Below are 226225 nucleotides of genomic sequence, written 5' to 3' on the forward strand. Positions count from 1 at the left end.
GCTCAGAAAATAATCGATACGTTCCTCCGTATAAATCTTCAGATACAATAAGTTCGTCTCCAGAGTGGAATAGAGAAAGGACGAGGAGAACAGCCGCCATCCCTGAACTACAGGCATAACCTTGTTCGCCATATTCTAAGTCTGCGATCGCCTGTTCTAAAAGACCGCGAGTTGGATTGCCAGTTCGTGAATAGTCAAAGCCAGTAGATTTACCAATTCCTTCGTGACGATAAGCGGTTGAGAAATAAACCGGTGGATTAACCGTTCCTGTTGTAGTTTCACTGCGATTTCCGATTTGTGCTAGTTTCGTTTCGATTGTTGACATGTGAAAATTCCTCCTTTTTAAATTGAAACATTAAGTGAATATAAAATAAAAAAAGCCTTCTAAGAAGAAGGCTTTCGGTTTGAATAGAGTCTTCTTCTCATCTGTCAAATCTTTCACAATTTGCTGGAATTAGCACCTTATTAACAAACTGTTAATGGTTGCTGAGGCGTCATAGGGCCAGTCCCTCTACCTCTCTAGATAAGAATGTTCGTATGAAATTTTTATTATGTTTTTAACTTTACAACAAAAGATAATTGAATTGCAAGTTTATTTTAAATAATTTTTATTTTTCCGCAAGTATCATTGACTTTTACTTTTGTGCATGCTAAATTTATTAAAAAATTAACAAACATTGTTAAAAGGGGAACGCATTTCCTTTTAGCTACATAAATAAAATAATAAAGACAACTCTTATTGAGAGCGGTGGAGGGAAAGGCCCTGTGAAACCCGGCAACCTTCAAACGAAATGTTTGAAACGGTGCTAATACCTGCAAAACGAATGTTTTGCATAATAAGAGGAGGAACGATTATGTCCCCCTCTTCAAAGTGAAGAGGGGGTTTTTATATTGATAGAAATGAGGGAGATTCGTGAAATTACTAGATTTATTATCAAAAGGAATTGTAATAGGTGATGGTGCGGTTGGGACGTTATTGCATTCACATGGTTTGCAAAGTAGCTTTGAAGAATTGAATGTATCTGATCCAGACTTAATTATATCGATTCATAAACAATATGTAGCTGCTGGAGCAGATGTAATTCAAACGAATACGTATGGGGCAAATGAGACGAAATTACGTATGTATGGTTTAGAAAATCAAGTTACAGAAATTAATAGAGCGGCAGTAAAACTGGCGAAAGCATCTGTTACAGACAGAAATGCAATTTTAGGAACAATTGGTGGTATGAAACACATCGGAGCCGTTACAACGACTGATATGGAAAGGGAGTTTATGCTACTTGAACAGGCAGGGGCTTTACTAGAAGAACAGGTTGATGGATTACTATTAGAAACTTTTTACGATGAATTTGAATTACTTCATGCCGTTAAAGTATTGCGTAAGCAAACGAATATTCCAATTGTTGCTCAATTAGCGTTACATGAAGCAGGTACGACTCAAAATGGAAATGATGTCAATGAAATATTAAAGCAACTTATAGATTGCGGTGCAAATGTTGTTGGATTGAATTGTCAACTAGGGCCGCTTCATATGACGGAAGCTTTCAAAATGATATCGATTCCGCAAAATGGCTATTTATCAGCATACCCAAATGCAGGTCTCCCGAATTATGTGGAGGGACGTTATGTATATGAGGGAAGCCCAGCTTATTTTGAAGCGATGACACCGAGATTTATTGAGCAAGGTATTCGATTATTGGGTGGTTGTTGTGGTACGACTCCAGAACATATTCAAAGTATGAAGCGCGCTGTTGCGAATATTACCCCTGTAATAGAAAAAGACACGATTCAAAGGCCGAAAGTCGTTCATACGCATGAGAAACGTTCGAAGGCTCACGTCACTCTAGCAGAGAAAGCGAAAAAACAAACGACAGTTGTAGTGGAATTAGATCCACCGAAAACGTTAGATACACAGCGTTTTTTTGAAGGAGCAAGAGCGTTAAAAAGAGCGGGAGCAGATGCTATTACTCTAGCAGATAATTCATTAGCATCGCCTCGCATCTCGAATATGGCAATGGGTGCGTTATTAACCAAGCATGATATCCCAGTATTGACACATTTAACGTGTAGAGATCATAACGTCATTGGACTACAATCTCATTTGTTAGGTTTATCGGCGTTAGGGATGGAAGAAGTGTTAGCTTTAACTGGTGATCCAGCGCGCGTTGGTGATTTTCCCGGTGCAACTTCTGTATATGATTTATCCTCTATTGAGCTCATTAAAATGATTAAAGAAATGAACGATGGACGTTCAATTTTAGGGAAATCAATTGGACCGGCGACAAGGTTTTCTGTAGGCGGCGCATTTAATCCTCACGTGAGGCACTTAAAAGCAGCGGTTAAGCGAATGGAACGAAAAATAGATGCTGGAGCGGAGTATTTTTTAACTCAGCCAATTTACGATATCGCGCTAATTGAAGAAGTGTATGAAGCGACAAAGCATTTGGAACAACCTATTTTTATTGGAATTATGCCGTTAGTAAGTAAGCGGAATGCAGATTTTCTTCATTTTGAGGTGCCGGGTATTACTCTTCCTGAAGAAATAAGAGAGAGAATGGATGGACACGAAACGAAAGAGGCAGCAATTGAGGAAGGGATTCGCATTTCGCAAGAATTAATCGACATAGCGATGAAATATTTTAATGGTATTTATCTTATTACACCATTTTTAAAGTATGAAATTACAGAACATCTTGTTAAATATGTAAGAGAAAAGCAAGAAGTGAAAGAAGGTATTAATTGATGAAGTGTATAGAAGAAAAATTACAGAATAGCATTTTAATATTAGATGGGGCAATGGGGACAATGATTCAGCAAGAGGATTTAACTGCTGAAGATTTCGGAGGAGAAGAGTACGAGGGCTGTAATGAATATTTAGTAGAAACAAGACCAGACGTTATTTTAAAAATTCATAAAGCTTATATTGAAGCTGGAGCGGATATTATTGAAACAAATACATTTGGGGCAACGAATATTGTACTAAGTGATTATGAGCTGTCTCATTTAGATGAAGAACTAAATGAAAAGGCAGCACTTTTGGCGAAGCAAGCTGTTAAAGAAAGCGGGAAGGAAGTATATGTTGCGGGAGCAATGGGACCAACAACGAAAGCAATTAGTGTTACAGGTGGTGTGACTTTTGAAGAATTGATTGAGGCTTATACAAGGCAGGCACGAGGATTGTTAAAAGGAGAAGTTGATGTATTACTCGTTGAGACGAGTCAAGATATGCGTAACGTGAAAGCAGCTTATATTGGAATTCAAGCTGCTTTTGAAGAAATGAAAAAAACGGTTCCTATTATGATTTCAGGAACGATTGAGCCAATGGGAACGACTCTGGCTGGGCAAACAATTGAAGCTTTTTATTTATCAGTAGAACATATGAAACCATTATCTGTTGGATTAAACTGTGCGACTGGTCCGGAGTTTATGAGGAACCATATTCGTTCACTATCTGATTTATCGGAGTGTTACATTTCTTGTTATCCAAATGCAGGTCTTCCTGATGAAGATGGACATTACCATGAATCTCCATCTTCTCTTGCTGAAAAGGTGAAGCGATTTGCTGAAGAAGGATGGGTTAATATTATCGGTGGTTGTTGTGGCACGACACCAGAACATATAAAAGCAATGAAATCCGCGCTAGCATCTCTTAAGCCTCGTGACCATCATGAGAGAGAAGGACATGGAATTAGTGGATTGGAGGCACTTCAATACGATGAGTCTATGAGACCGTTATTTGTAGGTGAAAGAACGAATGTTATTGGATCACGTAAATTTAAACGATTAGTAGCAGAAGGGAAATTTGAAGAGGCTGCTGAAGTGGCAAGGGCGCAAGTGAAGAAAAATGCTCATATTATTGATATTTGTATGGCAGATCCTGATCGTGATGAAATAGAAGATATGGAGAAATTTTTGACAGAAGTTACGAAAGTGTTAAAAGTACCGATTATGATTGATTCAACGGATGAAAATGTTATGGCAAGAGCACTTACTTATATTCAAGGAAAAGCTGTTATCAACTCTATTAATTTAGAAGATGGAGAAGAGCGTTTTGAAAAGGTAACACCGCTTCTTCGTAAGTATGGTGCTGCAATTGTAGTTGGTACAATCGATGAAGATGGTATGGCAGTAAGTGCTGAAAGAAAATTAGAAATTGCAAAAAGAAGTTACGAATTATTAACGACGAAATATGGAATACGTCCGTCAGATATTATTTTTGATGCACTTGTGTTTCCAGTAGGGACAGGTGATGAAGAATATATTGGTTCAGCGGCAGCGACTATAGAAGGAATTCGTCTTATTAAAGAAGCGTTACCAGAGTGTTTAACGATTTTAGGTGTAAGTAACATATCATTTGGTTTACCACCAGCTGGACGTGAAGTATTGAATTCCGTCTTTTTATATCATGCTACGAAGGCTGGATTAGATTACGCGATTGTTAATACGGAAAAATTAGAACGCTATGCGTCGATTCCAGAGGAAGAAAAACACCTTGCAGATGCATTACTGTTTGAAACGACTAAAGAGACGTTAGAAGAATTTACAAACTTTTACCGAGTCGCTAAAAAGAAAGATGTCGTTGTGCAAGAAACGTTAACGCTTAATGAAAGACTAGCAAATTATATTGTAGAAGGTACGAAACAAGGATTACACGAGGATTTAAGTCTTGCACTTGAAGAAGGAAGAAAACCTCTTGATATTATTAACGGTCCGCTTATGACAGGGATGGACGAGGTAGGACGACTATTTAATAATAATGAACTTATTGTTGCTGAAGTATTGCAAAGTGCCGAAAGTATGAAAGCTGCTGTAAGTTATTTAGAGCCATATATGGAATCTAGTGATAGTGCGAAAAAAGGGAAAGTATTATTAGCAACTGTAAAAGGTGACGTGCATGATATTGGGAAAAATCTCGTTGAAATTATTTTAGCGAATAACGGATATGAGATTATTAATTTAGGAATTAATGTACGTTCAGATCGAATTGTTCAAGAAGTACAAGAAAAGAATCCGGACATTATAGGACTTTCAGGTTTATTAGTAAAATCAGCGCAACAAATGGTAACGACTGCTGAAGATTTAAAAGCTGCAAATATTGATGTTCCCATTGTTGTAGGTGGTGCAGCATTAACGAGAAAGTTTACAGATAATCGGATTTCACCATCATATAAAGGGCTCGTTTGTTATGCGAGTGATGCGATGACGGGGCTCGATATTATTAATAAGCTTCAAAAAGAAGAAGAGCGTGAGAAGATGAAACAGGATAAGAAAGAACGGCATCTTCATATCGTAAAAAAAGAGGAGAAGAAAGTAGAAATTCCAGCAGTAATTGAGCCATTACCAAAGGCTGAGGTTATCGTGCCTGATTCAACAAAACGAATTGTATTACGCGATATTCCCGCCCTTCATCTCGCTCCATTTTTAAATAGACAAATGCTACTTGGGCATCACCTTGGATTAAAAGGAAATGTGAAGAAGCTTTTGAAAGAGGGAGATAAGAGAGCGCATGAATTAAATGATTTAATAGATGAATTATTGCAAGAAGGACAATCTTGGTTAAAGCCAAAAGCAGTGTATCAATTTTTCCCAGCGCAAAGCGATGGACAAAACATTGTAATATATGATCCAGAAGATCATACGCGTGTTATAGAGCGTTTCACGTTCCCTAGACAAGGAAAGGCCCCCTATCGTACTTTAGGCGATTATTTGCGCCCAATTGGAGATGAGATGGACTATGTTGCTTTCTTATCTGTTACGGTTGGGGAAGGAGTTCGGGACATTGCTGAAGAGTGGAAGGCGAAAGGTGATTACTTACGTAGTCATGCCATTCAATCGTTAGCGCTTGAATTAGCAGAAGGACTTGCTGAAAAAACACATATGCTCATTCGTGACCGCTGGGGCATTCCAGACTCACCTGAACTGACGATGGAAGAACGTTTCCGTACGAAATATAGAGGAATACGCGTGTCATTTGGTTATCCGGCGTGTCCAGAACTTGCAGATCAAGAAAAGCTATTTCGCTTAATTCATCCAGAGGAAATAGGTATTTCATTAACAGAAGGATTCATGATGGAGCCAGAAGCGTCCGTAACGGCTATGGTATTTTCTCACCCTGAGGCAAGATATTTTAGTGTATTATAGTCTAGAAGGGGGAGACGTATGAAGAAAATAGTCTTTACAGGTGGCGGTTCGGCAGGACATGTAACACCTAATTTAGCCATTATCCCACATTTACAGGAAGACAACTGGGATATCTCTTATATTGGTTCTCATCAAGGTATTGAGAAAACGATTATAGAAAAGGAAGGCATTCCCTACTATAGTATTTCGAGTGGAAAGCTACGTCGTTATTTTGATTTGAAAAATATAAAAGATCCTTTTCTTGTAATGAAGGGTGTTATGGATGCGTATGTAAGGATTCGAAAACTAAAACCAGATGTGATTTTTTCAAAAGGCGGTTTCGTATCTGTACCAGTCGTAATTGGAGGATGGCTAAATAGAGTACCAGTTTTATTACATGAATCTGATATGACGCCAGGACTAGCAAATAAAATTGCGCTTCGTTTTGCTTCGAAAATATTTGTTACATTTGAAGAAGCAGCGAAGCATTTACCGAAAGGAAAAGTAATATATACGGGATCTCCTGTACGTGAAGAAGTGCTGAAGGGAAATCCTGAAACAGGTTTAGCATTTTTAGGTTTTTCACGTAAAAAGCCAGTTATTACGATTATGGGAGGCAGCTTGGGCGCGAAGAAAATTAATGATACGGCTCGAGAAGCATTACCAGAACTTCTTAAAAAGTATCAAATTGTTCACCTTTGCGGAAAAGGTAACCTTGATGAAAGTTTACAAAATAAAGAAGGATATAGACAATTTGAATATGTACATGGAGAACTGCCGGATATATTAGCGGTAACAGATTTTGTTATTTCACGCGCGGGCTCCAACGCAATTTTTGAATTTTTAACATTACAAAAGCCAATGGTTTTAATTCCATTATCGAAATTTGCAAGCCGTGGAGATCAAATATTAAATGCAGAGTCCTTTGAAAGGCAAGGGTATGCCTCCGTATTATATGAAGAAGATGTAACTGTAAAATCTCTGATAAAGTATGTCGAAGAATTGAATCAAAATAATGAGAAGTATAAAACAGCACTAAAAAAATATAATGGAAAAGAAGCAATTCAAACAATCATTCAAAATATTTCAGAGGCATGATGAAACAATCATGCCTCTTTTAGTAGGGTGAAAGATTCCAAGAATTGATATTTTTATGTTACAATAAAGTGAAACTTTAATCAGTTGGGTGCATCCTCCATCTAACTTCTTTGCTTTTACTGAAATTTGAGGAGGGAGTCTTACTGCCCTCAAATAGCGGGATAACAACTGGGTTAATAGAGAAATTCCAATTAATGAGGCGTGAAAATACGAATGGATTAGGAGTGACTGTGTTGGAGCTAAGTCTCTATGAAAATACTGCACTTATTATATGCTTTGTGTTGTACGTTGGTAGTGTTATTGTTTATATTTCAAGGAAATTTTCGCAAGAAAGAGAGCTTGAAAAGTCAGAGATAACAGCTGAACTAGAAATGTTAGCTGATGAAAGTTATAAAAAACAAAAAATAAAAGAAGACCATGAAGCATCCCATCATTTAAACGCAAATAAGTTTTAAAGATGGGGATTTTTTTTGAAGTTGTTCTTTATTATAGCTATAACAAATAACGCTAAAAAGGAGTTTCCCCATACATAATGAAGGAGTGTATATAAATGAATTTTTATATCGCCTCAGGTTTCCAAAATAAACATCTTGTATGTTCCGTAGCAAATGAACTGAAACATGCAGGATGGCACCATACATATGATTGGAGCAAAAACGAAAGAGCAGTGAATCAAGAACAATTAAGAGAAATTGGTCAGGCAGAAAAAAATGCTGTAAAAGAAGCGGATGTGTTTTTACTTATATTAGATGGCGGAAACGGGAGCCATACAGAGTTTGGAATGGCGATTGCACTAGAGAAAACGATATATGTATATCATGCAGGAAACCCGCTCCAAACAACGTTCTATCACTTGCCAGAAATAAATATTTTTGAAGGAGATGTAGCTGAGTTTGCATCTTATGTTATGAATCATGTGAAATAATAGTAACTACCTAAAAGGTTATAAAAGTGATCTTTTGGGTACAGTGATGATAAGAAACGTATATAAAGGAGTACATAATATGAAATTAGAAAATGGATGGGAAACGAGCTTTTTAGAAGTCGTACAAAATAGTGAATTTAAGAAAGAGGCACTTCTTAGTCAATTGCTTTGTCAGGATAGTGAAGAAGTAGAAGAGCTTGTGGATGATTACGGCTACGAAGAACTTGTTGAACGTGAACATGATGATGAGTTAGCTGAAATCTTAGGAGAAGAACTTTTTAGTGAGATGGAACGCCAAGTATTCTTATCTTCAAACCCAGAAGAAAAACTTATTGCATTCGTCAATGGATTAGGTTTTCATGTGTTAGATTGGATCGTTCTTCTTGAAACAGAATTTGGCATTGATAGTGCAAACTTTACATCAGATGCTGTAAAGGTGTTAGAAAAGCGTTTCAGACAGTTTCCGTACATAGAGGACAATACAATTTTTGATATGACATTTGGAGAATCGATGGATGTATTAGAATCTGTTACAGGATTACAACTAAAGGAAAAGATGAACATATAATGAAAAAAGAACGTGATTGGATCACGTTCTTTTTTTACATAATAATAATTTTATCATCTAGTTTTGTCTGCCCGGTAAGAAGTGCGTTTAAATATTCCACTTTTCTTATACAAGCTTGTATATGTCTTTCAACCTCTTGTAACTCTGCTTGGTGATGTGTTTCAATTGGATGAATTTGTACGTTGAATTTTTCAAATTGACTACTATATGTTATTTCTGCATAGCCGCTCATAATATCGGTTTCGTTATGAAATAAAAATTGCCTCGTTTTGTCACAGAATGATACATCCTGAAAGCCATATACTTTTAATGCTTCAATTACTTTTTTAATCATTTTTGTATTCATTTTTTTAACCCTCTTTACGAAGTTCTACTTTTATATTATAACATAAAAAACTACATAGAAAGCGCTTCCAAGTGTATTTTATTATAAACTTTACGTTTCAATCACAAAAATGAAACAAAGAAAAAATAATTGTAAAGAAGGAAGGACTCTTTTATTGTTTCGTCATATATATAGAGAAATAGTGCAATGAAAGGAAATTTTCCGAGGTGGAGATCGTATTTCCAATTTGAGCGCAGTAAAAGAGGTGAAAATCTTGAACTTTGATATTGTAGGACAAAAAGCATATATAAAAGATGGACCGCATCGGAACCGAATTGGAATTGTAAAGAAAAACGAGACAAAATTAGCATCGCAGTTTGCTATTGTAATTGGAGAACAAATCATTGATGTAGAGCTAAAGGATATCGTGTTAGTTGGGGTGGACGTAGGACAATTTCATAAATGGTGCGAACAAAATGGTTATTTGTGAAAAGGACGGGCTGTGAGATAATGAAATATATTTGAGAGAAGAGAATATGTTATTATATTCTCTTTTTCTATGTGTAAGGAGGCGGAGATGAAGTATACAGAACGAGATTTTACACTGGAATTGAAAGAGAAAATTCAATGCATGGAGAAGGAAATAGAACGGATATCACTTAAACTTTATAAAGAGTATTCGCATTTATACATAGAAAAAAACATGGAATTAGATATGGGATTTGCAAGAGAAAAAGAGAATCCCTTTGAGGTGGGTTATTATTCATCAGTTGCTATAGCTATATTAGATGAAGAAAAAGAGATGATTGGATTTTACAATATACCAATTTGGAAATGCGAAAGAATCTTTTTAGGAATGCCAATTCAATCAAACATTTTGGGTAGTAAGAAAGTAGGGGAACTCGCTGATGAATCTTGTTATGAGATTGAGGAAGAGTTAAAAGAGCAATTAAAAGAATACTTGGAGTGATAATTCTCAAGATAAGATCTATAAAGAGGGAACGGAATAAAAAAGACGCTAACAATTGTATGTTAGCGTCTTTCTTTCATTATGAAGCAATTTCACCAGTTTTTGTATCGTCTTGATTGTACGTATCTTGATCTAATTCACCAAGCCATTTACTTGAAATAAGACCTGCTGTCATAGAACCACTTACGTTAAGAGCTGTACGACCCATATCGATTAATGGCTCAACTGAGATAACTAGAGCAACAATACCGATTGGTAAGTTCATTGTAGATAGTACGATTAAAGCTGCGAATGTTGCACCGCCACCAACTCCGGCAACACCGAATGAGCTAATAGCAACAACAGCGATTAAAGTTAAAATAAATTGTGGTTGTAATGGATCAATTCCTACAGTTGGAGCGACCATCATTGCAAGCATTGCTGGATAAATACCTGCGCAACCGTTTTGTCCGATAGATACCCCAAATGAAGCTGCGAAGTTTGCAATTCCTTCGGAGATACCAAGCTTTTCTTTTTGAGCTTCAATATTTAATGGCATCGCACCAGCACTAGAGCGAGATGTGAATGCAAAAGTTAGTACAGGGAACACTTTTTTCAAATATTGAATTGGATTTAAACCAGACAATGCAATTAATAATAAGTGAATGATAAACATTACGATAAGTGCTACATAAGAGGCTAACACGAAGTTACCAAGCTTTAAAATAGCATTTATATCGCTACCAGCAACTGTTTTTGCCATAAGAGCTAATACGCCGTATGGAGTAAGGCGTAAAATTAATGTTACCATACGCATTACGATTGCATATACAGCATCAAGCATTTTCTTAAATAGCTCTGCTTGTTCTGGATATTTTCGTTTTACACCTATAAAGGCAATGCCGATAAAGGCTGCAAATATTACGACAGAAATTGTTGATGTTGGACGAGCGCCTGTTAAATCAAGAAACGGATTTGTAGGCAATAGCTCTAATAATTTATCTGGAATTGTTGTCTTTTCAATAGAAGTAAATCTTTCTTCAACTAGTTTCAGACGAGCAGATTCTGCATCACCTTGTTGCAAGCCTGTTGCAGATACATCAAATCCTGCACTTGCAGCGATACCGACAGCTGCAGCGATTCCTGTAGTAAGAATTAAAATTCCGATAATAAGACCACTAATTTTACCAAGGTTTTTCGTTAACTGTAATTTTGTAAATGCTGAAATAATAGATACTAAAATAAGTGGCATAACGATCATTTGAAGTAATTTCACATAACCGTTACCAATTAAGCCAAACCAAGTATTTGATTCAATAATTACTTTAGAAGTTGGCTCATAAATGAATTGTAATATAAGACCGAATAAAATTCCGACTCCTAAAGCGGTAAATACACGTTTATTAAAAGATACATGCTTACGTTGCATATAATATAATACGCCAACTAAGATGAGCATGACTGCAACGTTAATTCCGACAAGCAGTGTATTCATGTTGATTCCCCCTAATTCCAATCTGTTATATAGAATATAAGGTAATAAAACCTATAAGTCAACTAGGAAATTCCGGGATTAAAAAAAAGATGGCAAAATGCCATCTTTTAATGTCCAGCCCCAGGGACAAGTAAAAATGTCGTGTAGTATGTAAATCCTATGAAGAAAACAGTTAAATATGCCCCGAATACGTATATATACATACGCTCTGTTAATTTTAAATAGCTTAAAAGTACGAAGAAACCTGTTTGTCCTAAAAATAGTAGTGCAGCCTGTTGCATATCTCCTACGTAAAACATAACCGAGAAAATTCCAGTCCAAAAGCCGAGAACGCGAAACATGCGATCCATGCTATTTCCCTCCTTTTCTAGAAAAAGTAAAACCTCTTTTCATTATAGTTTATTTTTCTTACTATTGTAAATATTCATTCATATAAAAAGAAGCCAATTATTATTGGCTTCTTTTTATATGAGAAATTAAATTGTTAGTTTATAATTACAAGATTTACATCCATCTAATAGACTATCATTTCGAGTTAATTCCATGTTAGGGAATAGGATTTCAAAAATTCCTTTCATCATATCTCCGTGCATGTTACAAATTTCAGTTGGATGATGAACAGCCACTTCTTTAAATGGACAATTGTGTACATCATAGAAAATTTTTGTTCCATCTGCACTTAATTCAAATGCAGGTGATAAGCCGGCTGTTGAGAAAGCTTCTTTTGCAATTTGAACTTTTTGTTCTACTGTTAAAGCACCTTCACTCACATTTAAACGTTGCATATGTTGTTGCATTAATTCGGCCCCGAATTGTTTTCCTGTTTCGTATAGCGCTTTCTCACCAGCAGCGCCAAGGCTAAGTAAAGAATTAAATGCTATTCTTGCTAACAATTGATAATCACGGAATGGAAATTGCAATTGAATAACATCTTCAGATAAGACATATAATCTGCTTGGTCTTCCGCCTTTTCCAGTTTTCTTTGTTTCCGATTTAAGCATATGAACATCTTCTAATTTAGATAAATGTAAACGTGCTACGTTTGGATGAATATCGAATTCATCTGCAATTTCTTGTACAGTTACGTAACTATGTTTTTGCGAAATATATTTATAAATGTAATAACGAGTTGGGTCAGCTAAAACACCTGTAATTTTTAAAGCTTGTTCCATGAGGATCTCCACCTTTATCACTTTATCCAAGATAATAACATTATAATACAGATAAACATGAGTATAGGTAATTTCAGACAATAATTCGGAAATTGTTCATAATTTCACAAACATATTTTTCCTTTTTCCTCTATTGAAAATACAAAAATCCAAATTTTTATTGTGCATGTTTTCATGCTATATACATAGTGAGGAGGGAAAAGTGATGAATGGGATTGAAATTTTTGCGAATACAATTTTAAAAGAAGCGTGTAGGGTACAAGCGTCAGATTTACATATTGTGCCCCGGCAGAAGGATGTAGCGGTGCAACTACGTATAGGAAAAGATTTAATGACGAGACAATGTATTGAAAAGGAGTTTGGAGAAAAACTTGTCTCACATTTTAAATTTTTAGCATCTATGGATATAGGAGAGAAACGGAAGCCACAGAATGGTTCGTTGTATTTGCAAATTGATGGACAAGAAGTGTATTTACGCCTTTCAACACTTCCAACAGTATATCAAGAAAGTCTCGTTATTCGCCTTCATTTACAAGCATCTGTTCAGCCCTTATCACATCTTTCGTTATTTCCAAGTACGGCAGCAAAACTACTCTCGTTTTTACGCTATTCACAGGGGCTACTCGTGTTTACTGGACCGACTGGTTCTGGGAAGACAACGACAATGTATGCATTATTAGAGGTAATTAGAAAAAAGAAAACACGTCGTATCATTACACTTGAAGATCCGGTTGAAAAAAGAAGTGACGATGTATTACAAATTCAAATAAATGAAAAAGCGGGTCTTACATATGAAACAGGATTAAAGGCTATTTTACGTCATGATCCAGATATTATTTTAGTCGGTGAAATCCGTGATGAAGAAACAGCAAAAATAGCTATAAGAGCAAGTTTGACAGGACATTTAGTAATGACAACGCTGCATACGAATGATGCGAAAGGAGCAATCATTCGTTTCATGGATTATGGTATAACGAGGCAAGAGATTGAACAGTCTTTATTGGCTGTAGCTGCACAGCGACTTGTCGAATTGAAATGTCCGTTTTGCAGAGGGAAGTGCTCAACTTTATGTAAATCAATGAGGCAAGTAAGGCAAGCAAGCATTTATGAGCTGCTATATGGGTATGAGTTAAAACAAGCGCTTAAAGAAGCGAATGGAGAATGTGTTACTTACAAACATGAGACTTTAGAATCGTCAATACGAAAAGGATATGCTTTAGGGTTTTTAGAAGATGATGTTTATGTTTAAGAAAACTTGGAGTTTAAGTAATCAAGTAGTATTGTTGAAACGTTTAGGAGAATTATTAGAAAAAGGCTACTCTCTTTTACAAGCATTAGAATTTTTACAGTTTCAATTACCTGTAGAAAAGAAAGTACAATTGCAACGCATGGTTGAGGGATTAAAAGATGGGAAAAGTCTACACGATTCTTTTCATCAGTTAAGGTTTCATCAGGACATGTTAAGTTATTTATTTTATGCCGAGCAACATGGTGATATTTCTTTCGCTTTGCAACAAGGAAGTGCACTTCTTTATAAGAAAGATAAGTATAGGAGAGACATGATGAAAATAATGCAGTATCCTATGTTTTTGGTGTTTTTTCTACTAATCATGCTTTTTATTTTCAACCTCATCTTATTACCTCAGGTTGAAATGGTTTATAGTTCGTTCGGTTCTAATACACCACTACTTACAGAACAAATTTTAAGTGCAATAAAAATGCTACCTTACATTATTTTAACCGCTATTGTAACTGTTATTATTGGATGTAGTTTATATATGTTGTATTTTAGGAAACTTCCACATATTAGACAGGTAAAAATCATGCATCGTATTCCCTTCATCAAAACATTTCTTATTTTAAAGCATTCACATTATTTTGCTACTCAGTTGAGTGGTTTATTAAATGGTGGACTATCAGTATGCGAAGCTTTAACAATAATGATGGAGCAAAGATATCATCCGTTCTTTCAATATGAAGCGAGCCGAATTGAAAGACAATTAATTGGAGGAGAACAGTTACAATCTATCATTGCTAAAAGTGGGTATTACGAGAAAGAACTTTCTTATGTTATTACGCATGGACAAGCAAACGGTAATTTAGCGATTGAATTAGGTGACTATAGCGATCTTATTATGGAAAAGATGGAACGGAAAATTAAACATATGGTAGTTATCATTCAGCCTATTTTATTTACATGTATTGGAGGAATCGTTGTCCTTATGTATTTAGCGATGATTATGCCGATGTTTCAAATGATGAATTCTATTTAGGAGGCATTTGTATGCAGAATGAGGAAGGATTTACTCTGTTAGAGATGCTATTAGTAATGGTTGTCATAACTATATTATTACTATTAATTATTCCGAATGTAGTTACACAGCGCTCATCGATCCAAGGAAAAGGGTGTGCAGCTTACGTGAAATCTATAGAAGCGCAAATACAAGTATATCAATTACAACATAATAAAATTCCATCGTTAAAAGAACTGATAGATGAAAAGTATATTACAATTGATAAGTGTCCGAATGGCGAATCTATTCATATTTCAGATGATGGCACAGTATCAATTAGGACATTGTGAAACAACAGGGGTTTACTTTTTTAGAGATGTTACTCGTTTTATTTGCTATTTCTGTATTGAGTATAGTTACGTATTTTAGTGTTCATTCCTTATACGAGCGACAAAAAGTTGAACAATTTTTGAGACAGTTTTCAAATGATGTTTTGTATATGCAGCAATTAGCGATAAACCGTCAAAAGCACTATACATTACGTTGGTATAAAGATAGAAATTTGTATGCTATAAAAGAGTTAGGTACAAAGTATTATATCGTCAAGCGGGAGTATGAAGAAGATATACAAATTGATTTGCATACGTTTCCAAACCCGATGACATATAATCCAAGTGGAAATATTAATAGAGGTGGTACGATTATAATTTCGTATCGAAATTATAAATATGAAATTGTATTTCAGCTTGGAAGAGGGAGATTTACGTATCGTGAAATGTCAAAAAGGGTCCATAATGGCTGAAATGATTGTGTCGTTAAGTGTTTTAATGATGGCTGTATCGTTACTACTACCGCAAACAGTATTAGTTATGCAAGAAAGAAAAAATATACAAATTCGTTATAAGGCATCTGGGTTATTAAAAAAAGAAGCAGCTATATATATGTATGGAAATGAAGAAAAGCGAATAATAGAAAAGAATATGAATGGAATTGTGTATTACACATATTGGGGAGGCAATGAAGTTTGTACCATGTGGAGAGATGTGAAAGAAAGAATGGTGGAACAATGCTTTTATGTAGGAGAAAAAGTAAATTAGAATTTGGTTTTTCATTAATAGAAATGATTGTATGTCTGTTTCTATTATCAATATTTTTTTTGCTCTTTCCCCGCCTACATTTCATTGAAATGGAAAATAAACAGTCAAAAGGATTAAATGATTGGGAGTGGGATGTGTTTTTAGGTCAAACGCAATTGGAGTTTCGTGAAGTATCATCTGGAGAACAGCTAGCATTTGAAAATGGAGAAAGTATTTTAAGATTCCGATCGCGTAATGGGAGTGAAGTATCATATGAAAAAGAGAATAGTCGTCTTATAAGAAAGGTAAATAGGCGTGGGAGAGAAGTTGTTTTACAAAATATTGGAACGGTTTCTTACAAACTAACACCTCATGTACTCATTATAAATGTGAAAGATACTAGTGGGAAAATATATGAAGGGGTAGTTATGCGATATAGTGAAATGGAAATGAATGTATGAGAGGGCAAAATGGGTTTACAATGCCTGGAACGATCATCTTTCTTATTTTATTAACTTCTTTTTTTATATACGAAACCAATATGCTGCTTACAGATAAAAATTTTTATATGGAAATAGAACAAAAGTTTTTACTGGATGAACTACTTAACCGATCTATTACAGATATAAAAAAAGACTTACAGCAAAAAGAAAAAGAAGGTGCATTTTTCTTTCAGTATGAAAAGGGAGAAGCGAGTGGGAATTATGTTTTTGAAAATGATTCAATTTTCGTTGCGTTGCAGTGCAAACTCAAACAGGAAGCTTTCTATACGGTGAGCTTTCGGTATAGAAAAAAGGATGGAAAAATAGTCGATTGGATAGAAGGATAATATGTGAAATATATGGAGATAAACCAGGGGTTTCTATTATAAATTGAATTGACTTTTTAGAAGAAATGGATAAATATAATGATTAAAAGTTTAAATTTTCTCAAAAAAGAGAAAGGTAGAAAGAATATGATATATTCATGCTATCCAATCATTATTTTTAGGGAGAATAGGGAAATGACAAATAACAATCAAATAGGTGAAAATAAGGAACAAACTATTTTTGATCATAAAGGAAATACGATTATGACAGAAGATAGAGAAATACACATTATTTCAAAATTCGAAGAACCTCTTATTGTCGTATTAGCAAATGTACTAAGTGATGAAGAGTGTGATGAATTGATTGAAATGTCTAAAAATAAAATGAAGCGTTCTAAAGTTGGTTCATCACGTGATGTAAATGATATTCGAACAAGTAGCGGTGCATTTTTGGAAGACAATGAACTTACTTCAAAGATTGAAAAACGAATTTCATCTATCATGAATGTTCCTGCGTCGCATGGAGAAGGGTTGCACATTTTAAATTATGAAGTGGATCAACAATATAAAGCACACTATGATTATTTTGCGGAACATAGTAGATCAGCTGTTAACAATCGTATTAGTACGCTTGTAATGTATTTAAATGATGTAGAAGAAGGCGGGGAAACGTACTTCCCGAAATTAAATCTTTCTGTACATCCTAGAAAGGGAATGGCAGTATACTTTGAGTATTTTTATCAAGATCAATCACTAAATGAGCTTACGTTACATGGAGGGGCACCTGTAACGAAAGGCGAGAAATGGATTGCAACGCAGTGGGTGAGAAGAGGTACTTATAAGTAAAAGCGAGTGTTACGTTTTGTTCTTCATAGTATAAGAACAAAACGTTTTTTTATTAAACAAAGTAGCATCTTTCGTTATAATAACAATTAATAAATGACGATTGAGAGGACAGAAAATGAAATCTATATACATAACCGGCTATATGGGAGCAGGGAAAACAACAATTGGAAAAGCATTAAGTCAAGAACTTCAAATGGATGTTGTAGATACTGATCAAAAAATCGAAGAGAAGCAAAAGAAGGCAATTCGTGATATTTTTGCCGAAGAAGGCGAAATGACTTTTCGGGAATATGAAAGCGAAATGTTACGTTCGCTACCAGTCCATAATGTCATTATTACAACTGGTGGGGGAATTATTGAACGAGCGGAAAATCGCAAGTGGATGAAAGAGAACGGAACTGTCGTGTATTTATATTGTGATCCAAATGTAATTGCAGAAAGGCTTCGTGAAGATACGACACGTCCACTATTTCAAAAGAAAGATATAGATGCATTCGTAAAGAAATTTGAATCACGCCGAACTTATTATGAAGAGGCTCATATTCATATCGATACGACAAATAAGTCTGTAAAGCAAATTATGAATGAATTAAAGGAAAAGATTAATGTATAAAAAAGTGGACATACTAATCAAGTAGAGGTGATGATAATATGTCTACTAATGATTATGTTCGCTTTGTGACGCAGCAGTTTGTGTCGTATATGGATGCTCCAAAAGAAGATCGAAAACAAAAGAAAGAACAACGCCGTGCTGAAAAAGAGCCATTTATGAATAAGTGGTTTGGTGTTATGCCGCTGAGTGCTGCTTTGTTTTATCGAAATGTAAAAAGTAAAAGAAAAAAATCAAGTTAAATTTTAGTCATATGTCTAGCAAAACAAAGATCCCCTAGTGTCGTAATACACTAGGGGATCTTTGTTTACTGCACGGATTCTTGTTCTTCCGTAACGGCATGTATTTTATTGTTCACCCATACGAACCCTATTCCGATACAAATAGAAATGCCCCAGCCGACAGCGGTCATAATCGCTCTCATTTCACCGTAGCCATCTACACCAAAAACAGAGATGAAATAAATTTTTAAAAAGCTTTTTAATATAAATTGTAGCCCGAAAAATAACGTTAAATATTGCAGTGCTGGATATATACGACTATCACGATAAAGCTCACGACTTTTATCGCGGTCATGGCCTTGCAGCGCTGCAATATCTGCTGCGAAATATAACATAAGTGGTTTTTTTATAAAAATTGTACATATGACGATAATACCGAGTACGATGTGATAATACGCATCGTTCCATAACATTCGTTCAGCTGACCCAGATAATAGATCTACCGTTGTATTAGAAATGAGTGTAATTAAAATAAAGAATCCTGTCACGTTAAACTGTTTTTCTTTTTTAAAGGTATACAGTGTATAAATAATCCCCGGAACAGAGGAAAGTAACATCGCGTAATAAGGATCGATATAAGGTTTTGCAAATTTCCAAATGAGGAATGGGATTACGAGATAAAAGACAAGATCTAATATAGCTTTTTTATTTTGATTCATACAAAGCCTCCTTAAGTCATACATATATTTTATAATATAATTTCTGAAAATTGTATAAGGTTTAATGGGAAAAGAAAAAATATATCAATTTTTGAGGGATTAGTAGATTGAAAAAAATTGCCCCTAGCGTAGTAAGTTTTTTTAGTATATAATAAAGGAAACGCTTTCATTTTTAGTTTGTTCACAAAATGGACGGAAAATCACATATTTACTATCGATATGTTGCTTTATAATGAAACTAATTAAATATACATGCATACAATATTGTGAAATAAATAACATAAATAATCTATATAAATGTAAACGTTATCAAAAGAGAGAGGTGGAGACAATGAGTAAATTTTTCTTCAATCATAATCCAGCAACAGTAGAGGATGGAAGGCTTGTTAAATATGCTGAAATTATTTATGGAGAAGGTGGCCGTTCTGTATTAGAAAATTTAATGGTGAAGGCATCTATCAGATTGCGTGATCGTTATCCGAATAAATCTGACGAGCAGATCTCGAACCTAGTAAATAAAGGCATCCATGATATGTTTCAAAAATATGTGAGCGAGTAAGAGTAGCCAATGGCTGCTCTTATTTTTTTGTATAAGGATTGAAACTCTAGCTGAAAATAAACATGTATTTTGAAAAACGCAAAAAGGAGTGGGAAAGATGAGCAATGGAATTGGACGTTCGAAAGAAAATCTTCCAACTGATGCAAATCATGTGAGCGCAAAGGATCGTGCACAGCAGAAACGTATGGCACAGAAAAAACAGCAAGAGCGTAGTGGCGATAGCGAGTAGGGTAGAAAATAGCTCAAAAGAGGCTCCTTCTAAAGCAGAAGGAGCTTCTTCAAGATAGAAAATGATTCGCGGTAACATAAAAAAGGCCACCGTTAATAATTTGCACTGTAATACGTGGTTCATACTGTTCTTGCAGAGCTTGTTTTTCAATTTCATAGCTCTCAGGAAGTTCGTCACTTTCTTCATAAAAACGGTTTAAAAGGTCTAGATCATGATTCCAACGCACTCTTGCTTCTTTTGCCCACGTATGGTCATCTTCTGCAATTATATTTTTTAAAGCGTCTTCTATGCGTTGTAAACCACTTTGAGGTTTAATGATGGGCGAGAGCGTAAAACAAAAATCAGGTATTTTTGGTGTAAGTTTAATGTTTGTTAATGTTTCATGAAAGTTTGCCATCATTGTTCCAGAAATGAGATGAATGCCAATCGAGTGAAGGATGTCTTTTTTTCGATCACATTGATAGGAAACTTTTATATTAATACCGAGCCAAGGGTGGAGCGGTGTATGTGTTGCCCCATTATGTCTTACATCCTCATATAAACGTATGTAAGAGCCTAATTCTTTTGTCGTTTGGAAAATTTGATGTAGACGTGGTGAACCGTAGTGAATAAGCTCACCATCATTTTCTTCATTTTCTTCATTTTCTGGATTTGTAATAAGAGTAAGGCGCATCGGATTCGGTACGCCTCCTGTTTTCTCAAGATAGTGCCAATAAAAAGGGCGATTCATTAATAATTTATCCATCTCAATTGTTAACTGTACATCTAATAAATGAGGAGAACGTTCTAAAATTTCACAGTTATTCGCCTCAAAGAAATTGTATAAGTAATTATGAATTTCATGTTGCTGCATAGCCTTGCACCTCAGCTTCATTTCGTTTCGCAAAGTCGATAATAGATGTTAAGTTTTCCATCTTAATTCTAATTTCACCTTCGCTTTTTGATTGCGCGAAAATTTCTTGAATGTGCGCGTCGATGTTTTTCATATTAATTCTCGTTAAAATTTCATCGAGTTCACCGATAACACGCTCGAATAAGTTGATTTTTTCATATAACAGTTTCAAAATATGTTCTTCAACAGTATGCTTTGTAGCTAAGTTATAAATATGAACATCATTCTTTTGACCGAGACGGTGAATACGTCCGATTCTTTGCTCAAGACGCATTGGATTCCATGGCAAATCATAATTGATCATATGGCTACAAAACTGTAAGTTAATGCCTTCTCCGCCAGCTTCCGTTGCAATTAACACTTGGGCACGATTTTGGAAAAGTTCCTTCATCCAATCTTTCTTCCCGCGTTTAAATCCGCCGCGGAATGGGACAGAAGAAATACCGTGTTGTTGTAAAAACCATTGTAAGTACATCTGTGATGCTCGGTATTCCGTGAAAATGACGACTTTATCGTCAATTTCTTTTATAAGCTCTAGAGCTTTAGTTGCTTTCGAGTTGAAAGGAATATGATTAATTTTGTCCATTAGCACATCGATATGTGGATCTTTTATATAATGTTCATTTTCTTTCTGTCTTTTTTCTACATGCTTTTTCAATGAATAGTAAACAGCCTCACGACTACTACACGCTTCCCGTTTTAAAGTTAACGATGAGAAAGCAGATGTGAAGGCGTCTTGTCCTCGCCAATTTTCGATATCATTATATAGAGCTTGTTCTTGTTCATTAAACTCAACAAAAATTGTACGTACATGTCTCTTCGGCCAATCGATACCGGTATTATGTCGTCTATTTCGCACCATTACTTTGTTAATGAGAGCTTTTAAGTCTTCATCTGATTCGGCTGAGCGATTTTTGGAAGCGTAATATTCTTCAAAGTTGGATTGATTGCCTAAATGTCCTGGCTTTAATAAAGAAACAAGGTTAAAAATTTCATCAATCTTATTTTGAACAGGAGTAGCGGTTAGTAATAAACAAAACTTCTTTTTTAATCGTTGTGCAAATTCATAGTTTTTTGTTTTATTATTTTTCAGTTTATGTGCTTCATCAATAATAATAAGGTCATATTCTAAGTTCAACACGATATCGCGATGTGGTGAACGTTTCGCAGTATCAATTGATGATACGATTACGTCAGCTTGTTCCCACGAGTAGCTTTTCTTTTGTGCTACAGCGGGAATGAAAAACTTTGTATTCAGCTCGTATGCCCATTGTGATACGAGAGAGGCTGGGACAAGTATAAGTACCTTTTTCACAAGCCCGCGGACCATGTATTCTTTCAAAATAAGTCCAGCTTCGATTGTTTTTCCAAGACCTACTTCATCTGCTAGAATCGCTTTACCATTCATTTGTTCAATCACATTTTGAGCGACTTCTAATTGATGCGGAAGCGGCGTGAAATGGGATAAATGTTTCGGTGCTTGTAGTCCATCAAAAGTAGGAACAAGTAACGATTTTTCTGTTTCATAAGCTAAGTGATATAAATCCCAGTTTGTCCAAGGACCATCTTCATCAATTCTATTTAAAAAATTGTTTTGCCACGTCCGATCTACGGAAATATCGACATTCATTACGACTCTCCCACCTTTTATAAACTAAAGTAATTATTTTTTAATGTATGATGATTTGCCTCAAAAGAAGGCATAATTATCGTTATTAAAGGCTATATGATAGACAATAATAAAGTATTAAATCTCAAAAGCTGTATTTATTGTGTTTTAACATAAAAAATTCTAAATTATTTTTTATGCTAGAATATTGATGAAATATAGCGAATGATGTTAGGATAATGGTGTGAAATGTGTGGAATCTTTCGTATTTTATCCAAGAAAGTGATTTTTTATTTACGCTTTCATAAAAAAATATAATGAGATTCCGTATATCCTATCTTTTCAGAATGAAAATGTTTAGAAAAAGGAAGCAACTTTTATTGATTTGTCAAAGCATAAGGGGGAGAGAGCATGATTACATTACAACGTACACCGTTATTTGATGTATACGCGAAGTATGGTGGGAAAACAATCGACTTCGGTGGTTGGGAATTACCAGTTCAATTTTCAAGCATTAAAGAAGAACACGAAGCTGTACGTACAGCTGCAGGTTTGTTCGACGTGTCTCATATGGGAGAAGTTGAAGTAAAAGGTGTAGATAGTTTAGCATTTTTACAACGTGTTGTTACAAATGACGTATCTACCTTAAAGGTAGGGGGCGCACAATATACAGCTATGTGCTACGAAAATGGTGGTACAGTAGATGATTTATTAATCTACAAACGTGGTGAAGAAGACTATTTATTAGTAATCAATGCATCAAATATAGAGAAAGATTACGAATGGTTAGCAAGTCATGTAATTGGCGATGCGACAGTAGTCAATGTTTCTAGTGAAGTTGCACAGCTTGCAATTCAAGGACCAAAAGCAGAAGGCATTTTACAAAAAGTTGTGTCAGAAGATTTGAAAGAAATTAAGTTCTTTAAATTTAAAAACAATATTCTTGTAGATGGAATTCCAGCACTTGTATCTCGTACAGGTTACACAGGTGAAGATGGATTCGAAATTTACTGTAAGAGTGAAGATGCTGCAAAACTTTGGGAGAAACTTCTTGAAGTTGGAGCAGAAGAGGGCTTAAAAGCATGTGGTTTAGGTGCTCGTGATACACTTCGATTCGAAGCAACATTACCACTTTATGGACAAGAATTATCAAAAGATATTACACCGATTGAGGCTGGAATTGGCTTTGCGGTAAAAACAAATAAAGAAGCAGACTTCTTTGGAAAAGCAACGTTAAAAGAGCAAAAAGAAAACGGTGCGCCTCGTAAATTAGTCGGCATCGAAGTAATCGAACGTGGAATTCCTCGTACGCATTACCCTGTATTTATTGGTGAAGAAAAAATTGGGGAAGTAACGAGTGGTACACAATCTCCAACGTTAAAGAAAAGCATTGGTTTAGCACTAATTGATGTAAAATACGCAGCAGTTGATACAGAAGTAGAAATTGAAATTCGTAATAAACGCGTCAAAGCAGTAGTTGTTCCAACACCATTTTACAAACGTTCAAAGTAACGGGGAGAGGGGTAGATTTCATGTTGCATCGTTATCTTCCAATGACAGAAGAAGACAAAAAAGAAATGTTACAAACGATCGGCGTTCAAACGATCGATGAATTATTCTCTGATATTCCAGAGAGTGTTCGTTTTAAAGGGGATTTAAAAATTAAAGAAGCAAAATCAGAGCCAGAGCTTTTAAAAGAGCTATCTCAAATGGCTAGTAAAAATGCTAACTTAAAAGAATACGCTTCTTTCTTAGGAGCAGGCGTATACGATCATTATGCTCCAGTAATTGTAGATCATGTTATTTCTCGCTCAGAATTTTATACAGCTTACACACCATACCAACCGGAAATTTCACAAGGGGAATTACAAGCAATCTTTGAATTCCAAACAATGATTTGTGAATTAACAGGAATGGATGTAGCAAACTCTTCTATGTATGACGGGGGTACAGCTTTAGCTGAAGCGGCAATGTTAGCAGCTGGCCATACTCGCAAAAAGAAAATTCTTGTATCTAGCGCGGTTCATCCAGAATCAAGAGCAGTACTTGAAACGTATGCAAAAGGTCAAAATCTTGAAGTTGTTGAAATTAATCATAAAGATGGTGTAACAGATTTAGACGTATTACAAAGTGAAGTAGATGATACAGTTGCTTGTGTAATCGTTCAATATCCAAACTTCTTTGGACAAGTTGAAAAATTAGCTGATATTGAAAAAATCGTTCATCAACAAAAATCATTATTTATCGTTTCTTCAAATCCATTATCATTAGGCGCATTAACACCACCAGGGAAATTTGGTGCTGATATTGTAATCGGTGATGCACAACCATTTGGTATCCCAACGCAGTTTGGTGGACCGCATTGTGGTTACTTTGCAACAACGAAAGCATTTATGCGTAAAATTCCAGGACGTCTTGTTGGACAAACTGTAGATTCAGATGGTAAACGTGGATTTGTATTAACGTTACAAGCACGTGAACAGCATATTCGCCGTGATAAAGCGACATCTAACATTTGTTCAAACCAAGCGTTAAATGCATTAGCAGCTTCTGTTGCAATGACGGCACTTGGCAAACAAGGTGTGAAAGAAATGGCACGTCAAAACATTTCTAAAGCACAATATGCAAAACGTCAATTTGAAGCGAAAGGCTTCACAGTAACATTTGCTGGACCATTCTTCAATGAGTTTGTTGTAGATTGCAAACGTCCAGTGAAAGAAGTAAACGATGCATTATTACAAAAGAATATTATCGGCGGTTACGATCTAGGCCGTGATTATAAAGAGCATGAAAACCATATGCTTGTAGCGGTAACTGAGCTTCGTACGAAAGAGGAAATTGACACACTTGTAAACGAAATGGGGGCTATCCAATGAAGAACCAAGACCAAGCACTTATCTTTGAAGTGACTAAAGAAGGACGCGTAGGATATAGCTTACCCAAATTAGATGTAGAAGAAGTGAAACTAGAAGATGTGTTTGAGAGCGATTATATTCGAGTAGAAGATGCAGAGCTACCAGAAGTATCTGAACTTGATATTATGCGCCACTATACAGCACTTTCAAACCGTAACCACGGTGTTGATTCTGGATTCTATCCACTTGGATCTTGTACGATGAAATATAATCCGAAAATTAATGAGAGTGTAGCTCGTTTCGCAGGATTTGCAAATATTCATCCACTGCAAGATGAAAAGACAGTACAAGGTGCAATGGAATTAATGTACGACTTACAAGAGCATTTAATCGAAATTACAGGTATGGATACTGTTACTTTACAACCAGCAGCTGGTGCACACGGAGAATGGACAGGTTTAATGTTAATTCGTGCATACCATGAAGCAAATGGTGACTTTAACCGTACGAAAGTAATTGTGCCTGACTCTGCTCACGGAACGAATCCAGCATCTGCAACTGTAGCTGGTTTTGAAACAATTACAGTAAAATCAAATGAAAATGGCCTTGTTGATTTAGAAGACTTAAAACGTGTTGTCAATGAAGAAACAGCAGCACTTATGTTAACAAATCCTAATACATTAGGTCTATTCGAAGAAAATATTTTAGAAATGGCAGAAATCGTCCATAATGCAGGCGGTAAGTTATACTATGATGGTGCAAACTTAAATGCGGTATTAAGCCAAGCACGCCCAGGAGATATGGGGTTTGACGTTGTGCATTTAAACCTTCATAAAACATTTACAGGTCCTCACGGCGGTGGTGGCCCAGGTTCTGGTCCAGTAGGTGTGAAAGCTGATTTAATTCCGTACTTACCAAAACCGATTTTAGAAAAAACGGAAAATGGTTATCACTTCAACTACGACCGTCCAGAAGCAATTGGTCGTGTGAAGCCATTCTATGGTAACTTCGGAATTAACGTTCGTGCATACACGTATATTCGCTCTATGGGTCCAGATGGCTTGCGTGCAGTAACTGAGTATGCTGTATTAAATGCGAACTATATGATGAGAAGATTAGCGCCATTCTACGATCTTCCATTCGATAGACATTGTAAGCATGAATTTGTATTATCAGGTCGTCGTCAAAAGAAACTTGGCGTACGTACATTAGATATTGCAAAACGTCTGCTTGATTTCGGTTACCATCCACCAACAATTTACTTCCCATTAAATGTGGAAGAATGTATTATGATTGAGCCGACAGAAACAGAATCAAAAGAAACATTAGATGGTTTCATTGATAAGATGATTCAAATCGCTAAAGAAGTAGAAGAAAATCCAGAAGTTGTACAAGAAGCACCGCATACGACAGTCATTAAACGTTTAGACGAAACGATGGCTGCACGTAAACCAGTTTTACGTTATGCAAAGCCAGCTCCTGTACAAGTTTGATTAGAATAACAAAAAAAGAACTCGCTGCGGCGGGTTCTTTTTTTGTATGGAGAATTTGTGCAGAAATAGTGAAGAAAATGTTAAAAAATTATATTTTTTGTTTCCTAATGGTGTAAAGGTGTAGTTTTATAGGTAGTTTTGTTGAAAAAGTCGGTTTGATAAAAGTATTTATTTTTGTTAGAATTTTATTGAAATTAAGAAGATGTGATGAGGCAAAAATTACTCATTTTTATGTATATGTGAAAAAACGAGCAAGACGGGGGTGAAAGTGTGGGATATCGATGTTATAGAATGGTATACCATTTAGAAAATGGAGAAACAATTAAAGATGTAAAAGAATTTTGCTATCGAGACCAAGGGAAAGTGTTAGAAAGAGTAGCAAATCGTGTAATGGATAATAGAGAAGTGACGGCAATTGATAAACAAGGAACAATCATTTCAATAGCATGTGAGGACATTGTAAAGGTGGAACTTGATTACATAACAGAAAGTTAACCTTGAGTCATATCGAATTATTCGATAAAATAAACTGTTGAATGGTGAAGTGAGAAGAGAGGAGTTTATCATGGGTAGTACAAGACACTTTTATATGTTTATCTTAGCGTTTGTTCTTGTTGTGGCATTAACGATTTACTTAATCGTTGACAGCAGCTGGTACAACACAGTTCATCCGGCATTCCTTCTGTTTATGTATATAGGAATTGCAGTAGTAAGTTTCGGAATGAGAGACGAGATGTTAGATCGCTTTGAAAAGTGATACATATACGAAAGACCAACAGGAAAATGTTGGTCTTTTTTTCTTGGGGAAATTTCAAAAGGAACGTTCTTCAATAACGACAATACGAGAGCAGTAGTTTATAAAAAGAAACGCTATTTGGCACATCTTTTGGAGTATGTAATATAAAGCTGAAAATGATAACGAGAATGAGAAAGAAGAAAAATAAAAATAGGATCTGCTTATGTATAGAATTTTGCATATTATTCACTCCTTTTTTAGGTAGTATGTCCAAAAGAAAGGAGTGTATGAAGAATTTTAGGAGGGGAGAATGATGAACAAAAGAAAATGGTTATATAGAATAGGGGTACTTTTCGTTTCAATTGGTCTCATATTAGGGAATGTTTATTCCGATATACCATCACCATTTCCTAATTTGCATAAAGGGATTGGTATAAGTATTGTCATCGTTGGTCTTCTTTGTCTTATCATATCAAACTTCTACAGAAAGTCTGAATGAATATAAAAAAGGACAGTTACTCTTTTTCAGAAGTACTGTCCTTTTTAAATAATGTATTCCACAGTTTGGCGATACCCCATATAATGACGATTGCAATGGAGGCGATAATGGACCAAACAATCGATATAATTTCAAGTGTCATGTTAGGAAAGAATGTGAGAATGGATAATACTTTATGAAACAATGATTCTATTATATGAAAACTTATTTGTAATAGAATGACAATCCCGAGTGTAATCCATGCTAACAGTTGATTCCCTTTTTCTTTCCACATGACATTCACCTCACGTTAGCTTAATAGTTTTAAGCCAACAGCGCCGCATAAAATGCAGCTTAAGAAAGCAAGACGACGCCAATCCGCTGATTCTCGGAAAATGAGAATGCCTAGAAGTGCACTTCCAGCAGTTCCGATTCCAGTCCAAATCGCGTAAGCAGTTCCCATCGGTAACGTGTTCATCGCAAGAGATAAGAAGAAGAAGCTTACGCCGAAGTTAGCGATTAAAATAACTTTTGGTGCCCAGCCTTTCTTTTCAGTGGCTACTTTCATAAAGAGTACACCAATAATTTCACAAATACCAGCTAGAATTAAAAATACCCAAGCCATTTTATGCAGCCTCCTTCGTTTCTTTTTCTTCTGTTACTCGTTTTAGACCAATTACTCCGAAGAAGATTAAACCGATTAATAAAACTTTTACAATAGAGAAAGGTTCTCCGAAGATGAAAATCTCTGTAAGAACGATTCCGCCAGCTCCGATTCCTGTGAAGACTGCATATACAGTGCCGACAGGTAAATCTTTATAAGCTCTAAATAATAAGACGAAACTAATTGTAATTAATAGAGCAACACCAGCCCACTCAAGTGGTGCCTCCGCTTTTTTTAGTCCAATCACCCAAAAGATTTCAATAATACCAGCGATGATTACATAAATCCATGCCATATGTCATTTCTCCTTCCTACCAGTCGTTAGGTAAAGTGCTTAAAAACGACGCATTGCAAAGGAGCAATCCGTCAGTTTGAAAGTCCGCGCCAAAATACTTTCCAAGAAGCGTCTAAACGTGTCTCAAAACGATTTAAACCTGCGTATAATAGTTCAACCATAAGACCATCGAGTAAGCATAGAAAAGCCTCTAAGGCGTCTTTTACTTCAATGTTATGCAGCTCATCTTGTTCGCTTGCTCTTTTAAATACAGGGAATAAAAGTTTTCCGACGTTTTCAATGTGTACATTTGCTTTATCAATAATTTGTTCGCGAAATGCATCAGGCGGAAAATAAGAAGTTCGTAACCAAAACATTGATTCTTCACTTTCACCAAATCGTTTTGCATAGCCTTTTAATAATTTTAAAAGCAATTCTTCAGTGGACGAATTGGAAAAGCTTTCGATATCGCCTGTGAAGCTCTGCAAATCTTTTTGAAGAGCAGATTCTAAGCATATGAAATATAGCTCTTCTTTTCCTTTAAAGTGTGCGTAAATCGATGGTTTTTTAATCCCAACTTCTTGAGCAATATTTGCCAATGAAGTTCCTTCATAGCCGTAGCGTGCAAAATGAGAAAGTGCTACAGCTTTAATGCGGTTTGCTGTCATTTTCATCCCCTACCTACCGTTCGTTAGGTTAATTATATGAGATGAAAAATATAATGTCAATAGGTGAAGAGCTGAAAAAGAGCGTTATAGGTAACGCTCTTTTTAGACAGTCTCTCGCTTAATTAAATGGAATGAAAGCTCTTTTGCACTGCCGACAATTTGCTCGCTTTGAATCTGCTTATGGAATAAAGAAAAAGCATGTGAGCCCATTGCGAGACCGGGATGTTCAATTGTGGAAATTTCTAATGCCTTTGAAATTTCATGATTATCAAATCCAAGGATAGCAAGGTCTTCAGGTACTCGGATGCCATGTTTTCGAGCCTCTGTTAATAAACCAGCTGCAACTTGATCGTTCGCTGTGAAAATAGCAGTTGGACGATTTTTCATATTTAAAATACGATGGAGTATTTGTGCTCCGTCCTGCATTGTATAGCATTGGTGGAAAATCCATTCAGGATGCAACGTCTTCCCTTCGTTACAAAGTGTATCGGCGAACGCCTTTTCACGCTCCATGGAATTTACACTTGTTTTTCTCGCTAAACAAATTCCGATCTTTTCATGGCCTTTACTTAGTAAATAGGTAGTACCGAGACGAAAGCCTTCATAATGATCTACGTAGATGGATGAAATGAGGGGATGGTTCATTTTTTCACATGAAATAATAGGGGCAAATTTTGCGAAAGGTTCGATTTGTTCCCAAGAGCTCGTTCGGGAGCAAATAATCATCCCATCAAATTGTTTCATTTTCATCATTTCAAGAACACGAATTTCTTCAAGGCTATCGTAATTTGTTTGGCATAAATTAATGTGATACCCAGCTAATAATGCTTCGTTACCAATTCCTTCAATAATGGTACTGAAGTAGGGGAGGTTAATGAAAGGGAGCATAACGCCAATTGTATATGTTTTCCCTCTTATTAAATGGACAGCATTTATATTTTTTGCGTAGTTTAATTCTTCAACAGCATCTAGAACACGCTTACGCTTTTCTTCTTTTACGTAAGGGTGATTATTCAGGACACGAGAAACAGTTGATATCGATACACCAGCAGTTTTAGCAATTTGTTTTATATTGGCCATATGTATCACCTCTTTCTCTTATTATAAAGGGAAAATAATAAGAAAGAAAAAATCTTGACCTGAAAAGCTTTTCACAAACTATGGTATTAATAAGACTTCTTTTTATTCGCGTAACCTTTTCACTTGGGCGTAAGAATGATAGGGGTCTTTTTTGTTTGCAAAAAGTGTTGTCAAAATGTGTGAGAATAACGTGGAAAGTTTTCAAAGGTGTAGTTTGGTGACAAAGCGAATATGAAGAGCATATAAAGTGAAACTTTAATCAGTGGGCGCCATCCCCCACTGATTATTAGCCGGCACTAATCGGGCCGTTAGTGCGGGATCAACGCTTCGTTCGTTAAGAGAGCGGTATGAAAGGGCGGAAACAAATTGAAAAAAAGAATCATTTGTTTCGTGTTTTCTAGTTTTGTACTTAGTTCGTGTTCGTTTCAGCAAACGATGCAAGAAGAAAAACACTTTGTGGGAACAACAGGAGGAGCTATGGATCGTGTTACGGATCCTATTCCGCTAAAGGAAATTCCAAAATATTTTCCGGTGAAGTTTAAAGTTCCAACGTTTTTACCGTACGACATTATAAGTGATGTAAAGGGTGAAGTAAGAACGCTTGGGAAAAAGAAGGCTGTCTTAACGATTAAATATAAACAGCAGGAGCAAGGTAGAAATGAGTATATTGAGTTAAATGTCGCGAACTTTCCTTATAGTTTTCCGGATTTCGTGGAAGAGAAGCGATTTCAAGAACAAATGAAACTAAATAATGGAACGTCTGCTTATTTTAAAAATAAAGATGATTATGAACGTGGTGACGAATTTGCTACGCTTCTATGGAAAGAGAAAGGAATTGAATATCAGCTATTGTATCGGAATGTAGAAGAGAGCGATAAAGACACGATTAAGCAAAATTTATTATACATTGCGAATAAGATGAAATGAAAAAACTAGCTGATTTATTCAGCTAGTTTTTTGTATGTTATTATTTCTTTTTAATTTTGCCTGTCCAAGATTTAAATCCACCTTGTAATTGGTAGAAATCTTTGTAGCCTTGTTTTTTTAAGTATTGCGCTGCACGACCTGTACGGAATCCGCTTTGGCAATATAAGTAAACAGGTTGATCTTGACGAAGTTCTTTATGGCGAAGGCGAATTTGTGATAACGGAATGTTACGTGCACCTAAAATGTGCCCTGCGTTATATTCATCTGTTTCACGAATATCGATAAGCTGTGCTTTACGGTAGCCAGCGCGAAATTCTTCTTCTGTAAGAGTTTTAATTAATTTTTTCTGATAGAAGTACATCCATACAGTGTAGCCGATGAATGCTACGATTACGGCTAATAAAATAATCCAAGTTGTTGACACGATTCTATCGCTCCCTTTTTTCTTATCCTACTTTCAATATTATAATGCCCATATGTATTTATGCAACAGATTCATTTGCATATAAGAAGAAATTTCGTATTCTTTCACAAATTTTGTCGAATTTGGTAGACTAGAGAATGTGAAAAATACTTGGTTATATGAGGTGCAGGATGGGAAAAGAAAAATGGTGTTATATTAACTCTGGTCAATGTTCACCGGCATTTAATATGGCGTTAGATGAATGTTTATTAAATTGGCAAAGTGAAAAGAAAATGCCACCAACAATTCGTTTTTATGAATGGGAAGTACCAACATTAACAGTTGGATATTTTCAACGTGTTGAAAAAGATATTAATATGGATGTAGTTAACGAAAAGAAATATGGATTCGTTCGTCGTCAAACAGGCGGCAGGGGTGTACTACATGACAAAGAGTTAACGTATAGTGTTATTGTGTCTGAAGATCATCCGAATATGCCGAAAACAGTTACAGAAGCGTATCGTGTTATTTCGCAAGGCTTATTAGATGGTTTTAAGGCATTAGGGCTAGAAGCATATTATGCAGTTCCAAAAACAGAAGCAGATCGTGAAAATTTAAAAAATCCACGTTCAGGCGTATGTTTTGATGCACCATCTTGGTATGAAATTGTAGTGGAAGGAAGAAAAATTGCTGGTAGTGCTCAAACACGTCAAAAAGGTGTTATTTTACAGCATGGATCGATTCCATTAGAAATTGATTTAGATGAACTATATGATCTATTTTTATTCCCAAATGAACGTGTGAAGGAACGTATGAAAAGTATGTTTTCTTCTAAAGCGGTAGCAATTAATGAATTAACAGACCGTACATTTACGATAGAACAGTTAATTAAAGCGTTTGAAATTGGGTTTGAAAAAGGATTGGATGCAGAACTTGTTCCATATGAATTAACAGAAGAACAGTTACATGAAGTTCAAACGTTAGCGAAAGAGAAGTATGAAAGTAATGGGTGGAATTATAAAAAATAAGAGATGGCAATTGCCACCTCTTATTTTTTTATAGTAAATTAAGTACTTTTTCTACTTTGATTCCTTTATCTTGTAAAGAACGAAGGCGACTTACAACGTCCATAATTTCTTTGTCAAATGTAACGCTAATACCTTGGCTTTGTAGTTCTTCTTTTAAGCTTTCAATAGAATCATCTATGTCGATGCCAAGCTCGTAATCTTGACAAACTTCAATTGTCTTTTTCACGAGTTTAACATAATTTTCTTGTAGTTTTGAATTTGTTTCAGTCAAAGCAGGCTGCTTCGGTTTTGCAGGAGCAACCGGTGCTGTTTCTTGCTTTGTAACTGGAGTAGGGACTACTTTTTTCACAGGTGCTGGAGTAGTTAGTTCTACAGCCGCTTCTACACTTACTGGCTTCGGTGTCGGTACCGGAGTAGGCTTAGGTGCCATAGCAGGTGTTTCCACACGCGTAACAGGCTTAGGAGCGGGTGGAATTGCTTTTGGAGCTTCTACAACTACTTCTTTTTTCGGCGCTGCTTCTACCTGTGTTTCTTCTTGCTCGGCAGCGTCTTTATTTTCTTTACTCCACATAACGCGTTCAATTTCTAGAGAAACATTGTTTTTGTTCATCGCTGTTAATGTAACTTTACCAACTTCAGCGTTTCCAGTGAAATCAACAATTTTATAAATAACACTCTTGTTCCAATCCACGTTTCCGCTCAAAAATAATTCTTCGTTACATTTCGGCGTTAAGCCCTCGATTTTAATTTCTGCGTTTACACCGTTTTCACTATATACCATAATTAGCGAAGCATTTACATCTTCGTCTGCTAACATTAGTTCACGTACCATTTTGCCGGTGCGTACTTGCGTTTTCTTCTTAACTGACATCTAATTTCTCCTCTCAAAAATTCAGTAATAATAAAAAAATCGTATAACGAAAAATAATTGCTCACGAAGATTTATGATACCGATAATAAAAGCATCACGTCAACAATTAACTTTAATTATTTTGCATTTTTCTTATTTTCTTTATGAAATTTTTCAATTTGTAAAATTAGACAGAAGAAAAACAGCCTTTTGAAGGGCTGTTAAAAATTTGATTTTTTGTATAGTAATTTATATAAAATAAAAAATAAGATAGCAATTAAGGCACTTTGCCAAAAGTTTAGATGGTAAATGAGATAAGGTTGCTTTTGGAAATAAATATTTAAGAATACAGCGGAACAAAATGGAGTAGCAAATGCGAATCCAAATAGAATTCTTCTTTTCCAATTCATTTTCTGATCAAAGGAGTAACGCTTTAATAAATATAAAATAAATAGTATACCTAGTATAATTATTGAAACAGACAAAGTAGTTCCAAGGATGCTAAAAGGCGGACTTGATAATGTATTGTTTTTTTCAAAGAGAAACATAAAAAATGAAATAATTGCATTTATGCCAAACTGTATAGCAAGAAGTAAGCTAATAGAAAATCCAATTAAAGAAGTTTTTTCTAACTTTGTTTGAGTTGGTAAAGCTGATATAAGTTCATCGCAATAAGATTGTAAATTATCTCCAAAGATGTCATAAGCGTTTTTATTTTCTGCTTGTGCTTCGATGAGGTGATCTAATATTTCTAGTAACAGTTCCTCCATTTGTTGCTCGGGTACGTTTGATATTCGAAGATATACTAACATATCACCATAAGCAGCCTCGTTTTCGGAAGTTAGAAGCTCACGTTTTTTATTATTCAATTCAATCATGTCTTGTGCATTCATCCCTATCACTCCCCCTGTAATAAGTTATTTACCGTAGTAGAAACCATTCCCCAGCTTTGTTTAAATTCTTCAAGTTGTTCTAACCCTTTATCGGTTACGTGATAATATTTTCGCTTTGGACCGAGTGAGGAAGCTTTTAATGTTCCTTCAATCAATTTTTCTTTTTGCATACGTAACAATAACGGATATATGCTTCCTTCGCTTACGAATGTAAAGCCGTGCTTATTTAATTTTGTACTCAGTTCATATCCGTACACTTCTTCTTGTGAAATAATGTATAGGATGCAACCTTCGAGCACACCTTTTAACATTTGGCTGTGCATGATTTCACCACCTTTTATTTAGGTAACTTGCGTTGCAAGGTAGCTGTTATCCAAATTATAACATTCAGTAACTTGCAAAGCAAGTTACTGAAGTGGAAAACTTTAATGCGTGTTAATTTTTCAATGCTTCTCATACTAACGAGAGGAGGGAAGCATATGAAACCATTTATGCCAAAACTCGTTTACTTTGAACCAAAGGCACTTGAATATCCACTTGGAAAAGAGCTTTATGAGAAGTTTACGAAGATGGGATTAGAAATTCGTGAAACGACATCACATAATCAAATTAGAAATTTGCCAGGAGAAAATGATTTGCAAAAGTATCGTAATGCAAAGGCTACACTTGTCGTTGGAGTGAGGAAGACGCTAAAGTTTGATACGTCAAAACCGTCAGCTGAATATGCAATTCCGCTCGCAACAGGGTGTATGGGACATTGTCATTATTGCTATTTGCAAACGACACTTGGGAGTAAGCCTTACGTTCGTGTGTATGTCAATCTTGATGAAATATTTGAGAAGGCAAAGCAATATATGGATGAAAGGGCACCTGAAATAACAAGATTTGAAGCAGCGTGTACATCAGACATTGTTGGAATTGATCATTTAACACATGCATTAAAGCGGGCGATTGAATTCATTGGAGAAAGTGAATATGGGCGCTTACGTTTCGTCACGAAATATTCGCACGTTGATCATTTATTAGATGCAAAGCATAATGGGAAAACTCGTTTTCGATTTAGTATAAATTCACGATATGTAATTAAAAATTTTGAACCAGGGACATCGCCGTTTGAGGAGCGAATAGAGGCTGCACGTAAAGTAGCAGGTGCGGGTTATCCACTTGGATTTATAGTTGCGCCGCTTTATATGCATGAAGGGTGGGAAGAAGGATACCGTGAACTATTTGAGCGACTGTACAATGCACTAAAAGATTTATCGATACCAAATTTAACATTTGAATTAATTCAACATCGCTTTACAAAACCGGCAAAAAAGGTCATTCAAGAGCGTTATCCGAAGACGAAACTTGAAATGGATGAAGAGAAGCGTAAATATAAATGGGGACGATACGGCATCGGAAAATACGTATATAAAAAAGATGAAGCAGCAGTATTGGAAGAAACGATAAGAGGTTATATAAATGAGTTTTTTCCTAATGCAGAAATACAATACTTTACTTAAGGGGAGTCTGTATGCAAATACAGATTCTTTTTTGTTTTATATATTTAGGCTCGTTTCCACCTTGTCACGTTATTCTTTCTGGTGTATCATTTTATTGATTGCTTCGTACGGAATAAGCAAAATGAACTTGGATGGAGGAAACCGATGCCTACCCCTAGTATGGAAGATTATATTGAACAAATTTATTTGTTGATTGATGAAAAGGGTTATGCCCGCGTATCTGATATTGCTGAAGCGCTTAGTGTACATCCATCCTCTGTAACAAAAATGGTGCAAAAATTAGACAAAGATGAATATCTAATTTATGAAAAATATAGAGGGCTTGTATTAACAACAAAAGGTAAAAAAATCGGAGAACGTCTCGTATATCGTCATGACTTGCTAGAGCAATTTATGCGTATTATCGGTGTGGATGAAGGTAAAATTTACAATGATGTAGAAGGAATTGAGCATCATTTAAGTTGGGAAGCGATTGATCGCATTGGTGATTTAGTGGAATACTTTGAACAAGATGCAGTCCGAGTGGAAACACTTCGCGGTGTTCAAAGAGCAAATGAAGAGAAAAGTAATTAAGGGGAACGTATGGCGTTTCCTTTTTTATTTCAATTCGAAAAGGATGGGAGAATTATGAAAGCAATTATTTTTGATTTTGATGGATTAATTGTGGACACAGAAACGATATGGTTTCACTCTTTCAGAGATGCTGTTCGTGAATACGGCGAAGAACTACCTTTAGAGGAATTTGCGAAATGCATTGGAACAACAGATGAGGTACTTTATGCATATTTAAATGATCAATTAAAAGAGAAGTTTAACAAAAGTGCATTAAAAGAAAAAGTGGCAACTTTACATAAAGAGAAAATGAAAATACCAAAAGCTCGTGACGGGGTAAAAGAATATTTAGAAGAAGCGAAAGAAATGGGATTAAAAATCGCACTAGCTTCTAGTTCGTCTAGAGAATGGGTTATTCATTTTTTAGAAGAGCTACAGATTCGAGATTATTTTGAAGTTATTAAAACGAGAGAAGATGTTGAGAAGGTAAAACCAGATCCAGCTCTTTATCGAATTGCAATAGAAGAATTAGGAATTAAGCCGTCTGAAGCTGTTGTGTTTGAAGATTCATTAAATGGATTGAGAGCAGCAATTGCAGCGGGATTAACGTGCGTTGTGGTACCTAATGATGTGACACGGAATTTACCATTTGAAAATCATCATCTTCGAATTGAAAGTATGAGAGAGAAAAGTTTAAAAGAAGTGCTTCAAAGTATAAAAAAAGACCGTATTTCCTAAAAGGAAGCACGGTCTTTCTTTTTGCTTTTTTTGCCTTCAATGACAGTTAAATGAGACTGTTTTCTTTTTCGTTTCAAAGTGGAAGAATTCCCTTTTTTACTTTTGTCATTAGAAGTATTTGACTTAAAGAAAGAATTGCCTAGGGGTGCTACATTTTGTTTCCCATGTTTGCGGTTCGATTGTTTTGCCGCACGCTTATATGAGCTTTGCGAATTTGCAGAACCACTGGAATTTGTAAACATCTTGTATAGCAAGTAAAAGATACCGACAACAAGTAACATGTACCCGATATTTCTTAATACACCCATGGGATTTGTAATAACAGATGAAACAAGGCCGAATATTGCCAATCCGATAATAAGCACAAATATAGCGAAAGTAAACGAACGACCGTTCATAAGGGACACCTCCTAAAAACGTATATTAAAATTAGTATATTAACGATGAGGAAAGGAGTTGAACACCATTTTTAAATAATTATTGTTTGTTCTCTAAACGTAATAATTCTTCAAACGATGCAATTGCTACTTCCACTTGATCATCTGTTGGTTCTTTCGTTGTTAATAGTTGTAGCCATAATCCAGGATATCCAAGTACGCGTAATACGGGAATATCTCGTAATCGATTTGTAAATTGCAATACTTCAAAAGAAATACCAAGTACAACTGGAATTAATAAAATTCTGTTTATAACTCGTGCCCAAAGAGGATCTGTAGGGACTAGGAAATAAACGAACATTCCAATAATGACTGTAAATATAATAAAGCTACTGCCGCATCTATAATGGAGACGAGTTTGCTTTTGAACGTTTTCTACAGTCAGAGGAAGGTCATTCTCATAAGCATTGATTACCTTATGCTCTGCACCGTGATACTGAAATACCCGCTTAATAAGTGGGGTTAAAGAAATAAAGTATATATAGCTCAATAATAGCATGAGCTTAATGACACTTTCGACAATGATTTGCCCAGTATGAGATGGGAAAATCGGTCTTGTTAATTCAGCTAATAGTGCAGGAACTGCTGTGAAAATGACTTTACCGAATATGAAAGATAAAACGCCAACAGCTGCAACTCCTAATACCATCGTTAATTTTGATTGTTCTTCTTTTTTATTAGCAATTTGTTCATCATCTTCTGGGTGGACGTCAAATCGTTCAGAAGCGAAGTTTAAATGCTTTGCTCCATTCGCACTTGCATCCACAATAGCGGCAATCCCTCGTAAAAATGGAATTTTTTTTAGGATAGATAATACTTTATTACGAACGCGTGGTAATCGATAAAATTCAATCGATTTATCTTTACGACGAACCGCTGTAACAGTATATTCTCTACCGCCAAACATAACTCCTTCTATGACCGCTTGCCCGCCATATATTTGTTTTGACTCTTCTGCCATGTTAACACCAACCTGTATTTGTTTCTCTCTTATGTAGAAAAAGAGGCAATTGTCATACTGGGTTCTGTCGTTTTGAAATAAGACAATCACCGAGTTTCCTTTATTTTATCGGCAAATACAAGTAGATGACAAGGGAAAATATTATGAGAGTCGGACATTTCTTATTCTTTTTATAGACAAATTTCGCAGGATTTAAACATGCTTCAAAATAGTTTCGGGCATACTATTGAGCGGAGGTGTCGATGTGAGTCAAGAACAATTAGGAACAAGGAATTTTGTGCAGATCGGTTTGTTTGGTGGAATCTTTTGGGGCGGGATATGGTATTTCCTTCATATATTTTCATTCACGGAGGCGGGACCGAATTATTTCCTTTTACCATTTGCGTTTGGAAGTTGGAAAGAGGGGGTATGGGGCAATGTGTCCGGAATAGTGTGTATGGGACTTCTTTCAATTTTGATTGCCTTTTTATATAAAGCATTTTTTGCAAAGTTTGAAGGGATTATTGCGGGAATTATTTATGGGCTATTTTGGTGGGCATTACTGTTTTTGGGGATGGGTTTAATGGCTCCTGTTATTAAAAGTGCGCTCCATTTGCCAAAAGAGACAATTGTAACGACAATATGTATTTTTATATTATATGGTGTGTTTATAGCATATTCTGTTTCTTATGCAGTAAATAGCAATAAAGTAGAACAAGAAGGGCAAGAGAAGACGAACTATTCAAATAAGTAACTCCTATGTTAAAATATTGTATAGATATTAATATTAAGGAGTTTTAAGAATATGAAAAAGTTACTCCTCGTAAACGGTCCTAACCTAAATCGCCTCGGTGTTCGTGAGGTAAATGTATATGGAAAGGGCACGCTAGCGACACTTGAAGCAGATATGAAGCAAGAAGCAGAAACAATGGGAGTGGAGTTAGAATGTTTCCAATCGAATCATGAAGGTGCCATTATCGACATTATTCATGAAGCGGAAGATATATATGAAGGGATCATTTTAAATCCGGGAGCATTTACGCATTATAGCTATGCGATTCGTGATGCCATTGCGAGCATTTCGATTCCTGTTATTGAAGTACATATTTCTAACATTCATCAGCGTGAATCATTCCGTCATGAATCTGTGACGGCAGCTGTTTGTGCAGGTCAAATTGTAGGATTTGGTTTTTATGGCTATAAGTTAGCGTTATTTGCATTAATGGAGAAATTGAGGGGGGCATAGAGTAATGGAGAAAATTGAAGGATTACGAAGTGCATTTGATGAGGCTGGCATTGACGGTATTTTGTTAACAAATGAACATAGTCGTAGATATATGGCTAACTTCACAGGAACAGCAGGCGTTGTTCTTATTTCAAAAGATCGTGCTCAATTTATTACAGATTTCCGTTACGTCGAGCAGGCAAGTAAACAAGCGGTTGGATATGAGGTTGTACAGCACGCAGGATTGATCATTGATGAAGTGGCAAAGCAAGTGAAAGAGCTTGGAATTCAAAAACTTGGTTTTGAGCAAGATACTCTTACATATAGTTCTTATTCAGTGCATAAGGAAGCGATTGATGCTGAATTTATCCCGACTTCTGGACTTGTAGAAAAGTTACGCTTGATAAAGACTGATTCAGAGATTAAGATATTAAAGGAAGCTGCACAGATTGCAGATGCTGCCTTTGAGCATATTCTATCATTCATTCGCCCGGGAGTATCTGAAATTGAAGTGTCAAATGAACTTGAATTTTTCATGAGAAAACAAGGAGCAACATCTTCTTCGTTTGATATTATCGTTGCTTCAGGTCTTCGTTCGGCATTACCGCACGGCGTGGCATCTGAAAAAGTGATAGAAACAGGAGATTTCGTTACATTAGACTTCGGCGCTTATTACAAAGGATATTGCTCTGATATTACTCGTACGATTGCAGTCGGTGAACCATCTGATAAATTAAAAGAAATTTATAATATCGTTTTAGAAGCACAACTACGTGGTGTGAACGGTATTAAAGCTGGTTTAACAGGTCGCGAGGCTGATGCGCTAACGCGTGACTACATAACGGAAAAAGGATATGGTGAATACTTTGGACACACTACTGGTCATGGAATAGGTCTTGAACTCCATGAAGCACCAGGTTTAGCGTTCCGTTCTGATACAGTACTTGAACCAGGTATGGCTGTAACAGTAGAGCCAGGTATTTATATTCCAGGTATTGGGGGCGTACGTATTGAAGATGATATCATTGTGACAAGTGAAGGTAATGAAGTAATTACGAAATCACCAAAAGAACTTATTATTTTGTAATACACAGGAGGATTTTTTTACATGATTTCAGTAAACGATTTTCGTACAGGTTTAACAATTTCAGTGGACAATGCCCTTTGGCAAGTACTTGATTTCCAACACGTAAAGCCAGGTAAAGGTGCTGCATTCGTTCGTTCTAAACTACGTAACATTCGCACAGGTTCTGTTCAAGAGAAAACATTCCGTGCAGGTGAGAAAGTAGAAAAAGCACACATCGAAAACCGTCGTATGCAATACTTATACGCAAGCGGTGAGGCTCACGTATTTATGGATAACGGAACTTATGAGCAAATCGAACTTGGTGAAAAACAAATCGAGCGCGAGCTTAAATTCCTAAAAGAAAACATGGAAGTAGCAATTATGACTTACCAAGGCGAAGTACTTGGTGTTGAACTTCCAAACACAGTTGAATTACAAGTTACAGAAACAGAGCCTGGTATTAAAGGTGATACTGCTTCTAACGTAACAAAACCAGCTACATTAGAAACTGGTCTTGTTGTACAAGTACCAATCTTCATTAACGAAGGCGAAATGCTTATCATCAACACTGGTGAAGGTAAATACGTTTCTCGTGCATAGTAAAAAAGCACTCGTGATAATTCACGAGTGCTTTTTTTATAGGAAATAGGGTAGATAGTAAATAACTGTTATTATAAAACTGACTAAAACAAGTGAAAGAGTACCCATAATAGATGGAGTCAAAACAATTTGAAATGGCTTTATTTCGCCAGTCTCAACGCCAGTTAATGTTTTACTTATTGCGTGATCTGTAATGTTATTTCTATGGTTACTCATAATAATTAACCACATAATTGCAAATATTGCTAAACTACCAAGGAAAAAGGTCTCTATAAATGACCAACCGGCCAATAATGAAAAAAGATAAATAAGAGCTAATTCTACTACAACGGTTAAACTAACTTTCAATACCTTCATATTTTGCCTCCTCATTCTGTAATTTCAACCAGTTTAAAAAATTTTCACGTGACACGACATGCAGAGAGCAAGGTGACTTTACTTCTTTCTCTAGTGCAGCGTGTTCGTCTGGAAACTTGTTTTCCACATGCAATGAAATATAAGGTAGTTTTTCTTGTGCTTTTAAAGAGCGGATATTATTCGTTTTAGCACCAGCAAATACGTAGGAAAGTTGTAAGTCTAAAAAGGCGATTTTAAAGATTTCTTTTTTAGCAGCCTCGTTATAGCCTTTTCCCCAGTACGGATAGCCGAGCCAACTACCAATGTGAGATTGCTTTTTCTCATTATTAATATGTTTAAGTGTGGTGAGGCCAATTATTTCATTTTCTTCATTCACAATCATTCTCGATAAGGATTTCTTTTGACGCTCTTCTTCTATTGCGAAAAGAAGAAATGTTTTCGTGTCTTCGATGTTTTCTACCGTTATCCCCAATGCATTTTTTATATGTGGATCACTTGATAGCTCGAAAATCACATTTGTATAGCATAAATCTAGTGGTAATAAAGTGACGTGCTGCATGGTTTAAACCCCTTTTAAACTAAATATACCATAATATACCATGAAATAATATGAATATTCAGATTGTAATTCAGACTTTAGAGAAAAATTATGTTTTTACTTCTGAAATAGACAACCTCTGCATATGGTTGTACAAATATATTCTTTTTTAGAATACGAAGTTAGTAACTGTTACGGGAGAAGGTGGAAGAATGAAACAGTGGCTAGCGGCAATGGAAACATCCGTGCTTGTTATGGGGGCACTTCGATTATTTTCAGGTAGTGCGGAGATATTTGCTGCTTTGCTTATGCTTTATGTGAATGATGCGAAGAAAGCGTTGTTTATAAATGGTATGTTGGCGTTTGTTGGACCTACCGTATTAATTTTAACAATGACAATTGGGATAGCGAGTGTAGCAAGTGAAATTTCTTTCTTGAAGCTCTTTTTTCTAGCGCTTGGAATTTGCTGTATTTTTATCGCATTACTGAAATAGTAAGTCGAGTATAGTGGGGAGAAGCCGATGAAAGAGGTATTAGAAGTTTTACCAAAAACGATGAAGTACTTAATTGAAGAATGTGAGCAATACGATGCTTTAGAGGAAATTCGTGTTCGAATTGGAAGACCGCTAGAGTGTATTGCACACGGAAAGGTGTTTTTTTATGACTATATCACTACTGCAGAGGATGCTATTTACTTATTGAATAAGTTAAGTCAATTCTCAATTTATACGATGGAAGAGGAATTAAAACGTGGGTATGTGACGCTTCGCGGGGGGCATAGAATCGGGTTAGCGGGAAAAGTCATTACAGAAAAAAGCGCAGTGAAAATGATTCGTGATGTCTCTTCCTTTAATATTCGTATTGCTCGTCAAAAAATAGGGATTGCTGAACCGCTTTTGCCATATTTGTATGAAAAAAGATGGTTAAACACGATGGTAATTGGCCCTCCGCAAACGGGAAAAACGACGCTTTTAAGAGATGTAGCACGTTGCATGAGTCAAGGGGTAAGTGCTTCGGAAATTCCTTCCTGTAAAGTGGGGATCGTTGATGAACGGTCAGAAATTGCCGGCTGTGTGAAAGGGATCCCGCAATATGATTTTGGTACCCGAGTCGATGTGTTAGACGCATGTCCAAAGGCAGAAGGAATGATGATGATGATTCGTTCTATGAGTCCTGATATTTTGATCGTAGATGAAATTGGTCGTAAAGAAGATAGTGAAGCAATTATGGAGGCAGTGCATGCAGGTGTTCAGCTTTTTATAAGCGCACACGGATTTTCCTATGAGGATGTTGTGAGACGTCCATCGCTCAAGGCAGTGCTAGAGCTTCGTATATTTGATAGGTTTGTGGAGTTGTCAAAAGCGAGGGGTCCAGGAACGGTTATGCAGGTGAAAGATAAATATGGAAAACCAGTGTTATCAAATAGAAAGGCTGAGGGCGTATGGTGAAAATATTTGGTGCAGTGTTAATCGTTGCGGTCAGCACCTTTTTCGGGTTTTCATACGCTAAAAGATACAGTGAAAGGCCGAGGCAACTTAGATTATTAAAATCAGCACTTCAATCATTAGAGGCAGAAATTATGTATGGACACACACCTTTATCTGAGGCTGCCGAGCGATTAGTTAAACAAATGCCGAAGCCATTAAATTGGATCTTTCAAAGTTTCGCTAAAAAACTAGAAAGTGGAGAACAAACAGTAAGGGAAGCTTGGATAGATAGTTTGAAAGAGAATTGGAAGTTGACGGCGTTTCAACAAACCGAGTATGAAATACTGCAGCAATTTGGTGAAACGCTCGGGCAACATGATCGTGAATCACAACAAAAACATATTCGCTTATGTATTACACATTTGGAGAGAGAAGAAGAGGAAGCAAAAGCTTTACAACTGCAATACGAGAAAATGATCAAGAGCTTAGGGGTACTAGCAGGGCTACTTATTGTAATTTTACTGCTATAGGGGGGAGAAAGGCGATGTCCATTGATGTTGGATTAATATTTCAAATCGCCGGAATCGGCATTGTTTTAGCTTTCATTCATACTGTACTAAAAGAATTGAAGCGTGAGGATATTGCAAATTGGGTTATCCTTGTCGGTTTTGTCGTCATTTTATTTCATGTCGCATTTTTAATTAATACGCTATTCGACAAGATTAAAAGTGTCTTTCTCTTCCAGTAAAGGAGGCGGTTCGAATCGAAATTATACAAATTGTCGGATTAGGCCTCGTTGCTACGTTTTTAGCTGCTGTTTTGAACCAGCATAAATCTAGCATTACATCTTTATTTATTGTGTTCGTAGGTAGCGTGATGTTTCTTATTTTAATTGATCAAATTCATGCTATTTTACAAATGATTGAGAGAGTAGCGAGTGAAGCGAAAGTTAGTAACGTCTATGTGGAAACGTTACTAAAGATTATTGGAATTGCTTATATTGCTGAGTTTGGAGCCCAAATTACAAAAGATGCTGGTCAAGGTGCCATCGCTTCGAAAATTGAACTTGCTGGGAAAATCCTCATTCTCGTTATGGCAATTCCTATTTTGACGGTTGTAATTGAAACTATTCTCGGATTTTTACCGACGGGATAAGGGGGAGTGAATGTTGAGGAGGTTTGGAGCTAAGCTGCTATTTGCTTGCTTCCTTTTCTTTTCTTTACCGGTTGTTGTACAAGCTTCTCCTGTAGAAACAAACGTCGTTGATCAACAATTGGATAAGCTCGGAATTGAAGATGTGAAGCAATTTTGGGACGGGCTTGTTACAAAATATGGAGGCTATTTGCCAGAGAGTCAAAAAGGGAGCTTTATGGAGTTTGTAAAGGGAGAAAAAGAATTCTCTCTAAAAGAGTGGATGATAGGGTTATTAAAATATTTATTTCATGAGCTTGCAGCTAATGGAAAACTGCTTGGCACACTTATTATGCTCACAATCTTTAGTGCATTGTTGCAATCACTGCAATCCGCTTTTTCAAAAAGTAGCGTAAGTAAAATTGCTGATGCTGTTGTATATATGGTACTTATTATTTTTGCTTTAAATAGTTTTTATGTCGTTATGACATATGCAAGAGAAACGATACAAACAATGGTAGATTTTATATTAGCATTATTGCCAATTTTGCTGGCGCTTATAGCAACTGGCGGGGGGGTTGTATCTGTATCGTTTTTTCATCCGGTTATCATTTTCTTAATGAATACGAGTGGGCTTCTTATGAATTATATCGTTCTACCACTTTTATTACTGGCAACGATATTAAGTATTGTAAGTACAATGAGTGATCAATATAAAGTGACGAAATTGTCCAAGCTTCTGCAAAATGTTAGCGTTGGGATTATCGGTATTTTTTTAACGATTTTTTTAGGAGTATTATCTGTACAAGGAACAGCAACAGCTGTTGCTGATGGAATAGCTGTGAAAACTGCTAAATTTGTAACAGGAAACTTCATTCCAGTAGTTGGAAGGATGTTTACAGAAGCGGCAGATACTGTTATTAGCGCATCAGGATTATTGAAAAACACAGTCGGAATTATTGGGCTCGTCATTTTATGCTTAATTGTTGCCTTTCCAGCGATTCAAATTTTCTGTATCGCATTTATTTATAAATTCGCAGCAGCAGTATTGCAACCGGTTGGCAGCGGAGCAATTATTCAATGCTTAGACATTATTGGACGAAGCATCATTTACGTATTTGCTTGCTTAGCTATCGTATCATTTATGTTCTTTTTAAGTATTACAATTATTATTGCTGCGGGGAATATTACACTTATGATGCGGTAGGAGGTGAAGAGTATGCAATTTGTTACAGAGTGGATTAGAAATATTATCGTTTTTTTGCTCTTAGCGACAATGCTTCATCTTATTCTTCCAAATTCGAATTTGCAAAAATACGTTAAATTTGTTGTAAGTCTTTTGTTAGTTGTATTAATTTTAACGCCTCTTTTTAAATTATTGCAGACAGATGTAAATGAAGTAATTGCAAATTTTAATGAAGAAAAGTACGTAGCAGAAGGATCTGTAAAAAATTCAATAGATTCGAAGAAAAAAGAAATACAAGCTCTAACACGTGCATATAGTTTAGAAGAGATGGCTACCAAAATGAAAAAAGAAGTAGGAAAAGAGTTTGAGAAAAAGTATGGTATGACTGTCTCTGAAATACAAATAGTCGCAGCAGAAAATACAGAAGAAGTAAAGTCGGCGAAAGATATTCAATCTGTTGTTGTGACGTTGAAAGAAAAAGAACGCAGTAAAAATGATGCAATCGAAACAGTAAAGCCAATTGAAATTAATACGAAAGAGCCTCCAAAAAAAGTGGAAGAAACGAATGTGGAAATGAAAGATTTCTTTTCAAGCAGGTGGCAACTAGAGGGTAAACAAATCCAAGTTCAAATGGAAGGGAGGACAGGTAGAGTAAATGGACAATAAAGATAAAAATTCGAAGTTCTCATTTTTTCGAAACTTATTGAATGGGGATCAAAAAGAAAGCAACGAGAAGGGTAAAAAGGTAACACCTAAGTTTTTACTTGTCCTACTCATACTTGGAATTTTGCTTATGTTTTCTAGTAGTCTATTTTCAAGTAAAAAAGAAGAAGTACCTGTATTTAAAGAACAAAAAACTCAAAACCAAGAAAAAGACTTACCAACTTTCGGACAAAAAAATAATGATAGTATGTCAAATGTAGAAAAATATGAAAAAGCGTATGAACAAGAATTAAAAGCTGCTTTAGAAGAAATAGCAGGAGTAAAAGACGTAACGATTAAAGTGAATTTAGATTCATCTGAAGAAAAAATTTTAGAAAAAAATACAGTGAAACGCTCACAAACAACAGGTGAAACAGATAAAACAGGCGGTAAGAGAGAAGTAGAGGACGAGTCTCTTGATGAAAAGACTGTCATTATACGTGAAGGGGATAAAGAAACTCCTGTTGTTTTACGAACAGAGAAGCCGAAAGTACGTGGTGTTCTTGTCGTAGCAAAGGGAGTGGATAATATACAAGTTAAAGCAATGGTAAAAGAAGCTGTGATAAGGCTGCTAGATGTACCAGCCCATCGCGTTTCAGTTTCACCGAAAAATTGATAGGGAGGAAATAAAGTGTTAAAAAAACAAACAGTTTGGCTATTAACGATGTTAAGTTTAGTTGTTGTACTATCTGTGTATTACGTGACAACTCCTGACAAAATGAATACAGCATCGCCGGCAACAGGTGAAAAGATTGGACAAGAAAAACAAGGTACTGATAAAGCAGTAACAAACGAAGCACCTAAAGAAACCCCGAAAAAAGAAAATACAAGCAAGGAAACAACAAATAAAGAAACAGACAAAAAAGAAAATACTAAAAAAGAAACAAGTAAAAAAGAGGGTAATGTATCAGTTCAATCAAGTGATGAGAATTTCACAGCCTTACGTATGCAAATGGAAGATCAACGTAGTGAAGCGAAAGCAAAATTACAAGAAGTGATGAATTCTTCGAAATCTTCAGCAACAGAAAAGAGTAAAGCGAAAGATAACTTTGATGCAATCACTACAATGGAAACGAAGCAAGAATTACTTGAGACAGTAATTAAATCTCAAGGAGGATATCCAGATGCTCTTGTAAGAGCTGATGGTACAGATATTAGAGTAACGGTTAAAGCGGCAAAACATTCACAGAAAGAAGCAAATAAAATTATTCAACTTGTAAGAAGTGAAGGCGGATCAAAAGATGTAGGTGTGAAATTTGATCCACCAGCGAAATAAGTGAAACTTTAATCCGTAGGGGGTTTCCCTGCGGATTATTACCTTTTACTAAGCAAAGGGTATGCAAATAGTGGAATAGAGTATGTAAGTACGTGTGAATAGAAAAAAGCTATCATTTTCGATAGCTTTTTTCTATTTTGTCTTTGTAGTTATTTTTACTATGTTCAACTCGGAATGGAGAAACACGTTGTGAGTAAAAGATTAATGGTTCATGGTACTGATGATTACTTTTTCCGGATTTGACGTGGATGCAAAGAACACATGCCCAAACGATTACGGCAGGTAAAAAGAGGATGAGCCATATCATATTTCCACACCTCAGCACAATATATTTTCTACACTTTGAACATACTATTCTTATATGAAGGAATGATGAACGGCGTGTAAACAAAAATTAATATTTGGTAAAAATATGTTATTGACTATAGATGTGGTGAAGAGTGGAGAGGGAATGGCGTGTTTGCTATGTAACGTTTTGCAAAAGTAGTGAATGTTTTTTTTTGAAGTGGTCTTGCCAATTTCGTGTGAAACTTGGTATTATTACTAGGTAATAATTTTTTATTGGAATAATATTTTTTACAGGAGTTTCGATTTATTATAAAGAAATATAAATTGGAATGTTTAAAAAATTTATCGTAAGATGGAAATAGTAAATATTTCTATTAGTTAATGAAATATATTTTCTAATAGAATACATCGTATTTTTACAGTCAATCTAGTTTTGTGACGAGAATCTGTAAAAACGGGACAAACAAGAGTATGGGAGTGGATTTTACATGTTTAAAATTCAAGAAGTTCGTGAATTAATTAAATTAATTGATAGCTCTAATATTGATGAATTTGAATACAAAAAAGACGGTACAACAATCAAAATGAAAAAGCGTGGTAATGAAGTTGTTGCTGTGCAAGCACCTGCAGCAAAACAAGCTATGCAACCAGTAGCGCCTGTTGAAGTTGAAACGACAGTAGCAGCAGCGCAAGCAGAAGCACCGAAGCAAGAAGAGAAGAAAACTGTTCAAGATGAAAACCTACATAAGATTACCTCACCAATGGTAGGTACATTCTATTCTTCATCTTCACCTGATACACCTCCATATGTAAGTATTGGGGATAGAGTATCGAAAGATTCTATCGTATGTATTGTCGAGGCTATGAAGTTATTTAACGAAATTGATGCTGATGTAGAGGGCGAAATTGTTGAAATTCTTGTTAATAACGGACAGCTTGTTGAGTATGGACAACCGCTATTTCTTGTAAAAGCGTAATAAGGGAGTCTTTGTGATGATAAAAAAAGTATTAATAGCCAATCGTGGGGAAATTGCTGTACGAATTATTCGTGCTTGTAAAGAAATGGACATTGAAACAGTTGCAATTTATTCAGAAGCAGATAAAGAGTCACTTCACGTACAGATTGCAGATGAGGCGTATTGTGTAGGACCAACGATTTCGAAAGAAAGCTATTTAAATTTGACGAATATTATTAGCGTTGCGAAGTTAACAGGCTGCGATGCTATTCATCCGGGATACGGATTTTTAGCAGAGAATGCAGATTTCGCAGAGTTATGCCGTGAATGTAACTTGATTTTTATCGGTCCAAGTCCAGAAGCTATTTCAAAGATGGGCACAAAAGACGTTGCTCGTGATACAATGAAAGAAGCAGGGGTTCCGATTGTACCAGGTTCACAAGGGATTATTAAAAATACCGAAGAAGCGATCGAGCTTGCTAATCAAATTGGATATCCAGTCATTATTAAAGCGACTGCAGGTGGCGGCGGAAAAGGTATTCGTGTTGCACGCCATGAAGAAGAGCTTATAAAAGGAATTCAAATTACACAGCAAGAAGCTAGTACCGCTTTTGGGAACCCTGGTGTATACTTAGAAAAGTACGTTGAAGATTTCCGCCATGTTGAGATTCAAATAATGGCAGATACACACGGAAATGCCATTCATTTAGGAGAGCGTGATTGTACAATTCAGCGCCGTTTGCAAAAACTATTAGAAGAAAGTCCATCACCTGCACTTGATGAAGATATTCGCAAGCAGATGGGTGAAGCGGCAGTTAAAGCGGCGGTAGCGGTTGATTATACAGGTGCTGGTACGGTTGAGTTTATTTATGAATATAAAACGAAAACCTTTTATTTCATGGAGATGAATACGAGAATTCAGGTTGAGCATCCAGTTACTGAAATGGTAACGGGAATGGACTTAATTAAAGAACAAATTCTTGTTGCTTCAGGAGAAAAGTTATCGTTACAGCAAGAAGAAGTACAATTTAATGGTTGGGCAATTGAATGTCGAATTAATGCGGAAAACCCTGCCAAAAAATTCATGCCATCTCCAGGTAAAGTAGAAATGTACTTACCACCAGGAGGATTTGGTATTCGCGTCGATTCAGCTGTATATCCGGGATATTCAATCCCACCTTTCTATGATTCGATGGTTGCTAAATTAATTGTTCACGGAAAAACACGTGAAGAGGCAATTGCAAAAATGAAGCGCGCACTTAGTGAATTTGTCATTGAAGGCGTACATACAACAATCCCGTTCCATTTGCAATTGCTAGATCATCCTGATTTTGTAAAAGGTGAGTTTAATACGAAATTTTTGGAAGAGCATGAACTTGTGACGCAGTGATACATTAAAGGAGGTTTTTTTCATGGCTGAACATATGTTAGATATGGGTCAAGATACAACTCTTGGTAAAGTAGAAATTGCACCAGAAGTAATTGAAGTAATTGCAGGTATTGCAGCTGCTGAAGTAGAAGGTGTAGCGGCAATGCGCGGTAATTTTGCTACAGATGTTGTTGAGAAGTTAGGTAAGAAAAATCATGGTAAAGGTGTAAAGGTTGAATTAGCAAACGAAGATATTATCGTTGACCTTTATGTTGTAATGTATTTTGGTGTAGCAATTCCAGTTGTTGCTCAAAAGATTCAAGACAATATTCGCCAAGCGCTCTTTACAATGACAGGACTTGAGCCAAAAGAAGTGAATGTTCACATCGTTGGCGTAACATTCGAAACACAAAAAACAGAAATCGAACCAGTGTAAGAATGAAAAGGTGCCTAGTAACATAGGCATCTTTTTTATCGTTTCATTTCTTCACAAATTACAATCCTCTAATTATTATACTATTTCAAAAAATAAGAAATAAAAAAGAAAATGTGTCGTTTTTCCAAAAAACGTACATTGTGATAAGATATGGAACTTGAAGTTAATCTTTTTATTATTTTTCAGCCTTGTAACCCGTGTGTGAAACGATAAATTGTGTTATTATCATTGTATTATAAGGTTGGAAAATCAATGAAAACTGTAAGAGTAAGTGAATTGACGGCTTATAAATTATAATAATATAACAAAGTATAAGGAAAGACTTGAAGCATAAAGGAGAGTTACAATGAAACGTAGGACGGCTAGAGAAAGAGCAATGCAAGCATTATACCAAATGGATATTACAGGTGAATTAGAACCGAAAGTAGCAGTGGAAAACACGCTAGATGAAGGCGAAGAAACAAATGAGTTTCTAGAGTCACTTGTAGTGGGTTTTGTAGAAAATAAAGAAGCAATCGATGAAGCGATTCGTCAAAACTTAAAAAAGTGGAAGCTTGAGCGTATTAGTATTGTTGATCGCAGTATTTTACGTGTAGCTGTGTATGAAATGAAATACATGGAAGAAATTCCACACAACGTAACAATTAACGAAGCAATTGAAATTGCTAAAACATTTGGGGATGAGGAATCTCGTCGTTTTATTAACGGCGTTTTATCTAATATAAAAGATACACTGTAAATTCTTTAAGGGGGAATCTTAAAATGGTAGCAGTAATCATCAAAGGAAATGAAGTTGCGGAGAAAAAACGAGCACAATTAACAGAAGAAGTTGTGAAGTTGAAAGAGCAAGGGATTGTACCAGGATTAGCAGTTATTTTAGTTGGAGAAGATCCAGCATCTCGTTCTTATGTAAAAGGAAAAGAAAAAGGCTGTGAACAAGTAGGGATTTACTCAGAGCTAATTGAACTTCCTGAAACAATTACTGAGGAACGCTTGCTTGCTGAAATCGATCGCTTAAATGGCGATGACCGTATTAATGGCATATTAGTGCAATTACCTTTACCGAAACATATTGAAGAAAAAGCTATCATTGAAAGAATTTCACCAGAAAAGGATGTAGATGGATTTCACCCAATTAGCGTGGGACGTATGATGACGGGACAAGATACATTCCTTCCATGTACACCGCACGGTATTGTAGAATTAGTAAAAGAAACGAATCTTGATATTTCTGGAAAACATGTAGTAGTAATTGGAAGAAGTAATATTGTCGGTAAACCAGTGGGACAATTGTTCTTAAATGAAAATGCAACTGTCACATATTGTCATTCTAAGACGCAAAATATGAAAGAGTTATCGAAGTTAGCGGATATTTTAATCGTAGCTGTTGGACGACCTAAAATGATAACAGCGGATTATATTAAAGAAGGAGCGGTTGTAATTGACGTTGGTGTAAACCGTTTAGAAACAGGGAAACTTTGTGGTGATGTTGATTTTGACAACGTGTTAAATGTTGCGGGTTACATTACACCTGTGCCAAAGGGTGTTGGTCCAATGACAATCACAATGCTTCTTCATAATACTGTTGAATCTGCCAAACGTGCAGGTGTCGTTTGTAAATAATTTGAGTCGGCTATGAGGAGAGAGAAATGGAGAAGCAATATTTAACCGTTACAGCGTTAACACGCTATATAAAAACAAAAATAGAATATGATCCGCATTTGCAGTCTGTTTGGTTAAAAGGTGAAATTTCCAACTTTAAAAATCATAGCCGTGGCCACATGTATTTTACATTGAAAGATGAAAATGCAAGAATCGCAGCGGTTATGTTTGCGGGTCATAATCGTAATATTAAATTCAAACCTGAAAATGGGATGAAGGTACTCGTGAAAGGGAAAATCTCTGTTTACGAGGCGAGTGGTTCTTATCAAATTTATATTCAAGACATGCAGCCTGACGGAGTCGGAAATTTACATTTAGCGTACGAACAGTTAAAAGTTCGTTTAGAAGAAGAAGGACTTTTTTCTCAAGTTTATAAAAAAGCAATTCCTCCTTACGCTAAAACAATAGGTGTGATTACGTCGCCAACAGGAGCAGCGATTCGTGATATTATAACAACGATTAAACGTCGTTATCCAATTGGGAATGTTATTGTATTTCCGGTACTTGTACAAGGGGAGTCAGCGGCTCCCTCGATTGTACAAGCGATTCGTACAGCGAATGAAATGGGAGAGATAGATGTACTAATCGTTGGCCGTGGTGGAGGTTCTATTGAGGAATTATGGGCTTTCAATGAGGAAATGGTTGCAAGAGCAATCTTTAAGAGTGAAATTCCTATTATTTCGGCAGTAGGCCATGAAACGGATTTTACAATCGCAGATTTTGTTGCAGATTTACGCGCGCCAACACCGACTGCAGCAGCTGAGCTGGCAGCACCTAACATTATAGAGTTACAAGAAAAGGTATTGCAAAGAACTCTGAGATTGCAAAGAGCGATGAGAGAGTTAGTACATAAAAAAGAAGAAAAACTACAAGTGTTGCAAAAATCGTATGCGTTCCGTTATCCAAGACAAGTATATGAGCAAAAGGAAGAGCAATTAGATAGAGCGCTAGAACAGCTTGTTTTAGCGAAAGAGCGCTATATTGATAAAAAGGTGAATCAGTTAAAGCAACTTTCATTTTATTTAGAGAAGCACCACCCATCTCAAAAAATTATGCAAACAAAGGTAGCTGTTGAAACGTTGCAAAAGCAATTACAACGTGAAATGCAAACGTTACTTCAAACGAAAGAATTTGCCTTTGTAAGAGCTGCTCAAAAACTTGAAGCGTTAAGTCCGCTTAAAGTAATGATGAGAGGGTACGGGCTTGTATATGATGAAGAGAAGCAAGTGTTAAAAAGTGTGAAAGATGTAAGCCTTGGAGATGCTGTTTCAGTTCAATTACAAGATGGAATACTAGATTGTAGCGTATCAGGCATAGAGGAGCGTGAATTGAATAATGGAAAATAAATTAAGCTTTGAAGAGGCAATTTCGCAACTTGAGCATCTTGTTTCTAAGCTAGAACAAGGTGACGTACCGTTAGAAGAAGCGATTTCTTATTTTAAAGAGGGCATGGAATTATCTAAGCTTTGTGATGAGAAGTTGAAGAATGTACAAGAACAAATGGCAGTTATTCTTGGGGAAGATGGAGAGCTTGAACCGTTTACTGCTGTAGGAGATGAAGCATAGTGACGATTGCTTTTGATACTTTTTTGAAAGAAAGTAAAACTTTCGTAGAAGAGAAACTTGTAAGCTATGCAAATGAATTACAATGTCCAAATGTACTTCGTGAAGCGATGGCATATTCTTTGGAAGCGGGTGGAAAACGTCTCCGCCCGTTACTTTTGTTTGCAACATTACAAGCGTTTGGGAAAGAAAGAAATCTTGGAGTAGGTGCAGCTTGTGCTCTTGAAATGATTCATACATATTCTTTAGTTCATGATGATTTACCTTGTATGGATGATGATGATTTAAGAAGAGGAAAACCCACAAATCACAAAGTATTTGGTGAAGCGATGGCAGTTTTAGCAGGAGATGGCTTATTGACGTATGCTTTTCAAGTAATTATGGCATATGAGCAAAAAGAAATTTCTGCCGAAAAAAAAGTAAGACTTGTACTTGAACTTGCAAAAGCAGCAGGACCAGAAGGAATGGTTGGCGGACAAGTGGCAGATATGGAAGCTGAAGGGAAACGCCTTACGATTGATGAATTGGAGTACATCCATAAACATAAGACGGGAAAACTGCTTGAATTTGCTGTGCTTGCGGGTGCGATACTTTCTGATGCGACAGAAGAGCAAGAAGAAAAGTTGCTTACGTTTGCCAAATATATCGGTCTAGCTTTCCAAATTCGAGATGATATTTTAGATGTCGAAGGAACCGAAGAAGAGATTGGGAAACCGATTGGTAGTGATCTTTCTAACGAAAAGAGTACATATACGACGTTGTTTACTGTAGATAGAGCAAAGGATATTTTAGAAGAAACAATTGCAGAAGCAAAAGGTGCGATTAGCTCCTTGCAATTACAAGATGAATATTTACTATCTATTTGCGATTTAATTGCAAAACGTAATAACTAATATAACAGCGTTTTCATTTGTTGAGTCATTTATCATTTTATGATATAACTGTAGGAAAAGGTTTTTCTTTTCTTGTTATTGGCAAAAATATATGTAGATTACATTGCCGTTATCACTTCGTGTTAGCGGCTATTTTTTTCATCGCCTAAAGAAATATGGTTTATAATAGGATTAGGGCGCAATAGACTGGTTAATAGCGGGACAAGACGAAAAATAGAAAAGAGAATTTCTTGTTTTGTGTAAATGTTTTTTATAATATTTGACATGTTGACAGATTATGAAATGAAAGTGAGTGATCCATGTGGATCTAACGCAAATTCAAAACCCTAGTTTTTTGAAAGATATGTCTATCAGTGAACTAGAGGGATTGAGTGAGGATATTCGTAAGTTTTTAATTGAAGAGCTCTCTCAAACAGGTGGACATATTGCGCCTAATTTAGGTGTAGTAGAACTCACAATTGCTCTGCATAAATTATTTGATAGCCCGCAAGATAAATTTTTATGGGATGTAGGACATCAATCCTATGTACATAAAATTTTAACTGGACGCGCGAAAGAGTTTGGTACATTAAGGCAATATCAAGGCCTATGTGGTTTTCCGAAACGTTGTGAGAGTGAGCACGACGTATGGGAAACTGGTCATAGCTCGACATCGTTATCGGCTGCAATGGGAATGGCTCTGGCACGTGATTTAAAGAAAACGAAAGAATATGTTATACCAATTATTGGAGATGGTGCTTTAACAGGCGGAATGGCTTTAGAGGCATTGAACCATATTGGACATGAAAAGACAGATATGATTGTTATTTTGAATGATAATGAAATGTCAATTGCACCAAACGTTGGTGCGCTCCATAATGTACTTGGTCGTTTACGTACCGCAGGAAAATATCACTGGGTAAAAGATGAATTAGAGTATATATTAAAGAAAATCCCAGCAGTTGGCGGGAAAGTGGCTGCGACAGCAGAGAAAATAAAAGATAGTCTTAAATATTTACTAGTATCTGGTGTCTTTTTCGAAGAGTTAGGCTTTACATATTTAGGTCCAGTCGATGGGCATGATTATGAAAAGCTATTCGAAACGTTGCAATATGCAAAGAAAACAAAAGGCCCAGTGCTTGTTCACGTTATTACGAAAAAAGGAAAAGGTTATAAACCGGCCGAGAGTGACGTTATTGGAACTTGGCATGGAACAGGACCTTATAAAATTGAATCAGGTGACTTTGTTAAGCCGAAAGAAGTTGCACCAGCATGGAGTGCTGTTGTTAGTGAAACAGTACTTAAGCTAGCGAGAGCGGATGAGCGTATCGTAGCAATTACACCTGCAATGCCTGTTGGATCAAAACTTGAGAAATTCCAAAAAGAATTCCCAAATCGTATGATTGATGTAGGTATTGCAGAACAGCATGCTACAACGATGGCAGCAGGTATGGCAACGCAAGGAATGAAGCCATTCTTAGCAATTTATTCGACATTTCTACAAAGAGCATATGACCAAGTTGTTCATGATATATGCCGCCAAAATTTAAATGTTTTCATTGGAATAGATCGCTCAGGATTAGTAGGAGCAGATGGTGAAACGCATCAAGGCGTATTTGATATCTCATTCTTACGTCACTTGCCAAATATGGTGCTTATGATGCCGAAAGATGAAAATGAAGGGCAACATTTAGTTTATACGGCGATGCAATATGAAGATGGACCAATCGCATTGCGTTATGCGCGCGGTAATGGACTTGGCGTTCATATGGATGAAGAATTAAAGGCGATTCCGATCGGTACGTGGGAGACGTTAAAAGAGGGTACACAAGCAGCTATTTTAACGTTTGGTACGACAATACCAATGGCGATGGAAGCCGCTGAGCGTCTTGAAAAAGCTGGAGTTTCAGTGAAAGTAGTGAATGCTCGCTTTATTAAACCAATGGATGAAGCATATTTACATGATCTTCTAGGAAAGAATATACCGATTTTAACGATTGAAGAAGCTTGTTTAATTGGTGGTTTTGGAACAGGAGTAGTTGAATTTGCATCTGAAAATGGTTACCATAGTGCATTAGTTGAACGAATGGGTATTCCAGACCGCTTCATAGAGCACGGAAGTGTAACAAAATTATTAGAAGAAATTGGTTTAACGACAGATGCTGTCGTAGACCGTATTCATACAATGATTCCATCAAAACAAAAAAGGGCGTAACAAATGAGCGTAAAAAAAGAAAGAGTAGATGTACTATTAGTAGAGCGAGGACTTATAGAAACGCGTGAGAAAGCAAAGCGCGCCATTATGGCGGGACTCGTATATGCAAATGAAATGAGACTTGATAAGCCAGGAGAGAAAATCTCGCAAGATACTGAGATTACGGTGAAGGGACAAGTTATGCCGTATGTAAGTCGTGGTGGTTATAAACTTGAAAAGGCATTAGAGACATTTCATCTTGATTTACAAGATAAAGTTATGATAGATATTGGTTCATCAACTGGTGGCTTTACAGATTGTGCGCTTCAAAATGGAGCGAAATTATCTTATGCATTAGATGTAGGATACAATCAACTAGCGTGGAAATTACGTCAAGATGAGCGTGTTGTTGTAATGGAACGAACAAATTTCCGTTACGTGACACCAGCAGACTTAGAACGTGGTTTACCTCAATTTGCAAGTATTGATGTTTCATTTATATCATTAAAGCTTATACTGCCAGTTTTAAAAACAATGCTTATGCCTAACGGAGATGTAGCGGCGTTAATTAAACCACAGTTTGAAGCTGGAAGAGAGCAAGTTGGGAAAAAAGGTATCGTTCGTGATAGAAAAGTACATGAAGCTGTTGTAGAAATGATTGTCGAGTTTGCTTTAAAAGAAGGCTATGATGTGGAAGGTTTAACATTTTCACCAATTACGGGTGGAGACGGTAATATTGAATTTTTAATTCATCTGAAATGGCATGGTGAACGTGAGAATGGCGAAAATCATTCTCCGATTTCTATAGAGCAAGTTGTTACAGAAGCGCATGACGTTCTAAAACAAAAAGGGAAAGGGGAATAACATATGTTGTTCCTCTTTTTGCTGTAATTGTATAATGATTGTAAAAACAATTGTGTACAAGAAACGAATTATAAGTTAACATAAATAAGTGAAGTATACCAATGTTTAAACTATGGTAAGAGATAGTGTGAGGTGCAAATGTATGAATAAAGGTCAGCGCCATATTAAAATCAGGGAAATTATTGCAAACAAAGAAATTGAAACACAAGATGAATTAGTTGATATTTTACGTAATGAGGGATTTAATGTAACGCAAGCAACAGTATCGCGCGATATTAAAGAACTGCACTTAGTGAAGGTGCCATTACATGATGGGCGCTATAAATATAGCTTGCCAGCAGATCAACGATTTAACCCGTTACAAAAATTAAAACGAAATCTAGTGGATTCATTTGTAAAATTAGACACGGCAGGACATATGCTTGTGCTAAAAACATTGCCTGGTAACGCTCATTCACTTGGAGCACTTATTGATCATTTAGAGTGGGATGAGATCATCGGAACCATCTGTGGTGATGATACTTGCTTAATTATTTGCCGTACACCTGACGATACAGGTGTTGTCTCTGATCGTTTCTTAAATATGTTGTAACAAAAAATCTTGTTTGCTTTCCATCGTAAAGTGGAAAGTGAACAAGATATTTTTATTGGTTAAAAATATGAATTTTCAATTGTAATATAATATTTTGTTTGCATAAAGTTAGAAAATAGATGGATTGACCCGTAAAACAAATGTTTGGTACAATGAAGCGGGTTAGAAGAGTATATACATACAAATATATAACATGATTATTTGAATGAAGAACTGAGAAAATCCTTTAGTAAGGGATTATTTTATAACGAGGTGAATGGGGCATTGTTATCGGAATTATCGATTAGAAACTTTGCTATTATTGAAGCATTAAATATTTCTTTTCAAAAAGGTTTAACGGTTTTAAGCGGTGAAACAGGGGCCGGAAAATCGATTATTATTGATGCGATTAGTTTACTTGTAGGTGGCCGTGGATCAGCAGAATTTGTTCGATATGGAACAGAAAAGGCTGAGATTGAAGGGCTATTTTATGTTGAAGATGAGAAGCATCCATGTATTGAAAAGGCAGAAGAGTTAGATATAGAAATAGAAGATGGCATGATTATTTTAAAGCGTGATATTGCTGCGAACGGAAAGAGTGTATGTCGTGTAAATGGGAAGCTTGTTACACTTAGCATATTAAAAGAAATTGGGAAATCACTTGTTGATATTCATGGACAGCACGAAACACAAGATTTAATGAATGAAGAACGACATCTGTTTATGCTTGATCACTTTGATGGGGATCGAATCGTTAAACAATTAGACATATATCAAAATGTATACGCTGACTATGAAAAATTAAAAAAACAATTGAAATCGTTAAGTGAAAATGAACAACAAATGGCACATCGCTTAGATTTAATTCAATTTCAGCATGAAGAAATTCGCAAGGCAGATTTAAAGATGGATGAAGAAAATGAATTAACTGAGGAACGATTGCAAATTTCTAATTTTGAAAAGATTTATAAAGCGTTAGGTGATGCATATCGTTCGTTAAGTGCCGACGGACAAGGGTTAGATAATGTAAGAAGTGCAATGGGACAAATGGAAAGTATTACACATTTAGATGAAATGTATCAAGAGAATTATGATTCAATTGCAAATAGCTATTACTTATTAGAAGAGGTTGCCTATCAACTGAGAGAAAAGCTCGATATGATGGAATATGATCCAAATCGTTTAGATGAAATCGAAACACGTTTGAATGAAATTCGTATGCTAAAGAGAAAATATGGAAATACTGTAGAAGAGATTTTAGCGTATGCAGATAAAATTGAACAGGAAATTTTTACAATTGAAAATAAAGACGTTCATATTGAAACGACGAAGAAACAGTTGAAGGAATTAGAGAGTGTTATTCTGAAAGAAGCAACGTTGTTAAGTAATATGCGTCATGAGCTTGCAGAACATCTTACAAATGCAATTCATCAGGAATTAAAAGAATTATATATGGAAAAAACGAAATTTGAAGTGCGAATTATGAAGAGAGCAGGAAATGCAGAAGAACCCCTTGTGGAAGGTGCACCGGTAAGACTTACGGTGGATGGTTACGATCATGTGGAATTTTATATTTCAACGAACCCAGGAGAGCCGCTAAAACCACTTTCAAAGGTTGCTTCTGGCGGAGAGTTATCTCGTATTATTTTAGCTTTAAAAAGCATTTTTTCTAAGCATCAAGGGGTTGCATCTGTTATTTTTGATGAAGTGGATACGGGTGTAAGTGGCCGAGTCGCACAGGCTATTGCGGAAAAAATTTATCGAGTATCAGTAAACTCGCAAGTACTTTGTATTACGCACTTACCTCAAGTAGCTTCAATGGCGGATTCACATTTATTTATTCGAAAACAAGTAGCGAATGATCGGACAATTACATCAGTTACTGTTTTAACTATGGAGGATAAAGTAACAGAAATAGCTCGAATGATTTCTGGTGTAGAAATCACAGATTTAACGACAGAGCATGCGAAAGAATTACTTACGCAAGCGCATCATTTTAAACAGACAGCAGAGGCTATCCAGTAATGGATAGCTTTTTTTCTCAAATGACGATTTCTTAATTCTTCCGGTTATAAATAATGCACTGCAAGGAGAGATTAAAAAGTGAAGCCAAGAGGCTGAATGTGGGGTAGGAGCGAGGAGAGTGAACAAGTTGAAATTAGAAAAATTTCGAAAAATAATAGGTCTTTGTCTCCTTGTTTCTTTAGTTTTTATTGGATGTTTTAAACCGCTTCGAACGTTTATTTCATCACCGAAACAACTTGTTGTTTTTGAAGGACAACAATCAGAAATATCATCATTACCAGTTTTCAAAGCTTCATCCACAAATCGTCATGTATTTACAGTGAGTTCGAATGAACAAAAACAAGGACTTATGGTAAATTCTCATCAAAATGGTGAAGCTGATATGGTATTTCAGCTTGCTGGTTTTCCAGTGAAAAAAGTAAATGTGAAAGTGTTAAAAGATTTTAAAGTAATTCCAGGTGGACAATCAATTGGTGTGAAATTAAATACAAAAGGTGTACTTGTTGTAGGCCATCATTTAATTCAAACTGAAAAGGGTAAAATATCTCCTGGTGAAACAGCAGGTGTACAAATTGGAGATATGATTACTGAAATTAATGGTAAAACAATTGAAAGAATGAGTGATGTAGCACCGTTTATTCATAATAGTGGAGAAACAGGTGAACCGCTTAATCTTGTATTGTTAAGAGATGGAAAATATATTCGTACGAAGCTAACTCCACAAAAAGACAACGGTGAATCGTCTTATCGAATTGGCTTGTATATCCGTGATTCGGCAGCTGGAATTGGAACGATGACATTTGTTCATCCAGATTCTATGAAATACGGGGCACTTGGTCATGTTATTTCTGATAATGATACGAAAAAGCCGATTCAAGTCGAAGATGGACAAATTATGCGCTCGACAGTCACATCAATTGAAAGAGGTAGTCATGGGAATCCAGGGGAGAAATTAGCAAGATTCTCACCAGATCGTGAAGTGATTGGCAATATTACAATTAATAGTCCATATGGTATTTTTGGCAAATTAAATACGAATATGAAAAACGGTATAATGGATAAAGCGATGCCTATCGCATTATCTCATCAAGTAAAAGAAGGACCGGCAAAAATATTAACAGTTATTGATCAAGATAAAGTAGAAGCGTTTGATATTGAAGTTGTTAGTACAGTGCAACAAAAATTCCCAGCCACAAAGGGTATGGTAATAAAAGTAACAGATAAACGTCTATTAGCGAAAACGGGCGGTATCGTACAAGGGATGAGCGGAAGTCCAATTGTACAAAATGGAAAAGTAATTGGTGCTGTTACGCATGTATTTGTAAATGATCCAACATCAGGATATGGTGTTCATATTGAATGGATGTTACATCAAGCTGGAATTAATATTTATGATCAAGAGAAAAAAGCGAGCTAATATATATATTAGCTCGCTTTTTCTGTTGAAAAATTCGTTGAAATTTTGTAAAAGCTCCGCAAGAGGTGTTTTTTGTTGTAAAATAAAAGAAAAGGGTTGAACGTTTCGTTGTATTTCTATGATGGAATGTGTTGCGAAAGGGAATAAATGAACGATAAACATATTTTTTTGTGATTTTATCGGAAAGTAAGAAACTTTAAAAGGGAATTTTCACACAATTGTCGAACAATTCATGTAGCCTAGAAGGATACACATGTCGGAGAATCGATTCGGTAAGGGAGGAAAAGCTGTGGAGAAAATTAAAGTATGTCTTGTGGATGATAATAAAGAACTAGTATCAATGTTAGAGAGCTATGTAGCTGCTCAAGATGATATGGAAGTAATCGGTACTGCTTATAATGGTCAAGAGTGTTTAAACTTATTAGCAGATAAGCAACCTGATGTACTCGTTTTAGACATTATTATGCCACACTTAGATGGTTTAGCTGTATTGGAAAAAATGCGACATATTGAAAGGTTAAAACAGCCTAGCGTAATTATGTTGACAGCATTCGGGCAAGAAGATGTGACGAAAAAAGCAGTTGACTTAGGTGCCTCATATTTCATATTAAAACCATTTGATATGGAGAATTTAACGAGTCATATTCGTCAAGTGAGTGGTAAAGCAAACGCTATGATTAAACGTCCACTACCATCATTCCGATCAGCAACAACAGTAGATGGAAAACCGAAAAACTTAGATGCGAGTATTACGAGTATCATTCATGAAATTGGTGTACCCGCTCATATTAAAGGATATATGTATTTACGAGAAGCAATCTCCATGGTATACAACGATATCGAATTATTAGGATCGATTACGAAAGTATTGTATCCAGATATCGCAAAGAAATATAATACAACAGCAAGCCGTGTGGAGCGCGCAATTCGTCACGCGATTGAAGTAGCGTGGAGCCGTGGGAATATTGATTCTATTTCGTCCTTATTCGGTTATACAGTATCCATGTCAAAAGCAAAACCTACGAATTCTGAGTTTATCGCAATGGTTGCGGATAAGTTGAGACTTGAACATAAGGCTTCGTAAACGCTGTAGTATCAAGGTGTTAAGCGTATTTCATAATAAAATTTAATAACCAAAGAATTACGTATGTAGGCAATAAAGTACATAGGTAATTGGCGGTTAATTTAAAAACCTTCTATTTATTGGATTGAAATTTTGATTCCAATAGTTAGGAGGTTTTTTTGTTGTATGAATAACTTTCAGATGAATGTTGAAAACTTTTTACTTCATTGTGATGCAAAGCATCTAAGTAGAAAAACAATTCGGTCGTATGACCAAACGTTGAAGTTATTTGCTTCATATTTAGAAAAAGAACTAAAGATTACGGATGTTGATAAGGTAAAACCTCTTCATATTCGGACATATATTAAATATTTACGGGAACGTGGTAAATACACATTTACATCTAATACGGCTAGTGAACAAATTAATTATCCAACACGTAGAACAGATTATGGAAAGACCATTAGTGAAACAACAATTGCTAATTACCTTCGTAATATTAAGGTGTTTTTCAACTTTTTAGAAGCTGAAGAGGATATCGTTAAGAATCCGGTATCTAAAATTGAATCGATTAAGCCGCAACGGAAACAAAAGATATTGTTATCGGTAGATGAAATAAAGAAAGTATTATACTCAATCGATATAAGTACATTCCATGGGCTTAGAAGTTACGTCATGATTAAACTTATTTTAGATACAGGTATACGTGCAGGAGAATGTTGTAGTATGCAAGCCGAAGACCTAGATATAAAAAATAAAAGTATCCTAATTACGAATCCAAAAAATAAGAAACAACGCTATGTGTATTTTTCTAATATCATGGCTAGCGATCTAAAGCGTTGGTTGAAGTATAAGGATAGATTTAGTGATGCAGAGTATTTGTTTCCTACGATAAGAGGGACAATGTTGAACGTTAATAATTTCGAGGCGAGTATTAGAAGCATTGGTAAAAAGGTAGGTATACATTTTACACCTCACCAATTAAGAAATAACTTTGCAAAGTATTACGTTCTTAATGGTGGTGATTGGTTTAGCTTGTCTAGGGTATTAGGTCACTCATCGGTAGAAGTAACGCAAAGGGCGTATTTAGACTTTACTGATGATGAAATTAAAAATAAATACCAACGTCATTCGCCATTAGCAAGTATGAAATTTTAAGCCAAAGAAAAAAGTCACCTACTGCAATAGGTGACTCAAAGTTAAAAGTTATGTTTTAAAACTAAATAACGGATAATCCTTCATTTAGCCCTTGTATTATACCATTTTTTAAAATCGGTGTACAAGAGGTTTAGTTTCTTATTGTCTTTTTAAGGAACTACGGAGGTAATTTCCGAACGTGGGAATGACCTAACACCACGCTAAACACTTGAACAGGTGAGAACCAGCCAACGTCAGAAAATGGGGTTCGTAGGCACGTTAGAAGCTTTCCTCGTTTGCTTGTGTCTAGTCTATGTGGAGAACGCACATAATCAGTTTGGTGGTTGCTTGGTGTACTACGGTACAGGTAGCAACGAATAAGAAAGGTAACATTAGGTTACGAGTAATTAAGGATATGTCAGCAGTACAATTCCTTTCCTAAGTCTTTCGGCATGATGGACAAGCATGACATGTTAAAAGTTCGTTGTAGGTGAAAATCTAGTGTTCAAATGAGGTGTTACTATACGGATTCCTTAACCCGATAGACCATGAGAAGTGACAATGAACGTCTGCTTTATATCGCATTAACTTTTTATTTTTGCAATGTAAGGTAGTCATTCTGTGCCCTAGCCGTTGTCCTGTACCCTCATCCCATGATGAAGGACAGACCGCTGATGTCAATACGTTTAATTATGTTTTTGAAACAAATTAAAAAATATCTAAAAACTAACTATGATACAATAAGGAGAGGATAATTAAGGAAATATTGGAGGAGAAGATGAGTAATTATAGTCTTAGTATTTTAGATAATTGCAAAAGTGGATTAATGGAAACTATTGAGAGTTATTCTAATAAAGGAGAATTTGACTATAACTGGCGTTTAAGTAATGGTGAATATCAAAAAGCAAGAAAAATCCTTATGAGAATCTATGATGAGATGCAAGAGGAGATACATGAAGCCATAAAAAAATGTAGAGACGTCAAAGAATTTATTCACCACCTTCATGGTATAGCTTATATGGGAAATTATGATTATGTGGATATTCAACTTGAGATTAGCGAAATGTTTAATCCCGTAATGGATTACATAGAGAATAAAAATATAGAAGTTAAACTTATTTATATTAAGTGCGATGTACCAAAAGAATTAACATATGAACATATATTAGAGGATTTAAAGCAATGTGATAAAAGAATAGCCGACGGAGACTACTCAGGTGCTATAACAAGGGCACGGAGATTAATTGAAGGCGTCTTTAAAGAAATTATATTTAATGTTACTGGTGAAGAAGTAGATGGTAATGAAAAATTACCGGCATTATTAAAGAAAGTGCAAAAATGCTTAAATTTAGATTCCGGTGATGAAAATTTAGCTAACCCATTAAAACAGGTGATAAGTGGATTAGTTAATGTGGTTAATGGATTAAATATGATTCGAAATAAAGTAGGGGATGCCCATTCAAATAATTCAAACTTGAGTCTACATCACGCGTTATTAGTTGTTAATGCTACTAAGACTTTGGTTACTTTCTTATTTCATACATATGAGTATCAGAGAGAACGAAATACATTAGTAGTTAAAAAATAAGATGATGGAGATAGAAATATGAAAAGAAAATGGAATAAAGAAGGTCTTTTAAGTGGAATTGGTGGAGGGATATTAGGAAGTATATTGATGGCTACCGTCATAATTTTATTTTCAAAGTTTGATGAAAAAGTAATTACTAATGTTGTAACTCTTATTGCTGGGCTAGGAGGAGGGATAATTTCGGGATTACTTACAATGTTAGGAGTAAGATATACAATTAATGAACAAAGAAGGATAGATGATGAAAAAAAAGGAAAAGAACACAAAGAATCTATCATAGAGAAAATTTTATATTTACGTAAATTAAATGAAAGTGTTACAGAGTGTCATCATGCTGTGGTTGATGTGGCAATATCAAAAAAATACTTGGAATCGTCAAAAAAAATAGAAGAGTTTAAGGAACGATTACAAAACTTTGATGAAATAAGACAAGAATTAGAATCTAAGTTAATAGCAGAATCATTACAGATTAACAATGAAGTTTATAAGACTACTATTCAGTGTATAGAAATGATGAGGTCGTATAGTATTAGTGCACGGGCAGTTTTCTTATTAGATGATAGTTCGTCGGGTATCTCAGAGGAAAAAGAAGAGATTGTAAAATTGATAAGTGAGTCTTATAGGATATTAATTAAAAAAGTATATGAATTGGATACAACCGTTTCAGAGGAATTACGTGAATTTGAAGGGGCAATGCTTAACTAGGGTAGTATTGATTATAAGATGTATGTGTATAGCATTAATTTTTTATCAGTATTAATAAAAGAGGTCGTGTAAACAATATTGTTTATCATTGGTAAATGGGATACGGCAGTATAGTTACAATTATACAAGATAAATAATTTTTAATTTGTTATCAATTAATGTGACAAACTAACGAAAAATATTGTATCTATTAATGTATAAGACAGGAAAGAAGTTAATACTACGCAACAATATATTATGAAACCTTGCGTAATATTAACTAGTAGTATTTAGTATCTTCCCGAACGAATAAACCAATAAGCCTTGTATAAAGAAAGCCCATGGGACGTAAGCACTAATAACGATGATAACCAAGACGTTAGCAGCGATCATGACATTGATTCACGGTTATTCTTGTACAAGCTTCATTGCAAGGGTATGCGGGTTATATAGCGAATCATCCGAAAGGAAACGGAAGAAACGGTGTTGGGTGTGAGAAACGCACCGTACGGCGAAATATAAAGCCGATAAGCTATATACGGGCGGTATAGTAGTTTTATAAGCTATAACCGTTTGACGTCAATGTAACCAATCTCAATTCGAGACCTCGGCATCTAAACTAGTACGAATGAGTGGGCGTTTTAACCTCGTAAATTTTCAACAGGGGTTACTATGTCAAAACGTCATTCAGATTTCCTAACAAACTTGCCAGCATAAAATCTTTTAAACGATTTAAAAGAATTTCGACCACTAACCTAACCATGGCTAGAGGAAAATATAAGTAACTACCACTAGCTACAATAGGGTAATATAGAGTGTAAACGATGTGTAGATTAAAAACTAAAGTAAGAAGGTGGAGAAGTGAACAGAAAGACAGAAGGAGTAAGTATCAAGCCATTAAGACAAGATAGTGAATTCATTGTTCTAACGTTGTTTCTTATCTTGGTGACATCGACAACAAGTTTTAAAAACCCCGGATTATCGGATTATGTTGGAATTGCATCAACAATCGTACTGATCGTAGCCATCGGACTTAAACTAATAGCAAATTGGTATAACAAAAAGGACTAGAAGACGATTAGTAATAAACCATACATAAAAGCGAAGATAATCAGCTAGAAATCGCAATCTCGGTGATTTGCAACGTTCTAATGTTTGATGTAAGTTTTATTTGACATACGTTCTACTTGATGGAGTCCCTTATGGGGGATTCTTTTTTTATGAAGCACTTACGTTTTCTCCTTTATTATCAATTTCATATTTCTCTCGAAGCCAGCGATCTATTTCGCTAGCTTTTCTTTTTTGAAAATAAATATCCCAATTTGTCTAATTCGTCTTGTACCGAAGGGCTTTAGAAGGATATAAGGGTAGGGAAAGCTTAACGACTTCCCGACCAATGCCAATCATTTCAGTTATAACTATCGGGTTATATTCCTACCTAAAACGGGGCGTCGATTATTCGGCGTCCTATTTCTATTTCAAACAATCAAAATTCTACATATAAAACGGAGGTCATTTCATGGAAAACAATAAAGCATTAGACATCATGTTACACGGGAAAACAATTCGATTCTTCCGTTCCTTAAAAGGTGTATCTTGTCGAGAACTAGCGGAGATAAGCGGCGTTAAACAATCATTACTTCATAAGTTCGAAACGGGGCGTCGCAACATAACTCAATTATCGAACTATCGTATCACACGGGCATTACAAAGTATGGAACTGGATTTAGACGAAATACTTGTAATCAACTTGTATGTAATCCAAAAACACGGGGGTATCACATCAAATGAGTAAGAAGCTAACACCAACACAAAGGGATTTTGTAGCAGAAGCTTTTTATAGAAAACGAACTGGAGAAAGTTACATCAGTATTGCGGAGTCATTCGGTATCGACCGTAGGACCTTGTTCGGATACAGAAATTGCGAAGAAGGTCAGCAAATTGAAAAGGAATTGCGTCAGAATCTCATATCACAATCCTTTGAGAGTATTATGGAAACCGTGATTGATAAAGCCCGTCTAGGGTCGTTCCAACATGCGAAATTGTTTATGCAGGTTACTGGAAAGTTGAAAAATGAGGAAGTGAACGTAAAGCAAGAAATGAACGTTACGAAAGAAACGACGCCAGAATTGCTAGCACAAATTGACGAGTTACTCAAACAATAGGGGGATATAAATTTATGGGACTACTATTTAAAAATAGTGTAGAAAAAGCGGATAATATCATTGCGAAGTACGAAGCGAAACGCAAGGAACTACAAGGGAAGATTGTTCAATTAAATGACGATGCACGTTTCTTGCAAAGTGAAATAGAAAATGATTTCCAAAAGGCAATCATGGAAGATGGTAAGCCGAACGAGAAGTTAAAAACTAGCTTAAACAAAGTTTGTGAAGAACGTAAACAGGTTCAAAAGGTACTAGGTAATATGGACAATCTTTTGGGGAAAGCACTCGAAGGAATCCGTGAGGAAGTCGAAACAGACCGTGAGAAGGTTTTCAAGAAAGCAATGCAAGAACAGGAAGACATGGCGACGAAGTTAAAGGATGCGAAGCTAGCTTATTTGAAGTTACTTGTTGAATATAGCGACGCAGCGGGTAACGTTGACCGTGAATTAACTAAGTTTGGTCAGATTGAACAGCGATTAGAATTAGAACCTATTCCGCATTATAAACGTCGTACGTTTGAATTTAATGTGAACCGTAACTATGACAATACTTTTCATCCAATTATAACAACCGAAGATTCCAAAGGGGCGTTTGGTGGGCGTTTAGGCTACTACGCGATCCAATACGAAGGGCAAACGAAATAGGAGGAAATAATTATGGAAAACCAAGAACTAACACCATTACAATTGATAATGGTTGGGTATGAAGAATTGAAGAAGGAAGCAACAAAAGAAGAAGACGCGGCGGCTTCGCTTGCGAAGGAACAAGCGAAGGTTGCTGAAGGCGTTGCAATGAAACAGACGGGAAAGACGTTCTATGAAATGTTTAACGAAGGTAATCCGTTTAATAAAACCGTGCCGGCACACTTGCTTGTTAAAGCGGGCTACGATATAAATAAGCAACCCGAAGATGCAGGAACAACAGAATAATAATTGTAAAGGGCTAGTGACGTTGTAGTGGACGTTTCTAGTCCTTCTTTTTCGTTTATATGAATAACTAAAACGCGTAGTGGAAGATAGGGTGTCGTAGTGAAGGGGATAATGAAGTTTAAATAAACGGTATCAACGTCCACAAATCGTCCCAAATACGTACTAAAATTAGTTTCATCTTTGTGAATGAATCACGAGGGAACCCACGTCATTGTTGAGGTTATACGTTATATTAATAGCTTCGAAAAAATGGTGATGGGAATAGATACAAGTGAATTATGGTGTCAGGTATACAACAGAAAATGGACACAAAAAAAGGAATTCTGTTTACAGAATCCCTCTCTCCTTTGCGATTGCGTATAGTGATGATCGTGTTACATTATATTCTTCGCATATCTGTTTAACCGTGTACCCGTTTGATTTACGATTCGCTAACATTTCCAAAGCAGTATTTAAAGCTTTATTGTTATCGTGGTACTTCTTCGGCTTCGTCTTATACTTGCCGTTTGCCTTTGCAATTGCAATGCCCTCACGTTGTCTTTCTAGCATTATCTCACGTTCGAATTCAGCAACAGATAGTAAAACATTCATAATTAGCTTGGATGTAGGAGAACCGTCGAATAAGCCCATATTAAGAATGTGTAATTTGATTCCTTTTGCGGTTAGTTCTTCAATTAATGAAATGCCGCCCTTAATCGTTCTAGCGATTCTATCAATCTTTGTAATGACTAAAGTGTCCCCCGCTTTTAACGTAGAAAGCATTTCTTGCAATCCTTCACGGTGCATATCCTTTCCTGACTTCTTATCTCGGTATATTTCCGTAGCACCTGCTTCTTCCAGTGCTTTTAATTGTGCGTCTAAATTCTGTTCAACCGTACTAACCCTTGCGTATCCAATAATCATATGAAATGTCCCCCGGTGTCCTTTTTTCTATCCTAATTGTATATCTAGAAAACAGACATGTCAAATGGATGTTGTAAACCGCATGGAATCAACAAAGGACATAGTGTCCGAAATCCCCTGCCATAATGGACGTTTGGTAAATTTAAAGGGGCGGTGCATTATGGATTCGCAAGGATTAAAAAGGACTTCGCACATAGACGGGGGCTATCTAAATCAAAAGGCGGTACACTTCAAGCGGGGCTATGTATTTAAACGCCCCCGTACATCGTTTGTAATCCTGCCATTCCAAAGGGGATGGTTATTGTTATGCACGAATACTACCCGCACGGCAGGACGGTTACATCTGTATTCCATTACTATCTATTGCTATCAATCGTAGCGTAAGTAATACGTCATAGCGTTGGGCAGATTGCGTCTCGTAATACTATCCCGTATCTTATCCCACATTAGAACTATTACTATCTAATACTATTAACCTGTTCCATAACTCCATCGTTTATGAAACATTATTTGTCACTGCTACTGAATCCCTTTAAATCAACATTGATTTTGTTTCATAACTTCGTATCAAAACCTTTTCTTGTTTTCATATCATTTTTCTACTTGAATTGATTCATTTTGATTATTAATATTCAATTCTTCTTTCATTACTTCTTTATCTACAAACCTTCCTGAAGAAGCCGTTCCATACAAAATATATATGTAAATTTAATCGAATAAAGGTAAAGACCTCCCGCCATGCGGGAGGGGGTACTTAGTTTGCCATGTAGGGCGTTTCAATAATACACACTATATTTTTCAGTTGAAGACGAGAATCCCAGCAATCAGTAAACGTTAAATAAATTTTATAATAAAAAATTAATTGAGTTTGGGAATTTTCATGTTAGTAATAGTTCTTCGTATTTTTAGGAGTTGCCTTCATAGTATGCAAAGAAAAGTTAGAGAAATTGAGGAAGAATGAATAATCTTCCTTTCTATTAATCAAAAAATAAGTGTCACGAAACTTATGACTACGGAAGAACAGAAAGTATAAGAACAAGAAATACTTTCGGAGGAATTTTATTATGACAAAATTAATTACAAGTCAAGAAACATTTATTATTGACGCTAACGTTCGTGAATCTCACATGAACCGTGTAGAGGTACTGGAAAAGGTGAAAGGCTTGCTACTATTACCTAACTTAGAAATGGCAACTACGAAACAAGTTGCGGATTTTTACGAAGTAAACCAAAATACGCTACGCCAACTAATCAAAGAACATCGTGACGAACTAGAACAGGACGGGCTACATTATAAGAAATATGCTGAAATTAAGGCGTTAGGTAATCTCACGCCTAAACTGAATGAACTAAATGCATTAGGTATTAGCCGTGCGGGGGGAAACGTATTCCCACGCCGTGCAATCTTACGCGTTGGTATGTTACTTCGCGATTCAGAAATTGCAAAAGAAGTTCGAACTCAATTGTTACACATCGAAGAGAAAGCAACAAGTGAAGCTAAAGTCGCGGATATTGATGAAGAGATACAATTACAAATGGCGATAGGACAAGCATTTATGTCGGGCGATATCAACGCACTAGCACATGCTTCTGAAAAATTAATAGATTTTAAAAGTCGTCATATTACTAAAATTGAAAACAAGTTACAAGAACAAAAAACGGTAATTAAAACGTTAGCAAAAGAAGAAATGCGGTATAAAACTCCTGAAAAGATTCTTCGCAAGCTTGTTAATCGTTATTCTGTAGTTATTCACGGTACTATTGGGACAAATAAAGGTTGGCAAGACCTTTGCAGTCATCTTGTAAATAAGTTGGAGAAAGGAATTAATCTGAAGTCTCGAAGAACTAACGCGAGAAGAGGTAACCCTAGGGCGTCGTATATAAGTGTCATCCGTCCTGAAGAATTTGAAATCATTATTCCTGCAATGGTGGGAATATGTATGAGTAGTGGAGTGGATGTTTCCGATATCCTGAAAGATGCTTAAAGACAAAAAAACCGCGATCTGAAATCGCGGTTTTTTAGTTAATTAGAGTTTCTTTCTATATTAATTGTGATGCTAGTCCTACGGGGCTTTGGTGTTTGTTCAGGCGTCACTTCTGTTTCGGCTAATTTTTTACATTCCATATAAAGTTTAGAAGAAGAATCGTACACGTAGAATAATTTTTCATTCGAGTCCAGTTCTTTATAGAAGACTAATCTATTTTCGTCCATTTGATAATCATATTTTAAATTAGCTACTGACTTAAATGTTTCTTCAGAAATAGGCTGAATATCATATTCGTATTTTGTATTTCTAGCGGTAGTGATTTTATGGAGTATAAAGAAATATAGTAGGCTAAATACAAAAGCCAAAAGTGGTATATCCAAAAAGAAAGCTAAATACTGTTTGTTTATAATATATTCACATGAAATTGAGAAGATTAATAATATGCTAGTTAATATATGAAAAATGAATACTTTTAAATGCCAGTTTGTTTTAATTATACTTTTAAATGGTTTTATAGGTATTAAGGTAATAATGAAATATATAAATAATAAGAACCATATAATAGCATTCAAAATGAATAAGATAGAGTGCCGATATTCGTGTAAAGCCGGATAGAGGAGAAAGCTATAAATAATATATACAAGAGTTCCTATAAGTATGCCTATTGTATAAGACCAAAACTTCAGTTTTAATTGATTAGATTTATCTTTAAAGCGTCCGTCAAGTGCGTTCGTTGTTGCTACATTAATAAATTGATTAATGATGTATATGAAAGCAGCTGTAGTGGCACCTAAAAGTGCTACAATGACGGGGGAAAACTTACTTATGGTTTCAATAGATAATTCGTTAAACATTTCATTTGTTCAGTCCTTTTTTATAATATTTATATAAAATATTATAACAATTTTAATGATTAACAAAAAGAAATTTTTGGTATTTATCAATATTTTTGATTCTAATTTTTAAATTTTAAATGTTATTACATAAACAATGCATGCAAAAAAACTAGGTTATTACGCCTTGTCTTTTTTGTGTTTCAGTGCCGTCATTCCATATGAAAAATAATTTTTATCGATATAGTGTCACGTTTTGTGCGTATAGAGAGGAATAGAAAGAGAGAGAGGTAGTTTCTTTCCTGTCTTAGACATTTATAAATACAACATTTTTTGTAGTTTTGTCACAACAAACTTAAAAATATTTTTGAAAATTATGGGGGCAGCAACATGAGATTATACAAAAAAGAAAAGAAAACGCATATTCAAATACATCAGGAAGATAAGTTGGAACGAATAAAGCGAATTTATGATGATAAAAAAGTAAAGCAGGTGCTTGCGGTAGAAAAGGCGTGGGATAAGTATGCAATGCTTCGATTGGAAAAAGGAGAAGATGCTTTCTATATCATATTTAATGATTATTTAATAAGGTTTTTGATGCGATCTACTCTTAATAAATTTGAAAATGCATGGAAAAACAAACGGATTTTTCGAGATGATTTCGAAAGCGTATTTTGGGAGAAGTTATGGCATGTTTGCCAAGAACATTCATGGAATGATGAGTATTATTTGTATGAAAAAATCAGAAAGTCATTAGAATGTACAGGTTGCAACCTAGTAAAATCGAAATTAACGACGGATAAGAGAAAGGCTAATCATCAAAATGTTGACCTTATGGCGGATTTAGAAAAGATTGATTCGTCGTTTCGTATTGAGGGCGATGTAGAAATTAAACTCCTGATTAAACAGTATTGTAGTGATATTGAAGTGGATTTAATAACAACATATTTAGAAAGTCCACATTTATCATATCGAGATTTAGGGTGTTTATATGGTGTGAATCATCCTGAGAAAGTGAGACGAACCATTGAGTCTGCAAAGCGGAGGTTAAGAGAAGGGATTGACTGGCGAAATTAGGTATTTGTTTAATGAAGATAAATCGATGATTTTTTGATTGCATGTTATATTAAGATTAGGAGAAATTTTACAGAGAGGGAGTATAGATAATCGTGTCAGTGAGTAAACACCAATTTTTTGAAATGTATGGAACAGGACGAGAAGATGACCGGTGGGATTTTAAAGAAGATTTACATGTGAAATCAAAAGAGAATTTTTATTCGTTTGTAAAAGATGTACTAGCCTTTTCTAATAGTGGTGGTGGATATTTACTTTTAGGGGTAAAGGATAGAACACTTGAATTGGTAGGTATAGAAGAAGAAATAGATGAGGCGAATCTAGGAGAAAAAATTGAATCGACGCTAGGATATTCGATAAGATTTAGTCTATTCTACTTTGAGTATGAACAAAAAGACAAAGCACTAACTCTTGGAATTATGTATATACATGAAAGTGATAAAATAAATGTATCACCGAAAACTTTGAATGGACCGAAAAAGGCAATTGTTCAAGAGAATACAATTTATGTAAGAAGAAATACGAGAAGTGTAAATGCCAATAGAGAAGATTTCGAAAAGATTGGGCATCGAATAAACAATGCTGGCGAGTATGAGTTTAAAGAATCGGATTTAATGATATTAGAACGTAATAAGGAACGTTCGGATTCACTAGCAATAAAACTTGAAAAATATATTAAAGGAGAGTTTGTTTTTACATCAAACGAATTTGGTTATAAGTTGAATGAACTTTATAGACATCAAGTTAAGTATAATAAGTTAGAATTTGCAAGACTTTTAGGATTTGAAAATCATCGTATAGATGATTATTTTGAGGGGAAGCTATTTCCTACTTTAGAACATATTTTAAGGGCGACAACAATATTTAATTTACCATCAGATTACTTCTTTACACCTACATTACATATGGAATATCCAATATGGCAAGAACCGCTTGTTAGCTATTGTATTATTGAAAAAATGAAGTATAAGGATGATTTGTTTCATTGTGAAAAAAATAAGTTCTTTAGTGATGTCTTATGGCAATTAGCAGGGGGGATGAGGACATTTAGTGAATGGCTACATTCGGAAAGAATTCCTATACAGAGTATTACTAATAACAAACCGAAATATAAATATATAGATGATCGTTATCTGTATTCTTGCGTAAATTATATGAATGATATAGAGTTATATAACTTTAAAGTGCATTTAGAAAATCAATATTATAAAGTACTTGAGTACTGTCCTAATAGTGATAGGATGAATGGTGATTTAACCGTTGAGGAACAAATATTGAATACTTTAATTCAAGTGAATACACAGCTTGTTTGTCGAATTATTACTGAAAGTATTAAAGAAATACATATAAATAACGGTGAAATTGAGGTTAAATTACATTTTTTTGAAGATATCATAAATGGAAAAGTTGTAGGGCGTAATTATTTACCAAATACTTTTACTTTGGAGTTTATATAAATAGTAAAGTGTAGGTGTAATCATATAGATTTTTAAGTGTAATGCTTTTAAAAATAATATCTTCCTTATTATATAAGTTCTAGATATTATATATGGGAGATGAAAGATTTGAGTAACAGAAAGAAATCAAAGAATAAACGAACGATTTGGGCCTTTATGCCAAGAAATCAACTAGGTCAAGTAATGATATCTGTTATGGCACTGTTAGTTTCTATTAGTGCGGTAGTAATAACAAGTACTACAAATAAACTTATGGAACAACAGATGGAAATTACAAAAGTTGAAAAAAGACCTCTTATTAATTTTAAAGGGAATTACGAAACCGATGAAAATGGCTTTGCAATTAGAGAGAGTTTAGCTATTCATAATGAAGGTGGGCTAATGGAAGAGTTTGATTCAAAGATGCTTACTTTCTTTGATATTGGTGTATGGGATTATAGTAAAGATGACGTAGAAAAGCATATCGTAGTTCCGATAAAAAATTATTACTTTGGATTTACAACAGGGGCTTTGCAAAAGGAAATAGTTACGTATGATAATAAATTCTTCAAAGAGGGAAACAACAAGAAGATAATCGAGGTAACAAGAGAATTTTCGAAACTGAAGGAACCCCTTGAACAAAAACAAGCAAAAAAAAGCAATTACCACTTCGAGATAGGTGGAGGTGAATTTAAAACGTATTGCAAAGTGGAATATAAGGATATTTATGGTGAAAAGCAAGAATTATATTATGATGTTAGTACTTCCGGTGCTAAAAAGATAAGTACAAAACAGGGTAAGAGTATTTTTGAGAAAATTGAATCTAGTACAGGGTTTGATATTGAAGAAGTCAGTGCAAGTAAACTATTAGATTATGTGGAAAAGGAAATGAAGGATTAACTACACAAAAAATAACATTTGTTAGGAAGGCTGATTCTTGGTTTAGTATTGAAGGTATTTTGGATAGATGATACAATTAAATTTAGATAAGCAATAAATTCTACACTTCTAACCAATAAATAGAAGTTTTTAATAATTGTTATGAAATATACAATGCCTTGATATAGTGATGGTTATACAGTATCCATGTCAAAAGCAAAACCTACGAATTCTGAGTTTATCGCAATGGTTGCGGATAAGCTGAGACTTGAACATAAAGCTAGCTGAGAGTAGAAGTAGAAAAGGGTTTTTGTTTTAGTAAAACCGATGCATGCTGGAACTCTATACTCGACAGTAATTTTAAAACTAATAAACTTTTTAATGAAAGACCAATGAATGTTATAATTCGTTGGTTTTTTTATTTTGTTTAGAAAAAGAGATTATTTGATATTATGGAAAATAAAACCTATTTTTAGTAATATTACATGTAAGTGAGTTTTTTTATAAGACAATTAAATAGATATAGATAGGGGGAAGGGGAATGAAAAATAAAATTTCAACTTGGCTAGGAATAGTAGCAGCTATGGGAGTTCTTGCTATTGCAGTTACATTTGGGATGTTAGAACTTGCCGATAATCCAGTAGATAAAGAAGTGAGCGCTCAAATAGATAAAAAAGAAGACCAAACAATAGTAGGTAGAGAGGTAGATGGGGTCTTTGTTGATGTGTATGTTACTGAAAATTCTACTGAAAGAGAAGTCATTACAGCGATGCATCGCATGACTCATCAAAAAGTGGTGGCAGAACGAAAATCGGGCTCTATCCCAATGATTCAAAATAATGCTAAAAAATTAAAAGAAATCATAAATAAGAGTAGCTTTTCGAAGAAAAATGAGCTATTAGCAATTGCTAATAGATGGGCACAAAAAGATTTTAGTAAAATTGTAGAAGATCACAATTATTTCTCGGATGTTCAAGAAGATAACGTTTGTAAAGCAACTAGAGCGGTGGATGCGGTAGAAGAGCAACATTATATTTTAACTACATTCGGGGAGGAAAAAGCGAAAGAACTATACGAATCAGGGGATGCTCCGCACGTTCAATAAAAAATAATATAAAGGGCTTCTAGTTTTTTATGATCGTGTTTAAGGACGCAATGGGGGGCTTATAAATAAATAGTCTGCTTTCTTTATGATTTGTAACAAAAATAATAAAGGAACGGCTAAATCGCATCGTAGCACATCTGTTAAAGGATTTTAGCAGGGAAGTCATCCGTGATATAATAGAAAATAATAAAAAGCCCTGCAAAACAGGACTGTATTATTCTTCGTCTTTATTTTGTTTTTCTAATTCAACTAGCTTTTGAATTAAAATGTGTTGCGGCATATGCATGAGTTGTTCAAGTGGAACACCTAGTGCTTTTGATAAGCGGACTGCAGTATCTGGAGAAATTTGCAATGGTCTCATAGAAGTACCTCCTTTTTCGTATAGTATAGCATAAGATTGGGGGAGTGAGGATGACTCTTATATTTGCGCATCGTGGTGCGGCTGGAACGTACCCAGAAAATACAATGCTTTCATTTGAAGCGGCTGAGTCTTTTAGAGCGGATGGAATTGAACTTGATGTTCAATTAACGAAAGATGGAAAAGTTGTCGTCATTCATGATGAAACGGTGGACCGGACTACAAATGGAAAAGGTGCGGTTCGGAATTATGTATATGAGGACTTATGTAAGTTAGATGCAAGTTATAAATTTGGTGATAAAGTAGGTTTTTGTAAAATACCACTTTTAGAAGAGGTATTAGAGTGGCTTGAACAAACGAGTTTGCTACTTAATATTGAACTTAAAAATAATAAAATTCCATATAGAGGTTTAGAGGAAGAAGTTATAACGCTTGTACGGAAATTTAGTTTAGAGGATCGCGTTGTATTTTCTTCGTTTAATCACTACAGTATGAAACGGTGCCATATGATGGCTCCTGATATTCAAACTGCAATTTTATATCGCGAAGGTTTGCATAGTCCGTGGGCATACGCGAAAAAAATGGGGGCTACAGCAGTACATCCGAATTATCGTTACCTTCAAGATGCTATTGCTGAACTAACGATGGAAAGTGGTGTAGAGGTTCGCCCTTATACAATTAATGAAGAAACGCTTATGCGTAAATATTTTGATATGAATATATCGGCGATTATTACTGATTACCCTGAAACGGCAAGAACGTTATTGCCGATAAAAAAATGAGACCGCGTGTAACGGTCTCATTTTTTTATTTATAAATAGTGGGGCATTCCTATCTTCTGAAGCGAGCTTGTACTTTATTTCGTTTACGATCTCGGTGTACGACGAAGCCACCAAAAATATAAAACCCGAGCCCGAAGCAGAGAGCGCCGATTAAAAATTGTAACCACAGTATAGAGATTGGTGGAAATAGAATCCCGAATACAGTATCTCTCATTAACTTTATACCAAACACAGCTAATGAAATAGGGATGAGTGCTAATGATAGAGCAAGGTAACGCTGCATATAAACGCTCCTTTTCAGATTATTTTGTTTATTTTAATGATGTTATATGAAAAGGGGGTTTGTCAAGAGGGGGTTGAACGAGTAAGATAAGGGTGTGAAAAAATTTGCAGAGTTACTTCGAGAGGAAGTGTAATATATGAAACAAAAAGTATTAATTGTTGGTGCAGGTGAAGGCGGGAGCGCACTGCTGAATCTGTTATATAGTTCGAATATATTTCAAATTATAGGGATTATTGATATAAATCCGTTGGCAAAAGGATTACAAATTGCTAAGGAATATGGAATTGCAATTGGAGAAAGTGTAACTCCATTTCTTTCTATGCATATCGATGTAATATTTGATATGACAGGTGAAGATGATGTACATAAAGTTTTATTGGAAAAAAAGAAAAAAGACACTCTTCTTATACCAGGTGATATTGCAAAAATTGTTACAGGATTAGCGCATGAGAAGGAAGGGTTAATTGGGCGGTTAGAGGAACAAACGCAACAAGGAGAATTAATTTTAAATTCTACGCATGACGGCATGATCGTAATTGATCAAGAGGGACAAGTTCGTCTTTTTAATAAAAGTGCAGAGCGTATTATCGGATATAAAAAAGAAGAGGCGATAGGAAAATATATTTTAGAAGTTATTCCGACTAGTAAATTACTTCGCATTATACGTACGAAACAAATAGAAGTAAATTATGAACTAACATTAGAGAATGGAAAGAAAATTATTACAACGCGTATACCGATATTAAAAGAGGGCGGAGAGGTACAAGGGGCATTTGCAATTTTTAAAGATATAACAGAAGTTGTAGATTTAGCGGAAGAAGTTACAGACTTAAAAGAAATTCAAACACTATTAGAGGCGATTATTAACTCATCTGAAGAAGCGATTTCGGTTGTGGATGAAAAAGGAAGAGGTTTAGTCATTAACCCGGCATATACGAAATTAACGGGTTTAACAGAAGAAGATATTATTGGGAAGCCTGCTACAACTGATATTGTAGAAGGCGAAAGTATGCATATGAAAGTACTTCGAACGCGTCGTGCGGTGCGCGGAATACATATGAAGATTGGGCAAAAAAAGCGCGATGTAATTGTAAACGTAGCGCCAGTTATTGTGGATGGAATATTGAAAGGAAGCGTCGGCGTTATCCGTGACGTGTCGGAAATTCAAAAGTTAACAAATGAATTGAATAGAGCGAGGCAAATCATTCGCACATTAGAAGCGAAATATTCTTTTGATGATATTGTCGGAAATTCAGATGAAACAACTGCAGCTATCGAACAGGCGAAGCTAGGAGCGAATACACCGGCAACGGTACTGTTACGCGGTGAATCTGGGACTGGTAAAGAATTGTTTGCCCATGCAATCCATAATGGAAGTAATCGAAAATACAATAAGTTCGTCCGTGTAAACTGTGCGGCCATTTCGGAGACGTTGTTAGAAAGTGAATTATTTGGTTATGAGGAAGGGGCGTTTTCTGGAGCGAAAAGAGGCGGGAAACGTGGGTTCTTTGAGGAAGCGAATAACGGTAGTATTTTTTTAGATGAAATAGGGGAGTTATCTGCAAATACACAAGCGAAACTCCTTCGTGTATTGCAGGAAAAAGAAATTGTAAAAGTTGGTGGAACGAAAGCGATACCTATTAATGTTCGAGTAATTGCAGCGACACATGTGAATTTAGAAAAGGCTATTCTAGAAGGGAAGTTTAGGGAGGATTTATATTATCGATTAAATAAAATTCCAATTCAAATTCCATCTCTTCGTCAACGTAAAGGAGATATACCGAAAATTGCGGACAGGTTGATTCAAAAAATTAATCAAGATTATGGTCGTAATGTAGAAGGGCTCACTGATTCAGCTATTTTATATTTACAATCATACGAATGGCCAGGGAATGTGAGAGAACTTGAAAATATTTTAGGACGAGCGATTATTTTTATGAATTATAACGAGATATATATTGATGTACAACATTTACCACCATTACATAACGAAGAGCAGGTGGAGTCAAAGCAATCTCATTTATTACCTGAATTAGAAGAAAAGCCACTTGAACATTTAGTGACAGAGTTTGAAGGGAATATTATTCATGAATATTTGGAGAGATTTGATGGGAATAAAACACAAACTGCAAAAGCGTTAGGAATTTCCGTACGAAATTTATATTATAAGCTAGAAAAGTATGACCATGCAAAAAATAGCATGCAATAAATTGCGTACTGTGCAATTTATTGCATGGTATACAAAAAGCGACAAAATAAGACAGAATCTTTTGTTATTTTCCAAAGTATTGATTTTACTGCATTTTGAATGCGTTTTCATTATTGGTAAGACCACTTTTAAAAGTTGGCACGGTATTTGCTTTATAAATAGACGAGGGACGACGGAAAGGGTTGATTACAAAATATGAAGTTAGAATACTTAATTGATCAAGCAGCGGGACAGCCTAAAAAAACTGTAGCTGTAGCAGTAGCTGAAGATCATGAAGTAATTGAAGCTGTAGCGAAAGCAATTAAATTACAGCTAGCTCAATTTCGTCTATATGGAAATCAAGAAAAAATAATGGGGATGCTACAAGAACATGGTTTACAAACTTCAGAACATGTTGAAGTGATTGCAGCAATGTCTAATGCAGAGGCTGCAGAACTTTCTGTTAAAGCTGTGAGAAATGGTGAGGCAGACGTGCTTATGAAGGGGAACATCCCAACAGCGAATATTTTGAAGGCTGTGTTAAACAAAGAGTGGGGCCTACGTAAAGGTAGCGTACTTTCACATGTAGCAGCATTTGAAGTTCCAAATTATGATCGTCTTATTTTCGTTACAGATGCAGCGATGAACATCGCACCTGATGTAACACAAAAAGCTGCTATTATACAAAATACTGTAGAAGTTGCCCAGGCAATAGGAATCGACTTGCCAAAAGTGGCACCAATTGCAGCAGTAGAAGTTGTGAATCCAGCGATGCAGGCGACAATTGATGCAGCGATGTTAACACAAATGAATCGCCGCGGACAAATTAAAGATTGTATCGTTGATGGACCACTTGCTTTAGATAATGCAGTATCACAAATTGCAGCAGAGCATAAAGGCATAGTAAGTGATGTAGCAGGTAAGGCAGATATTTTACTCGTCCCAACGATTGAAGCTGGAAATGTGCTATATAAATCACTCGTATACTTTGCGGATGCAAAAGTAGGAGCAATGATTGCTGGCGCAAAAGCACCGATTGTTTTAACATCTCGTGCTGATTCAGCAGAAACAAAAGTATATTCATTAGCATTGGCAGTTGCGACTGCTTCAAAATAAACCAAAAAGGGTAAAACATTAGGGGGAAACGACAATGACATTAGAAATCTTCGAATACTTAGAAAAATATGATTATGAGCAAGTGGTATTTTGTCAAGATAAAGAATCTGGTTTAAAAGCAATTATTGCAATTCATGATACAACACTTGGACCGGCTCTTGGTGGAACAAGAATGTGGACATATGATTCTGAAGAAGCGGCGATTGAAGATGCATTGCGTCTTGCAAAAGGGATGACATACAAAAACGCAGCAGCTGGTTTAAACTTAGGTGGTGCGAAAACAGTAATTATCGGTGATCCTCGTAAAGATAAGAGTGAAGCAATGTTCCGTGCACTAGGACGTTATATCCAAGGACTAAACGGACGATACATTACAGCTGAAGATGTTGGTACAACAGTAGATGATATGGATATTATCCACGAAGAAACTGACTTTGTAACAGGTATCTCACCATCATTCGGTTCTTCTGGTAACCCATCTCCAGTAACTGCATACGGTGTTTATCGTGGTATGAAAGCAGCTGCAAAAGAAGCTTTCGGTACTGACAATTTAGAAGGAAAAGTAATTGCTGTTCAAGGCGTTGGTAACGTAGCATATCATCTATGCAAACATTTACACGCTGAAGGAGCAAAATTAATCGTTACAGATATTAATAAAGAAGCTGTACAACGTGCTGTAGAAGAATTCGGTGCATCAGCAGTTGAACCAAATGAAATTTACGGTGTTGAATGCGATATTTACGCACCATGTGCATTAGGCGCAACAGTTAATGATGAAACTATTCCACAACTTAAAGCAAAAGTAATCGCAGGTTCTGCAAATAACCAATTAAAAGAAGATCGTCACGGTGACATCATTCATGAAATGGGTATTGTATACGCACCAGATTATGTAATTAATGCAGGTGGCGTAATTAACGTAGCAGACGAATTATATGGATACAATAGAGAACGTGCACTAAAACGTGTTGAGTCTATTTATGACACGATTGCAAAAGTAATCGAAATTTCAAAACGCGATGGCATAGCAACTTATGTAGCGGCAGATCGTCTAGCTGAAGAGCGCATTGCAAGCTTGAAAAATTCTCGTAGCACTTACTTACGCAACGGTCACGATATTATTAGCCGTCGCTAATCATTCATATATAACTTTTACAAAAGGTGTGGTTACCTCTTATGAGGTTTCCGCTTCCTTTTGAATTTATTAGTGGAGGTAGCAACATTGTCTGTAAATCGAATTCTTGTTATTAACCCAGGTAGTACATCCACAAAAATTGGTGTTTTTGATAATGAAAGACCCGTTCTAGAAGAAACGATTCGTCATGACGTAGAACAGATTGGAAAATATAAGCGAATTATCGACCAATATGAGTTTCGAAAAGAAACGATTTTAGAAGTTCTACATTCTCATGGTATTAACATTTCAAAATTAAACGCTGTTTGTGGACGTGGTGGATTACTTCGTCCAATCGAAGGCGGTACTTATACAGTAAACGATGCGATGTTAGAAGATTTGAAAAATGGCTTTAGCGGTCATCACGCTTCAAACCTTGGAGGCATTTTGGCATATGAAATTGCTTCTGGATTAAATATCCCTGCATTCATTGTGGATCCTGTCGTTGTAGATGAGATGGAGCCGGTTGCTCGTATAAGTGGCATTGCTGGTATGGAACGCAAAAGTATCTTCCATGCATTAAATCAAAAAGCAGTTGCTCGTAAAGTAGCTGAACAGTTAAATCACAAATACGAGGATTTAAATTTATTAGTTACACATATGGGCGGTGGCATTACAGTTGGTGCTCATAAAAAAGGAAGAGTAGTCGATGTGAATAACGGTTTAAACGGAGAAGGACCATTTAGTCCAGAGCGCGCTGGTACAGTACCAGTAGGGCAACTAGTAGAAATGTGTTTCTCTGGTGAGTATTACCGTGATGAAATGATTAAAAAACTTGTCGGACAAGGTGGACTTGTAAGTTTAATCGGTACAAATGATGCGATTAAAGTAGAGAAAATGGTTGAAAAAGGTGATCCTGAAGCAACTCTTATTTATAAGGCAATGGCATATCAAGTTGCAAAAGAGATTGGCGGAGCTAGCGCTGTACTTCACGGGAAAATCGATGCAATCGTATTAACTGGTGGACTGGCATACAGTAAAATTCTTGTCGATGAAATAAAAGAGCGAGTGGACTGGATTGCAGATGTTATCGTACATCCAGGCGAAGATGAGTTAGAAGCGTTAGCAGAAGGAGCACTTCGTGTGTTACGTGAAGAAGAAGCTCCAAAAGAATACGTTGTACGTGAAAAAGAAACGGTAGCTAGGGGTTGAGATAATGGCAAAAGAATATGATTTAGTCATCGTTGGCGGCGGTACTGGTGGATATGTTGCTGCAATTCGTGCATCACAATTAGGATTAAAAACAGCACTAGTCGAAAAAGAAAATCTTGGTGGTACTTGTTTACACAAAGGATGTATTCCTAGTAAAGCTCTTTTACGTAGTGCGGAAGTATATGCAACTGCTAAAAAAAGCGAAGAGTTCGGAGTTATTGCAAGCAATGTAGAACTAAACTTTGCGAAAGTACAAGAGCGTAAAGAGAAGATTGTAACGCAGCTTCATAAAGGCGTTCAACATTTAATGAAACAAGGTAAAATTGATGTGTTTGAAGGTATTGGTCGTATTCTTGGCCCGTCTATTTTCTCTCCTATGCCAGGGACAATTTCAGTTGAACTTGCAAGTGGAGAAGAGAATGAAATGTTAATTCCAAAAAATGTACTTGTTGCAACAGGTTCTCGTCCAAATTCATTACCAGGTTTAGAATTAGATGGAGAATACGTAATGTCTTCGGATCATGCCCTAAAAATGGAAACGCTTCCTAGTTCGATTATTATCGTTGGTGGCGGTGTAATCGGTATTGAGTGGGCATCTATGCTTGCTGACTTCGGTGTAGAAGTTACAGTATTAGAGTATGCAAAAACGATATTACCACTAGAAGATCAAGACGTTTCAAAAGAAATGCAACGTCTATTCAAGAAAAAAGGTATTAAAGTGGTAACTGGTGCAAAAGTATTACCAGAAACATTGGTAAAAGATAATGGAGTAACAATCCAAGCTGAACATAACGGTGAGAATAAAGAATTTAAAGCTGAAAAAATGCTTGTATCTGTTGGAAGACAAGCGAATACGCAAAATATTGGCTTAGAGAACACAGATATCGTTGTGGAAAAAGGATACATTCAAACAAATGAGTTTTATCAAACGAAAGAATCGCATATTTACGCAATTGGAGATGTAATCGGTGGTTTGCAACTTGCTCACGTTGCTTCTCATGAAGGAATTGCTGCAGTAGAACATATTGCAGGGAAAGAAGTTACACCAATTGATTACTCTATGGTATCAAAATGCGTATATAGCAGTCCAGAAGTTGCTTCTGTTGGCTTAACAGAACAAGAAGCGAAAGAAAAAGGCTATAAGTTAAAAGTAGGTAAGTTCTCATTCCGCGCAATCGGAAAAGCACTTGTATACGGAGAATCAGATGGTTTCGTAAAACTTGTAGTTGATGAAGAGACAAATGACATTCTTGGTGTTCATATGATTGGACCACATGTAACAGATATGATTTCTGAAGCTGGTCTTGCAAGAGTACTTGATGCAACACCTTGGGAAGTAGCACATACAATTCATCCGCATCCATCATTATCTGAGGCGATTGGTGAAGCAGCACTTGCTGTAGATGGAAGAGCGTTACACGCATAAAAATGTGGATTTAGGAGGTTATGAAAAATGGCAGAAGTAAAAGAAAAGCGCCATGAAGAGCTTGGCTTAAGTGATGAGCAAGTATTAGAAATGTTCCGTACGATGTTACTTGCACGTAAAATCGACGAACGTATGTGGTTATTAAACCGCGCTGGTAAAATTCCATTCGTAATTTCTTGTCAAGGACAAGAGGCTGCACAAGTTGGAGCGGCGTTCGCTCTTGATAGAGAGAAAGATTATGCATTACCATACTATCGTGATATGGGTGTTGTACTAGCATTTGGTATGACAGCTAAAGAGCTTATGTTGTCTGCTTTCGCGAAAGCTGGAGATCCAAACTCTGGTGGTCGTCAAATGCCTGGTCACTTCGGTCAAAAGAAAAATCGTATTGTTACAGGTTCATCTCCAGTAACAACGCAAGTACCACATGCAGTTGGTATTGCACTAGCTGGAAAAATGGAGAAGAAAGATTTAGTAACGTTCGTTACATTTGGAGAAGGTTCTTCAAACCAAGGTGACTTCCATGAAGGGGCAAACTTTGCTGGTGTACACAAACTACCTGTTATTTTTATGTGTGAAAATAACAAATATGCAATCTCTATTCCGGTTGAAAAACAATTAGCATGTAAAAACGTATCAGATCGTGCAATTGGTTATGGTATGCCTGGATATACAATAGACGGAAACGATCCGCTTGCAGTATATAAAGCTGTAAAAGAAGCAGCAGATCGCGGTCGTCGTGGTGAAGGCCCAACTTTAATTGAAACAGTATCATATCGTTTAACAGCACATTCTAGTGACGATGATGATCGTGTTTATCGTGATAAAGAAGAAGTAGAAGAAGCAAAGAAAAAAGATTCAATTATAACATTCGCGGCTTATTTAAAAGAAGCTGGTGTGTTAACTGAGGAATCGGAAAAACAAATGTTAGACGAAATTATGCATATCGTAAATGAAGCAACAGAATATGCAGAAAATGCTCCGTATGCAGCACCTGAAGATGCATTGAAGCACGTATACGCAGAATAGGGGGGAACGTTTCATGGCTGTAATGTCTTATATTGATGCTATTACATTAGCAATGCGCGAAGAAATGGAACGCGATGAGAAAGTATTCGTTTTAGGAGAAGATGTTGGTAAAAAAGGTGGCGTGTTTAAAGCGACACACGGTTTGTATGATCAATTTGGTGAAGATCGTGCGCTTGATGCACCGCTTGCAGAATCTGCAATTGCTGGGGTAGCAATTGGTGCAGCAATGTATGGTATGCGTCCAATCGCTGAAATGCAGTTTGCTGATTTCATCATGCCAGCAGTAAACCAAATTGTTTCTGAGGCAGCAAAAATTCGTTATCGTTCTAATAATGATTGGACTTGTCCAGTTACAATCCGTGCACCATTTGGCGGGGGGGTTCACGGTGCATTGTATCATTCACAATCTGTAGAAGCGATGTTTGCAAACCAACCAGGTTTAAAAATCGTTATCCCTTCTACACCATATGATGCAAAAGGCTTATTAAAAGCAGCCATTCGTGATGAAGATCCAGTATTATTCTTCGAACATAAACGTGCATATCGTTTAATTAAAGGTGAAGTGCCGGAGGATGACTACGTATTACCAATCGGAAAAGCAGATGTAAAACGTGAAGGTGATGATATTACAGTTATCACGTACGGATTATGTGTTCATTTTGCTCTTCAAGCAGCTGAAAAGTTAGCACAAGATGGCATCTCTGCACACATTCTTGATTTACGTACTGTATATCCATTAGATAAAGAAGCAATCATTGAAGCAGCTTCTAAAACAGGTAAAGTTCTTCTTGTAACAGAAGACAATAAAGAAGGAAGCATTATGAGTGAAGTGGCAGCAATTATTGCTGAAAACTGTCTATTTGATTTAGATGCGCCAATCGCACGTCTTGCAGGTCCAGACGTTCCAGCAATGCCATATGCACCAACAATGGAAAAATTCTTTATGGTAAATCCAGATAAAGTTGAAAAAGCAATGCGTGAACTTGCGGAATTTTAATCGGGGGGACTATACATGGCTGTAGAAAATATTACAATGCCTCAGCTCGGGGAGAGCGTTACAGAGGGCACAATTAGTAAATGGCTCGTTAATGTTGGCGATCACGTAAACAAGTATGATCCGCTTGCAGAAGTAATGACTGATAAAGTAAATGCTGAAGTACCATCTTCTTTCACTGGTATTGTGAAAGAGTTAATCGCTGGTGAAGGTGATACGTTAGCTGTAGGTGAAGTAGTTTGTGTGATTCAAGTAGAAGGCGCAGACGAAGTAGCAGCAACAGCTGTTGAGGAAAAAACGAAAGAAGAACCAAAGGCAGCAGCAATTACGCCTGAAAAAGCACCGAAAGTAAAACAACCAACTGATGGAAAACCACGTTTTTCACCAGCTGTGTTAAAACTTGCGGGTGAGCATAACGTTGATTTAGATTTAGTAGAGGGTACGGGAGCAAACGGCCGTATCACTCGTAAAGATATTTTAAAGCTAGTGGAATCTGGAAATATTCCACAAGCAGGTGCGAAGAAAGATGAAGCTGTAGCGGTAGTAGTAGAAGCTCGCCCAGAAGCACCAAAAGCAGCACCAGTAGCGCAAAAAGTAGAAGCTGCGAAACCAGTTTCTGTACCTACAATGCCTGGAGATATCGAAATTCCAGTAACAGGTGTGCGTAAAGCAATCGCAGCAAACATGTTACGCAGTAAACACGAAGCACCACACGCTTGGATGATGATTGAAGTAGATGTGACAAACCTTGTGTCATACCGTAACTCAATTAAAGGTGACTTTAAGAAGCGTGAAGGCTTTAACTTAACGTTCTTTGCTTTCTTCGTAAAAGCAGTGGCACAAGCGTTAAAAGAGTATCCTCAAATTAATTCAATGTGGGCTGGCGATAAAATTGTTCAGAAGAAAGATATTAACCTTTCTATCGCTGTTGCAACAGAGGAAGAATTATTTGTACCAGTAATTAAGCAAGCGGACGAGAAAACAATTAAAGGTATCGCTCGTGAAATTACAGAACTTGCAGGAAAAGTACGCACGAAATCGCTAAAAGCAGACGAAATGCAAGGTGGAACATTTACAATTAATAACACAGGATCATTCGGTTCTGTTCAATCTATGGGTATTATTAATTACCCACAAGCGGCTATTTTACAAGTTGAATCAATTGTAAAACGCCCAGTAATTATGGATAATGGTATGTTCGGTGCTCGTGACATGGTTAACTTATGTTTATCACTTGATCACCGCGTACTTGATGGTTTAATCTGTGGTAAGTTCTTAGGACGTGTTAAAGAAATTTTAGAAAACATGTCAGAAAACAATACATCTGTATATTAATAAAAAGCTCGCTTATGCGAGCTTTTTATCGTCTTATTTCTTCATCTACATCCTACTATATGTATAAATACCTTTCCCAGTAATCTTACAATAAACGATTATGTATTAGGAATTTACGAAAATACATTGCTGATATATGGTATATGGATATAAAATAAGAAAAGAATAATTTTTTTGGCAAATCTTACTGATGAAACTGTAGTATAATATATTGTATTGTATGAAAAAGAGAGTTATTCTATATAAGTGTTTTATAGATAATGTGTAATCAGTCGTCAAAACATGAAGAATGTTGACTCCTGGTTTTTTATTTTGCTGTAACAATGTTTCAGGAGGATGTCATGAAAAGAAGTACCGAGTTTCTAAAAAGTTTAGATGTAAAATTAATTTTAATTTTGTGTGCACTATGTGTGACGAGTATAGCTGCTATATATAGCAGTCAGCAAACGGGACAGTATGGAGCTGCAAACTTTGCTATGAAGCAGGGGATTAACTACATAATTGGGGTTGTATTGTTACTTCTTATTGCTAGCATTGACTTAGATCAGTTGCAAAAATTGTCTTGGCCGCTTTATATTGCTGGGTTTGCTTCACTTATTCTTTTGAAAGTATTACCACCATCAGGTTTTACACCTGAAAAATTAGGTGCAAAAAGATGGTTTGTTTTCCCAGTATTTGGACAAATTCAGCCGTCTGAGTTTTTCAAAATTGCATTGCTTCTTGTAGTAGCGAGTATAGCAGTGAAACATAATGCACAGTATATGGCAAGGACATTCCAAACAGATTTAAAGCTAGTAGGTAAAATTATGCTAGTGTCACTTCCGCCTATGGCGGTTGTATATAGTCAACCGGATACAGGTATGGTGTTCTTATATGCTGCTGCAATTGCATGTATTTTATTTATGTCAGGTATACAAAAGAAATTGATAGCATTATGTACAGTTATTCCGTTGACCATATTATCTGCTTTAATATTTATTTTCTTTAAGTATCAAGATTTTTTCTATAATAATTTAGTTACTTTACTAAAACCTCACCAACAGTCGCGTATTGTAGGTTGGTTAAATCCATTTGAAAATGCAGATCAAGGTTACCAAACGCAACAATCGATTTTAGCTGTAGGTAGTGGAGGAATGGAAGGTAAAGGGTTTGGGGGAGGAAGCGTCTATATCCCAGAGAAGCATACTGACTTTATTTTCGCTACAATTGCCGAAGAAGGTGGGTTTATCGTAGCAGCGTTAGTTGTCTTCTTGTTCCTATTACTACTATATCGAACAATTATTATTGGTTATTCCGCTGATAATTTATTTGGTACATTATTATGCGCTGGATCGATTGGTATATTAACAGTTCAAATATTCCAAAACATCGGTATGATCGTTGGATTAATGCCTGTAAAAGGTATTGCATTACCTTTCTTATCGTATGGGGGAAGTTCCTTATTCTCGAATATGATTATGATGGGGCTCATACTATCGGTACGGAAAACTTATAAAAAATATATGTTTTCAGTTAAGTAAAAAAAGCTGGTTCGTTTTTAAACGAATCAGCTTTTTTACATATATGCTCATAAACGTTGCAAACTAAAACAGGATAGCAGTTTGAGACGGGTAAGGAGTGCAAATTGATGCATATGCATATTTTTGAAGGAGCACGGCATCTTTCTAATAGTGAATGGGTTATTCGGGCTATTATAGCATACATATTTTTAATATTAGTTGCGAAAGCGATGGGGCAAAGGTCTATCGCACAACTTCGTTTTTTAGATGTTGTATTAGTGTTATTGCTTGGTGGGAATATTTCTAACGCATTGTCTGATGAAAAAGTAGGGTTACTGGGCTCGATGATTACAACGTTCATACTTGTTGTACTTCATATTATAAGCTCAGTTTTAATGCTGAAATGGGATAGATGGAGACGCTTTTTAGAGCCAGCACCTATCATTCTTATACACAATGGTTCCATTGATTTTAGCAATTTGAAAAAGGCGAGAATTACGGCGGAATATTTATTTTCGGAACTTCGCATGCGAAATGTGAGCGATATTCAAACGGTTAAATTAGCATTATGGGAAGCGAGTGGCGTTGTTTCTATATTTCAGTATCCAGAATATGAAGCAGCTTCACGGCGGGATCTAAAAGTGGCGGGGAGAAGGTCTCCAGTTTCTTTCATTTTAGTGAAAAATGGAAGGATTCAACAGGACGTTCTCGCTTTAATAGGAAAAACAGAAGAGTGGGCAAAAGAGTTTTTAGAGAAGAGTGCGGAAATTGAATCCATTATGTTAGCTACAGTAGATGAATCACATAAAATAAATATTTTGTTAAAAAAATGAAAAATATACGCATTTTGTCGTTTTGTACATATGATACAATAGTGTGGACAACGAAAAAGGAGGCGATACGGTGGGATATGTAGAAGAATTACGAAAAATAGTTGGTCATCGCCCTTTAATTTTAGTTGGTGCTGTTGTACTCGTTATAAATGAAAATGGTTATGTTTTATTGCAGCAGCGGACAGAGCCGTACGGAAAATGGGGGCTACCTGGCGGACTAATGGAGCTTAGTGAATCACCAGAAGAAACAGCTTATCGTGAAGTATATGAAGAGACAGGAATAAAAGTGAAGAACTTGCGACTAATCAATGTATTTTCTGGAGCGAACTACTTTACAAAATTAGCAAACGGTGATGAATTTCAATCTGTAACAACCGCCTATTATACGGATGAATACGAAGGGGATTTTGTTATGAATAAAGAAGAAGCAGTTCAGCTTAAATTCTTTTCAGTAACAGAACTACCTGACTATATTGTGGGATCGCATAAAAAAATGATTGCTGAATATATGAATATTATGGAAAAAAAGATATAATAAAAGTGAAAGAAATACAAAAACACAGCTCTGGTTGGTAGTCCAGACGCATGATTTCATGTCAGTAACCTTCCCCTCCGGGATGTCCCGTATTTCTAATTTTTTAAAGGAGGGGCTGTCAATGGAGTTGACAGTATATCATGATGGCCAATTTTTTGTTGGAATTATTACATGCAAAGAACAAGGGAAATTGTATGGAGCGAGGTATATTTTTGGAGCGGAACCGTCAGATGAAGAAGTGCTTATGTTTGTGAATGGTTCACTTTTAGAGCATTTTCAGCATTTTGCAAAATGTGGTGTAGAAGTTAAAGAAAAACAGCGTCCTAAAAATATAAAGCGTATCATACGACAAACAGCAAAAGAAACAAATGTTAAACGTTTTACTAAGGCGCAAGAGGCGATTAGTTTATCTTATGAATTGCATAAACAAGAAAAGAAAGTGCAGTCTAAGGAGAAGCGAGAAGCTGAAAAAGAAAGAAGACGTTTAATTAAAGTACAAAAAGCAAAGCAAAAACATCGTGGTCATTAAAGAAAAGGTGTTAGAGCAAGTGCTCTAACACCTTTTCTATACTTAAATACAAGTAAACTTACTTGTATTTCATAAACATTAACTGGTAAGATACAAATAGGTAGTTTTAGAGGAGGGAAAAGAGTGATTAATTTTAACTTTTTTATGAATGATGTTGTCCGCCAAGCGCGTGAAGAGATTGTCTCTGCTGGATATACAGAATTGACGACGCCGGAAGCGGTAGAAGAAGCGTTTAAAAGAAATGGAACAACACTTGTAATGGTAAACTCTGTATGTGGTTGTGCAGGTGGTATCGCTCGTCCTGCTGCTGCGCATTCCGTACATTATGATAAACGTCCTAACCACCTTGTAACGGTGTTTGCAGGTCAAGATAAAGAAGCGACAGCAAGAGCGCGTGAATATTTCGAAGGGTACCCACCTTCTTCTCCATCATTTGCTTTATTAAAAGATGGAAAAATTGTAACGATGGTAGAGCGTCATGAAATTGAAGGTCATGAACCGATGCAAGTTATTGCAAAACTACAATCGTATTTCGAAGAGAATTGTGAAGAACTATAAAAAATAATAAAAAAGGCGGCACGTCCACAATCAAGTGGATGTGCCGCCTTTTTTATTTATTATTTTAATTTCTGAGATATGCATAGTTATGTTATTTTATGCATTATTTTATACACGACAAAAAGCGTTTATATTGTTATTTTATTTATTTTTATTTTATATATTGCATAAAAATAAAAGTGCTGATACAATACAAACATCGAATAAATATTCTATTAAACTTTTAAATATACATTATTAGGGGGAAGAAAGATGAAGAAGTTATTATCAATATCGTTTGCACTTATTTTAATTGTAAGTATATTCAGCGCTTGTAGTAATGGGGAATCGAAAGAAACAAAAGGAAATAAGAAAGTACTCGTAATGGGGACTTCAGCAGATTATAAACCATATGAATACGTGGAAGCTTCAAAAAGTGATGAAATTATTGGTTTTGATGTTGATGTTGCTAAATATATCGGAAAAGAACTTGGGTATGAAGTGAAAGTGAAAGATATGGACTTTGGTGGTTTATTAGCATCTCTTAGTTCAGGAAAAGTTGATTTCGTAATGGCAGGTATGACGCCAACTGCAGAGCGTAAAAATAATGTTGATTTTACAGATATTTATTTTGTTGCGAAAAATATGGTCGTTTCTAAAAAGGATTCTAATATTAAATCTGTAGAGGATTTAAAAGGGAAAAAAGTAGGAGTACAAACAGGATCTATTCAAGAAGAGAAAGCAGCAGAATTTAAAAAACAAGTAGATTTCCAAGTTGAGGGACGTGACCGTATACCAGAAATCGTACAAGAAATTAAAGCTGGTCGTTTTGACGCTGCAATTATAGAAGACACAGTTGCTAAAAATTATTTAGAGAAAATGAAAGATTTAAAAGGAATTGAAATTAAAGAAGCGCCAGAAGAAGTTGGCGCAGCAATTGCCCTTCCGAAAAATAGTGATAAAACAGCTGAATTTAATAAAGTAATTAAAAAAATGCAAGAAAATGGAGAAATGGATAAATTAGTGAAGAAATGGTTTGGCAGCGAAAAATAAGCTGCCTTTCACTTTTCTTTGAGGGGAATGAAAAGGATGAACTTAGATTTTTCGGCGATTACGCCTTCGATACCATATATACTAAAAGGTTTAGAAGTTACTTTGAAAATTGTAGCAGTATCAGCTTTAGCAGGATTTATTTTAGGAACATTATTAGCACTTTGTAAAATTGCTAGAATACGAGCGTTAAATATAGCAGCAGATTTTTATACATCAATTTTTCGTGGTACACCACTTGTATTGCAATTAATGATTATTTATTTCGGCGTCCCGCAAATAATTGGGTATGAAATACCAGCATTCTTAGCAGCTGTACTTGCATTTAGCTTGAATTCAGGTGCATACATGTCAGAAGTGATTCGTGCTGGTATTCAAGCAGTTGATAAAGGACAAACAGAAGCAGCGATGGCTTTAGGGATACCGTACGGAAAAATGATGAGAAATATTATTTTCCCTCAAGCATTAAAAAATATATTACCAGCTCTTGTGAACGAATTTGCGACACTTACGAAAGAATCGGCTGTAGTAACAGTAATAGGCGCGACTGATTTAATGCGTCGTGCTTACATCGTAGGCGGTGAGACATTTAAATATCTTGAACCATTACTTTTTGTTGGACTCATTTATTATATGTTAGTCATTATTCTTACATTAGTCGGGAAGGCAATTGAAGGGAGAATGAAGAAAAGTGATTAAAATTGAAAACCTTCATAAATCATTTGGTAAAAACGAAGTATTAAAAGGAATTACAACAACGATTGAAAAAGGGGAAGTAGTTGCAATTATAGGACCTTCTGGATCAGGAAAATCAACATTTTTACGTTGTATGAATATGTTAGAAGCACCAACGGATGGTCACATTTGGATTGGAACGGAAGAAGTAACGAATTCGAAAACGAATGTTATGCATGTTCGTGAAAATGTCGGTATGGTATTTCAGCATTTTCACTTATTTCCTCATATGACTGTATTAGAAAATATTACGTATGCTCCTATCAATGTAAAAGGGGTAACGAAGCAAGAAGCTGAAAAGAAAGCGGAGAAACTTTTAGAAAAGGTTGGATTAGTAGATAAAAAAGATACGTATCCGAATCGTCTTTCGGGAGGACAAAAGCAACGTGTAGCAATTGCAAGAGCGTTAGCGATGGAACCGGAAGTTATGTTATTTGATGAACCGACATCGGCGCTAGATCCAGAGATGGTGAAAGAAGTGTTAGAAGTTATGAAATCGTTAGTTACGACAGGAATGACGATGGCTATCGTTACACATGAAATGGGCTTTGCAAAAGAAGTGGCAGATCGTGTTCTTTTCTTGGACGGAGGAAAGCTTGTAGAAGATAGTGTGCCAGAAGAATTTTTTGCAGCGCCGAAAAGTGAACGTGCGCAACAATTTTTACAAAAAATATTGTAATATGAAAAGGTTATGTGAATAATAAGTAGAAAAGGATGACATTGTGTCATCCTTTTTTTATACTAACTGTAAATACGTTTATACATATAGGAGTAATGATATGTTTAAAATTGGATATCGTACAGTAAAAACAGCAATTGGGACAGGCGCGGCAGTTTTTATTGCTCAGTTATTAGGATTAGAATTTTATAGTTCAGCAGGTATTTTAGTTATTTTATGTGTACAAAATACGAAGCGCAAATCGCTTCAAGTGTCGTTACATCGTTTTCTAGCGTGTGTATTATCAATGGTATTCGCGTTTTGTATTTTTGAAACGATCGGCTATACACCACTTGCAATTAGCATATTGTTACTTACATTTATTCCGACTGCAGTAATGCTTAAAATTCAAGAAGGTATTGTCACGAGTTCAGTTATTGTTATGCATCTATATTCATTGAAGCAAATTACATGGCTTATAGTTGGAAATGAAATTGCTATATTAACGATAGGGATTAGCGTGGCTCTATTAGTGAATATGTATATGCCGAGTAGTGAAAATAAGCTAAAAGAGTATCAAGATAAAATAGAGAGTAATTTTAAAACGATTTTGTTTGAAATGGTTGTGTATTTACGAAATCGAGAAAGTAGTTGGAGTGGAGCAGAACTCATTGAAACCGAGAATATGTTAAATGAGGCAAGAGATTTATCGTTTAAAAAACTTGAGAATGCATTTATGCGAGAAGATGATTATTACTATCGTTATTTTAATATGCGTATGCAACAATTCGAAATTTTAGAGCGAATGATACCACTAGCAGCTTCTTTATCGTGGACATATGAACAAGCTGACATGATTGCAGATGTTGTTGAAAACATTGGTAATGCTATTAGCCCTGAGAGTACTGGCGTTATTTCCTTAAGGCAGCTTCAAGAAATGAGGGAATTATTTAGAGACATGCCATTGCCAGCTACACGCGAAGAATTTGAGATACGTGCGAAACTTGTTCAACTTGTGTATGAAATGGAACAATATTTACTCATTAAAAGTCGCTTTAAGGGAAAGGATAATATAAAAGAACTTATATAGAAGGTAGGAATTATCTATGCCGTATCTTCTCTCTATCATATTATGTCTTTCTTTATCGCCGCTTTGGCCTCTTGGGGAGAATCCACGTGCCGGAGATCCTTTTATTATTGTAAATAAAGCAACGAATAAATTAGCTTACATTGACGATGGAAAGATTCAAAAGGTTTCTCCAGTAGCGACAGGGAAAACGAATGAATTAACTCCAGAAGGAACTTTTGATGTTGTAATGAAAGCGAAGGATCCATATTACATTGCAAAGGATATTCCAGGTGGATCGCCAAAAAATCCACTTGGATCAAGGTGGATTGGATTTAATGCAAGAGGAACTGATGGAAGTAAATATGGAATACATGGAACAAACCAACCGAGTTCAATTGGAAAGTATATTTCACAAGGATGTATAAGAATGAAGAAAAACGATGTGGAATATTTGTTTGATCGTATTCCAATTGGAACGAAAGTATGGATTGTGAAATCGAAAAAATCATTTCAGCAATTGGCAAAAGAAAAAGGAGCCGTTGCATATGAAAAAGCCAACGAAAAGGTTGGCTTTTTCTATTGTAATAAGTTGTCTTGACATGTGTACATAACCATGCGTTAATGAAAGTATAGAAAGATAAAATTAGATAAAGGGGTTGCTCATATGTACTTGAATCCAAAACTTTCGTATATGCAGTTTTTTATGGGATTTCTATTTGTTATTACATTCATATTGGCAACTTTTAATATATGTTCTTATCTTGTAGCGATTGTATGTATGGCATTACTTAATCTCACTTTTGTTATTGGAGCATTTCAGCAGAAACAATATACAAGTTTTGTAATAGCACTTGTAATGTCATTTTCCTTTAGTATTGTAGCGATTGTGTTTTATATAAAATAAACCATCTCGATGTCGAGATGGTTTATTTTTTCATGTGTAAAAAGTAAAAAAAGGACGAACACATCGCCCTTTTTACCAAAACATACTCGCGCCAGCAAGTAATGTTGTTACAAGCATAGAAATTAGCATCACATAAACCATAATTTTTTGAGCTTTTTTATGCATCGTTATACCTCCTTGCAAATCAGTACAATTTCATTGTAACGAGAAATGAAATTATGGACAAGGGGAGAGTGAGGACAAAATTCGGGAGGGGATTGCAAAATATAACAGGAAATTTGAGTGTGTATAGAGAATATAGTTAAAGGATATATTGTTAATTTTTAGTTGGGCAAGCTGAAGAATGGAGATACGATGATGAAAATATACGAAACAGATCGTTTATACTTAAGGGAAATAGATGAGTCGTATGCTGAAACAGTTCTTCAATATTACGACAGAAATCGTGAATTTTTAAAAGCTTGGGAAGAGTATAGACCGGATGATTTTTTTACGCTAGATTATCAAAAGAAAAAGTTGCAAAAGGATAGAAAAGAGTTCGAAGACGGGAAAATCATCAGACTATGGATTTTTAAAAAGGGTGATGATACAAAAATAATTGGGTGTATTTCATTTAATTTAATCGTTCGTGGCATTTATCAATCTTGTGTACTCGGTTATAAATTAGATAAAGCAGAGTTAAACAAAGGGTATACGACAGAAGCACTTAGAAAAGCAATTCAAGTTGCTTTTGAGGAATTTCAGTTACATCGTATAGAAGCTCCGATTATGCCTCGTAATTTAGCATCTATACAAGTGGTGACGAAGATAGGTTTTCAATATGAAGGCGTGTCTAGGAAGATGTTAATGGTAAATGGCGTGTGGGAGGATCATATGCGCTGGGTATTGTTAAATGAGTAATAGAAAGCAGATGGTTATCTAGACATGTAAACCATCTGTTTTTTGTCTTGTATTTCGAAACTTTTGCGAAATTCTGTTATAATTAGTAGTGTTACATACATAATGGTAGTGCAGGAGGCGCAGTCTTATGATTAATCAAGAACGTTTAGTAAATGAATTTATGGAATTAGTACAAGTAGATTCTGAAACGAAATTTGAAGCAGAAATCTGCAAAGTATTAACGAAGAAATTTACAGATTTAGGTGTAGAAGTATTTGAAGATGACACAATGGCTGTAACTGGTCATGGTGCAGGCAACTTAATTTGTACTTTACCAGCAACAAAAGATGGTGTTGATACAATTTACTTTACTTCTCATATGGATACAGTAGTTCCTGGTAATGGAATTAAGCCTTCTATTAAAGATGGATATATCGTATCAGATGGTACAACAATTTTAGGTGCGGATGATAAAGCTGGATTAGCATCAATGTTCGAAGCAATCCGTGTTTTAAAAGAGAAAAATATCCCTCACGGTAAAATTGAATTTATTATTACAGTCGGAGAAGAATCAGGTCTTGTTGGTGCAAAAGCTTTAGATCGTGAGCGTATTACAGCGAAATATGGCTACGCATTAGATAGCGATGGAAAAGTTGGTGAAATCGTTGTTGCAGCTCCAACACAAGCGAAAGTGAACGCAATTATTCGCGGGAAAACAGCTCACGCTGGTGTAGCGCCGGAGAAAGGTGTATCTGCAATTACTATCGCAGCGAAAGCAATTGCGAAGATGCCACTTGGTCGCATTGACTCTGAAACGACTGCAAATATTGGACGTTTTGAAGGTGGTACACAAACGAATATCGTTTGCGATCATGTACAAATCTTTGCAGAAGCTCGTTCGTTAATCAATGAGAAAATGGAAGCACAAGTTGCGAAAATGAAAGAAGCATTTGAAACAACTGCAAAAGAAATGGGCGGTCATGCAGACGTTGAAGTAAACGTTATGTACCCAGGATTTAAATTTGCTGATGGCGATCACGTTGTAGAAGTTGCAAAACGTGCAGCTGAAAAAATTGGTCGTACACCTTCTCTTCACCAAAGTGGTGGCGGAAGTGATGCAAACGTAATTGCAGGACACGGTATTCCAACAGTTAACTTGGCAGTTGGTTATGAAGAAATTCATACAACAAACGAGAAAATTCCTGTTGAAGAGTTAGCAAAAACAGCAGAATTAGTTGTTGCAATTATTGAAGAAGTAGCGAAGTAATGGAATAGAAAAAGCGTGTAAATCAATTGTGATTTACACGCTTTTTATTTTGACTCGATTGCTTTGACAAGACGTATAAGCCAATATAAGAAAAACTATGGAAGTATATACGTTGTTGCTATATGTACTAGACGAGGGAATAATCCTAACGTATTCATATTGAAAATCGGAAGTAGTAAATAATTAATTGCAATGATTAATATAACTACAAGGAACATATAGTTAATTTCATCATAATCAGCCTCTTTCACATGTGTATCCTCTTTATATCGATTATAAAAAAGAACAAGTAATTATTATAACTATTGTGCAAAATTTGATATAATAAAAGAACGAACGTTCTGATCAGGGGGTGAGTACTATGCGAGAAATGTATCCGAAAAATGGTCGTGTTATTTTACATGTAGATATGAATTGCTTTTTCGCATCTGTTGAAATTGCTCATGATCCATCATTACAAGGAAAGCCATTAGCGGTTGCTGGAAATGAAAAAGAGAGAAAAGGAATTATAATAACATGTAGTTATGAGGCGAGAGAATACGGAATACGTACGACGATGCCCCTTTGGGAAGCGAAAAGATTATGCCCGCAATTAGTTGTAAGGCGTCCTAATTTCACATTATATCGCGAAGCTTCATTTCAAATGTTTCAAGTCCTTTCCCGTTTTACAGAAAAGATACAACCAGTCTCAATAGATGAAGGATATTTAGATATTACAGATTGCTATGCACTTGGTTCGCCTCTTGAAATAGCAAAGATGATGCAACAAGCACTATTAACAGAGTTACAGCTTCCGTGTAGTATCGGAATCGCTCCAAATCTTTTCCTAGCAAAAACAGCTTCTGATATGAAAAAACCTCTCGGTATTACCGTGCTTCGAAAACGTGATATTCCAGAAATGATTTGGCCACTTCCAGTTGAAGCAATGCATGGGATTGGAGAAAAAACAGCTGAAAAATTAAATGAAATTCATATACATACAATTGAACAGTTAGCGAAGGGAGACGAGCATATCATTCGCGCTAAAATTGGCAAGCACGGTATTGATTTACAAAAGCGTGCAAAAGGTACGGATGATAGGGAAGTGGATCCGAGTCAAATGGGCCAACATAAAAGTGTCGGTAACTCGATGACTTTTTCAAAGGATATGGATGAAGAGAAAGAATTACTTGATATGTTAGAACGGTTATCAAAATCAGTGAGTAAAAGATTACAAAAGCGAACCCTTGTCAGCTATAATATTCAAATTATGATTAAATACCATGATAGGCGAACAGTAACACGGAGTAAGCAATTGAAAAATGCGATTTGGGAAGAACGTGATATTTTTCAAGCAGCATCCCGTTTATGGAAGCAACATTGGGATGGTGATTCCGTTCGTTTACTAGGTGTTACAGCTACTGAAATAGAGTGGAAGACAGAATCGGTGAAACAATTAGATTTGTTTTCATTTGAAGAGGATGCGAAAAAAGAACCACTACTTGCTGTCATTGATCAAATTAATGATAAGTATGGAACACCGATTTTACAACGAGGTAGTCAACTACTACGTAAGCAAGAGAAGTCGTTTCAACAAAAGTTAGAAAATAAGTTTATGTAGAAGGTGTCATGAAGTAGTAAAATCATGACACCTTTCATTTTTAACTTGCTTCTAAATCTAATGAAGTTTTCCAACCAGCTGCAGTAACGCCAGATTCTAATAGCATTCTACTTACTATTTTTTCAATTAAGATAGCCGCATTTGTCTTGCAATGTAATGTAGCCTGTATACACACCTTTCGATTAGAATCTACATCTTCGCTATACAACTCTTTTAAACCGAGCCCTTCTGTACTTACCATATGCATAAGTAAAAAACGAATATGTGCTTCATTTTCTTCTGAACAAGTAAGGGAAAGTAAGTAGTTTGTTTGTTCTGGTGATTCTTTTTTTGATTTTTTATTCATAAAAAGAGCAATTGGGCGAAGGAGTATATTTGCTAGTAACACGCCGGCTGTACCTAATATAGCTGCAACGAGGAAACCGGCGCCTGTAAGAGTACCGACAGCAGCTGCACACCATAAAGTAGCTGCCGTATTTAGCCCTCTAATACTAAAACCATCGCGGATAATAACGCCACCCCCTAAAAAGCCAATGCCACTAACGACTTGAGCAGCAATGCGGGATGGGCTAGCATCATGATCAAGCATGACGGATAATAAAACAAATATACAGGCACCAAGTGATACGAGAGCATTTGTCCGTAACCCAGCCATTCTGTGTCTCCATTGTCTTTCCATTCCAATGCAAGCTCCTACAATAATTGCTATAACTAATCTGAATACAATGTCGTACCATACCATCATGGTCACCTCCATATATAAATATGTGTTATGTCTTTTAGAATGAGCGGGGAATATCCACTCATTCTTATTTTTACAACCAGCTACGAAACTTTTTAATATAAAGCTTTTTTAGGAATTGTGTTAAAAAAGCGTAGCCTAATAGTATTCCTACTAACCAAGGAAAGTAGTTAAGTGGCAATGCTTGTAAACCAACGGCTGCACCAAGTGGTGAGAATGGAATATAAATCCCGATTGCCATAATAAGAGCGGTTAATAAAACGACTGGTGTTGATGCAGTGCTTTGAATAAATGGAATCTTTTGTGTTCTTATCATGTGAACAATTAAAGTTTGTGTTAACAATCCAACGACAAACCAACCGGACTGGAATAATGATTGCTCGCTCGGTGTATTTGCACCAAATACATTCCACATGACTACGTATGTGATAATATCAAATACGGAACTAATTGGGCCGATACAAATAATGAAGTTTCGTAAGTTTGCAGTATCCCATTTTCGTGGTTTTTCTAGAAACTCTTTATCCATTTTGTCCCATGGAATAGAAAGTTGTGAAATATCATAAAGTAAGTTTTGAATTAAAAGATGAATGGCAAGCATCGGTAAAAAAGGAATGAAAGCACTTGCTACTAACACGCTAAACACATTACCGAAGTTAGAGCTAGCTGTCATCTTAATATATTTTAAAATATTTCCGAATGTAGTACGTCCTTCTAAAATACCTGCTTCTAATATAGTTAAACTTTTTTCGAGTAGAATAATATCGGAAGCTTCTTTCGCAATATCAGTAGCAGTATTAACAGATATTCCGACATCAGCTTCACGTAATGCTACAGCATCGTTAATGCCGTCTCCCATGTAACCTACAGTGTGTCCATTTCCTTGTAATGCGTGTATAATACGAGATTTTTGCATTGGATTAAGCTTCGCAAATACAGTCGTTTCTTCAGCAAGTTTTGCTAATGCTTTATCTGGTAAAGAATCAATCTCGTAACCGAGGATTGGTTCGCCGATATCTAATCCAACTTCTTTACAAACCTTTCTTGTAACAATTTCGTTATCGCCAGTTAAAATTTTCACTTGTACACCATGTTTTTGTAATGCTTGAATTGCAGCTGCTGCAGATGGTTTCGGTGGATCTAAAAAGCCGATATATCCACTGAGAATCATATCTGTTTCGTCTTTTACTGCGTACTCTTTATTATTTATTCTTCTATCTTTTTTATAAGCCACAGCAATAACCCGCATACCTTCACTATTTAATGTCTCACTTAGTTTTTTGACATTTGAACGTATTTCCTCGGTGAGTGGAACGACTTTTTCATCCACTTCGGTGTAATTACAAATTGATAAAATTTCTTCTACGGCACCTTTACAAACCATTGTATGTTCACCTGAAATATCTTTTACGATGACTGACATACGCCGGCGGGCGAAATCGAATGGAATTTCATCTAGCTTTTGAAAAGCTGATGGATTAAATTTATTGTTTTCCTCTGTATGCTTAATAACAGCTTTATCTATTAAATTTTTCAATCCAGTTTGATAGAAACTATTTAAATAGGCAAATTGTAAGACGCGATTGCATTCATTTCCCTTGGGATCTAAGTGACGAACAAGGACAACTTTATCTTCTGTTAAAGTTCCGGTTTTATCTGTACAAAGAATGTTCATAGCACCTAAGTTTTGAATAGAATTTAGCTGTTTTACAATTACTTTTTGTTTAGACATGTTAACGGCACCTTTAGCTAAATTAGCAGTTACAATCATTGGTAACATTTCAGGTGTAAGACCAACAGCGACGGCAATAGCGAAGAAGAAAGCTTCTTGCCAATCTCCTTTTGTGAATCCATTAATGAGAAGGACAATAGGCGCCATAATAAGCATGAATGTAATTAAGAGCCAGCTTACTTTGTTTACACCTTTATCAAAGCTTGTTTCTACACGCTTTCCAATTACCTTATTTGCTAAAGAGCCGAAATACGTATCGGTACTTGTTGAGATGACAACAGCTTTTGCGCTACCACTTACAATATTTGTTCCCATGAAGCAAAGGTTTTCCATATCGAGTGGATTGTAATTTTTTTTCATGTTTTTCGGTAAGATATGCTTATTTTCTGTATGGTAGCAGTGTTCGTATTTTTCTACAGGAAGTGCTTCCCCTGTCAAAGAAGATTGATTAACAAATAAATCTTTAGCGGATACAACACGCACATCAGCTGGAACGATATCACCAGCTGAAAGGGAAATAATATCGCCAGGTACAAGTTCCTCAATTGGAATTTCTGTTGTGTAATTTCGGTTTAAATTCTTTACATTTTTTGTTTCATGTACAAATCCATTTATTCTAAATACGCTCGCAGTTGTTCGAACCATAGCTTTTAACTTATCGGCAGCTTTTTGAGAACGAAATTCTTGGGAAAACCGAATCGTTGCACTAAGTAGGACCATTACAGATACGACAATCGTTCCTTGCATATCATCTGTGAAAAAGGAGAGTGCTCCAAGAGCTAATAAAACGAAAATAAATGGATTTTTAAATGCCAATAGAAATTGAATGTACCACGGCGCCATTTTATTATGAGCTATTTCGTTCGGACCATATAAAGAAAGTCTACGAGACGCTTCTTGTTTAGATAATCCATCTTGTGTTGTTTCTAAAAGTTTTAACGCAGAGCTTACATCTTGTGTTGCAACCTCCACTAATAATTCGTTATTTGTTTTCATGCTATCTTGCTCATAAGCATGCTTTGTTTCTTGTCTTTGTAAATTAAACATCGGTAGTTCCTCCTCTGTCATGAAGGAGGAAACAATCTGTTACCTAACTATTTGAAATGGTGAGGAACAGTTTCTTTCCTACCTACATGATGAAATATGAATGTAAAACGTATGGGTATCTGGGCCGAATCATCAATTGCCAACTGTTCCTCACCTCCGTACAATTTAGTAGTTTCTGAATATGCTATGTTTGTTTCATAGTAAGGTGCATATAGACGTAAAAAGACCTTTACTCAAAACGAGTAAAGGTCTGAATTCGCAGTTAAAAGAGTCCACAACAAAGACTGTTAGTAGACATAAATAAAAACAGTTTTTGTGTATGACAAAATACATGCACCTCTCCCTCGTTGAGTTTTAGCACTGTATAGCATAGGTACTGAAACCAGCTACGTTAAAAAAGGCCTTCATTCCGACCTTTCCTGTTGACCCATTGGCGTCTCTCGACATTTTTGGGCAGCAGCGTTTCTCTATACAGGAGCCTCACCTAACAGAGACCATATTCAATTACATGTTGAATGTTAGCACTGTAAAATCGTAGTGTCAATATCTTTTTTATCTGTGTTTTTAAAATATTAAACGGATTTATAATAGATATGTGGGATGAAATGCATGATATTGATTATGAATAATATGGAAAATAAATATTTTTATAAAAGGGGAATTTGTAAGGGTACCACAAAATTTTATTATAAATATTGAGAATCAAAAATGGTTGTTTAATGAGCAGGAAGATTTATGTTCACACGGAGAAATATATCCCGCATTAACGGGCAGTAAGACTCCCACCTCAAAATTCGGCTAGAGCAAAGGAGTTAGGTGGGAGAGATCAAACTGCCCGTAAAAGCCCGATTGGTTCAACTAATAATCAGTGGGGACGGTGCCCCCCCACTGATTAAAGTTTCACTTTATTTAAATGTGGATGGAACGATTATTACGCGGACAGGTATGGATGAGGAATGGGGAATAAGTGAATCAGCTTTAGCTTTGTTACGAACTTTAGATAAAGAATATATTTGTGATATTGAAAATGAAGAGGGGGTTATTTTGCACGGATGTGGCACTATGCTAATGTTAGGATGCCCAATTTCAATTCATTGGACTATAAACCATATAGGTAAAAATGTGATTTTAAAGGACTTTGTCAAAGTTATTTCTACTGATCAAAAGGCTATATACTATGAAGGGCTTCATATAGAGTTGAATGAAAATGAATATAGAAAACAAATTGTTTCTTTTGCACTACAAGCAAAAGAATTATTTAATAAATCAAGTGAAAAGATAATTTTAAATGAGCTTGAGCGAAGTATGTATACCGACTTTTGGACGGAATATGATCATTTGTTAAATAAGTATAAATAAAAAAGCACTGTAACCAGTGCTTTTTTATTATAGATTACGAGATTGTAGGGTTTTCAAAAATAACAATCTCTGAACTGTTTGTAGTTGAAACGCGTTGGGCGTAATATGTTAAAGCTGAAGAAATATATGCTGGTAACGTATCATTTGTATGTGATGTTGTATATTCATGGATTAATTCCTTTAAAGTTGTCCATTCTAATTGTGCTGGGTGATCAGACACGAAAGAACTTACCCAGCGATCAAATGAAGATGAAAAATCAGTTTGTAAACGAAATACTTCTTTCATAATAAAACGCTCCCTTAAAATGTAGTATAATTATTTTACCACAAAACACGAACGATTGGTAAATTTTTTAAGTATAACGTTCGTGTTATATAGTTGTCTAGATGATTGGTTATGTAAATTCGATTTGCCATTTGAAATAACATTCCGTAAGATGAGAGATAGAGTATATTTAGAGCTGGAGGAAAGAAAGTGGAATTTGTATTTTTAGGAACTGGTGCAGGTGTTCCTTCAAAAGGAAGGAACGTTTCAGCAATTGCTTTACAATTGTTAGAAGAACGAGGACAGACTTGGTTATTTGATTGTGGCGAGGCCACGCAACATCAAATATTACATACATCGGTACGTCCGCGCCGCATTGAAAAAATATTTATTACGCATTTACATGGCGATCATATTTTTGGATTGCCTGGTTTATTAGGTAGCCGTTCATTTCAAGGAGGAACTACGCCTTTAACGGTGTATGGACCGAAAGGAATTAAACAATTTATTGAAGTGGCATTATCGGTAAGTACGACACATGTGAAATATCCACTTGAAGTTGTGGAGATAACAGAAGAAGGTACCGTATTTGAAGATAATGAATTTTATGTAGAAACGAAAAGATTGTCACACGGTATAGAATGTTTTGGATATCGTATTGTAGAGAAAGATATACAAGGTGCTCTTTTAGTTGATAAATTGCTTGAGATGGGTGTGAAACCAGGTCCAATCTTTAAACGTTTAAAAGATGGAGAAGTAGTTGAATTAGAGGATGGCACGATATTAAATGGAAATGAGTTTATCGGCCCACCTCAAAAAGGAAGAATTATTACTATCTTAGGTGATACGCGATATTGCGAAGCGAGTAGGGAGCTTGCGCAAGATGCAGATGTACTTGTCCATGAAGCGACTTTCGCAGCAGAAGATGAGCAACAAGCGCATGATTATTTTCATTCCACATCTAAGCAAGCTGCGAGCATTGCACTTCAGGCAAATGCGAAGCGATTAATCTTAACTCACATTAGTTCTCGCTATCAAGGAGATACATATAAGGAATTATTGAAAGAGGCAAGAGAGTTGTTTTCTAATACAGAAATAGCGACAGATTTGAAATCATTCCCAGTAGAAAAATGATAATTTTGTAAAAAATGGTAACGATGGGTTACCATTTTTTTATGTCTAAAAAAATTTAAAAATAAAACTGTTATTATTTTATGCTTATACTTGGATGATACAGAAAATTAGAATGGTTTGAATATATACGATAAAAATACGAAATAATGATTATTTAGAAAAACTGTTATATAAGTCAGATGACATACAAGTGATACAAATAGCAGGAATGGACTTTTATTCAGAACTTTTAAAATTCAACAAAAGTAAGCGTTTTATAAAAAACAAGCTATAATGAGGGCAGATTATAATTTATGATAAGTCACATGCTTTTTAGTTATTATCGTAACAAGTGAAGTTGACTAAACCATGAGAGAGTAACATGAGAATTATAATAGGAAAGATATCACTTGTTTATGCTATGCTTGCAATGGCTTCTGTGTTAAACTTTGGATTGCTACCAGACTTTATTGTGGATTATCTTATATCATTTTTTTAATGAAAATAATACTAAGATTCTTATGTATTATGATAACTGGTATTATTTCAGGTTATATTGGATTACTTTTATTCAAAAATTATCCAATTCATACAGCAGAACAAATTCGTGGTACAACTGGAAAAGCGACAGATGTAGCAGCTTAATAGAATAGTAGAATAAATTTTTTTCATAGAGGTTTAGGGGGAGTTATGATGAAGTATCGCTCAGTATTTGATATTATCGGTCCAGTTATGATTGGACCATCAAGTTCACATACAGCAGGCGCGGCAAGAATGGGGCAAGTTGCTCGCCAGCTGTTTCGTCATGAACCAGAAAGAGTAAGCATTTCGTTATATGGATCATTTGCAAAGACGTATCGAGGGCATGGTACCGATGTAGCACTAATCGGTGGAATATTGGGATTTGAAACAGATGACTTACGTATTCCAGAGGCGCTAGAAATAGCAAAAGAGCGCGGAATTGAAGTGGAATTCATTGAAGAAGATGCCAATGCACCTCACCCAAATACAGCAAGAATTCGTTTGTATAAAGGTGAAGAAGAAATTGAAGTTGTTGCTTGCTCAATTGGTGGCGGTAAAATTGAAGTTGTAGAATTAAACGGATTCGATCTTCAATTATCAGGCACAAGTCCAGCACTACTTATTGTAAATAACGATCGCTTTGGTGCTATTGCAGCGGTGGCTTCAATCCTTGCTACACACGAGATTAACATTAGTACAATGAGTGTTTCTCGTAAAGAAAAAGGAAGAAGAGCGCTTATGGTTATTGAAACAGATGAATTATTAGCAGATGAAGTGATTGAAGAAATAAAAGCGCAACAAAATATTTGTCAAGTAACTATTATGGATTAATTGCAGGGGGGACACACCATGTTTCGGAACGCAGCGGAACTAGTGGCGCAAGCTAAAGAACAAAATGTAAAAATCGCAGAAATTATGATTCAATGTGAAATGGAAACAAGACGTATTTCACGTGAAGAAGTAATTGCTGGTATGGAAAAGAACTTAGTCGTGATGGAACAAGCAGTAGAACGTGGTATTCGCGGCGTGAAATCATCAACTGGTTTAACTGGTGGAGATGCTGTAAAAGTTCAAGCGTATATGAAGAGTGGAAAAGGCTTATCTGGAGATACGATTTTGGATGCAGTAAGCAAAGCTGTTGCAACAAATGAAGTAAACGCAGCGATGGGAATTATTTGTGCAACACCAACAGCAGGGTCTGCTGGAACAGTGCCAGGTGTACTATTTGCACTAAGAGAAAAATTGCAGCCTACACGTGAAGAAATGATTGAGTTCTTATTTACAGCAGGAGCTTTCGGTATGGTTGTTGCGAATAATGCTTGTATTTCTGGTGCGGCAGGAGGATGCCAAGCTGAAGTTGGTTCAGCAAGTGGAATGGCGGCTGCAGCTGCAGTTGAGATGGCTGGTGGAACACAAGATCAAGCAGCTACAGCGATGGCAATTTCATTAAAGAACATGCTTGGTTTAGTGTGCGATCCTGTTGCAGGACTTGTAGAAGTGCCTTGTGTAAAACGTAATGCAGCAGGAGCTGCGAATGCGATGATTTCAGCAGATTTAGCATTAGCTGGTGTAACGAGTACAATTCCATGTGATGAAGTAATTGAGGCAATGTTTAGAATTGGACAAACGATGCCAGTAGCACTTCGTGAAACAGCAGAAGGTGGACTTGCAGCAACGCCGACTGGTCGTCGCCTGCAAGAAGAGATTTTTGGGAAGAACAATAACTAAGTGTAAAAATAGAAAAAGGAGCTCAAGTTTATTTGAGCTCCTTTTTCTATTTTTCTTTTGTTAGTTGTTCTAATGTTTTTCCAAGATTATGTGATCGTTCCGTTGCCTGTGTAATACAAGAAATAAGTGCTTGTTGAAATTCATGTTCTTGTAATACTTCAATACCTGCTTCGGTAGTTCCACCAGGAGAAGTAATTTCCTTTCGCAAAATAGAAGGGTGCTTGTCACTTGCTTTTAGCATTTCAGCAGCACCAATCATCGTTTGAAGAATAAGTGATTTTGCAACATCTTCTTTTAAACCAATTTTTTTTGCAGCTTCTTCCATAGCTTCCACTACGTAATAAATATAAGCAGGTCCACTTCCGGATAATGCAGTGACAGCATGCATATCATCTTCCTCTACAACAGAGACGAGACCGATCGTTTCAAATAAAGATGTTGCAGTGCGAATATGTTCCGCTGTTGCATGTTTTGAAGGGGAGATAGCGGTAGCTGATTTTAGAATGGCTGCGGATGTATTTGGCATTGCACGAATAATTGGAACGTCTTTTTGAAGTAGTTTTCTAATTGAGTGAGTAGAAACACCTGCTAGTAATGAAATAATAAGCACGTTATTATTTATGTATTCTTTAAAAGGGGTAAGCGCCTCTGCAACATCCTTTGGTTTCATTGCTAGAAAAAGAATATTTGCATCAGTAAGTAATTCTTTTTTATTATGAGTACCTTTGACACCGTATTTTTTATGTAGCTCTTGTAATCTCGTCTCGTTAGAACGATTACTTACAGTAATTTGTTCACCTTTAACAACATTTGCATGTAACAAGCCACCAATAATAGCTTCAGCAATAGAGCCTGCACCGAGAAAGGAAATGTTTTGAATAGACATGATGTTCCTCCTTTAATTTTGGTTAGAAATTCTTATAAATGTACATACATTCGTTTTCTTATAGGAAACACCTCTTTTTATCTGAAAATAATGACAAATATATATAGAAGTTGTAAACTGAAGAAGTATTCATTTTTGAACCGGAAAGAGACAGGGGGGCTAAGCATGACGGCGATTCACCGAATGGAGATTCCTGTACCATTTGCAGTGGAAACTGTGAATGTGTTTTTAGTTGAGGGGGAGACATTAACATTAATTGATACAGGGACGAATACAGAAGAGGCAAGGAATGCGTTAGAAAGTCAATTAGGTGCATTAGGATATACGATAGAAGATATTGAAACAGTAGTCATTACGCATCATCATGCAGATCATTGTGGACTTTTAAATATATTTTCTGAGAAGACGAATATTATTGGACATCCTTGGAATGAGCCTTGGATCACACAAAATCCAGAATTTTTAAAGCGGTATCATGAATTTTTTAGAGAGACGGCCTTACAGTTTGGTGTGCCAGCAGCATTTTTGAAAGACGAGTCGTTATTGACGACGAGGACACTTAAATATTCTTGTAATAGATCGTTAACGCATACTGTGAGAGAAGGAGATCGTATTAATTCTTTGCCTGGATTTACAGTGCTTGAAACACCAGGCCATGCTTCTACTCATATTTCTTTATATAGAGAATCTGATGGAATATTAATTGGTGGAGATGCTCTCATTAGTCATATTTCTTCGAATCCAATACTAGAACCACCATATGAAGGGCAAACAGAACGGGCACGCCCATTACTACAATATAATCAAACATTACAGCGTTTAAGCGAAATGAATATTTCACGCATTTTATCAGGGCATGGGGAAGATGTTCTAAATGTGAAACAACTTATTGAAACGAGATTACAAAAGCAAGAAACACGTGCTTTTAAAGTGCTTGAGTTATTAAAGGAAAAACCAATGACAGCATTTGAAGTATGTGTAAAACTATTTCCGGTATTATATAAAGAACAATTACCACTTACTATTTCAGAAACGGTTGGACAATTGGACTATTTAGCATATAATCAACAAGTGATGATTGATGAGTCATCGCAACAATTGATTTATTATGCAAAGTAGGTGACAGCAATGACAGGACGTTTACAAAATAAAGTAATCGTCATTACAGGTGCTTCTAGTGGGATTGGTGAGCAAGTTGCAATGCAAGTTGCAGCACAGGGAGCGACTCCAGTATTAATGGCTCGAACAGAAGAGAAACTACAAGCGTTAGTAGACAAAATTAAAGAAACTTATAATACGCCTTGCTATTATTATGTATTAGATGTAAGTGAAGAGATGGAAGTACAGTCTGTTTTTTCAAAGGTATTACAAGAAGTGGGACGTATTGATATATTAGTAAACAATGCGGGATTTGGTATTTTTAAAACGTTTGAAGATGCGTCAATGGGTGAAGTAAAAGATATGTTCCAAGTAAATGTATTTGGATTAGTAGCATGTACGAAAGCGGTACTACCTTATATGGTAAACAAGAATGAAGGACATATTATTAATATTGCTTCACTTGCTGGAAAAATTGCAACTCCGAAATCGAGTGCTTATGCAGCAACGAAACATGCCGTATTAGGATTTACGAATAGTTTACGCATGGAATTAGCGAATACAGATATTTATGTTACAGCAATTAATCCAGGTCCGATAGATACAAACTTTTTTGAAATAGCGGATCAATCTGGTACATATGTAAAGAATATGGGACGTTACATGTTAAAACCAACATACGTAGCAGAACAAATCGTAAAGTCGATGCACACGAAAAAACGTGAAGTAAACTTACCGAAGTGGATGGGCATTGGTCCGAAACTTTATGCTTTATTCCCAGGTTTATTTGAGCGTGTTGCAGGTAAATCATTAAGTAAAAAATAGGAGATTTCCATATGGAAATCTCCTATTTTTTATTGTTTTCCAGTTACATAATCATAAACAATATCCTCAATTTCCTCGTATAAATCAATTTCAATATTTGAATGAGTCACCGTTTGAATATGTTTCACTAGCATTTCCTGATCTTCTTTTGATATTGGACTGCATTGATATTGTTGAAAACTTTTTATAATCATTTTCTCAATTAATTTTTCGTTCATATTTTTCCCCGCCTGTATGTACGTATGTATTGTTTTATTGTACTTGAAGTGAAATAAAAAAACTACTATGCACTATTTTTGTATAAAAATTCGGTTGAGTATATTATTTTTCTAATAAAATTAAGTTTTTTTAGATTTAAAAATTTATAAATATTTAATTGACTCTATAAATATACAATATTATAATCATACTTAATTTAAAGAATCGATATGAGGAGGAACTTATGAAAGTCGCAATTATTGGAGCCACTGGATATGGGGGCATTGAGTTAATTCGTTTATTAGAACAACATCCATATTTTTCGATAGCATCTCTCCATTCTTTTTCACAAGTTGGTGAGTGTATAACAAATGTATATCCTCATCTTCGAAATGTCCTTTTTCATACGTTACAAGAAATTGATGTGGAGACGATAGGAAAAGAAGCAGAAATCGTATTTCTAGCAACCCCAGCAGGAGTATCGGCGGAGTTAACTCCTAAGTTATTAGCAGAAGGTTTAAAAGTAATTGACCTATCTGGAGACTTTCGTATGATAGATCCTTCGTCATATGAACTGTGGTATAAAAGGCCAGCAGCGAAAGAAGAAATTCTTAGAAAAGCAGTGTATGGGTTAAGTGAATGGAAAAGGACTGGGATTCAAAAGGCAAATTTAATTGCAAACCCAGGATGTTTTGCTACAGCCACATTGCTAGCGATAGCGCCGTTAGTACGTAGCGGCATGATTGAAGAAGATTCGATTATTATTGATGCGAAATCAGGGGTATCAGGAGCAGGTAAAACACCAACAACAATGACTCACTTTCCTGAGCTATATGATAACTTGCACATTTATAAAGTGAATGAGCATCAGCACGTTCCAGAGATTGAGCAAATGCTTACAGAATGGAATAGTGAATCACAGCCAATTACATTTAGCACACATTTAATACCGATATCACGAGGAATCATGATTACACTTTATGCAAAAGTAAAACAAAAGATGGAAATAAAGCAACTTCAAAAATTGTATGAAGAAACGTATGAACAATCGCCTTTCATCCGAATTTGTACGCAAGGGAAATTTCCAAGTCCAAAAGAAGTGAGAGGCTCAAATTATTGTGATATTGGCATAGCTTACGATGAAAGAGCTGAAAGAGTTACGGTCGTTTCTGTTATAGACAATATGATGAAAGGCGCGGCTGGGCAAGCGATTCAAAATGCAAACATAATAGCGGGACTAGAAGAGACAACAGGTTTACAACATATGCCGCTTTATGTATAAGGGGGACATGGTGATTAAAGTAGCGTCTATTACAAAATTAGAAAATGGTTCAATTGTAACGCCGAAAGGCTTTTCGGCAATTGGTACTGCAAATGGTTTAAAAAAGGAGAAAAAGGATTTAGGTGCCATCGTTTGTGATGTACCAGCATCATGTGCCGCTGTGTATACAACGAATCAAATACAAGCAGCTCCTTTGCAAGTAACGAAGGATAGTATAACGGCAGAAGGGAAGTTACAAGCAATTATCGTTAATAGTGGAAATGCAAATGCTTGTACTGGAATGAAAGGATTACAAGACGCATACGAGATGCGCGCATTAGGGGCGGAACATTTTGGGATGAAAGAAAATTACGTTGCAGTAGCTTCAACAGGTGTAATTGGTGTTCCACTGCCGATGGATATAATCCGAAAGGGAGTTGCAACTCTTATACCGACGAAGGAAGAAAGTGAAGCATATTGTTTTTCTGAAGCAATTTTAACGACGGATCTTATAACGAAAGAAACTTGCTATGAAATGATTATTGATGGGAAGAAAGTGGCGATTGCGGGTGTTGCAAAAGGTTCAGGGATGATTCATCCGAATATGGCAACGATGCTTAGTTTTATTACGACAGATGCTCATATAGAGCATGACGTATTGCAAACAGCGTTATCCGAAATTACGAATCATACATTTAATCAAATTACGGTAGATGGAGATACTTCTACGAATGATATGGTCATCGTTATGGCAAGTGGATTATCAGAAACAAGGCCGATAAATATGGAACATACAGATTGGGAAACTTTCGTATGTGCTTTACAGCAAGTATGTGAAGATTTAGCGAAAAAAATTGCGCAAGATGGTGAAGGAGCTACGAAGTTAATAGAAGTAAATGTGCTAGGAGCTCAAACGAATGAAGAGGCAAAAAAAATTGCAAAGCAAATAGTCGGTTCGAGTCTTGTGAAAACAGCAATACATGGTGAAGACCCAAACTGGGGGCGAATTATTAGCAGTATTGGACAAAGTGAAGTAGCTATTCATCCGAACACAATTGACATTACTCTTCAATCTATATCGGTATTAAAAAATAGTGAGCCTCAAATATTTTCTGAAGAAGAAATGAAAGAGAGATTACAAGAAGATGAAATAGTCATTAATGTGTACTTACACTTAGGTGAAGAGACAGGATCAGCTTGGGGCTGTGACTTAAGCTATGAATATGTGAAAATAAATGCTTGTTATCGTACATAAGGAGAGAGAAGATGAGCGATTATATTGTAGTGAAATGCGGCGGTAGTATGTTGAATCAATTAAATGCTGTGTTTTTTGATTGTATAAAGAAATTGCAACAGAAGTATAAAGTGGTGATTGTTCATGGTGGTGGGCCAGAAATTGATGCCAAATTAAAAGATTGTAACATCAACGTAGAAAAAAGAGATGGATTACGCGTAACACCAAAAGAAGTTATGGATGTTGTTCAAATGGTGCTATGCGGAAGTACGAATAAAAAACTCGTAATGAATTTACAAAAGCATAATTTACTTGCTGTAGGTTGTTCAGGGTGTGACGGTAATTTACTTCAAGTTCAACCTGTCAGCGAGGAGATAGGATATGTGGGAGAAGTAAGTTATGTAGAAACAGCCTTATTAAAAGGATTAATAAATATGGGGTATATTCCTGTTATTGCTCCAATCGGGGTAAATGGTAATGAAATTTATAACATAAATGCGGACAATGCTGCAGCTGGGATTGCGGCCGCGTTAGGGGCAAAAGAGCTGATTTTTATTACGGATGTAGATGGAATATTACATGAAGGGAATTTGGTAAAGGAAACGGATGAATCTGAAATTGCAACTTTTATAGAAACAGGTGTTATTACAGGTGGGATGATTCCGAAAGTACAGGCGGCACTAGCATCATTAAAAATGGGAGTGCAAAAGATAAGTATTGTGAATGGTACAAAAGATTTTACTGAGGTTACGGGAGAGTGTATTGGAACGACGGTAACGAAAGGTGTGAGTATTGCATGACGAGTCATCTTTTTCAAACGTATGGCAGAAGAACTATTGAGTTTGTAAAGGGAACTGGAACGAAAGTTATTGATAATAAAGGTAAGCAATATTTAGATTTTACATCAGGAATTGGCGTATGTAATTTAGGACATTGTCACCCTACTGTTCTCAAAGGTGTACAAGAGCAACTTGATGATATATGGCATATATCTAACCTGTTTACAAACAGCTTACAAGAAGAAGTTGCGTCATTATTAACAGAAAATAGAGCATTAGATTATGTGTTTTTCTGTAATAGTGGGGCAGAGGCAAATGAAGCGGCTTTAAAGTTAGCACGTAAGCATACTGGAAAATCTCTCGTCGTAACATGCCAGCAGTCTTTTCACGGTAGAACATTTGGAACGATGAGTGCAACAGGCCAAGATAAGGTAAAAGAAGGATTTGGTCCATTACTTCCATCTTTTTTACATATCCCTTTTAACGATATTAAAGCATTAGAGGAAGTAATGAATGAAGAAGTTGCGGCGGTAATGGTAGAAGTAGTTCAAGGAGAGGGAGGAGTAATACCTGCTGATCTATCTTTTTTGAAAGAGATTGAAACATTATGTAATAAGTTCGGTTCCTTATTTATTATAGACGAAGTACAAACGGGGATAGGAAGAACTGGAACACTATTCGCTTATGAACAAGTGCGAATAGTGCCTGATATCGTTACCGTTGCAAAAGCACTTGGGAATGGGATTCCTGTCGGAGCAATGATTGGCCGGAAAAAGCTCGGAACGTCGTTTACTGCAGGATCACACGGTTCAACTTTTGGCGGGAATTACATCGCGATGGCTGCAGCGAAAGAAGTATTGCAAGTAAGTAAAAGACCATTGTTTTTAAAAGAAGTACAAGAAAAAGGCGAGTATGTATTAGAGAAGTTGCAAGAGGAATTACAGCATGTCGAATGTATTCAAAATATACGTGGTAAGGGGCTTATGATTGGGATTGAGTGTAAGCATGAAGTTGCAAGTTTTATAGAACAACTAGAAAACGAAGGACTTCTCGTATTACAAGCAGGCCCTAATGTTATAAGACTATTACCGCCACTCATTGTCACGAATGAAGAGTTAGAACAGGCAGTATATATAATAAAAAAAGTAGTTTGTACAAAAAACGTATCAATCATATAAGGAGGAAGTTTCATGTCAACTTTACAAGTACCGAAATTAAATACGAAAGATCTTTTAACACTAGAAGAATTAACGAAAGAAGAAGTTATTTCTTTAATTGAGTTCGCTATATATTTAAAAAAGAATAAGCAAGAGCCTTTATTACAAGGCAAAATATTAGGGCTTATTTTTGATAAGCATTCAACTCGTACTCGTGTATCTTTTGAAGCGGGAATGGTACAACTCGGGGGACATGGTATGTTTTTAAGTGGGAAAGAGATGCAAATGGGAAGAGGAGAAACCGTTTCAGATACTGCGAAAGTATTATCGCAGTATATTGACGGGATCATGATACGTACATTCTCACACGCGGATGTAGAAGAGCTTGCAAAAGAATCTAGTATTCCTGTTATTAACGGTTTAACGGATGATCATCATCCTTGTCAAGCATTGGCAGACCTAATGACAATATATGAAGAAACAAATACATTTAAAGGAATAAAATTGGCTTACGTAGGTGACGGAAATAATGTATGTCATTCATTGTTGCTAGCGAGTGCAAAAGTCGGAATGCATATGACTGTTGCAACGCCTATAGGGTATGAACCGAATGAGGAGATTGTAAAAAAAGCGTTAGCGATTGCCAAGGAAACAGGAGCTGAAATTGAAGTTTTGCATGATCCTGAATTAGCGGTGAATGAAGCAGATTTCATTTATACTGACGTTTGGATGAGCATGGGGCAAGAGGGCGAAGAAGAGAAATATTCTTTATTTCAACCTTACCAAATCAATAACGAACTTGTTAAGCATGCGAAACAAACATATCGTTTCTTACACTGTTTACCTGCCCATCGTGAAGAAGAAGTAACAGGCGAAATTATAGATGGACCACAGTCTATCGTATTTGAGCAAGCTGGTAATCGATTGCATGCTCAAAAAGCGTTATTAGTGAGTTTATTTAGAAATGTAGAAGAGCCTTCCTAAAAGGGAGGTTTTTTTATATTAAAATGTCGGATGTATATTTGGTTAACCATTTCGATATCATTTATAATAAAAGAGAAAACTAAATTTGTTTTTCAGAGTGTGTAAGGACATACTACATATAAAAATATAGTTAAAGAGATGATGAGGGTGAAAACAACTAAGAAAACATATTCGTTTTTTCAGCGGATGTGGAGAATATTAAAGTTTCAATATTATAAGTTGCTTCGATCGCCAGAAGGCGCAAAGAAAGTATCGTTAGGGTTTGCTATAGGATTCGGCTTAGAAATGTTAGTCATTTATACGGCATCGCTCGTATATGTAATATTTTATCCAATCGTCAGGTTAGCAAAGGGATCTTTCCCTGCGGCAGTTATTGGCAATATTATTGGGAAAATATCGTTTCTCCCAGTATTTTTATTTCCGCTTGCGTATGCGCTAGGAAAAATGATTTATCCATTCCATGTACAGAAAATTCATCATGAACCATTTACGATATCGGACTTGTTTTCAAGTCACATTTTTACGATATTAAAGAGCTTATTACAAAGTGAAGTGTATGTATTAATTGGAATGACGATTTTAGGAGTTGTGTTTGGTCTCATTTCGTATTTCGTTGTGCATTATTTATACGAAAAGAACCGTAAGTTACGCTTGAAGAAAAGGAAGAAACGAGTGAGAGAACCACTTGTACAATTATAAACAATGTCACATTCATTTTCTCCTTTGAATATGTTTAAGAAAAAGGAGGAGAGGATAATGTATTATTATTACGTACCTCAAGTATATCCATATGTAAATTATTATCCGGTTTATGATACGAGTAGACAATACGAATTATATCGGCAACAACAATTACAGCAATTATCACAAATACCACAAATACCACAAATACCACAACAACAGCCTACACAGGAAAAAAAACCATATTTAACAACATGGCCATATTCCAATGTATACTATGGTAACTATTACGAATCATAAAGCTGCTTCTATTTAGAAGCAGCTTTATACGTTTGTTTTCAAAATTAAATTTTGAATGGTTTGAAGAGAATGAATGAGCTTTTCGCGCTCTTCCTCAGATAATGTTTGGAAATTTTCTTTTAGTTTGTCTAAAATGAATTGCTGATACTGATTTACTAATAATTTCCCTTCAGCTGTTAGGGAAATTAAAATGACCCGTCGATCTTTTTCGCTATAATGACGCTCTATTAGTTCTTCTTGAATAAGTTTGTTTAATAGAGGTGTCATGTTAGGCCGTGAAATCGCTAGCCGCTTGCCGATTTCGGAAACTGCTAATGTGCCGTTTTCATGCAAAAGCAGTAATACTTGTGTATGTGATGGCGGCATATGTCTTTGAGAAGAAAATTCTCCAGGAAGCATAAATTTGCGATAAAAAAGAGGCACTAGCGAAAGAAGATGATCAACAATACGTTCCCACTCGCGTGATTCCATATAAAGGCCCCCTTCCACTATCATTGTAACAAAAAAGACATGTTATAAAAATAGAATTGTTTCATGGGAATTTTAATATTTGTAGGCCAATACTTTTTTTGTAAATGAATCGGCAATAATCGTATAGCCTTTATCATTTGGGTGTACTTGGTCAAAGAGCAATTCTTTTTTATCATTCGATATTAATTTACGAATTGGCAAAACGATAGATGGTTGATTCACTTTTGCAATGGAATAAACGGATTCATTCCAGCCGTCTAAAAACATATCTGCATAACTTGCGATGGAGTCATCGAGTTGTAACGGGTTATAGAGTTCAGAAAGAATGAGTAAAGCATCCGGATTTTGATCTCGGACTGTCTTTACAATATTTTTTACATCCGCTTCAAAATGAGCTTTTTCTTTATTTAACATTTTAATACCGTCTATAACACCGACATCACGATTTAAGCGAAATAAATTATTTCCCCCAATATTAATTGTAATGATATTTGCTGCTCTAATTTTTTCCTTTACATCTTCTGATTGAACTTTTTTAGCGAGACGATCTGTTGTAAGACCGTTTACCCCAAGGTTTTCTACTGTAATTGGTTTATGAATTTGTGCTTCTATTTGCTTAGAAGCTAATTCAGCAAATCCACCTTGTGTCGATCCATATCCTTTAGCGAGTGAATCACCTAATACAAGATGATAAAAAGATTCATTTGTTTGCTTATCAATCCAATTTGAGGCAGATGTTTTTTCTGTTTTTTCTTCAGATTCATTTTGTTTTGTCTCGTCGTTCTTTTCAAAATAAGAATAAGAAATGATCAGAAGGAGGAGACAAACAATTGTTAAGATGACTTTTTTCATAAATTCATCCTCCTTGTAATTGGTAATTGTATCATATTCAGCAGTATTAGCAATGTAAGGGCATATTATATGTTTATGAAAAGTTTATAATAACTTTACAGAAAATTTGTTGAAGTTTGTCAAAAAATATTGACGATAGGAAAGAACTTTATATATGATAATGTCAGATAAGGTGAAACTTTAATTAGTGGGAGCTTTATTTCCGATTAATTAATGGTCTTCATCAATCGGGCGTTTAAGGGGACTACTCGTTAGCGCAGGGTGAAATGAAAATTGTGTCTCTAATAGAAGAAAAAAGGTATGTGGTTAGAGACAGATAGGGATTCATTTCATTATTTTTGGTAATTGTATAAGGGGGATTTTTTGTGAAAAAGTCAAAAAAAATGCTAGCTGGAGCAACTCTTGCGATTGGTGTTATAGCGCCGCAAGTAATGCCAGCAACAGCTCATGCAGATGAGAACACTGGGGAGAGTACAGTTAACTTACGAATTCTAGAAACATCAGATATTCACGTTAACTTAATGAATTACGATTATTATCAAACGAAAACAGATAATAAAGTAGGACTTGTACAAACGGCAACACTCGTTAATAAAGCACGTGAAGAAGTGAAAAACTCTGTCCTATTTGATGATGGGGATGCATTACAAGGGACACCGCTTGGGGATTACGTAGCGAATAAAATAAAAGATCCGAAGAATCGTGTGGATCCTAGTTATACACACCCATTATATCGTGTAATGAATTTAATGAAGTATGACGTCATCTCTCTTGGGAATCATGAATTTAACTACGGTTTAGATTATTTAAAGAAAGTGACTAGTAAAACAAAAATTCCGGTTATTAACTCGAATGTCTACAGAGATGACCATGATGGTAATGATGAGAATGACGAGCATTACTTTGATAGACCATATCATATTTTAGAGAAAGAAGTAGTGGATGAAGCAGGCCAAAAACAAATAGTGAAAATTGGTGTAATGGGATTTGTTCCACCACAAATTATGAATTGGGATAAAGCGAATTTAGAAGGACAAGTTAAAGCGAAAGATATAGTTGAAACAGCGAAGAAAATGGTACCAAAAATGAAAGCAGAAGGTGCAGATGTTATCGTTGCACTAGCTCATTCCGGTGTTGATAAAAGTGGATACAACGTTGGTATGGAAAACGCGTCGTATTATTTAACAGAGGTTCCTGGCGTAAATGCAGTATTAATGGGACATTCACATACTGAAGTGAAGGATGTATTTAATGGTGTTCCAGTTGTAATGCCGGGTGTTTTTGGTAGTAACTTAGGTATTATTGATATGCAATTGAAAAAGGTAAACGGAAAATGGGAAGTGCAAAAAGATCAGTCTAAGCCGCAACTTCGTCCGATTGCTGATAGTAAAGGTAATCCATTAGTAGAATCTGATCAAAAATTAGTTAATGAAATTAAAGATGAACATGAAAAGACAATCGAATATGTAAATACACATGTAGGTGAAACGAAAGCACCAATTAATAGTTATTTTTCATTAGTACAAGATGATCCTTCCGTACAAATTGTGACAAATGCGCAAAAATGGTATGTAGAACAAGAACTTAAAAAACCAGAATACGAAAAGATTAAAGATATTCCAGTTTTATCTGCAGGAGCACCATTTAAAGCAGGTGGCCGAAACGGTGCGACATATTATACGGATATTCCAGCTGGAACGTTAGCGATTAAAAACGTTGCAGATTTATACGTGTATCCAAATACGTTATATGCTGTAAAAGTAAATGGGGCACAAGTGAAAGAATGGCTTGAAATGTCTGCAGGTCAGTTTAATCAAATTGATCCAAAGAAAACAGAAGAACAGCCGTTAGTAAATATAGGCTATCCTACATATAACTTCGATATTTTAGATGGCTTAAAATACGAAATTGATGTAACACAACCGGCGAAATACGATAAAGATGGAAAAGTTGTAAATGCAAATGCTAATCGTATTGTAAATATGACATATGAAGGTAAGCTAGTAGCTGACAAGCAAGAGTTCATCGTCGCTACAAATAACTATCGTGGAAGTAGCCAAACGTTCCCAGGTGTAAGTAAAGGGGAAGTTGTATACCAATCACAAGATGAAACACGTCAAATCATTGTGAAGTATATGCAAAAAATAAAAGATATTGATCCAGCAGCTGATCAAAATTGGACATTTAAACCGATTGTTGCAGATAAATTAAATACAACATTTGATTCTTCACCAAATGCACAAAAGTATATAAAGAAAGATGGAAAGATTTCATATGTTGGACCATCTGAAAATGAATTTGCGAAATATGCAATTGATATAACGAAGAAAAATGATGATAAAGAAACTGGTGAAGGAAATCCAACGACACCGCCAACAGGTGGTGGAGAAAATCCAACAACACCGCCAACAGGTAATGGAGAAAACCCAACACCACCAACAGAAGAAGGTAATAATGGTAATGAACCAAAACAAGATGGAAATAATACCGGATCTGGACAAACTACAACAGATGATCAAAATACAAAAGAAACAACAACAACTGTAAGTGAAAATAAAGAAGCTGAAAAAGATGAACGTGATTTACCGAAAACAGGTGCAAGTATTGCTTCTACAATTGGAGCTGGTCTTGCGTTTGTTGGAGCGGGATTACTTATGTTATTTAGAAAAAAGAAAGCGAATAGATAGTAGAGAAATATAAAAAGGATTACCAATTTGGTAATCCTTTTTGTTATATTATGAAACTGGTACTGCTTTTTCTTTTTTCCATGAAAGACCGAATCCAGTAAAGCCGACGATAATGGTTACGACTGGACACGCTAAACAGAAGATTGCGTATGGCAGGTAATCGAATGTTGGAACGCTAAGAACGTTTGTTAAGAATACGCCACTTACACCCCATGGTACGAGTGGATTAATTACTGTACCAGCATCTTCTAATACTCGTGATAAATTACGACGTTCTAAACCGACTTCATCGTATTTATTAGCAAATGCTTGTCCTGTTAAAACGATGGATAAGTACTGCTCACCGAGTAAGAAGTTTACACCAATTGCAGTTGAAGCAGTAGAAATAATTAAGCGTGTACTAGTTTTTACGAAGCTAGAGATAATATTCATCAGCTGCGCTATAATACCCATTCCTTGTAATAATCCTCCCATACAAAGAGCTAGGAAAATAAGAGCAATTGACATCATCATACTTTGCAGGCCACCGCGAGATAATAAGCTATCAATATCTTTGATACCAGTTTTAGAAACGTAACCGTCTTGCATAATTTTTATTAAATCAGCTAAAGAAGTGCTAGGTTTAAAAATAAAGAGAATAATAATCCCTACCACAATTCCTGCAAGTAATGTTGGAACTGCGGGTACCTTTTTAAATGCGAATAGGAACAGTAATAAAATAGGAATCAGTGTAACGATAGAAATCGTTGCATTTTTTTCTAATGTGTTAATAAATGCTGAGAAATCAACGTTTCCACCAGATCCGCTTCCTAAAATGAAAAATGCGATAAAAGCAATAATGAAAGCTGGCACTGTTGTCCAAAGCATGTTACGAATATGTTCAAATAAATCTACACCCGTTACAGCAGGCGCTAAGTTTGTTGTATCAGATAAAGGAGACATTTTATCTCCGAAGAATGCCCCAGAAATAATTGCCCCAGCAATAAGAGCTGGATCGTATCCAAGGGCAGTACCCATTCCCATAAAGGCAAGTCCTACAGTTGCAGCAGTTGTAAATGCACTACCGATACTCGTTCCAACAATTGCACAAACAACAAAAACAGTTGGAACGAAAATTTTTGGAGATACAAGTTGGAAGCCGTATACCATTAAAGTCGGAATAGTTCCAGCTGCGATCCAAACGCTAATTAATACGCCTACAAGTAAGAAAATAAATATAGATGGAATACCAGCTGAAATACTACTAATCATCCCTTTCTCCATAGTAGACCAAGAGATTTTCTTCAGGAATCCAAATGCTAATAAAAGAACGATACCAAATAAAATTGGGATGTGTGGTGAAACTTCTAATTGAATAACACTAAAACCAATACAGAAAAAGATAAAAATTGTTAAAAGAACAGACTCAATTTTTGAAACCATTGTTTTCCCCTCCTAAGTAATGTGAAATAGCTCTTTTTTATATAAAATTCGCCAATATTGTATATTTCCTTCTAAATTTTAGAATTTTGTGACAAATTACCGGTAATTGTTGGTTCTTCTATATGATGTGGAAATGATTGGATAAAAAAACGTCCCTGCATATAATTATGCAGGGACGAAGAAATCGCGGTACCACCCTAGCTTGTGAAATGAATGTATCACAAAATAAAGGGTCATATGATATGCGCTTATAAAATAAAAAACGCCCCTGCAATATATGCAGGGACGAAAAATTCGCGGTACCACCCTAAATTGTGAAACAGTGTCGTTTCACCACTCTTTAGACATAACGGTCTATAACCGTCTTTCACTACTCCTCACGTTTCGTAAAAGAAGCTCCAGGGGGTAATTCATAATTCGCTCTGTACTGGTTCGCACCGACCACCAGCTCTCTGAAATCAGAAATCGAAATACTACTAAATCCTATCATCGCCGATTCATATGATGTTAGTTAAATTTTTATCACATTTTCATCTTAAATGTCAATAAAAATATTAAATGTTTTTTTAGGGAAATAAAGGAGAATTGTTTTAAAGCTCTAATTTTGTACGTTATAATGAATTTGAAAGGGGAGGAAAGAGTGAAGAAAAAAATAATTCTTTTTACCACCTTACTAGTCGTTGGCGGAAGTGCTGGAATTTACACAGCTTTTGCGGCTGAATCAGAGCAGTTGAAACAAAAACAAATACAACAGTCAGAAGTGAAGAAAGTAAAAGAAATAGAAGAGAAGAAATCAATGGAAAAAGCAGCAGAGAAACTAGGAGTTTCTACTGAGGGGAAAACAAAAGAAGAGGTTACGAAAGAAGTAAATACCGCTAGGTTTGAGAAGCGTCATGATTTATTAATTGAGCACGCTAAACAACTTGGAATTGATACAGAGGGAAAAAAAGATGAAGAAATTATTTTAGAAATTGGAAAGATACAGCATGGAAAGTAGAACAACTTATCGTATGATAAGTTGTTCTTTTTTAAGAACTATTTGATTTTAAAATAATTGACAGTCATTCGGATTTAATGTTAACTATATTTATAAACAAGTTAACATTAGGAGTGACAGTTGTGACAATAAATAGTAGAACGATTGAAAAATCATCTTATACATATGAAGAATTAGCAGAGAAAAATAAAGCTTACGTATGGCACCCATTTACACAAATGAAAGATTATTTAGAAGAAGATCCTGTCATTATTGAACGTGGAGAGGGAAGAAAGCTATACGATGTAAATGGTAATGAATATTGGGATGGTGTTTCATCTATATGGTTAAATGTTCACGGACATCAAGTACCGGAATTAGATGAAGCAATTCGTGAGCAATTAAATAAAATTGCTCATTCTACTATGTTAGGACTTGCTAACGTTCCATCTATTTTATTAGCAGAAAAAATTATTGAGGTTGTACCAGATGGATTGAAGAAGGTATTCTATTCTGATTCAGGTTCTACCGCTGTTGAAATTGCAATTAAGATGGCTTTCCAATATTGGCAGCATAAAGGGAAACCAAAGAAACAAAGATTCGTTACATTAAAAGAAGCATATCACGGTGATACAATTGGAGCTGTTTCAGTAGGGGCAATAGACTTGTTTCACCAAGTGTATAGTTCGCTCTTATTTGATGCGATTAAAATGCCGTATCCATATACATATCGTTCTCCTTACGGAAATAATAAGGAGGAAATTGTAAAAAGCCATTTAGCAGAAATGGAAGAATTGTTGAAAGAAAAGCATGAAGAAGTAGCTGCCATCATTGTAGAGCCATTAATGCAAGGTGCTGGTGGAATGATTACAATGCCAAAAGGATATTTAAAAGGACTGCGCGATTTATGTACAAAGTACAATGTATTATTTATTACAGATGAGGTAGCGACTGGATTTGGGCGTACAGGGAAAATGTTTGCGTGTGAACATGAAAATGTGACGCCAGACATTTTAACTGCTGGTAAAGGTTTAACAGGTGGATATTTACCAATTGCAGTTACCGTAACGACAGATGAAATATATAATGCCTTCTTAGGAGAATATGAAGAACAAAAAACATTTTTCCATGGACATAGCTATACAGGCAATCCGTTAGGGTGTGCCGTAGCAATCGCGAATCTAGAACTATATGAAAAAACAAATTTAATAGAAGAAGTGGCACGTAAAACGGATTATGTGGCAGCGCAATTAGAAAAGCTCTTTGCGTATAAACATGTAGGTGATATTCGTCAGTGCGGATTAATGGTTGGTATCGAGCTTGTGAAGAATAAGGAAACGAAAGAAGCTTTTGACTGGACAGAAAGAGTCGGTGTTCAAGTATGTAAACGCTCAAGAGAGCTAGGTATGATTTTACGACCGCTAGGTAACACGATTGTATTTATGCCGCCACTTGCTTCTACTTTTGAAGAGATTGATGATATGTTACGCATCTTATATAAGGCAATCTCGGATGTTACGGAGGGAGAATAATGAGTGGTTTTTTCATAACAGCAACTGATACTGAAGTTGGAAAAACAGTAGTTGCAGGTGCTATAGCAGGTGTATTTAGAGAATTAGGATATAACGTAGGGGTATATAAACCGTTGCAAAGTGGGCATGTTGCATCAAACCCTGAGGGAGATGCGGCAAGGTTAAAAGTATTATCAGGTGTACCGACACAAGAAAATGAAATTTGCCCTTATTTTATTGAAGAACCACTTGCTCCGAGACTTGCCATGAAAAGAGCTGGAAGAGTAGTAAAGTTAAAAGAAATTACTGATTACTATAATGAACTATTAAAAGAGTTTAATAGCTTATTTGTAGAAGGAGCAGGTGGGCTTGCTGTCCCATATACAGAAGATGCTTTAGTAATTGATTTTGCAAAAGAATTACAGTTGCCTCTTATTGTAGTAGCTCGTCCTACATTAGGAACAGTAAATCATACAGTGTTAACGATTGCTTACGCAAAGGCGCATGGCTTAACCGTAGCGGGTGTCATTTTATCAGGTTGCAAAGAATGTGAAATGGAAAGAGTGCAAGAAAATAAAGAGATGATTGAAGAGTTGAGCGGGGTACCAGTTTTAGGATTATTACCATTCTTTGAAGGTGAGTTTACGAAAGAAGAAGTATTGGAATCTGCAAAAGAATATATTATGATTTCAAAATTAGAGGAGTTTATCCAAAATGAATCAAACGTGGCGGGCGCACCTTCAATCTAAATTACAACAATTACATAAGCAAGGGCAGTATCGAAATTTATATGTAACAGAGCAGGCAGAAGAGACTTGGCTTATTCGAGATAAAAAAAGGATGTTAAATTTAGCGTCAAATAATTATTTAGGGTTAGCTGGAGATGAAAGGTTAAAAGAAGCTGCTATTGCCTGTACAAAAAGATATGGAACTGGAGCGACTGCCTCTCGTCTCGTTGTAGGAAATCATCCATTATATGAAGAGGTTGAGAGAAGCATATGTGACTGGAAAGGTACTGAAAGAGCTTTAATTGTAAATAGTGGGTATACGGCAAATATAGGTGCCATATCTTCTTTAGCCTCTCGGCACGATATTGTTTTTAGTGATAAGTTAAATCACGCAAGTATTGTTGATGGAATCATATTAAGCGGGGCAGAGCATAAAAGGTATCGTCATAATGATTTGGATCATTTAGAGAAGCTTTTGAAAATGGCTTCGCCTGAAAAGAGGAAATTAATCGTAACAGATACCGTTTTTAGTATGGATGGTGATACTGCGTATTTGAGAGATTTAGTACAACTGAAAGAGAAATACGGAGCAATCATTATAGTCGATGAAGCACATGCGAGTGGAATATATGGAATCGGCGGAGCTGGATTATCTCACATAGAAAAAAATCTTTCTCAAAAAATTGATATACATATGGGGACGTTTAGTAAGGCTTTAGGGTGTTATGGTGCGTATTTGACAGGTGATGAAATTTATATAGAGTATTTACAAAATATGATGAGAAGCTTTATTTTTACTACAGCTTTACCACCAAGCACGTTAGGAGCGGTGCAAAAAGCAATTGAAATTGTAAAAGAAGATAACGAAAGAAGAGAGAACCTTATAGCAAATGGAGAATACTTCAGAACTAAATTAAGGGATGCTGGTTTTGATATTGGGAATAGTTCAACTCATATTGTACCGATTGTAGTCGGTTCAAATGAACATGCTTTACGGTTTAGTAAAAGGTTGCAAGAGGCAGGGATTGCGGCTATTGCAATTCGTCCGCCAACTGTGCCGGTTCATAGTTCTCGAATTCGCTTTGCAGTTACATCGCAACATACAATAGCTGATTTAAAATGGGCTATTGATCGAATTATTCACATTGCGAAAGAAGAGGAGATTTTCGTATGAACGAGCTAAAGATTATTTTTATTCCCGGATGGGGAATGGAAGAGAATATTTGGGATTTAGTAATTCCGTATTTTAAAGGATATCCTGTTCAATGCATAGATTGGCGTAATGTGAAAGAACGAAGTGAATTTGCGGAACGAATTATAGATGTAGCGCATAATGACAACGTAATTTTAGTTGGATGGTCACTAGGAGCGTTAGCAGCAGTTGAAGCTTATAAAAAGATTAAGGCAAAAGGCATCGTATTAATTGGTGGTACTGCTAAATTTACAAGTACGAGCGATTACAGTAACGGATGGAATGCTTTGCATGTAGAACGGCTGAAAAGAAATTTGGCGAGAAGGAAAGAAGATACGCTCAAGCGGTTTTATGAAAATATGTTTACGAAAGATGAGCTAAAAGAGAATAAAAACTTTGAAGACATTGTAGACCGTTTTAAAGGTGATTCTATTCAGTCTTTACAACTAGGTTTAGATTATTTAATAGAAACAGATATGAGAGAAGAACTAAAAGAAATTAAAGTACCTATACTACTTATTCACGGAGAACAGGATGTAATATGCCCATTGTCTGCGGCACGTAGTATGACGGAGAATAGCAGCAGCGAGCTGAAAGTAGTAAGTGAAGCAGGGCATGCATTATGTGTAACGAATTTTGAATATTGTGCAAATGAGATAATTCAATTTGTAGAGGGGATACGACATGATCAACAAAACGTTACTACAAAAACGGTTTAATGGGGCAGCCGTATCTTACGATCGATATGCAAATGTACAAAAAAAGATGGCACATTCATTACTTTCAATCTTAAAGGAACGATATAGTGAAACGGCATCAATACGTATTTTAGAACTGGGATGCGGGACGGGGTATGTAACAGAACAATTATCAAAGTTATTTCCGAAAGCACATATTACAGCAGTTGATTTTGCTGAAAGTATGATTGCGATTGCGCAAACTAGACAAAATGTAAAAAATGTAACGTTTCACTGTGAAGATATTGAGCGATTACGATTAGAAGAATCATATGATGTCATTATTTCAAATGCTACATTTCAATGGTTAAATAATTTACAACAAGTGTTAAGAAATTTATTTCAACATTTGTCTATAGATGGCATATTACTCTTTTCAACGTTTGGACATGAAACATTTCAAGAATTGCATGCTTCGTTCCAACGTGCGAAAGAAGAAAGAAATATAAAAAATGAAACATCGATTGGTCAACGTTTTTATTCAAAAGATCAGTTGCTTCATATATGTAAGATAGAAACAGGGGATGTGCATGTTTCTGAAACATGTTACATAGAGAGTTTTACAGAAGTTAAGGAGTTTCTGCATTCTATTCGAAAAGTAGGAGCAACTAATAGCAATGAAGGATCATATTGTCAAAGTCCCTCACTCTTTCGTGCGATGCTGCGCATATACGAAAGAGACTTCACGGGAAATGAAGGGATAATGGCAACGTATCATGCTTTATTTATGCATATAACAAAAGAGGGGAAGAGATGAAATGAAACAAGTACAAACAAAAAGGGATTGGAAAAAACTTGCATACGACGTAGTGGAAGAAAAGATGATTACGAAAGAAGATGCAATAGCGATATTAGAAGCTGATGATACAGAAGTTTTAGAAATTATGAATGCAGCTTACATTATTCGCCATCATCACTTTGGTAAGAAAGTAAAATTGAATATGATTATTAATACGAAATCTGGATTATGTCCTGAAGATTGTGGATATTGCTCACAGTCTATTATTTCAGAAGCACCAATTGATAAATATGCATGGTTAACGCAGGAGAAAATTGTAGAAGGGGCACATGAAGCAATACGCCGTAAAGCAGGTACATATTGTATTGTAGCGTCTGGTCGTCGTCCGACGGATAAAGAGGTAAATCACGTAATTGGAGCAGTTAAGGAAATTCGTGAAACGACAGACTTGAAGATTTGTTGTTGTTTAGGTTTCTTAAATGAAGATCAAGCAGGACGTTTAGCGGAAGCAGGCGTGCATCGTTATAACCACAACTTAAATACACATGCAAATAATTACGATAGTATTTGTTCAACGCATACGTATGATGATCGTGTTGATACAGTTCAAAAAGCGAAACAAGCTGGTATTTCACCATGCTCTGGAGCGATTTTTGGCATGGGAGAAACAATTGAAGAGCGTGCTGAAATTGCATTTGAATTACAACGTATAGATGCAGATTCTATCCCTTGTAATTTCCTTGTTGCTGTAAAGGGGACACCTCTTGAAGGGCAAAAAGAGTTAACGCCAGTAGAATGTTTAAAAGTACTGGCAATGATGCGTTTTGTAAACCCAACAAAAGAAATTCGTATTTCAGGAGGACGTGAAATCAATTTACGTTCTGTACAGCCAATCGGTTTATTTGCAGCAAATTCTATTTTTGTCGGGGACTACTTAACGACAGCTGGACAAGAGCCGACTGCGGACTGGGGTATGATTGCAGATTTAGGATTTGAGATTGAAGAATGTGCATTATAAGATAGATGAAAAAGCAAACTTGTAAAAGGGTTTGCTTTTTTTGTAAATAAAATGTAATAAATAGTTGTGAACGCTTGGTATTATTGGTTTTTGAGCGAAAAAAAGAATTTTTGTGGACGAATTTTCCAAGCCCTAGTTGTACATAGTAAATATGTAATTTATATTGGGTTGGAGGATTTTACATGTACAAATACATATTAGCGATTATGACTTGTTTAATTTTAATAAAAGCAATAAGTTCTGATCCAGTTAAGGCTGCTGAAAATCCTGAACAAAAAGAGATGCAACAAAGAATCGAACAACACTTTCGAACGAAAGCTGAACATTTTGGATTGAAAACGGAAGGAAAAGATTTAAAGGAAGTTAGAAAAGAAATTACTATTATAGAAGAAGCGAAAAAAAGAGAGAATGTATGGAGAACAGCACAAGCTCTTCATATAAAAACAGAAGGAAAAACGATGAATGAATTAATAAAAGATGTACAAAAAAAGGTGAAAAAATAAAAAGAGGCCGCAGCCTCTTTTTTTATGCCCATTGTTTTGATAAGTGAGCCATTTCAATTGCAGCAACAGCTGATTCATATCCTTTATTACCAGCTTTCGTACCTGCGCGTTCAATCGCTTGTTCAATTGTTTCTGTCGTTAATACGCCGAAAATAACTGGGATGTCCATTTGTAGTGATAAAGACGCAACACCTTTTGCTACTTCATTACAAACGTAATCGTAGTGAGTTGTAGCACCTCGGATTACAGTACCTAATGTAATAACAGCATCATACTTTCCGCTACTAGCCATCTTTTTAGCGATTAAAGAAATTTCAAATGCACCAGGAACCCAAGCAACATCAATATCATTTTCTTCTACACCGTGACGCTTTAATCCGTCTAAAGCGCCGCCAAGTAACTTACTTGTAATAAATTCATTAAAACGTCCAACAACAACTCCAACTTTTAATCCTGTACCAACCAAATGACCTTCGAATACCATAATAAATCTCTCCTTTAATTATAAGTTTAGTAAGTGTCCTAATTTGTTTACTTTCGTTTGTAAATACGATTTATTCTCTTCTTTTGCTGGCATTTGCAACGGTACACGCTCGACTACTTCTAAATCGTAACCTTGTAAGCCAGCAATTTTTCTTGGGTTATTCGTTAATAATCGTAAACTTTGTAAACCTAAATCTTTTAATATTTGTGCACCGATACCGTAATCACGAAGATCAGCAGGGAAGCCGAGTTTTTCATTTGCTTCTACAGTATCGAATCCTTCTTCTTGTAATTTATAAGCACGAAGCTTATTAAGAAGCCCAATGCCTCTTCCTTCTTGTCTCATATAAAGAAGAACACCTTTTCCTTCACGCTCAATTTGAGCAAGTGCTGCATGGAGTTGTGGTCCGCAATCGCAGCGATGTGAACCGAATACATCTCCTGTTAAGCATTCAGAATGAACACGCACAAGTACCGGTTCACCTATTGAAATATCACCTTTTACAAGTGCGATATGTTCTTTCGTATCTAATGAGTTAGAATAGCCAATTGCGTGGAAAGTACCGAAATCTGTAGGTAATGTAATTTCCACCTCTCTCGTCACAAGTGTTTCATGATGGCGGCGGTAAGCGATTAAATCTTCTATTGTAATCATTTTTATATCAAATTGTTTTGCGCATTCTATTAAATCAGGTACACGTGCCATCGTGCCGTCCTCATTTATAATCTCGCAAATAACTCCAGCTGGTTCGGCACCGCATAGCTTTGCTAAATCAACAGCAGCTTCTGTATGACCTGCACGACGCAGGACACCGCCTTCTTTCGCAATTAATGGAAAGATATGTCCAGGTCGATTGAAATCAGTGCCTTTTGATGCGGGATTTAACAATTCTTGTATCGTAGTTGCACGTTCGTGAGCGCTAATCCCTGTTGTTGTAGAAACATGGTCAATGCTCACTGTAAACGCAGTATGATGTGAATCTGTATTATGAGATACCATTGGTTCTAATTGTAGACGTTCTGCGTATCCTTCCGTAATCGGTACACAAACGAGACCACGACCATGTGTAATCATAAAATTAATTGTTTCCGGTGTAATGTACTCTGCTAAAGCAATAAAGTCGCCTTCATTTTCTCGGTTTTCATCATCACATACGATAACGACTTTACCTTGTTTTAAATCTTCTAGAGCTTCTTCAATACGATGAAACATTGTGCTTCCCCCTTATAGAAATCCGTTTTCTTGTAAAAAACTTTCGGTCATTGAACCTACTCGTTTTGCAGGTTTAGTAATAAAGCGTTCGATATATTTACCAATCATGTCACACTCAATATTTACGATATCTCCGGCATTTTTTTCTCCAATGACAGATTCGCTTACTGTGTGCGGGATGAGTGAAATCGTTATGGAAGCTTCGTCTATATCAAATATCGTTAAACTCGTTCCATCAACAGCAATGGACCCTTTATGCAAACAATAGTGTAGCAATTCATCAGAAATTGCTATTTTATAATAGACGGCATTGTAATGTTGTTTTTTAGTTAAAATCGTTCCGATGCCATCAATGTGTCCTGAAACGAAATGTCCACCGAATCTTCCATTTGCAGACATTGCCCGCTCTAAATTTACTTTAGAGTGGGGTTTAAGCATGCGAAGCGATGTCGACTGCATCGTTTCAGGCATTGCATCAACTGTAAATGAAGTAGTTGTAAAGTTTGTTACAGTTAAGCAAATACCGTTAACTGCGATACTATCACCTAAGTGAACATCTGATAAAATTTTCTTTGCATGAATCGTTAATTTCATCGCTTCTCCGCTTTGTTGCATGTTTGCTATCGTTCCTAATTCTTCTACAATTCCTGTAAACATTCCGTCACCTCGTTTCGGGCATTCGCAACGATTTTTATATCATCACCAATTTGTTTCATCTCTTGAATTTTCAAGGAAAGCGCATCTTGTAATTTTGAAAAACCATTTCCTCCAAATAAAGTAGGAGCATCTTTTCCACCAATTAATTTCGGGCTTATATAGGTTACAATTTCATTGAAATTGTTTGTTTTTAAGAAACTTGCATGAATTGATTGGCCACCTTCAACGAATAGAGAAAGAATTTGTTTCTCTCCAAGAAAGGAAAGAAGGTCCTCGATTTCTATATGCTTCGTTTCCATTTGGAATATAGCTATATTTTTAGAATTATAAGAAGATATCTTCTCTTTCTTTACATCCTTACCGACAATAATCCATGTCGGTGCTAAACCATCTGTTATAACATGAGAAGATGGTGGCGTTCGTAAATGGGTATCTAAAACAACGCGAATAGGATGTTTCCCACCATTTGGAATTCTTGTTGTTAAATGAGGATTATCAGCTATAACTGTATTCACTCCAACAAGAATTGCATCATGTGTATGGCGATATTGGTGAACATCAGCACGTGCTTCTTCACCTGTAATCCACTTACTTTCACCAGTTACAGTTGCTATTTTTCCATCTAAGCTCATCGCTGTTTTGATTGTTACAAAAGGGCGTTTCGTTTTCATGTAGTGAAAAAAGTAGCGATTTAATAAAACTGCTTCTGCTTCAAGAACACCGGTAGTTACTTCAATTCTAGCTTCCTCTAATCTTCTTTTTCCGTTACCAGAAACGAGCGGATTACAATCGAGAGTAGCAATTACCACACGCTTAACTCCTTTTTCGATGAGCAATTCACAACAAGGTGGTGTTTTTCCAAAGTGGCTACACGGTTCCAGTGTTACATAAACGGTAGCGTCTTTGGCGTTCTGACTAGCCATTTGAAGGGCATGAACTTCTGCGTGTTCTTCACCAGCTCGTAAATGAGCCCCCATACCAACGATGTTTCCATCTTTTACAACAACAGCACCAACCATAGGATTTGGACTTGTTTGTCCTGATGTTCCTTCTGCTAACTGCAGGGCAATCCTCATATATTCTTGATCTGTCATTTTCTTCACCTCTCCTAAAAAAATCAAAAAACCCCAAGGATTTAATATCCTTGGGGTTTGGGAGACGTGATTTCTAGAAATATAGTTTGAATACGAAAGCATAGGAAAGAAACCTAACGATAATTGATATTTCTGCATAAGGAAAAAACCTAGCAAAATATCGAATTTTTAAACGCTAGTTGTCTCTTTTTATTTCAGTATAAAAAATAAGTATAGAAAATTAAACATATATAAAGAATCAAAATGAATCTTTAAAAATATGCATACTGAAATAAAAGTGTATTCACTATATAAAAAACTAGAAACATATCCTTCTCCCATCCAGACTATACTGTCGGCCCTAGAGTTTCACTAGATCCACCGTTTTCGAGTTGAAAACGGGTCACGGACTTAGAAGTTTTCACTTCATCACCGCCGGTTGGGAATTTCACCCGACCCCGAAGGATGCTGTTTGCTCAAATTATAGCACAAAAAAAATAAAAGGCTAGTAAAAAATATTCGAATGTGAAGAATTGTGTGAAAATATATGTGGGCTGGAATGGAAATAAAAGTATTAGAAGTGTTGTAAGGAGAAGGGATATAACGGAGTTGCTAAAAAGAAAAAACATGCACAAAAAAATGTGCATGTCACATGTAAAATTATTCTGCCTCTGGTGCTCTAACAACAGACTCGAATTTACCTTTATGCGAAGCGTCGCAATAAGGCATATTTTTTGATAAACCACAACGGCATAAAGAAAATGCCGGTTTTGCTGGGAATACATTCCCTTGTGAGTCGACTAATTCCACGTCCCCTGTAACGCGAAAAGAGCCATTATCATTTACTTTAATTTGTACTTTTGCCAACGTTATCCCTCCTTCCCAAACGCTTAATTTCATCATATAATCAAGGGAAGTGCTTGACAATATAAAAAGAGCACTTTGTTTGAGAAAGAAGAGAGTGTTATAATAGTTTTCATAACTGACTAGAGTAAGGTGACGAGAGATGGATAAACAATTACATACATTACGAAACATTGCAAATGAGCGCACGTGGGCATCATTTTTGAATGATAATCATCCATATAGTTTGTTACATTGGTCCATTGCAGGTGTAGGGCAAGAGGCAAAGGATGTTTGGTTACTTCAAGATGAAGTAACATTTCAAACGACAGAATTCCCAACGTTAGATGATGCAATGCAATGGATTTCTGAAAATATGGAACAAGTTACAGACGTTTTAGCGCAATAAAAAAACAGGCTTATGCAAGCCTGTTTTTTGTTTCTTTCACATATGTGTTTAAAAATTGATCGATGGCTGCTTCGTACTCTTCTTTATTTTCGTTATAAGAGCAAGCGTGTGCACCACGTTCTGCAATATAAAGTTGTTTATTGTTTTCTTTTGCTTCATATAGTGATTTCGTCATATCAGCTAAAATATAATCATCATCTTTACTATGAATAAAGAGGACGGGATTGTTAATATTTTTTATACAATCAATTGGTGAAACTTCGCGAATCGTATAACCGTCACGCACTTTTAAAAAAGCATTTGCTAAAGGTAATAAAGGCCATTTTGGTAAATGGAATTCAACCTTTAAACGGTGCTGTAATTGTCCGTGAAAATCAGAGAAAGGACAATCTGCAATATAGAAATCAGCACCATCTTCTACAAGTCCTGCGTATTGAAGAAGTGTTGCAGCTCCCATAGATTCACCATGAATACCGAGTGTTATATTTGTTCCAAAGCGACTTTTTAGCCAGTCAACTATAGATTTTAAATCATGTTTTTCATAGTATCCATAGCTTGTTGTTTTTCCGCCAGTTTTACCATGACGACGATGATCATAAATAACGACATTATACCCTCTGTTTAAAAATAACCTTGCATATTTTACAGAGTTCATTTTATTTACAGTTACGCCGTGACAAAAAATCATAAACTTATTGGAATGACCAGCAGGAATGTAATAGCCGTGAAGATCATATCCGAATTGTGAAGGAATATGAATTTCTTCTTTATGAAGAGCATCAAAATCTTCTATACGAAAATGTTTTTTCGTTTCTCTTTCGAGTACTTCTTCCTCTGTTTTTTTCTTTAAATACATCACTTTATTTGTAAAGAAAATCCCAAGGGCTGTTATCGCACCTAGTACAGTAAACAATGCTGCAAAAAAACGTTTCATACTTTACCTCATCCTCCAAATACCGTTACATGTGATACACTTATATTGTATCACAATGATATAAAAGGGGAGAAATAGGAAATGGTGCATATACAAAAAATTACGCCAACGATGAAAGAAACAATTCGAATGTTTATGTGTGAGAACTGGGGAAGTTCATTGATGGTTTCACGTGGTAAGGGGCATCAATTAGAAGAGTTGCCAGGATTTGTTGCGTTTTCTAATGACAGAATAATCGGAATTATAACGTATGAAGTGACTGGAAATATGTGTGAAATTATATCGTTAGATAGTATTGAAGAAAGAAAAGGAATAGGGAAGAAGCTTGTGGATTGTGTATTGCAAGTTGCAGAAGAAGAACGGTGCAGGCAGGTTTGTCTTATTACAACAAATGATAATATGAATGCGTTACGATTTTACCAAAAACGTAATTTTGTAATGACTAATTTATATGTGAATGCGGTAGAGGAGGCACGAAAAATAAAGAAAGAAATTCCACGTATTGGATATGATAATATCCCAATTTTACATGAAATTCAGTTGGAGTATCGTTTAGTGAAATGATGTAACAATTTTCAGAAATATGAGTTATTAATCTTGACGGATAGTGTAATTTAGGTTACCGTAAAATTGTAATCTATTACCATATTAAGGGGTGACGATGTGGCAACTATACGTGATGTTGCAAAATTGGCAGGTGTTTCAGTCGCAACCGTTTCACGAGTTATTAATGAAAAAGGATATGTTCATGAGGACACAGTAAAACAAGTAAAGGAAGCAATTGAAGAATTACGTTATAGGCCAAACAGTGCAGCGAAGCCACTATTTAAAGAGAATTCAACGATAATTGCATTACTTGTAGATAATCTATATGACCCATCAAACATCACTTTGCTACATTGTATTGAGGAAATAGCATATAAAGAAGGATATCAAATCATTGTTTGTAATATAGAGAATAAAGATAGATACATATATATGTTGAAGGAGAATAACGTTGCAGGTGTTATTTTAACAAAATCCGTTTTTAAAAGTATAGGAGAAATTCCATTTCCGTTTGTTGTGATTGATGAGCAACAATCACATGGAAATTATTATGAAAGTGGACAGAGGGCTGTTTCTTTATTAAAAGAGAAAGGGTGTCACTTTCTTGCATATTTCGGTGAGGGAGAAGAAAGTGAAGAAATGGAAGATCATATAGCAGGTTTTTTAGATACTGTTTGGGATGAAGGAATCTCTTATCGAGAAGAATGTGTACAAGGGTATACAAATAAACAGTTTATTACATTATTGCGAAACAATCCGTATATAGATGGAATTGTAACCTCAAGTGATCAGATTGCTATTGAGTTAATTCGGTCAGCAAGATTTGTAAATATACATGTACCAGATAAATTAAAAATTGTTGGACCGAATGGGAGCATAGAGTGTGAATGGATAGGTTCATCACTACCGGCAATTGAAAGCTATGTCAAAGATAACGGAAAAGTAGCTTTTCAACAATTAAAAGGAAAAATAAAAAAGTAAAAGGTGCGTTTTATACGCACCTTTTTATAATGTAATTGCGGCAATAAAGCCAAATATAAGTAACGGTATATTGTAATGTAGAAAAGTGGGTACACATGTATCCCATATATGATGGTGCTGACCATCAGCATTTAAACCGGATGTTGGTCCGAGGGTACTATCTGATGCTGGAGATCCTGCGTCACCTAGCGCTCCGGCTGTACCAATAATTGCAATTGTAGCCATCGGACTAAATCCAAGCTGAATGCACAGAGGTACAAAAATTGTTGTTAAGATAGGGATGGTTGAAAAGGATGAACCAATTCCCATCGTAACGAGAAGTCCAATAACAAGCATAAGAAATGCAGCGAGTGGTTTGTTATTTCCGATTATATGTGCACTCGTTTGCACCAGAGATTCAACATGTCCTGTTTTTCGAAGAACAGCGCCGAATCCAGCGGCAGCAATCATAACAAAGCCAATAAAGGACATCATACGCATTCCGCTTGTTAATATCGCATCTGCTTCTTTAAGTGGTAGACTACCACTTACTGATAAGACGATAATACCTGCTAAAGCACCGAAAATCATTGATTCTGTTGTTAATTGAACAGTTAATGTAGCAATGATAGATAATAACCCGAAAGTAATGCTACGTTTTGTATAGGGAACGATCTCATTTTCGGTAGTATGAATTTGTTCTGTTTCATACGTACGAGGTTTTCGGTACGTAATGAATACCGCTACACATAATCCAATAATCATACCGAGTGCTGGAATAGTCATTGCTTTTGGAATAAGTGTGACATCAAATGTAAGACCGCTTTGCGCAGCGTTGGTTTGCAATACGTCATGATAAATTTTTCCGAACCCTGCAGGGATCCACATATAAGGAGTAATTAATCCAAATGTAATAATACACGTGACAAGTCTTCGATCCACTTTCAGCTCATTTAATACTTTTAAAAGTGCTGGAATTAAGATGGGGATGAAAGCAATGTGAACAGGAATCACATTTTGTGAGAAACAAGCCATCGTTAAAATAATGAATAAAATAAGTATTTTAGAATAAACTTGTTTTTTCGTGTCTTGTTCATTGCCAATCCATTTTAATGCAGTTTGAATCATAGCATCTGGAAGTCCTGTTTTGGAAAGGGAAATAGCGAAACCACCAAGCATTGCATAACTTAAAGCGATTGGAGCACTGTTTCCAAGACCAGTTGTAAAAGTGTTAATCGTTTCTGAAATACCGAGTCCGCCGATAATTCCGCCTGTTAAAGCTCCAACAATGATGGCGACAATGACCTGGACACGTAACAAACTAAGCAATAGCATAATTGCTACTGCGACGAGTACAGCGTTCATAATAAATGTAATCTCCCTAAATTTTTATTCTGTTAAGACAAGTAAATATGAAACATTTTGCTATGTTTATACATACTTGCGACATATTATTATAAAATGTTTTCTATGAAATGTAAAAGAGCCTTTTGTTACTAATGCTGAAAAGCTAGCTCTTGTTTAATTGATTGCAAAGAATTGGCGAATAATTCTGGTTCTTCTAGATCAGGAGAATGTGCTGAATTTGGGAACCAAATCATTTTTTTTATAGGCGCTTCAATAATATCGCAATATTCCTGAACGAGTGCATAAGGAGTTTGATAATCATAGCGACCAGAACAAAAATAAACTGGAATAGATAAACTTGAGATAGAAGAAAAGAAATCGATTGTCAGCATTTCTTCCCATAAAACGCCAGATTTTAAATTTCCTGCGAGAAACTTGAACCAATCTAATAGCGTATATTCAGGAGAAAAGAAACCTTTTCGTATGAAAGAAAAGGAAGATCCGTTTTGGATTGCTCCTCCGAATGTGCCAAGCCACTTTCTTTGAATAATAAGACGTCTCATATCTAAAAATGGTGGTTTTCCTAATTTTAAAAGGGAAGTTAATGCTTTTTTATGATCATGTTTTTTTGCAGAACTAATTAAATGTTGATATAGCAATTCTTCATTTTGTTTCATATGTACAATTTGCCCAATACCGATGTAAGCCTCGATATACTTTGGATATTGATGTGCTATGTTAAGCCCAATAATACTTCCCCAAGAATGACCAGCGAGAAATAGTTTTTGTTTGTTGAACCTTTTAAGTGCATATTGAATCACTTCTTTTGCATCGGAAACGAATTGTTCAATTGTAAAATTTGCTCCGAAATCTTTCATTGAAAAAGATTTACCCGCCCCGCGCTGATCCCAATTAATAACAATAAAGTGCTTCTCTAATTCTTTTTGAAAATGACGAATAAATCCGATTTGTGCCATGCCGGGTCCACCATGGCAGCATAATAAAATAGGCTGCTCTACGTTTTGCCCACGCATAAGGAGAGTTTGTTTTCGATTATTAATCATAACGCTTTCTATCGTAGCGATACTATTAGGAATGAGTTGTTTGTTTTCAGTATAGAACTGAGGGGTATAGCTACGCAAAAGCATATTGAAAACCTCCTTTTGTGAAATCGTATGAATCGCACAGGCTATTCATTTTGCATATACTGTTAGAAAATCATTGTAACATACCATACTAGTGTCATTTCAACACGGGAGGAGGGAAATTGTGACGATTGGAGAAATTATAGATGGTTTAAATAGGCGTGAATCCATCGCTATTATAGCAAAACGTCTTGAAATAAGCCCGTATACATTATCGAAGAAATTAAGATTGATTGGATACGAATATGATGGAGAGCAGAAGAAACGTATTTTTGTAGGAGATGGAGAAGAACCACGTCACTTACAACTCCAAGAAGCGACCGCCCTTCAATATGAGAAAACAGATTATCAATTATTAATTTATGAGCAATTACAAAGTATTTATGAATTATTAAGAAGAAGAGAAGAAGTAATTGCACCAATTATGAGTAAAAGTACAGAGAAAAAGAGACGCACCTTTTCTATTAATACAGAAATATTAGCAAGATTGGACCTTATATCAGAATCGAAAGGAATTCAAAAATCTAAAATTGTAGAAGAGGCGTTGCAACAATTTTTACAGCAATATGAATTTAACAAAACATCACATTTTGATAACTAAAGAAAAGGATACTATGTTCATTGGAAGAACGAGTATCCTTTTTATGATGCATATTACGTATAAATACAGGATTAGTGCAAATCTTTTATGGCGTGAAAAATGAAATTTCTTATTAGAGAAACACTTAATTTACTTTTTGGATTCTTCCATCAATAACTGGCTGAATTGGTTCTTTTAATTGTTTTACGTAATCGACTAACGCTTCAAAGTCGTTTGGACCAGTTTCTGCATTTTTACCATTTTTAAATGATATGAATCCGTCACCGCCAGAAGCTAAGAAAGCATTTGCAACTACGCTATACGTTTTAGATGGAGATAATTCTTCTCCGTTTGTTAAACGTATATTTGTAACTTTTTCACCGTTTGGTTTATTTGCATCCCACGCATATTGAATACCTGAAATTTGAAGCATTCTTGTTGTTCCTTTTTGCCATTGCTGATTTAAAATATCGCGAATGTCTTGACCTGTTAAATCTACTTTAATCAATTGATTTCCAAAAGGTTGAATACCGTATAACTCACCCCACGTAATATCACCAGCATCTAAGTCATTACGAATGCCACCAGGATTCATGAGGGCGATTTGAGTTTGCATCGTTTGACGCTGAGCATCGGCAACTAAATTTCCAAGAGTGGACTCACCAGCATCATTTTGTTTACGGTCGATAGATGCTGTAGATTTTCCGACCACTTCATTTACAAGTGGTGCGATTTTTTCTTTATATTGATCTAGTTTTTTCTTTACTTGTTTATCAGGTTCTACACCTTCATGATACGTTGTAACAACTTCAGCTTTTTTCTTTATAATATCCTTTGTTTTACGATCAATTGTTACATCCACGTCTGAGAAAGCCGTGCCGTAAGAATTTGCTTGGACAATTAGCTTATTATTTACTGTACCATTTACATACGTATGACTATGTCCACCGAAAATAACATCAACTTCTGGGTCTGTTTCATTTGCAATTCGAGTAAGGTCGCCATTTGTTACCCCAGACTCATCGGTTGTTCCACCGACATGAGCAAGAACGACGATAGATTTAACGCCGAGGCGTTTTAATTGTTGTGTTGATTTATTAATTGCTTCTACTTCATCAGTAATTTGTACATTTTTAAGCATCGTAGGCATAACGACATTTGGTGTATCAGTTGTAACAACACCAATGAATCCTACAGGAACACCATCTACCATTTTTACAGTAAATGGTGGTAAAAATAAGCGGCCAGTTGATTTGTTATAGAAGTTAGCAGCTACATAGGGGAAGTTAGCCCCTTTGAAATTCCCTGTTTTTTCATGATATCCACCGTAAATGAGGCGTTTCATTTCATCAATGCCTTCATCAAATTCATGGTTTCCGATTGTACCAACATCAAATTTTAAATCATTTAAAAATTCAATCGTCGGTTCATCCTGTAATAATGCTGAAACTGGTGGACTAGCTCCGACGATATCACCAGCATGTACGAGAAGTGTATTAGGGTTTTGTTTTTTACGTTCTTTTAAATAAGTAGCTAAGTAATCAGCGCCACCAGCTTCTTTATTATTAATTTTTTTAACAGTATCTAGTTGTCCATGGAAATCATTAATACCAAGCATTTGTACGTCTATGTAGCGGTTTTGTTCAGCTGGATTCTGAGATGGGGGAGCGGCAAATACGCTTGAAAAAGTAATAGTGCTTAAAACAGCAACGGCAGGAATAATTTTTTTCCACATAGTTCATTTCTCCTTTTTTATAATCTGACATCATACGACATAATTTTAATAGATTCATAGGATTATAGCTACATAAAAATTTAGTCTTTTCGAAAAATTAACATATTTACAAAAAGTGGATAATAGAGTAAAGACCCTTTTTTATTGTCGATTGCATCGTGTATCTACTATAATGGAGAAAAAAGTAAAAGGTGAGTAGCATGAAGAAAAAGAAACAAAGACAAATGCAAAGACAATCGCAAGTGAATCCACCAAAGAAAGAAACACTTACATTAGGCGATCAATTAAATGATTCACTCATGCAACAATTAAAGAGTAAGAAGAAAGAGTTGCAAGTGAGAGAAGAGGAAAAAGAGGCAGCTGAACTGGAAAGAAAGCGCAAAGAACAAAAAGAACGTGAAAAGAATAAATCATTTGAAGAACTGCTAAGTGAAAGTAACCTTACTTGGAAAGACTTTAAATAATAAAAAAATGATCAGTGAAATTCACTGATCATTTTTTGACGAGCTTGTAAGAAAAGGGGAGTTATTATGAGGAAAATTGTAGTTGTTCCGCATGAAAATCATTGGAGTGAAAAATTTCAAATGGAGGCTGAAAGATTAAAAACAGCGATGCCAGAAACGGTGAAAATTCATCATATTGGAAGTACGTCAGTGCCAGGACTGGCAGCTAAACCTATTATTGATATGATCATGGAAGTAGAAAGTATTGAAAGGGTAGATAGGTGGAATGAACGATTTATAGAGCTTGGTTACATCGTAAAAGGGGAAAATGGTATTTCAGGACGCCGATTTTTTATCCATGGAACGGAAGAAAAACGTTTGTATCATTTACACGTGTTTGAAAAAGGAAATCCAGAGATAGTAAGGCATTTAGCATTTCGTGATTATATGATGGCTCATTGTGAAGAAGCAGAGGCATATGCAACCTTAAAGAAAGAATTGGCCGAAAAGTATACATATGATGGCACGTTATATACGGAAGGGGAAAATGAGTTTGTGCGCAATGTGGATGAAAAAGCGAAAGAATGGAGAGAAAATAACGTGAATAAATGAGTTCACGTTATTTTTTAGCTATATAAAAGTGTTATGTAAACTGTACGTATGTTTTGACTTTTGGGATGAATCTTGTTGAAATAAAGTTGTGGCTTATAAAAAAATGTAACAATGAAAGGGAGACGACTGTGTATATTCCAACAACTACACTTCATAATGGCGTGAAAATGCCGATGATTGGTCTAGGCGTTTATAAAGCAAAAGAAGGCGACGAAGTAAAACAAGCAGTAAAAACAGCGTTAGAAGTTGGATACCGTTCGATTGATACAGCAACTGTGTATGAAAATGAAAGCGGTGTCGGAGAAGCGATTCGTGAATCAGGAATTCCAAGAGAAGACCTATTTATTACAACAAAAGTTTGGAATGACGATCAAGGATACGAGGAGACACTCGAGGCGTTTGAAAAAAGCTTAAAGAAATTACAAATGGACTATGTAGATTTATATTTAATACATTGGCCAGTAAGAGGGAAGTATGTGGATACGTACCGAGCGTTAGAAAAATTATATGAAGAAGGTAAAGTGCGTGCGATTGGTGTTTCTAATTTTCATAAACATCATTTAGAATTGTTATTACCAAATTGCAAAGTGAAGCCGATGGTGAACCAAGTAGAACTTCATCCGATGTTAACGCAATTTGAATTGCGTAATCATTGTCAAGGTGAGCAAATCCAAATGGAAGCGTGGAGTCCGTTAATGAGGGGCGGAGAAGTATTTCAGCATCCAATCATTCAGGCTATTGCTAACAAATATGAAAAAACACCTGCGCAAGTTATATTAAGATGGGATATTCAAAGCGGGATTGTTACAATTCCTAAATCTGTTACACCATCTCGTATTAAAGAAAACTTTACTATTTTTGATTTCTCACTAACTGAAGAAGAGATAAATCAAATTAACACGTTGAATCGCGATTTACATGTAGGCACAAATCCTGATAAATATGATACGTTATAAAAAAGACTGTCTCCTAATAAAGGAGACAGTCTTCTGTTTATCGGTAATTCGATATTTTTAACGATGCAAAGCATATGTGTCATATTTAACAATTTTTTGAAGTTGTACATATTCTTCTTTAGTTAAAGGTAACTGTTGGCTAGCTCGTATATTTTCCTGCAATTGTTGAAGAGAGCTTGCGCCAGGTATAACAGCTGCAACAGTCTTATTATGTAAGCAATATTGAATAGCTGTTCCTGTTAAAGAGCTTTCTCCAATCGTTTCTTTTACACTCGCTAGAGTTGTATGTAATTCATCGTAAGAATAAGAGAGGTAATCCTTTTCCTTTACTCTTTCTATTTTTCTTGCATTGTTATCAGTTAAAATTCCTTTTGCAAGTGGTCCGCGAGCAATGATGCTAATTTGGTATTCATTCAGAAGCGGGAACCATTCTTCTGGACGACGATTTAAAAGGCTATATTCCATTAGTACACTAACGATGTTTGAGCGTTTTGCATATTCACGGATTACATTTGGACGTATAGAAGAAATACCGTAATGGCGGATAATACCTTCTTTTTTCAATTCTTCAAAAGCTTCAATTGTTTCATCTATTGGATCTTCAATCGTTCCGCCATGAAGTTGGTAAAGGTCAATATAATCAGTTTGAAGTCTACGTAAACTTTCTTTTACTTCAGCCTTTATGTAAGCTTTAGAAGGGTCCCAAGACCAGCCGTTTTTTTCTTCTGTCCAACGATTTCCAACCTTCGTTGTAAGAACAATTTTGTCTCGTTTCCCCTTCAAGGCTTTTCCAACAAATTCTTCATTTAATCCGTAATCATATAAATCTGCTGTATCAAAAAAATTAATTCCTAAATCGATTGCTTCATCGACAATACGCATAGCCTCTGTTTCAGATGTACCGAGAGACATACAGCCAAGGCCCATTTCTGTAACAAATAAATCTGAGTTTCCTAATTGACGTTTTTTCATAGGTCAACCTCCTTACCTTTATTGTACGAGAGGGAAAAGAGGTTGACAAACGTTTCCTTTTCGCTTTGCATTAACTGCCCGTAAAAGCATAATTAATGTGAGCTTAATGGATTAATGTTTCATTTTATTTGCTGTAATCCACTCTTGTACAGTTGTATACTCTTTGCTATATTGTTTTAGCTTATGGCGAATTTGCCATGCTTTTCCGACTAACGTGATGCGATTTGGTAAAATATAAACTTTCATTTCTATCACGCTCCTTTCAATGTGGTAAAATGTATGAAGAAAGAATAGGAAATAGAACAGGGAGATGAAGTAGTATGAGTAATCTTACAGAGAGAACAGTAAAAACTGAGCCGATTTTTGATGGTAGAGTTATAAAAGTTCGTGTTGATGATGTAGTATTACCAAATGGAGAAATGAGTAAACGTGAAATTGTAAATCACCCTGGTGCAGTTGCGATTATTGCTATTACAGATGAGGGGAAAATTGTGCTTGTTGAGCAGTATCGTAAAGCGCTTGAAAAGGCGATTATAGAAATTCCAGCCGGCAAGTTAGAGCCTGGTGAAAAACCAGAGGTAACAGCAGTTCGTGAATTAGAAGAGGAAACAGGATATGTATGTGAAAATATGGAGCTTATTACTTCTTTCTATACATCTCCAGGATTCGCAGATGAAATTTTATATGTATATAAAGCGACAGGTTTGACAAAAAAAGAAAATAAAGCTGAGTTAGATGAAGATGAGTTTGTGGAATTAATGGAAGTATCGTTAGAAGAAGCGATTACTCTTATGAAAAATCTTCGTATTCATGATGCGAAGACGATGTTTGCAGTACAATATTTACAACTACAAAAATAAACACTCGCCAAAGGCGAGTGTTTTTAATTGATTTTTGCATATACACGTGCATCACGTAAGCTACCGTCTGGTGCTAGGAAATCATTTTCCATTGTACCTTCTAGAATGAATTCTAAACGTTCTGCTAAGCTACATGCATTTATATTTGTTGCATCAGTACGAATTTCAATTCTTCTAGCGCCTAGTTTATCAAAGGCGAATTGGATAGCGCCTTTAACAGCTTCAGTCATATAGCCTTGTTTTGTATAATCGCTATGCAACCAGAAGTGAAGTGAAAACTTTGGAATATCCCAGTTTTCAGGTTTTAGTGTAATTGCTCCGATGAATGTACCAGATACTTTATCGTATAAGTGAAAATCAAGTGTTTCACGAAGTAAAAACTGTCCGTGAGCTTCGCGAACAATTTCTTCAGCACTCTCTTCTGTTTCAGCGTTAATTGGTACCCACGGTACTAAGTCTTCTAGAGAAGCTTGGATTGCTTCATATACTTCTGCACCATCACCTGGAAATGGTTTACGAACTTGTAAGCGTTCAGTTTGAAATAATGTTGGAAAATCTAATAATAATGGTTTCAAGAGAAATCCCTCCTATTCTCTACTTTTTAGTTTAGCAAAGTAGAGCGGAATTTCAATGTTAATTCGTCATACTTTTTTCTTTCTTTCATACATTTTTAATAAGAGTGTGAACGGAGGGAAGAAAAATGTGGCGAAAAAATTGGCAAGACCGTGTAATGTCTCACATACAGGAAAACTCTTCATTATATATATTTAACGCTGTTTTATTATTGATGGGAGTAATATTTGGAGCCATTCTTGTGAATAGTTTACAAATCAATCAAAAACAAGATTTATCATTTTATTTACAACGTTTTTTTGGACAAGTCTCTAAAGGAGAATTTGCCATTGCGGGCGAAATGTTTCGAGAAAGTTACTTTTCGCAATTAAAATACATCGGATTTATTTGGATTTTAGGGATTTCAATTATTGGATTACCACTTATTTTTATTTTATTATTTGTAAAAGGAGTTGTTGTTGGATTTACAGTTGGTTTTTTAGTAAGTCAGCATGGATGGAATGGACTATTATTAGCATTTGTATCTGTTTTGCCACAAAATTTAATTATCATTCCAGTCTTTCTCATTATGACAACCATTGCTGCAAGTTTTTCTTTACGGATGATTAGGCATCAATTTATTAGAAAAATAACCGAGCCACTATTACCATTATTAATCCGGTATACATGTTTCTTTCTTGTAATTGGAGCGGTATTAGCAATGGCTTGTAGTGTGGAGGCTTACGCATCACCAGTTTTAATGAAAGAAGTTGTTGAGGCTATTAATAAAAAATAAATATTTTTTGAGAATAATTATCAATTTGTTTTTATTGTTTTTCTTTTGACAGAAGCCCTTCTTCTGATATAATGGTGTAAGAGTGGCGAGGAGGGAGTAGTACCGAATGGAAGAAAGAATTGAACGAATTAAGAAGCAATTACATGCAGCGAGCTATAAATTAACACCGCAACGTGAAGCAACAGTTCGTGTGCTGCTAGAAAATGAAGAAGATCATTTAAGCGCAGAAGATGTTTACCTCCTTGTAAAAGAAAAGTCGCCAGAGATCGGATTAGCAACCGTCTATCGAACTTTAGAACTATTATCTGAGTTAAAAGTTGTCGATAAGATTAACTTCGGAGACGGTGTTTCACGCTATGACTTACGCCAAGAAGGTGCGCAGCGTTTTCACCATCATTTGATTTGTACACAATGTGGTGCTGTACAAGAAATACAAGAAGATTTACTTGGTGAAGTGGAAAGGAAAGTAGAACGAGACTGGAGCTTTAAGGTGAAAGATCATCGTTTAACATTCCATGGGATTTGTAAAAATTGTCAAGAAAATGAAACGGATGAAAAATAACCTTTTCCTATTTATCTAGGAAGAGGTTTTTTATTTGAATAAGGTATAAATTGGTGAAAGCTTGGCATATGTTGTAATAACTTATATTTTGGAGGAATTTACAATGCGCCGAGCTTTAAAATTAACTTTTGATGGAATAAAAGTATTTTTATTATTTACAAGTTGTACGATTTTGTTTTATTTCGCTATACTATGGATAAATGAAGAATATGAAAGCTATCATCGTTATGAAAAACCTAAAGAAGAGACTGTAGAAAAAGTATCAGGGAATGAAGAACCGGCAAAGGATGCTTTCGTAAATAGAATGATGTTTTTCTATGAAAATGGGGAGTAGTGTAGAGTGGAAGATCAATTAAAAGATTTTATTCATTATATGGTTGTCGAAAAAGGATTAGCAAAGAATACAGTAGTATCTTATGAACGGGATTTAAAAAGCTACGTAAAGTATTTGCAAAATGTGGAACAGACGAAAACTTTTCATGAAGTGACCCGTTTACACATTGTTAACTTTTTGCAGTATTTAAAAGAAAACGGAAAATCTTCGAAAACATTGGCGCGTCATATTGCATCAATTCGTTCGTTCCACCAATTTTTACTTCGTGAACGAGCGGTAGAACACGATCCATCCGTACATATTGAAACGCCGCAAGGGGAACGGAAATTACCAAAAGTATTATCAGTTGATGAAGTAGAGGCGTTACTTCAAACACCAAAAATGACAAGTGCTTTTGGGATACGTGATAAGGCGATGCTAGAGTTACTGTATGCGACAGGACTTCGTGTTTCAGAATTGATTGCACTCAATTTAGAAGATGTACATTTAACGATGGGATTTGTTCGTTGCATAGGGAAAGGGAATAAAGAAAGAATTATTCCACTAGGAAGTTTAGCAACGGAAGCGATTCAAAAGTATATTGAAAAAGGAAGAAGAGAATTAATGGGGAAAAAAGTAGTAGATGCACTCTTTTTAAACCATCATGGTAATCGATTATCAAGACAAGGATTTTGGAAAATATTAAAACGATTAGCGAAAGAAGCAAATATTGAAAAAGAGCTTACACCTCATACGTTGCGTCACTCGTTTGCTACGCACTTATTAGAAAATGGAGCAGATTTACGTGCTGTACAAGAAATGCTTGGTCATGCAGATATTTCAACGACGCAAATCTATACGCACGTTTCAAAAACTAGATTAAAAGATGTATATAAACAGTTTCATCCAAGAGCATAGTTACTATGCTCTTTTTTCATAGATTCAGAAGGGAAGACCGTTTCACAGAAACTTCACAAACATTTCGTATATTGTTTTCAGCAGAAGACTGGAATATTACAATGTATTTCCTCTATACTAAATAAAGTATAAAGGAGGAAATGATGATGAAAAAACTGATTATAACTTTATTTATCGCGATGCTAGCGTTGGCTGGCTGTAATACAAACAAAGAAGAACCGAAAAAAGAACAGAAACTTGAAGCTGTAAAAGTAGCAGTCCAAACAAATCCGAAAGAAATTAAACCAGGTGAAAAAACAGAAGTACAAGCACTTGTTACACAAGGGAAAGAAAAAGTAACGGATGCCGATGATGTAAAGTTTGAAATTTGGAAAGATGGCGACGAAAAGCACGAGATGTTAGATGGTAAGCATAAAGGAAAAGGTGTTTATGCAGTAGAGAAAACATTCGAAACGGATGGAGTATACCATATTATCGCTCACACAAATGCACGTGAAATGCACGTTATGCCGGAAGTGAAAGTTGCTGTAGGAAATGCGAAAGTAGAAGATGCGAAAAAAGAAAATAGTGATCACAGTGCAGGACATGGAGATCATAAAAGTGACACAATGATCCATCTTATGGCTGGAGACATAAAGGCAAATGCTGAATCTACAATGAAAGTTCATTTAAAGCAAAAAGAAGAAGCATTAACTGGTGCTGAAGTACAACTAGAGATTTGGAAAGATGGTGTTGAAAAACACGAATTTATTCCAGCGAAAGAAGGGAATAAAGGAGAGTATGAAACGAAACATACTTTCAAAGAGAACGGTGCTTACAAAGTGAAAGTGCATGTAAGAAAAGGCGAATTGCATGAACATAAAGAAGAAACAATAGAAGTAAAATAAAAAGTAGCTCTTTAGAGCTACTTTTTATTTTTAATATGAAGAAATAAATCATAAAAAAATTAGCACTTCGTTGCAGAATGGATTACAATAGAAGTGTGAAGAAAATGAGAAATTCTACGAAAATGTATTAAAAAGAAAGCGTAAACATGTTATGATATCAGTATCAGATGTCTGACATCTGACTTAGAAAAAACTAGAAATGTTTTTGAGTCGTTTCAAGTAAAACGAAATAGGTTAGAGAATGGTTTAAAGAAGTACTGTTTGACAATGAGAATTCTTATGGATAACAGTTTCACTTTATAGCGTTTTGAACATACTACAAGAAGTAGAACTGAACTTATAGGAGGTCGCAGTTATGAATAAATATAAACGTATATTCCTAGTCGTAATGGACTCTGTGGGAATCGGTGAAGCACCAGATGCTGAGCAATTTGGTGATTTAGGATCTGACACAATTGGTCACATTGCTGAACATATGAATGGTTTACAAATGCCTAACATGGTGAAATTGGGTCTTGGTAACATTCGTGAAATGAAAGGTATCTCTAAAGTAGAGAAACCACTTGGATATTACACAAAAATGCAAGAGAAATCTACTGGTAAAGATACAATGACAGGTCACTGGGAAATCATGGGCCTTTACATTGATACACCATTCCAAGTGTTCCCGGAAGGATTCCCGAAAGAATTACTTGATGAATTAGAAGAAAAAACAGGCCGTAAAATTATCGGTAATAAGCCAGCTTCTGGAACTGAAATTCTTGATGAACTTGGCCAAGAGCAAATGGAAACCGGCTCTTTAATCGTTTATACTTCTGCTGATAGCGTATTGCAAATTGCAGCACACGAAGAAGTAGTGCCACTTGATGAGTTATATAAAATCTGTAAAATTGCACGTGAATTAACATTAGATGAGAAATACATGGTAGGTCGTGTTATTGCTCGTCCATTCGTTGGTGAACCTGGAAACTTTACACGTACACCAAACCGTCATGATTATGCATTAAAACCATTCGGCCGTACAGTAATGAATGAATTAAAAGATAGTGACTACGATGTAATTGCTATCGGTAAAATCTCTGACATCTATGATGGTGAAGGGGTAACGGAATCACTTCGTACGAAGTCTAACATGGATGGAATGGATAAGCTTGTAGATACATTAAATATGGACTTTACAGGTCTTAGCTTCTTAAACTTAGTTGACTTTGATGCATTATTCGGCCACCGCCGTGATCCACAAGGATACGGAGAGGCTCTGCAAGAATATGATGCACGTCTTCCAGAAGTATTCGCAAAACTACAAGAAGATGATCTATTATTAATTACAGCAGACCACGGTAATGATCCAATTCACCCTGGTACTGACCATACACGTGAATATGTACCATTATTAGCATATAGCCCAAGTATGAAAGAAGGCGGACAAGAGTTACCACTTCGTCAAACATTTGCTGATATTGGTGCAACAGTAGCAGAAAACTTCGGTGTGAAAATGCCAGAATACGGAACAAGCTTCTTAAACGAGCTAAAGAAATAGGGGGATAAACAAATGAATCGTGAACTTATTACAAAATCAGCTTCATACTTAAAAGAGAAATTTCAAGAGACACCACAAGTAGGACTAATCCTTGGATCAGGACTTGGTGTATTAGCAGACGAAATTGAGAACGCAGTAACAGTACCTTACAGTGAAATCCCTGAGTTCCCAGTATCAACTGTAGAAGGCCATGCAGGTCAACTAGTATTTGGTACACTTCAAGGTGTAACAGTAGTAGCAATGCAAGGACGTTTCCACTTCTATGAAGGATACGACATGCAAAAAGTAACATTCCCAGTTCGTGTTATGAAAGAACTAGGTGTAGAAACGGTTGTTGTAACAAACGCAGCTGGTGGTGTAAATACATCATTCGAGCCAGGCGATCTTATGTTAATTTCAGACCACATTAACTTCATGGGTACGAATCCATTAATCGGACCAAATGATTCTGAAATGGGCGTACGTTTCCCTGATATGTCTACATCATATACAGTAGAACTTCGTGAAATGGCGAAACAAGTTGCAGCAGACTTAAATATTAAAGTACAAGAAGGTGTATACGTTGGAATGACAGGTCCTGTATATGAAACACCTGCTGAAATTCGTATGCTTCGTACACTTGGCGGAGATGCAGTTGGTATGTCAACAGTACCTGAAGTAATTGTAGCACGTCATGCTGGAATGAAAGTATTAGGTATTTCTTGTATTTCAAATATGGCAGCTGGTATTTTAGATCAGCCACTTCATCACGATGAAGTAATTGAAACGACAGAACGTGTTAAAGCTAACTTCTTAGCATTAGTAAAAGCAATCGTAAAACAAATGAAGGGGTGACTTCACAATGAGAATGGTGGACCTAATTGCAAAAAAACGTGACGGACATGCATTAACGACAGAAGAAATTAACTTTATTGTTGAAGGATATACAAATGGTGATATTCCTGATTATCAAGTAAGTTCACTTGCAATGGCAATTTTCTTCCAAGATATGAACGATCAAGAGCGTGCTGATTTAACGATGGCAATGGTAAATAGCGGCGATACAATTGACTTATCAGCTATTGAAGGTGTAAAAGTAGATAAGCATTCGACAGGTGGTGTTGGTGATACAACGACACTTGTATTAGGTCCATTAGTAGCTGCTTTAGACGTACCAGTAGCGAAAATGTCTGGACGCGGTTTAGGACATACTGGTGGTACAATTGATAAATTAGAAGCAGTTCCAGGATTCCATGTGGAAATTGAAAACGATGAATTCATGCGACTTGTAAATGAAAACAAAATCGCTGTTATCGGCCAAAGTGGTAACTTAACACCTGCTGATAAAAAGTTATATGCACTTCGTGATGTAACAGCAACAGTAAACTCAATTCCGCTTATTGCAAGTTCGATTATGAGTAAAAAAATTGCTGCTGGTGCAGATGCAATTGTTCTTGATGTAAAAACTGGAGCAGGTGCATTTATGAAAACGGATGAAGATGCAAAACGTTTAGCAGAAGCAATGGTACGCATCGGTAATAACGTTGGTCGTAATACGATGGCAGTTATTTCTGATATGAGTCAACCACTCGGTGAAGCTATCGGTAACGCACTAGAAGTACAAGAAGCAATTGATACATTACAAGGTAAAGGGCCAAAAGATTTAGAAGAGCTATGTTTAACACTTGGAAGCCAAATGGTGTACCTTGCTGGACAAGCTTCATCTTTAGAAGTTGCACGTGAAAAGCTAATTGAAGTAATGAACAACGGAAAAGCGCTAGAATCATTTAAAACGTTCTTATCAGCGCAAGGCGGCGACGCATCTGTTGTTGATGACCCTTCTAAATTGCCACAAGCACAATTTAAAATTGAAGTGGAAGCGAAAGAAGACGGATATGTATCAGAAATCGTTGCAGACGAAATCGGAACAGCAGCAATGCTTTTAGGAGCAGGACGTGCAACGAAAGAGTCAGAAATTGATTTAGCAGTTGGTCTAATGCTGCGCAAAAAAGTAGGCGATAGCGTGAAGCAAGGTGAATCCCTTGTTACAATTTACGCGAACCGCGAAAATGTTGAAGATGTAAAAGCGAAAATTTATGAGAACATGAAGATCTCTAAAGAACACGTAGATGCACCAACTTTAGTACACGGTATCGTAACGAAGTAATAAAAAAAAGCTGAGGAGATTTCTCCTTGGCTTTTTTTACTATTTTTTGTTTATAATAATAATGGGTGAAATTATGATTAGAATTTGTGCAGTAACAAAAACAGATGAAGTATTATATGATGTTTCTCTAGAAGAAACAAAGAAAGACCATATTGTATGGTATTGGCTAGATTTATATAAGCCAACGAAAGAAGAGTATACATATATTCTGCAAGACCATTTTAAGTTCCATCCCCTTGCAATTGAAGACTGTCTAGAATATGTACAGAGGCCAAAAGTTGATTTTTATGATGGATATAACTTTTTAGTTCTTCACGCGTTTGGAGAAGATGGGCTAGAACCACATGAAATTGATTTGTTTGTTAGTGATCGCTATATTGTTTCTTTCCATTTTTCTCATAATAATGCAATTGAAAGAGTATGGAAAACACTTGGTGAGAAGAGGCGGATTAAGAAAGGACCTTTACATGTAGCACATACAATCACTGATCAAATTGTAGATGATTATTTCGCACCTGTATATTACATTGAAGATCATTTAAATGCGATTGATGATAATTTAACAGGTGAGACAGCAGGAGCCGTGCTAGAAGAAGTATTTGATATTAGGGCAGATTTATCTAAGTTAAGACGTACAATTATTCCAATGCGTGATTTATTGTATCGTATTTTGAATTCCACTCGTTTTTACGGTATAAGTGATCATGAGATTTATTTTAAAGATATACATGATCATTTACTTAAACTTACGGAAATGATTGAGGCAAGTCGAGAGTTAACGGCGGATATTCGGGATAGTTATTTTTCATTAAACTCACATCATATGAATAACATTATGAAAACATTAACTGTATTCTCGACTATTTTCATGCCATTAACATTTATTGCGGGAGTATATGGAATGAACTTTACGCATATGCCAGAGCTTGGTGGACAATATAGTTATTTTATTTGTCTTCTTCTAATGGCATTAATTGGCGGCGGAATGATGGCATGGTTTTATAAAAAAGGATGGTTTAAGTAAAAAACACCGAGGATTTCCTCGGTGTTTTTTCTTAACCAATAGCATGTAATACAAACATAGCTAAGAATAAGCATGTAATGATATACATAGATGGTGCGACTTCTTTACGCTTTCCAAGAGCAACTTTTAAGATAGGGTAAGCAATAAATCCGAACGCAATGCCATCAGCGATACTATATGTGAGCGGGATCATAACGATAATTAAGAATGCTGGAAATCCTTCTGAAAAGTCGTTCAGAGGAATTTGTTGAATGCTTGTAATCATCAGACCGCCAATAATAATTAAGATTGGTGCAATGGCACTATCAGGAATTAATTTGACAAATGGAAGAGCAAACAGTGATGCAAAGAATAGCAACCCAGTAACGATAGACGTCAGACCTGTCTTACCACCTGCAGTAATACCTGCGGCACTTTCTACTGTTGAAACGGTAGGGCTTGTGCCAAATAGACCACATGTCATTGCTGAAATTGCATTGGCTTGGTAAGCACGTGGGAATTTACGATCATCTTCTAATAAACCGTGCAGAAGTCCCATGTTCTCAAAAATAAGCACCATGCTTAAAGAGAATGTTGCAATCCAAAATGGTAAGGAAGAAAGTTTCCCAAATGACATAGCTCCAAACACATCACCGTAATTAGCGAATGAGAATGAACTATTTCCCATTTGACTCGTATCCACAAGACCAAATAACCATGAGATACCAGTTCCTATTGCAATCGTCCATAAAAAGTTTCCACGTACGTTACGAATAAATAATACAAGTGCAATGATAAGAGTAAGTAATGTCGCAAGAACGACAGGATTACTTAATTTCCCCATTGCCACAGCAGTATTTGGGTTCGAAACGACTAAACCACCTTTTTGCAATCCGATAAACGCTAAAAATAATCCAATGCCGACAGTAATCGCTTCCTTTAATGACTTTGGAATTGATACTGATAGCACGCGAGCGATTGGTGTAAAAGCGGCAATTGCAAAAATAATACCAGAGATAAAGACATCAGCTAATGCTTCTTGCCAAGTTAGTCCAAGCGTATGCACAGCTGTGTACGTGAAGAATGCATTTACACCCATACCAGGGACAAGAATAGCAGGTGCATTTGCCCAAAATGCCATGAGTAGACATCCGACAAATGAACTAAAAACAGTTGCTAAAATTCCAGCTTCAAGAGGAATGCCAGCATCTGATAAGATGGACGCATTTACAATCATAATATATACGATTGTGAAAAATGACGTAACTCCAGCTAAAACTTCTTGTTTTGGTGATGTTTCGTGTAAACCTAATTTAAATGTTCTTTCAAGTATTCCTTTCATGTTAAACCTTCTTTTTCATATCCCTCTCCCACCCGTGATATCTCTTTTGTAAGAGCTCACCGTCCTTTATTATATCAGAACATCATGTTTTTACAACAAGTAAAATGATAACGTTTACTTGTAAAGAGAATTCGTTATAAATACGTAAAAATAGCCCGTATGGATGAAATGATTTCTAATTCACCAGATTGAATGGGCGGGGCTGCTTGTGCATGTAAAGTAGCATAAGACGTAACCTCCCGTGGTAATTGGGCAGATTCTTCAACGAATGAGAGGGGAACAGGATTAATATTTAGATTATATGTACTCGCAATAGCACGAGCTTTTTCTACTGCCTGGTGCAGAGCTTGAATGAGAGCCTTCTCATAATATTTATTTGGATGAGATACTCGGAAACGTAAACCTTTTGCTACATTTGCGCCATTTGATACGGCTATATCATATACTTCCCCAGCTTTTTGTACATTTAAAACGGTAATTTCATACAAATGCTCCACACGGTATCCTTGGAGCAATGCTTTATCATTTACATATTCGTATTGAGGAGTGATCGTATAAGAAATCGTTTCTATATCTTTATCGGCAATACCAAGCTGTTTAAGTGCATCCAGTAATTGTTTTGATTGTACTGCATTTTCTTCCTGCGCTTGTTTTACATTTTTACTATCAGTTCGAATGCCAAGCGTTAATATAACAACGTTTGGTTTTGCTTTGACAACGCCTTCGCCTTGTACAGTAATAGTAGCTTCTTTACCAGTATTAGCTGTGCGTACGTTGTGTAAATAAGGATTTATTCCACCCTGCATTTTCCATCACCATCCTTTTTATATGTATATGTGTGAACAAAAAAGAAATTTATATGAAAAAAGTTACATAAATGAGAATGTTGAGGAAAGAAATCATATACAATATAGGTATTTATAGATTATAATATGTGTAAATATGATAAAAAAGGGACGAGGCTATTGAACGAAAAAAGAGAAACGCTGATTTTAGATTTATCTGCATCATTTCGAAAAATGATACGTTTATTACAAAATGATATTAATACACGTTTTGCAGAACATATGCCATATAATGAATTTTCTGTATTACGTGCGTTATTTTTAAACAGTCCACAGATGGCTTCGCAAATTGCGAGTGAAGTAAACGTAACCTCCAGTCATATTACAGCTGTTACAGATCGACTTGTACGAAAAGGATTAGTAGAAAGAAAACGTTCTAATTCAGATCGTCGTATCGTGTACTTAGAAATTACAGAGCACGGAAGAGAAGTAACTGAAAAACTTGAAGCTGTGCGTAAAGAATATTATAAAGAGAGATTTAAAGGTTGGAGCGACCAAGAAATAGAAATGGTCTTAGAACTATTTGGCCGCGTATTATAATAAATGAGGATAGGAAGCGAAAGCATTCCTATCCTTTTTCTTTTGAATAAAAATATTTTGAAACTCCGATACTTTAATTAAAAGATCGGAGGAAAGATTATGAAATATATTGCTGCACTTACCATTTTATTTGGTAGTTTTTTCTATTTTAAAACATTCACGTACGCAGATACGCCTATCCAAGTGGTGCGAAAAGAAGTGAAGTACATTGAAACTGATAATACAGTTTTATATTCGAAATTATGGGTTCGTTCTATGCAAAACGCAGTATTATTTCACCATAGCGATAATATTCGTAATCGGGACACATTACGTAATGTAACAAGTTCATCGTTTGTTAAAGCGAAGCAACTATCTTTTCAGAAAGCAGCACTTTATATACCGAGACTATCGCAATACGTATCAAAAATAGGGAAAGAAAACATTCAAGTGTACTACATTGCGATTCACTATAATGTGAAAAAAGAAAATGCATATCAATTAGATGGTATGAACTATTTTCTACAAGTATTTGTAAAAGAGCGTGGGGAATGGAAAATTGCCGAAAGTGTAGTTGCACCGACAGAGCAAATTGTGCAAAATGGTGATGGATTTGGGATGAAAGAAGAGATGGTGTATGGGGATAGGAGAGAGAATGTGAAATAACCTCCTCTTTAAGAGGAGGTTATTTCGTATGAAGTAAAAACTTTTTATTGACCAAATAGTTAAGTATTACATAGCTAAATAATCCTATTATTATGAATCCGGTGTAATAATTTAATAGAGGATCATTTTTTCCACCTGTTATCCGACCTCCTAATAAGGCAAAACATATTGTGGCACATGGTATAAATAAAACATGTAGTTTAGTGAATAATAATATTTTACCGCTATTTTCATTTGGAGTTCGATCATATAAAAATACTCCTAATGGTAAAAGAATGAGAATATAAAGAATCGGTGTGGAAATCTTCCAGATGGGCATGAATTGATGGTGCTCCTTAACGGATTCTTTTGAATTATTATTGCCATCTTCTTTTACTTTGGGATTAAATGTATAAGATATATAAGTATTATTAGTAGGTGCGAAAACTTCAATATTTTCTATATATGATGCATAATTCGTTTTTTTAAGGAAAAATTCAGTTGTAGATACATTTGTGTGAATCCAAGAAAAGTGAAACAGTAACATGCCTATTCCAGATGGTAATATAATGAAAATTAAGCTTAATATACTATGCGAAATGACATTGCCAGCAATTGTTCCGATAAAAATAGCTATTGTAAAAATTGCCATCCATGTAATGGTAACATAACATAATAATGTACCCATTGGCCCAAAAGATTGGTGTTGGCTAAAAAGATTAATTTTTAGGATGAAATACAATACGATGGCATTAATACCTATTATGAATATAATTGCGGTTGTCCCGAACAGCCACTTAGAAAGAAAAAGCTCTTTTCTTGTGAATGGCATTGCAAATAACAGATAGTCTGTTTGATTATGTCTTTCCCAACTGATTAATGAACAGGCAAGTAATATGAAAATTGGAATGAAGGGGATAATAAGAGTATCCCCATTTAAACTATAAAAGAAATAGCCATCTTCGTTTGGTTTAACCTGTAAATCCCTAAAATAGTTAATAGGTAAAAACCAAAAACTACTACAAGCAAAGAGTAAAAGAATGTACTTACTTTGTTTGTAATGATGGAGCCATAAAGCTTTATGAAACATGTAATCCCTCCAGTACAAAATTGTGATAATGATGAGTTTATTTAGCGTTCCAAGAGAACTTCCATTTCAATAGTTTGGATAGAAGAAAATAGCTCATTGTGCTTGCGCCAAAAAATCCAATGTAAAAATTAAGTAATGATTTATCTCCCCTTAAGACTAAACCAGCAACGATTCCTATAAAGAAAACAGCAAGGCCTATAACTATTTTTTGTAAATTCGGATAAAGTAAGAAGCTACCGTTTCGCTCATTGACTGAACGAACATATAAATATATACCCAAGGGTAATAAAATAATGGTATGTATAATAGGCGCAATCAATAATTTTGCTGAAGGGATTTTTGTAAAGTTTGGTTCGTTATGACGCACTTCATCAGAATCGGTATAGGCACTTTGTGGATTATAATCAAATCTAATACGAAAATCTTCTACTGGACCAGAAATACGGATGTTTTCCAAAAAACGGTGCATAATTCCATTGTTTTCATGAAAATCTATATTCGAGTGAACAGCAATGACTCCTGAAATAAGTGCTGGAATTAACATTGGGAACATGAATAGAGCTGCAGTGAGAAATCCTTGCGATATAACATTCCCAGCGATTGTTCCTATACATAAGGCAAGTGTATAAATAGCGATTAATACAATTAACATGTATATAAAATAACTATGGAATGGGGAGAATACTTGATATTTATTATGAAAAGTCAACTTTTTCATAATAGCAAATAGTCCCCAGTTTAAAATGACAACAGCGGCGATATTACAGATTCCAAACAACCACTTTGTTATATAGAGGTGTGAACGTTTAAAGGGCATAGACCATAACAAGTCGCTAGCGTTATTTTGTCTTTCCCATCCAATTAACGTACAAGCTAGCAAGATAAGCACAATACCTAACAGTGTGACGGGATTTATGAGTGTTAAATCAAAATTGTAATGATATACATAGTTCCACTTTTTATTGTCATTTAGAAATTGTTGCTGTTGAATAGAAGTCATATAGTAGTAATATGACAAAGTATAGAAGCTGACGAGCCAAAATAACCATACAACATATTTACTTTGTTGATATGTTCTTAGCCATAGTGCTTTTTGAAACATAGGATCTCTCCTTTAAAAAACTTTATAATTTGTTAGGCGTGATAATATAACATAAGTAATGATTCCAGTGAGAAACAAACAAATATAGTAGTTAAGTAAGAAATTAAATTGATTTAGTTTATAGCCACCTAGTAATGCAAAGTAAATGGTTGTCCCCCATATCCATATTCGTAAATGTTTTTGGAAAATAAATATCTTTTGAGTGTTTTCATTTGGTGATCGTGTATATAAATATGTTCCAAGTAGTAAGTAAACTATTGTATAAAAAATAGAGACTAACATCGATTTAGCTGAATAATAGTGATAAGATGCTGGATCTCTTAAAATAGTTGAGTTCTTTTCTTTTTTACGTGATTCAGGATCATAATGGTAATAAATCGTGAAATTATATATTGGTGCAACTATATTTGTTTTTTGATTAATTTCGTAAAGTTGTTCATCTAACTTATAATTTTTAGTATCGGTAGCTTCTAAGTGATTTATCGTAAAAGTGTACACTAGTGGAATAAATGTAAGCCCCATTAGTAACCAAGGAATACAAAAAACAACCTGCGAAACAACGCTTCCAGTAAAAGTACCGATGCATAGTGCAGCTGTATATACTGCTGCATAAGAAACAATCGCATAAAGAAAGTATCGATGAAATGGACTAAATGATTGATAATCAAAATGAATAGTTGTTCTATAAATAACATACATAAGAATCCAATTTATAAGTAACGAGCTCACAATACAAAAGGAACCGAAAGCCCATTTAGATAAGAAGACATCTTTTCTTTTAAAAGGCATCGTCATAAGTAGTGTATTAGATTGGTTGCTACGTTCCCATCCTATCAATAAGCAGGCTAAAGCAATGATAAGAACAGTTAACCAAAAACTATTACCTTCGCCTGGCGAAAAGGCATAAAAATAATAATACTGTTTACCTTTTTCTTGTAATTCGTAATACTCAGCAAGTTGTCTCTGAGCACTTTTATAGTAGCTAAAAGATAACAAGTAAAGCGAACTAAAGAAAAACAGTAACGCAGCATATTTCCCGCGCTTCCAATTCCACATCCACAACGCTTTATGAAACATACCCATCCTCCTCCAGTGTCGTAACGAAGACATCTTCAAGTGACATTGTTAGTTCTTCAATGAGTATAGGTTGCTCTTTATAAAACTTCTCCAGTGTTGTAGCTACATTTCCCTCAATTAAGATTGTATATACTTTTCCCGTTTGGTTTAATATTTTAATATTGCTTAAGTTTTCTAGTTTTTGAGGTAATGAGCGTTCATAGGCTACTTGGATTTTAGCAAATTGTGATTTTGCATCGTCTAGTGATGTAATAGAAGATACAGTATGTCCTTTTAAAATAATGATTGTATCTGCAATTTGTTCAACTTCATCTAAATGATGGGTAGATATGAAAATGGTAATCTCTTTTTCTGCAACTTCTCCAACGAGAAACTGTAAAATCTGTCTTTTAACGATAGGATCAAGTCCGTTTGTTGGTTCATCTAAAATAATATATTCTGCCTGTGCAGCAACAGCTAAAATGATGGCAAGCAGTGCTTTCATTCCTTTTGAATAACTACGAATTCGTTTGTTTGGTAAATTGAAACGTTCTAGTAGTTCGTAGAAATATGGTTCATCAAATGCTGTATAAACTGCTTTATAAAACTTCACGATTTCTTTTACTGTATAACCGTTCAGTATGTTAGTAGAATCCGGAACATATACGATTTTTTGTTTCGTTTCAGGATTTTTATGAATGTCGATATCCTCATATGTAACAGTTCCCTCATCTGGGTCTAAAATACCGACTATCGTTCGTAATAAAGTTGTTTTCCCCGCACCATTTCTTCCAAGTAATCCGACGATACTACCTTTTTGTAATGTGAAAGAAACATCGTCTAAAATTGTTTGATTATCAATTGTTTTCTTCAAGCTTGTCACTTTCAACATCCGTATTTCCTCCAATCTCTTTATAGTATGAATCTATCCAATCATGAATTTTATCTTTCGTAATACCAAGATAAGAGGCTTCTAATAGTAATTGATGAAATTGCTTTTCAACCATAGCGATTTTCCTTTCGTCTAATGTTGGGGTAATCGATTGGGATACAAATGTTCCTTTTCCTCGTAACGTTTCAATAATTCCTTGTCGCTCTAACTCTTGATACGCTTTACTCACTGTATTTGGATTTATAACGAGTAAAGAAGCGAGCTCGCGTACAGAAGGAAGTTTATCACTTGGAGCCAACATGTTTTTCAATACGAGTTCTTTTATATTTTGAACAATTTGTTCCCATATCGGAGTGTTGCTTCTTGGGTCAAGTTGAATATGCAAGAGCAATGTCTCCTTCCTCATATGTATTAAGTGTACTACTGTGTGTAATACACTTAATACAATATAGGGGACGAATGTATTTGTCAAATGAAAATAATAGAAAAAATTGGTATTAAAAAAAGAGAAATTGGAAAAAATAGGTCTGATATAGAATGGAGGGTTAGTCATGAAGCGAGTTTTTGGAATACTTGTTTGTTTCATGTTATTGCTTTCTGGAACTTCAGTGAGTTTTGCGCAATCTGAGAAAACGAAGCAGGAGAAAACAGAAGAAACAACGCCGAAGTTAGCGGAACAAGCGTCGTCAGCAATCGTAATTGAGCAAGATACAGGTAAAGTTTTATTTGATAAAAACCCAAATGAAAAATTACCACCTGCTAGTATGACAAAGATTATGACAATGCTTTTAATTATGGAACAAGTTGAAAAAGGAAAACTAAAACTGACCGATAAAGTTAGAGCGAGCGAACATGCAGCTTCAATGGGTGGATCGCAAATCTTTTTAGAACCTGGGGAAGAGATGACTGTAAATGAGATGTTAAAGGGTATTGCAATTGCATCTGGAAATGACGCATCTGTTGCAGTAGCTGAGCATATCGCAGGTTCAGAAGAAGGATTTGTAAATATGATGAACAAAAAGGCGAAAGATCTAGGGTTGAAAAATACACATTTTCAAAACCCAACAGGTCTTCCGGCCAAAGACCATTATTCGACAGCAAATGATATGGCTATAATGGCGAGAGAATTGATGAAGTATCCACTTATTCGTAAATACACAGGTAAGTACGAAGATTATTTACGTGAAGATACGGATAAAAAGTTTTGGCTCGTTAATACGAATAAGCTAGTACGTTTTTATCCTGGCGTAGATGGAGTAAAAACAGGTTTTACGACAGAAGCGAAATATTGTTTAACAGCATCGGCTCAAAAAAATGGCATGCGTGTCATTTCAGTTGTCATGGGAGCACCAACATCAAAAGAACGGAACAACGAAGTGACGAAGCTTCTTGACTATGCATTTGGACAATATATGACAAAGAAATTGTATACGCGCGGCGAAAAAATTAAGACAGTTCAAGTAGGAAAAGGGAAAAAAGAAAAAATAGATTTAGTTGCGTCAGATAATGTTTCTCTTCTTATGAAGAAGGGCGAGAGTATGGACAAGGTAAAACAAGAAGTAATTGCTGAAAAGAAAGTAAAAGCACCGATTAAAAAAGGTGACGCGCTTGGCACACTTGTTATTAAAAAAGATAAAGATGTTTTATTAAAACAAACAATTGTAGCAAAAGAAGATGTTGCTGCAGCGAGCTGGTGGGAGTTATTTAAAAGAAGTTTTGGGATGTTTTCAACATCAAAATAGCGGCAAATAGTTTGCCGCTTTTCTATTCGTATGCCAGTGAATAATGCTGAAAGGTTTCACTTTATGACGAAATAGTTCTTCTTTTGTCAGCAGGAAGGATTCTTATTTTATATCACGAAAATCTTTATGTATGTGAATAAGTAAAGTTTGAGCATAAGGAGGAAATCGTGTGAGTCTTTCCATGCAATTAGAAGTAAAACGTGACGTCCTATGTGTGAGACTAGAGGGTGAATTAGATCATCATACGGCTGAAGAGTTGCGAACGAAAGTAACAGATATGATTGAGACACATGGTGTTCATCATATTGTTTTGAGCCTAGAGAACTTATCGTTTATGGATAGTTCTGGTCTAGGTGTTATATTAGGCCGATATAAACACGTAAAGGGATTAGGTGGAGAAATGGTTGTTTGTGCAATTTCACCGCCTGTTAAGCGTTTATTTGAAATGTCGGGCTTATTCAAAATCGTTCGCTTAGAAGAAAGTGAAGCGCACGCGCTCGCGACGTTGGGGGTGGCATAGATGAGAAATGAAATGAACCTTCAATTTTCAGCATTAAGTCAAAATGAATCATTCGCTCGCGTTACAGTGGCGGCTTTCATTGCACAACTAGATCCAACGATGGAAGAATTAACGGAGATCAAAACAGTTGTGTCAGAAGCGGTTACAAATGCAATTATTCATGGATACGAAGGAAATGCAGAAGGTATTGTTTATATTTCTGTAATTTTGGAAGAAGCAATGGTGAAACTCACGATTCGAGATGAAGGGATTGGAATCTTTAACTTAGATGAAGCGAGACAACCCCTTTTTACAACTAAACCTGAATTAGAGCGTTCCGGAATGGGATTTACTATCATGGAAAATTTTATGGATGAAGTAGAAGTTATTTCAAACGAATCTTTCGGGACAACAATCCATTTGACAAAATACTTATCAAATAGTAACGCTCTATGCAATTAAGGAGAATAGCCTATGGACATAGAGGTCAAAAATGAGAAGAAGAAACCTCAGTTAAAGGACCACGAGCTAAAAGCGTTAATTCAAAAAAGTCAAGATGGAGATCAACAGGCGAGAGATACAATCGTTCAAAGTAATATGCGTCTCGTTTGGTCGGTTGTACAGCGGTTTCTTAATCGAGGATACGAACCAGACGATCTATTTCAAATTGGATGTATTGGGCTCTTGAAATCGGTAGATAAATTTGATTTATCTTTCGACGTGAAATTTTCAACATATGCAGTTCCAATGATTATTGGAGAAATACAACGTTTTTTACGTGATGATGGATCAGTGAAAGTTAGTAGGTCTTTAAAAGAAACAGGGAACAAAATTCGAAAGATGAGAGATGAGCTTTCGAAAGAGTTCGGAAGGGCTCCAACGATTAATGAGGTGGCAGAGGCGCTAGAACTAACGCCAGAGGAAGTTGTTCTAGCACAAGAAGCGAGCCGGGCGCCTTCATCTATACATGAAACTGTATATGAAAACGACGGTGATCCAATCACTATTTTAGATCAAATTGCAGATCAATCTGAAACGAAATGGTTCGATAAAATTGCTTTAAAAGAAGCGATTAGAGAACTAGATGAACGAGAGCGCTTAATTGTATACTTGCGTTACTATAAAGATCAAACACAGTCAGAAGTAGCAGAGCGCATAGGTATTTCGCAAGTACAAGTTTCAAGACTTGAAAAGAAAATATTAAAACAGATGAAAGATCGAATAGACGAATAATTGTCTATTCGATTTTTTTATGAAGTTAATAGGAGAGAGATGTTAATTTTCGAAAAAATTAACAGAATTTATTGATAATTTAGTTAATTTAAAATATAATCCAAGTATGAACTTGTCATAAAGGGGGGAAGGAAACATGGAAACGAGGCAACAATGGGGAACGAGAGCTGGATTTATTTTCGCAGCGGTCGGATCTGCCGTTGGATTAGGAAACATATGGCGTTTTCCTTATACAGCGTATGAAAATGGCGGCGGGGCATTCTTTTTACCGTACTTATTTGCATTATTAACGACGGGTATTTCATTGTTAGCATTTGAGTTTGCTCTTGGTCATCGTCATCGTGGCTCAGCACCACTTACATTTTTCCGTATTAGCCCGCGTGCCGAATTTATTGGATGGTGGCAAATGTGCGTAACATTTATCGTTTCAACATATTATGCAGTGATTATTGCTTGGTCTATATCGTATACATACTTTGCAATTACTGGAGCATGGGGAAAAGACACGCAATCATTTTTATTTAAAGAGTACTTACATGTTGCAGATAAGCCAGGACAATTTGGAGGACTTGTACCGGAAGTATTAATTCCGTTAGCTCTCGTTTGGATTATTGTGCTTGGCGTTGCATTTAAAGGAGTTAAAAAAGGAATCGAAGTTGTTAACCGTATATTTATTCCTTTATTAGTTGTTATGTTCCTTATTATCGTCGTTCGTGCAGTGACGATGGAAGGTGCTATGCAAGGACTAGATGCATTCTTTAAACCAGATTGGAGTCGTATTTTTGATGGGAAAGTATGGCTTGCTGCTTATGGTCAAATATTCTTTAGTTTATCTTTAGCATTTGGAATTATGATTACGTATTCTAGTTATTTACCGAAAAACTCTGATACAACAAATAATGCCTTTATTACTGGATTCGCAAACTCAGGATTTGAATTATTAGCAGGTATTGGAGTCTTTGCAGCTCTTGGATTTATGGCAAATAATATGGGAGTACCGGTTGATAAAGTAGCAAGTGCTGGCGTTGGACTTGCGTTCGTAGTATTTCCGCAAATTATTAATGAGTTGCCGATGTCACCGTTGTTTGGTGTATTATTTTTCTTATCGTTAACGGTTGCTGGAATCACATCACTTATTTCACTTGCGGAAGTATGCTTTGCCGCTGTATCTGAAAAATTCAGTTTAAGTCGTGAAAAAACCATTGGAATTATGGGAACCCTTCTCGTGTTAGTTTCTCTTGTTTTTGCAACACGTGGTGGACTTATGTTCTTAGATGTTGTCGACTATTTCGCTAATAATTTCGGATTAATTACAATTGCACTTGCGGAAGTAGTTACGATAGGGCTCATTTTACGTCGTTTACCAGTTTATCAAAATCATGCAAACTTTGTATCTGATATTAAATTAGGAACGTTTTGGAGAGTGAGTTTACTCGTTATTACTCCGCTTATGTTAGGGTATATGCTAATTGATGGTACAATCCAAAATATTAAAAAGAACTATGGAGATTATCCGACTGAGTTTGTTGTAACGTATGGTTGGTCGATAGCAGCAGCATTCCTCATAGTTGCAATAATCATTGGTCTGAAAAAATGGGATGCACAAATTCATTCGGACTCTGCCAAACTTGAAAAAGAATGGAAAGATCGAGGTGTTTCATAATGAGTGGATCAGCGATTATGATGATGGTTATTGGAATCGTAGTCATTTGGGGAGGGCTTGCATTAAGTATTGCAAACTTATTTAAGAAAAAGGCATAAGTAAAAAACATCTGCACCAAAATGGTGCAGATGTTTTTTTATGAAAAAATTGTATTAGAAAAAAATTCAATAACCATACTACAACTACGAGGAAGAGTGAAGGGGTGAATGAAAGTTGGAACAAACGATTTATATTAAAATGCGCAATCGTTTAAAAGTTTCTCCTACTTATGAAGTAAAGCTGGGCGATGTTGCTCAACTTGCCGGAGATTCTTCTGTAGTTGAGTTGTTACAAAATGAGATAGTTTACAAAATAACAGCGCATGATAAGACGCATGTTGTAATTGATGTTATGAAAGTAATTGAGATTATTCAACAGAAAGCATCTCATGTACAAATTAATTTACTCGGTTCTGGACAAACTCTTGTTGAAATTATATACGAAAAAAAGAAGGCGCATCCAGTTTTTTTCGGGCTTGTATGGCTGTTACTTTTCATTGGAGCGGCCCTTGCGATCATTTATTTCCATGAAGATGTAAGTATGCAACAAGTACATCAACGGTTATATTACATGATTACTGGAGAATTTAATGCGCAACCACTTTTATTTCAAATTCCTTATTCTTTAGGTCTTGGCTTAGGGATGGTTTTATTCTTTAATCATGTATTTCAAAAGCGAATTAATGAAGAGCCAAGTCCGCTAGAAGTTGAGATGTTTCAATACCAACAGTCGCTTGATCAATATGTAATCGTTAATGAAAACAAGGATAATATGAAACAACTTGCCGATGATTGAGTCTGGATTTGTTATTTTAATTGGTTTAGCTGGAGGGATTGCGGTAGGTAGCGGGTATGTCGCATTTTTAGCTGTACTTGGTATAATCCCCCGTTTAGCTCAATTAACGAGAAGTGGAAAGCATATTCAATATTTTGAGTGGGCAGTCATTGCAGGTACTTTAACAGGGGCTTGGTGTAGTTTGAAAAACATTACATTTCAAACATCGCAATATTGGCTCGTTATATTAGGGATATTTTGTGGCACGTTCATTGGAATGCTTGCTGCGGCATTAACAGAGGTGTTAAATGTTCTACCTATTTTAGCGAAACGAGTAGGGGTAGAGGGGAAGATTGTTGTTTTACTCATTGCTATTGTACTTGGGAAAGTAATAGGATCGTTGTTTCACTGGATTTATTTCGTAAAGTAGGAGGCAGTATATAAATGACAAGTCAGAAATTGAAGGATGATTACATAAATAAAGTGAAGGAGTATCATCCAAAGCCAAACTATTTACTAAATTGTATCAAAGCATTTCTTGTAGGTGGACTCATTTGTACAGTTGGAGAAGTATTGATGAAATTTTATATACATTATTTTCACTTCAGTGAACAAGAGGCAGGAAACCCAACTGTTGCAACGCTTGTTTTATTATCCGCGATTTTAACAGGATGTGGTGTATATGATAAAATCGGTCAATTTGCTGGAGCAGGATCAGCGGTGCCGGTGACAGGATTTGCAAATTCTATGGCGAGCGCTGCCTTAGAGCATAAGAGTGAAGGGATTGTTCTAGGGATTGCTACAAATATGTTTAAACTGGCAGGAAGTGTAATTGTATTTGGGGTTGTTGGTGCATATATCATTGGGTTAATAAGGTATACCTTTAAAGTTTTTATGTCTTAAAGGAGGGGCTAGTATGAGGTTGACCGGAAAACAAACGTGGGTATTTCAAAATGATATATATGTGAATGCAACGGGTACTGCTGTCGGTCCGAAAGAAGCTGAGGGCCCTCTTGGAAAAGATTTTGATATTTCATACGATGACTTGCATTGTGGAGAGGAAAATTGGGAGCTCGCCGAACGAAGATTAATGTCAGACTCAATTCAACAAGCAGTGCAAAAAGGGAATATAAAAACATCGCAAATTGATTTCTTTTTAGCGGGAGATTTATTAAATCAAACAGTGACAGCAAATTATGTTGCGCGTAAGTGGGGCATTCCTTTTTTAGGAATGTTTAGCGCTTGTGCGACGTCTATGGAGACTTTAGCAGTTGGCTCAGCTTTTATAGACGGTGGATTTGCAAATCGTGTCTTAGCTACAGTAAGTAGTCATAATGCAACGGCTGAAAGACAATTTCGCTATCCAACAGAGTATGGTGGGCAAAAGCCAGGGACAGCAAATTCAACTGTGACTGGTGCAGGATCTATATTAATTAGCAATGAAAAAAGTGCGATTAAAATTACGGCGGCTACAATCGGAAAAGTGCAAGATTTAGGAATCACAAATCCTTTGGATATGGGGGCAGCGATGGCTCCAGCAGCAGCTCATACAATTCAACAGCATTTTGAAGATTTAAGAAGAAGTGCCGATGATTATGATTTAATTGTTACGGGTGATTTATCAGCTGTTGGGACGCCGATTGCAAAACAACTTTTACTTGAGGAAGGTTACGATCTTGGGCATATATACAATGATTGCGGATTGATGATTTATGAATCAAGTCAAGAAGAAGTGTTTGCAGGTGGTAGTGGTTGCGCTTGTTCAGCAGTTGTCACATATGGCCATTTATTACACGAGATGCAAAAAGGGAATTTACAACGAATTTTTGTCGTTGCCACTGGCGCATTATTAAGCCCGATGATGATGCAACAGAAAGAAACGATTCCAACAATTGCACATGGTGTCGTATTTGAAAGAGTTAAAGGAGAGTGAATTGTGGATTTTATATATGCATTTCTTGTAGGTGGAGCTATTTGTGTAATTGGGCAACTATTGTTAGATTTCGCAAAGTTAACACCAGCTCATTTAATGGCAACTTTTGTAGTCATCGGAGCAATTTTAGATGGATTTGGATTGTACGATAAACTAATAAAGTTTGCAGGTGCTGGAGCAACAGTCCCTATTACAAGTTTTGGACATTCACTATTGCACGGAGCAATGCATGCAGCAGAAAAACATGGATATTTAGGAATTGGTATTGGCATGTTTAGTTTAACGTCTGCGGGCATTTCCGCAGCGATATTGTTTTCGTTTTTTATAGCACTTATATGTAAACCGAAAGGATAAATCAAATGAGACGAAGGGTTGTTTTGGTCACAGATGGAGATGAATATGCAAAGCGGACAATTGAGCTTTTAACAAAGGAATTTGGGGGAAGGTGTATTTCAGCATCACAAAGTAATCCAACCAAATTGACAGGGAAAAAAGTTGTTGAGCTTATTATGCAAACGCCATATGACCCTGTATTTGTCATGTTTGATGACAGTGGATTTATTGGAGAAGGATCTGGTGAGAAGGCTTTAAAATATGTGGCTACCCATAAACAAATTGATGTGCTCGGAATTTTAGCAGTAGCGTCTAATACGCATCATTGGGAATGGGCACGTGTAGATGTAAGTGTAGATCGGAATGGGAATTTAACCGAATACGGTGTTGATAAATTTGGACTTCCAGATGGTGAAATTGGCAGGATTAGTGGAGATACAATATATTGCTTAGACGATTTAAATGTTCCTGTCATTGTTGGAGTTGGTGATATTGGTAAAATGTGCGGGAATGATGAATGGGAGAGAGGGTCACCTATTACTAGAAAAGCGATTCAATTAATTTTGGAAAGGAGTGGTTTTTATGACGAAGCCTAAAAAGGTGGATATCCCTATATCAACTTTCATAAGTGACAATGAAAATTATTTAAAGCAGACAGTTGGACTAGGCGTTACATACGATGTTGGCATTCGTAAATTTCAAATTTTGAATAAAGAAATTGGTGTGTTATTTGTAAACGGACTTTGTGATACAAATTATATTATCCCTATTTTAGAAGAAGCGGTGGATACAAATGAGATAAGGGATGTAGAAGAAGATACAGTGAAGCTTTTAGAGAATCGCTTAATCCATCAACAAGTAAGCAAAGTGAAAACGATGGATGAGGTAATGCTCCAAGTATTATCAGGACTCATTGTGATATTTGTGGAAGGTGAAACGGAAGCGTTCGCGATCGATGTTCGTAGTTATCCAGGGCGAACACCGACAGAACCAGATACCGAAAAGGTAGTACGCGGTGCGAGGGATGGGTTTGTTGAAAATATCGTTGTAAATACAGCATTAATTCGTAGAAGAATTCGAGATCCACGTCTTCGAAATGAAATTATTCGAGTAGGAGATAGATCACAAACGGATATTTGTATTACATACGTTCAAGATGTTGCAAATCCAGACTTAGTAAAGATTATAAAACAAGAATTAAATAACATCGATGTAGATGGAATTACGATGGCGGATAAAACAGTAGAAGAATTTGTTGTAAAGCAAAGCTATAACCCATTCCCACTTATTCGATATACAGAAAGGCCAGATGTAGCAGCAAATCATCTACTAGAAGGGCATGTGTTAGTGCTCGTTGACACATCACCAAGTGCTATGATTACACCGACAACATATTTTCATCATTTACAGCATGCGGAAGAATTTAGACAAAATCCAGCTGTCGGTACATTTTTACGCTGGGTGCGCTTTTTAGGTGTTATATTCTCGTTATTTTTATTACCATTTTGGCTAGTGTTTGTATTTGATCCAACTCTTTTGCCAGCAAATCTTGCTTTTATTGGACCGACTAAGATGACGCATTTACCAATTTTATTACAGGTGTTAATGGCAGAGGTCGGACTTGAGTTTTTAAGGATGGCAGCCATTCATACTCCAACGCCGTTATCGTCTGCAGCAGGGTTGATTTCCGCTATATTAATTGGTCAAATTGCAATTGATGTAGGTTTGTTTGTGCCAGAAGTAATTTTGTATGTAGCGGTTTCGATGATTGGTGCATATGCAACACCGAGTTATGAATTAGGATTAGGGAATAAGGTTGGGAAATTGTTTGTTATTATTTTAACAGGTCTCTTCCATGAGATGGGATTTGTAATTGGTATGACGATATTAATTTTATTTTTAACGTCTATAAAAAGTTTACAAACACCTTATTTATGGCCGTTTTTACCATTTGATTGGGGCGCGTTAACAAAAATTTTACTCCGTCCAACAATGTCTAGTTTAAAAGTACGACCAAGTATTGTAAGACCTCAAAATGTAAAAAGACAAAAATAAACGGGATTATACACCCGTTTATTTTTTTTAGCAAAAATTTATTGTTTTTTAACAAAAATCACACATTTTTTGTGTACACTTAGAGTAGATATTGTGTATGGAAGGGGAAGAGGACATGATTAAATTATTTGTAAGTGATTTAGATGACACGCTCGTTTACGATGTGAATCATATGCAAAAAGAAGATGAACGTGCGCTGTGTTGGTTAGCTGAGAAAGGGACAAATATTTGTTTTGCCTCTGGCCGCTTTACACATAGAATTGATGAAGTTGTAAAAAGGTTTTCATTCCCATATTACACAACAGGCTTAAATGGAGCGACAATGTTACTTCCGGATGGGGATTTATTCCATGAATCGAGTTTTGAAAATACGGTTGCCCAGGAAATATATCGATATATACATAAAAAAGGACTAGCGGATATTGTTTGTGCAAATGAGCAGCGATATACAAAAAGGAAAAATGAACAACACCATAATTTTGAAGCGTATATGGGTGTGCATATCGCTGAAATTGAAGCGTTAGAAGAAGAGTTTGGTAAGACTGTGCACCCTGCAAAATTGTTTGTTTTTGGAGAAGAAGAGAAAATTGTGACGTTAGATCAAGAGCTACGAGATACGTTTCAAGGCGAAGCGGAAGTTTTTATATCAGGTAAACGCTATGTTGATATTATGCCAAGAGGCGTGAGTAAGGGTAGTGCTCTAAAGCGACTAATGGACCATTTGCAAATTGAAGCAAATGAAGTTGCTTGTATTGGAGATTCTTTCAATGATATTTCTATGTTTGAAGTAACCCCGCATTCATTTACTCTTCATCATGCCCATCCATATGTAAAGGAGAAAGCAAATCATATAGTGCGTTCGGTTGAAGAGGCTGTTATGAAATTACCGTTACTTGTATAAAAAAGAAGCCCGTCACTGGCGGGCTTCTTTTTTACTTGAATAAAGATTTAACAAAATCAATGATACTTGAGAAGAAATCTTTCACTTTATCTAGAAAACTTTGTCCTTCTTCAGATCCTAAAAAGGCAGAAACGTGTTCTTTTGCTTTGTTTAATTGACTACCAACTTGATTCCAATCGATATTAAGATTTTTCATTTTATCAAATAACGATACTAAGTTATCTAACTGTTCATCTGTTAATGTAATGCCTAATTGATCAGCAATTTTTTTAATTAATGAACGTAAATCTTCTGTTGTTTTTGGCTGTTCTTTTGCAATTTCTTCTTTAATTTTTGCAACAAGTTGAACTGCTTTTTCTTCACCAATTTTATCACCAAGCTGGGCTGTTTGTACCATTTCTTCATTCGCTACTTTTTTAACTTCTTCAGGAATTTGTTTATTGGACGCAGTTTCATATGCTTTCATTAATCCAGTTAAAGCTGCAGTTCCTGAAACTTTAAAAGGTGCGTTAATTTGAATTTCTGCATCTTTTACACCTGCTGTAATCAAAGCGTTAGTGTACATTGCATCTGTTACCCAGTTAATGTTCTTTGATCGTACAATAAGACCAGATCCTGGTTTAGTGTATGTAATCATAGAAGAAGAAATTGCTCTCGTACCAATTTGTGCTTTTGGAACAATGCCTTCTAGAAATTTATGTTCTTCCGCATTAGATACAGTAATAATTGTAGCATCTTTCGGTGCTTTCATTTCTTTTAACAGATCTTGTTTTTGTTGTTCGGATAAGTTCTCTCCTAGTGTAACAATTGATTCTCCCTCGATGATGTCTGCAAATGAAGCTGTTGGCATCATAAATACCGTTACAGCTAATAGCAGAGCTAATAATTTCGTTCTCACGAAAAATCGCTCCCTTTCTCTTTCTAAAATTTTCGGGCAACAAAGTTATTATAGTATATATTTCTTATTTGTCACCTAGCTTTTTCCACATTTCAAAAAAGAAGTATCTAGATTGTCGGATTCTTTTTGTTTCTAGTCATGAATGTGGTAATATAGTGCTGAGATAGTTGAAAGGAGACATATACATATGAAAACTTTAGGATACATATTAATGGAAAACGGTGAAAAAATCGACTTGGAATTTTTCCCAGAAGAAGCACCGAAAACAGTAGAAAACTTTAAAAAATTAGCAGAGCAAGGATTTTATGATGGTGTTACATTCCACCGTGTTATTCCTGGCTTCGTAAGCCAAGGTGGAGACCCAACAGGTACAGGTGCAGGTGGCCCAGGTTACTCTATTCCATGTGAAACTGATGGAAACCCTCATAGACACCTTGTCGGATCACTTTCTATGGCTCATGCTGGCCGTAACACAGGCGGTAGCCAATTCTTTGTTGTTCATGAGCCACAGCCACATTTAGATGGCGTTCATACTGTATTTGGTAAAGCAACAAGCGGTATTGAAACAGTATTAAAAATGCGTCAAGGCGATGTAATGAAAGAAGTTAAAGTTTGGGAAGAATAAGGTAAGGGAAAAGAGAGCTTTTGCTCTCTTTTTTTACTTTTAAATGGGACGGGGTACTTCTTCTGCAGCTCATCATACAAGTAGTATTGTTGCTAAAATATATTGCTTGTGAGAACAAACCTTTAACAAATTACATAGAATACATTACATTATATGTTTCAATAAATATTTTTTGTTATATTAATTTTGCTAGAAGTGTGCTGCTTTAGGGTAACTATTAATGAAGTGATATTGAATGATATGTTTCTTTCCATTCCATATAAAATTTTCTTTTTTTAACTCTATTTATTAAAGGAATAGTGCTGAAACATAGATTTGACTTTCTTCTTTTCGCTTTGTATGATTATCAAGTTGTTTTAGGCTCTTCTCACTCTGTTGAAAATATTGTAAAATGAATATGATATGAAAAGAGTGATTGAGGGGATTACTAGTTTGTAACTTTTGTAAGAAGGGATAAGGGTTATGTTAATTCGTTTTAAAAAAAGTTATGAAAAAATTGCAATGGGGCTTCTTTCGTTTATGCCAACTGAAAAAGATGTGAAAACATTACAATTGACAATGAAAGAATATGAAGCAAAAGATGATTGGCAATTGTATTTGTGGAAAGAGAATGAAGATTTTGTTGGAATAATGGGGATTGTAAAAAAAGAGAATCAAGTATTAGAAATTCAGCATTTGAGTGTCAACCCATCTCACCGTCATGTAGGGATTGGGACAAAGATGGTTCAAGAGTTAAAGAGTAAATTTCTTGAGTTTACAATTTGCGGAAATGAGCAAACAGCAAGTTTTTGCGAAAAATGTAAAGGGCTAGAACAAAATATACATTCGTGAAAGCAGGGATAAGTAGTTTATTATCTCTGCTTTCTTTTTTGTAATTGTTCATTTCGTTCAGTAATGACTTCTGTGCGATCACGCATAGTATGCTTGTTTATAATATATTCACTTGGGATAGCATTCAAATCTTTCCAAGGGAGGTTTTGTTTTTGACATAACTCTGTGCACTGCTTCTCTAACGATGGATCTGATAAGGGTAAAAATAAAGGTACAAAACGTTCTTTTTTATGGATAGATTGCAATCTTTCATTGAGCAAGGAAAGAAGTTGTACTTGATTAATTCCTAAACGTTGTAAAGACACACCGCTTTTTTCTAAAATTGTGATTGCGCTTTTCATCATTTTTGTAGAACCATTCCAGTTATCACGTCTTTGGTGGTATAAAGAAACTGCAATTTGAATGAGACCAACTAAGTAATGATCACGATTTCCTCGTGGTTTTGTCTTCCAGTACTCTTCTAGTATTTCGTGGCATTCAAAATAGTCGTAATCTCCTTGGAAATGAATTAAAAATTGTATGTATTCGGTAGGATACATGTTTTCTCGCCCCTATCTAACGGTTATACATATAAGTGTATCATAGAAATATGAACAATAAACGACTAGGAGATTTCCCCCTAGCCGTTATTGTTCATATTAGCAGAAGCAAGCTGCTCCTACAATAATTAGTAAAATAAACAGTACAACAAGTAATGCGAACCCACCGCTAAAACCACAATCAACGTGACCCATAGTTTTTTGACCTCCTACATTGTTCTTACTACACTGTTATCATATGAAGTGGTGGGCATGATGACATAGGCATCGGTCTATTTTTAATTAAATTTCTTAAAAAGGTTGGATAGAACATGAGTATGCTCTATACTTATGTTGTTATAGAAAAAATGTGGTGGGATGCTTTGTGCAATATAATTTTAAAGTAGAGGCTTTTGAAGGGCCTTTAGATCTATTGTTACATTTAATACATCGTTATGAAATTGATATATATAATATTCCTGTAGCAGATATTACAGAGCAATATTTATCTTATGTGCATACGATGAAAGAACTTCAATTAGATGTTGCAAGTGAGTATTTAGTAATGGCCGCAACGTTATTACAAATTAAAAGTAAAATGTTGTTGCCGAAACATGAAGAAGATGTACTTGATAACGGTGATGATTTTATAGATGATCCTCGTCAAGAATTGATGGAGAGGTTAATTGAATATAAGAAATATAAGCAAGTTGCTACTGAGTTAAAAGAAAGAGAACAAGAAAGAGCACAGCTATATACACGTCCACCAATTGACTTTACATCGTTGCAACAAGAAGAGGAGACAAGCTTGCCTCTTGATGTTACGTTATATGATATGCTAGCGGCATTTCAAAAATTAATGCGCCGTAAAAAGGCAAAAAAACCTGTAACAACACGTATTACTCGTCAAGAAATACCAATTGAACAGCGAATGACTGATATTTTAAAGCAGTTAAAAATAAAGGGTGGTCGCCAAAGTTTTTATGATTTATTTGTTGATGATGAACGTGAAATAATGGTCGTAACATTTTTAGCAGTTCTGGAACTTATGAAAAATCAACAAATCATAATTGAGCAAGAACATAATTTTGATGAAATTTTCGTATCAAGCTCTAATAAATCTGCATAGGGCAAGTATGTAAAATTGGGATAAAAACACTTTATCTCATGCTATGTTTTAATGTATCGTTTGGAACAAGAGAAAAAATATTGAACCGAACGCATTGATTGTGATTCGGTTTTTTGATGTGTATTTTTATGGGAAAATAGAAGGAAGGAGCTCGTGAAATGGATAGGAAAGAACAAAAGTCAATTATTGAAGGCCTTTTATTTGTTTCTGGTGATGAAGGGATTTATCCAGAACAAATAGCGAAAGTTCTTGAAATTGAAATGAATGAAGTAATGAATATTTTAGAAGAAATGCAACAAGAATGTGAAGGTGCAAACCGTGGTTTGCAAATTGTACAGTATGCAAAAGTATATCGTTTTGCTACAAAGAAAGAACATGCTTCATATTATCAAAAACTAATAGATACACCAACAGCTGCTTCGCTCTCACAAGCTGCCCTTGAAACGTTAGCGATTGTTGCATATCGTCAACCAATCACAAGGACTGAAATGGAAGAGATTAGAGGAGTTAAAACCGATAAGGCGTTACAAACGTTGGTTTCCCATTTACTTATAAAAGAAATGGGAAGGGCGGAAGGACCAGGGCGTCCTATTTTATACGGAACAACAAAAGAATTTTTGGACACATTTGGATTGAAAACATTAGATGATTTACCCCCGCTTTCTGAAGAGAATGAACAAATGAATGAAGCAGATTTATTCTTCGGTTCCTTACAAGAGATATCGAAATAAAAGCTTAGCATTTTGCTAAGCTTTTTTTGTATATCAATTATTTACAGTGCCATACTAAATGAAAAAAGGAGACGAGTTATGAGAGGTATGCGGATTATTCTATTATTAGTTTCTGTTTTATTATGTTTTTCTTTAAATAGCGCATCAGCTAAAAGGTATATGATGTCCATTCATACTACGTCTCCTTTACATATGCATCGGCAACATCTTAGTAAAATGAAAGTGAGCTTTTTAAAAGTGGGGCAAGGTGATGCAACACTTATCATAATGCCAAACGGACAAACAATGTTAATTGATGGAGGACCTTATGAAGCAGGAGAGGTTATTATTCAGAAATTAATTGAGAAAGGGATTAATCATTTAGATGTAATTGTCAGTACGCATCCCGATATGGATCATATAGGGGGGCTAATTCCAATTGTAGAGCAAATGCCGGTATCGCTTATATTAGATAGCGGAAAAACATATAGTTCTCTTACTTATCATACATATCGGAATAATATTAAAAAAAGAGGGATACCTTTCGTTTCAGTAAAGGAAGGGCAATATATACCGCTGGATCCACATGTTTCTATACAAGTATTAAACAATGGGAAATCAAAAGATGAAAATAATGAATCCTCAATTGTTTTGAAGGTACGATATGGAAAAGCGGATTTTTTATTAATGGGTGACGCGGATGTACGGACAGAACATGAAATATTAAAACAATTTGATGTACATGCAGATGTTTTAAAAGTGGGGCATCACGGCTCGTATACTTCAACAAGTGAAACGTTTATAAAAAAAGTGGAACCGCAGTTTGCTATTCTGTCTTATGGGAGTAGTAATCCGTATGGACATCCTCACCAAAGTGTAGTAAAACGCTTAAAAAGGCACGGTATAATGGTATATAGAACGAATAAACGTACAGTAGAAATAGAAACAGATGGTGAACATGTTATGTTAGAGTCTAGTGGGTTAATGCCATTGTTGAAGTGACTTCTATATTAGGGGTGGATACTGTCCCTTTTTGGAAAAATGAATACTATATATTATAATTATAATGGACGTAAGAAATTTCCTTTTTTGTTGAATAAAAAGGAAATTTCATTAGAATGTATAGACAACTACTCGTGCATATATTAAGATGGAACTAGGCGAATAAGGTAATAATAACAAGTAGGTATTTCATGGGAAAGGATCGATGAAAATGAAAACGCAAATTGTCATCAATGCCAAAATTTACACAGGTCAAGAAATAGTGGAAAACGGATTTATTCGTTACGCAGAAACCATTAAAGAAATTGGTTTGATGGCTCAATATGTACCACAAGAAAATGAAACTGTTTTTGATGCTACAGGGAAGATTGTAATTCCAGGTATGATCGATGTTCATATTCATGGTGGATACGATATTGATGCGATGGATGCAAATAGCGATGGGTTAGTAACTCTAGGTAAAGAAATGTTAAAAGAAGGGGTTACAACTTACTTCCCAACAACAATGACACAAGCTCCAGAGGCAATTGAAGCAGCGCTAACTGCTGCGAAAGAAGCAAAAGAAAAAGGAGCACATTTCGAATATATTCACTTAGAAGGACCTTATGTTTCAAAGAAACGTGCAGGTGCACAACCACTTGAACATATCGTTCCTGCAAATATTGAGCAATTTAAACAATGGCAAGAAGCAAGTGGGAATTTAATTAAATTAGTAACATATGCACCAGAAGAAGAGGGAGCATTAGAGTTTGAACAATATCTTACTGAAACTGGTGTAGTTGGCACAATGGGGCATACAGATGCAATCGATGCGCAACTAAAAAATAGAAAGATTACACATGCGACACATTTATACAATCAAATGCGTGGATTACATCACCGTGAGCCAGGAGTTGTTGGTCATGTGTTATTAAATCCAGATGTAATGGTTGAAGTAATTACAGATGGTATTCATATTCACCCTGATATGGTGAAATTAGCATATAAGTTAAAAGGACCGAAAAAAGTAAGTGTTATTACTGACGCAATGCGCGCAAAAGGTCTTGAAGATGGATTATATGAGCTTGGCGGACAGCCGGTACATGTAAAAGATGGTAGTGCTCGATTAGAAGATGGAACGTTAGCTGGTAGTATTCTAAAAATGGATCAAGCTTTCCGAAATGTAATTGAATTTACAGGTTGTTCAATCGAAGATGCAGTACTGATGACATCAGTTAACCAAGCAGAAGAGTTTGGATTAAATAATAAAGGTGCATTAGCGGTAGGAAAAGATGCAGACTTTGTTGTGATGAATGAAGATTTACATGTATATGATACGGTTCGTTTAGGAATTCATATGAAGGAAGGGAAGTAATTAAATGAATATTCTTGTTGTAAAAACTCCAGAAGAACTAGCAGAAGTAGGTTATAAATTAATTGAAGAAGTTGTAAAAACAAAAGAAAATCCAACATTAGGAATGGCTACAGGAAGCTCTCCATTAGGTATTTATGCAGAAATGCGAAAAAATAAACTTGATACAAGCCGTGTAACCACTGTAAACTTAGATGAGTACGTAAATTTACCACATGAAGATAAAAACAGCTATCACTATTTCATGCAAGAACAGTTGTTTGATCATCTTCCATTTAAACAAACTTATGTACCAAACGGGATGGCAAGTGATTTAGAGGAAGAATGCAAACGTTACGAGGGCATTCTAGCTGCTAACCCAGTTGACCTACAGATTCTTGGAATCGGTGAAAACGGTCACATCGGATTTAACGAGCCAGGAACACCGTTTAATTCTCCAACGAACATTGTTGAATTAACAGAATCTACACGCCAAGCAAACCTTCGCTTCTTCGAAAAAGAAGAAGATGTGCCAACTCATGCGATTACAATGGGAATTGGAAGCATTATGAAAGCGAAACAAGTTCTACTTGTAGCTATGGGTGCTAAAAAGGCAGAAGCTGTTAAAGAATTATTGCAAGGTGAATATAGTGAAGAGTGTCCGGCTACAGTTTTACAACGTCATCCGAATGTAACCGTAATCGCAGATCAAGAAGCTCTATCTTTATGCAGTGAGGCGATTGCTGATGAACATCGACAAGTATTCACCATTTCCGATCTATTATCAGATTCAAGAGTGGGTGAAACAGCTAATTGAGGACGGCGAATGGAAGCCGGGAGATAAAATCCCATCTGAGAATGAACTTTGTGATAAGTTCGAAGTGAGTCGTATGACAATCAGACAGGCGATTAATAATTTAGTGGAACAAGGCTATTTATATCGGAAGCGTGGAATTGGAACATTTGTCCAACTTCCGAAAGTGGAACAAAAATTGCAAGGAATGACGGGATTCACAGAAGACATGATTTCTCGTGGGATGAACCCAAGTAGTCAATTACTTAGTTTCCGCCTAGTTCCAGCTACTGCTAAAATAGCAGACCGGTTGAGAATACAGGAGGGGGAATCGGTTTATGAAGTGAGGCGTATTCGCTTAGCTGATGATGAACCGATTGCTTTTGAGACGACATATTTGTCGCCAGCTCTTGTAAAAGATATTAACGAAGAGATATTGCAACAATCTTTATATGAACATTTAGAGAAAAAACTGGGCTTTAAACTTGTTAGCGCTACTCAGTCAATTGAAGCTTCTGTTGCAACGGAAAATGAAGCTGAACATCTGCATATTCCTAAAAAGGCGCCTGTACTTGTAATGCGTCAATGGTCATATTCAGAAGGTGAGATACCGCTAGAGTACGTGAAATGTATTTATCGTGGAGATCGTTATAAATTTATTACGAATATTGCACGTAACAAATAGTATATTTCAGTTTGTGAAGTACAGTGGAAATGAAAATGGATAACATGTAAAGAAATAAAAATACGACTCATCCTTATAAGGAATGAGTCGTATTTTTATTATGAGCAATTACGTGGTTAACAGCATCTTTGACGTGATTTACTACATAGTGAGCGTGTTTTTTTACTGCATCATCTGCTTGCGACATAGCAAAACTGTGAGGAGTTAAAGAAAACATAGGAATATCATTGTAAGAATCCCCTATACAAGCAATTTCCTCAGGTTTTATTTGAAACTCATTTAATAAAACAGAAATGGCAGAGCCTTTACTAACATTCGGTGGCATTACATCTAAACATTGTTCTGCTGAGATGAAAGTACTAACTTTCCCGTGGAATTTTTCATCAATTTTTTTCTGAAGGAGTTGCAAGCTCTCCTTTGTTCCACCGACAGAAATTTTATTTGGGAAAATTGTATCATCAATCTTCTGTAGTAAGTTTGGTTCTTCAACAGAAGTCATAGTTACTTGTTGTTCAAGTTCTTGAATAAAAGGTGTTTTCTCTTCAATGTAATAATTATGCTCATCACTTACATAACGGAAATAAGGATTTTCATTCGTCATAGCTAACAAATCGGGAAGTATGCTGGAATCAAAAGTTGCAGATAATAGCTGTTTATTTTCATGTGTATATACAAAAACACCATTTACACTAATGCGATGAAAATTTGTATTTACAGCTTTCATTAAGTCTGCAATTTCATTATCAAGTCTTCCGGAAGCGAAGCAAAGAATAACATTTTGCTCGGCGAGGCTGCGTAGTGCCGCAACATCTTGCTCATCAATAAGACCTCCGTGTTGCATCATTGTACCATCGATATCACTTACAAACATTTTAATCATGTTGTTATCTCCTTTCTATGTACAGTTGCTCTTACATTATACGCATCATATATAAACATGTCTAAAAAATGAATTTTTATTAAATGGCAGATGTTTTACATTGACGACAAAGAAGAATATTCTGTAACATAAAAGTAGGCTATTTAAGTACGAGGGTGGTGTTATATGAATAATTATCTAGAAATTAAAAAAGTTTTAAATAATAATGTCATCATTGCTAGCCATCCTGAACACGAGGAAGTAGTAGTGATTGGTAAAGGAATTGGATTTGGGAAAAAAGCGAAAGATGTATTGGAGCAAGAACAAATCGAAAAAATGTTTGTCTTAAAAAATGAACGTGATCGTGAACAATATAAATTATTAGTGCCGCATGTTAGTGAAAAATTAATTGAATTGATGAACGATATTATGCTGTACATTCAAGAAAAAGCAAAATCTCCACTAAATGAACATATTCATATTGCGTTAACAGATCATATTTCATTTGCAATTAAAAGGTTAAAACAAGGACTTACAATTGATAATCCTTTTTTAGTTGAAACAAAAATGCTCTATCCAGAGGAATATGAAATTGCTGAAGGTGTTGTAGAACTTTTAAATTCTCGTTTGCAAATTACATTGCCAGAAGGAGAAATTGGTTTTATTGCACTTCACATTTACAGTTCGCTTACAAATTCTGATTTATCTTCAGTTAATCAAAACTCCCGTCTCATTGCACAACTTGTATCTTTAATTGAGACAAACTTACAAATTACATTAGATCAAGAGAGCATTCATTATTTACGCCTTATTCGTCATCTTCAATATGCTATTGAGAGGGTGAAAAAAGGAGAAAAAGTAGAGGAATCGCAAAGTTTTGCTGATTTATTAAAGGCGGAGTATCCAGTTTGCTATAACGTGGCTTGGAAGCTAGTTAAGGTCATGCAAAAAGAGTTGCAACTACCTGTATATGAAGCTGAAAGTATTTATTTAACGATGCACTTGCAACGCTTAGTAAAGGCAGAGCATGTGTAAAAAGTCATATATTTTTGTCTAAAATGAAAACGTTAAAAAAAATGATTGAATCGCTTACAATAGTTATGTATAATAACTATTGCAAAGTTATACAAATTTCGACAAACAGATTAAGGAGAGTAACGAAAACGTTTGCCTTAATTATAGTGAACTTATACGTAAACCTATTTTTGACACGTGTTACTGATTCGATCAGGCATGAGTGGAGAAAAGTAAGGAATGTAAGCTAGAGAAAGGGATATACTACCCTTTGTATAGCTATCGTTCTATCTTTTTTTCCTCATGTCTTTTTGGCGTTTGTCGGAAGGTATCAATATAGATAAGAGAGGAAGGGTTTCCATGTTTAAGAAGATCTTTGGTGTTCTTCAAAAAGTCGGAAAAGCGTTAATGCTTCCAGTAGCGATTTTACCGGCGGCAGGTATTTTACTTGGATTTGGTAATGCATTTCAAAATCCACAGTTAACAAATGTTATTCCTGCTTTAAAAGCAGATTGGTTCGTAATGGTTGCAAAAATTATGGAACAATCTGGTGATATTATTTTCGCTAACCTTGCATTATTATTCGCAGTTGGGGTAGCAATTGGTTTAGCTGGTGGAGACGGAGTAGCTGGTTTAGCAGCATTCGTCGGCTACTTAATTATGAACAAAACGATGAGTGTGTTCTTAGAAGTAGATAAGCTAGTGAAAGTAACAAGTTCTGGAGCAGACCCAGTAAAAATTGGATTTGCAGATCCAGCGTATGCAAACGTATTAGGTATTCCGACGCTACAAACAGGGGTATTTGGTGGTATTATCGTCGGTATAGTAGCGGCATATTGCTATAATAAATACTTCAACATTGAATTACCATCATACTTAGGTTTCTTTGCAGGTAAGCGTTTCGTACCGATCGCAACTGCAACATTCTCTTTAATAGTAGGTATTATCATGTGCTTCGTTTGGCCATACATTCAAGGTGGCTTAAACACGTTCTCACATCAAATGATTGATGCGAATAGAACAATCGCAGCATTTATATTCGGTTTAATTGAACGTTCATTAATTCCATTTGGACTACACCACATTTTTTATTCACCGTTCTGGTTCGAATTCGGTCAGTATACAAATGCAGCTGGCGAATTAATCCGTGGTGACCAAAAAATCTTTATGGCACAGTTAAAAGACGGTGTAGAATTAACGGCAGGTACATTTACAACTGGTAAGTATCCGTTCATGATGTTCGGTCTTCCAGCAGCAGCTTTAGCAATGTATCATGAAGCACGTCCAGAAAATAAAAAATTAGCAGCAGGTATTTTAGGTTCTGCAGCATTAACATCTTTCTTAACAGGTATTACAGAGCCACTTGAATTTTCATTCTTATTCGTAGCGCCAGTATTATTCGGAATTCATGCTGTATTTGCTGGTCTATCATTTATGACAATGCAAATTTTAGGTGTTAAAATTGGTATGACATTCTCTGGTGGTTTAATTGACTTCCTATTATTCGGTGTATTACCAGGCCGTACAGCATGGTGGTGGGTAATTATTGTTGGTCTTGTACTAGCAGTTATTTACTACTTCGGATTCCGCTTTGCAATCCGTAAATGGAATCTAAAAACACCTGGTCGTGAAGAGGCAAATGCGAATGACGGTGCAGGAAAAGCAGAAGCAGGCGAACTTCCTCGTGAAGTATTAGTAGCACTTGGTGGTAAAGAAAACATTGCTTCTTTAGATGCTTGTATTACTCGTTTACGTGTTCAAGTTAACGAACAAAAGAATGTAAACAAAGACCGCTTAAAAGAACTTGGAGCAGCTGGTGTACTTGAAGTTGGAAATAACATTCAAGCTATTTTCGGACCGAAATCTGACACGTTAAAATCACAAATTCATGATATTATGTCAGGTCGTACACCTCATGTTGAAAAAGAAGAACCTGTAAAAGTGGAAGAAACTCCTCAAAAAGTTGATGAAAATGAAACAATTGTATCACCAATTGAAGGGAAAATATTACCAATTACAGAAGTACCTGACCAAGTATTCTCAGGAAAAATGATGGGAGATGGATTTGCAATTGAGCCAACTGAAGGAACAGTAGTTTCTCCAGTTAACGGTGAGATCGTTAATGTATTCCCTACAAAACATGCGATTGGTATTCAATCTGAAGGCGGAAAAGAAATTTTGATCCACTTCGGTATTGATACTGTAAAATTAAATGGTGAAGGTTTTGAAGCGCTTGTAGCACAAGGCGACAAGGTGAAACAAGGCCAACCATTATTAAAAGTAGATCTTGCATTTGTAAAAGAAAATGCACCATCTATCATTACACCAATTGTCTTTACAAACTTACAACAAGGGCAACAAGTCGAATTGAAAAAAGATGGAAATGTTAAGAAGGGCGAAACCGCTATTATTGACATTCAGTAGGAATTTGACGCAAAATGTTTATAATTATAATAGGCGATGTGGTTGACCGAACATCGCCTATTATATACAATAGATGATGTAGTACTCACGTCTATACAACTAAAAAAATACTGTAATTTAAAGGAGATAAATTATCATGGAAAAAATCTTTAAAGTAACTAGCGACTCAGGAATTCATGCTCGTCCAGCAACTCTACTTGTAAACACTGCAAGCAAATTCGGTTCTGACATTAACTTAGAGTATAACGGAAAGAACGTTAACTTAAAATCAATCATGGGCGTAATGTCTTTAGGTATTCAACAAAACGCAGAAATTAAAATCACTGCAAATGGTGATGATGCAGCTCAAGCACTAGCAGCTATCGAAGAAACTATGAAAAACGAAGGATTAGGAGAATAATGACTCTTAACATTCAAGGGATCGCTGCATCAAGTGGGATTGCTATTGCAAAGGCTTTCAGACTTGAAAATCCTGAATTTAACATCGAAAAGAAATCAATTACAAACGAAGCTGCAGAAATTGCACGCTTAGACGCTGCGCTTGAGAAAGCAAAAACTGAATTAGAAGCTATTAAAGACCACGCATTTGCTGAGCTAGGTGCTGACAAAGCTGCGATCTTTGAAGCACATTTATTAGTGTTAAATGATCCAGAACTAGTAAACCCAGTAAAAGATAAAGTGAATAGCGAAAAAGTAAATGCTGAATTTGCAATGGATGAAGTTGCATCAATGTTTATTTCTATGTTTGAAAACATGGATAACGAATATATGAAAGAACGTGCTGCAGACATTCGTGACGTAACAAAACGCGTTCTTGCACATTTACTAGGAATTAACTTCTCAAATCCTGGTACAATTTCTGAAGAGGTAATCATCATTGCTGAAGATTTAACACCATCTGATACAGCTCAGTTAAACCGTAAGTATGCAAAAGGTTTCACTACTGATATCGGTGGACGTACATCTCACTCTGCAATTATGGCTCGTTCTATGGAAATTCCAGCTGTTGTTGGTACAAAAGTTGTTATGGAGAAAATCCAAAACGGCGATATCGTTATCATTGACGGTTTAGATGGAGAAGTAATTGTAAACCCATCAGAAGAAACTCTTCGTTCGTTTGAAGAAAAGAAAGCGAAATTTGAAGAGCAAAAAACTGAATGGGCAAAATTAAAAGACCAAGCTACTGTAACAAGTGATGGACATCACGTTGAGCTTGTTGCAAATATCGGAACACCAAATGATGTACAAGGTATTATCGATAATGGTGGAGAAGGCGTTGGTTTATACCGTACAGAATTCTTATACATGGGCCGTGACAATCTTCCAACAGAAGAAGAGCAGTTCGAAGCGTATAAAGCAGTTCTTGAAGGTGTAAAAGAAGGTCAACCAGTCGTTGTTCGTACACTTGACATCGGTGGAGATAAAGAGCTTCCATACTTACATTTACCAAAAGAAATGAACCCATTCTTAGGATACCGTGCAATTCGCTTATGTCTTGATGAGCAAGATGTGTTCCGTACACAACTTCGTGCATTACTTCGTGCTAGCGTATACGGAAACTTAAAAATTATGTTCCCAATGATTGCAACTCTTGATGAGTTCCGTCAAGCGAAAGCGATTTTATTAGAAGAGAAAGCGAAACTTGTAGAAGCGGGTACAACTGTTTCTGATTCTATTGAAGTTGGTATGATGGTTGAAATCCCAGCTTCAGCAGTATTAGCAGATCAATTCGCGAAAGAAGTTGATTTCTTCTCTATCGGAACGAATGATTTAATCCAATACACAATGGCTGCAGACCGTATGAACGAACAAGTATCATACTTATACCAACCATATAACCCATCTATTTTACGTCTTGTAAAAATGGTTATCGATGCTGCTCATAAAGAAGGCAAATGGGCTGGCATGTGTGGTGAGATGGCGGGAGATTCACTTGCTATCCCATTATTATTAGGATTAGGTTTAGATGAGTTCAGTATGAGTGCAACATCTATTCTTCCTGCAAGAACACAACTAAGCAAGTTGTCAAAAGCAGAAATGGAAACATTAGCAGAAAAAGCATTATTGATGTCAACTGCTGAAGAAGTTGTTGAACTAGTTAAAAGCATATAATTAATAAAAAAACCTGAGTCGATTTGAAATCGGTCTCAGGTTTTTTCTATGAGAAAAGTAAATCTTGTTTTCTTACTATAGAGGATAAGACACAGAACTAGATAGCGATAGCAACGATATCAGTTGGGCATACACGTAAAATACCATTAAAAGTATTACGTTGACGGTTCTTATCATCTTTGTTGTCGTCTTTATTATCTTTATCATTATTGTTACGAGCTAAAGCGGAGAAAAGAGCAACACCGTTAGCGAAACCTTCAAAAATTACATCGTTGAAAGATCCGATACCTTTAATGCTTAAAAGAGAAAGCTCTGTTCCAACTGAAATGCTAGCAAGTACGTTACATACAGCTGGTTGTTGTGGTTTTACCTCTCTCTCTTTCTCGCGATGGTCACGATGGTCGCACTCTCTTTCACGATGATGACAGTCTCTAAAGTTATCACAGCATCCAAATGATCCAAACATAATCCTCATCACCCCCTTCACACTTATAATCTATGTAAGTTCGGTAGTTAGTGACTGGACAGAGAGTGGAATTTTTTCTAGGGGATTTTCTCATTTTAAATGACTAGCTGGGTGTTTAGTATGGAATGATGTTTAAAATAGGGGTAATATAACAAAAAAATGTAAAAACCACCAAAATAAACGAAATGGGTAGCCTTTACACTTTTTTACTTTTATATAAAACGACGATATATACAGGAAGAGCTAGGAGTAGTGGTACGATGGATCGTGCAGTATGTTTTTCTGATTCTAATTGAAATGCTTCTTCTTTTGGGAATTGTAAAATGGAGATGTTTGCGGCATCACCAATAAAATATAGAAGCAGTACAGTTACTATGTAACATAAAAGTGCGATCAAGCTTCCGTATGAACTCAATGAAAATCCCTCTCTTGTTATCTATTTGTTATCATTGTATCACAATTGTAATAAAAACACACGGGTATATTTCAATACCTTAACAAAATTCGACACAAAACGTCACGTTTATTTATGATAAAGGAATAGAATATACTTTTCTATAAGTATAAATGTCGAATGATTTGTAGTAATATTACAAAAGTATGACAGGAAATAAAAAACGAAGGTAATGTAGTTACCTTCGTTTTTTATTATTTTGCCCACTCACTCACTTGCTCTACGCTCATACGTGGTGCAGGGTGACCTTTTAAAGTTGATTCACCAATTGTAATAAGCATAATTGGAACGTAACGAGATGAAACGTTAAATTCGTCTGTCAGTGCTTGTGGATTGAAGCCACCAATAGCACAAGTATCCCAACCAGTTGCTTTAGCTGCAAGCATAAGTTGCATTGCTGCTAAAGATGCATTTGAAAAGGCAGCATCTCTCGGGAATTGTTCACGAGCATATGCAGATTCAATATTTTTAGCTAAGCGTTCTTTTGCTTCTTCTTTCATAAATCCTTGTTCTACAATTGGACCATATACTGGCTCAACATTCTTATAAGCTTCTAAATCACCTAAAATAGCGACTACTGCAGAAGCATCAAGAATTTGTTGTTGGTTATAAGCTATTGGGTGTAATCGTTTTTGTACATCTTCACCTTGAAAAACAAGGAATTTCCAGTGTTGTAAGTTCCAAGCGGAAGGTGCTTGTGCTGCGGCTTTTAAAATCTCATGCAATTCTGTAGATGAGATTTCTTTATTTGGGTTGAATGCACGTGTAGATGTGCGTTCATATAAAACGTTAAAAAAGTTGTCGTTTGTCATTATATATCCTCCAAATTGTATATAAAATTATCAAGAAAACGCAATGTATATTACTTACATTTTGTAAGTTGTCGAATTTAAGAATATAATATCTTTATTTTAATTGTCAAGTTTTAAGAAATAAGCTAGGGCATTCATACAAACGATATAATTCCTATAATCATACACTAAAAAAGGAATTTATAGAGTGAAAAGGGAAGATAACATTCTCAATTAGCTTGTTAATATGTATCTCTCGCAAATTAAAGTTTATTAGAGAACAGTCTTTTAAAAATGTTTGTGAGGAATTCAGTAGAACAAGATATATGAAGTGAGTGAAGACTAGTGATGAACATACTACATTTTTTATTAGAGAATACGGTTTTCCAAAATGTGTTACAAGATTTGCAGTTAAATGTCCTTTATATAGAAAATGGATGTAAGCATCAACAAACGATAGAAAATATCCATCCAAAATGTATGTTTATAGCAAATAATTTTGAAGAGGGCGAACTATTATTTCAAAGAACGAAACCGCACATTATAATTATGTATGTAACAGATTATTCTCAAATCAAATATATAAAGAATATGTATACCCCGCAAAGTACATTCATTGTCATTTGGGATCAACAAATAACAAAAGAATTTACAGATGTACTTGCATTAGGAATACGTAATATTGTAATAGCCCCTGTAACTCCACAAGCAGTATTAGAAGAAGTGAATAAGAGTTTGTATCAACTTTCTTTAGTAAGGCAAGTTAGTTTGCAACAGGAACTGCTTCAAACGATGTTTGATTTTCAAAATGATTTATTATTTATAGTAGAAGATGATGAAATTGTTGATTGTAATACAAATTTTTTAACTTTTTTCGGATATGAAAATTTGTTTGCCTATCGTGAGCAACATTTAGTATTTGCTGAACATTTTATTAGAGAAAATGGATACTACTCGACGACGCATGATATAACATGGCTAGACGATACTTTATCAAGTGGTAGAAGAATTAAGATGTCAAATTATGAAGGGGAAGTATCTACTTTTCTATTACGTGCGACACCATTGCCAGAAGATTTATCAAGATTTATTGTAAAATGCACGGAAATTACAGAATTAGATGAAATCTATCAAGAACAAGAAAGACTTGCTATGGTAGATTCATTGACAGAGATTTATAATCGTTTAAAGTTTCAACAAATACTAGAGGTAGAGTGGGAAAAGGTAATACGTAGTGATGAGAAAATAGCAATCATTTTATTTGATATAGATAATTTTAAAACAGTTAATGACACATATGGTCATGATTTTGGTGATTTGGCATTAATACAACTTGCAGAGCTTATGAAATCTAAAGTGGAGCAGCAACACGTATTTGCAAGATGGGGAGGAGAAGAATTCATTATATTAGTGACAAATACAGTAGAAAAGGAAGCATTTCAAGTTGCGGAGTCATTACGATTCTTCATTGAAACAAAGCAATTCACTGGAATTTCGAAGCTAACAGCTAGCTTTGGAGTTGCGTTATATGAACAAGGAACTACAAGAGAAGAATTAATGCAACGAGCGGACATTGCTTTATATGAAGCGAAAAAAAATGGAAAGAATCAAGTATGTGTGTACAGAAAAGAAAAAATGTAATTTTTCGCAACAAATTGTTGCGATTTTTTTTTATTGTTTGATAATAGAATAGGGGGACAATTTTTAGCGAAGGAATTATGGAGGATCGACATGATAAAAAAAGTAATGATAATGGCTTCACTGTCTGCTATAGTTGGCGGCGGAGTATACTATTTTCTTGTTAGCCCCAATATAAAGGAAAACACAGTATTAACAACTAAGGTGAATCCTACTATTGAACCAGAAGTGCAAGGGAATATAGAAGAAAAAGAAGAGCAACAAATTGATTATGCTAGCATATCTCAAAAATTAGATCAATATTTAGTCGGAAAGCAATTTAATGGAACAGTTTTGGTAACAGATAAAGAGCATGTTATATTGAATAAAGGATATGGCTATGCTGATGTTCAAAATAAAATTGAAAATACGCCTCAAACAAAATATCGTATCGGTTCTATTACGAAAACAGTTGTTGCCACATCTATTTTACAGCTGCAAGAACAAGGGAAATTGAATATTCAAGATAATGTAAATAAATATATTCCTTCATTTCCGGAGAATAAAAATATTACGCTATATCATTTATTAACACATACCTCTGGTTTACCTGAACACGCAAAAGGCAATGTTAATGCTGCTTCCCGTTTACAGTTAATTAATTGGATCGGACGTCAAAATTTAGAATTTCCTGCAGGAACAGGTTGGAGATATACAGATTATAATTATATGGTGCTTGCTTATATAATAGAACATATATCGAAAAAACCTTTAGGAGATTACATAAAAGAAAACATATTTGTAAAAGCAGATATGCATGAATCCGGTATGGGAAATATGGTACCTGGCGATAAAAATTTTACAAAGGGTTATGTGAAAAAAGATCAAGAGCTTGTACCAGCGCAGAAGTTAGGCATGGATTGGCTATATGGTTGTGGTGAGATGTATACGACAGTTGGAGATATGAAGAAGTTAGACGAAGCAATTATAAATGGAAAACTTCTTTCTGAACAAAGTATACAAGCAATGTTTTCACCTTCAGCAGAACGGAAATATGCATTTAGTTTTTATATATATGCAGATTATTTTCATAATCATGGTGTATTATCTGGTTGGAACACTTTTAATAATTTTAATAAAGAAAAAGGAACTTTTGTTATGTTATTTTCAAATGTGAAAAATAGTATGGATGATGACTTTAATAAAGAGTTCCGAAAGATGGTAAATGATTTATTAGAACAAAGGGGATGAGAAAATGGAACATAAAACTTTATCAATAGGTTTCATTGGTATTGGCGTAATGGGAAAAAGTATGGTTTATCACTTAATGCAAGATGGTCATAAAGTATATGTATATAATAGAACGAAAGCAAAAACAGATTCTTTAGTGCAAGATGGTGCACATTGGTGTGATACGCCAAAAGAGTTAGTGAAGCAAGTTGATATTGTAATGACAATGGTTGGATATCCACATGATGTAGAAGAAGTGTATTTTGGTATAGAAGGAATTATAGAACATGCAAAAGAAGGTACGATAGCAATTGACTTTACGACATCTACACCTACTTTAGCAAAACGCATTAATGAAGTTGCAAAAAGCAAAAAAATATATACGTTAGATGCACCTGTCTCAGGAGGAGATGTTGGTGCGAAAGAAGCAAAACTCGCAATTATGGTAGGTGGAGAGAAAGAAATATATGATAGATGCTTACCTTTACTTGAAAAGTTAGGAACAAACATTCAATTACAAGGACCAGCTGGGAGTGGACAACATACAAAAATGTGCAATCAAATTGCGATTGCTTCCAATATGATTGGAGTATGTGAGGCTGTTGCTTACGCGAAGAAGGCTGGACTGAATCCAGATAAAGTGTTAGAGAGCATTTCAACAGGGGCAGCAGGTAGCTGGTCATTAAGTAATTTAGCTCCTCGAATGTTAAAAGGAGACTTTGAGCCGGGATTTTATGTAAAGCATTTTATGAAAGATATTAAAATTGCTTTAGAGGAAGCAGAAAAATTACAATTATCAGTCCCGGGCTTAAGTATGGCGAAAGAATTGTATGAAGAGTTAATTAAGGATGGAGAAGAAAATAGTGGAACACAAGTATTATATAAAAAATATATAAGGGGGTAAACGAGGTGGACCTTCAAAAGTTTGATGAGATGATTGATACTGTACAGCGAGCTACTTGTATAAAAATTAATGAAAAACAAAAAGAAGCTTTTAAACAAAAGTATGATTTTGAACCAGAATTTGAATATGGAAGAGATGAGAAGGGGCATTATGTAATTCGAACCTCAAAAAAGATGTTAGAAGAAATGGAGTTTTATTTGGCATTGAAATATGATCGTGATGGAGTGGATCTTTATATGCAAGCTGAGATTGACGGTATATTTCATGTATCTGTTAGCTATGGTGAAGATGCCTTACATCTACAAGAATTGTTTCAATTTCTAGAAGAAAATAAATAAAAGTCCTCATTTGAGGACTTTTATTTATTTAGTCATCTTTAATTTTTATAATTATAAGTTAGAAGCGCGGCGGCATCGTTCAACCGGGAATGGGATAATTTGTGCGATGTGATTAGGACCCAATTGTTTTGTACGAGCATGGCGTATTATATAAAAAGCACACAGAATTGAAACAGGAATAGCGCCGAATAAACCAAACAATAAAGCGCTTACACAAGATGCGACAAATCCTAAAACACCAATTTCTAACTCTTCCATAATAGCTCCTAAAATAACTGGAAATGCTCCACATGTAACCCCAAGTATAAGTGCGATAAGTAAGCTCATGATTATCCCCCTCTGTTTGCGATATTATTTTCCTTCTTAATTAATTGTAGTATATCATATACAAAACAGAATTTTCAGAAAAAATTCAATAAATATTCAAAAAATGTTCAAAAAATATACTTGAAAAATCAAGGTGTTAAATTTGTGATGAAGTGGTACTTTTGAGTAAATAAAAAATCAGGCTTATTTCAAAAATGAAATAAGCCTGTTCCATAGGAGGATGTATATATGTAGAGTGAATAAAAGTTTGGAAAAGGGGGTCCAAGTCCTTTTATTCAACTAACTACCTTAATAGATTGGAACCCAGCCTTCAGTTGTCACAAAAATACGAATAGCTACAACTTGACGATCATCTTGCAAGGTAAAATAATGTCTTGCATTTTCAGGAACAGATATGAGATCGCCTGGCTCAAGTTCAACATCAAAGAATTTCCCATCTTTGCCTTCAATAGCGAAAATGCCATGACCACTGACGATAAAGCGAACTTCGTCATCTGTATGATGATGTTCTTTTTGGAAATTAATTAATAATTCGTCAAGGTTAGGTGTGCTATTTGAAAGTGAAATTACATCATGTGCTTTATAACCTCGACTTGCTGAAACATCAGCGATTTCTTTTGAAAAAACAGCTAATATTTCAGCTTTGTTTTCATCTGTTAACGAATAATTTTCATTTAAATGAGTAGGAAGTTTAGAAATGTTCCATTTCTCATATAAAACGCCTTCCTCTTGTAGAAATTTAGATACTTCCACTTCATTTTCAATGCGAGTATTTACTTCATGAATACGAATTTGCGCCATTAGAAACGCCTCCTTGAATTGATAATAGTTTTATATGAAATTGGAATAAAAACTCATAAGCTTCTAATCTTTTCTTTGCATCAAAGCTATCTCGGCCCCATACGGTAATACCGTGGTTACGGATTAATACTGCTCCTGAATCACCTTTTATATGCTTTCGGAAGTTTTCTCCAAGCGTTGGGATATGGGCATGGTTTTCGATAATAGGAATGTGAATTGTTGCACCTTCTTCCCAAATATCGAGAGCTTTAATAATTTCTTGATTTTGAAGGGTAACTGCATCACTATATAAATTTGTGATGACATTATTATCAGTTGTATGAACATGAAGTACGCACCCGGCATTCGTATTGTTATAAATATGTGTATGCAATATTGTTTCTGCTGAAGGGCGTAATTCAGTCTCTAAAACAGGAACTCCTACATGATCTACTAATAGAAAATCATCTGGAGTGGTTTTTGTTTTATCTTTACCGCTTGCTGTAATGAGAAAAGTAAGTGGCTCATGACTAACTTTTATAGAAATATTACCACTTGTTGCTGGGAACCAATTTCGAGTTGTTAATTCTTTTTTTATCTCGCTTAAGTCATACCATTGACGAAAAAGTTGTTTCATGATTTCACCTCCAACAAATGTTTTAATTCATTTTGAATATCATGGAATGTTTCAAACGGTGTATAAGCAATATAATTCTCTGCACACTTTGTAATAAGGAAGTCACGAGCAAATACTTTATCTGCTTGTTTCGCAGCTTGTAAATCAGTAATTGAATCTCCAATCACAATATGGAAGTCATTCGTATCACTCAATTTACGGATGAGAGATGATTTACATAATCCGCAATGATTTTGACAATGATGATCACAAGGATGAGGCCAATTCACCGTAATGTATTCATTTGAAAAATCTGTTTCATTACAGTAAATTTGCTCTTTTGGAATGAGTCCTTGTAAGAGTGGATAGACGAAGAAATCCATTCCACCTGATATAACGTAAAAAGAAATGTTATTTTCATTTACAAATTGTATAAATTCATGAAAACCATTACGAAGTTCAGCAGTTTCTATTAAAAATTGAATAATTTCATCGTGCAGATGAGTAGGTATTAATCGAAATAATTGAGAAACACCTTCTTGAATAGATAGCTCTTGTGATAAAATTCTATTCTTTACTTCTTCAGCTTCTGGTGGTGCGAATTTTTCCATAATGGACATAATGTTATCATTATTTGTAATCGTGCCATCGAAATCACAAAATACTTGAATACTCATAATTTCACCTCATGAGAGGGATTTCCCCATATTTGTAGTGCACTATGCAAATTTATGTCATCTACTTCATGGAGTGGTTTATTTTGCAAAGTAGCCTCAATTGCAGTACGGAATGCTTTACCACCGCCTTGCGCTCCATTTGGATGTCCATGTATCCCGCCGCCAGCATTAATAACAACATCTTTACCGAAATCTCGTACAATAAAGGGAACGAAACCAGGGTGAATACCAGCAGATGGAACAGAAAAGCTCTTCTTGAAAAATGCATCGTCTTCAGTTAAATATTTTGAGATAGCAAGAGCTTCCTCTTTTTCTAGCGCAACACTTCCGTATGGAGATGGGAATAATGAAAAGTCAGCCCCAGCATAGCGTAGTAGCTTTCCGAGTAATAATGGAGATGAAATTCCATATAACTTAGATGCTGAATAAGCACCACTTACAGCAGGGTGTGCCATAATAGGAACTGGGATTTCATCATCTTCTGCAAGTGATTGTAGTACATCTAGTCCGTAAGCAAATACGTTAAATAATAGAATATCAGCTCCAGCTTGCACTGCACGTTTCGCATTTTCTTTTAAATCAAAAGTTCGTCCTGTTAAATTTACGGCATATAACGTTTTATGTCCGTATGTTTCATATACGGATTGTAAAACTTCTTTTCCAGATACAATGCGTTTCGTAAGTGGTGTTAATGCATTTTCAAATAATATTTCATCATCTTTTACTATATCTACACCACCAATTGCTTGATCGCGTAATTGCGTTTTTAAATACCCAATATTTCGTCCAATCATTCCTTTAAAAATACTCATTAAAAGGGGACGATCATGCACTTGTAAAAGATTTCGAATACCATCTATCCCGAATTTTGGCCCAGGAAAATGTTTTTTTAACTCGTCTGAAAAAGTTAAGTCAATTAATTTTACTTCGCCATCAAGGGATAGCTTTCCAAATGTAGTCGTTAAAATTGCTGGTAAATCTGGACTGAAGTTTAATAACGGATATTCGATTTTAATAATTCCGCGTTTTACTTTTTTACGTAAATACGAATTTGTATGTTCATGTTCAGCTAATTCCACAATATGAATGACGTTGCCTTTATGTTGCTTTAATTGTTCTTGCAATAATTGTGGCAAATGAGTCCAAGAGCCAATTGTTAAACCAAGTGCAATTTGCTCAGCCTTTTTTTCTAAGTTATGTGAATCATCATGGATTAAATACGTCGCTATAATTCCGCTCATTGTTATAACCTCCTAGTTAAATAAAAAAACCTCTCAGCTAAGGAGAGGTTTTTTTACAACCAGCTCCTTATCTGTCAGCGTAATGCTGCGAGAATTAGCACCGTGTCTACAATTGTAGATCGGTTGCCGGGTTTCGTCGGGCTCGTCCCTCCACCTGCTCTTGATAAGAAGTATTTAGAAATGTTTAAATTTTTAAGATAACTGAATTTTGTCAGATATTTTTCATGTTGTCAATTACTTTTTGAAAAAATTTAATTTATCAATTCGATTAATGGCTTCCCGTAATCTATCTTCTGTATGCAAGAGACCAACACGGATATACCCTTCGCCATGTTCACCAAATCCAACACCAGGAGCAACTGCAACATGTGCTTTTTCTAGTAAAATATCAGCAAATTGCTCAGAGGTATATCCTTTTGGAACAGGAAGCCATGCAAAGAATGACCCTGTTGGAATGTCTACATTCCAACCAATTGATTGACAAGCCGAAATAAGAGCGTTTCGTCGAGATTCGTAACTATTTACAAGGTCTATTACGCAAGACTGTGAACTTAATAGTGCTTCGCGGGCAGCATCTTGAACTGCACCAAAAATACTAACATACATATGATCTTGTAATAAGTTAATGGTTTCAATGACACTTTCATTCCCTACTGCAAAAGCAATACGCCAGCCAGCCATATTGAAAGTTTTCGATAGAGTGTAAATTTCAATACCTGTATTTTTAGCACCGTCTGCTTGCAAGAAACTAACAGGTTTTTGACCATCGAATCCAATCGCACCGTAAGCAAAATCATGAACCACTAATATATTATGTTTATTAGCAAAATGAATAGTTGCATCAAAAAAATCTTTTGATGCAGTAGCACCTGTAGGATTATTTGGATAGTTTAAAAACATTAATTTTGCACGCTCGGCAATAGAGTTATTAATTTTTGTGTAATCTGGTAAAAAGTTATTTTCTGCAATAAGCGGCATTGTTTCAAATTGTGCTTTTGCTAAAGCAACTCCTGATAAATAATCTGGATAGCCTGGATCTGGAACGAGAATCGAATCACCAGGGTTTGTAAAACAAACTGGTAATTCTACTAATCCAGCCTTTCCACCAAACAATATAGCAACTTCAGTTTTCGGATTTACTACTACATCATATTCACGTTGATAGAATGTTGCCACGGCTTCTTTTAAACTTTCATGTCCGCGAAATGGCGGATATTTATGATGAATGGTCTTTTCTGCAGCATCTTGTAAAGCTTTTACGATATGCTGCGGTGTTGGTTGATCTGGATTACCTTGACCTAGATTAATAACATCGTGACCAGCTGCAACGAATTTGTTAACTTTTGCAACAAGTGAAGCGAAAAATTGTGTTGGCAATGATGTTACTATCTCAGAAGGTTGAAATAATTTCATACTTTCCACCTCTTTTGAAAGTTGTTACAATTCTAGTGACAAATGATATAATCTTTCCAGTATTTTGTAAAGAGAAAAATAAGAATGGGGCTGAAAAAATGAAAGTCGCATGTATTCAAATGGATATTGTTTTTGGAGATGTAGAAAAAAATATTGAGAATGCTAAAAATAAAATAAGCGAAGCGATGAAGGAGAGACCGGATGTTATTGTCTTACCAGAATTATGGACAACAGGATATGATTTAGCAAGACTTTCTGAAATTGCAGATAGGGATGGATTGGAAACGAAAGAAAAGTTGAAAGAATGGTCGAAACAATATGGTGTACATATTGTTGGTGGTTCCATAGCGAAGCAAACAGAGCAAGGTGTTACAAATACAATGTATGTGGTAAACAAGGAAGGAGAACTAGTCAATGAATATAGTAAAGTGCATTTATTTCAGCTTATGGATGAACATAAATATTTAATCGCTGGAAATAGTACAGGTGAATTTAAGTTAGATGATGTAGAGTGCGCCGGCACAATTTGTTATGACATTCGTTTTCCAGAGTGGATGCGCGTTCATACTGCAAAAGGTTCAAAAGTTTTATTTGTTGTAGCAGAATGGCCATTAGTTCGTTTAGCACATTGGCGTTTGCTATTGCAAGCAAGAGCAGTTGAAAATCAATGTTATGTTGTTGCCTGTAATAGGGCAGGAAAGGATCCGAATAATGAGTTTGCCGGTCATTCTTTAATTGTCGATCCTTGGGGCGAGGTTGTTGTAGAAGCAAATGAAGAAGAATCAATTTTATTTGGAGAGCTTGTATTCGAGAAAATTAAAGAAGTACGTAAAGGAATTCCAGTTTTTGCGGATCGTCGTCCAGAATTATACAAATAAAATGTTGACAAGTGATTTTTATTCTTGGTATAGTCTTCAACATAAAGTTAAAAATTCAAAAAATTATACAACTCTTATCAAGAGCAGGTGGAGGGATTTGGCCCGATGAAGCCCAGCAACCGACCGTAATACCATTGTGAAATGGGGCGTTTATTACGCCAAAAGGCACGGTGCTAATTCCAGCAGAAAGTAAAACTTTCTGGCAGATAAGAGGGGAGAAGATAAACTTCAAACCTCTTTCTTAGTGGAAAGAGGTTTTTCTATGTTAGAAAAACCTCTGAATTTAAAAAGGGGGAGAAGACGATGGGATATTATTCATTAACAGAAATAACAGCTGTACAATATGCGAAAGATCATGGCTATTTTGAAGCGAAGGCAAATGTCGTTTGTCATGAAATTGGAGACGGAAACTTAAATTACGTGTTCAAATTAGATGATGGAGAGAAATCAATTATAATAAAACAAGCACTGCCCTATGCGAAAGTAGTTGGTGAAAGCTGGCCATTGTCTATAAAAAGAGCAACGATTGAAAGTAAGGCCTTACAAATTTTTGCGCAGTATGTACCGGATTATGTTCCAGCAGTGTACAGTCATGATGAAGAGTTAGCGATAACGGTAATAGAAGACTTATCAAGACTAACAATTACAAGAAAAGGATTAATAGGCGGAGAAGAATATCCGCTTTTATCCCAGCATATCGGCCGTTTTCTAGCACATGTTTTATTTTATACTTCAGATTTTGGTTTACAGTCAGAAGAGAAGAGGGTACTAGAAGGTACCTTTGTAAATCCGGACCTTTGTAAAATTACAGAGGATTTAGTGTTTACAGATCCGTTTGGACATTATGATACAAATGATTATGAGCCAGATTTACAGCTCGTGGTTGATGAACTTTGGAGTGATAAAACTTTAAAACTAAAAGTAGCACAATATAAATATAAGTTCTTAACAAGAAAAGAAACTCTTATTCATGGTGATTTACATACTGGTAGTATTTTTTCGTCACCTTCTGAAACGAAAGTGATTGATCCAGAATTTGCGACATATGGCCCATTTGGATTTGACATAGGTCAATTTATTGCAAATCTATTATTAAATGCTTTATCTAGAGAAGAAGAAAAAAGAAGTGTACTATTTTTCCATATAGAAAAGACGTGGAGTTATTTTGTAGAGACTTTTACAAAGTTATGGATTGGAGAAGGTGTAGAAGTATATACGAAAGAAAAACAATGGTTACCAATTATTTTGCAAAATATCTTTACTGATGCAGTTGGATTTGCCGGATGTGAACTGATTCGTAGAACAATTGGTTTAGCTCATGTAGCAGATTTAGATGAAATAGAAAATAAAGAAACAAGAATTCAAGCTAAGAAGCAAGCGCTATCCTTAGGTAAAGAACTAATAAAATATGAATCTAAAAGTGCAGATATTCAACTGTTTCGAACATTATTTCAACAGACAGTTTCAGGGGGCGTAAAAGCGTGAGTACAATTGTTACTGTTCCGAGATCTGTAAGCTGGAAAGGTGATGCAATTGCGGTATTAAATCAAACGAAATTGCCGCATAGCACAGAATACAAAACATTGACGACTATTGAAGAGGTTTGGAAAAGCATCGTAATGTTAGAAGTACGAGGAGCGCCTGCAATTGGAATTGTAGCTGCATTTGGCTTGGCGCTTGCATCAAAAAAATATAACACTGTACATATTGAAGAATTTCAAAAGAAGTTTAATAGAGATTGTAATTATTTGGGGACGTCACGCCCGACAGCGGTCAATTTATTTTGGGCAATTGATCGTATGAGAGAATCTATTCGAGGGATTACTACAATAAAAGGAGCACAAAAAACATTAGAAGAAGAAGCGCTTCGCATTCAGCAGGAAGATGAAGAGGTGTGCCGAAATATTGGGGAATATGCGTTAACATGTTTTAAAGATGGCGATAATATTTTAACAATCTGTAACGCTGGAAGTATCGCAACTGCCAGATATGGAACTGCATTAGCTCCCTTTTATATTGGAAAAGAGAAAGGTGTGCGTTTACATGCATATGCGTGTGAAACGAGACCAGTTTTACAAGGTGGTCGCTTAACGACGTGGGAATTGAAGCAAGCAAATATTAATGTGACCCTTATTACAGATAATACTGCAGCTCATGCTATTCAAACGAAAGAAATAGATGCAATTATTGTAGGGGCGGATCGAATTGTCGCAAATGGAGATACGGCAAATAAAATAGGGACAATGAATTTAGCTATTTTAGCAAAGTACTTTGATATCCCATTTTATGTTGCTGCGCCACTGTCAACATTTGATGTTACGAAAGAAACTGGAGCCGAAATAATTATTGAAGAAAGAGATGAAACAGAAGTTACGAAAATCTTTGGAAAACAAGTAGCACCAATCGGAACGAATGTTTATAACCCTGCATTTGACGTAACACCGAACGAATTAATTACAGGAATTATTACTGAGAAAGGTATTATAAGCGGGGATTATAAAAGAGAAATTGCATCATTATTTGAAAAACAGGCTAATACATAATAGCTTGTTTTTTTATGCCTAAATGCATTGTTTTCTCTTACTTATATAATGAAAGGAGGAGAAGAGGATGGAAGAGTGGATCAAGATGATAGGTAATGTAGGGTTTCCAATTGTTGTAACATTATATTTACTCCACCGTATTGAAAGTAAATTAGAGGGGGTAATTGTTGCAATTGAGAAGCTCCCGCGGCAATTACTAAAGTACGAAGATCCTCGCGATAAAAAATAAAGTTTGCTCTTCTTGAGCAAACTTTATTTTTTATTGAGCAGTATAGCCACCATCGATAACGACAGCTTGACCAGTTATACCTTTCGCTTTTTCACTCGCTAAAAACATAGCATAATCAGCGATTTCTTGTACTTGTAGCAAACGCTTCTGTGGTACAAGTGGATAAATGACATCTTCTAAAACATTTTCAAGTGGTACATTTCGTGTAGTAGCTAAGTCTTGTAGTTGATTACGTACAAGAGGGGTATCGACATAACCAGGGCAAAGGGCATTAACAGTAATACCATGCGTAGCACCTTCTAAAGCGGCAACTTTTGTTAATCCAATTACGCCATGTTTTGCACTATTATAGGCAGCTTTTCCAGCAAACCCGACCAGGCCGTTAATAGAAGCGACATTAATAATACGACCATATTTTTGTTGTTTCATAATCGGAAAGGCATGCTTAATTGCGATAAACGGAGCAATTTGCATAATTTGAATTAGCAGCTCGAACTTTTCAGTTGGAAAGTCTTCAATGGGTGAAACGTGTTGCATTCCTGCGTTGTTAATTAATATATCTAATGAACCGAAATGATCAACTGTTTGAGAAATTGCTGCTGTAATTTCCTCTTCAGATGTAACGTCACATTTTAAACCGATAGCTTGAAAACCTTCATTTTGTAATTGTTCAGCAGCTTCTTTCGCACGTTCTTCAAGGCGATCAGTAATCACAACTTTTGCACCTTCTTTTGCAAAAGTACTTCCCACTTCATATCCAATACCACTCGCAGCACCTGTTAAAAAGACAACTCGATTTGTAACCATGATGAAAAACATCCCTTCATAATAAAGTTTTCATAGTGCTCTATTTAGAGAGGTTATAATGAAATTCCTGCAAACATTTGGAAAAAATATCGTTAGCTATCTTGTTTTGCAAAATAGTCTTTGCTATACTATTTTGTAAAGCAAGATACTTACGCTTATCTATCTTGTAAAACAAGATAGTAGGAGGATTTGAATTATGTCGACAAGTCAAATGCTGAAAGGGATCTTAGAAGGATGCTTACTTGCTATTATTTCTGAAGGCGAAATATACGGTTATGAAATGAGTGAGAAGCTAGCAAAGTATGGTTTTACAATGGCGAGTGAGGGAAGTATTTATCCGTTATTAATACGAATGCAAAAAGAAGGATTAATAACAAGCGTAATGAAGGAATCTCCATCTGGTCCAAAGAGAAAATATTACACATTAACAGAAAAAGGCGAGGAAGCACTTGATGAATTTATGGATCGCTGGGAAGCGATGCAAAGTAGTGTAGAACGTTTACTTGAAGGGAAGGGAAGGAGAAAATAATGTTATCAAGTGAAGCACAAAAGTTTTTGTTAGATATGAGATTATTTTTGACGGCAAAGAGTGTGAAAGAAAGTGATATTGAAAACTTTTTAGAAGACGCAGAACTTCATTTAATAGAAGGTGAGAGTGAGGGGAAGAGTGTAGAAGATATTTTCGGAAGCTCACCGAAAGAATATGCAAATGAACTTGTAAAAGTGATGGAAAGAGATAGACAGGAAACGTGGAAGCAAATTGGTTTTACAGTAATGAATATCGTATCTTTTTGGATTATTGCTTCTATCTTAATAGTGAGTAATGGAATGTTACAGATTTCACTTATACAGTGTATCGGTTACAGTTTTTCATTGATTTTAGTTGTTATGGGTCCTAATTTTCTACTTCGCAAAATGACCTTCGTCACAAGCTTTACAAAAACATGGTTTTCTATGTGGTCTTTAGTTATGATTGCTCCATTGTTTTTATTAGGAGCTGTTACGATATTAGATGTGATATATCCTACAAAAATGCTCACATTCACCGAAGTCCAAAGTTATATATTAGCTGGTGGGATTTTTATCATCACAGTAGCTATAAATATATATTTTGAAGGATGGTTTAAAAACTTATATTTAATTATTCCGCTTTCTATTATGTTAATGTTTAAAACATTTACATCTGAAGATCTTATGCCAATGCTATTTCAAATTATATGTTTATACGGAAGTTTGTTTATTTTAATTTTCCTTGAAATTATGATGAAGACGAATAGAAGAGAAACGGTTAAATAAAGGGGGATTATCATGAAGGTTTCTAAAGAAGGTGAAAAGTTTTTAATCGATACGAAAGTATATTTAATAACAAATGGGATTAAAGAAGAAGATGTGGACGCTTTTCTTGCAGATGCAGAACTTCATTTAATAGAAGGCGAGAAAGAGGGAAAGACAGTAAGTGACATATTTGGTGACTCACCAAAAGAGTATGCGGAAGAATTAGCGAAAGAGATGGAGAAGGATAAAAGCGGGAGTATAAAAAGTATTTTAGGGATGATTATTGGTATTGGTGGATGTTGGTTACTTACTAATATATTATTTGAAAATCCTAATCATAAATTTACGTTAACGAATGTACAATTGATTGGATACCCAATTGTTTTAATGATTACTATTGTAAGTATAATATTTGCTTTTAAAATGTCATCATTTAAGAGTAAAATAAAAGAATTTAGCATTATTTATGTAGCAGCTTTGTTACCAATTTTATTACTAGTATTATTAATGTTTATGAATAAGTGGTATGGGACACCTGTATTGCAATTAACTACTATACAAAGTTATATACTAGTTGGAATTGTCTTATTAGTATTGTTAATTGGGGAAGCGTACATACTTGGATGGATTGGAATGTTAGTTGTTATCATACCACTATTAATTATGTTTGTATTTAAAGAATTAGGAAAGCAAAACCCATATTGGGGAATACTAGAGCCTTTACTTCTGTACGGAAGTTTATATGTATTAATGAGATGGTCTTTAAAAAATGAAGAGCAAAAAACTGTAAACTAGTTTGTTACTAATATTGAGCGAACGGAATATTTTATTGAGAGGAGAACAAATATGCAAAGTATATTTCTAGGTATATTGTCTATTGTATTTTTAGGTTTAACGATTTTCGGGCTATATACTACCTTTTCGAAAAAGGTACATGATGACTATTTCGATACTTTACTAGATGACACATCAGGTTATATTTTGTTCTTCGGTTTAATTGGAAAAGGGCTGCTCTGGATATGCAAAAAATTATTTCCAAAGAAATATTATATAGGGATTTTTAGAGGGATTACATTTAGTTGTCTATTTTTATTTCTAGCAGCCGGGATTTGGTTTGTTGATTGGAACAAGTTGTTTTAAACAGTAACATGAAGGTTACTGTTTTTTTCTTTGTAGTAAAGAGCTTTGTAAAGAGAGCGCTTTTTGTTCTGTTGTTAATAAGGAATGAATATGAACGTTTTCTGGACGAGGGACTATCGGATACATAAGGTTTGTTGGAGAAGGGTGGTGCTCCGAGCCGGTTGGAGAATGAGGATCTGCATGAGTAAGTTTTCCATGAATACGTCTTGTAAATAAAATATGACCGATTTCGTGAGCGAGCGTATATATATTTTTCATAGGGGCAGCCGAATTTGTTAAAACGATATAGCCAGTAAGTTGCTGTTGTTTTGCTAAAGAATAAGCGCAGGCAATTACTGCTGTTTCTTTGAAATAATCACTGCCAATATAACAAATATAAAGGTCGCATTCAGGAGCTTCATTTACACATGTTTGGAAAAAGGATGCCAACTTTTCTTGACTTTGAATGGAATTTTTATAACTGATTTCACGGTCAAAAAAACGGAAAAGTTCATTTAATACAATTACTTCTTGAATTTGAAATGTAATGGGGTGCCAAATTGATTCTGCAACAGCTAAATCTTTTGCGATGCGGTCATCAGAAATATCGGCGCCGGGAGTAATACAAATACATATATTGACGTATGGATCCATAAGGAACACCTCAAATGAAAAAAGTTCTTCCTATAATATATGTGGGAAAAAGATGTCATGTATGGATAAACGCCTTCTTTATTGAATATATAGATGACAAGTCGAAAAAATTTCATAGTTCTATAACATGGTATGGTCGTCTTTTTGATATAGTAAAGGAAAGGGGGAGAATATATGTATACATTAAAAATCGTTTCAGACAGAGAAGCACTTTATCAATTTGCGAGTTATGTAAGAGTTGTACAAGGGGTTGAAGATGTATATGTAGAGGTGGGAGAACCTTTATATGAACATCCTTTAATGAAGTTTTATGTACATATTAAGCTGAAAGAAACATATGAGCAGCATAAAGCGTTACAGGAAATAGCAAGATTAGTAGAATTGGGTCGTTTTACATATGTCCATTATCGTAATGATGAAATTGAGGAAGCTTTTGAAGCTGTAAAATATGAAAGTTTTAAGAAATAAAGATGAAAAAATGGAGGCGAAAGCTTCCTTTTTTTCTTTAAAATTACATGAACAAAAAGAGAGAAATTTTGTTATGATAAGGGAGGTTAGGGAAAGGGGAATTTACATATGGGGTATATTGAAGAGTTACGAAAAGTCGTTGGTACAAGACCGCTTATTCTCGTAGGATCAGCAATCATTATATTAAATGATAAACAAGAAGTATTGCTTCAATATCGTTCAGATACATATGATTGGGGTGTACCTGGCGGGGCGATGGAACTAGGTGAAACGACAGAAGAAACGGCACGTAGAGAGTTATTTGAGGAAACGGGGTTAACTGCAAAAATAATGCAATTTCTTGGTGTTCTATCAGGAAAAGAAGTATATTTCCGTTATCCGAATGGCGATGAAATTTTCAATGTCATTCATCTGTATCAGGCACATCATGTGAGCGGGGAATTAAAGCTCGATCATGAAGGGTTGAAACTTCAATATTTTCCAGTAGATAAGTTGCCAAAATTGAATGAAACGACAGAGAAAATTTTGCAAAAGTTTTTATATGCACTGACAGAATAGAAGGTTAATTCCTTCTATTTTTATTATATGAAATATTTTGATTTTTTAGTATGTTTATAGTATGATAGTTATAGATATACATCTTATGGAATTTCACCTAAAAACTTACTAGGGTACATAAGAGAGGGGCAAGTACAAAATGCATAATGTTGTTATTACAGCTGCAGTTCGTTCGCCAATTGGAACTTTTGGAGGAGCGCTAAAAAATGTAACGCCAGTAGAATTAGCTGTTCCTGTACTTCAGGAAGCTGTAAAACGAGGCGGGGTAGAACCACATGAAGTTGATGAAGTAATTTTAGGTCATTGTATTCAAAGAACTGATGAAGCAAATACGGCGAGAACAGCTGCATTAGCGGCAGGATTTCCTGACACAGTTACGGGATATACAATCCAACGTCAATGTTCTTCAGGTATGCAAGCAATTATGTCAGCTGCAATGCAAATCCAATTAGGTGTAAGTGATGTTGTTGTTGCAGGTGGAGTAGAAGCGATGAGTTCGAGCCCTTATGCATTGAAACAGCACCGCTGGGGACAACGTCTACAGCACGGAGAAATTCGTGATACGGTGTGGGAAGTGTTAGAAGATCCGATTCACCATATTATGATGGGTGAAACAGCGGAAAATTTAGTTGAACAATATGAAATTACAAGAGAGGAACAAGATGAAGTTGCTCTTCGCAGTCATACATTGGCACTGAAGGCAATCGAGTCTGGACACTTTGACGATCAAATTGTTCCTATTACAATAAAAGAACGTAGAAAAGAAGTAGTATTTTCGAAGGATGAGCATCCACGTGCAGATATTACAGCGGAAAAATTAGCAGGGTTAAAACCAGCATTCCGTAAAGATGGGTCTGTAACTGCAGGTAATGCATCTGGCCTGAATGACGGAAGTGCAGTTCTAGTATTAATGAGCGAAGAAAAAGCAAAAGAAAAAGGCTTACAACCGTTAGCTAGAATTGTTGGATATTCAGTAGCTGGAGTAGACCCGAAAATTATGGGTATTGGACCAGCACCAGCAATCCGAAAAGGATTAGAGAAAGTAGATTGGTCATTAGAAGATGCAGATTTACTGGAAATTAATGAAGCTTTCGCGGCTCAATATTTAGCTGTAGAGAAAGAGTTAGGCTTAGACCGTGAAAAAGTGAACGTAAACGGTAGTGGCGTAGGACTTGGGCATCCAATTGGTTGTACAGGGGCTCGTATTACAGTAAGTTTAATTCACGAATTAAAAAGACGTGGTTTAGAAAAAGGAATTGCCTCTTTATGCGTTGGTGGCGGTATCGGGGTTGCCTTATTTATAGAAGCACTATAAAAAAGAAGCAGCTATTGCTGCTTCTTTTTTTATGACTCAAATAGATGATGGAATAATCGATCGCGATTTTCAAAGAAAAGTTTCGTCGTTTGATAATGCTCGGTTTCTTCTAATGTGGATTCGTGAATCCCCTCTTGTGTTAAAGAGTATATAGTAGATTCAGGGTAAGCCATTAAAATAGGAGAATGCGTCGCAATAACAAATTGTGAACCTTGTTCAGCTAGTTCGTGCATTCGAATGAGCATGGAAAGTTGTCTCATCGGTGATAGAGCTGCCTCAGGCTCATCTAAAATGTATAAACCTTGTCCTGAAAAACGATTCATAAATAAGGAAAAGAATGATTCACCGTGTGATTGTTCGTGTAGTGAAACGCCGCCGTAAGATTTTATAGCATCTATTTCATCAATATAAGAAGCAACGTTATAAAATGATTCAGCGCGAAGAAAGAAACCGTCGTTTGGTGTATTGAAACTTTTTGAAATTCGAAGGTATTCATGTAAAGATGAATGTGAATCGTTTGTGCTAAAGCGGAAATTCTTCGTTCCACCTTCTGCATTAAAACCTAACGCAATTGCAATTCCTTCAAGTAATGTTGATTTACCCGTTCCGTTTTCTCCAATAATGAATGTTACATTTGGATGGAAAGCTAGTGATTGTAATGTTCGGATAGCGGGTAAGCAGTAAGGATATGCGGAAAAACTAGGGATATTTTCTTTTTTTAATGTGACATTTTGTAAAAAGGGTACGTCAATCAATATATAAACCTCAATTCATAACGGATTTTGAATCTAAAAAGGCAGCAAATACAAGTGTTAATAACACCTGAATCCCTTCTTGTTTTCTGAATATTTATGTGGATTATATCATTTAAACTATCATATTCCAATGTGAAAATAAATATTGCATGAAGTTCCATTCTCTCGTTATGATATATGGTATTCTACTGAAAATGTGAGAAGGAGTTAAAGTATGCCGTTTACATTTGCACATCCAGCAGCAGTTCTTCCTTTTGCGAAAAAGCATTCTAAATATATGTCAGTAACGGCTCTTATATTAGGTAGTATGGCGCCTGACTTTGAATATTTTTTACACTTTAGACCGTATGGTGTTATTGGGCATACGTGGCTTGGGTTCTTATATTTAAATTTACCACTTGTCTTCTTATTAGCATACATATATCATTACATTTTAAAAAAGTCTTTTATAACACATTTACCTAAGCCATTTGCTGGCTACTATACATATGCAGTAGACAAGGGGTGGGGTCTTCATACATGGAAGGATCTTTTTGTATTTTGTTATTCAGCATTATTCGGTATGTTAACGCATGTTGTTTGGGATGCATTCACTCATAAGACAGGCTATTTTGTTATGAAAATACCATTATTGCAAAGAGAATGGTACGGTATCTCTGTTTATAAATATATGCAACATGGAAGTACATGTATTGGTTTTCTATTATTAGCATACGTTTTATGGAAGCATAGAAATGAAATGGGTAAAGACTTTATTTTAGCTTCGGAAAAAAGAAATTATTGGATTTCAGTAATTGTTGTGGCAACTATTATATTTATCGTGTATGTGTTCCTAGATCCCTATTTTCATATTTTCCAAATTGGAGGTATAATAGTATCTGGACTGACAAGTTCATTTTGTGGACTTTTCATTGTTTCTATAGTTTACAAAGCAAGGGATTAATTTTATATTCATGAATGATAGCGTTAGGAGAAATGAAATGATGAAAGCATGGAAAAGTATTTTTGTTTTATGTAGTTTTCTTCTTATGTTAAGTGGTTGCTTCCATCAAGAAGAAAAGAAAGCTGAACCGAAGAAGAAAGAATCTATTCCTGAAACAAAAGAATATGGTGGGCGTGAGCTGAAAAAAGTAGGACAAAAAGTGAAAGAAACAGGCTGGGGTACTTTCATGTTAGAGCAGATGCATTCTGTGAATCAAACATTTGAAGTAGCGCCAATGAAAATTCACGTACAAGATGTGAAAGTAATCTCTTTATCACAGATGAGTGAAAAGGCAAAAAATACATTGAAAGTATACACGGCACTAACTCCTGAAGAAGTAAAACGTAGATTAGGGGATAAAGTAAGCCAAGAAGATGCAGAATTATATGCATCGCTAAGTGGAACAGAGATTAGTAATACAATTCGTTACGTTGAGATTACATATAAAGTGGAGAATAGCGGAAATAAAAATATGCAATTTTTCTCTATGAATGATGTTATAATTAATGGTAAGCAACATTTTAAAGTAGCGACTCAAAACTTTTTATATGACGAAGATACGTTAGTTGGTACAAAAAATGTATCAAGAGAAGACTATAAGCCTGGTGAAACAAGAGATGGGATTATTGGTTTAATACTTGACGATGGAAAAGACAAGGTAAAGGATATTCAGTTTATAACTGATGATTTACTTGCAGGAGATTCAGAAACACAAGATGTTGTAAAAGAGCCACAAACGTTTAATATCTCACTTTCGGAGTAATGTGTTTTTAAAATAATGTAAGACAAAACAGTCAGCACTCAAAAGATTATGCTGACTGTTTTTTTATTTCTTTTATGTATGAATCTACATTTTGAAAAGGTACCTTAATTTTAAACGCATCTTTTTGTTTATTAAATTGCTTTTCATTATAGGGACCGAAACGTTTATTGTGCTTTACGTCAATAATCCAATAATGTTCACTTTTTTTATTTGCAATTGCTGCGTCAGGGTTATTTGGATCTGATTTTTCCTCAGTTTGTTTTGCAATAATGTATTTATCATCCCAAGCAATGTCTGTAATTTTTGCAGGGATGTATTGTGTGGCATATACAGCATCTTGCGAGGGGAAAAGTTCAAATGCATTTCCAGAAGTACGTATGAGCTCGTATTCATCGTTAACCGTATAAGTTAAGTGACTTGTGTTTCCTGTACAACCAGTTAATAGGAAGGCGACGAATAGGATTATCCATTTTTTCAATATGGGAACCTCCTTTATAATGCTATTGTAACAAATTGTACAAGAAAAGTAAGAGAAACGCTAGTTTACAATGTTTTTTAGAAGTGGTACGATGAGACGGGTAAAGAAGGATATGAAGGAGTCGACATAAAATGAAGTTAAAGATGCATCGTCCAGCGCTTGTAATGAATCGCATAGGTGCTTCCCTAATTGACATGTTTTTAATCTCGGTTATGTATGGTGCAGTAGTAGCTATTATGACCGGAAACTATAGTGCTATGTTTAAGCGCTTTAATATAAGTTTAGGTGATTTTAGATATGATTTCGCAGTAGTTTTCATATTAATGGCGATATATTTTATTGTGTTACCCTTTATTTGGAACGGTGTTACACTTGGCAAAAAGGTAACGAGAATAAAATTAATTTCATTGAAGAGTGAAAAGCTAACGTTGCAAACATTAATTATAAGATTTTTTGTATTGTTATTGCCGAACGTATTGCTATTAGGAATTCCATTAATATGTAACGTATATATGATGTTGTTCCGCAAAGACAATTGCGGTTTTCAGGACTTAATTACAAAGACGAAAGTAATAAGTCTTGTATAATGAAAAAAGACCTTTTTATCCATAAAATAAGAAGGTCTTTTTTTGTTATACTACAATTTATGTAATAATATCATTTTGGGTTTTAATAGATTGAAAATTAAGAAAATGTTATAATGATTAAAATAATATCTTTATATAATAAGGGGGAAATTGAAATGACTGGAGGTAGTGTAATCTTTTGGGGGATTTTAATTTTCATCGGTTTAGTTTTCGATCAGCGTAATAGTAGGAAAAAAGAAGGAGTAAAAAAGTAATCGCTTACAAACGAATGAGCAATTTTTCTTGCTTGCAGATTAATCTTATAAAGGAGTATACTGAATGACGGTAAGACTTATAGAAGGGGTAATGAAAATGAAGCTTGCAGGAAAAGTTGCTATCGTAACTGGCGGTGGCATCGGTATTGGACGTAATACAGCTCTTTTGTTGGCTAAACAAGGCGCAAAAGTTATTGTGACGGACATTGATCAAGAGAGTGGACAAGCAACAGTGGAGGAAATTATGAATCTAGGCGGAGAGGCACTTTTTGTATCCTATGATATGGGAAAGCAAGGAGATTGGCAACGCGTTATTAGCATTACTTTGAATGCATTCAGTCGCATTGATATGCTTTTTCAAAATGGTGGTTTATATAAAATAGATTCTATTTTTTCTCGCCAACAAGAGAACGATTCCAATGTACTTTGTATTAATGACGTTTGGATAGAGATAAAACAATTAACGTCATCTTTTATGAAACAGCAAGAAGAAGTGGTGCTTAGTGATTTACCGATTTTCGGTATTATTAGCACGAAAGGACAATCATTTCATACAGTAGAAGCCCTAGTATAATAATGAAAACCGCCCTCAATATATGTGGACGGTTTTTTTGTATGTTATATAGAAGGAAATTTCTTTAGCGAATACGTTGTTCTGTTTGGCTGTCAAAGAAATGCGCTTTATTTAAATCAAATGCCAATTTAATTTGATCTCCAGGTGAGAATATATGTCGTGCATCAACACGTGCTGCAAAATCTTGATTTCCAAGTTTCATATATAAAATAGATTCAGCACCTAACAATTCAGCAACTTCAATTTTTGTTGTGAAAGTAGTAGATTGTGAAGCTTCTAAAAATAGTAGTTCATCATGAATGTCCTCCGGGCGAATACCTAAAACAATTTCCTTATTTACATAGCCTTGTTCACGTAGCATCTTCATTTTTCCTTCAGATACTTTGATTTTTATGGTATTGTCTATAACGAAATCGGTTTCAGTCAATTTACCACGAAAGAAGTTCATCGCTGGTGACCCGATAAATCCACCCACGAAAATGTTTTCTGGTGTTTCATATACTTCTTTTGGAGTTCCAATTTGTTGAATCTTTCCATCCTTCATAACGACAAGACGCGAAGCCATAGTCATTGCTTCTGTTTGGTCATGTGTTACATAAATTGTTGTTGTTCCAAGGCGATGATGTAGCTTAGAAATTTCTGAGCGCATTGCAACACGGAGTTTAGCATCTAAGTTTGATAATGGTTCATCCATTAAGAAAACTTTTGCATCTCGAACGATTGCTCTACCTAACGCAACACGTTGGCGTTGTCCACCTGATAATGCTTTCGGTTTTCTATCTAAATATTGTTCAAGCCCTAAAATTTTTGCTGCATCTTTCACACGACGATCGATTTCATCTTTTGGTATTTTTCGAAGTTTTAATCCAAATGCCATATTATCATATACACTCATATGTGGATAAAGAGCGTAGTTTTGGAAGACCATTGCGATATCTCGATCTTTTGGAGGAACATCATTCATTAGTTTACCATCAATTGAAAACTCGCCTTTTGAAATATCTTCGAGTCCAGCTACCATTCGTAATGTTGTAGATTTTCCGCATCCAGAAGGACCGACAAATACGATAAATTCTTTATCTTGAATGTGTAAATTAAAATCGGTTACAGCTGTTACGTTATTATCATATATCTTATAAATATTTTCTAATTTAAGTTCTGCCATGGTATTTCCCCCTAGAAATAATTATGCAAACGTTTTCTTTGAGTTCATTATAAACGAATAGATTCAAAAAATAAATAAAAAAATAAAACGTTTTCATTTATTGAAGAGTTATTAGTAATTTTCGTATGTTTTCTTAGAAAAAGAACAATAAAAATTGTAAGCGCTATTTTAAATTGAGATAGAATCTGTTATCATTCATTAATGAAAACGTTTGCGCCTTAAAAAAGAGAAAAATGAATTATGAATGAAATGGGGTAGCATAATGGAAAAACAATGGTGGAAAGAAAGCGTAGTATATCAAATTTATCCTCGTAGCTTTATGGATAGTAACGGTGATGGTATAGGAGATCTTCAAGGGATTATTTCAAAGCTAGATTATTTAAAAGAGTTAGGGATTGATGTGATTTGGTTATCACCAGTCTATGAATCTCCAAATGATGATAATGGTTATGATATAAGCGATTATTGTAAGATTATGAACGAGTTCGGAACAATGGAAGATTGGGATGAGCTATTACATGAAATGCATGAACGTAATATGAAATTGATGATGGATTTAGTTGTTAATCATACATCTGATGAACATAAGTGGTTTATTGAATCACGTAAATCAAAAGATAATAAATATAGAGATTACTATATATGGCGTCCTGGAAAAGAAGGGAAAGAACCGAACAACTGGGGAGCTGCTTTTAGTGGGTCTGCATGGAAGTACGATGAAATGACGGATGAATATTATTTACATCTGTTTTCTAAAAAACAGCCGGATTTAAACTGGGATAATGAAAAGGTAAGACAAGATGTTTATGAGATGATGAAGTTTTGGTTAGAAAAAGGAATTGATGGATTCCGCATGGATGTGATCAATTTTATTTCTAAAGAAGAAGGATTACCAACTGTTGAAACAGATGAAGATGGCTATGTTTCAGGTCATAAACATTTTATGAACGGTCCAAACATTCATAAATATTTGCATGAAATGAATGAGGAAGTATTATCGCATTATGATATTATGACGGTTGGTGAGATGCCAGGTGTAACGACAGAAGAAGCCAAATTGTATACTGGAGAAGAACGAAAAGAGTTGCAAATGGTATTCCAATTTGAACATATGGATTTAGATTCAGGAGAAGGTGGAAAGTGGGATGTAAAACCATGCTCACTTCTTACTTTAAAAGAGAATTTGACAAAGTGGCAAAAAGCATTAGAGCATACCGGATGGAATAGCCTTTATTGGAATAACCATGATCAGCCTCGCGTTGTATCTCGTTTTGGTAACGATGGAATGTATCGCATTGAATCAGCAAAAATGTTAGCGACAGTTCTTCATATGATGAAGGGAACGCCATATATTTATCAAGGTGAAGAAATCGGAATGACGAACGTTCGATTCCAATCAATTGATGAATATCGAGATATTGAAACGTTAAATATGTATAAAGAAAAAGTGATAGACCATGGTGAAGATATAGAAAAAGTAATGGAGTCTATTTATATAAAGGGTCGTGATAATGCTAGAACTCCGATGCAGTGGGATGATCAGAATCACGCTGGATTTACAACAGGTGAACCTTGGATTACTGTAAATCCTAACTATAAAGAGATTAATGTGAAACAAGCAATCCAAGATGAAGGTTCAATTTTTTATTACTATAAGAAATTAATTGAGCTACGCAAAAATAATGAAATAGTTGTATATGGATCATATGATTTAATATTAGAGAATAATCCTTCTGTTTTTGCTTATGTAAGAACATATGGAGACCAAAAACTACTTGTTATTGCAAACTTTACTGCGGATGAAAGTGTATTTGAAATGCCTGAGGATATTAGTTATAGTGAATCAGAATTATTTATACACAATTACGATGTAGAAATCGGATCGATAGATAACATTACATTACGTCCGTATGAAGCGATAGTATTCAAATTGAAATAAGAAAAATCCTTATGCCACCTTGGCATAAGGATTTTTTGGATTACCATTTTAATATGGAGAATCCATATGGAGGAAGTGTAACTTGTAATACACTTGCTTCCGCTGAAAATTCTTCATTTGTATAAATGTTAATTATTTTCTTACCAGTAACATGAAGAGGGAGTGAAACTGTAACTTCACTATTAGTAGGGTTTAAAACGAAAAAGATAGTTTCATCCTCATATGTTTTCGTATAAGAAATATAATTATGTTCATCATTTGCTTCGATGAATTGAAAAGTACCATGTCCTCCAAAAGCTTCATGTTGTTTTCGTAATGAAATCAATGTTTGTATATGTGTAAATAATGCATGATCTTGTTCTTTAGTATCCCAAATCATACATTTACGGCAATCGGGGTCCATACCACCATCCATGCCGATTTCATCTCCGTAATAAATGCATGGAGAACCGATGAAAGAAAGATGGAATACATAGAGCAATTTCAACTTATTTTTATCTCCGTTGCATGTTGTTAAAATTCTTGGAGTATCATGGCTATCTAATAAATGAAAGGCTGCTTCATTTACATTCATAGAGTAGGAATGTAGAGATTCTGTAATTTGCTTCATGAACTCACTTGCTTTAATGGAATCGTTAGCAAAGTAAGAAAGTAGAGCGTTTGTAACAGGGTAGCTCATGACAGCATCAAATTGATCGCCTTGTAGCCATGGAAGGGCATCGTGCCAAATTTCTCCCAAAATATATACTTCAGGATTTAATGTCTTTATTTCAGTTCGGAATTCTCTCCAAAAATTGTGATCGACTTCATTTGCGACATCAAGGCGCCAGCCATCTATATTAAATTCTCGTACCCAATAACGTCCTACTTCAAGTAAGTATTCTTTTACATCTGGATGAGCTGTATTTAATTTAGGCATATACGGTGTAAAGGCGAAAGTATCATAATTTGGAAGTGGCTCGGTTATAATTGGGAATTCATGAATGTGGAACCACTCTTTATATGCGGACTTCTCACCGTTCTCTAGTACGTCTTGAAATTTCTCGAAAAAGTATCCACTATGATTAAACACAGCATCGAGCATTACTTTTATACCGTGCTTATGACATTCTTCAACGAGCTCTTTGAAAGTTTCTTTCGTCCCAAATTGTGGATCAATTTCCATATAGTCAATTGTGTCATATTTATGGTTTGAATGAGCTTTGAAAATAGGTGTGAAATATATTCCGGAAATGCCAAGCTTAACAAGGTAATCAAGGTTTTGAATAACACCAGAAAAATCTCCGCCGAAAAAATTAGTTGGAGTTGGATTCGCACTTCCCCAAGGAAGGGTGTTTTCTGGATTCAGCGTACTATCGCCATTAGCGAATCGCTCAGGGAAAATCTGATACCAAATGGTGTCTTTAATCCAAGATGGTGCTTTGAATACATCATCTGCATGAATAAATGGAAAACAGAAAAAGTTACCAACATCATCATTTGGAATGTTAGAAAAGAATCCTCGCTCTGTATAAATAAGAGTGTCTGTTTCAGATTTTAATTCAAACCCATAACGTAAGCGCTTAAATTTGGGTTCGATTGAAATGGACCAATAATCAAATAATGCAGTAGAACCCGTTTTTTTCATGGGTGTACTTGATGATATCCATTTCCCGTCTTTCCATTCGTAAGGATCACCGTAAATAAGATCGGCGCTTTGAATATCATCTCTCTTAGTACGTACTCGGATGTGAATTGTTTGTTCATCATAAGCGTATGCATAATTATCTTTCGGCCTATGATAAATGGCTTCTTTAAACATATAGAAAATCCCCCTTCAATATCTCTATACATAGTATTCCCTTAAGTGTAATAATAAAGCCTATATTGCAAACGATTGCCTTTCTCGTAGCTTTAATATTGCTTATAAGAGTAGTATTCATTTCATATAAAGTCAATGTATAAAGAGTATAATGACATAATTTTTAAATTAATATTTGCAAAATGAATAAAAGAATGTATAATGATAGACAAATAGCGCAAACGTTTTCATAGACTTGGGATATTGTTTGCGCTTCAATTAAACTATTAAATGCAAACGTTTTCAGTTACTGAGGTACATAGACAATTTAGGGAGGTTTTTGGGATGAAGAAAGCATTATCATTATTAACGGTTTCAGCATTATCTATTGGTATGTTATCTGCATGTGGACCGAAAGATTCAGGGAAAAAAGAGGAAAGTAAAGCGAAAAAAGACTATGACCTTCTTGTTTGGGAAGATGAGAAAAAAGGTGTGGGTCTAGAGCCAGCGGTGAAAAGTTTTGAAAAGAAATATAATGTGAAAGTAAAAGTTGAAGAGGTTCAGATGACGAAACAAATAGAAAAACTTCGTCTCGACGGTCCAGCTGGCACAGGGCCAGATGTTGTAACATTGCCACATGATCATATTGGTAATGCGGTAACAGAAGGGCTACTTTCAGAAGTGAAAGTAGATGATACAGTAAAAAGTAAATTTACAGATTTATCAATAGAAGCACAAACATATAACGGAAAAATATACGGTTTACCAAAAGCGATTGAAACACCAATCTTTATTTATAATAAAAAAATGATGCAAAAAGCACCCGAAACGATGGATGAACTGTTTAACTTCTCAAAAGACTTTACGAAAGATGGAAAATACGGATTTTTAGCATTAGGAGATAACTTCTACTTTGCTAATGCATTTATGGCAGGTATGGGTGGTTATGTATTTGGTGAAAAAGATGGAAAGCCAAATGCAAATGATATTGGATTAAATAATAGCGGTGCGGTACAAGGTGCTGAATATATTCAAAAATGGTACAAAGAAAAGTTATTCCCGAAAGGTATTATCGGTGAATCTGGTGGTTCAGCTGCAGATGGATTGTTTAATGAAGGAAAAGCAGCATCTATTATGAATGGTCCATGGGCATTCCAAGCGATGGAAAAGGCTGGAATAGATTATGGTGTTGCTCCAATGCCGAAATTACCAAATGGTCAACCGATGAAAACGTTCGTTGGTGTAAAAGGATGGCATGTAACAAGCTTCTCTAAACAAAATGATTTAGCTACAAAATTTACTGAGTGGGTTACAAATGAAGAAAATGCTAAAATTCGCTTTGAGAAAACGAAAGAAATTCCACCAGTAAAATCAGTAATGGAAGATCCAATCATTAAAGAAAATGAGGCTGCAAAAGCGGTTGCGACGCAATCGGAAAATGGAATTCCAATGCCGAATATTCCAGAAATGCAGGAAGTTTGGAAACCAGCTGGGGATGCGCTTCAATTAGTTGTATCAGATAAAGAAGCACCAAAATCCGCACTTGATAGTGCAGTGAAACAAATTAAAGGTAATATTGAGGCAAATCATAGTAAGAAAAAATAAGGTGAAATTCGTGCCTCTAATATGAGGGGCACGAATTCTCTCCCTTCCATGTGGGAAGAAAAAAGGGGGAAGGAACATGCAAACATCTATGGAACCTGCAAAGGGGTTAAACCATTCAAAGCATAGGAAAATGGCAACCGTGTTATCAATCATTCCGGGCATGGGCCAAATATATAATAAACAATTTGTAAAAGGTCTTATTTTTCTAGTATTAACAGGTTCATTTATTGTAGCCTTTGCTGATTTATTAAATATGGGATTATGGGGCATTGTAACGCTCGGTACAGAAGTTCCACGTGACCATTCTGTCTTTCTATTAGTAGAAGGGATCTTGGCACTTATCGTTATCGCGTTTGGGCTCGGCATATATGCATTTAACTTATATGATGCATATCAAAATGGAAAGAAACGTGATATAGGAACACCGTTAAATTCTGTAAAAGAGCAATACCGTAATTTGTTAGATCAAGGCTTTCCTTATTTAATGGTTTCACCAGGTTTTCTACTACTTATCTTTGTTGTCGTATTTCCAATCATCTTCGTAATTTTAATTGGATTTACAAACTATGATTTATATCATTCTCCTCCAGCTAAATTAGTAGATTGGGTGGGTTTTAAAAACTTTATTGATATTTTCACATTACCGATGTGGAGAGATACATTTTTAAGTGTATTTTCTTGGACTGTCATTTGGACATTCGTTGCAACAACATTACAAGTTGCACTTGGTATTTTTTTAGCGATTATCGTAAATCAGCCTGGTATTAAAGGTAAGGCAATTATTCGAACAATCTTTATTTTACCGTGGGCTGTTCCAGCATTCGTATCTATTCTTGTATTTGCTGGTATGTTTAATGAAACATTTGGAGCAATTAATAACCAAGTATTAGCTTTATTCGGGATTGAAAAGATTGCTTGGATGACAGACCCGTTTTGGTCAAAGATTGCTTTAATTATGATTCAAACATGGCTTGGTTTCCCGTTCGTCTTTGCAATGACAACAGGTATATTGCAATCGATTCCAGGAGAATTATATGAAGCGGCTACAGTAGATGGAGCAACTGCTTGGCAACAGTTCCGCAAAATTACATTGCCACTTGTGTTATATGCAACAGCGCCAATATTAATTACGCAATATACGTTTAACTTTAATAATTTTAGTATTATTTATCTATTTAATAACGGAGGACCTGCTGTGTCTGGACAAAATGCAGGTGGAACGGATATTTTAATTTCATGGATCTATAAGTTAACGATGACTTCGGCTCAGTACGGAAAAGCAGCAGCTCTTACAATGATTTTATCGTTAATTGTTATTACAGTTGCGTTATGGCAATTTAAGAGAACAAAATCATTCCAAGAAGAGGATATGATGTAAATGAATATTAAACGACAAAAGATGCTACGTCTTTCATTAAGTTATTTAGTTATCTTCATAATGTGTGCGATTATTTTCTATCCATTACTATGGATAATTGGCTCATCGTTTAATCCAGGGGATAGTTTATCTGGGTCAAGTATTATTCCGAAAAATGCCACATTAGATCATTATCGCAAGCTACTTGATCTCGATTCAAGTAATTACTTACTTTGGTATAAAAATACTTTGAAAGTTAGCGTAATGACGATGATTTTCTCTGTACTAGCCATTAGTTTTACTGCTTATGCATTTTCGAGATATCGTTTTGTTGGAAGAAAGAATGGTTTATTAACATTTTTAATTTTGCAAATGATCCCGAATTTTGCAGCGTTAATCGCACTATATATATTAGCTCAGTTAACAGGATTACTTGATACACATCTTGCATTAATTTTAATTTATGTGGGCGGAGCAATTCCGATGAATACATGGCTTATGAAAGGGTATTTTGATACGATTCCGAAAGAGTTGGATGAATCAGCTCGAATGGATGGAGCAGGGCATTTCCGTATTTTCTGGCAAATCATTATGCCACTTGCAAAGCCAATCGTAGCGGTTGTAGCGTTATTTACTTTCATTGGTCCATTTACAGATTTCATTTTAGCGAGTATTATTTTGCGAACACCAGAAAATTATACTTTGGCAGTTGGATTATATGAAATGGTTGCGAAGAAATTCGGTAATGAATTTACAACGTTTGCAGCGGGTTCTGTGTTAATTGCGATCCCGATTTCAATTTTATTCCTATCACTACAAAAATATTTTGTTTCCGGTTTAACAGCTGGAGGTACGAAAGGATGAAAAATGGGACATTACGTCCCATTTTTCTTTTCATCTCCCTATAAATAACTTTATAGGGAGATGAAAAGAGATTTGACATCACATGTGAAAAGATGTCAAATAAATAGTATATTATAGTATAGGAAAAAATAGCTATATCCCTTACAATACATGAAGAGGGAGAATAGGATTAGTTTTGCAAGATATAAGAAATAAAAGTTTATGACTTGCAATGAGTGCGAGATAAAATATATGAAAAATGGCAGAGAAATGAGAGGAGGGGGATTTTTATGACAGTTACAATTAAAGATGTGGCGAAGCAAGCGAATGTTGCACCATCAACAGTTTCTCGTGTAATTGCTGATAATCCAAGTATAAGTGAAAAGACAAAGCGCCGTGTTAGGAAAGTAATGAGTGAATTAGGGTATCATCCTAATTTAAATGCGAGAAATCTTGCGAACCAAACGACGAAAACACTTGGTCTTGTTATGCCAAGTTCTGCAAGTAAAGCTTTTCAAAATCCATTTTTCCCAGAAGTTATAAGAGGGATTAGTTCATTTGCACACGTAGAAGGTTATGCGCTTTACATGTCGACAGGTGAAACGGAAGAAGAAATTTTTAATGGTGTTGTAAAGATGGTACAGGGACGCCAAATTGGTGGCATTATTCTTTTATATTCAAGAGAGAATGATCGGATTATTCAATATTTACATGAACAAAATTTCCCGTTTGTTTTAATAGGAAAACCATATGATCGAAAAGATGAAATTACATATGTAGATAATGACAATTATACAGCTGCAAGAGAAGTGGCAGAATATTTAATTTCATTAGGGCATAAGCAAATCGCGTTCATTGGTGGTGGTTCAGATTTACTTGTAACGAGAGATCGTTTAGCTGGTATGAGTGATGCCTTGAAATTAGCAGACATTGTATTACCAAAAGAATATATTTTACATTTTGATTTTTCGAGGGAAAGTGGTCAACAAGCGGTTGAGGAATTAATGGGACTGCAGCAACCGCCGACGGCAATTATGGCAACGGATGACTTAATTGGACTTGGTGTGTTAAGTGCTCTTTCTAAAAAAGGATTCGTTGTACCGAAGGATGTTTCTATTGTAAGCTTTAATAATGCTTTATTATCAGAAATTGCGAGCCCTCCACTTTCGACAGTTGATGTGAATATTTATCAGCTGGG

Annotated in this window: 259 protein-coding genes, 2 pseudogenes, 6 riboswitches and 1 other annotated feature (2 of these 268 cut by a window edge); of the genes and pseudogenes, 186 read left to right on the forward strand and 75 right to left on the reverse strand. The window is 35.6% G+C overall.

Features of this window, described 5'->3' with window-relative positions:
* Positions 1-325: the 5' portion of a cystathionine gamma-synthase/O-acetylhomoserine thiolyase gene (gene metI, locus ACLBXA_RS03170; RefSeq protein WP_098832678.1), read on the reverse strand. The gene continues 788 nt to the left of window position 1, outside the view; the window shows 325 of its 1113 coding nt (coding positions 1-325); it begins with the start codon at positions 323-325; its stop codon lies off the left edge, out of view.
* Between the two features lie 94 nt (positions 326-419).
* A riboswitch (SAM riboswitch) is annotated at positions 420-530 on the reverse strand.
* A 203-nt stretch (positions 531-733) separates the two neighbouring features.
* Positions 734-843: riboswitch (SAM riboswitch) on the forward strand.
* Positions 844-913: 70 nt separating this feature from the next.
* Between metI and ACLBXA_RS03175 the strand changes: the two genes are divergently transcribed.
* From ACLBXA_RS03175 to ACLBXA_RS03200, 6 genes are all read left to right on the forward strand, one after another.
* Positions 914-2746: a bifunctional homocysteine S-methyltransferase/methylenetetrahydrofolate reductase gene (locus ACLBXA_RS03175; RefSeq protein WP_000770367.1), complete on the forward strand. Its 1833-nt coding sequence runs from the start codon at positions 914-916 to the stop codon at positions 2744-2746.
* Positions 2746-6144: a methionine synthase gene (gene metH, locus ACLBXA_RS03180; RefSeq protein WP_447617100.1), complete on the forward strand. Its 3399-nt coding sequence runs from the start codon at positions 2746-2748 to the stop codon at positions 6142-6144. Before ACLBXA_RS03175 ends, metH begins: the two co-directional genes overlap by 1 nt.
* A gap of 18 nt (positions 6145-6162) precedes the next feature.
* Complete coding sequence (locus ACLBXA_RS03185) at positions 6163-7221, forward strand: undecaprenyldiphospho-muramoylpentapeptide beta-N-acetylglucosaminyltransferase (RefSeq protein WP_000724743.1); 1059 nt, start codon at positions 6163-6165, stop codon at positions 7219-7221.
* A 194-nt stretch (positions 7222-7415) separates the two neighbouring features.
* Entirely contained in the window at positions 7416-7676 is a 261-nt protein-coding gene (locus ACLBXA_RS03190) for a DUF3966 domain-containing protein (protein ID WP_001250699.1), read from the forward strand.
* Positions 7677-7771: 95 nt separating this feature from the next.
* A complete protein-coding gene (locus tag ACLBXA_RS03195) occupies positions 7772-8146 on the forward strand; it encodes a nucleoside 2-deoxyribosyltransferase (RefSeq protein ID WP_079245917.1) in 375 nt (124 codons plus the stop codon).
* A gap of 79 nt (positions 8147-8225) precedes the next feature.
* Entirely contained in the window at positions 8226-8714 is a 489-nt protein-coding gene (locus ACLBXA_RS03200; protein ID WP_000764263.1) for a hypothetical protein, read from the forward strand.
* A 34-nt stretch (positions 8715-8748) separates the two neighbouring features.
* Here ACLBXA_RS03200 and ACLBXA_RS03205 read toward each other — a convergent pair whose 3' ends face one another.
* Positions 8749-9060, reverse strand: coding sequence for a hypothetical protein (locus ACLBXA_RS03205; RefSeq protein WP_001093240.1), 312 nt, complete (start codon positions 9058-9060; stop codon positions 8749-8751).
* Between the two features lie 253 nt (positions 9061-9313).
* On the opposite strand from ACLBXA_RS03205, the gene ACLBXA_RS03210 reads away from it, so the two are divergent.
* Together ACLBXA_RS03210 and ACLBXA_RS03215 are read left to right on the forward strand one after the other, a co-directional pair.
* Positions 9314-9529, forward strand: coding sequence for a DUF3912 family protein (locus ACLBXA_RS03210; protein WP_001008326.1), 216 nt, complete (start codon positions 9314-9316; stop codon positions 9527-9529).
* An 87-nt stretch (positions 9530-9616) separates the two neighbouring features.
* Positions 9617-10009, forward strand: coding sequence for a hypothetical protein (locus ACLBXA_RS03215; protein ID WP_063675680.1), 393 nt, complete (start codon positions 9617-9619; stop codon positions 10007-10009).
* A 79-nt stretch (positions 10010-10088) separates the two neighbouring features.
* Here the strand turns inward: ACLBXA_RS03215 and ACLBXA_RS03220 are convergent, their stop codons facing one another.
* From ACLBXA_RS03220 to ACLBXA_RS03230, 3 genes are all read right to left on the reverse strand, one after another.
* Complete coding sequence (locus ACLBXA_RS03220; RefSeq protein WP_001094344.1) at positions 10089-11483, reverse strand: L-cystine transporter; 1395 nt, start codon at positions 11481-11483, stop codon at positions 10089-10091.
* A 107-nt stretch (positions 11484-11590) separates the two neighbouring features.
* Positions 11591-11833 (reverse strand): DUF2626 domain-containing protein, encoded by a 243-nt coding sequence (locus tag ACLBXA_RS03225; RefSeq protein ID WP_000375619.1) that lies wholly within the window; start codon positions 11831-11833, stop codon positions 11591-11593.
* Between the two features lie 126 nt (positions 11834-11959).
* On the reverse strand, positions 11960-12655 hold the full coding sequence (locus ACLBXA_RS03230; protein ID WP_000434110.1) for a helix-turn-helix transcriptional regulator: 696 nt from the start codon (positions 12653-12655) through the stop codon (positions 11960-11962).
* Between the two features lie 205 nt (positions 12656-12860).
* Here ACLBXA_RS03230 and comGA point away from each other — a divergent pair, with 205 nt between their 5' ends.
* The 10 genes from comGA (at position 12861) to ACLBXA_RS03280 (ending at position 18471) form a co-directional block, all read left to right on the forward strand.
* A complete protein-coding gene (gene comGA / locus ACLBXA_RS03235) occupies positions 12861-13904 on the forward strand; it encodes a competence type IV pilus ATPase ComGA (protein ID WP_001013181.1) in 1044 nt (347 codons plus the stop codon).
* Positions 13891-14928, forward strand: coding sequence for a competence type IV pilus assembly protein ComGB (comGB, locus tag ACLBXA_RS03240; protein ID WP_003257965.1), 1038 nt, complete (start codon positions 13891-13893; stop codon positions 14926-14928). Before comGA ends, comGB begins: the two co-directional genes overlap by 14 nt.
* A gap of 11 nt (positions 14929-14939) precedes the next feature.
* Positions 14940-15239: a competence type IV pilus major pilin ComGC gene (gene comGC, locus ACLBXA_RS03245; RefSeq protein WP_001178680.1), complete on the forward strand. Its 300-nt coding sequence runs from the start codon at positions 14940-14942 to the stop codon at positions 15237-15239.
* Positions 15236-15691: a competence type IV pilus minor pilin ComGD gene (gene comGD / locus ACLBXA_RS03250; protein WP_002082168.1), complete on the forward strand. Its 456-nt coding sequence runs from the start codon at positions 15236-15238 to the stop codon at positions 15689-15691. The genes comGC and comGD overlap by 4 nt, the downstream gene beginning before the upstream one ends.
* Complete coding sequence (locus ACLBXA_RS03255) at positions 15684-15986, forward strand: hypothetical protein (protein ID WP_000829465.1); 303 nt, start codon at positions 15684-15686, stop codon at positions 15984-15986. Before comGD ends, ACLBXA_RS03255 begins: the two co-directional genes overlap by 8 nt.
* The gene (comGF, locus tag ACLBXA_RS03260; RefSeq protein WP_000923110.1) at positions 15956-16426 is read left to right on the forward strand and encodes a competence type IV pilus minor pilin ComGF; all 471 of its coding nucleotides are present in this window, start codon (positions 15956-15958) and stop codon (positions 16424-16426) included. The genes ACLBXA_RS03255 and comGF overlap by 31 nt, the downstream gene beginning before the upstream one ends.
* Positions 16423-16794 carry a competence type IV pilus minor pilin ComGG gene (gene comGG, locus ACLBXA_RS03265; protein ID WP_001214886.1) on the forward strand — a complete coding sequence of 124 codons (372 nt, stop codon included), beginning with the start codon at positions 16423-16425 and terminating at the stop codon, positions 16792-16794. The genes comGF and comGG overlap by 4 nt, the downstream gene beginning before the upstream one ends.
* Before the next feature lie 174 nt (positions 16795-16968).
* Positions 16969-17619, forward strand: a complete 651-nt coding sequence (locus ACLBXA_RS03270; RefSeq protein WP_000183864.1) for a 2OG-Fe(II) oxygenase — start codon at positions 16969-16971, stop codon at positions 17617-17619.
* 115 nt (positions 17620-17734) lie between these two features.
* Positions 17735-18232, forward strand: coding sequence for a shikimate kinase (locus ACLBXA_RS03275; protein ID WP_079245915.1), 498 nt, complete (start codon positions 17735-17737; stop codon positions 18230-18232).
* Between the two features lie 38 nt (positions 18233-18270).
* Positions 18271-18471 carry a YqzE family protein gene (locus ACLBXA_RS03280; RefSeq protein ID WP_000106083.1) on the forward strand — a complete coding sequence of 67 codons (201 nt, stop codon included), beginning with the start codon at positions 18271-18273 and terminating at the stop codon, positions 18469-18471.
* 65 nt (positions 18472-18536) lie between these two features.
* Here ACLBXA_RS03280 and ACLBXA_RS03285 read toward each other — a convergent pair whose 3' ends face one another.
* Together ACLBXA_RS03285 and ACLBXA_RS03290 are read right to left on the reverse strand one after the other, a co-directional pair.
* Positions 18537-19169: a VC0807 family protein gene (locus ACLBXA_RS03285; protein WP_001073111.1), complete on the reverse strand. Its 633-nt coding sequence runs from the start codon at positions 19167-19169 to the stop codon at positions 18537-18539.
* 141 nt (positions 19170-19310) lie between these two features.
* On the reverse strand, positions 19311-19427 hold the full coding sequence (locus ACLBXA_RS03290; RefSeq protein ID WP_003279814.1) for a hypothetical protein: 117 nt from the start codon (positions 19425-19427) through the stop codon (positions 19311-19313).
* 73 nt (positions 19428-19500) lie between these two features.
* On the opposite strand from ACLBXA_RS03290, the gene ACLBXA_RS03295 reads away from it, so the two are divergent.
* Positions 19501-19728: a hypothetical protein gene (locus ACLBXA_RS03295; protein WP_000032702.1), complete on the forward strand. Its 228-nt coding sequence runs from the start codon at positions 19501-19503 to the stop codon at positions 19726-19728.
* 97 nt (positions 19729-19825) lie between these two features.
* Complete coding sequence (locus ACLBXA_RS03300) at positions 19826-19957, forward strand: hypothetical protein (protein ID WP_000064665.1); 132 nt, start codon at positions 19826-19828, stop codon at positions 19955-19957.
* Between the two features lie 49 nt (positions 19958-20006).
* Here the strand turns inward: ACLBXA_RS03300 and ACLBXA_RS03305 are convergent, their stop codons facing one another.
* Positions 20007-20810 (reverse strand): YqhG family protein, encoded by an 804-nt coding sequence (locus ACLBXA_RS03305; protein WP_001183974.1) that lies wholly within the window; start codon positions 20808-20810, stop codon positions 20007-20009.
* Positions 20797-22479, reverse strand: coding sequence for a DEAD/DEAH box helicase (locus tag ACLBXA_RS03310; RefSeq protein WP_001100040.1), 1683 nt, complete (start codon positions 22477-22479; stop codon positions 20797-20799). Before ACLBXA_RS03310 ends, ACLBXA_RS03305 begins: the two co-directional genes overlap by 14 nt.
* Before the next feature lie 390 nt (positions 22480-22869).
* Between ACLBXA_RS03310 and gcvT the strand changes: the two genes are divergently transcribed.
* From gcvT to ACLBXA_RS03340, 6 genes are all read left to right on the forward strand, one after another.
* Positions 22870-23970 carry a glycine cleavage system aminomethyltransferase GcvT gene (gene gcvT, locus ACLBXA_RS03315; RefSeq protein WP_000631776.1) on the forward strand — a complete coding sequence of 367 codons (1101 nt, stop codon included), beginning with the start codon at positions 22870-22872 and terminating at the stop codon, positions 23968-23970.
* 20 nt (positions 23971-23990) lie between these two features.
* Positions 23991-25334: an aminomethyl-transferring glycine dehydrogenase subunit 1 gene (gene gcvPA / locus ACLBXA_RS03320; RefSeq protein ID WP_000903240.1), complete on the forward strand. Its 1344-nt coding sequence runs from the start codon at positions 23991-23993 to the stop codon at positions 25332-25334.
* The gene (gene gcvPB / locus ACLBXA_RS03325; RefSeq protein ID WP_000795712.1) at positions 25331-26806 is read left to right on the forward strand and encodes an aminomethyl-transferring glycine dehydrogenase subunit 2; all 1476 of its coding nucleotides are present in this window, start codon (positions 25331-25333) and stop codon (positions 26804-26806) included. Before gcvPA ends, gcvPB begins: the two co-directional genes overlap by 4 nt.
* Before the next feature lie 291 nt (positions 26807-27097).
* Positions 27098-27301 carry a DUF3929 family protein gene (locus tag ACLBXA_RS03330; protein ID WP_000262496.1) on the forward strand — a complete coding sequence of 68 codons (204 nt, stop codon included), beginning with the start codon at positions 27098-27100 and terminating at the stop codon, positions 27299-27301.
* 70 nt (positions 27302-27371) lie between these two features.
* Positions 27372-27563, forward strand: a complete 192-nt coding sequence (locus tag ACLBXA_RS03335) for a hypothetical protein (RefSeq protein WP_000535933.1) — start codon at positions 27372-27374, stop codon at positions 27561-27563.
* 289 nt (positions 27564-27852) lie between these two features.
* Positions 27853-28041: a hypothetical protein gene (locus ACLBXA_RS03340; protein WP_002162502.1), complete on the forward strand. Its 189-nt coding sequence runs from the start codon at positions 27853-27855 to the stop codon at positions 28039-28041.
* 16 nt (positions 28042-28057) lie between these two features.
* Here the strand turns inward: ACLBXA_RS03340 and ACLBXA_RS03345 are convergent, their stop codons facing one another.
* The 5 genes from ACLBXA_RS03345 to ACLBXA_RS03365 all read right to left on the reverse strand — a co-directional run bounded on the left by ACLBXA_RS03345 (position 28058) and on the right by ACLBXA_RS03365 (position 30706).
* On the reverse strand, positions 28058-28315 hold the full coding sequence (locus tag ACLBXA_RS03345) for a DUF3975 family protein (RefSeq protein WP_000265401.1): 258 nt from the start codon (positions 28313-28315) through the stop codon (positions 28058-28060).
* 15 nt (positions 28316-28330) lie between these two features.
* Entirely contained in the window at positions 28331-28645 is a 315-nt protein-coding gene (locus tag ACLBXA_RS03350) for a DMT family transporter (RefSeq protein ID WP_000312623.1), read from the reverse strand.
* Between the two features lies 1 nt (position 28646).
* On the reverse strand, positions 28647-28979 hold the full coding sequence (locus tag ACLBXA_RS03355) for a DMT family transporter (protein WP_000312340.1): 333 nt from the start codon (positions 28977-28979) through the stop codon (positions 28647-28649).
* A 71-nt stretch (positions 28980-29050) separates the two neighbouring features.
* The gene (locus ACLBXA_RS03360; protein ID WP_002082177.1) at positions 29051-29632 is read right to left on the reverse strand and encodes a TetR/AcrR family transcriptional regulator; all 582 of its coding nucleotides are present in this window, start codon (positions 29630-29632) and stop codon (positions 29051-29053) included.
* Between the two features lie 96 nt (positions 29633-29728).
* Positions 29729-30706 (reverse strand): LacI family DNA-binding transcriptional regulator, encoded by a 978-nt coding sequence (locus ACLBXA_RS03365; RefSeq protein ID WP_001273990.1) that lies wholly within the window; start codon positions 30704-30706, stop codon positions 29729-29731.
* A 390-nt stretch (positions 30707-31096) separates the two neighbouring features.
* Between ACLBXA_RS03365 and ACLBXA_RS03370 the strand changes: the two genes are divergently transcribed.
* Positions 31097-31633 (forward strand): hypothetical protein, encoded by a 537-nt coding sequence (locus ACLBXA_RS03370; RefSeq protein WP_033668925.1) that lies wholly within the window; start codon positions 31097-31099, stop codon positions 31631-31633.
* 40 nt (positions 31634-31673) lie between these two features.
* Here the strand turns inward: ACLBXA_RS03370 and ACLBXA_RS03375 are convergent, their stop codons facing one another.
* Positions 31674-32057, reverse strand: a complete 384-nt coding sequence (locus ACLBXA_RS03375) for a rhodanese-like domain-containing protein (protein WP_000108654.1) — start codon at positions 32055-32057, stop codon at positions 31674-31676.
* Between the two features lie 170 nt (positions 32058-32227).
* Here ACLBXA_RS03375 and ACLBXA_RS03380 point away from each other — a divergent pair, with 170 nt between their 5' ends.
* Positions 32228-33064: a lipoate--protein ligase family protein gene (locus tag ACLBXA_RS03380; RefSeq protein ID WP_412036562.1), complete on the forward strand. Its 837-nt coding sequence runs from the start codon at positions 32228-32230 to the stop codon at positions 33062-33064.
* Positions 33065-33092: 28 nt separating this feature from the next.
* On the opposite strand, the gene ACLBXA_RS03385 is transcribed toward ACLBXA_RS03380, so the two are convergent.
* The 3 genes from ACLBXA_RS03385 to ACLBXA_RS03395 form a co-directional block, all read right to left on the reverse strand.
* On the reverse strand, positions 33093-33935 hold the full coding sequence (locus tag ACLBXA_RS03385) for a hypothetical protein (RefSeq protein WP_000111891.1): 843 nt from the start codon (positions 33933-33935) through the stop codon (positions 33093-33095).
* Between the two features lie 200 nt (positions 33936-34135).
* Positions 34136-34807 (reverse strand): DUF1129 family protein, encoded by a 672-nt coding sequence (locus tag ACLBXA_RS03390; protein WP_000993585.1) that lies wholly within the window; start codon positions 34805-34807, stop codon positions 34136-34138.
* 5 nt (positions 34808-34812) lie between these two features.
* Complete coding sequence (locus ACLBXA_RS03395; protein WP_000556083.1) at positions 34813-35130, reverse strand: PadR family transcriptional regulator; 318 nt, start codon at positions 35128-35130, stop codon at positions 34813-34815.
* A 156-nt stretch (positions 35131-35286) separates the two neighbouring features.
* On the opposite strand from ACLBXA_RS03395, the gene splB reads away from it, so the two are divergent.
* The 3 genes from splB to ACLBXA_RS03410 all read left to right on the forward strand — a co-directional run bounded on the left by splB (position 35287) and on the right by ACLBXA_RS03410 (position 37602).
* Positions 35287-36312 carry a spore photoproduct lyase gene (splB, locus tag ACLBXA_RS03400; RefSeq protein WP_000802106.1) on the forward strand — a complete coding sequence of 342 codons (1026 nt, stop codon included), beginning with the start codon at positions 35287-35289 and terminating at the stop codon, positions 36310-36312.
* A 144-nt stretch (positions 36313-36456) separates the two neighbouring features.
* Entirely contained in the window at positions 36457-36885 is a 429-nt protein-coding gene (gene mntR / locus ACLBXA_RS03405) for a transcriptional regulator MntR (protein ID WP_001143081.1), read from the forward strand.
* Between the two features lie 54 nt (positions 36886-36939).
* The gene (locus tag ACLBXA_RS03410; RefSeq protein WP_014894887.1) at positions 36940-37602 is read left to right on the forward strand and encodes an HAD family hydrolase; all 663 of its coding nucleotides are present in this window, start codon (positions 36940-36942) and stop codon (positions 37600-37602) included.
* Here ACLBXA_RS03410 and ACLBXA_RS03415 read toward each other — a convergent pair.
* On the reverse strand, positions 37599-38000 hold the full coding sequence (locus ACLBXA_RS03415; protein WP_001014463.1) for an SA1362 family protein: 402 nt from the start codon (positions 37998-38000) through the stop codon (positions 37599-37601). The two genes, ACLBXA_RS03410 and ACLBXA_RS03415, sit on opposite strands and share 4 nt — an antisense overlap.
* 79 nt (positions 38001-38079) lie before the next feature.
* Positions 38080-39000, reverse strand: coding sequence for a DUF1385 domain-containing protein (locus ACLBXA_RS03420; RefSeq protein WP_000807119.1), 921 nt, complete (start codon positions 38998-39000; stop codon positions 38080-38082).
* Between the two features lie 244 nt (positions 39001-39244).
* Here ACLBXA_RS03420 and ACLBXA_RS03425 point away from each other — a divergent pair, with 244 nt between their 5' ends.
* Genes ACLBXA_RS03425 through efp form a run of 4 tightly spaced genes read left to right on the forward strand, consistent with a single transcriptional unit; the run spans position 39245 to position 41870 of the window.
* Positions 39245-39733, forward strand: coding sequence for a YqhR family membrane protein (locus ACLBXA_RS03425; RefSeq protein WP_000076885.1), 489 nt, complete (start codon positions 39245-39247; stop codon positions 39731-39733).
* 51 nt (positions 39734-39784) lie between these two features.
* Positions 39785-40225 carry a type II 3-dehydroquinate dehydratase gene (gene aroQ / locus ACLBXA_RS03430; protein ID WP_000735141.1) on the forward strand — a complete coding sequence of 147 codons (441 nt, stop codon included), beginning with the start codon at positions 39785-39787 and terminating at the stop codon, positions 40223-40225.
* Positions 40226-40229: 4 nt separating this feature from the next.
* The gene (gene pepQ, locus ACLBXA_RS03435; protein ID WP_000411021.1) at positions 40230-41291 is read left to right on the forward strand and encodes a Xaa-Pro dipeptidase; all 1062 of its coding nucleotides are present in this window, start codon (positions 40230-40232) and stop codon (positions 41289-41291) included.
* Positions 41292-41312: 21 nt separating this feature from the next.
* Positions 41313-41870, forward strand: coding sequence for an elongation factor P (efp, locus tag ACLBXA_RS03440; protein ID WP_000626513.1), 558 nt, complete (start codon positions 41313-41315; stop codon positions 41868-41870).
* 36 nt (positions 41871-41906) lie between these two features.
* Here the strand turns inward: efp and ACLBXA_RS03445 are convergent, their stop codons facing one another.
* Together ACLBXA_RS03445 and ACLBXA_RS03450 are read right to left on the reverse strand one after the other, a co-directional pair.
* Complete coding sequence (locus ACLBXA_RS03445) at positions 41907-42227, reverse strand: hypothetical protein (protein WP_447617101.1); 321 nt, start codon at positions 42225-42227, stop codon at positions 41907-41909.
* Complete coding sequence (locus ACLBXA_RS03450; protein WP_001164990.1) at positions 42208-42786, reverse strand: GNAT family N-acetyltransferase; 579 nt, start codon at positions 42784-42786, stop codon at positions 42208-42210. The genes ACLBXA_RS03445 and ACLBXA_RS03450 overlap by 20 nt, the downstream gene beginning before the upstream one ends.
* Before the next feature lie 191 nt (positions 42787-42977).
* On the opposite strand from ACLBXA_RS03450, the gene ACLBXA_RS03455 reads away from it, so the two are divergent.
* Genes ACLBXA_RS03455 through ACLBXA_RS03495 form a run of 9 tightly spaced genes read left to right on the forward strand, consistent with a single transcriptional unit; the run spans position 42978 to position 48487 of the window.
* Positions 42978-43259: a YqhV family protein gene (locus ACLBXA_RS03455; RefSeq protein WP_000816050.1), complete on the forward strand. Its 282-nt coding sequence runs from the start codon at positions 42978-42980 to the stop codon at positions 43257-43259.
* A gap of 27 nt (positions 43260-43286) precedes the next feature.
* Positions 43287-44213, forward strand: a complete 927-nt coding sequence (gene spoIIIAA, locus ACLBXA_RS03460; protein WP_000665903.1) for a stage III sporulation protein AA — start codon at positions 43287-43289, stop codon at positions 44211-44213.
* The gene (gene spoIIIAB / locus ACLBXA_RS03465; protein ID WP_000238702.1) at positions 44207-44722 is read left to right on the forward strand and encodes a stage III sporulation protein SpoIIIAB; all 516 of its coding nucleotides are present in this window, start codon (positions 44207-44209) and stop codon (positions 44720-44722) included. Before spoIIIAA ends, spoIIIAB begins: the two co-directional genes overlap by 7 nt.
* 14 nt (positions 44723-44736) lie before the next feature.
* Positions 44737-44940 (forward strand): stage III sporulation protein AC, encoded by a 204-nt coding sequence (gene spoIIIAC, locus ACLBXA_RS03470; RefSeq protein ID WP_000020914.1) that lies wholly within the window; start codon positions 44737-44739, stop codon positions 44938-44940.
* A 23-nt stretch (positions 44941-44963) separates the two neighbouring features.
* Entirely contained in the window at positions 44964-45347 is a 384-nt protein-coding gene (gene spoIIIAD / locus ACLBXA_RS03475; protein WP_079245909.1) for a stage III sporulation protein AD, read from the forward strand.
* A gap of 10 nt (positions 45348-45357) precedes the next feature.
* Positions 45358-46530: a stage III sporulation protein AE gene (gene spoIIIAE, locus ACLBXA_RS03480; protein WP_000946111.1), complete on the forward strand. Its 1173-nt coding sequence runs from the start codon at positions 45358-45360 to the stop codon at positions 46528-46530.
* Positions 46531-46542: 12 nt separating this feature from the next.
* Complete coding sequence (spoIIIAF, locus tag ACLBXA_RS03485) at positions 46543-47175, forward strand: stage III sporulation protein AF (protein ID WP_001161037.1); 633 nt, start codon at positions 46543-46545, stop codon at positions 47173-47175.
* The gene (spoIIIAG, locus tag ACLBXA_RS03490) at positions 47165-47827 is read left to right on the forward strand and encodes a stage III sporulation protein AG (protein WP_000368886.1); all 663 of its coding nucleotides are present in this window, start codon (positions 47165-47167) and stop codon (positions 47825-47827) included. Before spoIIIAF ends, spoIIIAG begins: the two co-directional genes overlap by 11 nt.
* A 15-nt stretch (positions 47828-47842) precedes the next feature.
* Entirely contained in the window at positions 47843-48487 is a 645-nt protein-coding gene (locus ACLBXA_RS03495; RefSeq protein ID WP_000914711.1) for a SpoIIIAH-like family protein, read from the forward strand.
* 112 nt (positions 48488-48599) lie between these two features.
* Here the strand turns inward: ACLBXA_RS03495 and ACLBXA_RS03500 are convergent, their stop codons facing one another.
* On the reverse strand, positions 48600-48794 hold the full coding sequence (locus ACLBXA_RS03500; RefSeq protein WP_003309905.1) for a hypothetical protein: 195 nt from the start codon (positions 48792-48794) through the stop codon (positions 48600-48602).
* Between the two features lie 469 nt (positions 48795-49263).
* Here ACLBXA_RS03500 and accB point away from each other — a divergent pair, with 469 nt between their 5' ends.
* The 21 genes from accB to ACLBXA_RS03605 all read left to right on the forward strand — a co-directional run bounded on the left by accB (position 49264) and on the right by ACLBXA_RS03605 (position 70270).
* On the forward strand, positions 49264-49752 hold the full coding sequence (accB, locus tag ACLBXA_RS03505) for an acetyl-CoA carboxylase biotin carboxyl carrier protein (RefSeq protein ID WP_000472862.1): 489 nt from the start codon (positions 49264-49266) through the stop codon (positions 49750-49752).
* Between the two features lie 16 nt (positions 49753-49768).
* A complete protein-coding gene (gene accC, locus ACLBXA_RS03510; protein WP_000592870.1) occupies positions 49769-51121 on the forward strand; it encodes an acetyl-CoA carboxylase biotin carboxylase subunit in 1353 nt (450 codons plus the stop codon).
* A gap of 22 nt (positions 51122-51143) precedes the next feature.
* Positions 51144-51536: an Asp23/Gls24 family envelope stress response protein gene (locus ACLBXA_RS03515; RefSeq protein ID WP_000807630.1), complete on the forward strand. Its 393-nt coding sequence runs from the start codon at positions 51144-51146 to the stop codon at positions 51534-51536.
* 346 nt (positions 51537-51882) lie between these two features.
* Positions 51883-52275, forward strand: coding sequence for a N utilization substance protein NusB (nusB, locus tag ACLBXA_RS03520; RefSeq protein WP_000830247.1), 393 nt, complete (start codon positions 51883-51885; stop codon positions 52273-52275).
* 23 nt (positions 52276-52298) lie between these two features.
* Positions 52299-53159, forward strand: a complete 861-nt coding sequence (gene folD / locus ACLBXA_RS03525; protein WP_000226733.1) for a bifunctional methylenetetrahydrofolate dehydrogenase/methenyltetrahydrofolate cyclohydrolase FolD — start codon at positions 52299-52301, stop codon at positions 53157-53159.
* A 26-nt stretch (positions 53160-53185) separates the two neighbouring features.
* Complete coding sequence (gene xseA / locus ACLBXA_RS03530; RefSeq protein WP_000415249.1) at positions 53186-54544, forward strand: exodeoxyribonuclease VII large subunit; 1359 nt, start codon at positions 53186-53188, stop codon at positions 54542-54544.
* Positions 54534-54764 carry an exodeoxyribonuclease VII small subunit gene (gene xseB / locus ACLBXA_RS03535; RefSeq protein ID WP_000428424.1) on the forward strand — a complete coding sequence of 77 codons (231 nt, stop codon included), beginning with the start codon at positions 54534-54536 and terminating at the stop codon, positions 54762-54764. The genes xseA and xseB overlap by 11 nt, the downstream gene beginning before the upstream one ends.
* Positions 54764-55654 carry a (2E,6E)-farnesyl diphosphate synthase gene (gene ispA, locus ACLBXA_RS03540; RefSeq protein WP_000150374.1) on the forward strand — a complete coding sequence of 297 codons (891 nt, stop codon included), beginning with the start codon at positions 54764-54766 and terminating at the stop codon, positions 55652-55654. Before xseB ends, ispA begins: the two co-directional genes overlap by 1 nt.
* A 301-nt stretch (positions 55655-55955) precedes the next feature.
* Positions 55956-57848 (forward strand): 1-deoxy-D-xylulose-5-phosphate synthase, encoded by a 1893-nt coding sequence (gene dxs, locus ACLBXA_RS03545; protein ID WP_000366457.1) that lies wholly within the window; start codon positions 55956-55958, stop codon positions 57846-57848.
* Between the two features lie 3 nt (positions 57849-57851).
* Positions 57852-58691 (forward strand): TlyA family RNA methyltransferase, encoded by an 840-nt coding sequence (locus ACLBXA_RS03550; protein ID WP_000111874.1) that lies wholly within the window; start codon positions 57852-57854, stop codon positions 58689-58691.
* Between the two features lie 142 nt (positions 58692-58833).
* Positions 58834-59283, forward strand: a complete 450-nt coding sequence (gene argR / locus ACLBXA_RS03555; protein WP_001032580.1) for an arginine repressor ArgR — start codon at positions 58834-58836, stop codon at positions 59281-59283.
* Between the two features lie 264 nt (positions 59284-59547).
* The gene (gene recN / locus ACLBXA_RS03560; protein ID WP_000947759.1) at positions 59548-61287 is read left to right on the forward strand and encodes a DNA repair protein RecN; all 1740 of its coding nucleotides are present in this window, start codon (positions 59548-59550) and stop codon (positions 61285-61287) included.
* A 118-nt stretch (positions 61288-61405) separates the two neighbouring features.
* On the forward strand, positions 61406-62704 hold the full coding sequence (gene spoIVB / locus ACLBXA_RS03565) for a SpoIVB peptidase (RefSeq protein WP_002000940.1): 1299 nt from the start codon (positions 61406-61408) through the stop codon (positions 62702-62704).
* A 289-nt stretch (positions 62705-62993) separates the two neighbouring features.
* Positions 62994-63788 (forward strand): sporulation transcription factor Spo0A, encoded by a 795-nt coding sequence (gene spo0A / locus ACLBXA_RS03570; RefSeq protein ID WP_014894889.1) that lies wholly within the window; start codon positions 62994-62996, stop codon positions 63786-63788.
* A gap of 165 nt (positions 63789-63953) precedes the next feature.
* Positions 63954-64925: a tyrosine-type recombinase/integrase gene (locus tag ACLBXA_RS03575; RefSeq protein ID WP_001058887.1), complete on the forward strand. Its 972-nt coding sequence runs from the start codon at positions 63954-63956 to the stop codon at positions 64923-64925.
* Between the two features lie 757 nt (positions 64926-65682).
* Positions 65683-66492: an abortive infection family protein gene (locus ACLBXA_RS03580; protein ID WP_000073984.1), complete on the forward strand. Its 810-nt coding sequence runs from the start codon at positions 65683-65685 to the stop codon at positions 66490-66492.
* A gap of 18 nt (positions 66493-66510) precedes the next feature.
* Entirely contained in the window at positions 66511-67197 is a 687-nt protein-coding gene (locus ACLBXA_RS03585) for a hypothetical protein (protein WP_000824600.1), read from the forward strand.
* Between the two features lie 1498 nt (positions 67198-68695).
* Positions 68696-68971, forward strand: coding sequence for a helix-turn-helix domain-containing protein (locus ACLBXA_RS03590; RefSeq protein ID WP_000429760.1), 276 nt, complete (start codon positions 68696-68698; stop codon positions 68969-68971).
* Complete coding sequence (locus ACLBXA_RS03595) at positions 68964-69341, forward strand: phBC6A51 family helix-turn-helix protein (protein WP_000038768.1); 378 nt, start codon at positions 68964-68966, stop codon at positions 69339-69341. Before ACLBXA_RS03590 ends, ACLBXA_RS03595 begins: the two co-directional genes overlap by 8 nt.
* Before the next feature lie 14 nt (positions 69342-69355).
* A complete protein-coding gene (locus ACLBXA_RS03600) occupies positions 69356-69985 on the forward strand; it encodes a hypothetical protein (RefSeq protein ID WP_447617102.1) in 630 nt (209 codons plus the stop codon).
* A 12-nt stretch (positions 69986-69997) separates the two neighbouring features.
* Positions 69998-70270, forward strand: coding sequence for a hypothetical protein (locus ACLBXA_RS03605; RefSeq protein ID WP_000431210.1), 273 nt, complete (start codon positions 69998-70000; stop codon positions 70268-70270).
* A gap of 327 nt (positions 70271-70597) precedes the next feature.
* On the opposite strand, the gene ACLBXA_RS03610 is transcribed toward ACLBXA_RS03605, so the two are convergent.
* A complete protein-coding gene (locus ACLBXA_RS03610) occupies positions 70598-71173 on the reverse strand; it encodes a recombinase family protein (protein WP_000583554.1) in 576 nt (191 codons plus the stop codon).
* 1064 nt (positions 71174-72237) lie between these two features.
* On the opposite strand from ACLBXA_RS03610, the gene ACLBXA_RS03615 reads away from it, so the two are divergent.
* On the forward strand, positions 72238-73158 hold the full coding sequence (locus ACLBXA_RS03615; protein WP_000163731.1) for a hypothetical protein: 921 nt from the start codon (positions 72238-72240) through the stop codon (positions 73156-73158).
* Between the two features lie 38 nt (positions 73159-73196).
* On the opposite strand, the gene ACLBXA_RS03620 is transcribed toward ACLBXA_RS03615, so the two are convergent.
* On the reverse strand, positions 73197-74015 hold the full coding sequence (locus ACLBXA_RS03620; protein WP_000481461.1) for a hypothetical protein: 819 nt from the start codon (positions 74013-74015) through the stop codon (positions 73197-73199).
* 369 nt (positions 74016-74384) lie between these two features.
* Between ACLBXA_RS03620 and ACLBXA_RS03625 the strand changes: the two genes are divergently transcribed.
* From ACLBXA_RS03625 to ACLBXA_RS03645, 5 genes and pseudogenes are all read left to right on the forward strand, one after another.
* Entirely contained in the window at positions 74385-75071 is a 687-nt protein-coding gene (locus tag ACLBXA_RS03625; RefSeq protein WP_447617103.1) for a sigma-70 family RNA polymerase sigma factor, read from the forward strand.
* 92 nt (positions 75072-75163) lie between these two features.
* Positions 75164-76525: an ATP-binding protein gene (locus ACLBXA_RS03630; protein ID WP_000116558.1), complete on the forward strand. Its 1362-nt coding sequence runs from the start codon at positions 75164-75166 to the stop codon at positions 76523-76525.
* 99 nt (positions 76526-76624) lie between these two features.
* A complete protein-coding gene (locus ACLBXA_RS03635) occupies positions 76625-77404 on the forward strand; it encodes a hypothetical protein (protein ID WP_003310453.1) in 780 nt (259 codons plus the stop codon).
* Positions 77405-77575: 171 nt separating this feature from the next.
* A pseudogene (locus tag ACLBXA_RS03640) lies at positions 77576-77671 on the forward strand (sporulation initiation factor Spo0A C-terminal domain-containing protein); the annotation flags it as partial.
* 253 nt (positions 77672-77924) lie between these two features.
* On the forward strand, positions 77925-78488 hold the full coding sequence (locus tag ACLBXA_RS03645) for a PRK06770 family protein (RefSeq protein WP_447617104.1): 564 nt from the start codon (positions 77925-77927) through the stop codon (positions 78486-78488).
* Between the two features lie 214 nt (positions 78489-78702).
* Here the strand turns inward: ACLBXA_RS03645 and ACLBXA_RS03650 are convergent, their stop codons facing one another.
* Positions 78703-78849 (reverse strand): YycC family protein, encoded by a 147-nt coding sequence (locus ACLBXA_RS03650; RefSeq protein ID WP_001247671.1) that lies wholly within the window; start codon positions 78847-78849, stop codon positions 78703-78705.
* Positions 78850-78899: 50 nt separating this feature from the next.
* Here ACLBXA_RS03650 and ACLBXA_RS03655 point away from each other — a divergent pair, with 50 nt between their 5' ends.
* Positions 78900-79628, forward strand: coding sequence for a glycerophosphodiester phosphodiesterase (locus ACLBXA_RS03655; protein ID WP_000172594.1), 729 nt, complete (start codon positions 78900-78902; stop codon positions 79626-79628).
* Positions 79629-79677: 49 nt separating this feature from the next.
* Here ACLBXA_RS03655 and ACLBXA_RS03660 read toward each other — a convergent pair whose 3' ends face one another.
* The gene (locus tag ACLBXA_RS03660) at positions 79678-79911 is read right to left on the reverse strand and encodes a DUF2627 domain-containing protein (RefSeq protein WP_001190195.1); all 234 of its coding nucleotides are present in this window, start codon (positions 79909-79911) and stop codon (positions 79678-79680) included.
* Positions 79912-80047: 136 nt separating this feature from the next.
* Between ACLBXA_RS03660 and ACLBXA_RS03665 the strand changes: the two genes are divergently transcribed.
* From ACLBXA_RS03665 to ACLBXA_RS03755, 19 genes are all read left to right on the forward strand, one after another.
* Complete coding sequence (locus ACLBXA_RS03665; RefSeq protein WP_000810981.1) at positions 80048-82120, forward strand: sigma-54 interaction domain-containing protein; 2073 nt, start codon at positions 80048-80050, stop codon at positions 82118-82120.
* A 195-nt stretch (positions 82121-82315) separates the two neighbouring features.
* Positions 82316-83215: a phosphate butyryltransferase gene (gene yqiS, locus ACLBXA_RS03670; RefSeq protein WP_000764673.1), complete on the forward strand. Its 900-nt coding sequence runs from the start codon at positions 82316-82318 to the stop codon at positions 83213-83215.
* A 34-nt stretch (positions 83216-83249) separates the two neighbouring features.
* On the forward strand, positions 83250-84350 hold the full coding sequence (locus tag ACLBXA_RS03675; protein ID WP_000171355.1) for a leucine dehydrogenase: 1101 nt from the start codon (positions 83250-83252) through the stop codon (positions 84348-84350).
* Positions 84351-84437: 87 nt separating this feature from the next.
* Positions 84438-85541 (forward strand): butyrate kinase, encoded by a 1104-nt coding sequence (gene buk, locus ACLBXA_RS03680; protein ID WP_000115782.1) that lies wholly within the window; start codon positions 84438-84440, stop codon positions 85539-85541.
* A gap of 4 nt (positions 85542-85545) precedes the next feature.
* Positions 85546-86967 carry a dihydrolipoyl dehydrogenase gene (gene lpdA, locus ACLBXA_RS03685; protein ID WP_001051295.1) on the forward strand — a complete coding sequence of 474 codons (1422 nt, stop codon included), beginning with the start codon at positions 85546-85548 and terminating at the stop codon, positions 86965-86967.
* A gap of 27 nt (positions 86968-86994) precedes the next feature.
* Positions 86995-87996 (forward strand): 3-methyl-2-oxobutanoate dehydrogenase subunit alpha, encoded by a 1002-nt coding sequence (gene bfmBAA / locus ACLBXA_RS03690; RefSeq protein WP_000852551.1) that lies wholly within the window; start codon positions 86995-86997, stop codon positions 87994-87996.
* A 13-nt stretch (positions 87997-88009) separates the two neighbouring features.
* Positions 88010-88993: a 3-methyl-2-oxobutanoate dehydrogenase subunit beta gene (gene bfmBAB / locus ACLBXA_RS03695; RefSeq protein ID WP_000290071.1), complete on the forward strand. Its 984-nt coding sequence runs from the start codon at positions 88010-88012 to the stop codon at positions 88991-88993.
* Positions 88994-89008: 15 nt separating this feature from the next.
* Positions 89009-90325 carry a dihydrolipoamide acetyltransferase family protein gene (locus tag ACLBXA_RS03700; protein WP_447617105.1) on the forward strand — a complete coding sequence of 439 codons (1317 nt, stop codon included), beginning with the start codon at positions 89009-89011 and terminating at the stop codon, positions 90323-90325.
* 341 nt (positions 90326-90666) lie between these two features.
* A complete protein-coding gene (locus ACLBXA_RS03705) occupies positions 90667-91845 on the forward strand; it encodes an FtsW/RodA/SpoVE family cell cycle protein (protein ID WP_000831177.1) in 1179 nt (392 codons plus the stop codon).
* Between the two features lie 107 nt (positions 91846-91952).
* Positions 91953-92657, forward strand: a complete 705-nt coding sequence (locus ACLBXA_RS03710) for a DUF421 domain-containing protein (protein WP_000550956.1) — start codon at positions 91953-91955, stop codon at positions 92655-92657.
* A 70-nt stretch (positions 92658-92727) separates the two neighbouring features.
* Complete coding sequence (locus tag ACLBXA_RS03715; protein ID WP_000542552.1) at positions 92728-93192, forward strand: NUDIX hydrolase; 465 nt, start codon at positions 92728-92730, stop codon at positions 93190-93192.
* A gap of 121 nt (positions 93193-93313) precedes the next feature.
* Complete coding sequence (locus ACLBXA_RS03720; RefSeq protein WP_000424202.1) at positions 93314-93721, forward strand: YjdF family protein; 408 nt, start codon at positions 93314-93316, stop codon at positions 93719-93721.
* 144 nt (positions 93722-93865) lie between these two features.
* Complete coding sequence (locus ACLBXA_RS03725) at positions 93866-94279, forward strand: BrxA/BrxB family bacilliredoxin (protein WP_001979317.1); 414 nt, start codon at positions 93866-93868, stop codon at positions 94277-94279.
* Positions 94280-94531: 252 nt separating this feature from the next.
* Entirely contained in the window at positions 94532-95311 is a 780-nt protein-coding gene (locus ACLBXA_RS03730; RefSeq protein WP_000735462.1) for a transporter substrate-binding domain-containing protein, read from the forward strand.
* A 36-nt stretch (positions 95312-95347) separates the two neighbouring features.
* A complete protein-coding gene (locus tag ACLBXA_RS03735) occupies positions 95348-96007 on the forward strand; it encodes an amino acid ABC transporter permease (RefSeq protein WP_001046915.1) in 660 nt (219 codons plus the stop codon).
* The gene (locus ACLBXA_RS03740; protein ID WP_000590207.1) at positions 96000-96722 is read left to right on the forward strand and encodes an amino acid ABC transporter ATP-binding protein; all 723 of its coding nucleotides are present in this window, start codon (positions 96000-96002) and stop codon (positions 96720-96722) included. Before ACLBXA_RS03735 ends, ACLBXA_RS03740 begins: the two co-directional genes overlap by 8 nt.
* Before the next feature lie 100 nt (positions 96723-96822).
* Positions 96823-97791 (forward strand): aromatic acid exporter family protein, encoded by a 969-nt coding sequence (locus ACLBXA_RS03745; protein ID WP_000472671.1) that lies wholly within the window; start codon positions 96823-96825, stop codon positions 97789-97791.
* A gap of 16 nt (positions 97792-97807) precedes the next feature.
* Entirely contained in the window at positions 97808-98368 is a 561-nt protein-coding gene (locus ACLBXA_RS03750; RefSeq protein ID WP_001146572.1) for a L,D-transpeptidase, read from the forward strand.
* 66 nt (positions 98369-98434) lie between these two features.
* A complete protein-coding gene (locus ACLBXA_RS03755) occupies positions 98435-98674 on the forward strand; it encodes a DUF3894 domain-containing protein (protein WP_000281167.1) in 240 nt (79 codons plus the stop codon).
* 72 nt (positions 98675-98746) lie between these two features.
* Here ACLBXA_RS03755 and prli42 read toward each other — a convergent pair whose 3' ends face one another.
* The gene (prli42, locus tag ACLBXA_RS03760; protein WP_000549037.1) at positions 98747-98839 is read right to left on the reverse strand and encodes a stressosome-associated protein Prli42; all 93 of its coding nucleotides are present in this window, start codon (positions 98837-98839) and stop codon (positions 98747-98749) included.
* A 189-nt stretch (positions 98840-99028) separates the two neighbouring features.
* Here prli42 and ACLBXA_RS03765 point away from each other — a divergent pair, with 189 nt between their 5' ends.
* Together ACLBXA_RS03765 and ACLBXA_RS03770 are read left to right on the forward strand one after the other, a co-directional pair.
* On the forward strand, positions 99029-99574 hold the full coding sequence (locus ACLBXA_RS03765) for a GNAT family N-acetyltransferase (RefSeq protein WP_014894891.1): 546 nt from the start codon (positions 99029-99031) through the stop codon (positions 99572-99574).
* A gap of 127 nt (positions 99575-99701) precedes the next feature.
* Positions 99702-100820: a tripeptidase T gene (locus tag ACLBXA_RS03770; RefSeq protein ID WP_000609803.1), complete on the forward strand. Its 1119-nt coding sequence runs from the start codon at positions 99702-99704 to the stop codon at positions 100818-100820.
* Between the two features lie 95 nt (positions 100821-100915).
* On the opposite strand, the gene ACLBXA_RS03775 is transcribed toward ACLBXA_RS03770, so the two are convergent.
* Entirely contained in the window at positions 100916-101071 is a 156-nt protein-coding gene (locus ACLBXA_RS03775) for a hypothetical protein (protein ID WP_000656487.1), read from the reverse strand.
* Positions 101072-101181: 110 nt separating this feature from the next.
* Between ACLBXA_RS03775 and ACLBXA_RS03780 the strand changes: the two genes are divergently transcribed.
* On the forward strand, positions 101182-102420 hold the full coding sequence (locus ACLBXA_RS03780) for a DNA polymerase IV (RefSeq protein WP_001208861.1): 1239 nt from the start codon (positions 101182-101184) through the stop codon (positions 102418-102420).
* Positions 102421-102460: 40 nt separating this feature from the next.
* Here ACLBXA_RS03780 and ACLBXA_RS03785 read toward each other — a convergent pair whose 3' ends face one another.
* Together ACLBXA_RS03785 and mgtA are read right to left on the reverse strand one after the other, a co-directional pair.
* Entirely contained in the window at positions 102461-103162 is a 702-nt protein-coding gene (locus ACLBXA_RS03785) for an MgtC/SapB family protein (protein ID WP_000262346.1), read from the reverse strand.
* Between the two features lie 73 nt (positions 103163-103235).
* A complete protein-coding gene (gene mgtA / locus ACLBXA_RS03790; protein WP_000482692.1) occupies positions 103236-105941 on the reverse strand; it encodes a magnesium-translocating P-type ATPase in 2706 nt (901 codons plus the stop codon).
* A 331-nt stretch (positions 105942-106272) separates the two neighbouring features.
* Positions 106273-106440, reverse strand: a riboswitch (M-box (ykoK) riboswitch).
* A gap of 129 nt (positions 106441-106569) precedes the next feature.
* Here mgtA and ACLBXA_RS03795 point away from each other — a divergent pair.
* Positions 106570-107300 (forward strand): annotated as a pseudogene (locus ACLBXA_RS03795) (hypothetical protein).
* Between the two features lie 34 nt (positions 107301-107334).
* On the opposite strand, the gene ACLBXA_RS03800 reads toward ACLBXA_RS03795, so the two are convergent.
* Positions 107335-107586 carry a DUF3932 family protein gene (locus ACLBXA_RS03800; RefSeq protein ID WP_000665709.1) on the reverse strand — a complete coding sequence of 84 codons (252 nt, stop codon included), beginning with the start codon at positions 107584-107586 and terminating at the stop codon, positions 107335-107337.
* Positions 107587-107775: 189 nt separating this feature from the next.
* Here ACLBXA_RS03800 and rnz point away from each other — a divergent pair, with 189 nt between their 5' ends.
* The 3 genes from rnz to sdaAA all read left to right on the forward strand — a co-directional run bounded on the left by rnz (position 107776) and on the right by sdaAA (position 110928).
* A complete protein-coding gene (rnz, locus tag ACLBXA_RS03805; RefSeq protein ID WP_000397454.1) occupies positions 107776-108699 on the forward strand; it encodes a ribonuclease Z in 924 nt (307 codons plus the stop codon).
* 672 nt (positions 108700-109371) lie between these two features.
* Positions 109372-110031, forward strand: a complete 660-nt coding sequence (sdaAB, locus tag ACLBXA_RS03810) for an L-serine ammonia-lyase, iron-sulfur-dependent subunit beta (RefSeq protein ID WP_000877451.1) — start codon at positions 109372-109374, stop codon at positions 110029-110031.
* Between the two features lie 18 nt (positions 110032-110049).
* A complete protein-coding gene (gene sdaAA, locus ACLBXA_RS03815; RefSeq protein WP_151617279.1) occupies positions 110050-110928 on the forward strand; it encodes an L-serine ammonia-lyase, iron-sulfur-dependent, subunit alpha in 879 nt (292 codons plus the stop codon).
* A gap of 46 nt (positions 110929-110974) precedes the next feature.
* Here the strand turns inward: sdaAA and proI are convergent, their stop codons facing one another.
* Positions 110975-111814 carry a pyrroline-5-carboxylate reductase ProI gene (proI, locus tag ACLBXA_RS03820; protein ID WP_000027254.1) on the reverse strand — a complete coding sequence of 280 codons (840 nt, stop codon included), beginning with the start codon at positions 111812-111814 and terminating at the stop codon, positions 110975-110977.
* A gap of 165 nt (positions 111815-111979) precedes the next feature.
* Here proI and ACLBXA_RS03825 point away from each other — a divergent pair, with 165 nt between their 5' ends.
* The gene (locus ACLBXA_RS03825; protein ID WP_000125124.1) at positions 111980-112933 is read left to right on the forward strand and encodes an MBL fold metallo-hydrolase; all 954 of its coding nucleotides are present in this window, start codon (positions 111980-111982) and stop codon (positions 112931-112933) included.
* Between the two features lie 9 nt (positions 112934-112942).
* Positions 112943-113737, forward strand: a complete 795-nt coding sequence (locus ACLBXA_RS03830; protein ID WP_000147794.1) for an SDR family NAD(P)-dependent oxidoreductase — start codon at positions 112943-112945, stop codon at positions 113735-113737.
* Between the two features lie 29 nt (positions 113738-113766).
* On the opposite strand, the gene ACLBXA_RS03835 is transcribed toward ACLBXA_RS03830, so the two are convergent.
* Complete coding sequence (locus ACLBXA_RS03835; protein WP_001003222.1) at positions 113767-113955, reverse strand: YqzH family protein; 189 nt, start codon at positions 113953-113955, stop codon at positions 113767-113769.
* A 224-nt stretch (positions 113956-114179) separates the two neighbouring features.
* Here ACLBXA_RS03835 and argC point away from each other — a divergent pair, with 224 nt between their 5' ends.
* The 7 genes from argC to ACLBXA_RS03870 all read left to right on the forward strand — a co-directional run bounded on the left by argC (position 114180) and on the right by ACLBXA_RS03870 (position 120331).
* Positions 114180-115217 carry an N-acetyl-gamma-glutamyl-phosphate reductase gene (argC, locus tag ACLBXA_RS03840; protein WP_000861237.1) on the forward strand — a complete coding sequence of 346 codons (1038 nt, stop codon included), beginning with the start codon at positions 114180-114182 and terminating at the stop codon, positions 115215-115217.
* A 10-nt stretch (positions 115218-115227) separates the two neighbouring features.
* Positions 115228-116451 (forward strand): bifunctional glutamate N-acetyltransferase/amino-acid acetyltransferase ArgJ, encoded by a 1224-nt coding sequence (gene argJ / locus ACLBXA_RS03845; protein ID WP_000598384.1) that lies wholly within the window; start codon positions 115228-115230, stop codon positions 116449-116451.
* A gap of 11 nt (positions 116452-116462) precedes the next feature.
* Positions 116463-117230, forward strand: coding sequence for an acetylglutamate kinase (gene argB / locus ACLBXA_RS03850; RefSeq protein ID WP_001286792.1), 768 nt, complete (start codon positions 116463-116465; stop codon positions 117228-117230).
* Complete coding sequence (locus ACLBXA_RS03855; protein WP_447617106.1) at positions 117227-118387, forward strand: acetylornithine transaminase; 1161 nt, start codon at positions 117227-117229, stop codon at positions 118385-118387. Before argB ends, ACLBXA_RS03855 begins: the two co-directional genes overlap by 4 nt.
* A 12-nt stretch (positions 118388-118399) precedes the next feature.
* On the forward strand, positions 118400-119350 hold the full coding sequence (gene argF, locus ACLBXA_RS03860) for an ornithine carbamoyltransferase (RefSeq protein WP_000105795.1): 951 nt from the start codon (positions 118400-118402) through the stop codon (positions 119348-119350).
* 138 nt (positions 119351-119488) lie between these two features.
* Positions 119489-120049, forward strand: a complete 561-nt coding sequence (locus ACLBXA_RS03865; protein WP_002005691.1) for a DUF2062 domain-containing protein — start codon at positions 119489-119491, stop codon at positions 120047-120049.
* Between the two features lie 57 nt (positions 120050-120106).
* On the forward strand, positions 120107-120331 hold the full coding sequence (locus ACLBXA_RS03870) for a hypothetical protein (RefSeq protein ID WP_063675663.1): 225 nt from the start codon (positions 120107-120109) through the stop codon (positions 120329-120331).
* 24 nt (positions 120332-120355) lie between these two features.
* Here ACLBXA_RS03870 and ACLBXA_RS03875 read toward each other — a convergent pair whose 3' ends face one another.
* Positions 120356-120802, reverse strand: coding sequence for a MarR family winged helix-turn-helix transcriptional regulator (locus tag ACLBXA_RS03875; RefSeq protein ID WP_000445819.1), 447 nt, complete (start codon positions 120800-120802; stop codon positions 120356-120358).
* A gap of 72 nt (positions 120803-120874) precedes the next feature.
* Entirely contained in the window at positions 120875-121654 is a 780-nt protein-coding gene (locus ACLBXA_RS03880; protein WP_098437115.1) for a GDSL-type esterase/lipase family protein, read from the reverse strand.
* 365 nt (positions 121655-122019) lie between these two features.
* Between ACLBXA_RS03880 and cpdB the strand changes: the two genes are divergently transcribed.
* A complete protein-coding gene (gene cpdB, locus ACLBXA_RS03885) occupies positions 122020-124341 on the forward strand; it encodes a bifunctional 2',3'-cyclic-nucleotide 2'-phosphodiesterase/3'-nucleotidase (RefSeq protein ID WP_016098948.1) in 2322 nt (773 codons plus the stop codon).
* Positions 124342-124389: 48 nt separating this feature from the next.
* On the opposite strand, the gene nhaC is transcribed toward cpdB, so the two are convergent.
* A complete protein-coding gene (gene nhaC, locus ACLBXA_RS03890) occupies positions 124390-125763 on the reverse strand; it encodes a Na+/H+ antiporter NhaC (protein WP_000253730.1) in 1374 nt (457 codons plus the stop codon).
* A gap of 278 nt (positions 125764-126041) precedes the next feature.
* Positions 126042-126262, reverse strand: a binding site (T-box leader).
* A 141-nt stretch (positions 126263-126403) separates the two neighbouring features.
* Between nhaC and ACLBXA_RS03895 the strand changes: the two genes are divergently transcribed.
* The 8 genes from ACLBXA_RS03895 to ACLBXA_RS03930 all read left to right on the forward strand — a co-directional run bounded on the left by ACLBXA_RS03895 (position 126404) and on the right by ACLBXA_RS03930 (position 133167).
* Positions 126404-126760, forward strand: a complete 357-nt coding sequence (locus tag ACLBXA_RS03895) for a hypothetical protein (protein WP_000726908.1) — start codon at positions 126404-126406, stop codon at positions 126758-126760.
* A gap of 77 nt (positions 126761-126837) precedes the next feature.
* Positions 126838-128271 (forward strand): adenosylmethionine--8-amino-7-oxononanoate transaminase, encoded by a 1434-nt coding sequence (gene bioA, locus ACLBXA_RS03900; protein WP_003255568.1) that lies wholly within the window; start codon positions 126838-126840, stop codon positions 128269-128271.
* Entirely contained in the window at positions 128271-128999 is a 729-nt protein-coding gene (bioD, locus tag ACLBXA_RS03905) for a dethiobiotin synthase (protein ID WP_042595629.1), read from the forward strand. The genes bioA and bioD overlap by 1 nt, the downstream gene beginning before the upstream one ends.
* Complete coding sequence (gene bioF, locus ACLBXA_RS03910) at positions 128965-130152, forward strand: 8-amino-7-oxononanoate synthase (RefSeq protein WP_001077300.1); 1188 nt, start codon at positions 128965-128967, stop codon at positions 130150-130152. Before bioD ends, bioF begins: the two co-directional genes overlap by 35 nt.
* Positions 130149-130889, forward strand: a complete 741-nt coding sequence (locus ACLBXA_RS03915) for an alpha/beta fold hydrolase (RefSeq protein WP_001004158.1) — start codon at positions 130149-130151, stop codon at positions 130887-130889. Before bioF ends, ACLBXA_RS03915 begins: the two co-directional genes overlap by 4 nt.
* A complete protein-coding gene (bioC, locus tag ACLBXA_RS03920; protein WP_000608912.1) occupies positions 130855-131664 on the forward strand; it encodes a malonyl-ACP O-methyltransferase BioC in 810 nt (269 codons plus the stop codon). Before ACLBXA_RS03915 ends, bioC begins: the two co-directional genes overlap by 35 nt.
* Position 131665: 1 nt before the next feature.
* Positions 131666-132664 carry a biotin synthase gene (gene bioB / locus ACLBXA_RS03925; protein WP_000815856.1) on the forward strand — a complete coding sequence of 333 codons (999 nt, stop codon included), beginning with the start codon at positions 131666-131668 and terminating at the stop codon, positions 132662-132664.
* A 182-nt stretch (positions 132665-132846) separates the two neighbouring features.
* Positions 132847-133167: a hypothetical protein gene (locus tag ACLBXA_RS03930; RefSeq protein WP_000280032.1), complete on the forward strand. Its 321-nt coding sequence runs from the start codon at positions 132847-132849 to the stop codon at positions 133165-133167.
* 22 nt (positions 133168-133189) lie between these two features.
* Here the strand turns inward: ACLBXA_RS03930 and ribH are convergent, their stop codons facing one another.
* The 5 genes from ribH to ACLBXA_RS03955 form a co-directional block, all read right to left on the reverse strand.
* The gene (gene ribH, locus ACLBXA_RS03935; RefSeq protein ID WP_097960777.1) at positions 133190-133651 is read right to left on the reverse strand and encodes a 6,7-dimethyl-8-ribityllumazine synthase; all 462 of its coding nucleotides are present in this window, start codon (positions 133649-133651) and stop codon (positions 133190-133192) included.
* A gap of 18 nt (positions 133652-133669) precedes the next feature.
* Positions 133670-134863 (reverse strand): bifunctional 3,4-dihydroxy-2-butanone 4-phosphate synthase/GTP cyclohydrolase II, encoded by a 1194-nt coding sequence (gene ribBA, locus ACLBXA_RS03940; protein WP_000469006.1) that lies wholly within the window; start codon positions 134861-134863, stop codon positions 133670-133672.
* 12 nt (positions 134864-134875) lie between these two features.
* Positions 134876-135520, reverse strand: coding sequence for a riboflavin synthase (gene ribE, locus ACLBXA_RS03945; protein WP_000493902.1), 645 nt, complete (start codon positions 135518-135520; stop codon positions 134876-134878).
* The gene (ribD, locus tag ACLBXA_RS03950; RefSeq protein WP_000131995.1) at positions 135502-136614 is read right to left on the reverse strand and encodes a bifunctional diaminohydroxyphosphoribosylaminopyrimidine deaminase/5-amino-6-(5-phosphoribosylamino)uracil reductase RibD; all 1113 of its coding nucleotides are present in this window, start codon (positions 136612-136614) and stop codon (positions 135502-135504) included. The genes ribE and ribD overlap by 19 nt, the downstream gene beginning before the upstream one ends.
* Positions 136615-136919: 305 nt before the next feature.
* Positions 136920-137063: riboswitch (FMN riboswitch) on the reverse strand.
* A 190-nt stretch (positions 137064-137253) separates the two neighbouring features.
* Positions 137254-137460 (reverse strand): CDGSH iron-sulfur domain-containing protein, encoded by a 207-nt coding sequence (locus ACLBXA_RS03955; protein WP_001151582.1) that lies wholly within the window; start codon positions 137458-137460, stop codon positions 137254-137256.
* A gap of 139 nt (positions 137461-137599) precedes the next feature.
* On the opposite strand from ACLBXA_RS03955, the gene ACLBXA_RS03960 reads away from it, so the two are divergent.
* On the forward strand, positions 137600-137845 hold the full coding sequence (locus ACLBXA_RS03960; RefSeq protein ID WP_000360793.1) for a DUF2552 family protein: 246 nt from the start codon (positions 137600-137602) through the stop codon (positions 137843-137845).
* 10 nt (positions 137846-137855) lie between these two features.
* Here ACLBXA_RS03960 and ACLBXA_RS03965 read toward each other — a convergent pair whose 3' ends face one another.
* Complete coding sequence (locus tag ACLBXA_RS03965) at positions 137856-138779, reverse strand: alpha/beta hydrolase (protein ID WP_098900159.1); 924 nt, start codon at positions 138777-138779, stop codon at positions 137856-137858.
* Positions 138780-138860: 81 nt separating this feature from the next.
* Here ACLBXA_RS03965 and ACLBXA_RS03970 point away from each other — a divergent pair, with 81 nt between their 5' ends.
* Together ACLBXA_RS03970 and ACLBXA_RS03975 are read left to right on the forward strand one after the other, a co-directional pair.
* On the forward strand, positions 138861-139343 hold the full coding sequence (locus ACLBXA_RS03970; protein WP_000233419.1) for a GNAT family N-acetyltransferase: 483 nt from the start codon (positions 138861-138863) through the stop codon (positions 139341-139343).
* Positions 139344-139442: 99 nt separating this feature from the next.
* A complete protein-coding gene (locus ACLBXA_RS03975; RefSeq protein WP_000201358.1) occupies positions 139443-140306 on the forward strand; it encodes a LacI family DNA-binding transcriptional regulator in 864 nt (287 codons plus the stop codon).
* A 24-nt stretch (positions 140307-140330) separates the two neighbouring features.
* Here ACLBXA_RS03975 and ACLBXA_RS03980 read toward each other — a convergent pair whose 3' ends face one another.
* A complete protein-coding gene (locus tag ACLBXA_RS03980) occupies positions 140331-141650 on the reverse strand; it encodes a Na+/H+ antiporter family protein (protein ID WP_000994811.1) in 1320 nt (439 codons plus the stop codon).
* A 131-nt stretch (positions 141651-141781) separates the two neighbouring features.
* Positions 141782-142780: an alpha/beta fold hydrolase gene (locus tag ACLBXA_RS03985; RefSeq protein ID WP_098900160.1), complete on the reverse strand. Its 999-nt coding sequence runs from the start codon at positions 142778-142780 to the stop codon at positions 141782-141784.
* Positions 142781-142901: 121 nt separating this feature from the next.
* Between ACLBXA_RS03985 and ACLBXA_RS03990 the strand changes: the two genes are divergently transcribed.
* The gene (locus ACLBXA_RS03990; RefSeq protein ID WP_000151934.1) at positions 142902-143378 is read left to right on the forward strand and encodes a ribbon-helix-helix domain-containing protein; all 477 of its coding nucleotides are present in this window, start codon (positions 142902-142904) and stop codon (positions 143376-143378) included.
* 124 nt (positions 143379-143502) lie between these two features.
* Here the strand turns inward: ACLBXA_RS03990 and ACLBXA_RS03995 are convergent, their stop codons facing one another.
* Positions 143503-145092 carry a bifunctional metallophosphatase/5'-nucleotidase gene (locus tag ACLBXA_RS03995; protein WP_000265545.1) on the reverse strand — a complete coding sequence of 530 codons (1590 nt, stop codon included), beginning with the start codon at positions 145090-145092 and terminating at the stop codon, positions 143503-143505.
* Between the two features lie 200 nt (positions 145093-145292).
* Between ACLBXA_RS03995 and ACLBXA_RS04000 the strand changes: the two genes are divergently transcribed.
* From ACLBXA_RS04000 to ACLBXA_RS04010, 3 genes are all read left to right on the forward strand, one after another.
* Complete coding sequence (locus tag ACLBXA_RS04000) at positions 145293-145556, forward strand: YqkE family protein (RefSeq protein ID WP_000727553.1); 264 nt, start codon at positions 145293-145295, stop codon at positions 145554-145556.
* A gap of 66 nt (positions 145557-145622) precedes the next feature.
* Positions 145623-146147 (forward strand): GrpB family protein, encoded by a 525-nt coding sequence (locus ACLBXA_RS04005; protein ID WP_447617107.1) that lies wholly within the window; start codon positions 145623-145625, stop codon positions 146145-146147.
* A gap of 128 nt (positions 146148-146275) precedes the next feature.
* Positions 146276-147103, forward strand: a complete 828-nt coding sequence (locus ACLBXA_RS04010) for an aldo/keto reductase (RefSeq protein ID WP_000275862.1) — start codon at positions 146276-146278, stop codon at positions 147101-147103.
* 57 nt (positions 147104-147160) lie between these two features.
* On the opposite strand, the gene ACLBXA_RS04015 is transcribed toward ACLBXA_RS04010, so the two are convergent.
* Together ACLBXA_RS04015 and mciZ are read right to left on the reverse strand one after the other, a co-directional pair.
* Positions 147161-148075 carry an aldo/keto reductase gene (locus tag ACLBXA_RS04015; protein WP_000747233.1) on the reverse strand — a complete coding sequence of 305 codons (915 nt, stop codon included), beginning with the start codon at positions 148073-148075 and terminating at the stop codon, positions 147161-147163.
* Positions 148076-148186: 111 nt separating this feature from the next.
* Positions 148187-148321 carry a Z-ring formation inhibitor MciZ gene (gene mciZ, locus ACLBXA_RS04020; RefSeq protein WP_000870291.1) on the reverse strand — a complete coding sequence of 45 codons (135 nt, stop codon included), beginning with the start codon at positions 148319-148321 and terminating at the stop codon, positions 148187-148189.
* Between the two features lie 74 nt (positions 148322-148395).
* On the opposite strand from mciZ, the gene ACLBXA_RS04025 reads away from it, so the two are divergent.
* A complete protein-coding gene (locus tag ACLBXA_RS04025) occupies positions 148396-148935 on the forward strand; it encodes an NUDIX domain-containing protein (RefSeq protein WP_000067931.1) in 540 nt (179 codons plus the stop codon).
* A gap of 23 nt (positions 148936-148958) precedes the next feature.
* Here the strand turns inward: ACLBXA_RS04025 and ACLBXA_RS04030 are convergent, their stop codons facing one another.
* A complete protein-coding gene (locus ACLBXA_RS04030) occupies positions 148959-149510 on the reverse strand; it encodes a GNAT family N-acetyltransferase (protein ID WP_000803497.1) in 552 nt (183 codons plus the stop codon).
* A gap of 155 nt (positions 149511-149665) precedes the next feature.
* On the opposite strand from ACLBXA_RS04030, the gene spoIIM reads away from it, so the two are divergent.
* The 9 genes from spoIIM to corA all read left to right on the forward strand — a co-directional run bounded on the left by spoIIM (position 149666) and on the right by corA (position 157673).
* Positions 149666-150283 carry a stage II sporulation protein M gene (gene spoIIM, locus ACLBXA_RS04035; protein ID WP_223308695.1) on the forward strand — a complete coding sequence of 206 codons (618 nt, stop codon included), beginning with the start codon at positions 149666-149668 and terminating at the stop codon, positions 150281-150283.
* 106 nt (positions 150284-150389) lie between these two features.
* Entirely contained in the window at positions 150390-150845 is a 456-nt protein-coding gene (gene fur / locus ACLBXA_RS04040; protein ID WP_000392657.1) for a ferric iron uptake transcriptional regulator, read from the forward strand.
* A gap of 103 nt (positions 150846-150948) precedes the next feature.
* Positions 150949-151179: a YqzK family protein gene (locus ACLBXA_RS04045; protein ID WP_001250432.1), complete on the forward strand. Its 231-nt coding sequence runs from the start codon at positions 150949-150951 to the stop codon at positions 151177-151179.
* Between the two features lie 6 nt (positions 151180-151185).
* On the forward strand, positions 151186-152076 hold the full coding sequence (gene xerD, locus ACLBXA_RS04050) for a site-specific tyrosine recombinase XerD (protein WP_000390088.1): 891 nt from the start codon (positions 151186-151188) through the stop codon (positions 152074-152076).
* A gap of 146 nt (positions 152077-152222) precedes the next feature.
* On the forward strand, positions 152223-152963 hold the full coding sequence (locus ACLBXA_RS04055; protein ID WP_000733456.1) for a FixH family protein: 741 nt from the start codon (positions 152223-152225) through the stop codon (positions 152961-152963).
* A gap of 355 nt (positions 152964-153318) precedes the next feature.
* Entirely contained in the window at positions 153319-154503 is a 1185-nt protein-coding gene (gene deoB / locus ACLBXA_RS04060) for a phosphopentomutase (RefSeq protein WP_001046081.1), read from the forward strand.
* 12 nt (positions 154504-154515) lie between these two features.
* Complete coding sequence (locus ACLBXA_RS04065; RefSeq protein WP_001078446.1) at positions 154516-155337, forward strand: purine-nucleoside phosphorylase; 822 nt, start codon at positions 154516-154518, stop codon at positions 155335-155337.
* Positions 155338-155344: 7 nt separating this feature from the next.
* Positions 155345-156649 (forward strand): pyrimidine-nucleoside phosphorylase, encoded by a 1305-nt coding sequence (locus ACLBXA_RS04070; protein WP_016077276.1) that lies wholly within the window; start codon positions 155345-155347, stop codon positions 156647-156649.
* 61 nt (positions 156650-156710) lie between these two features.
* The gene (corA, locus tag ACLBXA_RS04075) at positions 156711-157673 is read left to right on the forward strand and encodes a magnesium/cobalt transporter CorA (RefSeq protein WP_002026281.1); all 963 of its coding nucleotides are present in this window, start codon (positions 156711-156713) and stop codon (positions 157671-157673) included.
* Positions 157674-157704: 31 nt separating this feature from the next.
* Here the strand turns inward: corA and ACLBXA_RS04080 are convergent, their stop codons facing one another.
* Both ACLBXA_RS04080 and ACLBXA_RS04085 read right to left on the reverse strand, forming a co-directional pair.
* Positions 157705-158994 carry an NCS2 family permease gene (locus ACLBXA_RS04080; protein ID WP_447617108.1) on the reverse strand — a complete coding sequence of 430 codons (1290 nt, stop codon included), beginning with the start codon at positions 158992-158994 and terminating at the stop codon, positions 157705-157707.
* Positions 158995-159128: 134 nt separating this feature from the next.
* Positions 159129-159800: an SIMPL domain-containing protein gene (locus tag ACLBXA_RS04085; protein ID WP_001161431.1), complete on the reverse strand. Its 672-nt coding sequence runs from the start codon at positions 159798-159800 to the stop codon at positions 159129-159131.
* A 159-nt stretch (positions 159801-159959) separates the two neighbouring features.
* On the opposite strand from ACLBXA_RS04085, the gene ACLBXA_RS04090 reads away from it, so the two are divergent.
* Positions 159960-160379, forward strand: coding sequence for a MarR family winged helix-turn-helix transcriptional regulator (locus ACLBXA_RS04090; RefSeq protein WP_001003307.1), 420 nt, complete (start codon positions 159960-159962; stop codon positions 160377-160379).
* A 99-nt stretch (positions 160380-160478) separates the two neighbouring features.
* Positions 160479-161024, forward strand: coding sequence for a hypothetical protein (locus tag ACLBXA_RS04095; protein ID WP_000873788.1), 546 nt, complete (start codon positions 160479-160481; stop codon positions 161022-161024).
* A gap of 19 nt (positions 161025-161043) precedes the next feature.
* Here the strand turns inward: ACLBXA_RS04095 and ACLBXA_RS04100 are convergent, their stop codons facing one another.
* From ACLBXA_RS04100 to ACLBXA_RS04120, 5 genes are read right to left on the reverse strand one after another with little or no spacing between them, the layout of a single operon-like run.
* Positions 161044-162093, reverse strand: a complete 1050-nt coding sequence (locus tag ACLBXA_RS04100) for an ABC-2 transporter permease (protein ID WP_000468504.1) — start codon at positions 162091-162093, stop codon at positions 161044-161046.
* Positions 162094-162130: 37 nt separating this feature from the next.
* Positions 162131-163195: an ABC transporter permease subunit gene (locus tag ACLBXA_RS04105; protein ID WP_000486555.1), complete on the reverse strand. Its 1065-nt coding sequence runs from the start codon at positions 163193-163195 to the stop codon at positions 162131-162133.
* 12 nt (positions 163196-163207) lie between these two features.
* Positions 163208-164272, reverse strand: coding sequence for an ABC transporter permease (locus tag ACLBXA_RS04110; RefSeq protein WP_000468519.1), 1065 nt, complete (start codon positions 164270-164272; stop codon positions 163208-163210).
* On the reverse strand, positions 164262-165143 hold the full coding sequence (locus tag ACLBXA_RS04115; protein ID WP_000922124.1) for an ABC transporter ATP-binding protein: 882 nt from the start codon (positions 165141-165143) through the stop codon (positions 164262-164264). Before ACLBXA_RS04115 ends, ACLBXA_RS04110 begins: the two co-directional genes overlap by 11 nt.
* Positions 165109-165528, reverse strand: a complete 420-nt coding sequence (locus tag ACLBXA_RS04120; RefSeq protein ID WP_000548027.1) for a GntR family transcriptional regulator — start codon at positions 165526-165528, stop codon at positions 165109-165111. Before ACLBXA_RS04120 ends, ACLBXA_RS04115 begins: the two co-directional genes overlap by 35 nt.
* Positions 165529-165694: 166 nt before the next feature.
* Here ACLBXA_RS04120 and dacF point away from each other — a divergent pair, with 166 nt between their 5' ends.
* The 14 genes from dacF to ACLBXA_RS04190 all read left to right on the forward strand — a co-directional run bounded on the left by dacF (position 165695) and on the right by ACLBXA_RS04190 (position 176315).
* Complete coding sequence (gene dacF, locus ACLBXA_RS04125; protein ID WP_000832002.1) at positions 165695-166885, forward strand: serine-type D-Ala-D-Ala carboxypeptidase DacF; 1191 nt, start codon at positions 165695-165697, stop codon at positions 166883-166885.
* Positions 166886-167054: 169 nt separating this feature from the next.
* Complete coding sequence (spoIIAA, locus tag ACLBXA_RS04130; protein WP_000059135.1) at positions 167055-167405, forward strand: anti-sigma F factor antagonist; 351 nt, start codon at positions 167055-167057, stop codon at positions 167403-167405.
* Positions 167406-167846, forward strand: coding sequence for an anti-sigma F factor (gene spoIIAB, locus ACLBXA_RS04135; RefSeq protein WP_001243398.1), 441 nt, complete (start codon positions 167406-167408; stop codon positions 167844-167846).
* Positions 167847-167858: 12 nt separating this feature from the next.
* Positions 167859-168617 carry an RNA polymerase sporulation sigma factor SigF gene (sigF, locus tag ACLBXA_RS04140; RefSeq protein ID WP_000350729.1) on the forward strand — a complete coding sequence of 253 codons (759 nt, stop codon included), beginning with the start codon at positions 167859-167861 and terminating at the stop codon, positions 168615-168617.
* Positions 168618-168753: 136 nt separating this feature from the next.
* Positions 168754-170280: a sodium-dependent transporter gene (locus tag ACLBXA_RS04145; RefSeq protein ID WP_000450088.1), complete on the forward strand. Its 1527-nt coding sequence runs from the start codon at positions 168754-168756 to the stop codon at positions 170278-170280.
* Positions 170280-170378, forward strand: a complete 99-nt coding sequence (locus tag ACLBXA_RS04150) for a methionine/alanine import family NSS transporter small subunit (protein WP_000016826.1) — start codon at positions 170280-170282, stop codon at positions 170376-170378. Before ACLBXA_RS04145 ends, ACLBXA_RS04150 begins: the two co-directional genes overlap by 1 nt.
* Positions 170379-170493: 115 nt before the next feature.
* Positions 170494-171114 (forward strand): stage V sporulation protein AA, encoded by a 621-nt coding sequence (locus ACLBXA_RS04155; protein WP_000438368.1) that lies wholly within the window; start codon positions 170494-170496, stop codon positions 171112-171114.
* Complete coding sequence (spoVAB, locus tag ACLBXA_RS04160) at positions 171107-171523, forward strand: stage V sporulation protein SpoVAB (protein WP_000572938.1); 417 nt, start codon at positions 171107-171109, stop codon at positions 171521-171523. Before ACLBXA_RS04155 ends, spoVAB begins: the two co-directional genes overlap by 8 nt.
* A gap of 14 nt (positions 171524-171537) precedes the next feature.
* A complete protein-coding gene (gene spoVAC, locus ACLBXA_RS04165; protein ID WP_000203809.1) occupies positions 171538-171996 on the forward strand; it encodes a stage V sporulation protein AC in 459 nt (152 codons plus the stop codon).
* Positions 171997-172009: 13 nt separating this feature from the next.
* Positions 172010-173026, forward strand: a complete 1017-nt coding sequence (spoVAD, locus tag ACLBXA_RS04170; RefSeq protein WP_001241139.1) for a stage V sporulation protein AD — start codon at positions 172010-172012, stop codon at positions 173024-173026.
* A gap of 3 nt (positions 173027-173029) precedes the next feature.
* Positions 173030-173380: a stage V sporulation protein AE gene (gene spoVAE, locus ACLBXA_RS04175; protein ID WP_000345907.1), complete on the forward strand. Its 351-nt coding sequence runs from the start codon at positions 173030-173032 to the stop codon at positions 173378-173380.
* Between the two features lie 5 nt (positions 173381-173385).
* Positions 173386-173955, forward strand: a complete 570-nt coding sequence (locus ACLBXA_RS04180) for a stage V sporulation protein AE (protein WP_001254416.1) — start codon at positions 173386-173388, stop codon at positions 173953-173955.
* The gene (spoVAF, locus tag ACLBXA_RS04185) at positions 173942-175414 is read left to right on the forward strand and encodes a spore germination protein SpoVAF (RefSeq protein WP_000165593.1); all 1473 of its coding nucleotides are present in this window, start codon (positions 173942-173944) and stop codon (positions 175412-175414) included. Before ACLBXA_RS04180 ends, spoVAF begins: the two co-directional genes overlap by 14 nt.
* Before the next feature lie 97 nt (positions 175415-175511).
* Positions 175512-176315, forward strand: coding sequence for a Cof-type HAD-IIB family hydrolase (locus ACLBXA_RS04190; protein ID WP_002082221.1), 804 nt, complete (start codon positions 175512-175514; stop codon positions 176313-176315).
* Between the two features lie 31 nt (positions 176316-176346).
* On the opposite strand, the gene ACLBXA_RS04195 is transcribed toward ACLBXA_RS04190, so the two are convergent.
* Positions 176347-177213, reverse strand: a complete 867-nt coding sequence (locus ACLBXA_RS04195) for a DUF1002 domain-containing protein (RefSeq protein WP_001259343.1) — start codon at positions 177211-177213, stop codon at positions 176347-176349.
* A gap of 187 nt (positions 177214-177400) precedes the next feature.
* Here ACLBXA_RS04195 and ACLBXA_RS04200 point away from each other — a divergent pair, with 187 nt between their 5' ends.
* Together ACLBXA_RS04200 and ribT are read left to right on the forward strand one after the other, a co-directional pair.
* Positions 177401-177838, forward strand: a complete 438-nt coding sequence (locus ACLBXA_RS04200) for a peptidylprolyl isomerase (RefSeq protein ID WP_000853784.1) — start codon at positions 177401-177403, stop codon at positions 177836-177838.
* Positions 177839-178300: 462 nt separating this feature from the next.
* On the forward strand, positions 178301-178669 hold the full coding sequence (gene ribT / locus ACLBXA_RS04205; RefSeq protein ID WP_000908401.1) for a GNAT family N-acetyltransferase RibT: 369 nt from the start codon (positions 178301-178303) through the stop codon (positions 178667-178669).
* A 20-nt stretch (positions 178670-178689) separates the two neighbouring features.
* On the opposite strand, the gene ACLBXA_RS04210 is transcribed toward ribT, so the two are convergent.
* Positions 178690-179208: a DUF309 domain-containing protein gene (locus ACLBXA_RS04210; protein WP_000283612.1), complete on the reverse strand. Its 519-nt coding sequence runs from the start codon at positions 179206-179208 to the stop codon at positions 178690-178692.
* A gap of 99 nt (positions 179209-179307) precedes the next feature.
* Positions 179308-179403 (reverse strand): YjcZ family sporulation protein, encoded by a 96-nt coding sequence (locus tag ACLBXA_RS04215; RefSeq protein ID WP_000510194.1) that lies wholly within the window; start codon positions 179401-179403, stop codon positions 179308-179310.
* A gap of 169 nt (positions 179404-179572) precedes the next feature.
* On the opposite strand from ACLBXA_RS04215, the gene scpA reads away from it, so the two are divergent.
* The 6 genes from scpA (at position 179573) to ACLBXA_RS04245 (ending at position 184836) form a co-directional block, all read left to right on the forward strand.
* Positions 179573-180316, forward strand: coding sequence for a segregation/condensation protein A (gene scpA, locus ACLBXA_RS04220; protein WP_001199753.1), 744 nt, complete (start codon positions 179573-179575; stop codon positions 180314-180316).
* 158 nt (positions 180317-180474) lie between these two features.
* Entirely contained in the window at positions 180475-181047 is a 573-nt protein-coding gene (gene scpB / locus ACLBXA_RS04225) for a segregation/condensation protein ScpB (protein ID WP_000375173.1), read from the forward strand.
* 78 nt (positions 181048-181125) lie between these two features.
* On the forward strand, positions 181126-182028 hold the full coding sequence (locus ACLBXA_RS04230; RefSeq protein ID WP_001214828.1) for a ComEC/Rec2 family competence protein: 903 nt from the start codon (positions 181126-181128) through the stop codon (positions 182026-182028).
* 211 nt (positions 182029-182239) lie between these two features.
* Positions 182240-183382: an N-acetylglucosamine-6-phosphate deacetylase gene (nagA, locus tag ACLBXA_RS04235; RefSeq protein WP_002082222.1), complete on the forward strand. Its 1143-nt coding sequence runs from the start codon at positions 182240-182242 to the stop codon at positions 183380-183382.
* Positions 183383-183386: 4 nt separating this feature from the next.
* Positions 183387-184175: a glucosamine-6-phosphate deaminase gene (nagB, locus tag ACLBXA_RS04240; protein ID WP_001024215.1), complete on the forward strand. Its 789-nt coding sequence runs from the start codon at positions 183387-183389 to the stop codon at positions 184173-184175.
* Positions 184105-184836, forward strand: a complete 732-nt coding sequence (locus ACLBXA_RS04245; protein WP_014894892.1) for a GntR family transcriptional regulator — start codon at positions 184105-184107, stop codon at positions 184834-184836. The genes nagB and ACLBXA_RS04245 overlap by 71 nt, the downstream gene beginning before the upstream one ends.
* A 73-nt stretch (positions 184837-184909) precedes the next feature.
* Here ACLBXA_RS04245 and ACLBXA_RS04250 read toward each other — a convergent pair whose 3' ends face one another.
* The gene (locus tag ACLBXA_RS04250) at positions 184910-185716 is read right to left on the reverse strand and encodes a Cof-type HAD-IIB family hydrolase (RefSeq protein ID WP_000594250.1); all 807 of its coding nucleotides are present in this window, start codon (positions 185714-185716) and stop codon (positions 184910-184912) included.
* 165 nt (positions 185717-185881) lie between these two features.
* On the opposite strand from ACLBXA_RS04250, the gene glcT reads away from it, so the two are divergent.
* From glcT to ptsP, 4 genes are all read left to right on the forward strand, one after another.
* Positions 185882-186730, forward strand: a complete 849-nt coding sequence (gene glcT / locus ACLBXA_RS04255) for a glucose PTS transporter transcription antiterminator GlcT (protein ID WP_001067323.1) — start codon at positions 185882-185884, stop codon at positions 186728-186730.
* A 339-nt stretch (positions 186731-187069) separates the two neighbouring features.
* Positions 187070-189133 (forward strand): PTS glucose transporter subunit IIABC, encoded by a 2064-nt coding sequence (gene ptsG / locus ACLBXA_RS04260; protein WP_000473176.1) that lies wholly within the window; start codon positions 187070-187072, stop codon positions 189131-189133.
* 136 nt (positions 189134-189269) lie between these two features.
* Positions 189270-189533: a phosphocarrier protein HPr gene (gene ptsH, locus ACLBXA_RS04265; RefSeq protein ID WP_000411080.1), complete on the forward strand. Its 264-nt coding sequence runs from the start codon at positions 189270-189272 to the stop codon at positions 189531-189533.
* Positions 189533-191245: a phosphoenolpyruvate--protein phosphotransferase gene (ptsP, locus tag ACLBXA_RS04270; protein WP_000174215.1), complete on the forward strand. Its 1713-nt coding sequence runs from the start codon at positions 189533-189535 to the stop codon at positions 191243-191245. Before ptsH ends, ptsP begins: the two co-directional genes overlap by 1 nt.
* A 97-nt stretch (positions 191246-191342) precedes the next feature.
* On the opposite strand, the gene ACLBXA_RS04275 is transcribed toward ptsP, so the two are convergent.
* The 3 genes from ACLBXA_RS04275 to ACLBXA_RS04285 all read right to left on the reverse strand — a co-directional run bounded on the left by ACLBXA_RS04275 (position 191343) and on the right by ACLBXA_RS04285 (position 192977).
* On the reverse strand, positions 191343-191711 hold the full coding sequence (locus ACLBXA_RS04275; RefSeq protein WP_000468031.1) for a DUF3915 domain-containing protein: 369 nt from the start codon (positions 191709-191711) through the stop codon (positions 191343-191345).
* A 196-nt stretch (positions 191712-191907) separates the two neighbouring features.
* Positions 191908-192126 carry a hypothetical protein gene (locus ACLBXA_RS04280; RefSeq protein ID WP_000100494.1) on the reverse strand — a complete coding sequence of 73 codons (219 nt, stop codon included), beginning with the start codon at positions 192124-192126 and terminating at the stop codon, positions 191908-191910.
* 233 nt (positions 192127-192359) lie between these two features.
* Positions 192360-192977: a nitroreductase family protein gene (locus ACLBXA_RS04285; protein ID WP_000180387.1), complete on the reverse strand. Its 618-nt coding sequence runs from the start codon at positions 192975-192977 to the stop codon at positions 192360-192362.
* 327 nt (positions 192978-193304) lie between these two features.
* On the opposite strand from ACLBXA_RS04285, the gene ACLBXA_RS04290 reads away from it, so the two are divergent.
* The 4 genes from ACLBXA_RS04290 to ACLBXA_RS04305 all read left to right on the forward strand — a co-directional run bounded on the left by ACLBXA_RS04290 (position 193305) and on the right by ACLBXA_RS04305 (position 197045).
* Positions 193305-194597, forward strand: a complete 1293-nt coding sequence (locus ACLBXA_RS04290) for a GGDEF domain-containing protein (RefSeq protein ID WP_001023182.1) — start codon at positions 193305-193307, stop codon at positions 194595-194597.
* A gap of 90 nt (positions 194598-194687) precedes the next feature.
* Positions 194688-195824: a serine hydrolase domain-containing protein gene (locus ACLBXA_RS04295; RefSeq protein ID WP_000592890.1), complete on the forward strand. Its 1137-nt coding sequence runs from the start codon at positions 194688-194690 to the stop codon at positions 195822-195824.
* A gap of 4 nt (positions 195825-195828) precedes the next feature.
* Positions 195829-196707 carry an NAD(P)-dependent oxidoreductase gene (locus tag ACLBXA_RS04300; protein WP_447617109.1) on the forward strand — a complete coding sequence of 293 codons (879 nt, stop codon included), beginning with the start codon at positions 195829-195831 and terminating at the stop codon, positions 196705-196707.
* Between the two features lie 5 nt (positions 196708-196712).
* Positions 196713-197045, forward strand: a complete 333-nt coding sequence (locus ACLBXA_RS04305) for a DUF3909 family protein (protein WP_000365611.1) — start codon at positions 196713-196715, stop codon at positions 197043-197045.
* 51 nt (positions 197046-197096) lie between these two features.
* Here the strand turns inward: ACLBXA_RS04305 and ACLBXA_RS04310 are convergent, their stop codons facing one another.
* The 6 genes from ACLBXA_RS04310 to ACLBXA_RS04335 form a co-directional block, all read right to left on the reverse strand.
* A complete protein-coding gene (locus ACLBXA_RS04310) occupies positions 197097-197372 on the reverse strand; it encodes a hypothetical protein (RefSeq protein WP_000054662.1) in 276 nt (91 codons plus the stop codon).
* Positions 197373-197660: 288 nt separating this feature from the next.
* Entirely contained in the window at positions 197661-198173 is a 513-nt protein-coding gene (locus ACLBXA_RS04315; RefSeq protein WP_000057322.1) for a 1,2-dihydroxy-3-keto-5-methylthiopentene dioxygenase, read from the reverse strand.
* Positions 198151-198789 (reverse strand): methylthioribulose 1-phosphate dehydratase, encoded by a 639-nt coding sequence (locus ACLBXA_RS04320; protein WP_000811340.1) that lies wholly within the window; start codon positions 198787-198789, stop codon positions 198151-198153. The genes ACLBXA_RS04315 and ACLBXA_RS04320 overlap by 23 nt, the downstream gene beginning before the upstream one ends.
* The gene (mtnX, locus tag ACLBXA_RS04325) at positions 198786-199445 is read right to left on the reverse strand and encodes a 2-hydroxy-3-keto-5-methylthiopentenyl-1-phosphate phosphatase (RefSeq protein ID WP_000027488.1); all 660 of its coding nucleotides are present in this window, start codon (positions 199443-199445) and stop codon (positions 198786-198788) included. The genes ACLBXA_RS04320 and mtnX overlap by 4 nt, the downstream gene beginning before the upstream one ends.
* The gene (mtnW, locus tag ACLBXA_RS04330; RefSeq protein WP_000014207.1) at positions 199442-200686 is read right to left on the reverse strand and encodes a 2,3-diketo-5-methylthiopentyl-1-phosphate enolase; all 1245 of its coding nucleotides are present in this window, start codon (positions 200684-200686) and stop codon (positions 199442-199444) included. Before mtnW ends, mtnX begins: the two co-directional genes overlap by 4 nt.
* 64 nt (positions 200687-200750) lie before the next feature.
* Positions 200751-200856: riboswitch (SAM riboswitch) on the reverse strand.
* Positions 200857-200920: 64 nt separating this feature from the next.
* A complete protein-coding gene (locus ACLBXA_RS04335; RefSeq protein ID WP_000765506.1) occupies positions 200921-202099 on the reverse strand; it encodes a pyridoxal phosphate-dependent aminotransferase in 1179 nt (392 codons plus the stop codon).
* 14 nt (positions 202100-202113) lie between these two features.
* On the opposite strand from ACLBXA_RS04335, the gene ACLBXA_RS04340 reads away from it, so the two are divergent.
* From ACLBXA_RS04340 to ACLBXA_RS04355, 4 genes are all read left to right on the forward strand, one after another.
* Positions 202114-202977 (forward strand): carbon-nitrogen family hydrolase, encoded by an 864-nt coding sequence (locus ACLBXA_RS04340; protein ID WP_002162505.1) that lies wholly within the window; start codon positions 202114-202116, stop codon positions 202975-202977.
* Positions 202978-203048: 71 nt separating this feature from the next.
* Positions 203049-203190, forward strand: a riboswitch (SAM riboswitch).
* 90 nt (positions 203191-203280) lie between these two features.
* Entirely contained in the window at positions 203281-204462 is a 1182-nt protein-coding gene (mtnK, locus tag ACLBXA_RS04345) for an S-methyl-5-thioribose kinase (RefSeq protein WP_000542672.1), read from the forward strand.
* Positions 204459-205520, forward strand: a complete 1062-nt coding sequence (gene mtnA, locus ACLBXA_RS04350; RefSeq protein WP_000104617.1) for an S-methyl-5-thioribose-1-phosphate isomerase — start codon at positions 204459-204461, stop codon at positions 205518-205520. Before mtnK ends, mtnA begins: the two co-directional genes overlap by 4 nt.
* A 67-nt stretch (positions 205521-205587) precedes the next feature.
* A complete protein-coding gene (locus ACLBXA_RS04355; protein WP_000393336.1) occupies positions 205588-205749 on the forward strand; it encodes a YvrJ family protein in 162 nt (53 codons plus the stop codon).
* A gap of 30 nt (positions 205750-205779) precedes the next feature.
* On the opposite strand, the gene ACLBXA_RS04360 is transcribed toward ACLBXA_RS04355, so the two are convergent.
* Positions 205780-206556: a 3-hydroxybutyrate dehydrogenase gene (locus tag ACLBXA_RS04360; protein ID WP_000258453.1), complete on the reverse strand. Its 777-nt coding sequence runs from the start codon at positions 206554-206556 to the stop codon at positions 205780-205782.
* A 196-nt stretch (positions 206557-206752) separates the two neighbouring features.
* On the opposite strand from ACLBXA_RS04360, the gene ACLBXA_RS04365 reads away from it, so the two are divergent.
* The 4 genes from ACLBXA_RS04365 to ACLBXA_RS04380 are packed head-to-tail and all read left to right on the forward strand — an operon-like array spanning position 206753 to position 208971.
* Positions 206753-207085, forward strand: coding sequence for a PadR family transcriptional regulator (locus ACLBXA_RS04365; protein WP_000107977.1), 333 nt, complete (start codon positions 206753-206755; stop codon positions 207083-207085).
* Positions 207085-207852 (forward strand): DUF1129 domain-containing protein, encoded by a 768-nt coding sequence (locus tag ACLBXA_RS04370; RefSeq protein WP_000952877.1) that lies wholly within the window; start codon positions 207085-207087, stop codon positions 207850-207852. Before ACLBXA_RS04365 ends, ACLBXA_RS04370 begins: the two co-directional genes overlap by 1 nt.
* A 12-nt stretch (positions 207853-207864) precedes the next feature.
* Positions 207865-208626, forward strand: coding sequence for a DUF1129 domain-containing protein (locus ACLBXA_RS04375; protein ID WP_000868634.1), 762 nt, complete (start codon positions 207865-207867; stop codon positions 208624-208626).
* 51 nt (positions 208627-208677) lie between these two features.
* Positions 208678-208971, forward strand: coding sequence for a hypothetical protein (locus ACLBXA_RS04380; RefSeq protein WP_001190642.1), 294 nt, complete (start codon positions 208678-208680; stop codon positions 208969-208971).
* 15 nt (positions 208972-208986) lie between these two features.
* Here ACLBXA_RS04380 and ACLBXA_RS04385 read toward each other — a convergent pair whose 3' ends face one another.
* Positions 208987-209604 carry an ImmA/IrrE family metallo-endopeptidase gene (locus ACLBXA_RS04385; RefSeq protein ID WP_000371606.1) on the reverse strand — a complete coding sequence of 206 codons (618 nt, stop codon included), beginning with the start codon at positions 209602-209604 and terminating at the stop codon, positions 208987-208989.
* 174 nt (positions 209605-209778) lie between these two features.
* On the opposite strand from ACLBXA_RS04385, the gene ACLBXA_RS04390 reads away from it, so the two are divergent.
* The 3 genes from ACLBXA_RS04390 (at position 209779) to ACLBXA_RS04400 (ending at position 211945) form a co-directional block, all read left to right on the forward strand.
* A complete protein-coding gene (locus ACLBXA_RS04390) occupies positions 209779-210072 on the forward strand; it encodes a DUF3928 family protein (RefSeq protein WP_000288330.1) in 294 nt (97 codons plus the stop codon).
* 108 nt (positions 210073-210180) lie between these two features.
* Positions 210181-210630: an NUDIX hydrolase gene (locus tag ACLBXA_RS04395; RefSeq protein ID WP_002005651.1), complete on the forward strand. Its 450-nt coding sequence runs from the start codon at positions 210181-210183 to the stop codon at positions 210628-210630.
* 139 nt (positions 210631-210769) lie between these two features.
* Positions 210770-211945, forward strand: coding sequence for an acetyl-CoA C-acetyltransferase (locus ACLBXA_RS04400; protein WP_000552075.1), 1176 nt, complete (start codon positions 210770-210772; stop codon positions 211943-211945).
* 29 nt (positions 211946-211974) lie between these two features.
* Here ACLBXA_RS04400 and ACLBXA_RS04405 read toward each other — a convergent pair whose 3' ends face one another.
* Positions 211975-212700: an AAA family ATPase gene (locus tag ACLBXA_RS04405; protein WP_000568001.1), complete on the reverse strand. Its 726-nt coding sequence runs from the start codon at positions 212698-212700 to the stop codon at positions 211975-211977.
* A 214-nt stretch (positions 212701-212914) separates the two neighbouring features.
* On the opposite strand from ACLBXA_RS04405, the gene ACLBXA_RS04410 reads away from it, so the two are divergent.
* Positions 212915-213643, forward strand: coding sequence for a DUF4184 family protein (locus tag ACLBXA_RS04410; RefSeq protein WP_447617110.1), 729 nt, complete (start codon positions 212915-212917; stop codon positions 213641-213643).
* A gap of 37 nt (positions 213644-213680) precedes the next feature.
* Positions 213681-214445 (forward strand): hypothetical protein, encoded by a 765-nt coding sequence (locus ACLBXA_RS04415; RefSeq protein WP_000973902.1) that lies wholly within the window; start codon positions 213681-213683, stop codon positions 214443-214445.
* A 46-nt stretch (positions 214446-214491) separates the two neighbouring features.
* Here the strand turns inward: ACLBXA_RS04415 and ACLBXA_RS04420 are convergent, their stop codons facing one another.
* Complete coding sequence (locus ACLBXA_RS04420; protein ID WP_000758794.1) at positions 214492-214923, reverse strand: DUF3997 domain-containing protein; 432 nt, start codon at positions 214921-214923, stop codon at positions 214492-214494.
* A gap of 131 nt (positions 214924-215054) precedes the next feature.
* On the opposite strand from ACLBXA_RS04420, the gene ACLBXA_RS04425 reads away from it, so the two are divergent.
* From ACLBXA_RS04425 to ACLBXA_RS04435, 3 genes are all read left to right on the forward strand, one after another.
* Positions 215055-215510 carry an RDD family protein gene (locus tag ACLBXA_RS04425; RefSeq protein ID WP_000769078.1) on the forward strand — a complete coding sequence of 152 codons (456 nt, stop codon included), beginning with the start codon at positions 215055-215057 and terminating at the stop codon, positions 215508-215510.
* 155 nt (positions 215511-215665) lie between these two features.
* Positions 215666-215764 (forward strand): hypothetical protein, encoded by a 99-nt coding sequence (locus tag ACLBXA_RS04430; protein ID WP_000145659.1) that lies wholly within the window; start codon positions 215666-215668, stop codon positions 215762-215764.
* Between the two features lie 64 nt (positions 215765-215828).
* A complete protein-coding gene (locus ACLBXA_RS04435; protein WP_000218411.1) occupies positions 215829-216338 on the forward strand; it encodes an SDR family NAD(P)-dependent oxidoreductase in 510 nt (169 codons plus the stop codon).
* Positions 216339-216402: 64 nt separating this feature from the next.
* Here the strand turns inward: ACLBXA_RS04435 and ACLBXA_RS04440 are convergent, their stop codons facing one another.
* Positions 216403-217503, reverse strand: coding sequence for an ABC transporter ATP-binding protein (locus ACLBXA_RS04440; RefSeq protein ID WP_000818934.1), 1101 nt, complete (start codon positions 217501-217503; stop codon positions 216403-216405).
* Between the two features lie 262 nt (positions 217504-217765).
* On the opposite strand from ACLBXA_RS04440, the gene malL reads away from it, so the two are divergent.
* Positions 217766-219442 (forward strand): oligo-1,6-glucosidase, encoded by a 1677-nt coding sequence (gene malL / locus ACLBXA_RS04445; RefSeq protein WP_000415169.1) that lies wholly within the window; start codon positions 217766-217768, stop codon positions 219440-219442.
* 40 nt (positions 219443-219482) lie between these two features.
* On the opposite strand, the gene ACLBXA_RS04450 is transcribed toward malL, so the two are convergent.
* Positions 219483-221243, reverse strand: coding sequence for an alpha-glycosidase (locus tag ACLBXA_RS04450; RefSeq protein ID WP_000471785.1), 1761 nt, complete (start codon positions 221241-221243; stop codon positions 219483-219485).
* Positions 221244-221567: 324 nt separating this feature from the next.
* Between ACLBXA_RS04450 and ACLBXA_RS04455 the strand changes: the two genes are divergently transcribed.
* From ACLBXA_RS04455 to malR, 4 genes are all read left to right on the forward strand, one after another.
* On the forward strand, positions 221568-222827 hold the full coding sequence (locus ACLBXA_RS04455; protein ID WP_000709931.1) for an extracellular solute-binding protein: 1260 nt from the start codon (positions 221568-221570) through the stop codon (positions 222825-222827).
* 76 nt (positions 222828-222903) lie between these two features.
* Positions 222904-224205 carry a maltosaccharide ABC transporter permease MalC gene (malC, locus tag ACLBXA_RS04460; RefSeq protein WP_001194983.1) on the forward strand — a complete coding sequence of 434 codons (1302 nt, stop codon included), beginning with the start codon at positions 222904-222906 and terminating at the stop codon, positions 224203-224205.
* On the forward strand, positions 224206-225048 hold the full coding sequence (gene malD, locus ACLBXA_RS04465; RefSeq protein ID WP_001022600.1) for a maltosaccharide ABC transporter permease MalD: 843 nt from the start codon (positions 224206-224208) through the stop codon (positions 225046-225048).
* A 269-nt stretch (positions 225049-225317) separates the two neighbouring features.
* Positions 225318-226225, forward strand: the 5' portion of a protein-coding gene (gene malR, locus ACLBXA_RS04470; protein WP_000219054.1) for a maltose operon transcriptional repressor MalR. 115 nt of this gene lie beyond the right edge of the window; 908 of the gene's 1023 nt are visible here — the first part of the coding sequence; its start codon is at positions 225318-225320; its stop codon lies beyond the right edge, outside the window.

The sequence above is a fragment of the Bacillus sp. D48C genome, from assembly GCF_053345735.1.

What these genes read in the sequence shown, in the direction of transcription:
- metH (WP_447617100.1), top strand. Translation starts at nt 2,746, where the DNA reads ATGAAGTGTATAGAAGAAAAATTACAGAATAGCATTTTAATATTAGAT.
- ACLBXA_RS03185 (WP_000724743.1), top strand. Translation starts at nt 6,163, where the DNA reads ATGAAGAAAATAGTCTTTACAGGTGGCGGTTCGGCAGGACATGTAACA.
- ACLBXA_RS03190 (WP_001250699.1), top strand. Translation starts at nt 7,416, where the DNA reads ATGAGGCGTGAAAATACGAATGGATTAGGAGTGACTGTGTTGGAGCTA.
- ACLBXA_RS03195 (WP_079245917.1), top strand. Translation starts at nt 7,772, where the DNA reads ATGAATTTTTATATCGCCTCAGGTTTCCAAAATAAACATCTTGTATGT.
- ACLBXA_RS03200 (WP_000764263.1), top strand. Translation starts at nt 8,226, where the DNA reads ATGAAATTAGAAAATGGATGGGAAACGAGCTTTTTAGAAGTCGTACAA.
- ACLBXA_RS03205 (WP_001093240.1), bottom strand. Translation starts at nt 9,060, where the DNA reads ATGAATACAAAAATGATTAAAAAAGTAATTGAAGCATTAAAAGTATAT.
- ACLBXA_RS03215 (WP_063675680.1), top strand. Translation starts at nt 9,617, where the DNA reads ATGAAGTATACAGAACGAGATTTTACACTGGAATTGAAAGAGAAAATT.
- ACLBXA_RS03220 (WP_001094344.1), bottom strand. Translation starts at nt 11,483, where the DNA reads ATGAATACACTGCTTGTCGGAATTAACGTTGCAGTCATGCTCATCTTA.
- ACLBXA_RS03225 (WP_000375619.1), bottom strand. Translation starts at nt 11,833, where the DNA reads ATGGATCGCATGTTTCGCGTTCTCGGCTTTTGGACTGGAATTTTCTCG.
- ACLBXA_RS03230 (WP_000434110.1), bottom strand. Translation starts at nt 12,655, where the DNA reads ATGGAACAAGCTTTAAAAATTACAGGTGTTTTAGCTGACCCAACTCGT.
- comGA (WP_001013181.1), top strand. Translation starts at nt 12,861, where the DNA reads ATGAATGGGATTGAAATTTTTGCGAATACAATTTTAAAAGAAGCGTGT.
- comGB (WP_003257965.1), top strand. Translation starts at nt 13,891, where the DNA reads ATGTTTATGTTTAAGAAAACTTGGAGTTTAAGTAATCAAGTAGTATTG.
- comGC (WP_001178680.1), top strand. Translation starts at nt 14,940, where the DNA reads ATGCAGAATGAGGAAGGATTTACTCTGTTAGAGATGCTATTAGTAATG.
- ACLBXA_RS03255 (WP_000829465.1), top strand. Translation starts at nt 15,684, where the DNA reads ATGGCTGAAATGATTGTGTCGTTAAGTGTTTTAATGATGGCTGTATCG.
- comGF (WP_000923110.1), top strand. Translation starts at nt 15,956, where the DNA reads ATGCTTTTATGTAGGAGAAAAAGTAAATTAGAATTTGGTTTTTCATTA.
- comGG (WP_001214886.1), top strand. Translation starts at nt 16,423, where the DNA reads ATGAGAGGGCAAAATGGGTTTACAATGCCTGGAACGATCATCTTTCTT.
- ACLBXA_RS03270 (WP_000183864.1), top strand. Translation starts at nt 16,969, where the DNA reads ATGACAAATAACAATCAAATAGGTGAAAATAAGGAACAAACTATTTTT.
- ACLBXA_RS03275 (WP_079245915.1), top strand. Translation starts at nt 17,735, where the DNA reads ATGAAATCTATATACATAACCGGCTATATGGGAGCAGGGAAAACAACA.
- ACLBXA_RS03280 (WP_000106083.1), top strand. Translation starts at nt 18,271, where the DNA reads ATGTCTACTAATGATTATGTTCGCTTTGTGACGCAGCAGTTTGTGTCG.
- ACLBXA_RS03285 (WP_001073111.1), bottom strand. Translation starts at nt 19,169, where the DNA reads ATGAATCAAAATAAAAAAGCTATATTAGATCTTGTCTTTTATCTCGTA.
- ACLBXA_RS03290 (WP_003279814.1), bottom strand. Translation starts at nt 19,427, where the DNA reads ATGCATGTATATTTAATTAGTTTCATTATAAAGCAACATATCGATAGT.
- ACLBXA_RS03295 (WP_000032702.1), top strand. Translation starts at nt 19,501, where the DNA reads ATGAGTAAATTTTTCTTCAATCATAATCCAGCAACAGTAGAGGATGGA.
- ACLBXA_RS03300 (WP_000064665.1), top strand. Translation starts at nt 19,826, where the DNA reads ATGAGCAATGGAATTGGACGTTCGAAAGAAAATCTTCCAACTGATGCA.
- ACLBXA_RS03305 (WP_001183974.1), bottom strand. Translation starts at nt 20,810, where the DNA reads ATGCAGCAACATGAAATTCATAATTACTTATACAATTTCTTTGAGGCG.
- ACLBXA_RS03310 (WP_001100040.1), bottom strand. Translation starts at nt 22,479, where the DNA reads ATGAATGTCGATATTTCCGTAGATCGGACGTGGCAAAACAATTTTTTA.
- gcvT (WP_000631776.1), top strand. Translation starts at nt 22,870, where the DNA reads ATGATTACATTACAACGTACACCGTTATTTGATGTATACGCGAAGTAT.
- gcvPA (WP_000903240.1), top strand. Translation starts at nt 23,991, where the DNA reads ATGTTGCATCGTTATCTTCCAATGACAGAAGAAGACAAAAAAGAAATG.
- gcvPB (WP_000795712.1), top strand. Translation starts at nt 25,331, where the DNA reads ATGAAGAACCAAGACCAAGCACTTATCTTTGAAGTGACTAAAGAAGGA.
- ACLBXA_RS03330 (WP_000262496.1), top strand. Translation starts at nt 27,098, where the DNA reads ATGGTATACCATTTAGAAAATGGAGAAACAATTAAAGATGTAAAAGAA.
- ACLBXA_RS03335 (WP_000535933.1), top strand. Translation starts at nt 27,372, where the DNA reads ATGGGTAGTACAAGACACTTTTATATGTTTATCTTAGCGTTTGTTCTT.
- ACLBXA_RS03340 (WP_002162502.1), top strand. Translation starts at nt 27,853, where the DNA reads ATGATGAACAAAAGAAAATGGTTATATAGAATAGGGGTACTTTTCGTT.
- ACLBXA_RS03345 (WP_000265401.1), bottom strand. Translation starts at nt 28,315, where the DNA reads ATGTGGAAAGAAAAAGGGAATCAACTGTTAGCATGGATTACACTCGGG.
- ACLBXA_RS03350 (WP_000312623.1), bottom strand. Translation starts at nt 28,645, where the DNA reads ATGGCTTGGGTATTTTTAATTCTAGCTGGTATTTGTGAAATTATTGGT.
- ACLBXA_RS03355 (WP_000312340.1), bottom strand. Translation starts at nt 28,979, where the DNA reads ATGGCATGGATTTATGTAATCATCGCTGGTATTATTGAAATCTTTTGG.
- ACLBXA_RS03360 (WP_002082177.1), bottom strand. Translation starts at nt 29,632, where the DNA reads ATGAAAATGACAGCAAACCGCATTAAAGCTGTAGCACTTTCTCATTTT.
- ACLBXA_RS03365 (WP_001273990.1), bottom strand. Translation starts at nt 30,706, where the DNA reads ATGGCCAATATAAAACAAATTGCTAAAACTGCTGGTGTATCGATATCA.
- ACLBXA_RS03380 (WP_412036562.1), top strand. Translation starts at nt 32,228, where the DNA reads ATGGGAAAAGAAAAATGGTGTTATATTAACTCTGGTCAATGTTCACCG.
- ACLBXA_RS03385 (WP_000111891.1), bottom strand. Translation starts at nt 33,935, where the DNA reads ATGTCAGTTAAGAAGAAAACGCAAGTACGCACCGGCAAAATGGTACGT.
- ACLBXA_RS03390 (WP_000993585.1), bottom strand. Translation starts at nt 34,807, where the DNA reads ATGAATGCACAAGACATGATTGAATTGAATAATAAAAAACGTGAGCTT.
- ACLBXA_RS03395 (WP_000556083.1), bottom strand. Translation starts at nt 35,130, where the DNA reads ATGCACAGCCAAATGTTAAAAGGTGTGCTCGAAGGTTGCATCCTATAC.
- splB (WP_000802106.1), top strand. Translation starts at nt 35,287, where the DNA reads ATGAAACCATTTATGCCAAAACTCGTTTACTTTGAACCAAAGGCACTT.
- mntR (WP_001143081.1), top strand. Translation starts at nt 36,457, where the DNA reads ATGCCTACCCCTAGTATGGAAGATTATATTGAACAAATTTATTTGTTG.
- ACLBXA_RS03410 (WP_014894887.1), top strand. Translation starts at nt 36,940, where the DNA reads ATGAAAGCAATTATTTTTGATTTTGATGGATTAATTGTGGACACAGAA.
- ACLBXA_RS03415 (WP_001014463.1), bottom strand. Translation starts at nt 38,000, where the DNA reads ATGAACGGTCGTTCGTTTACTTTCGCTATATTTGTGCTTATTATCGGA.
- ACLBXA_RS03420 (WP_000807119.1), bottom strand. Translation starts at nt 39,000, where the DNA reads ATGGCAGAAGAGTCAAAACAAATATATGGCGGGCAAGCGGTCATAGAA.
- aroQ (WP_000735141.1), top strand. Translation starts at nt 39,785, where the DNA reads ATGAAAAAGTTACTCCTCGTAAACGGTCCTAACCTAAATCGCCTCGGT.
- pepQ (WP_000411021.1), top strand. Translation starts at nt 40,230, where the DNA reads ATGGAGAAAATTGAAGGATTACGAAGTGCATTTGATGAGGCTGGCATT.
- efp (WP_000626513.1), top strand. Translation starts at nt 41,313, where the DNA reads ATGATTTCAGTAAACGATTTTCGTACAGGTTTAACAATTTCAGTGGAC.
- ACLBXA_RS03445 (WP_447617101.1), bottom strand. Translation starts at nt 42,227, where the DNA reads ATGAAGGTATTGAAAGTTAGTTTAACCGTTGTAGTAGAATTAGCTCTT.
- ACLBXA_RS03450 (WP_001164990.1), bottom strand. Translation starts at nt 42,786, where the DNA reads ATGCAGCACGTCACTTTATTACCACTAGATTTATGCTATACAAATGTG.
- ACLBXA_RS03455 (WP_000816050.1), top strand. Translation starts at nt 42,978, where the DNA reads ATGAAACAGTGGCTAGCGGCAATGGAAACATCCGTGCTTGTTATGGGG.
- spoIIIAA (WP_000665903.1), top strand. Translation starts at nt 43,287, where the DNA reads ATGAAAGAGGTATTAGAAGTTTTACCAAAAACGATGAAGTACTTAATT.
- spoIIIAB (WP_000238702.1), top strand. Translation starts at nt 44,207, where the DNA reads ATGGTGAAAATATTTGGTGCAGTGTTAATCGTTGCGGTCAGCACCTTT.
- spoIIIAC (WP_000020914.1), top strand. Translation starts at nt 44,737, where the DNA reads ATGTCCATTGATGTTGGATTAATATTTCAAATCGCCGGAATCGGCATT.
- spoIIIAE (WP_000946111.1), top strand. Translation starts at nt 45,358, where the DNA reads ATGTTGAGGAGGTTTGGAGCTAAGCTGCTATTTGCTTGCTTCCTTTTC.
- spoIIIAF (WP_001161037.1), top strand. Translation starts at nt 46,543, where the DNA reads ATGCAATTTGTTACAGAGTGGATTAGAAATATTATCGTTTTTTTGCTC.
- spoIIIAG (WP_000368886.1), top strand. Translation starts at nt 47,165, where the DNA reads ATGGACAATAAAGATAAAAATTCGAAGTTCTCATTTTTTCGAAACTTA.
- ACLBXA_RS03500 (WP_003309905.1), bottom strand. Translation starts at nt 48,794, where the DNA reads ATGATATGGCTCATCCTCTTTTTACCTGCCGTAATCGTTTGGGCATGT.
- accB (WP_000472862.1), top strand. Translation starts at nt 49,264, where the DNA reads ATGTTTAAAATTCAAGAAGTTCGTGAATTAATTAAATTAATTGATAGC.
- accC (WP_000592870.1), top strand. Translation starts at nt 49,769, where the DNA reads ATGATAAAAAAAGTATTAATAGCCAATCGTGGGGAAATTGCTGTACGA.
- ACLBXA_RS03515 (WP_000807630.1), top strand. Translation starts at nt 51,144, where the DNA reads ATGGCTGAACATATGTTAGATATGGGTCAAGATACAACTCTTGGTAAA.
- nusB (WP_000830247.1), top strand. Translation starts at nt 51,883, where the DNA reads ATGAAACGTAGGACGGCTAGAGAAAGAGCAATGCAAGCATTATACCAA.
- folD (WP_000226733.1), top strand. Translation starts at nt 52,299, where the DNA reads ATGGTAGCAGTAATCATCAAAGGAAATGAAGTTGCGGAGAAAAAACGA.
- xseA (WP_000415249.1), top strand. Translation starts at nt 53,186, where the DNA reads ATGGAGAAGCAATATTTAACCGTTACAGCGTTAACACGCTATATAAAA.
- xseB (WP_000428424.1), top strand. Translation starts at nt 54,534, where the DNA reads ATGGAAAATAAATTAAGCTTTGAAGAGGCAATTTCGCAACTTGAGCAT.
- ACLBXA_RS03550 (WP_000111874.1), top strand. Translation starts at nt 57,852, where the DNA reads ATGAGCGTAAAAAAAGAAAGAGTAGATGTACTATTAGTAGAGCGAGGA.
- argR (WP_001032580.1), top strand. Translation starts at nt 58,834, where the DNA reads ATGAATAAAGGTCAGCGCCATATTAAAATCAGGGAAATTATTGCAAAC.
- ACLBXA_RS03575 (WP_001058887.1), top strand. Translation starts at nt 63,954, where the DNA reads ATGAATAACTTTCAGATGAATGTTGAAAACTTTTTACTTCATTGTGAT.
- ACLBXA_RS03580 (WP_000073984.1), top strand. Translation starts at nt 65,683, where the DNA reads ATGAGTAATTATAGTCTTAGTATTTTAGATAATTGCAAAAGTGGATTA.
- ACLBXA_RS03585 (WP_000824600.1), top strand. Translation starts at nt 66,511, where the DNA reads ATGAAAAGAAAATGGAATAAAGAAGGTCTTTTAAGTGGAATTGGTGGA.
- ACLBXA_RS03590 (WP_000429760.1), top strand. Translation starts at nt 68,696, where the DNA reads ATGGAAAACAATAAAGCATTAGACATCATGTTACACGGGAAAACAATT.
- ACLBXA_RS03595 (WP_000038768.1), top strand. Translation starts at nt 68,964, where the DNA reads ATGAGTAAGAAGCTAACACCAACACAAAGGGATTTTGTAGCAGAAGCT.
- ACLBXA_RS03600 (WP_447617102.1), top strand. Translation starts at nt 69,356, where the DNA reads ATGGGACTACTATTTAAAAATAGTGTAGAAAAAGCGGATAATATCATT.
- ACLBXA_RS03605 (WP_000431210.1), top strand. Translation starts at nt 69,998, where the DNA reads ATGGAAAACCAAGAACTAACACCATTACAATTGATAATGGTTGGGTAT.
- ACLBXA_RS03610 (WP_000583554.1), bottom strand. Translation starts at nt 71,173, where the DNA reads ATGATTATTGGATACGCAAGGGTTAGTACGGTTGAACAGAATTTAGAC.
- ACLBXA_RS03615 (WP_000163731.1), top strand. Translation starts at nt 72,238, where the DNA reads ATGACAAAATTAATTACAAGTCAAGAAACATTTATTATTGACGCTAAC.
- ACLBXA_RS03620 (WP_000481461.1), bottom strand. Translation starts at nt 74,015, where the DNA reads ATGTTTAACGAATTATCTATTGAAACCATAAGTAAGTTTTCCCCCGTC.
- ACLBXA_RS03625 (WP_447617103.1), top strand. Translation starts at nt 74,385, where the DNA reads ATGAGATTATACAAAAAAGAAAAGAAAACGCATATTCAAATACATCAG.
- ACLBXA_RS03635 (WP_003310453.1), top strand. Translation starts at nt 76,625, where the DNA reads ATGAAAGATTTGAGTAACAGAAAGAAATCAAAGAATAAACGAACGATT.
- ACLBXA_RS03645 (WP_447617104.1), top strand. Translation starts at nt 77,925, where the DNA reads ATGAAAAATAAAATTTCAACTTGGCTAGGAATAGTAGCAGCTATGGGA.
- ACLBXA_RS03650 (WP_001247671.1), bottom strand. Translation starts at nt 78,849, where the DNA reads ATGAGACCATTGCAAATTTCTCCAGATACTGCAGTCCGCTTATCAAAA.
- ACLBXA_RS03655 (WP_000172594.1), top strand. Translation starts at nt 78,900, where the DNA reads ATGACTCTTATATTTGCGCATCGTGGTGCGGCTGGAACGTACCCAGAA.
- ACLBXA_RS03660 (WP_001190195.1), bottom strand. Translation starts at nt 79,911, where the DNA reads ATGCAGCGTTACCTTGCTCTATCATTAGCACTCATCCCTATTTCATTA.
- ACLBXA_RS03665 (WP_000810981.1), top strand. Translation starts at nt 80,048, where the DNA reads ATGAAACAAAAAGTATTAATTGTTGGTGCAGGTGAAGGCGGGAGCGCA.
- yqiS (WP_000764673.1), top strand. Translation starts at nt 82,316, where the DNA reads ATGAAGTTAGAATACTTAATTGATCAAGCAGCGGGACAGCCTAAAAAA.
- ACLBXA_RS03675 (WP_000171355.1), top strand. Translation starts at nt 83,250, where the DNA reads ATGACATTAGAAATCTTCGAATACTTAGAAAAATATGATTATGAGCAA.
- lpdA (WP_001051295.1), top strand. Translation starts at nt 85,546, where the DNA reads ATGGCAAAAGAATATGATTTAGTCATCGTTGGCGGCGGTACTGGTGGA.
- bfmBAA (WP_000852551.1), top strand. Translation starts at nt 86,995, where the DNA reads ATGGCAGAAGTAAAAGAAAAGCGCCATGAAGAGCTTGGCTTAAGTGAT.
- bfmBAB (WP_000290071.1), top strand. Translation starts at nt 88,010, where the DNA reads ATGGCTGTAATGTCTTATATTGATGCTATTACATTAGCAATGCGCGAA.
- ACLBXA_RS03700 (WP_447617105.1), top strand. Translation starts at nt 89,009, where the DNA reads ATGGCTGTAGAAAATATTACAATGCCTCAGCTCGGGGAGAGCGTTACA.
- ACLBXA_RS03705 (WP_000831177.1), top strand. Translation starts at nt 90,667, where the DNA reads ATGAAAAGAAGTACCGAGTTTCTAAAAAGTTTAGATGTAAAATTAATT.
- ACLBXA_RS03710 (WP_000550956.1), top strand. Translation starts at nt 91,953, where the DNA reads ATGCATATGCATATTTTTGAAGGAGCACGGCATCTTTCTAATAGTGAA.
- ACLBXA_RS03720 (WP_000424202.1), top strand. Translation starts at nt 93,314, where the DNA reads ATGGAGTTGACAGTATATCATGATGGCCAATTTTTTGTTGGAATTATT.
- ACLBXA_RS03725 (WP_001979317.1), top strand. Translation starts at nt 93,866, where the DNA reads ATGAATGATGTTGTCCGCCAAGCGCGTGAAGAGATTGTCTCTGCTGGA.
- ACLBXA_RS03730 (WP_000735462.1), top strand. Translation starts at nt 94,532, where the DNA reads ATGAAGAAGTTATTATCAATATCGTTTGCACTTATTTTAATTGTAAGT.
- ACLBXA_RS03735 (WP_001046915.1), top strand. Translation starts at nt 95,348, where the DNA reads ATGAACTTAGATTTTTCGGCGATTACGCCTTCGATACCATATATACTA.
- ACLBXA_RS03745 (WP_000472671.1), top strand. Translation starts at nt 96,823, where the DNA reads ATGTTTAAAATTGGATATCGTACAGTAAAAACAGCAATTGGGACAGGC.
- ACLBXA_RS03750 (WP_001146572.1), top strand. Translation starts at nt 97,808, where the DNA reads ATGCCGTATCTTCTCTCTATCATATTATGTCTTTCTTTATCGCCGCTT.
- ACLBXA_RS03755 (WP_000281167.1), top strand. Translation starts at nt 98,435, where the DNA reads ATGTACTTGAATCCAAAACTTTCGTATATGCAGTTTTTTATGGGATTT.
- prli42 (WP_000549037.1), bottom strand. Translation starts at nt 98,839, where the DNA reads ATGCATAAAAAAGCTCAAAAAATTATGGTTTATGTGATGCTAATTTCT.
- ACLBXA_RS03765 (WP_014894891.1), top strand. Translation starts at nt 99,029, where the DNA reads ATGATGAAAATATACGAAACAGATCGTTTATACTTAAGGGAAATAGAT.
- ACLBXA_RS03770 (WP_000609803.1), top strand. Translation starts at nt 99,702, where the DNA reads ATGATTAATCAAGAACGTTTAGTAAATGAATTTATGGAATTAGTACAA.
- ACLBXA_RS03780 (WP_001208861.1), top strand. Translation starts at nt 101,182, where the DNA reads ATGCGAGAAATGTATCCGAAAAATGGTCGTGTTATTTTACATGTAGAT.
- ACLBXA_RS03785 (WP_000262346.1), bottom strand. Translation starts at nt 103,162, where the DNA reads ATGGTATGGTACGACATTGTATTCAGATTAGTTATAGCAATTATTGTA.
- mgtA (WP_000482692.1), bottom strand. Translation starts at nt 105,941, where the DNA reads ATGTTTAATTTACAAAGACAAGAAACAAAGCATGCTTATGAGCAAGAT.
- ACLBXA_RS03800 (WP_000665709.1), bottom strand. Translation starts at nt 107,586, where the DNA reads ATGAAAGAAGTATTTCGTTTACAAACTGATTTTTCATCTTCATTTGAT.
- sdaAB (WP_000877451.1), top strand. Translation starts at nt 109,372, where the DNA reads ATGAAGTATCGCTCAGTATTTGATATTATCGGTCCAGTTATGATTGGA.
- sdaAA (WP_151617279.1), top strand. Translation starts at nt 110,050, where the DNA reads ATGTTTCGGAACGCAGCGGAACTAGTGGCGCAAGCTAAAGAACAAAAT.
- proI (WP_000027254.1), bottom strand. Translation starts at nt 111,814, where the DNA reads ATGTCTATTCAAAACATTTCCTTTCTCGGTGCAGGCTCTATTGCTGAA.
- ACLBXA_RS03825 (WP_000125124.1), top strand. Translation starts at nt 111,980, where the DNA reads ATGACGGCGATTCACCGAATGGAGATTCCTGTACCATTTGCAGTGGAA.
- ACLBXA_RS03830 (WP_000147794.1), top strand. Translation starts at nt 112,943, where the DNA reads ATGACAGGACGTTTACAAAATAAAGTAATCGTCATTACAGGTGCTTCT.
- ACLBXA_RS03835 (WP_001003222.1), bottom strand. Translation starts at nt 113,955, where the DNA reads ATGAACGAAAAATTAATTGAGAAAATGATTATAAAAAGTTTTCAACAA.
- argC (WP_000861237.1), top strand. Translation starts at nt 114,180, where the DNA reads ATGAAAGTCGCAATTATTGGAGCCACTGGATATGGGGGCATTGAGTTA.
- argB (WP_001286792.1), top strand. Translation starts at nt 116,463, where the DNA reads ATGAGCGATTATATTGTAGTGAAATGCGGCGGTAGTATGTTGAATCAA.
- ACLBXA_RS03855 (WP_447617106.1), top strand. Translation starts at nt 117,227, where the DNA reads ATGACGAGTCATCTTTTTCAAACGTATGGCAGAAGAACTATTGAGTTT.
- argF (WP_000105795.1), top strand. Translation starts at nt 118,400, where the DNA reads ATGTCAACTTTACAAGTACCGAAATTAAATACGAAAGATCTTTTAACA.
- ACLBXA_RS03865 (WP_002005691.1), top strand. Translation starts at nt 119,489, where the DNA reads ATGATGAGGGTGAAAACAACTAAGAAAACATATTCGTTTTTTCAGCGG.
- ACLBXA_RS03870 (WP_063675663.1), top strand. Translation starts at nt 120,107, where the DNA reads ATGTATTATTATTACGTACCTCAAGTATATCCATATGTAAATTATTAT.
- ACLBXA_RS03875 (WP_000445819.1), bottom strand. Translation starts at nt 120,802, where the DNA reads ATGGAATCACGCGAGTGGGAACGTATTGTTGATCATCTTCTTTCGCTA.
- ACLBXA_RS03880 (WP_098437115.1), bottom strand. Translation starts at nt 121,654, where the DNA reads ATGAAAAAAGTCATCTTAACAATTGTTTGTCTCCTCCTTCTGATCATT.
- nhaC (WP_000253730.1), bottom strand. Translation starts at nt 125,763, where the DNA reads ATGGTTTCAAAAATTGAGTCTGTTCTTTTAACAATTTTTATCTTTTTC.
- bioA (WP_003255568.1), top strand. Translation starts at nt 126,838, where the DNA reads ATGTTAACTATATTTATAAACAAGTTAACATTAGGAGTGACAGTTGTG.
- bioD (WP_042595629.1), top strand. Translation starts at nt 128,271, where the DNA reads ATGAGTGGTTTTTTCATAACAGCAACTGATACTGAAGTTGGAAAAACA.
- bioF (WP_001077300.1), top strand. Translation starts at nt 128,965, where the DNA reads ATGAATCAAACGTGGCGGGCGCACCTTCAATCTAAATTACAACAATTA.
- ACLBXA_RS03915 (WP_001004158.1), top strand. Translation starts at nt 130,149, where the DNA reads ATGAACGAGCTAAAGATTATTTTTATTCCCGGATGGGGAATGGAAGAG.
- bioC (WP_000608912.1), top strand. Translation starts at nt 130,855, where the DNA reads ATGATCAACAAAACGTTACTACAAAAACGGTTTAATGGGGCAGCCGTA.
- bioB (WP_000815856.1), top strand. Translation starts at nt 131,666, where the DNA reads ATGAAACAAGTACAAACAAAAAGGGATTGGAAAAAACTTGCATACGAC.
- ACLBXA_RS03930 (WP_000280032.1), top strand. Translation starts at nt 132,847, where the DNA reads ATGTACAAATACATATTAGCGATTATGACTTGTTTAATTTTAATAAAA.
- ribH (WP_097960777.1), bottom strand. Translation starts at nt 133,651, where the DNA reads ATGGTATTCGAAGGTCATTTGGTTGGTACAGGATTAAAAGTTGGAGTT.
- ribBA (WP_000469006.1), bottom strand. Translation starts at nt 134,863, where the DNA reads ATGTTTCATCGTATTGAAGAAGCTCTAGAAGATTTAAAACAAGGTAAA.
- ribE (WP_000493902.1), bottom strand. Translation starts at nt 135,520, where the DNA reads ATGTTTACAGGAATTGTAGAAGAATTAGGAACGATAGCAAACATGCAA.
- ribD (WP_000131995.1), bottom strand. Translation starts at nt 136,614, where the DNA reads ATGACAGATCAAGAATATATGAGGATTGCCCTGCAGTTAGCAGAAGGA.
- ACLBXA_RS03960 (WP_000360793.1), top strand. Translation starts at nt 137,600, where the DNA reads ATGGATAAACAATTACATACATTACGAAACATTGCAAATGAGCGCACG.
- ACLBXA_RS03965 (WP_098900159.1), bottom strand. Translation starts at nt 138,779, where the DNA reads ATGAAACGTTTTTTTGCAGCATTGTTTACTGTACTAGGTGCGATAACA.
- ACLBXA_RS03970 (WP_000233419.1), top strand. Translation starts at nt 138,861, where the DNA reads ATGGTGCATATACAAAAAATTACGCCAACGATGAAAGAAACAATTCGA.
- ACLBXA_RS03980 (WP_000994811.1), bottom strand. Translation starts at nt 141,650, where the DNA reads ATGAACGCTGTACTCGTCGCAGTAGCAATTATGCTATTGCTTAGTTTG.
- ACLBXA_RS03985 (WP_098900160.1), bottom strand. Translation starts at nt 142,780, where the DNA reads ATGCTTTTGCGTAGCTATACCCCTCAGTTCTATACTGAAAACAAACAA.
- ACLBXA_RS03995 (WP_000265545.1), bottom strand. Translation starts at nt 145,092, where the DNA reads ATGTGGAAAAAAATTATTCCTGCCGTTGCTGTTTTAAGCACTATTACT.
- ACLBXA_RS04000 (WP_000727553.1), top strand. Translation starts at nt 145,293, where the DNA reads ATGAAGAAAAAGAAACAAAGACAAATGCAAAGACAATCGCAAGTGAAT.
- ACLBXA_RS04005 (WP_447617107.1), top strand. Translation starts at nt 145,623, where the DNA reads ATGAGGAAAATTGTAGTTGTTCCGCATGAAAATCATTGGAGTGAAAAA.
- ACLBXA_RS04015 (WP_000747233.1), bottom strand. Translation starts at nt 148,075, where the DNA reads ATGAAAAAACGTCAATTAGGAAACTCAGATTTATTTGTTACAGAAATG.
- mciZ (WP_000870291.1), bottom strand. Translation starts at nt 148,321, where the DNA reads ATGAAAGTTTATATTTTACCAAATCGCATCACGTTAGTCGGAAAAGCA.
- ACLBXA_RS04025 (WP_000067931.1), top strand. Translation starts at nt 148,396, where the DNA reads ATGAGTAATCTTACAGAGAGAACAGTAAAAACTGAGCCGATTTTTGAT.
- spoIIM (WP_223308695.1), top strand. Translation starts at nt 149,666, where the DNA reads ATGTCTCACATACAGGAAAACTCTTCATTATATATATTTAACGCTGTT.
- fur (WP_000392657.1), top strand. Translation starts at nt 150,390, where the DNA reads ATGGAAGAAAGAATTGAACGAATTAAGAAGCAATTACATGCAGCGAGC.
- ACLBXA_RS04045 (WP_001250432.1), top strand. Translation starts at nt 150,949, where the DNA reads ATGCGCCGAGCTTTAAAATTAACTTTTGATGGAATAAAAGTATTTTTA.
- ACLBXA_RS04055 (WP_000733456.1), top strand. Translation starts at nt 152,223, where the DNA reads ATGAAAAAACTGATTATAACTTTATTTATCGCGATGCTAGCGTTGGCT.
- deoB (WP_001046081.1), top strand. Translation starts at nt 153,319, where the DNA reads ATGAATAAATATAAACGTATATTCCTAGTCGTAATGGACTCTGTGGGA.
- ACLBXA_RS04065 (WP_001078446.1), top strand. Translation starts at nt 154,516, where the DNA reads ATGAATCGTGAACTTATTACAAAATCAGCTTCATACTTAAAAGAGAAA.
- ACLBXA_RS04070 (WP_016077276.1), top strand. Translation starts at nt 155,345, where the DNA reads ATGAGAATGGTGGACCTAATTGCAAAAAAACGTGACGGACATGCATTA.
- corA (WP_002026281.1), top strand. Translation starts at nt 156,711, where the DNA reads ATGGGTGAAATTATGATTAGAATTTGTGCAGTAACAAAAACAGATGAA.
- ACLBXA_RS04080 (WP_447617108.1), bottom strand. Translation starts at nt 158,994, where the DNA reads ATGAAAGGAATACTTGAAAGAACATTTAAATTAGGTTTACACGAAACA.
- ACLBXA_RS04085 (WP_001161431.1), bottom strand. Translation starts at nt 159,800, where the DNA reads ATGCAGGGTGGAATAAATCCTTATTTACACAACGTACGCACAGCTAAT.
- ACLBXA_RS04095 (WP_000873788.1), top strand. Translation starts at nt 160,479, where the DNA reads ATGAAATATATTGCTGCACTTACCATTTTATTTGGTAGTTTTTTCTAT.
- ACLBXA_RS04100 (WP_000468504.1), bottom strand. Translation starts at nt 162,093, where the DNA reads ATGTTTCATAAAGCTTTATGGCTCCATCATTACAAACAAAGTAAGTAC.
- ACLBXA_RS04105 (WP_000486555.1), bottom strand. Translation starts at nt 163,195, where the DNA reads ATGTTTCAAAAAGCACTATGGCTAAGAACATATCAACAAAGTAAATAT.
- ACLBXA_RS04110 (WP_000468519.1), bottom strand. Translation starts at nt 164,272, where the DNA reads ATGTTTCATAAAGCGTTGTGGATGTGGAATTGGAAGCGCGGGAAATAT.
- ACLBXA_RS04115 (WP_000922124.1), bottom strand. Translation starts at nt 165,143, where the DNA reads ATGTTGAAAGTGACAAGCTTGAAGAAAACAATTGATAATCAAACAATT.
- dacF (WP_000832002.1), top strand. Translation starts at nt 165,695, where the DNA reads ATGAAGCGAGTTTTTGGAATACTTGTTTGTTTCATGTTATTGCTTTCT.
- spoIIAB (WP_001243398.1), top strand. Translation starts at nt 167,406, where the DNA reads ATGAGAAATGAAATGAACCTTCAATTTTCAGCATTAAGTCAAAATGAA.
- sigF (WP_000350729.1), top strand. Translation starts at nt 167,859, where the DNA reads ATGGACATAGAGGTCAAAAATGAGAAGAAGAAACCTCAGTTAAAGGAC.
- ACLBXA_RS04145 (WP_000450088.1), top strand. Translation starts at nt 168,754, where the DNA reads ATGGAAACGAGGCAACAATGGGGAACGAGAGCTGGATTTATTTTCGCA.
- ACLBXA_RS04150 (WP_000016826.1), top strand. Translation starts at nt 170,280, where the DNA reads ATGAGTGGATCAGCGATTATGATGATGGTTATTGGAATCGTAGTCATT.
- spoVAB (WP_000572938.1), top strand. Translation starts at nt 171,107, where the DNA reads ATGATTGAGTCTGGATTTGTTATTTTAATTGGTTTAGCTGGAGGGATT.
- spoVAC (WP_000203809.1), top strand. Translation starts at nt 171,538, where the DNA reads ATGACAAGTCAGAAATTGAAGGATGATTACATAAATAAAGTGAAGGAG.
- spoVAD (WP_001241139.1), top strand. Translation starts at nt 172,010, where the DNA reads ATGAGGTTGACCGGAAAACAAACGTGGGTATTTCAAAATGATATATAT.
- ACLBXA_RS04180 (WP_001254416.1), top strand. Translation starts at nt 173,386, where the DNA reads ATGAGACGAAGGGTTGTTTTGGTCACAGATGGAGATGAATATGCAAAG.
- spoVAF (WP_000165593.1), top strand. Translation starts at nt 173,942, where the DNA reads ATGACGAAGCCTAAAAAGGTGGATATCCCTATATCAACTTTCATAAGT.
- ACLBXA_RS04190 (WP_002082221.1), top strand. Translation starts at nt 175,512, where the DNA reads ATGGAAGGGGAAGAGGACATGATTAAATTATTTGTAAGTGATTTAGAT.
- ACLBXA_RS04200 (WP_000853784.1), top strand. Translation starts at nt 177,401, where the DNA reads ATGAAAACTTTAGGATACATATTAATGGAAAACGGTGAAAAAATCGAC.
- ribT (WP_000908401.1), top strand. Translation starts at nt 178,301, where the DNA reads ATGTTAATTCGTTTTAAAAAAAGTTATGAAAAAATTGCAATGGGGCTT.
- ACLBXA_RS04210 (WP_000283612.1), bottom strand. Translation starts at nt 179,208, where the DNA reads ATGTATCCTACCGAATACATACAATTTTTAATTCATTTCCAAGGAGAT.
- ACLBXA_RS04215 (WP_000510194.1), bottom strand. Translation starts at nt 179,403, where the DNA reads ATGGGTCACGTTGATTGTGGTTTTAGCGGTGGGTTCGCATTACTTGTT.
- scpB (WP_000375173.1), top strand. Translation starts at nt 180,475, where the DNA reads ATGGATAGGAAAGAACAAAAGTCAATTATTGAAGGCCTTTTATTTGTT.
- ACLBXA_RS04230 (WP_001214828.1), top strand. Translation starts at nt 181,126, where the DNA reads ATGAGAGGTATGCGGATTATTCTATTATTAGTTTCTGTTTTATTATGT.
- nagA (WP_002082222.1), top strand. Translation starts at nt 182,240, where the DNA reads ATGAAAACGCAAATTGTCATCAATGCCAAAATTTACACAGGTCAAGAA.
- nagB (WP_001024215.1), top strand. Translation starts at nt 183,387, where the DNA reads ATGAATATTCTTGTTGTAAAAACTCCAGAAGAACTAGCAGAAGTAGGT.
- ACLBXA_RS04245 (WP_014894892.1), top strand. Translation starts at nt 184,105, where the DNA reads ATGAACATCGACAAGTATTCACCATTTCCGATCTATTATCAGATTCAA.
- ACLBXA_RS04250 (WP_000594250.1), bottom strand. Translation starts at nt 185,716, where the DNA reads ATGATTAAAATGTTTGTAAGTGATATCGATGGTACAATGATGCAACAC.
- glcT (WP_001067323.1), top strand. Translation starts at nt 185,882, where the DNA reads ATGAATAATTATCTAGAAATTAAAAAAGTTTTAAATAATAATGTCATC.
- ptsG (WP_000473176.1), top strand. Translation starts at nt 187,070, where the DNA reads ATGTTTAAGAAGATCTTTGGTGTTCTTCAAAAAGTCGGAAAAGCGTTA.
- ptsH (WP_000411080.1), top strand. Translation starts at nt 189,270, where the DNA reads ATGGAAAAAATCTTTAAAGTAACTAGCGACTCAGGAATTCATGCTCGT.
- ptsP (WP_000174215.1), top strand. Translation starts at nt 189,533, where the DNA reads ATGACTCTTAACATTCAAGGGATCGCTGCATCAAGTGGGATTGCTATT.
- ACLBXA_RS04275 (WP_000468031.1), bottom strand. Translation starts at nt 191,711, where the DNA reads ATGTTTGGATCATTTGGATGCTGTGATAACTTTAGAGACTGTCATCAT.
- ACLBXA_RS04285 (WP_000180387.1), bottom strand. Translation starts at nt 192,977, where the DNA reads ATGACAAACGACAACTTTTTTAACGTTTTATATGAACGCACATCTACA.
- ACLBXA_RS04290 (WP_001023182.1), top strand. Translation starts at nt 193,305, where the DNA reads ATGAACATACTACATTTTTTATTAGAGAATACGGTTTTCCAAAATGTG.
- ACLBXA_RS04295 (WP_000592890.1), top strand. Translation starts at nt 194,688, where the DNA reads ATGATAAAAAAAGTAATGATAATGGCTTCACTGTCTGCTATAGTTGGC.
- ACLBXA_RS04300 (WP_447617109.1), top strand. Translation starts at nt 195,829, where the DNA reads ATGGAACATAAAACTTTATCAATAGGTTTCATTGGTATTGGCGTAATG.
- ACLBXA_RS04310 (WP_000054662.1), bottom strand. Translation starts at nt 197,372, where the DNA reads ATGAGCTTACTTATCGCACTTATACTTGGGGTTACATGTGGAGCATTT.
- ACLBXA_RS04315 (WP_000057322.1), bottom strand. Translation starts at nt 198,173, where the DNA reads ATGGCGCAAATTCGTATTCATGAAGTAAATACTCGCATTGAAAATGAA.
- ACLBXA_RS04320 (WP_000811340.1), bottom strand. Translation starts at nt 198,789, where the DNA reads ATGAAACAACTTTTTCGTCAATGGTATGACTTAAGCGAGATAAAAAAA.
- mtnX (WP_000027488.1), bottom strand. Translation starts at nt 199,445, where the DNA reads ATGAGTATTCAAGTATTTTGTGATTTCGATGGCACGATTACAAATAAT.
- mtnW (WP_000014207.1), bottom strand. Translation starts at nt 200,686, where the DNA reads ATGAGCGGAATTATAGCGACGTATTTAATCCATGATGATTCACATAAC.
- ACLBXA_RS04335 (WP_000765506.1), bottom strand. Translation starts at nt 202,099, where the DNA reads ATGAAATTATTTCAACCTTCTGAGATAGTAACATCATTGCCAACACAA.
- mtnK (WP_000542672.1), top strand. Translation starts at nt 203,281, where the DNA reads ATGGGATATTATTCATTAACAGAAATAACAGCTGTACAATATGCGAAA.
- ACLBXA_RS04355 (WP_000393336.1), top strand. Translation starts at nt 205,588, where the DNA reads ATGGAAGAGTGGATCAAGATGATAGGTAATGTAGGGTTTCCAATTGTT.
- ACLBXA_RS04360 (WP_000258453.1), bottom strand. Translation starts at nt 206,556, where the DNA reads ATGGTTACAAATCGAGTTGTCTTTTTAACAGGTGCTGCGAGTGGTATT.
- ACLBXA_RS04365 (WP_000107977.1), top strand. Translation starts at nt 206,753, where the DNA reads ATGTCGACAAGTCAAATGCTGAAAGGGATCTTAGAAGGATGCTTACTT.
- ACLBXA_RS04370 (WP_000952877.1), top strand. Translation starts at nt 207,085, where the DNA reads ATGTTATCAAGTGAAGCACAAAAGTTTTTGTTAGATATGAGATTATTT.
- ACLBXA_RS04375 (WP_000868634.1), top strand. Translation starts at nt 207,865, where the DNA reads ATGAAGGTTTCTAAAGAAGGTGAAAAGTTTTTAATCGATACGAAAGTA.
- ACLBXA_RS04380 (WP_001190642.1), top strand. Translation starts at nt 208,678, where the DNA reads ATGCAAAGTATATTTCTAGGTATATTGTCTATTGTATTTTTAGGTTTA.
- ACLBXA_RS04385 (WP_000371606.1), bottom strand. Translation starts at nt 209,604, where the DNA reads ATGGATCCATACGTCAATATATGTATTTGTATTACTCCCGGCGCCGAT.
- ACLBXA_RS04390 (WP_000288330.1), top strand. Translation starts at nt 209,779, where the DNA reads ATGTATACATTAAAAATCGTTTCAGACAGAGAAGCACTTTATCAATTT.
- ACLBXA_RS04395 (WP_002005651.1), top strand. Translation starts at nt 210,181, where the DNA reads ATGGGGTATATTGAAGAGTTACGAAAAGTCGTTGGTACAAGACCGCTT.
- ACLBXA_RS04400 (WP_000552075.1), top strand. Translation starts at nt 210,770, where the DNA reads ATGCATAATGTTGTTATTACAGCTGCAGTTCGTTCGCCAATTGGAACT.
- ACLBXA_RS04410 (WP_447617110.1), top strand. Translation starts at nt 212,915, where the DNA reads ATGCCGTTTACATTTGCACATCCAGCAGCAGTTCTTCCTTTTGCGAAA.
- ACLBXA_RS04415 (WP_000973902.1), top strand. Translation starts at nt 213,681, where the DNA reads ATGATGAAAGCATGGAAAAGTATTTTTGTTTTATGTAGTTTTCTTCTT.
- ACLBXA_RS04425 (WP_000769078.1), top strand. Translation starts at nt 215,055, where the DNA reads ATGAAGTTAAAGATGCATCGTCCAGCGCTTGTAATGAATCGCATAGGT.
- ACLBXA_RS04430 (WP_000145659.1), top strand. Translation starts at nt 215,666, where the DNA reads ATGACTGGAGGTAGTGTAATCTTTTGGGGGATTTTAATTTTCATCGGT.
- ACLBXA_RS04435 (WP_000218411.1), top strand. Translation starts at nt 215,829, where the DNA reads ATGACGGTAAGACTTATAGAAGGGGTAATGAAAATGAAGCTTGCAGGA.
- ACLBXA_RS04440 (WP_000818934.1), bottom strand. Translation starts at nt 217,503, where the DNA reads ATGGCAGAACTTAAATTAGAAAATATTTATAAGATATATGATAATAAC.
- malL (WP_000415169.1), top strand. Translation starts at nt 217,766, where the DNA reads ATGGAAAAACAATGGTGGAAAGAAAGCGTAGTATATCAAATTTATCCT.
- ACLBXA_RS04450 (WP_000471785.1), bottom strand. Translation starts at nt 221,243, where the DNA reads ATGTTTAAAGAAGCCATTTATCATAGGCCGAAAGATAATTATGCATAC.
- ACLBXA_RS04455 (WP_000709931.1), top strand. Translation starts at nt 221,568, where the DNA reads ATGAAGAAAGCATTATCATTATTAACGGTTTCAGCATTATCTATTGGT.
- malC (WP_001194983.1), top strand. Translation starts at nt 222,904, where the DNA reads ATGCAAACATCTATGGAACCTGCAAAGGGGTTAAACCATTCAAAGCAT.
- malD (WP_001022600.1), top strand. Translation starts at nt 224,206, where the DNA reads ATGAATATTAAACGACAAAAGATGCTACGTCTTTCATTAAGTTATTTA.